The sequence below is a fragment of the Bradyrhizobium sp. CCBAU 53351 genome, from assembly GCF_015291745.1.
In the GTDB taxonomy this organism is placed as follows: Bacteria; Pseudomonadota; Alphaproteobacteria; order Rhizobiales; family Xanthobacteraceae; genus Bradyrhizobium.
The window spans coordinates 3,687,644-3,912,021 of sequence record NZ_CP030059.1 but is presented as its reverse complement, the minus strand read 5'-3'; the positions used below and the strand labels follow the sequence as shown (position 1 = coordinate 3,912,021).

The 224,378-nt window shown below is 64.7% G+C and carries 217 protein-coding genes, 6 tRNA genes and 2 pseudogenes (2 of these 225 running past the window's edge); 114 read left to right on the top strand and 111 right to left on the bottom strand.

Going from position 1 to position 224,378, the window contains the following annotated elements; translation table 11 throughout:
• The 4 genes from XH83_RS18390 to XH83_RS18375 all read left to right on the top strand — a co-directional run.
• Window positions 1-992, top strand: the 3' portion of a protein-coding gene (locus XH83_RS18390; RefSeq protein ID WP_194402226.1) for a tripartite tricarboxylate transporter substrate binding protein. Its footprint begins 1 nt before the window's first position; 992 of the gene's 993 nt are visible here — the last part of the coding sequence; the start codon is cut by the window's left edge — 2 of its three bases fall inside, at window positions 1-2; it ends in the stop codon at window positions 990-992.
• A gap of 265 nt (window positions 993-1,257) precedes the next feature.
• The gene (locus tag XH83_RS18385) at window positions 1,258-1,740 is read left to right on the top strand and encodes a tripartite tricarboxylate transporter TctB family protein (RefSeq protein WP_194402225.1); all 483 of its coding nucleotides are present in this window, start codon (window positions 1,258-1,260) and stop codon (window positions 1,738-1,740) included.
• An 11-nt stretch (window positions 1,741-1,751) separates the two neighbouring features.
• Window positions 1,752-3,290 carry a tripartite tricarboxylate transporter permease gene (locus XH83_RS18380; protein ID WP_194402224.1) on the top strand — a complete coding sequence of 513 codons (1,539 nt, stop codon included), beginning with the start codon at window positions 1,752-1,754 and terminating at the stop codon, window positions 3,288-3,290.
• Window positions 3,287-4,297 carry a 4-hydroxythreonine-4-phosphate dehydrogenase PdxA gene (locus XH83_RS18375; protein ID WP_194402223.1) on the top strand — a complete coding sequence of 337 codons (1,011 nt, stop codon included), beginning with the start codon at window positions 3,287-3,289 and terminating at the stop codon, window positions 4,295-4,297. The genes XH83_RS18380 and XH83_RS18375 overlap by 4 nt, the downstream gene beginning before the upstream one ends.
• Window positions 4,298-4,312: 15 nt before the next feature.
• On the opposite strand, the gene XH83_RS18370 is transcribed toward XH83_RS18375, so the two are convergent.
• Complete coding sequence (locus XH83_RS18370; protein WP_194402222.1) at window positions 4,313-5,056, bottom strand: SDR family oxidoreductase; 744 nt, start codon at window positions 5,054-5,056, stop codon at window positions 4,313-4,315.
• A 298-nt stretch (window positions 5,057-5,354) separates the two neighbouring features.
• Window positions 5,355-6,431 (bottom strand): methyl-accepting chemotaxis protein, encoded by a 1,077-nt coding sequence (locus tag XH83_RS18365; protein WP_194402221.1) that lies wholly within the window; start codon window positions 6,429-6,431, stop codon window positions 5,355-5,357.
• Window positions 6,432-6,710: 279 nt separating this feature from the next.
• Between XH83_RS18365 and recJ the strand changes: the two genes are divergently transcribed.
• The 3 genes from recJ to XH83_RS18350 all read left to right on the top strand — a co-directional run bounded on the left by recJ (window position 6,711) and on the right by XH83_RS18350 (window position 10,314).
• Entirely contained in the window at window positions 6,711-8,552 is a 1,842-nt protein-coding gene (recJ, locus tag XH83_RS18360; protein WP_194402220.1) for a single-stranded-DNA-specific exonuclease RecJ, read from the top strand.
• Window positions 8,553-8,616: 64 nt separating this feature from the next.
• Window positions 8,617-9,426 (top strand): SDR family NAD(P)-dependent oxidoreductase, encoded by an 810-nt coding sequence (locus XH83_RS18355; RefSeq protein ID WP_194402219.1) that lies wholly within the window; start codon window positions 8,617-8,619, stop codon window positions 9,424-9,426.
• 96 nt (window positions 9,427-9,522) lie between these two features.
• Window positions 9,523-10,314: an aldolase gene (locus tag XH83_RS18350; RefSeq protein ID WP_194402218.1), complete on the top strand. Its 792-nt coding sequence runs from the start codon at window positions 9,523-9,525 to the stop codon at window positions 10,312-10,314.
• 36 nt (window positions 10,315-10,350) lie between these two features.
• Here the strand turns inward: XH83_RS18350 and XH83_RS18345 are convergent, their stop codons facing one another.
• Entirely contained in the window at window positions 10,351-11,580 is a 1,230-nt protein-coding gene (locus XH83_RS18345) for a lytic murein transglycosylase (RefSeq protein ID WP_194402217.1), read from the bottom strand.
• 143 nt (window positions 11,581-11,723) lie between these two features.
• Here XH83_RS18345 and XH83_RS18340 point away from each other — a divergent pair, with 143 nt between their 5' ends.
• Window positions 11,724-11,984: a hypothetical protein gene (locus XH83_RS18340; RefSeq protein WP_194402216.1), complete on the top strand. Its 261-nt coding sequence runs from the start codon at window positions 11,724-11,726 to the stop codon at window positions 11,982-11,984.
• A 71-nt stretch (window positions 11,985-12,055) separates the two neighbouring features.
• Window positions 12,056-12,307 (top strand): hypothetical protein, encoded by a 252-nt coding sequence (locus tag XH83_RS18335; protein ID WP_194402215.1) that lies wholly within the window; start codon window positions 12,056-12,058, stop codon window positions 12,305-12,307.
• A gap of 35 nt (window positions 12,308-12,342) precedes the next feature.
• Here XH83_RS18335 and XH83_RS18330 read toward each other — a convergent pair whose 3' ends face one another.
• A complete protein-coding gene (locus tag XH83_RS18330; RefSeq protein WP_194402214.1) occupies window positions 12,343-12,873 on the bottom strand; it encodes a MarR family winged helix-turn-helix transcriptional regulator in 531 nt (176 codons plus the stop codon).
• A gap of 54 nt (window positions 12,874-12,927) precedes the next feature.
• Here XH83_RS18330 and XH83_RS18325 point away from each other — a divergent pair, with 54 nt between their 5' ends.
• Window positions 12,928-13,407 (top strand): carboxymuconolactone decarboxylase family protein, encoded by a 480-nt coding sequence (locus XH83_RS18325; protein WP_194402213.1) that lies wholly within the window; start codon window positions 12,928-12,930, stop codon window positions 13,405-13,407.
• A 21-nt stretch (window positions 13,408-13,428) separates the two neighbouring features.
• Entirely contained in the window at window positions 13,429-13,932 is a 504-nt protein-coding gene (locus tag XH83_RS18320) for a cupin domain-containing protein (RefSeq protein ID WP_194402212.1), read from the top strand.
• 4 nt (window positions 13,933-13,936) lie between these two features.
• On the opposite strand, the gene XH83_RS18315 is transcribed toward XH83_RS18320, so the two are convergent.
• The 3 genes from XH83_RS18315 to efp form a co-directional block, all read right to left on the bottom strand.
• Window positions 13,937-14,917 carry a DUF808 domain-containing protein gene (locus tag XH83_RS18315; protein WP_194402211.1) on the bottom strand — a complete coding sequence of 327 codons (981 nt, stop codon included), beginning with the start codon at window positions 14,915-14,917 and terminating at the stop codon, window positions 13,937-13,939.
• An 80-nt stretch (window positions 14,918-14,997) separates the two neighbouring features.
• Window positions 14,998-16,620 (bottom strand): M23 family peptidase, encoded by a 1,623-nt coding sequence (locus XH83_RS18310; RefSeq protein ID WP_194402210.1) that lies wholly within the window; start codon window positions 16,618-16,620, stop codon window positions 14,998-15,000.
• Window positions 16,621-16,644: 24 nt separating this feature from the next.
• A complete protein-coding gene (efp, locus tag XH83_RS18305) occupies window positions 16,645-17,211 on the bottom strand; it encodes an elongation factor P (RefSeq protein ID WP_194402209.1) in 567 nt (188 codons plus the stop codon).
• 162 nt (window positions 17,212-17,373) lie between these two features.
• Here efp and epmA point away from each other — a divergent pair.
• From epmA to XH83_RS18290, 3 genes and pseudogenes are all read left to right on the top strand, one after another.
• Window positions 17,374-18,439, top strand: a pseudogene (gene epmA / locus XH83_RS18300) (EF-P lysine aminoacylase EpmA).
• On the top strand, window positions 18,436-19,530 hold the full coding sequence (locus tag XH83_RS18295) for a lysine-2,3-aminomutase-like protein (protein ID WP_194402208.1): 1,095 nt from the start codon (window positions 18,436-18,438) through the stop codon (window positions 19,528-19,530). Before epmA ends, XH83_RS18295 begins: the two are co-directional and overlap by 4 nt.
• Window positions 19,531-19,562: 32 nt before the next feature.
• Window positions 19,563-19,814, top strand: coding sequence for a hypothetical protein (locus XH83_RS18290; RefSeq protein ID WP_194402207.1), 252 nt, complete (start codon window positions 19,563-19,565; stop codon window positions 19,812-19,814).
• Between the two features lie 57 nt (window positions 19,815-19,871).
• Here XH83_RS18290 and XH83_RS18285 read toward each other — a convergent pair whose 3' ends face one another.
• From XH83_RS18285 to XH83_RS18250, 8 genes are all read right to left on the bottom strand, one after another.
• Window positions 19,872-20,957, bottom strand: a complete 1,086-nt coding sequence (locus XH83_RS18285; protein WP_194402206.1) for a 3-deoxy-7-phosphoheptulonate synthase — start codon at window positions 20,955-20,957, stop codon at window positions 19,872-19,874.
• 234 nt (window positions 20,958-21,191) lie between these two features.
• The gene (locus XH83_RS18280) at window positions 21,192-21,770 is read right to left on the bottom strand and encodes an HdeD family acid-resistance protein (RefSeq protein WP_194402205.1); all 579 of its coding nucleotides are present in this window, start codon (window positions 21,768-21,770) and stop codon (window positions 21,192-21,194) included.
• A 69-nt stretch (window positions 21,771-21,839) separates the two neighbouring features.
• On the bottom strand, window positions 21,840-22,880 hold the full coding sequence (locus XH83_RS18275; protein ID WP_194402204.1) for a PrsW family glutamic-type intramembrane protease: 1,041 nt from the start codon (window positions 22,878-22,880) through the stop codon (window positions 21,840-21,842).
• 545 nt (window positions 22,881-23,425) lie between these two features.
• Window positions 23,426-23,713 (bottom strand): hypothetical protein, encoded by a 288-nt coding sequence (locus XH83_RS18270; protein ID WP_194402203.1) that lies wholly within the window; start codon window positions 23,711-23,713, stop codon window positions 23,426-23,428.
• Window positions 23,714-23,850: 137 nt separating this feature from the next.
• On the bottom strand, window positions 23,851-24,858 hold the full coding sequence (locus XH83_RS18265) for an acyl-CoA desaturase (RefSeq protein ID WP_194402202.1): 1,008 nt from the start codon (window positions 24,856-24,858) through the stop codon (window positions 23,851-23,853).
• 123 nt (window positions 24,859-24,981) lie between these two features.
• The gene (locus XH83_RS18260; protein WP_194402201.1) at window positions 24,982-25,608 is read right to left on the bottom strand and encodes a PilZ domain-containing protein; all 627 of its coding nucleotides are present in this window, start codon (window positions 25,606-25,608) and stop codon (window positions 24,982-24,984) included.
• Between the two features lie 211 nt (window positions 25,609-25,819).
• On the bottom strand, window positions 25,820-26,491 hold the full coding sequence (locus XH83_RS18255) for a hypothetical protein (RefSeq protein WP_246776262.1): 672 nt from the start codon (window positions 26,489-26,491) through the stop codon (window positions 25,820-25,822).
• Between the two features lie 101 nt (window positions 26,492-26,592).
• Window positions 26,593-26,667, bottom strand: a tRNA-Glu gene (locus tag XH83_RS18250).
• A 225-nt stretch (window positions 26,668-26,892) separates the two neighbouring features.
• Here XH83_RS18250 and XH83_RS18245 point away from each other — a divergent pair.
• Genes XH83_RS18245 through XH83_RS18235 form a run of 3 tightly spaced genes read left to right on the top strand, consistent with a single transcriptional unit; the run spans window position 26,893 to window position 27,627 of the window.
• On the top strand, window positions 26,893-27,147 hold the full coding sequence (locus tag XH83_RS18245; RefSeq protein WP_194402200.1) for a PilZ domain-containing protein: 255 nt from the start codon (window positions 26,893-26,895) through the stop codon (window positions 27,145-27,147).
• 56 nt (window positions 27,148-27,203) lie between these two features.
• Window positions 27,204-27,455 carry a hypothetical protein gene (locus XH83_RS18240; protein ID WP_194402199.1) on the top strand — a complete coding sequence of 84 codons (252 nt, stop codon included), beginning with the start codon at window positions 27,204-27,206 and terminating at the stop codon, window positions 27,453-27,455.
• A 4-nt stretch (window positions 27,456-27,459) separates the two neighbouring features.
• On the top strand, window positions 27,460-27,627 hold the full coding sequence (locus XH83_RS18235; protein ID WP_194402198.1) for a hypothetical protein: 168 nt from the start codon (window positions 27,460-27,462) through the stop codon (window positions 27,625-27,627).
• Window positions 27,628-27,753: 126 nt separating this feature from the next.
• On the opposite strand, the gene XH83_RS18230 is transcribed toward XH83_RS18235, so the two are convergent.
• From XH83_RS18230 to XH83_RS18200, 8 genes and pseudogenes are all read right to left on the bottom strand, one after another.
• Window positions 27,754-28,392: a glutathione S-transferase family protein gene (locus XH83_RS18230; protein WP_194402197.1), complete on the bottom strand. Its 639-nt coding sequence runs from the start codon at window positions 28,390-28,392 to the stop codon at window positions 27,754-27,756.
• A gap of 288 nt (window positions 28,393-28,680) precedes the next feature.
• Window positions 28,681-29,133 carry a VOC family protein gene (locus XH83_RS18225; protein WP_194402196.1) on the bottom strand — a complete coding sequence of 151 codons (453 nt, stop codon included), beginning with the start codon at window positions 29,131-29,133 and terminating at the stop codon, window positions 28,681-28,683.
• A 134-nt stretch (window positions 29,134-29,267) separates the two neighbouring features.
• The gene (locus XH83_RS18220; protein ID WP_194402195.1) at window positions 29,268-29,927 is read right to left on the bottom strand and encodes an oxidoreductase; all 660 of its coding nucleotides are present in this window, start codon (window positions 29,925-29,927) and stop codon (window positions 29,268-29,270) included.
• 106 nt (window positions 29,928-30,033) lie between these two features.
• Window positions 30,034-30,573, bottom strand: a complete 540-nt coding sequence (locus XH83_RS40385) for a tannase/feruloyl esterase family alpha/beta hydrolase (RefSeq protein WP_371746363.1) — start codon at window positions 30,571-30,573, stop codon at window positions 30,034-30,036.
• Window positions 30,571-31,500: pseudogene (locus XH83_RS40380) on the bottom strand (tannase/feruloyl esterase family alpha/beta hydrolase); the annotation flags it as partial. The pseudogene XH83_RS40380 and the gene XH83_RS40385, both read right to left, overlap by 3 nt.
• Before the next feature lie 724 nt (window positions 31,501-32,224).
• A complete protein-coding gene (locus XH83_RS18210) occupies window positions 32,225-32,377 on the bottom strand; it encodes a hypothetical protein (RefSeq protein ID WP_194402193.1) in 153 nt (50 codons plus the stop codon).
• A 35-nt stretch (window positions 32,378-32,412) separates the two neighbouring features.
• Window positions 32,413-32,565 (bottom strand): hypothetical protein, encoded by a 153-nt coding sequence (locus XH83_RS18205; RefSeq protein WP_155253518.1) that lies wholly within the window; start codon window positions 32,563-32,565, stop codon window positions 32,413-32,415.
• 58 nt (window positions 32,566-32,623) lie between these two features.
• Window positions 32,624-32,815: a DUF3072 domain-containing protein gene (locus XH83_RS18200; RefSeq protein ID WP_194402192.1), complete on the bottom strand. Its 192-nt coding sequence runs from the start codon at window positions 32,813-32,815 to the stop codon at window positions 32,624-32,626.
• A 97-nt stretch (window positions 32,816-32,912) separates the two neighbouring features.
• Between XH83_RS18200 and XH83_RS18195 the strand changes: the two genes are divergently transcribed.
• The 6 genes from XH83_RS18195 (at window position 32,913) to XH83_RS18180 (ending at window position 34,434) form a co-directional block, all read left to right on the top strand.
• Window positions 32,913-33,146 carry a hypothetical protein gene (locus XH83_RS18195; RefSeq protein ID WP_194402191.1) on the top strand — a complete coding sequence of 78 codons (234 nt, stop codon included), beginning with the start codon at window positions 32,913-32,915 and terminating at the stop codon, window positions 33,144-33,146.
• Window positions 33,143-33,367, top strand: coding sequence for a hypothetical protein (locus XH83_RS18190; protein WP_194402190.1), 225 nt, complete (start codon window positions 33,143-33,145; stop codon window positions 33,365-33,367). The genes XH83_RS18195 and XH83_RS18190 overlap by 4 nt, the downstream gene beginning before the upstream one ends.
• 110 nt (window positions 33,368-33,477) lie before the next feature.
• A complete protein-coding gene (locus tag XH83_RS40225; protein ID WP_256438847.1) occupies window positions 33,478-33,612 on the top strand; it encodes a hypothetical protein in 135 nt (44 codons plus the stop codon).
• On the top strand, window positions 33,612-33,737 hold the full coding sequence (locus XH83_RS40220; RefSeq protein ID WP_256438846.1) for a hypothetical protein: 126 nt from the start codon (window positions 33,612-33,614) through the stop codon (window positions 33,735-33,737). Before XH83_RS40225 ends, XH83_RS40220 begins: the two co-directional genes overlap by 1 nt.
• Before the next feature lie 141 nt (window positions 33,738-33,878).
• The gene (locus XH83_RS18185) at window positions 33,879-34,046 is read left to right on the top strand and encodes a hypothetical protein (RefSeq protein WP_194402189.1); all 168 of its coding nucleotides are present in this window, start codon (window positions 33,879-33,881) and stop codon (window positions 34,044-34,046) included.
• 10 nt (window positions 34,047-34,056) lie between these two features.
• Entirely contained in the window at window positions 34,057-34,434 is a 378-nt protein-coding gene (locus XH83_RS18180; RefSeq protein WP_194402188.1) for a hypothetical protein, read from the top strand.
• Window positions 34,435-34,589: 155 nt separating this feature from the next.
• On the opposite strand, the gene XH83_RS18175 is transcribed toward XH83_RS18180, so the two are convergent.
• Window positions 34,590-34,892, bottom strand: a complete 303-nt coding sequence (locus XH83_RS18175) for a hypothetical protein (protein WP_194402187.1) — start codon at window positions 34,890-34,892, stop codon at window positions 34,590-34,592.
• 112 nt (window positions 34,893-35,004) lie between these two features.
• Window positions 35,005-35,496: a hypothetical protein gene (locus XH83_RS18170; protein WP_194402186.1), complete on the bottom strand. Its 492-nt coding sequence runs from the start codon at window positions 35,494-35,496 to the stop codon at window positions 35,005-35,007.
• Between the two features lie 357 nt (window positions 35,497-35,853).
• Between XH83_RS18170 and XH83_RS18165 the strand changes: the two genes are divergently transcribed.
• Window positions 35,854-36,150: an HU family DNA-binding protein gene (locus XH83_RS18165; RefSeq protein WP_018323108.1), complete on the top strand. Its 297-nt coding sequence runs from the start codon at window positions 35,854-35,856 to the stop codon at window positions 36,148-36,150.
• Between the two features lie 50 nt (window positions 36,151-36,200).
• On the opposite strand, the gene XH83_RS18160 is transcribed toward XH83_RS18165, so the two are convergent.
• The gene (locus tag XH83_RS18160; protein WP_194402185.1) at window positions 36,201-36,377 is read right to left on the bottom strand and encodes a hypothetical protein; all 177 of its coding nucleotides are present in this window, start codon (window positions 36,375-36,377) and stop codon (window positions 36,201-36,203) included.
• Between the two features lie 511 nt (window positions 36,378-36,888).
• On the opposite strand from XH83_RS18160, the gene XH83_RS18155 reads away from it, so the two are divergent.
• Complete coding sequence (locus XH83_RS18155) at window positions 36,889-37,026, top strand: hypothetical protein (RefSeq protein WP_194402184.1); 138 nt, start codon at window positions 36,889-36,891, stop codon at window positions 37,024-37,026.
• Between the two features lie 61 nt (window positions 37,027-37,087).
• On the opposite strand, the gene XH83_RS18150 is transcribed toward XH83_RS18155, so the two are convergent.
• The gene (locus XH83_RS18150) at window positions 37,088-37,276 is read right to left on the bottom strand and encodes a hypothetical protein (RefSeq protein WP_194402183.1); all 189 of its coding nucleotides are present in this window, start codon (window positions 37,274-37,276) and stop codon (window positions 37,088-37,090) included.
• Window positions 37,277-37,337: 61 nt separating this feature from the next.
• Between XH83_RS18150 and XH83_RS18145 the strand changes: the two genes are divergently transcribed.
• Complete coding sequence (locus XH83_RS18145; protein ID WP_194408502.1) at window positions 37,338-37,652, top strand: hypothetical protein; 315 nt, start codon at window positions 37,338-37,340, stop codon at window positions 37,650-37,652.
• A 330-nt stretch (window positions 37,653-37,982) separates the two neighbouring features.
• The gene (locus tag XH83_RS18140; protein ID WP_194402182.1) at window positions 37,983-38,180 is read left to right on the top strand and encodes a hypothetical protein; all 198 of its coding nucleotides are present in this window, start codon (window positions 37,983-37,985) and stop codon (window positions 38,178-38,180) included.
• Window positions 38,181-38,195: 15 nt separating this feature from the next.
• Here XH83_RS18140 and XH83_RS40215 read toward each other — a convergent pair whose 3' ends face one another.
• Together XH83_RS40215 and XH83_RS18135 are read right to left on the bottom strand one after the other, a co-directional pair.
• Window positions 38,196-38,321, bottom strand: a complete 126-nt coding sequence (locus tag XH83_RS40215; protein ID WP_256438845.1) for a hypothetical protein — start codon at window positions 38,319-38,321, stop codon at window positions 38,196-38,198.
• Between the two features lie 87 nt (window positions 38,322-38,408).
• On the bottom strand, window positions 38,409-38,726 hold the full coding sequence (locus tag XH83_RS18135) for a hypothetical protein (protein ID WP_246776261.1): 318 nt from the start codon (window positions 38,724-38,726) through the stop codon (window positions 38,409-38,411).
• Window positions 38,727-38,921: 195 nt separating this feature from the next.
• Here XH83_RS18135 and XH83_RS18130 point away from each other — a divergent pair, with 195 nt between their 5' ends.
• Window positions 38,922-39,212, top strand: coding sequence for a hypothetical protein (locus XH83_RS18130; protein WP_038946706.1), 291 nt, complete (start codon window positions 38,922-38,924; stop codon window positions 39,210-39,212).
• Window positions 39,213-39,293: 81 nt separating this feature from the next.
• Here the strand turns inward: XH83_RS18130 and XH83_RS18125 are convergent, their stop codons facing one another.
• Window positions 39,294-39,458: a hypothetical protein gene (locus XH83_RS18125; RefSeq protein WP_194402181.1), complete on the bottom strand. Its 165-nt coding sequence runs from the start codon at window positions 39,456-39,458 to the stop codon at window positions 39,294-39,296.
• A gap of 242 nt (window positions 39,459-39,700) precedes the next feature.
• Here XH83_RS18125 and XH83_RS18120 point away from each other — a divergent pair, with 242 nt between their 5' ends.
• From XH83_RS18120 to XH83_RS18100, 5 genes are all read left to right on the top strand, one after another.
• Window positions 39,701-40,462: an NAD-dependent protein deacetylase gene (locus XH83_RS18120; protein WP_194402180.1), complete on the top strand. Its 762-nt coding sequence runs from the start codon at window positions 39,701-39,703 to the stop codon at window positions 40,460-40,462.
• A 197-nt stretch (window positions 40,463-40,659) separates the two neighbouring features.
• Window positions 40,660-41,322, top strand: coding sequence for a cold-shock protein (locus XH83_RS18115; RefSeq protein ID WP_194402179.1), 663 nt, complete (start codon window positions 40,660-40,662; stop codon window positions 41,320-41,322).
• A 145-nt stretch (window positions 41,323-41,467) separates the two neighbouring features.
• Window positions 41,468-41,953 (top strand): DUF192 domain-containing protein, encoded by a 486-nt coding sequence (locus tag XH83_RS18110; protein ID WP_194402178.1) that lies wholly within the window; start codon window positions 41,468-41,470, stop codon window positions 41,951-41,953.
• Window positions 41,954-42,050: 97 nt separating this feature from the next.
• Window positions 42,051-42,127, top strand: a tRNA-Pro gene (locus tag XH83_RS18105).
• A 787-nt stretch (window positions 42,128-42,914) separates the two neighbouring features.
• Window positions 42,915-43,109, top strand: coding sequence for a hypothetical protein (locus XH83_RS18100; protein WP_194402177.1), 195 nt, complete (start codon window positions 42,915-42,917; stop codon window positions 43,107-43,109).
• Between the two features lie 84 nt (window positions 43,110-43,193).
• Here XH83_RS18100 and XH83_RS18095 read toward each other — a convergent pair whose 3' ends face one another.
• Window positions 43,194-43,571 carry a translational machinery protein gene (locus XH83_RS18095; protein ID WP_246776260.1) on the bottom strand — a complete coding sequence of 126 codons (378 nt, stop codon included), beginning with the start codon at window positions 43,569-43,571 and terminating at the stop codon, window positions 43,194-43,196.
• Between the two features lie 189 nt (window positions 43,572-43,760).
• Window positions 43,761-44,924: an OpgC domain-containing protein gene (locus XH83_RS18090; protein WP_194402175.1), complete on the bottom strand. Its 1,164-nt coding sequence runs from the start codon at window positions 44,922-44,924 to the stop codon at window positions 43,761-43,763.
• Between the two features lie 256 nt (window positions 44,925-45,180).
• On the opposite strand from XH83_RS18090, the gene XH83_RS18085 reads away from it, so the two are divergent.
• The 3 genes from XH83_RS18085 (at window position 45,181) to XH83_RS18075 (ending at window position 46,803) form a co-directional block, all read left to right on the top strand.
• Window positions 45,181-45,486: an ETC complex I subunit gene (locus XH83_RS18085; protein ID WP_014495449.1), complete on the top strand. Its 306-nt coding sequence runs from the start codon at window positions 45,181-45,183 to the stop codon at window positions 45,484-45,486.
• 254 nt (window positions 45,487-45,740) lie between these two features.
• Window positions 45,741-46,232 carry an Lrp/AsnC family transcriptional regulator gene (locus tag XH83_RS18080; protein WP_194402174.1) on the top strand — a complete coding sequence of 164 codons (492 nt, stop codon included), beginning with the start codon at window positions 45,741-45,743 and terminating at the stop codon, window positions 46,230-46,232.
• A 277-nt stretch (window positions 46,233-46,509) separates the two neighbouring features.
• Window positions 46,510-46,803 carry a DUF3551 domain-containing protein gene (locus XH83_RS18075; RefSeq protein WP_194402173.1) on the top strand — a complete coding sequence of 98 codons (294 nt, stop codon included), beginning with the start codon at window positions 46,510-46,512 and terminating at the stop codon, window positions 46,801-46,803.
• Between the two features lie 146 nt (window positions 46,804-46,949).
• On the opposite strand, the gene XH83_RS18070 is transcribed toward XH83_RS18075, so the two are convergent.
• Entirely contained in the window at window positions 46,950-47,978 is a 1,029-nt protein-coding gene (locus XH83_RS18070) for an AraC family transcriptional regulator (RefSeq protein ID WP_194402172.1), read from the bottom strand.
• Between the two features lie 100 nt (window positions 47,979-48,078).
• Here XH83_RS18070 and XH83_RS18065 point away from each other — a divergent pair, with 100 nt between their 5' ends.
• From XH83_RS18065 to XH83_RS18050, 4 genes are read left to right on the top strand one after another with little or no spacing between them, the layout of a single operon-like run.
• A complete protein-coding gene (locus XH83_RS18065) occupies window positions 48,079-49,251 on the top strand; it encodes an isovaleryl-CoA dehydrogenase (RefSeq protein ID WP_194402171.1) in 1,173 nt (390 codons plus the stop codon).
• A gap of 24 nt (window positions 49,252-49,275) precedes the next feature.
• A complete protein-coding gene (locus XH83_RS18060) occupies window positions 49,276-50,880 on the top strand; it encodes a carboxyl transferase domain-containing protein (RefSeq protein WP_194402170.1) in 1,605 nt (534 codons plus the stop codon).
• Between the two features lie 4 nt (window positions 50,881-50,884).
• Window positions 50,885-52,888 (top strand): acetyl/propionyl/methylcrotonyl-CoA carboxylase subunit alpha, encoded by a 2,004-nt coding sequence (locus XH83_RS18055; protein WP_194402169.1) that lies wholly within the window; start codon window positions 50,885-50,887, stop codon window positions 52,886-52,888.
• Between the two features lies 1 nt (window position 52,889).
• Window positions 52,890-53,801 carry a hydroxymethylglutaryl-CoA lyase gene (locus tag XH83_RS18050; protein ID WP_194402168.1) on the top strand — a complete coding sequence of 304 codons (912 nt, stop codon included), beginning with the start codon at window positions 52,890-52,892 and terminating at the stop codon, window positions 53,799-53,801.
• A gap of 159 nt (window positions 53,802-53,960) precedes the next feature.
• Here XH83_RS18050 and XH83_RS18045 read toward each other — a convergent pair whose 3' ends face one another.
• From XH83_RS18045 to XH83_RS18030, 4 genes are all read right to left on the bottom strand, one after another.
• Window positions 53,961-54,887: a dihydrodipicolinate synthase family protein gene (locus XH83_RS18045; protein ID WP_194402167.1), complete on the bottom strand. Its 927-nt coding sequence runs from the start codon at window positions 54,885-54,887 to the stop codon at window positions 53,961-53,963.
• Window positions 54,888-54,960: 73 nt separating this feature from the next.
• Complete coding sequence (locus XH83_RS18040) at window positions 54,961-55,944, bottom strand: TRAP transporter substrate-binding protein (RefSeq protein ID WP_194402166.1); 984 nt, start codon at window positions 55,942-55,944, stop codon at window positions 54,961-54,963.
• A gap of 24 nt (window positions 55,945-55,968) precedes the next feature.
• Window positions 55,969-57,234, bottom strand: coding sequence for a TRAP transporter large permease (locus XH83_RS18035; RefSeq protein ID WP_194402165.1), 1,266 nt, complete (start codon window positions 57,232-57,234; stop codon window positions 55,969-55,971).
• On the bottom strand, window positions 57,234-57,842 hold the full coding sequence (locus tag XH83_RS18030; RefSeq protein ID WP_194408309.1) for a TRAP transporter small permease: 609 nt from the start codon (window positions 57,840-57,842) through the stop codon (window positions 57,234-57,236). Before XH83_RS18030 ends, XH83_RS18035 begins: the two co-directional genes overlap by 1 nt.
• 233 nt (window positions 57,843-58,075) lie before the next feature.
• Between XH83_RS18030 and XH83_RS18025 the strand changes: the two genes are divergently transcribed.
• Window positions 58,076-58,759 (top strand): GntR family transcriptional regulator, encoded by a 684-nt coding sequence (locus XH83_RS18025; RefSeq protein ID WP_194402164.1) that lies wholly within the window; start codon window positions 58,076-58,078, stop codon window positions 58,757-58,759.
• Window positions 58,760-58,890: 131 nt separating this feature from the next.
• On the opposite strand, the gene XH83_RS18020 is transcribed toward XH83_RS18025, so the two are convergent.
• Genes XH83_RS18020 through dctP form a run of 3 tightly spaced genes read right to left on the bottom strand, consistent with a single transcriptional unit; the run spans window position 58,891 to window position 61,819 of the window.
• On the bottom strand, window positions 58,891-60,249 hold the full coding sequence (locus tag XH83_RS18020; RefSeq protein ID WP_194402163.1) for a TRAP transporter large permease: 1,359 nt from the start codon (window positions 60,247-60,249) through the stop codon (window positions 58,891-58,893).
• Window positions 60,246-60,800, bottom strand: a complete 555-nt coding sequence (locus tag XH83_RS18015) for a TRAP transporter small permease (RefSeq protein ID WP_194402162.1) — start codon at window positions 60,798-60,800, stop codon at window positions 60,246-60,248. Before XH83_RS18015 ends, XH83_RS18020 begins: the two co-directional genes overlap by 4 nt.
• Window positions 60,797-61,819 (bottom strand): TRAP transporter substrate-binding protein DctP, encoded by a 1,023-nt coding sequence (dctP, locus tag XH83_RS18010; protein WP_194402161.1) that lies wholly within the window; start codon window positions 61,817-61,819, stop codon window positions 60,797-60,799. Before dctP ends, XH83_RS18015 begins: the two co-directional genes overlap by 4 nt.
• Window positions 61,820-62,139: 320 nt before the next feature.
• On the opposite strand from dctP, the gene XH83_RS18005 reads away from it, so the two are divergent.
• Window positions 62,140-62,382 carry a pentapeptide MXKDX repeat protein gene (locus tag XH83_RS18005; protein ID WP_194402160.1) on the top strand — a complete coding sequence of 81 codons (243 nt, stop codon included), beginning with the start codon at window positions 62,140-62,142 and terminating at the stop codon, window positions 62,380-62,382.
• An 81-nt stretch (window positions 62,383-62,463) separates the two neighbouring features.
• On the opposite strand, the gene XH83_RS18000 is transcribed toward XH83_RS18005, so the two are convergent.
• The 3 genes from XH83_RS18000 to XH83_RS17990 form a co-directional block, all read right to left on the bottom strand.
• Window positions 62,464-63,468: a hypothetical protein gene (locus XH83_RS18000; protein WP_194402159.1), complete on the bottom strand. Its 1,005-nt coding sequence runs from the start codon at window positions 63,466-63,468 to the stop codon at window positions 62,464-62,466.
• Between the two features lie 37 nt (window positions 63,469-63,505).
• Entirely contained in the window at window positions 63,506-63,772 is a 267-nt protein-coding gene (locus tag XH83_RS17995) for a hypothetical protein (RefSeq protein ID WP_194402158.1), read from the bottom strand.
• Window positions 63,773-63,879: 107 nt separating this feature from the next.
• A complete protein-coding gene (locus tag XH83_RS17990; protein WP_194402157.1) occupies window positions 63,880-64,227 on the bottom strand; it encodes a DUF6481 family protein in 348 nt (115 codons plus the stop codon).
• 260 nt (window positions 64,228-64,487) lie between these two features.
• Here XH83_RS17990 and XH83_RS17985 point away from each other — a divergent pair, with 260 nt between their 5' ends.
• The 3 genes from XH83_RS17985 to XH83_RS17975 all read left to right on the top strand — a co-directional run bounded on the left by XH83_RS17985 (window position 64,488) and on the right by XH83_RS17975 (window position 65,997).
• On the top strand, window positions 64,488-64,724 hold the full coding sequence (locus tag XH83_RS17985) for a hypothetical protein (RefSeq protein WP_194402156.1): 237 nt from the start codon (window positions 64,488-64,490) through the stop codon (window positions 64,722-64,724).
• Window positions 64,725-64,810: 86 nt separating this feature from the next.
• Window positions 64,811-65,029 (top strand): DUF2273 domain-containing protein, encoded by a 219-nt coding sequence (locus XH83_RS17980; RefSeq protein WP_194402155.1) that lies wholly within the window; start codon window positions 64,811-64,813, stop codon window positions 65,027-65,029.
• A gap of 197 nt (window positions 65,030-65,226) precedes the next feature.
• Window positions 65,227-65,997, top strand: a complete 771-nt coding sequence (locus XH83_RS17975) for a hypothetical protein (protein ID WP_194402154.1) — start codon at window positions 65,227-65,229, stop codon at window positions 65,995-65,997.
• Between the two features lie 387 nt (window positions 65,998-66,384).
• Here the strand turns inward: XH83_RS17975 and XH83_RS17970 are convergent, their stop codons facing one another.
• Window positions 66,385-66,546, bottom strand: a complete 162-nt coding sequence (locus XH83_RS17970) for a hypothetical protein (protein ID WP_194402153.1) — start codon at window positions 66,544-66,546, stop codon at window positions 66,385-66,387.
• 222 nt (window positions 66,547-66,768) lie between these two features.
• Here XH83_RS17970 and XH83_RS17965 point away from each other — a divergent pair, with 222 nt between their 5' ends.
• On the top strand, window positions 66,769-66,954 hold the full coding sequence (locus XH83_RS17965; protein WP_194408501.1) for a hypothetical protein: 186 nt from the start codon (window positions 66,769-66,771) through the stop codon (window positions 66,952-66,954).
• A gap of 277 nt (window positions 66,955-67,231) precedes the next feature.
• Window positions 67,232-67,450, top strand: a complete 219-nt coding sequence (locus XH83_RS17960) for a hypothetical protein (protein WP_194402152.1) — start codon at window positions 67,232-67,234, stop codon at window positions 67,448-67,450.
• A gap of 130 nt (window positions 67,451-67,580) precedes the next feature.
• Here XH83_RS17960 and XH83_RS17955 read toward each other — a convergent pair whose 3' ends face one another.
• On the bottom strand, window positions 67,581-67,808 hold the full coding sequence (locus XH83_RS17955) for a DUF2171 domain-containing protein (protein ID WP_028136547.1): 228 nt from the start codon (window positions 67,806-67,808) through the stop codon (window positions 67,581-67,583).
• 115 nt (window positions 67,809-67,923) lie between these two features.
• Between XH83_RS17955 and XH83_RS17950 the strand changes: the two genes are divergently transcribed.
• Window positions 67,924-69,207 (top strand): hypothetical protein, encoded by a 1,284-nt coding sequence (locus tag XH83_RS17950; RefSeq protein WP_194402151.1) that lies wholly within the window; start codon window positions 67,924-67,926, stop codon window positions 69,205-69,207.
• A gap of 34 nt (window positions 69,208-69,241) precedes the next feature.
• Here the strand turns inward: XH83_RS17950 and XH83_RS17945 are convergent, their stop codons facing one another.
• Entirely contained in the window at window positions 69,242-69,478 is a 237-nt protein-coding gene (locus tag XH83_RS17945) for a hypothetical protein (protein ID WP_246776259.1), read from the bottom strand.
• A gap of 140 nt (window positions 69,479-69,618) precedes the next feature.
• Window positions 69,619-69,695 (bottom strand) — tRNA-Arg (locus tag XH83_RS17940).
• Window positions 69,696-70,094: 399 nt separating this feature from the next.
• On the opposite strand from XH83_RS17940, the gene XH83_RS17935 reads away from it, so the two are divergent.
• The 6 genes from XH83_RS17935 (at window position 70,095) to XH83_RS17910 (ending at window position 81,312) form a co-directional block, all read left to right on the top strand.
• Window positions 70,095-75,299: an alpha-2-macroglobulin gene (locus tag XH83_RS17935; RefSeq protein ID WP_194402149.1), complete on the top strand. Its 5,205-nt coding sequence runs from the start codon at window positions 70,095-70,097 to the stop codon at window positions 75,297-75,299.
• 11 nt (window positions 75,300-75,310) lie between these two features.
• The gene (pbpC, locus tag XH83_RS17930; protein ID WP_371746085.1) at window positions 75,311-77,533 is read left to right on the top strand and encodes a penicillin-binding protein 1C; all 2,223 of its coding nucleotides are present in this window, start codon (window positions 75,311-75,313) and stop codon (window positions 77,531-77,533) included.
• Between the two features lie 50 nt (window positions 77,534-77,583).
• Complete coding sequence (locus XH83_RS17925) at window positions 77,584-79,326, top strand: glycosyltransferase family 39 protein (RefSeq protein WP_194402148.1); 1,743 nt, start codon at window positions 77,584-77,586, stop codon at window positions 79,324-79,326.
• Window position 79,327: 1 nt separating this feature from the next.
• Entirely contained in the window at window positions 79,328-80,173 is an 846-nt protein-coding gene (locus XH83_RS17920) for a phosphatase PAP2 family protein (protein ID WP_194402147.1), read from the top strand.
• 66 nt (window positions 80,174-80,239) lie between these two features.
• Entirely contained in the window at window positions 80,240-80,977 is a 738-nt protein-coding gene (locus tag XH83_RS17915; RefSeq protein WP_194402146.1) for a glycosyltransferase family 2 protein, read from the top strand.
• Window positions 80,974-81,312, top strand: a complete 339-nt coding sequence (locus XH83_RS17910; protein ID WP_038957186.1) for a lipid-A-disaccharide synthase N-terminal domain-containing protein — start codon at window positions 80,974-80,976, stop codon at window positions 81,310-81,312. Before XH83_RS17915 ends, XH83_RS17910 begins: the two co-directional genes overlap by 4 nt.
• Window positions 81,313-81,321: 9 nt before the next feature.
• On the opposite strand, the gene XH83_RS17905 is transcribed toward XH83_RS17910, so the two are convergent.
• Both XH83_RS17905 and metC read right to left on the bottom strand, forming a co-directional pair.
• Window positions 81,322-83,013, bottom strand: a complete 1,692-nt coding sequence (locus XH83_RS17905; RefSeq protein WP_194402145.1) for a Na/Pi cotransporter family protein — start codon at window positions 83,011-83,013, stop codon at window positions 81,322-81,324.
• A 179-nt stretch (window positions 83,014-83,192) separates the two neighbouring features.
• Window positions 83,193-84,377 carry a cystathionine beta-lyase gene (metC, locus tag XH83_RS17900; protein WP_194402144.1) on the bottom strand — a complete coding sequence of 395 codons (1,185 nt, stop codon included), beginning with the start codon at window positions 84,375-84,377 and terminating at the stop codon, window positions 83,193-83,195.
• Window positions 84,378-84,769: 392 nt separating this feature from the next.
• Between metC and XH83_RS17895 the strand changes: the two genes are divergently transcribed.
• From XH83_RS17895 to XH83_RS17865, 7 genes are all read left to right on the top strand, one after another.
• Window positions 84,770-85,786, top strand: coding sequence for an amino acid ABC transporter substrate-binding protein (locus XH83_RS17895; protein ID WP_194402143.1), 1,017 nt, complete (start codon window positions 84,770-84,772; stop codon window positions 85,784-85,786).
• Between the two features lie 24 nt (window positions 85,787-85,810).
• Window positions 85,811-87,016, top strand: a complete 1,206-nt coding sequence (locus tag XH83_RS17890; RefSeq protein WP_194402142.1) for an amino acid ABC transporter permease — start codon at window positions 85,811-85,813, stop codon at window positions 87,014-87,016.
• The gene (locus XH83_RS17885) at window positions 87,013-88,533 is read left to right on the top strand and encodes an amino acid ABC transporter permease (protein ID WP_194402141.1); all 1,521 of its coding nucleotides are present in this window, start codon (window positions 87,013-87,015) and stop codon (window positions 88,531-88,533) included. The genes XH83_RS17890 and XH83_RS17885 overlap by 4 nt, the downstream gene beginning before the upstream one ends.
• Window positions 88,534-88,544: 11 nt before the next feature.
• Window positions 88,545-89,282 carry an amino acid ABC transporter ATP-binding protein gene (locus XH83_RS17880; protein ID WP_194402140.1) on the top strand — a complete coding sequence of 246 codons (738 nt, stop codon included), beginning with the start codon at window positions 88,545-88,547 and terminating at the stop codon, window positions 89,280-89,282.
• A gap of 100 nt (window positions 89,283-89,382) precedes the next feature.
• The gene (locus XH83_RS17875; protein WP_194402139.1) at window positions 89,383-91,623 is read left to right on the top strand and encodes a tetratricopeptide repeat protein; all 2,241 of its coding nucleotides are present in this window, start codon (window positions 89,383-89,385) and stop codon (window positions 91,621-91,623) included.
• Window positions 91,624-91,738: 115 nt separating this feature from the next.
• A complete protein-coding gene (locus XH83_RS17870) occupies window positions 91,739-93,982 on the top strand; it encodes a glycosyltransferase family 41 protein (RefSeq protein ID WP_194402138.1) in 2,244 nt (747 codons plus the stop codon).
• A gap of 135 nt (window positions 93,983-94,117) precedes the next feature.
• Window positions 94,118-96,355, top strand: a complete 2,238-nt coding sequence (locus XH83_RS17865; RefSeq protein WP_194408307.1) for a tetratricopeptide repeat protein — start codon at window positions 94,118-94,120, stop codon at window positions 96,353-96,355.
• A 60-nt stretch (window positions 96,356-96,415) separates the two neighbouring features.
• On the opposite strand, the gene XH83_RS17860 is transcribed toward XH83_RS17865, so the two are convergent.
• Entirely contained in the window at window positions 96,416-97,450 is a 1,035-nt protein-coding gene (locus tag XH83_RS17860; protein WP_194402137.1) for a cysteine synthase A, read from the bottom strand.
• Window positions 97,451-98,171: 721 nt separating this feature from the next.
• Here XH83_RS17860 and XH83_RS17855 point away from each other — a divergent pair.
• The 7 genes from XH83_RS17855 (at window position 98,172) to XH83_RS17825 (ending at window position 108,661) form a co-directional block, all read left to right on the top strand.
• The gene (locus XH83_RS17855; protein WP_194402136.1) at window positions 98,172-99,656 is read left to right on the top strand and encodes an efflux transporter outer membrane subunit; all 1,485 of its coding nucleotides are present in this window, start codon (window positions 98,172-98,174) and stop codon (window positions 99,654-99,656) included.
• On the top strand, window positions 99,646-101,079 hold the full coding sequence (locus XH83_RS17850; RefSeq protein WP_194402135.1) for an efflux RND transporter periplasmic adaptor subunit: 1,434 nt from the start codon (window positions 99,646-99,648) through the stop codon (window positions 101,077-101,079). The genes XH83_RS17855 and XH83_RS17850 overlap by 11 nt, the downstream gene beginning before the upstream one ends.
• A 37-nt stretch (window positions 101,080-101,116) precedes the next feature.
• A complete protein-coding gene (locus XH83_RS17845) occupies window positions 101,117-104,266 on the top strand; it encodes an efflux RND transporter permease subunit (RefSeq protein ID WP_194402134.1) in 3,150 nt (1,049 codons plus the stop codon).
• Entirely contained in the window at window positions 104,266-107,370 is a 3,105-nt protein-coding gene (locus tag XH83_RS17840; RefSeq protein WP_194402133.1) for an efflux RND transporter permease subunit, read from the top strand. The genes XH83_RS17845 and XH83_RS17840 overlap by 1 nt, the downstream gene beginning before the upstream one ends.
• A gap of 37 nt (window positions 107,371-107,407) precedes the next feature.
• Window positions 107,408-108,139 carry a tRNA-uridine aminocarboxypropyltransferase gene (locus tag XH83_RS17835; RefSeq protein ID WP_194402132.1) on the top strand — a complete coding sequence of 244 codons (732 nt, stop codon included), beginning with the start codon at window positions 107,408-107,410 and terminating at the stop codon, window positions 108,137-108,139.
• A gap of 98 nt (window positions 108,140-108,237) precedes the next feature.
• Window positions 108,238-108,311: transfer RNA gene (locus tag XH83_RS17830), tRNA-Cys, on the top strand.
• A 203-nt stretch (window positions 108,312-108,514) separates the two neighbouring features.
• Window positions 108,515-108,661 carry a hypothetical protein gene (locus XH83_RS17825; protein ID WP_194402131.1) on the top strand — a complete coding sequence of 49 codons (147 nt, stop codon included), beginning with the start codon at window positions 108,515-108,517 and terminating at the stop codon, window positions 108,659-108,661.
• Window positions 108,662-108,747: 86 nt separating this feature from the next.
• On the opposite strand, the gene XH83_RS17820 is transcribed toward XH83_RS17825, so the two are convergent.
• Window positions 108,748-108,945, bottom strand: coding sequence for a hypothetical protein (locus XH83_RS17820; RefSeq protein WP_194402130.1), 198 nt, complete (start codon window positions 108,943-108,945; stop codon window positions 108,748-108,750).
• A 263-nt stretch (window positions 108,946-109,208) separates the two neighbouring features.
• Between XH83_RS17820 and XH83_RS17815 the strand changes: the two genes are divergently transcribed.
• The 11 genes from XH83_RS17815 to XH83_RS17765 all read left to right on the top strand — a co-directional run bounded on the left by XH83_RS17815 (window position 109,209) and on the right by XH83_RS17765 (window position 121,211).
• Complete coding sequence (locus tag XH83_RS17815) at window positions 109,209-109,469, top strand: hypothetical protein (RefSeq protein ID WP_194402129.1); 261 nt, start codon at window positions 109,209-109,211, stop codon at window positions 109,467-109,469.
• Window positions 109,470-109,871: 402 nt separating this feature from the next.
• On the top strand, window positions 109,872-111,035 hold the full coding sequence (locus XH83_RS17810; protein WP_194402128.1) for a PspA/IM30 family protein: 1,164 nt from the start codon (window positions 109,872-109,874) through the stop codon (window positions 111,033-111,035).
• A 10-nt stretch (window positions 111,036-111,045) separates the two neighbouring features.
• Complete coding sequence (locus tag XH83_RS17805) at window positions 111,046-111,708, top strand: OB-fold-containig protein (protein WP_194402127.1); 663 nt, start codon at window positions 111,046-111,048, stop codon at window positions 111,706-111,708.
• Window positions 111,709-111,728: 20 nt separating this feature from the next.
• Window positions 111,729-113,429, top strand: coding sequence for a flotillin family protein (locus XH83_RS17800; RefSeq protein WP_194402126.1), 1,701 nt, complete (start codon window positions 111,729-111,731; stop codon window positions 113,427-113,429).
• Window positions 113,430-113,639: 210 nt separating this feature from the next.
• Window positions 113,640-114,008, top strand: coding sequence for a hypothetical protein (locus XH83_RS17795; RefSeq protein ID WP_194402125.1), 369 nt, complete (start codon window positions 113,640-113,642; stop codon window positions 114,006-114,008).
• Between the two features lie 136 nt (window positions 114,009-114,144).
• A tRNA-Asn gene (locus tag XH83_RS17790) sits at window positions 114,145-114,219 on the top strand.
• 214 nt (window positions 114,220-114,433) lie between these two features.
• Window positions 114,434-114,613: a hypothetical protein gene (locus XH83_RS17785; RefSeq protein ID WP_194402124.1), complete on the top strand. Its 180-nt coding sequence runs from the start codon at window positions 114,434-114,436 to the stop codon at window positions 114,611-114,613.
• Between the two features lie 288 nt (window positions 114,614-114,901).
• The gene (locus XH83_RS17780) at window positions 114,902-115,534 is read left to right on the top strand and encodes a protein-L-isoaspartate O-methyltransferase (protein ID WP_194408306.1); all 633 of its coding nucleotides are present in this window, start codon (window positions 114,902-114,904) and stop codon (window positions 115,532-115,534) included.
• A gap of 204 nt (window positions 115,535-115,738) precedes the next feature.
• Window positions 115,739-117,124 (top strand): TolC family outer membrane protein, encoded by a 1,386-nt coding sequence (locus XH83_RS17775; protein ID WP_194402123.1) that lies wholly within the window; start codon window positions 115,739-115,741, stop codon window positions 117,122-117,124.
• A gap of 304 nt (window positions 117,125-117,428) precedes the next feature.
• Window positions 117,429-118,208 carry a PopZ family protein gene (locus XH83_RS17770; protein WP_194402122.1) on the top strand — a complete coding sequence of 260 codons (780 nt, stop codon included), beginning with the start codon at window positions 117,429-117,431 and terminating at the stop codon, window positions 118,206-118,208.
• A gap of 126 nt (window positions 118,209-118,334) precedes the next feature.
• The gene (locus XH83_RS17765; protein ID WP_194402121.1) at window positions 118,335-121,211 is read left to right on the top strand and encodes a valine--tRNA ligase; all 2,877 of its coding nucleotides are present in this window, start codon (window positions 118,335-118,337) and stop codon (window positions 121,209-121,211) included.
• A 2-nt stretch (window positions 121,212-121,213) separates the two neighbouring features.
• On the opposite strand, the gene XH83_RS17760 is transcribed toward XH83_RS17765, so the two are convergent.
• Window positions 121,214-121,816, bottom strand: a complete 603-nt coding sequence (locus XH83_RS17760) for a DNA-3-methyladenine glycosylase (protein WP_194402120.1) — start codon at window positions 121,814-121,816, stop codon at window positions 121,214-121,216.
• 130 nt (window positions 121,817-121,946) lie between these two features.
• Here XH83_RS17760 and lipA point away from each other — a divergent pair, with 130 nt between their 5' ends.
• Window positions 121,947-122,903: a lipoyl synthase gene (gene lipA, locus XH83_RS17755; protein ID WP_194402119.1), complete on the top strand. Its 957-nt coding sequence runs from the start codon at window positions 121,947-121,949 to the stop codon at window positions 122,901-122,903.
• A gap of 18 nt (window positions 122,904-122,921) precedes the next feature.
• Window positions 122,922-123,392: a type II toxin-antitoxin system RatA family toxin gene (locus XH83_RS17750; protein WP_194402118.1), complete on the top strand. Its 471-nt coding sequence runs from the start codon at window positions 122,922-122,924 to the stop codon at window positions 123,390-123,392.
• 126 nt (window positions 123,393-123,518) lie between these two features.
• On the opposite strand, the gene XH83_RS17745 is transcribed toward XH83_RS17750, so the two are convergent.
• Genes XH83_RS17745 through XH83_RS17720 form a run of 6 tightly spaced genes read right to left on the bottom strand, consistent with a single transcriptional unit; the run spans window position 123,519 to window position 128,651 of the window.
• Window positions 123,519-124,334, bottom strand: coding sequence for a cytochrome c (locus tag XH83_RS17745; RefSeq protein ID WP_194402117.1), 816 nt, complete (start codon window positions 124,332-124,334; stop codon window positions 123,519-123,521).
• Complete coding sequence (locus XH83_RS17740; RefSeq protein WP_194402116.1) at window positions 124,334-125,956, bottom strand: b(o/a)3-type cytochrome-c oxidase subunit 1; 1,623 nt, start codon at window positions 125,954-125,956, stop codon at window positions 124,334-124,336. Before XH83_RS17740 ends, XH83_RS17745 begins: the two co-directional genes overlap by 1 nt.
• A complete protein-coding gene (locus XH83_RS17735) occupies window positions 125,943-126,512 on the bottom strand; it encodes a cytochrome C oxidase subunit II (protein WP_194402115.1) in 570 nt (189 codons plus the stop codon). The genes XH83_RS17740 and XH83_RS17735 overlap by 14 nt, the downstream gene beginning before the upstream one ends.
• The gene (locus XH83_RS17730) at window positions 126,509-126,685 is read right to left on the bottom strand and encodes a hypothetical protein (RefSeq protein WP_194402114.1); all 177 of its coding nucleotides are present in this window, start codon (window positions 126,683-126,685) and stop codon (window positions 126,509-126,511) included. The genes XH83_RS17735 and XH83_RS17730 overlap by 4 nt, the downstream gene beginning before the upstream one ends.
• Before the next feature lie 8 nt (window positions 126,686-126,693).
• The gene (locus XH83_RS17725; RefSeq protein WP_194402113.1) at window positions 126,694-127,932 is read right to left on the bottom strand and encodes a cytochrome c; all 1,239 of its coding nucleotides are present in this window, start codon (window positions 127,930-127,932) and stop codon (window positions 126,694-126,696) included.
• Window positions 127,933-127,943: 11 nt separating this feature from the next.
• Entirely contained in the window at window positions 127,944-128,651 is a 708-nt protein-coding gene (locus XH83_RS17720; RefSeq protein ID WP_194402112.1) for a c-type cytochrome, read from the bottom strand.
• A 937-nt stretch (window positions 128,652-129,588) separates the two neighbouring features.
• Here XH83_RS17720 and XH83_RS17715 point away from each other — a divergent pair.
• Entirely contained in the window at window positions 129,589-130,368 is a 780-nt protein-coding gene (locus XH83_RS17715) for a mechanosensitive ion channel family protein (RefSeq protein WP_194402111.1), read from the top strand.
• Between the two features lie 6 nt (window positions 130,369-130,374).
• Here the strand turns inward: XH83_RS17715 and XH83_RS17710 are convergent, their stop codons facing one another.
• Together XH83_RS17710 and XH83_RS17705 are read right to left on the bottom strand one after the other, a co-directional pair.
• Window positions 130,375-130,980: a CinA family protein gene (locus XH83_RS17710; RefSeq protein ID WP_194402110.1), complete on the bottom strand. Its 606-nt coding sequence runs from the start codon at window positions 130,978-130,980 to the stop codon at window positions 130,375-130,377.
• A gap of 3 nt (window positions 130,981-130,983) precedes the next feature.
• Complete coding sequence (locus tag XH83_RS17705; RefSeq protein ID WP_194402109.1) at window positions 130,984-132,165, bottom strand: bifunctional 2-C-methyl-D-erythritol 4-phosphate cytidylyltransferase/2-C-methyl-D-erythritol 2,4-cyclodiphosphate synthase; 1,182 nt, start codon at window positions 132,163-132,165, stop codon at window positions 130,984-130,986.
• A gap of 280 nt (window positions 132,166-132,445) precedes the next feature.
• Here XH83_RS17705 and dusB point away from each other — a divergent pair, with 280 nt between their 5' ends.
• From dusB to ntrC, 3 genes are read left to right on the top strand one after another with little or no spacing between them, the layout of a single operon-like run.
• On the top strand, window positions 132,446-133,447 hold the full coding sequence (gene dusB, locus XH83_RS17700) for a tRNA dihydrouridine synthase DusB (RefSeq protein ID WP_194408305.1): 1,002 nt from the start codon (window positions 132,446-132,448) through the stop codon (window positions 133,445-133,447).
• Window positions 133,444-134,613, top strand: coding sequence for a nitrogen regulation protein NR(II) (locus tag XH83_RS17695; protein WP_194402108.1), 1,170 nt, complete (start codon window positions 133,444-133,446; stop codon window positions 134,611-134,613). The genes dusB and XH83_RS17695 overlap by 4 nt, the downstream gene beginning before the upstream one ends.
• A gap of 9 nt (window positions 134,614-134,622) precedes the next feature.
• Window positions 134,623-136,065, top strand: a complete 1,443-nt coding sequence (ntrC, locus tag XH83_RS17690; RefSeq protein ID WP_097662565.1) for a nitrogen regulation protein NR(I) — start codon at window positions 134,623-134,625, stop codon at window positions 136,063-136,065.
• 170 nt (window positions 136,066-136,235) lie between these two features.
• Here the strand turns inward: ntrC and XH83_RS17685 are convergent, their stop codons facing one another.
• Window positions 136,236-136,382: a hypothetical protein gene (locus tag XH83_RS17685; protein ID WP_194408500.1), complete on the bottom strand. Its 147-nt coding sequence runs from the start codon at window positions 136,380-136,382 to the stop codon at window positions 136,236-136,238.
• Window positions 136,383-136,559: 177 nt separating this feature from the next.
• Between XH83_RS17685 and XH83_RS17680 the strand changes: the two genes are divergently transcribed.
• From XH83_RS17680 to hflX, 4 genes are all read left to right on the top strand, one after another.
• Window positions 136,560-138,947 carry a PAS domain-containing sensor histidine kinase gene (locus tag XH83_RS17680; RefSeq protein WP_194402107.1) on the top strand — a complete coding sequence of 796 codons (2,388 nt, stop codon included), beginning with the start codon at window positions 136,560-136,562 and terminating at the stop codon, window positions 138,945-138,947.
• A 17-nt stretch (window positions 138,948-138,964) separates the two neighbouring features.
• A complete protein-coding gene (locus tag XH83_RS17675) occupies window positions 138,965-140,335 on the top strand; it encodes a sigma-54 dependent transcriptional regulator (protein ID WP_194402106.1) in 1,371 nt (456 codons plus the stop codon).
• Between the two features lie 249 nt (window positions 140,336-140,584).
• The gene (gene hfq, locus XH83_RS17670; RefSeq protein WP_007591126.1) at window positions 140,585-140,833 is read left to right on the top strand and encodes an RNA chaperone Hfq; all 249 of its coding nucleotides are present in this window, start codon (window positions 140,585-140,587) and stop codon (window positions 140,831-140,833) included.
• 11 nt (window positions 140,834-140,844) lie between these two features.
• A complete protein-coding gene (hflX, locus tag XH83_RS17665; RefSeq protein ID WP_194402105.1) occupies window positions 140,845-142,227 on the top strand; it encodes a GTPase HflX in 1,383 nt (460 codons plus the stop codon).
• A 12-nt stretch (window positions 142,228-142,239) separates the two neighbouring features.
• Here the strand turns inward: hflX and XH83_RS17660 are convergent, their stop codons facing one another.
• Both XH83_RS17660 and mazG read right to left on the bottom strand, forming a co-directional pair.
• On the bottom strand, window positions 142,240-142,698 hold the full coding sequence (locus tag XH83_RS17660) for a GNAT family N-acetyltransferase (protein WP_194402104.1): 459 nt from the start codon (window positions 142,696-142,698) through the stop codon (window positions 142,240-142,242).
• 13 nt (window positions 142,699-142,711) lie between these two features.
• Window positions 142,712-143,530 (bottom strand): nucleoside triphosphate pyrophosphohydrolase, encoded by an 819-nt coding sequence (gene mazG, locus XH83_RS17655; protein ID WP_194402103.1) that lies wholly within the window; start codon window positions 143,528-143,530, stop codon window positions 142,712-142,714.
• 127 nt (window positions 143,531-143,657) lie between these two features.
• Here mazG and queC point away from each other — a divergent pair, with 127 nt between their 5' ends.
• Window positions 143,658-144,371 (top strand): 7-cyano-7-deazaguanine synthase QueC, encoded by a 714-nt coding sequence (queC, locus tag XH83_RS17650; protein ID WP_194402102.1) that lies wholly within the window; start codon window positions 143,658-143,660, stop codon window positions 144,369-144,371.
• Window positions 144,372-144,532: 161 nt separating this feature from the next.
• Here the strand turns inward: queC and XH83_RS17645 are convergent, their stop codons facing one another.
• Genes XH83_RS17645 through nthA form a run of 3 tightly spaced genes read right to left on the bottom strand, consistent with a single transcriptional unit; the run spans window position 144,533 to window position 146,195 of the window.
• The gene (locus tag XH83_RS17645; protein WP_194402101.1) at window positions 144,533-144,913 is read right to left on the bottom strand and encodes a nitrile hydratase accessory protein; all 381 of its coding nucleotides are present in this window, start codon (window positions 144,911-144,913) and stop codon (window positions 144,533-144,535) included.
• A complete protein-coding gene (gene nthB / locus XH83_RS17640; RefSeq protein ID WP_194402100.1) occupies window positions 144,913-145,572 on the bottom strand; it encodes a nitrile hydratase subunit beta in 660 nt (219 codons plus the stop codon). Before nthB ends, XH83_RS17645 begins: the two co-directional genes overlap by 1 nt.
• Entirely contained in the window at window positions 145,569-146,195 is a 627-nt protein-coding gene (gene nthA, locus XH83_RS17635; RefSeq protein WP_194402099.1) for a nitrile hydratase subunit alpha, read from the bottom strand. The genes nthB and nthA overlap by 4 nt, the downstream gene beginning before the upstream one ends.
• Window positions 146,196-146,257: 62 nt before the next feature.
• Here nthA and XH83_RS17630 point away from each other — a divergent pair, with 62 nt between their 5' ends.
• The 5 genes from XH83_RS17630 (at window position 146,258) to XH83_RS17610 (ending at window position 151,480) form a co-directional block, all read left to right on the top strand.
• Window positions 146,258-147,016: a hypothetical protein gene (locus XH83_RS17630; protein ID WP_194402098.1), complete on the top strand. Its 759-nt coding sequence runs from the start codon at window positions 146,258-146,260 to the stop codon at window positions 147,014-147,016.
• 30 nt (window positions 147,017-147,046) lie between these two features.
• Entirely contained in the window at window positions 147,047-147,853 is an 807-nt protein-coding gene (locus XH83_RS17625; RefSeq protein ID WP_194402097.1) for an enoyl-CoA hydratase/isomerase family protein, read from the top strand.
• Between the two features lie 111 nt (window positions 147,854-147,964).
• Entirely contained in the window at window positions 147,965-149,437 is a 1,473-nt protein-coding gene (locus tag XH83_RS17620; protein WP_194402096.1) for a DASS family sodium-coupled anion symporter, read from the top strand.
• Window positions 149,438-149,673: 236 nt separating this feature from the next.
• Entirely contained in the window at window positions 149,674-150,825 is a 1,152-nt protein-coding gene (locus tag XH83_RS17615; protein ID WP_194402095.1) for a methionine ABC transporter ATP-binding protein, read from the top strand.
• Window positions 150,815-151,480, top strand: coding sequence for a methionine ABC transporter permease (locus tag XH83_RS17610; RefSeq protein ID WP_194402094.1), 666 nt, complete (start codon window positions 150,815-150,817; stop codon window positions 151,478-151,480). The genes XH83_RS17615 and XH83_RS17610 overlap by 11 nt, the downstream gene beginning before the upstream one ends.
• Before the next feature lie 6 nt (window positions 151,481-151,486).
• Here the strand turns inward: XH83_RS17610 and XH83_RS17605 are convergent, their stop codons facing one another.
• Entirely contained in the window at window positions 151,487-152,470 is a 984-nt protein-coding gene (locus XH83_RS17605; RefSeq protein ID WP_194402093.1) for a helix-turn-helix domain-containing protein, read from the bottom strand.
• A 179-nt stretch (window positions 152,471-152,649) separates the two neighbouring features.
• On the opposite strand from XH83_RS17605, the gene XH83_RS17600 reads away from it, so the two are divergent.
• The 5 genes from XH83_RS17600 to XH83_RS17580 all read left to right on the top strand — a co-directional run bounded on the left by XH83_RS17600 (window position 152,650) and on the right by XH83_RS17580 (window position 160,676).
• Complete coding sequence (locus XH83_RS17600) at window positions 152,650-153,846, top strand: serine hydrolase (RefSeq protein ID WP_194402092.1); 1,197 nt, start codon at window positions 152,650-152,652, stop codon at window positions 153,844-153,846.
• Between the two features lie 15 nt (window positions 153,847-153,861).
• The gene (locus XH83_RS17595) at window positions 153,862-155,856 is read left to right on the top strand and encodes a primary-amine oxidase (protein ID WP_194408304.1); all 1,995 of its coding nucleotides are present in this window, start codon (window positions 153,862-153,864) and stop codon (window positions 155,854-155,856) included.
• A gap of 583 nt (window positions 155,857-156,439) precedes the next feature.
• Window positions 156,440-158,434 carry a TonB-dependent siderophore receptor gene (locus XH83_RS17590; RefSeq protein WP_194408303.1) on the top strand — a complete coding sequence of 665 codons (1,995 nt, stop codon included), beginning with the start codon at window positions 156,440-156,442 and terminating at the stop codon, window positions 158,432-158,434.
• Between the two features lie 54 nt (window positions 158,435-158,488).
• On the top strand, window positions 158,489-159,778 hold the full coding sequence (fsrB, locus tag XH83_RS17585; RefSeq protein WP_194402091.1) for a siderophore utilization protein FsrB: 1,290 nt from the start codon (window positions 158,489-158,491) through the stop codon (window positions 159,776-159,778).
• 82 nt (window positions 159,779-159,860) lie between these two features.
• Window positions 159,861-160,676, top strand: a complete 816-nt coding sequence (locus XH83_RS17580) for a hypothetical protein (RefSeq protein ID WP_194402090.1) — start codon at window positions 159,861-159,863, stop codon at window positions 160,674-160,676.
• A 17-nt stretch (window positions 160,677-160,693) separates the two neighbouring features.
• On the opposite strand, the gene XH83_RS17575 is transcribed toward XH83_RS17580, so the two are convergent.
• The 7 genes from XH83_RS17575 to XH83_RS17545 are packed head-to-tail and all read right to left on the bottom strand — an operon-like array spanning window position 160,694 to window position 169,631.
• Entirely contained in the window at window positions 160,694-161,689 is a 996-nt protein-coding gene (locus tag XH83_RS17575; protein WP_194402089.1) for an FAD:protein FMN transferase, read from the bottom strand.
• Window positions 161,686-162,258, bottom strand: a complete 573-nt coding sequence (locus XH83_RS17570) for a nitrous oxide reductase accessory protein NosL (RefSeq protein WP_194402088.1) — start codon at window positions 162,256-162,258, stop codon at window positions 161,686-161,688. Before XH83_RS17570 ends, XH83_RS17575 begins: the two co-directional genes overlap by 4 nt.
• Window positions 162,255-163,082, bottom strand: a complete 828-nt coding sequence (locus tag XH83_RS17565) for an ABC transporter permease (protein ID WP_194402087.1) — start codon at window positions 163,080-163,082, stop codon at window positions 162,255-162,257. The genes XH83_RS17570 and XH83_RS17565 overlap by 4 nt, the downstream gene beginning before the upstream one ends.
• Window positions 163,079-163,999, bottom strand: coding sequence for an ABC transporter ATP-binding protein (locus tag XH83_RS17560; RefSeq protein ID WP_194402086.1), 921 nt, complete (start codon window positions 163,997-163,999; stop codon window positions 163,079-163,081). Before XH83_RS17560 ends, XH83_RS17565 begins: the two co-directional genes overlap by 4 nt.
• Entirely contained in the window at window positions 163,996-165,336 is a 1,341-nt protein-coding gene (locus tag XH83_RS17555; RefSeq protein ID WP_194408302.1) for a nitrous oxide reductase family maturation protein NosD, read from the bottom strand. The genes XH83_RS17560 and XH83_RS17555 overlap by 4 nt, the downstream gene beginning before the upstream one ends.
• Window positions 165,337-165,367: 31 nt before the next feature.
• Window positions 165,368-167,314, bottom strand: coding sequence for a TAT-dependent nitrous-oxide reductase (gene nosZ, locus XH83_RS17550; RefSeq protein ID WP_194402085.1), 1,947 nt, complete (start codon window positions 167,312-167,314; stop codon window positions 165,368-165,370).
• Between the two features lie 22 nt (window positions 167,315-167,336).
• Entirely contained in the window at window positions 167,337-169,631 is a 2,295-nt protein-coding gene (locus XH83_RS17545; protein ID WP_194402084.1) for a NosR/NirI family protein, read from the bottom strand.
• Between the two features lie 179 nt (window positions 169,632-169,810).
• Between XH83_RS17545 and XH83_RS17540 the strand changes: the two genes are divergently transcribed.
• Window positions 169,811-170,686, top strand: coding sequence for a ferritin family protein (locus tag XH83_RS17540; protein WP_194402083.1), 876 nt, complete (start codon window positions 169,811-169,813; stop codon window positions 170,684-170,686).
• A 38-nt stretch (window positions 170,687-170,724) separates the two neighbouring features.
• Here XH83_RS17540 and XH83_RS17535 read toward each other — a convergent pair whose 3' ends face one another.
• The gene (locus XH83_RS17535) at window positions 170,725-171,921 is read right to left on the bottom strand and encodes a Xaa-Pro peptidase family protein (RefSeq protein ID WP_194402082.1); all 1,197 of its coding nucleotides are present in this window, start codon (window positions 171,919-171,921) and stop codon (window positions 170,725-170,727) included.
• A 488-nt stretch (window positions 171,922-172,409) separates the two neighbouring features.
• Between XH83_RS17535 and XH83_RS17530 the strand changes: the two genes are divergently transcribed.
• From XH83_RS17530 to XH83_RS17515, 4 genes are all read left to right on the top strand, one after another.
• Window positions 172,410-173,441, top strand: coding sequence for a TRAP transporter substrate-binding protein (locus tag XH83_RS17530; protein WP_194402081.1), 1,032 nt, complete (start codon window positions 172,410-172,412; stop codon window positions 173,439-173,441).
• A gap of 15 nt (window positions 173,442-173,456) precedes the next feature.
• A complete protein-coding gene (locus XH83_RS17525; RefSeq protein ID WP_194402080.1) occupies window positions 173,457-175,349 on the top strand; it encodes a TRAP transporter large permease subunit in 1,893 nt (630 codons plus the stop codon).
• 21 nt (window positions 175,350-175,370) lie between these two features.
• Entirely contained in the window at window positions 175,371-177,020 is a 1,650-nt protein-coding gene (locus XH83_RS17520; protein WP_194402079.1) for an acyl-CoA synthetase, read from the top strand.
• Between the two features lie 249 nt (window positions 177,021-177,269).
• Window positions 177,270-178,628 (top strand): autotransporter outer membrane beta-barrel domain-containing protein, encoded by a 1,359-nt coding sequence (locus tag XH83_RS17515; RefSeq protein WP_194402078.1) that lies wholly within the window; start codon window positions 177,270-177,272, stop codon window positions 178,626-178,628.
• A 70-nt stretch (window positions 178,629-178,698) separates the two neighbouring features.
• On the opposite strand, the gene XH83_RS17510 is transcribed toward XH83_RS17515, so the two are convergent.
• The 9 genes from XH83_RS17510 to XH83_RS17470 all read right to left on the bottom strand — a co-directional run bounded on the left by XH83_RS17510 (window position 178,699) and on the right by XH83_RS17470 (window position 188,511).
• On the bottom strand, window positions 178,699-179,676 hold the full coding sequence (locus tag XH83_RS17510; RefSeq protein WP_194402077.1) for a TRAP transporter substrate-binding protein: 978 nt from the start codon (window positions 179,674-179,676) through the stop codon (window positions 178,699-178,701).
• Window positions 179,677-179,715: 39 nt separating this feature from the next.
• Entirely contained in the window at window positions 179,716-181,029 is a 1,314-nt protein-coding gene (locus XH83_RS17505) for a TRAP transporter large permease (protein ID WP_194402076.1), read from the bottom strand.
• A 2-nt stretch (window positions 181,030-181,031) separates the two neighbouring features.
• Entirely contained in the window at window positions 181,032-181,613 is a 582-nt protein-coding gene (locus XH83_RS17500) for a TRAP transporter small permease (RefSeq protein WP_194402075.1), read from the bottom strand.
• 178 nt (window positions 181,614-181,791) lie between these two features.
• The gene (locus tag XH83_RS17495) at window positions 181,792-182,589 is read right to left on the bottom strand and encodes an MBL fold metallo-hydrolase (protein ID WP_194402074.1); all 798 of its coding nucleotides are present in this window, start codon (window positions 182,587-182,589) and stop codon (window positions 181,792-181,794) included.
• Window positions 182,590-182,602: 13 nt separating this feature from the next.
• Complete coding sequence (locus tag XH83_RS17490; RefSeq protein WP_194402073.1) at window positions 182,603-183,379, bottom strand: TatD family hydrolase; 777 nt, start codon at window positions 183,377-183,379, stop codon at window positions 182,603-182,605.
• Window positions 183,380-183,390: 11 nt separating this feature from the next.
• Window positions 183,391-185,409, bottom strand: coding sequence for a methionine--tRNA ligase (gene metG / locus XH83_RS17485; RefSeq protein ID WP_194402072.1), 2,019 nt, complete (start codon window positions 185,407-185,409; stop codon window positions 183,391-183,393).
• A 107-nt stretch (window positions 185,410-185,516) separates the two neighbouring features.
• A complete protein-coding gene (locus XH83_RS17480) occupies window positions 185,517-186,563 on the bottom strand; it encodes a DNA polymerase III subunit delta' (protein ID WP_194402071.1) in 1,047 nt (348 codons plus the stop codon).
• Entirely contained in the window at window positions 186,560-187,246 is a 687-nt protein-coding gene (gene tmk / locus XH83_RS17475) for a dTMP kinase (protein WP_194402070.1), read from the bottom strand. Before tmk ends, XH83_RS17480 begins: the two co-directional genes overlap by 4 nt.
• Window positions 187,247-187,248: 2 nt before the next feature.
• Complete coding sequence (locus tag XH83_RS17470; protein WP_194402069.1) at window positions 187,249-188,511, bottom strand: D-alanyl-D-alanine carboxypeptidase family protein; 1,263 nt, start codon at window positions 188,509-188,511, stop codon at window positions 187,249-187,251.
• A 153-nt stretch (window positions 188,512-188,664) separates the two neighbouring features.
• Here XH83_RS17470 and XH83_RS17465 point away from each other — a divergent pair, with 153 nt between their 5' ends.
• The gene (locus XH83_RS17465) at window positions 188,665-189,618 is read left to right on the top strand and encodes an alpha/beta fold hydrolase (RefSeq protein ID WP_194402068.1); all 954 of its coding nucleotides are present in this window, start codon (window positions 188,665-188,667) and stop codon (window positions 189,616-189,618) included.
• Here the strand turns inward: XH83_RS17465 and XH83_RS17460 are convergent.
• Both XH83_RS17460 and XH83_RS17455 read right to left on the bottom strand, forming a co-directional pair.
• Window positions 189,615-190,541, bottom strand: a complete 927-nt coding sequence (locus tag XH83_RS17460) for a septal ring lytic transglycosylase RlpA family protein (protein ID WP_194402067.1) — start codon at window positions 190,539-190,541, stop codon at window positions 189,615-189,617. The two genes, XH83_RS17465 and XH83_RS17460, sit on opposite strands and share 4 nt — an antisense overlap.
• Window positions 190,542-191,293: 752 nt before the next feature.
• Entirely contained in the window at window positions 191,294-191,527 is a 234-nt protein-coding gene (locus XH83_RS17455) for a hypothetical protein (RefSeq protein ID WP_371746362.1), read from the bottom strand.
• Between the two features lie 211 nt (window positions 191,528-191,738).
• Here XH83_RS17455 and XH83_RS17450 point away from each other — a divergent pair, with 211 nt between their 5' ends.
• A complete protein-coding gene (locus tag XH83_RS17450; protein WP_194402065.1) occupies window positions 191,739-192,329 on the top strand; it encodes a TIGR00645 family protein in 591 nt (196 codons plus the stop codon).
• 15 nt (window positions 192,330-192,344) lie between these two features.
• Here the strand turns inward: XH83_RS17450 and XH83_RS17445 are convergent, their stop codons facing one another.
• A complete protein-coding gene (locus tag XH83_RS17445; RefSeq protein WP_194402064.1) occupies window positions 192,345-192,662 on the bottom strand; it encodes a DUF1476 domain-containing protein in 318 nt (105 codons plus the stop codon).
• Between the two features lie 255 nt (window positions 192,663-192,917).
• Between XH83_RS17445 and XH83_RS17440 the strand changes: the two genes are divergently transcribed.
• A complete protein-coding gene (locus tag XH83_RS17440; protein WP_194402063.1) occupies window positions 192,918-193,142 on the top strand; it encodes a hypothetical protein in 225 nt (74 codons plus the stop codon).
• Between the two features lie 54 nt (window positions 193,143-193,196).
• Here XH83_RS17440 and XH83_RS17435 read toward each other — a convergent pair whose 3' ends face one another.
• From XH83_RS17435 to XH83_RS17390, 10 genes are all read right to left on the bottom strand, one after another.
• On the bottom strand, window positions 193,197-193,388 hold the full coding sequence (locus tag XH83_RS17435; RefSeq protein ID WP_194402062.1) for a hypothetical protein: 192 nt from the start codon (window positions 193,386-193,388) through the stop codon (window positions 193,197-193,199).
• 126 nt (window positions 193,389-193,514) lie between these two features.
• The gene (locus XH83_RS17430) at window positions 193,515-194,180 is read right to left on the bottom strand and encodes an endonuclease/exonuclease/phosphatase family protein (protein WP_194402061.1); all 666 of its coding nucleotides are present in this window, start codon (window positions 194,178-194,180) and stop codon (window positions 193,515-193,517) included.
• A complete protein-coding gene (locus XH83_RS17425; protein WP_246776256.1) occupies window positions 194,180-196,363 on the bottom strand; it encodes a VTT domain-containing protein in 2,184 nt (727 codons plus the stop codon). Before XH83_RS17425 ends, XH83_RS17430 begins: the two co-directional genes overlap by 1 nt.
• 440 nt (window positions 196,364-196,803) lie before the next feature.
• A complete protein-coding gene (locus XH83_RS17420) occupies window positions 196,804-196,974 on the bottom strand; it encodes a hypothetical protein (protein WP_194402060.1) in 171 nt (56 codons plus the stop codon).
• A 171-nt stretch (window positions 196,975-197,145) separates the two neighbouring features.
• Window positions 197,146-197,490: a hypothetical protein gene (locus XH83_RS17415; protein WP_246776255.1), complete on the bottom strand. Its 345-nt coding sequence runs from the start codon at window positions 197,488-197,490 to the stop codon at window positions 197,146-197,148.
• Window positions 197,491-197,593: 103 nt separating this feature from the next.
• Window positions 197,594-198,511 carry a DUF2950 domain-containing protein gene (locus XH83_RS17410; RefSeq protein WP_194402058.1) on the bottom strand — a complete coding sequence of 306 codons (918 nt, stop codon included), beginning with the start codon at window positions 198,509-198,511 and terminating at the stop codon, window positions 197,594-197,596.
• Window positions 198,508-200,193: a DUF3300 domain-containing protein gene (locus tag XH83_RS17405; protein WP_194402057.1), complete on the bottom strand. Its 1,686-nt coding sequence runs from the start codon at window positions 200,191-200,193 to the stop codon at window positions 198,508-198,510. The genes XH83_RS17410 and XH83_RS17405 overlap by 4 nt, the downstream gene beginning before the upstream one ends.
• Before the next feature lie 250 nt (window positions 200,194-200,443).
• The gene (locus XH83_RS17400) at window positions 200,444-202,327 is read right to left on the bottom strand and encodes an ATP-binding protein (RefSeq protein ID WP_194402056.1); all 1,884 of its coding nucleotides are present in this window, start codon (window positions 202,325-202,327) and stop codon (window positions 200,444-200,446) included.
• A gap of 104 nt (window positions 202,328-202,431) precedes the next feature.
• Window positions 202,432-203,667, bottom strand: a complete 1,236-nt coding sequence (locus XH83_RS17395; protein ID WP_194402055.1) for an HlyD family secretion protein — start codon at window positions 203,665-203,667, stop codon at window positions 202,432-202,434.
• Window positions 203,660-204,085 carry a hypothetical protein gene (locus tag XH83_RS17390; protein WP_194408300.1) on the bottom strand — a complete coding sequence of 142 codons (426 nt, stop codon included), beginning with the start codon at window positions 204,083-204,085 and terminating at the stop codon, window positions 203,660-203,662. Before XH83_RS17390 ends, XH83_RS17395 begins: the two co-directional genes overlap by 8 nt.
• A gap of 166 nt (window positions 204,086-204,251) precedes the next feature.
• On the opposite strand from XH83_RS17390, the gene XH83_RS17385 reads away from it, so the two are divergent.
• Together XH83_RS17385 and ppk2 are read left to right on the top strand one after the other, a co-directional pair.
• A complete protein-coding gene (locus XH83_RS17385; RefSeq protein WP_194402054.1) occupies window positions 204,252-204,704 on the top strand; it encodes a hypothetical protein in 453 nt (150 codons plus the stop codon).
• 21 nt (window positions 204,705-204,725) lie between these two features.
• Window positions 204,726-205,526 carry a polyphosphate kinase 2 gene (gene ppk2, locus XH83_RS17380; protein WP_194402053.1) on the top strand — a complete coding sequence of 267 codons (801 nt, stop codon included), beginning with the start codon at window positions 204,726-204,728 and terminating at the stop codon, window positions 205,524-205,526.
• A 71-nt stretch (window positions 205,527-205,597) separates the two neighbouring features.
• Here ppk2 and XH83_RS17375 read toward each other — a convergent pair whose 3' ends face one another.
• The 5 genes from XH83_RS17375 to XH83_RS17355 form a co-directional block, all read right to left on the bottom strand.
• A complete protein-coding gene (locus XH83_RS17375) occupies window positions 205,598-206,032 on the bottom strand; it encodes a hypothetical protein (RefSeq protein WP_194402052.1) in 435 nt (144 codons plus the stop codon).
• A gap of 20 nt (window positions 206,033-206,052) precedes the next feature.
• A complete protein-coding gene (locus XH83_RS17370) occupies window positions 206,053-207,753 on the bottom strand; it encodes an aspartate:alanine exchanger family transporter (RefSeq protein WP_194402051.1) in 1,701 nt (566 codons plus the stop codon).
• Between the two features lie 15 nt (window positions 207,754-207,768).
• The gene (locus XH83_RS17365) at window positions 207,769-210,522 is read right to left on the bottom strand and encodes a decarboxylase (RefSeq protein WP_194402050.1); all 2,754 of its coding nucleotides are present in this window, start codon (window positions 210,520-210,522) and stop codon (window positions 207,769-207,771) included.
• 135 nt (window positions 210,523-210,657) lie between these two features.
• Window positions 210,658-212,361 (bottom strand): SulP family inorganic anion transporter, encoded by a 1,704-nt coding sequence (locus XH83_RS17360; protein WP_194402049.1) that lies wholly within the window; start codon window positions 212,359-212,361, stop codon window positions 210,658-210,660.
• A complete protein-coding gene (locus XH83_RS17355) occupies window positions 212,358-213,038 on the bottom strand; it encodes a YoaK family protein (RefSeq protein WP_194408299.1) in 681 nt (226 codons plus the stop codon). The genes XH83_RS17360 and XH83_RS17355 overlap by 4 nt, the downstream gene beginning before the upstream one ends.
• 137 nt (window positions 213,039-213,175) lie before the next feature.
• Between XH83_RS17355 and XH83_RS17350 the strand changes: the two genes are divergently transcribed.
• From XH83_RS17350 to XH83_RS17340, 3 genes are read left to right on the top strand one after another with little or no spacing between them, the layout of a single operon-like run.
• Window positions 213,176-214,864, top strand: a complete 1,689-nt coding sequence (locus XH83_RS17350) for an aspartate:alanine exchanger family transporter (RefSeq protein ID WP_194402048.1) — start codon at window positions 213,176-213,178, stop codon at window positions 214,862-214,864.
• Window positions 214,865-214,874: 10 nt separating this feature from the next.
• A complete protein-coding gene (locus tag XH83_RS17345) occupies window positions 214,875-215,762 on the top strand; it encodes a S9 family peptidase (protein WP_194402047.1) in 888 nt (295 codons plus the stop codon).
• A 23-nt stretch (window positions 215,763-215,785) separates the two neighbouring features.
• Window positions 215,786-216,370: an invasion associated locus B family protein gene (locus tag XH83_RS17340; RefSeq protein ID WP_194402046.1), complete on the top strand. Its 585-nt coding sequence runs from the start codon at window positions 215,786-215,788 to the stop codon at window positions 216,368-216,370.
• Window positions 216,371-216,382: 12 nt separating this feature from the next.
• Here XH83_RS17340 and XH83_RS17335 read toward each other — a convergent pair whose 3' ends face one another.
• Together XH83_RS17335 and XH83_RS17330 are read right to left on the bottom strand one after the other, a co-directional pair.
• Window positions 216,383-216,706: a response regulator transcription factor gene (locus XH83_RS17335; RefSeq protein ID WP_371746083.1), complete on the bottom strand. Its 324-nt coding sequence runs from the start codon at window positions 216,704-216,706 to the stop codon at window positions 216,383-216,385.
• A 234-nt stretch (window positions 216,707-216,940) separates the two neighbouring features.
• Window positions 216,941-217,564, bottom strand: a complete 624-nt coding sequence (locus XH83_RS17330; protein WP_194402044.1) for a response regulator transcription factor — start codon at window positions 217,562-217,564, stop codon at window positions 216,941-216,943.
• A 303-nt stretch (window positions 217,565-217,867) separates the two neighbouring features.
• On the opposite strand from XH83_RS17330, the gene XH83_RS17325 reads away from it, so the two are divergent.
• On the top strand, window positions 217,868-218,551 hold the full coding sequence (locus tag XH83_RS17325; protein ID WP_194402043.1) for a helix-turn-helix domain-containing protein: 684 nt from the start codon (window positions 217,868-217,870) through the stop codon (window positions 218,549-218,551).
• A 29-nt stretch (window positions 218,552-218,580) separates the two neighbouring features.
• Here the strand turns inward: XH83_RS17325 and XH83_RS17320 are convergent, their stop codons facing one another.
• The 7 genes from XH83_RS17320 to XH83_RS17290 form a co-directional block, all read right to left on the bottom strand.
• Window positions 218,581-219,036: a potassium channel family protein gene (locus XH83_RS17320; protein WP_194402042.1), complete on the bottom strand. Its 456-nt coding sequence runs from the start codon at window positions 219,034-219,036 to the stop codon at window positions 218,581-218,583.
• A gap of 469 nt (window positions 219,037-219,505) precedes the next feature.
• Window positions 219,506-219,595: transfer RNA gene (locus XH83_RS17315), tRNA-Ser, on the bottom strand.
• A gap of 310 nt (window positions 219,596-219,905) precedes the next feature.
• Window positions 219,906-220,229, bottom strand: a complete 324-nt coding sequence (locus XH83_RS17310; protein WP_194408298.1) for a hypothetical protein — start codon at window positions 220,227-220,229, stop codon at window positions 219,906-219,908.
• Window positions 220,230-220,450: 221 nt separating this feature from the next.
• On the bottom strand, window positions 220,451-222,301 hold the full coding sequence (ilvD, locus tag XH83_RS17305) for a dihydroxy-acid dehydratase (protein ID WP_194402041.1): 1,851 nt from the start codon (window positions 222,299-222,301) through the stop codon (window positions 220,451-220,453).
• Between the two features lie 275 nt (window positions 222,302-222,576).
• Window positions 222,577-223,437, bottom strand: coding sequence for an ABC transporter permease (locus XH83_RS17300; RefSeq protein ID WP_194402040.1), 861 nt, complete (start codon window positions 223,435-223,437; stop codon window positions 222,577-222,579).
• Window positions 223,434-224,363, bottom strand: a complete 930-nt coding sequence (locus tag XH83_RS17295) for an ABC transporter permease (RefSeq protein WP_194402039.1) — start codon at window positions 224,361-224,363, stop codon at window positions 223,434-223,436. Before XH83_RS17295 ends, XH83_RS17300 begins: the two co-directional genes overlap by 4 nt.
• Window positions 224,363-224,378: the 3' portion of an ABC transporter ATP-binding protein gene (locus XH83_RS17290; protein WP_194402038.1), read on the bottom strand. It continues 971 nt past the right edge of the window; 16 of the gene's 987 nt are visible here — the last part of the coding sequence; its start codon lies beyond the right edge, outside the window; its stop codon occupies window positions 224,363-224,365. The genes XH83_RS17295 and XH83_RS17290 overlap by 1 nt, the downstream gene beginning before the upstream one ends.

Genomic DNA, 224,378 nt, shown 5'->3' with positions numbered 1-224,378 from the left:
TGGGTCGGACGTCAATATTTCTGCTCTCCGCAGCCTTAACCGTGCTCGCCGGTACCATGCCCGCGCTCAGTGCCTGGCAACCGCAAAAGCCGATCGAGTTCGTGGCCACCGCCGGCCCCGGCGGCGGCACCGACAATCTCGCCCGCGCAGTGCAGAACATCATCACCAAGCACAAGCTGACGGAGCAGCCGATCGTCGTCGTCAACAAGGGCGGCGGTAGCGGTGCCGAAGGCTATGTCTACGGCAAGGCGTCGGCCGGCGATCCCTACAAGGTGATCTTCGGCACCTCCAATGCCTGGCAGCAGCCGCTCGTCTCCAAGGTCGCCTTCAATTACACCGATCTCACCCCGATCGCGGCGATGGCGCAGGACGAGTTTTTGCTCTGGGTCAAGCAGGACGCGCCATACAAGAATGCGGGCGATTACCTGAAGGCCGCCGCATCCGGCGAATTCAAGATGGGCGGCGCACAGTCCAAGGACACCGACGAGGTCTTGACGCGCATGATCGAGAAAGCCGGCAAGGTCAAGCTGACCTACATCCCCTTCAAGAGCGGCGCCGAGACCGCCGTGCAGCTCGCCGGCGGACATCTCGACTCCCACGTCAACAATCCCAGCGAGAGCCTCGGGCAATGGCGCGGCGGCACGCAGCGCCCGCTCTGTGTGTTCAGCCCGAAGCGGCTGCCGCAGGGCGCCAAGATCACGGCGACCGAAGGCTGGGGCGACGTTCCCACCTGCGTCGAGCAGGGCCTCGACATCAAGCAATATGAGCAGCCGCGCACCGTGTGGCTGCCCGGCAAGGTCACGCCGGACCAGGCCGCGTTCTATGTCGACCTCATGAAGAAGGTGCAGGCGACGCCGGAGTGGAAGGATTACATCGAGAAGACCTCCCAGGTCGACACCTTCCTGACCGGCGCCGAATTCGACAAGTTCATCAAGGAGGACCTCGAACACGTCAAGCAGGTCGCGGGCGAGCAGGGCTGGCTGGTGAAGTGAGACGGGGCGCCAGCTTGGATATGCGCCGGGCTTGCCCAACACCTCCGCTGTCGTCCCTGCCTAGTGCGCAATTGCGCACGGAGGCGCAGGGACCCATACCGCGTGATCTCTCGATGTGCATTGATCGTCATACCGACTTGGCTTCGTATCTTCGTCAATCTGCTCCCGGGGTTATGGGTCCCTGCGTCCGCAGGGACGACACCGAGCGCTGGGAAACTGCTTGGGTCAGACTCGGCCACAATACGCCGCCGAAGCGGAGTCCTCCATGATCTCCCGCCGCGCGCTTGAACTTGCGACTGCCGTCCTCACCGGCGGCTTTGGTGTCGCTGTCGTGATCCAAAGCCTCGACAACGGCATCGGCTGGTCGAGCGCGGGCGTCGATGCCGGGACATTCCCGTTCCTGACGGGCATCATCATCGTGCTCGGCAGCCTCTACAATCTGGCACGGGGCGTGCTGCCGGTGGCATCCCTGGCCAATGTTCCGATCGCCATCACGCCGGTGGAGTTGCGCCGGCTTGCCGGCCTGTTCGTGCCGGCCGCGATCTTCGTCGCCGCGATTCCGCTCGCCGGGATGTACGTCGCCTCCGCGCTCTACGTCTTCACGGTGCTGGCCATCCCGCGCCACCAATCCGTGCCGCGTGCGCTGGCGATGGCGGGGGCAACGGCGCTCGCGCTCTATGTCGTGTTCGAGCGCATGTTCCAGGTCAGCCTCCCGCACGGCGCGCTCGCCGCCATGTTCGGGCTCTGACGGAGAAGTCGATGGATAATCTCGCGGAGCTCCTGCACGGCTTCAGCATCGCGGTCACCGTGCCGCATCTGGTGCTGATGGTCGTCGGCGTGCTGCTCGGCATTCTCGTCGGCGTGCTGCCGGGACTGGGTGCACCGAACGGCGTATCGCTGCTGTTGCCGCTGACCTTCGGCATGCAGCCGGTGTCGGCGATCATCCTGCTCTCCAGCATGTATTGGGGCGCGCTGTTCGGCGGCTCCGTGACCTCGATCCTGTTCAACATTCCGGGGGAGCCGTCGTCGGTCGCGACCACCTTCGACGGCTATCCGATGGCGCGGGACGGAAGGCCAACCACGGCGCTCGCGACCGCCTTCGGCTCGGCCGCATTCGGCGCCCTGATCGGCGTTGTCCTGATCACCTTCCTCGCGTCCTGGGTGGCGCAGGTCGCGCTCGCCTTCGGCCCGGCCGAATATTTCGCGGTCTATTTCCTGGCCTTTGCCAGCTTCGTCGGCATGGGCGGCGCGGCGCCGGTCAAGACGGTCGTGGCGCTCGCGATCGGCTTTGCCATCGCCGCGATCGGCATCGACACGGTGTCCGGCAGCGTGCGTCTCACCATGGGCGTCGACGAACTTGTCAAGGGCGTCAGCTTCGTCGTCGCGGTGATGGGCCTGTTCGGCATCGGCGAGCTCCTGGTCGCGGTCGAGGAAGAGTTTCATGCCCGCGCCGTGTCCTCGAAGATCGATTGGCGTGAAGTGTTCCGTGCGGTCGGCCGGCTGCCGCGCCACAGCGTAGCGCTGTTGCGCAGCGCTGCGATCGGCTGCTGGATGGGGATCACGCCGGGCGGCCCGACCGCGGCATCGTTCATGAGCTACGGCATTGCCCGCCGCTTCTCGCGTCGCGGCCGGTATTTCGGCACAGGGGAGGTTGAAGGCATCATCTCGCCGGAGACTGCCGATCATGCCGCCGGCACCAGCGCGCTGCTGCCGATGCTCTCGCTCGGCATTCCAGGCTCGGCGACCGCGGCGGTCATGATGGGCGGCCTGATGATCTGGGGCCTCAATCCCGGGCCGATGCTGTTCGTCGACCAGAAGGATTTCGTCTGGGGCCTGATCGCCTCGATGTATGTCGGCAACATCGTCGCCGTCGCGCTGGTGCTGCTCACCGTTCCGGTGTTCGCCGCCTTGATGCGGATTCCCTTCGTGGTGATCGCACCGCTGATCGTGATCATCTGCGTCGTCGGCGCCTATTCGGTGTCGAACTCCTATCTCGACGTCGTGATGATGCTGGGCTTCGGGATCGTCGGCTATCTCTTCAAGAAGCTGTTCTATCCGCTGGCACCGCTCGTGCTCGCCATCGTCATCGGCGACAAGGCCGAGGACGCGTTCCGGCAGTCGATGCTGATGTCCAAGGGATCCCTCGGCATCTTCTTTGCCAACAAGCTGGTGACATGCCTGATCGTGGCCGGCATCGCGCTTCTGCTGCTGCCGCTCGTGCTGCAGCTGGCGCGCCTTTGGCGCAAACCCGCATCCCCCGCCACTGAGGCGACGAGCCAGGAGAAAGTGATCATATGACCGCAAAGCCGCTGATTGCGCTGGCCATGGGAGATCCCGCCGGCATCAGCCCCGAGCTGACGGCCAGGCTGGTGGCGCAGGACGACATCCGCGCCCAAAGCCGGCTCGTCGTCATCGGCGACCGCCGCATCTTCGACGAGGGCGCGCGCGTTGCCGGCGTCAAGCCGGCTCTGTCGACGGTGGAGCCGGACGCCGATCTTCACGCGGCAGAGGGCGAAGCGCTGTTCGTCGATCTCGGCCATCTCGCTCCCCGCGAGGTCGAGCCGAAGACTGCCACTCTTGCCGGCGGCAAATTCGCACTGACCAATTACAAGCACGCGCTCGAGCTCGGCCGGGACGGCCGCGTCGACGCGGCCTGCTTCACCCCCTTCAACAAGCAGGCGATGCGGCTGGCGCGCGCCGACTACGACGACGAGATCGCTTTCTCCGCGGAGGTGGTCGGTCTCGAGACTCCCGCCAGCGAATTCAATGTGCTCGATCGTCTCTGGAACGCGCGGGTCACCTCCCATATCCCGCTGAGGGACGTCGCAGCCAAGCTGTCGAGCGAGCGCATTCATCGTGCGCTCAAGCTAACCGATGCCTGCATGCGCAACGCCGGCTTCGCGCGGCCGCGCATCGCGGTCGCCGGCCTCAATCCGCACGCCGGCGACGGCGGCAATTTCGGCCGCGAGGAGATCGACGTCATCGCGCCCGTCGTCGCAGCCGGGCAGGCCGAGGGCATTGCCGCGGAGGGACCGTTCCCCGCCGACACGGTGTTTCTGCGCGCCAAGAGCGGCGCCTTCGATGCGGTGCTGACGATGTATCACGACCAGGGCCAGATCGCGATGAAGCTGATGGGTTTCGATCGCGGTGTGACCATGCTCGGCGGCTTTCCATTCCCGATCTGCACGCCCGCGCACGGCACCGCCTACGACATCGCCGGGCAGGGCATTGCTTCGATCGGCGCCAGCCGTGCCGCGGTGCTGCTCGCGGCTGAGATGGCAACGGCTGGAAAGCGCCGGGGTTGAACGACAGCAGGGCTGTCAGAGGCTCGCAAGCCACGCCGCCAGCGGCGTCTTCCCCAGCCGCGCCTCGCCGAGCGGGTTCAGCGATGTATCGTCGATAGGGCCGCCGTAATAGGGCGCCTTCGGGTCTCCGATCACTGTCCGGGGGTCGCCGGACGCCTTCAGGCGGCGCGCGATGAATTCATTGAAAGGGGCCTTCTCGGGCCCTGCGATGTCGATCGTGCCGTTGAGCGGCTTGTCCGTTGCGACCTCCGCGAGGCGAGCTGCGACGTCGTCCGCGGCGATCGGTTGAAACAATGCCGAGGGAACGACGATCTTGCCGTCAATCGCACCTATTTCGGCAATGGCGCCGAGGAATTCGAAGAACTGGGTGGCGCGCACGATCGAGTAGGGGACCCGGGCCGACTTGATGATCGTCTCCTGGGCGAGCTTGGCCCGGAAATAGGCGTTGTCGGGCGACCGCTCCGTCCCGACGATCGACAGGGCCACGTGGTGCTTCACGGCCGCGGCAGCCTCCGTCGCGACGAGGTTCTTGCTCGAACGCTCGAAGAATTCGAGCACGGCGGCGGGCTCCCAGGACGGCGCGTTGGCGACGTCGACGACGACATCCGCGCCCGCCAATGCCGCAGCGAGGCCTTCGCCGGTCACGGCATTCACGCCTGATTTCGGTGAGGCTGCCACAGCCTCGTGGCCTTGCTGCTTGAGCCGCGCCACGAGCTTGGATCCGATCAATCCGGTTCCCCCGATCACGACAATCTTCATGAAAGATCTCCAGGGCATAGGACGACGTGAGCACTCACGGTCCGTCGATCAGCGTGATGCTGCGCACAGCCTATCCGAGCAATAAGGCGAGCTTTTGCCTGGGAGCGGCCTGCCTCGCGATGGCGTTGCGGGAATGGTCATGCCCGATGCCATAAACGCCGCTGTTTTGACGCCGCCGTCTTGCCCGACGCGTCAAAGCGTTCTTGTGAGGTATTTTGGCCAGCGGAAAACGTCAATGAAAACAACCCCAGCCTACTGTGCATGGGGTTGTTTTCGCGTTTTTGAATCGAGCGGCGCCTCAGGCCCCGCAGATGATCACGCCGTACCAGCCGAGCCCCCGATAGGTCTCGTAGCCCGGCGTCGCATGGAAGGCGACCAGCGAGCCGCCGCGGTCGTGATAGACGCCGGAGCGCTGACCGTTCAGGGAGATCGAGATGCGCTCGCTGAGGATGCCCTGTCCGTCGGACGCCGCGATGACGCGCAGATTCGAATCGACCAGCAGCACGCGGGCCTTGTCGCTGTCGCCGACGCGGACGCCCTGGACGATGGCGCGGGCCTGCGGCTCCCAGTCGAAATGGATGGCGAGCACGCCGATCGGGGCGCCATTGGCCTGGCCGCCGGCGCGGACGCTGGCGCAATAGGTCGCGACCTGCGCGTTGCCGAGCAGCGGCTGGTTCTCGACGTCGCCGGCAACGTAGTCGTCACCGGAGCGCAAGGTTCGCGCCTCGCGAAACCATTTGGTGTGGGCGACGTTCTGGCCGACGACGCGGAAGCGGTCGGCCCGGCCGTTGGCGATGACGTTGCCGTCGAGGTCGCAGAGCCAGAGGTCGAGATAAACCGTGTAGGCCCCGAGGATCACGCCGAGGCGCTGCGAGGTATGCGAGACGGCTGCAGCGCCGGGGGAGGCCGCGCAATCGACCACGGCGGAATCGGTCGCCCACCAGCGCACGTCGCAGGTGCGTTCATAGAGGTTGCGGTCGATCAGCTCGATGGCGTTCAGCGACAGATCCATCATGCGCTCGCCGCGCGATCGCTGGCTCATCTGCTCGATCGAGGAGACGAGGTCGCCCGTCCGTTTCGTTAGCTGTGTCTCGAGCTCGCGTGCGATGGTCTCGACCTGCTGGCCGACGCCGCGCACCTCCTGCGCCACCACGGCAAAGCCCGCGCCTTGCGCGCCGGCGCGCGAGCTCTCGATCAGCGCGTTCAGCGCCAGCATCTTCATCTGGTTGGTGATCTGCTGGATCGATTTGGTCTTGTCGACCGCGATCTGGTTGACCTCCGCGGTGAGGCGGTTGATCAGCGCGGAGATGTCGGAATCGTCGTCAGCGGGTTCGGTGGCGAGCGGCTTGGCTTTCAGACCCAGCGCAGCAGACATCGGGGGATTTCCCTTGGCAATGAGGTCTGATCTGCAATGAACCCGGAACTAGAAATTACAGATCGAATACAAGTCTTTTTCGAAGATTCCGCCTAACGCCTGCTTAATTTGCTGTTTTGCGGACTGCTCAAATGATAGTCAGTCAGCGCAGCAAATCGGCAATCCACCGCTTTGTGCGCCGCGGAGATTGCAAATCCCTGGGGATTCCGGGTCAATCGTCCTGCTAGCCGGACCGACGCGACATCGTCGGCCGCAGGTTCCTCAAACCGACTGCGACTCATGACGCCGCCTGCCACTGCCTTACCCGTCGAAGCGCCGCAGGCGTTCCTGGGCGTGGCGCGCTCGCTCACCGACAAGCTCTGGCGCGACCGGCTGGATGCGCGCGGAGCGGCCAAGGCCCTCGCCATCGTGCAGCAGCATCAATTGCCGGAGCTGCTGGCCCGGGTGCTGGCGGGCCGCGGAGTCGATATCGATGCCGTCGCCGACTTCCTCGATCCGACCATCCGCAAGCTCATGCCGGACCCGTTCACGGTGACGGAGATGGAGGCAGCCGCCAAGCGGATCGCGGATGCCGCAGCGAAGGGCGAAACGGTCGCGATCTTCGGCGATTACGATGTCGACGGCGCGACCTCTGCGGCGCTGCTCGCCTGGCATCTGCGCCATTGCGGCCTCGATCCGCTGATCCACATTCCCGATCGCATCTTCGAGGGCTATGGCCCCAACGTCGAGGCCGTGCGCGGGCTGGCGGCGAAAGGCGCCACGCTGCTCGTGACCGTCGATTGCGGCACCACCAGCATCGAGCCGCTCGCTGAAGCCAAGCGCCTCGGCATGTCCGTGGTCGTGATCGACCATCACCAGGCCGGCACGGAGCTGCCGGAGGTCGACGCGCTGGTCAACCCGAACCGGCTCGACGATCTCTCAGGGCTCGGCCATCTGGCCGCCGTCGGCCTCGTGCTGGTGACGCTGGTCGCGGTCAATCGCGAGCTGCGCCAGCGCGGTTTCTGGAGCGCGGAGATGCCCGAGCCCGATCTGCTCGGCATGCTGCATCACGTCGCGCTCGGCACGGTTGCGGATGTGGCGCCGCTGATCGGCCTCAACCGCGCCTTCGTCGCCAAGGGCCTGATCGCGATGCGGCGCCGCGATCATGTCGGCCATACCGCGCTGATGGACGTGGCGCGGCTGAACGGGCCGCCGGAGGCCTGGCATCTCGGCTTCATGCTGGGGCCGCGCGTCAACGCGGGCGGCCGGATCGGCCGCGCCGATCTCGGCGTGCGGCTGCTGCTCGAAGGCGACAGCGTCGAGGCCGCGCGGATCGCCGCCGAGCTCGACCGCCTCAACAGCGAGCGCCGCGTCATCGAGCAGGCCGCGGAAGCGCAGGCCGAAGCCGAGGCACTGGCCTCGATCGGGCTGGAGGACAAGCTCGGCGTGATCGTCACGGCCTCCGAAGGCTGGCACCCCGGCGTCGTCGGCCTCGTCGCCTCCCGCCTGAAGGAGAAGTTTGCGCGGCCGGCCTTCGCCATTGCCCTCGAGCCCGGTGGCATCGGCACCGGCTCGGGCCGCTCGATCGCCGGGGTCGATCTCGGCAAGGCGGTAAGGCAGGCGGTGGCCGACGGCATCCTGCTCAAGGGCGGCGGCCACGCGATGGCTGCGGGCGTGACGCTGCGGAAGGAGAAGCTCGCCGAATTTCGCGCCTATCTCGAGAACGCGCTGGCGCAGGACGTCGCCGAGGCGCGCCACGTCAACGAGCTCTATATCGACGGTGCCGTCTCCGCGCGCGCCGTGACGACCGAGCTTGCGGCGACGCTGAACCGCGCCGGTCCCTTCGGCAGCGGCAATCCGGAGCCGGTGCTGGCGCTGCCGGCACATCAGCTCGTCTTTGCCGACGAGGTCGGCCAGGCGCATCTGCGGCTGCGCTTCAAGTCGGGCGACGGCGCCATCGTCAACGGCATCGCGTTCCGTTCGATCGGCCAGAAGCTCGGCAACGCGCTGCTCGCCAATCGCGGCCAGCAATTGCATGTCGCGGGCTCGCTCTCGGTCGATCGCTACCAGGGTGCCGAGCGGGTGCAATTCCGCGTCGTCGACGTCGCGCTACCGGACCAGGGGCCATCCGTAATCAGATGACGCAAGATCCGACGAGATCATGCGCTAAAACCAAATCGCTCAAACAACAAAAAGGGGAGTGAACATGGCAGGGCAGGTTGAGGGCAAGGTCGCGCTGGTGACGGGCGGCGCCTCGGGCATCGGTGAAGCCATCGTCGAGCTGTTCGCGCGCGAGGGCGCCACCGTCGTCATCACCGACATCGACGAGCTGCGCGGGCCGGAACTCGCCAAGCGCGTGACGAAAGCCGGCGGCAAGGCGATCTTCCTCGAGCAGGACGTCACCAGCGAGGAGCGCTGGATCGAAATCGTCAACGAGGTCGCCAAGCGCTACGGCCGGCTCGATATCATGGTCTCCAATGCCGGCATCGGCATTGCCGTGCCCTCGATCGTCGACATGACGCTCGCCGACTGGCGCAAGCAGAACGCGATCAATCTCGACGGTGTCTTTCTCTCGGTGAAGCACTGCTTGCCCCTGATGCGCAAGCATGGCGGCGGCTCGATCGTCATGATGTCTTCGCTGGCGGGCCTGCGCGGCGCGCCCGGCTTGTCGGCCTATTCGGCGACCAAGGGTGGCGTGCGGCTGTTCGCCAAGTCGATCGCGATGGAATGCGCGGCGGCGGGCGACGGCATCCGCGTCAACTCGGTTCATCCAGGGATCATCGACACCCCGATCTGGGGCAAGATCCCGACGGGGGCGACCGGGGCCGGGCAGAACGCGCCGATCGATCCTGACGAGCGGGCCAAGGTCGCAACGCCGCTCGGCCGCGCCGGGCAGGCCGCGGAGATCGCCTCCGGCGTGCTGTATCTGGCCTCCGATGCCTCGCGCTACGTCACCGGCAGCGAGCTCGTGATCGACGGCGGCATGAACGCCGGAGGCGTGCCGCGGCGGGCCTGAGCCGCGCAGGGCAGGGTGGCACGCGCAGGGGCTGACGCGCCGGCGCGGCCGCTGTACAACGCGGATAGCTCCCGTCCGACAGAGGTGTCCTTCGCCATGGCGCATAGCCTTCACGCGTCCTCACCCGCGCCATTCCCCTCCAACCGGCCGGACCTCGCCACCGATGCGATCCGCACCGCGCGCGAGGATCTGGCTGCCTGCTTCCGCATGGCGGCGCGCAACGGTTTTGAGGAGGGCATCTGCAACCACTTCTCGGCCGTGGTGCCCGGTCATGACGATCTGTTCCTCGTCAACCCCCATGGCTACGCCTTTCGCGAGCTGACCGCGTCGAAGCTCCTGATCTGCGACTTTCACGGCAACGTGCTCGACGGCGAGGGTGTGCCCGAGGCGACCGCGTTCTTCATCCATGCCGAGATGCACAGATTGCTGCCGCGCGCGAAAGTCGCGTTCCACACTCACATGCCCTACGCCACGGCGCTGTCGATGACCGAGGGCGACCCGTTGATCTGGGCCGGCCAGACCGCGCTGAAATTCTATGGCCGGACGGCCGTGGACCGCGACTATAACGGCCTCGCACTCGACAACCGCGAAGGCGCGCGGATCGCCTCGGCCGTGGGTGACGCCGACATCGTCTTCATGAAGCATCACGGCGTGATGGTGCTGGCCCCGACCATCGCGGAAGCCTGGGACGATCTCTACTACCTCGAACGCGCCGCCGAAGTGCAGGTGCTGGCAATGTCGACGGGACGGAAAGTGCTGCCGGTGGACCCGGCGATCGCGGCGGAAACCTACAGGCAGATGCGCGAGGGCGACAGCGAATCCGCGCGGCTGCATCTCGCTGCGATCCGCCGGCAGCTGGATGCCGAGGAGCCGCAGTACCGGCATTGAGGCAAGCTGTCATTCCGGGGCGCGCGAAGCGTCGGCCTACGACCCCTGCCGCAGCTTCGCGAGCACCTTCAGTCCGCCATAGCCATCCGCCGGCGTGATCCCCGCGCGCTGCTGGAAATCCTTGATCGCCTTCATGGTGTCGTTGCCGACGCGGCCGTCGGTGCCGCCGGTGTCGAAGCCGGCTTTGGTCAGGCGCGTCTGCATCTCCTGCACCTCGGCAAGCGTCAGTGCGCGCTCGGAGCCGGGGAAGGGTTGGATGAAGGGCGGCGCGCCGAGGCAGCGGTCGCCGAGATGGCAGATCGCGAGCGCATAGTTCATGGAAGGGTTGTAGCTCTTCACCGAGTAGAAATTCGGTCCAAGCAGAAACGTCGGCCCGCCCGCAACGGGCGTCCACATCTGCGCGGATGCGTTCGGCTGCGGGAAAGGCTGGCCGTCGGCACGGGTGACGCCGGCTGCCTGCCAAGCCGCATAGGTTCGGCTGCCACTCATATTACCGGCCGCGCGCACCTCATAGCCCCAATGTTCGCCGCGATGCCACTTGCCGCGATTGACGAGATATTTTGCGGTGGAGCCCAGCGCGTCGTCGGGCTTGCCGAAGGGCGACACCTTGCCATCGCCGTCATAGTCGATGCCGACATTGAGCCAGACCTCCGGCATCCATTGCGAATGCCCCATCGCGCCGGCCCAGGAACCCTTCATCTCCTCGGGCGTGCTCCAGCCCTTCTCGACGATGCGCAGCGCGTTGATCAGCTCGGTCTCCCAATAGGCTTTGCGGCGCGGCTCGTTCCAGGCGAGCGCGGCGAGCGAGGGAAAGACCGGCGTCATGTGGTTCTGCTGCACCAGAGGATCGCCATAGGCGGACTCGACGCCCCACAGTGCCAGCAACGTGCCACGCTCGACGCCGAAATCGCGCTCGACGCGCGCGAGCAGCGCCTCGTTGTTCTTCAGCGCAATCTTGCCGTTGATGATGCGCCAATCGGAGACGCGGCGATTGATGTATTGCCAGACCTGCTCGTGGAATTCGGGCTGGTTGCGCATCTGCTTGAACACGCTCATGTCGGGCTCGACACGCCCCATCGCGCGCTGCCAGGTCGCGGCGGAAATGCCCTTCGCCATGGCGCGTGCGCGAAAGCTCTCGCGCCATTCCTCGAATCCCGGAGGCGCAGCGCAAACGCTCGTGGGGAATGCGAGCAGGGCGGTCGCGCCCAGCGTGGATTTCAGAAGCGCGCGGCGCGTTTGACGGGGCGAGGAATCAGCGTGTTTCATTGGCACATTCTAGCCGGAAACACGGCCCGTGTGAGTCGGTTCCTGGAACAGCGTGCACGATTCGGTGTCGCCTCGATTGCTCGTTCCGTCGGAACAAACTGTCGCAGTCCCGCATTCCTTCCGCACGAGATGAGGAGGAGAATATGAGGAAATATCTGTTTGCCGCCGCCCTGGTCACCGCCGTTGCGACGCCCGTGTTCGCGGATGAAGTCGGCGTTCATGTCGGCCCGGTCGGCGCGGGGGTGACGGTTGGTCAGTCCCATGAGTACCGCGAGCGAGACCGTGATCGCGACCGCACCACCGTCATCAGGGAGCGCGAGCCCTCTGAACGCACCACGGTGATCAAGAAGCAGGATGAATTCGGCAATCGCAGCAAGACCGTGATCCATCACGACAACGACTGACGGAGCAGGGCCCCGGTAGGTCCGGGGCCCGCCTTCCGCACGCTAGCCGCTCAATGGCAATTCGGGGTGGAATGAAGATACGCGCCCATGCGGAATGCCACGTCGTCGAGCTCGACGACGGATCGCAATGGCAGATCTTTCCCGGCGATCTCGCGACGACGCTGAGCTGGAAGCCCGAAACGGAGCTGCACCTGGAGCCGACCGGCGACCGGGTGAGTTCGCATGTGCTGGTCAGCGCTGCCGATAGCACCCGCGTTCGGGTGATCGCCGCAGGCGAAGCCTGGCCCGACGGCGAGGTAAAGGATGTGCTGAAAGGCGGGTAGAGTCATGCGGTCGCAAGCGGCGGGATTCAGGGCGCCTAATCCCCTTGCAGCTCGGTCGCGATGCCGGTGAGCCAGCGCCGGATTGCAGTCTCCGTCTTCATATCCAGGCCCCGAGCAAGGCGCTTCTCCAATTCGATCACACGCTCCCGGCACGCCTTCAAAAGCGTCGCACCGCGCGGCGTCGGCGTCCATTGCTGGATGCGGCCATGAACGGGATGCGGCGTCATCACGATCGCGCCGTCACGTTCGAGATTGCGGATGATGACGCCGACGGTCTGCGGCGTCTGGAAGGTGAGGCGCGCGACGTCGGCGCCTGACAGCCCAGGATAAGCGTTCAACATCGTCAGCACCGCGAATTGCGGCGAGGTCACGCCGAGATCGGCGAGCGTCCGTTCCATCGTCAGCCGAACCGCGGCGTGGGCCTGGCGCAAGAGATAGCCGAGATAGCCTTCCTCGCCGCGCTTGCCTTCGCCGGGCGCGGGGACACGTATCGTGCCGTCGTCGGCGGGCCCGGGCAGCTTGCGGGCAATTTTCGATCTTGTGGCGGCGGCAGTCTTGCGCGACATATCAGAGCTCTTATAAGATATAAGGACACTTACAATAAGACGAGGTGAACCGCAATGTCGCATGCCCGCAGCGAATACGAGGATTTCAAGAAGATCGCGCCAGACGTCTACGATGTGGTGCTCGCGCTCGGTCAACTCGCAACCAAGGCCGGCCTGGACAAGCAGCTCGTCGAACTCGTCAAGCTGCGCGCCTCTCAGATCAACGGCTGCGCCTTCTGCGTGCAGCACCACGTCCTGCTGTCGGAGCGGATTGGCGTTCCCGTCGACAAGCTTCATCTGGTCGCGGTCTGGCGCGAGGCGCCGATCTTCTCCGCGCGCGAGCGTGCAGCGCTGGCCTGGGCGGAGGCGTTGACCTTGCTGCCCGAGGGCGTCAGCGAGGAGGTCTACACGGATGCTACCCGTGAGTTCTCACAGACCGAGCTGATGTACCTGACCTCGGCAGTCGCCTCGATCAACGTCTGGAACCGTTTTGGTGCCGCATTCCGTTGGACGCCGGCGTCGCGGCCGGTGGCCGCGAATGCTGCGGCATCCTGAACAGCACGCGAGGAGGTCACGATGACAGCCCTGAATTTCTCTGCCGTGCAACGCCCGGCGCCGTCACGCTCAACAGTGTTCGCCGTCGTCGCGGGGCTCGCCTGCGCGCTGGCGATCGGCAAAGCGCTTCCGGTGACGATGGATGCGGTCTCGGGCGCATTGGCCCCACTCTGCGCCAGCGCCGCGGAGGGCTCGCCGCTCGACAAGGTCGAGCCGATCGGCTCATACGCGCTGCCTAACGTTCCGGGCAAGCGCGTCACCATCGTGCGCGTCTCCTACGGGCCCGGCGGGTTTTCGCGGCCGCACCGCCACGCAGGCTCGGTGACGGCTTACATCACCAAGGGCGAGATCCGCTCCCAGCTCGGCGGCGGCCCGGTCGAGACCTTCGGCGTCGGCCAGTCCTTCTTCGAGCCGCCGGGCGCGACGCACCTGGTCTCCGCTAATGCCAGCTTGACCGAGCCGGCGGAATTGATCGCGGTGTTCGTCGCGGATGAGGGTGCGCAGCTCACGACGTTCTTGGAATGACTAGTCAGGCCGGCCGCCTCAACCGCTTCCAGGCAGGTGAGAGACCGTATTGGACTGCCGGAATCGCAAGTGCGCCCACAAGCAGTCCGAGCACGCCTGAAATGGCGGCTTCGACCGACCATTCGACGATGCCGGCGATCGATGGAAGAGTATGCGCGGCAGTCTCGGTTGCGGCATGGACCATGCGGCCGACCGCGGGCGGGCCGTATTTTTCGATGCCGTGCAGGATGATGCCGCCGCCGACCCAGATCATCGCGGCGGTGCCGATGGTGCTCAGTACCGCCAGGAAGGTGGGCATGCCGCGAACGAGCGCGCGTCCAAGCAAGCGGATCGCGCCGCCAGGCACTGAGGCGCCCTCATAGCGCGCAAGAGCCAGGCCGGCATCGTCGGCCTTCACGATCAGGGCCACCACGCCGTAGACCCCGACGGTGATCGCGAAGCCGACCAGCGCCAGGACCAGCGCCTGCGTCCAGATGTTGCCCGCCGGAAGGGCCGCCAGCGTGATCGCCATGATCTCCGCCGACAGGATGAAGTCGGTCTTGATGGCGCTCGCGACCTTCTCATCCTCGACCGACCGGGCGTCGAGCGCGATCGGCTGGAGCTGGGCTTCGTGGTCGTGCGCATGATGCGGCATCACGGCTTCGAGCACCTTTTCGGCGCCCTCGTAGCAGAGAAAGGCTCCGCCGAGCATGAGCAGCGGCGTGACCGCGGCGGGAAGGAAACAGCCGAGCAACAGGGCGATGGGGAGCAGGATCAGCAGCTTGTTGCGCAGCGATCCGGCCGCGATCTTGCCGACGATCGGCAATTCGCGTTTCGAGGCGAAACCGATCACGTAGTTCGGCGTGACGGCCGTGTCGTCGATCACCACGCCGGCCGCCTTGGTGCCTGCCTTGGCAGCCTGGCTCGCCACATCGTCGAGCGAAGCTGCTGCAACCTTTGCAATCGCTACGATATCGTCGAGAAGACCGATCAGTCCGACACTCATCAACCTGTCCTTCTTCGTTCGAGCGGGCGGAGCGCGCGACAAGATGCTCTTGCACGCTCCGGCAACGAACGAGCACGCCGTCAGTTCTCCTCGCCGCTCGATCCCTCGCGCAGGTCCGGCTTGAGCACATCCTCGGGCAGCGCATGGGCGACCGGCTGTGACGTGACCGCGATCTCCGGTCCAACCTCGCGGCCGCGGGCGTGGATCAGGCGTTCATAGGCGGAGACCAGTGTGACGTAGGGGCTGACCCAGATCCAGCCGTCGCGTGTGAACACCTGCACGTCGAAATGCAGGTGCATCGACGTTCCGGCGGGATGGTCGAGATAGTTGGAGATCACGCCGATCTTCTCGCCTTCGGTGACGATGCGGCCGTTGAGCACGCCGTCGGCGTTCATCGCGTGCGGGTTCATGTGCATGTAGCGGAAGCGGATGTGCTCGGTGCGGCTGTTGACTTGAAGCGTCGCGGCCTGGTCCTTGGCTGCGCGGATCACGATGGCGTCGCGCACGGCGACGACGCCGCGCTGCTTGGGATCGCAGGGTTCTCGGCCGTCGCCGGGGGGCGGGCAGTCCGCGGCGCGGATGTCCTCGCCCTGATGGCCGTAGCCTCCGCCACATTGCCACACCTCGAAACTGCGTGACTCGCAGAAATTGTCGCGCCAGGGATAGGCGGTCGGGCCATCGCTCTTGTCGCGCTTGCCGTAGGATTGCGAGCGCACGAAGGCGGGCGCCTTTTCGAGGGGAAAGCGGATCTGGGCATAGGCCATCGCGTCTGGGTGGCCGCCCTGCTTGCGATAACCGGTGTTCGGGATGATGTCGCCGCTCGGCCGGTAGCTGAAGTCCGGTGAACGCTCCGCCGGACGATCGAGGATGTTGGAGGCAATATCCGTCAATGGCCGCATCCGCTGGCCGCCGGCGACACGCAGGGCCTTCAGGAATCGTTCGGCAACGGGATAGGCCTCCTTGCAGGCGAGCCGCCGCGGCTTGGCCACGCTGTCGAGACACTGGATCGACACGACATAGGCGACGCCGAAACGGGTGAAGGCGTAGCGCACATAGCCCTCCCGGATGAACCTGCGCAGGTCCGGGTAGAGCGTCGCGAGCGGTTTGACCGGCTCGCCTTTGCCGCCCGAGGGATCGGCTATGTCGTAGACCAGCGCCGAGCCCGTGATCTGCACTTCGACGGGCCGTGCGAACACGCGTGCCGGCATGCCGTCACCGGCGCCGGGCTCCAGCGAGAAGGTCGCGCTATAGCCGGCGGGGCCTGCATCGAACATGTCGACGGGATTGAAGTCCGCCTGGTAGCGCGAGAGCGCGAGCATCGCCGGCGCGCCGCTGCGCTGCGCCTCGAGGTAGGTGGCGGCGTCGAACGGCAGCAGCACGGGCACGGGACTGCGGGTGATGCCGGTGAAGAACCGCGAGGAGACCGCGTTGAGCTGCACCAATGCAGGCGTCGCGCGCGGATCGTAGCGCGGTACCGAACGGCGAGGCGCGAAGATGAAGTCGTCCGCAACCCGTGGGCGGCTGTTGATCTCGGTGCGGAGCTGGTCGAGCGCTGCGCGCCAGTCGACGCGCAGAGCCGTGAGCGAGGGGCTGCGGAATTCATCCGCAGCGAGTGGAGAGGCCATGAGGAGCGAAAGCGACGCCAGAAGGTGCGAGACGAAGCGGAAACCCTTCCCAACCACTGTCTCGCCCCCCGGCGCCACCTGTTGCGACCCTTCTGTTCCCCGTCAGTCTTTGGCGCGCTCGGAATAGGAGCCGTCTTCGGTCATCACCACGATGCGGGTGCCGACCGAGATGTGCGGCGGCACCGCGGTGCGGATGCCGTTGGAGAGCACCGCGGGCTTGTAGGAAGAGGAGGCGGTCTGGCCCTTGGTCACCGGCTCGGTCTCGACCACTTCCAGCGTCACGCGCTGCGGCAGCGCGAGCGAGACCACGTTGACGTCGTGGGTCGACAGCTTGACGGTCATGTCCGGTTGAAGATACGCGGCCGCGTCGCCGACGACGTCCTTGGAGACCTGGACCTGGTCGTAGGTTTCGGGGTTCATGAAGTGGTAGCCGTCGCCATCTTCATACAGGAACGTGTAGTTGCGCTCTTCGATGGTGGCCTTTTCGACCTGGTCGGTGGTCTTGTAGCGCTCGGAGATCTTTACCCCGTCCGAGATTCGGCGCATTTCGATCTGGCTGACCGGGGTGCCCTTGCCGGGGTGGATGTTCTCGGCGCTCACGACGACATAGAGCTTGCCGTCTTGCTCGATCACGTTGCCTTTGCGAATAGAACTGGCGATGACTCTCAAAGCTATATTTCCTGCTTGCTTGGCCCGGCACCGGCCAGGACATGGTCAAATCGATGGGGGACTTGGGGCCTCAAATCGGACCTCGGCGCCCGTTTCGGGCCGCAACATACTGATTTTGCCGTTAGATGCTAGCGTTTTGCTCGCGCGCGGGGTGGTCGGTTAATGGCTGGGGACAAGCCCATCTCACCGTTCTGGTCGCCCGACCGTCACCTCGACCGGCGGCCCTTCCTGAGGGCAAGGGGGGCCATTACCGGCGCAATACGGGACTTTTTCGCCGCGCAGGGCTTCGTCGAGGTCGAAACCTCGGTTCTCCAGGTCTCTCCGGGCAATGAGACCCATCTGCACGCCCCCCGAACCGAGCTGATCCGGCCGGATGGCGGCCGCGCCACCCGTTACCTGCGGACCTCACCCGAATTCGCCTGCAAGAAGCTGCTGGCGGCGGGCGAGAGTCGGATCTTCGAGCTCGCCCGGGTGTTCCGGGACCGCGAGCGCGGCGATCTGCATCTGCCCGAATTCACCATGCTGGAATGGTATCGGGCAGGCGCTCCCTATGACGCCATCATGGCCGACACCGTGGTGGTCATCGCCCGCGCCGCGCAGGCAACCGGGATCGGGACTTTCGCGTTCCGGGGCCGGACCGCCGATCCCTTCGCCGAGCCGGAGCTTCTGACGGTTGCAGGGGCCTTCGAGCGTTTCGCCGGCATCGATCTGCTGTCGACAATTTCGGGCAGCGAGGGTAACCGTGCCGCGCTCGCCGGGGCGGCCGCCGGGAAGGTCCGAATCGTCGGGGACGACACCTGGTCCGACATCTTCAGCAAGGTTCTGGTCGAGCATGTCGAGCCGCAGCTGGGGCAGGGCCGTTTGACCATCCTGTTCGAATACCCATCTCCAGAGGCGGCTCTGGCGCGGGTGAAGGCTGGGGATCCCAGGGTTGCCGAGCGCTTCGAGGTCTATGCGTGCGGTGTCGAGCTCGCCAACGGCTTTGGGGAACTGACCGATGCCGAGGAGCAGCGCAAACGCTTCACGGAGTCGATGATTGAGAAGCAGCGCCGCTACGGCGAAGCCTATCCGCTGGATGAGGACTTTCTGGCCGCGCTTGCGGCCATGCCGGAGGCGAGCGGTGTTGCGCTCGGCTTCGACCGGCTGGTGATGCTGGCGAGCGGCGCATCGCGAATTGATCAGGTGGTTTGGGACGCCGCCTGCAAATGAAACGTCAGGCGAGAGATGACGAACAGCAATCTTGCCCGAACCCTGCGTGAGCCGGCCGAACTCGTGGCCGAGCATCTTGCTCCGGCCGCAGAGCTGCCCGCGCTCGAGCGCGTGGCCGCGCGCTATGCGGTCGCGATCACGCCGGCGCTGGTCGAACTGATCGACACATCCGATCCGGACGACCCCATCGCCCGCCAGTTCGTGCCGACCGCTGCCGAACTCGAGATGCAGCCGGGCGAAAACGCCGATCCGATCGGCGATCATCCGCACTCGCCGGTTCCCGGCATCGTGCATCGCTATCCCGATCGCGTGTTGTTCAAGCTCGTTCACGTCTGCGCGGTCTATTGCCGCTTCTGCTTCCGCCGCGAGATGGTGGGGCCCGGCAAGGAAAGCGCGCTCTCGGATGACGCCTATCGCGCGGCGATCGAATTCATCCGGTCTCATGGCGAGATCTGGGAAGTGATCCTGACCGGCGGCGATCCCCTGATGCTGTCGCCGCGCCGGATGGGCGAGATCATGGCCGACCTCGCGGCCATCGATCACGTCAAGGTCATCCGCCTTCACACCCGCGTGCCCGTGGCCGATCCCGCCCGCATCAGCGACGAGCTGGTTGCGGCGCTCAAGGTCGACGGCGCGACCACTTGGCTGGCCGTGCATGCCAATCACGCGCGCGAACTGGCGGGGCCGGCGCGTGCCGCCTGCGCGCGGCTCGTCGATGCCGGAATTCCGCTGGTGAGCCAGTCCGTGCTGTTGCGCGGGGTCAATGACGACATCGCCGCCCTGTCGGATTTGATGCGCGCTTTCGTCGAGTGCCGGATCAAGCCCTATTATCTGCATCACGGCGATCTCGCGCCGGGCACCGCGCATCTGCGCACGACGCTGGCGGCGGGACAGGATTTGATGCGGCAGTTGCGCGGGCGGGTGTCAGGACTGTGTCAGCCGGACTATGTCATCGACATTCCCGGCGGCGCCGGCAAATCGCCGGTAGGGCCGAGCTACATATCGGCGGCACAAAATACCGCACCCGGCGCGGGTGAAGCGGGAGCCGAAAAGCGCTATCGTATCGTGGACTATTGCGGCGACGTTCATCTCTATCCGCCTGAGCGGTGAGAAGCGCCGGCTTGAGAAATGGAGGATCGGACATGAAGAAGATCATGCTGGCAGCATCGCTCGTGGTCTTGGTCGGCGGCGCAGCGGTTGCGCAGACCGGCACCAAGGGATCGACGTCAAGCGGTGCGAGCTCCGGATCTCTGCCGCAGGCTCCCGTGGGCCATCGCCAGCCGCGCGTCTCGGACGTGCCGAGCGAGAAGAATGTGACCGATCCGAACGATCCGCTCAGCAAGGAAAACCAGGCGCTCGACAAGAAGATCAAAAGCATCTGCCGCGGCTGCTGATCCATAATATTTGCGGGCAGGGCGCCACGACTCGCCCCGCCCGCATTTGCGCGAACCTTACGCCGACCGCTCGTGCAATCCGGCGCGGCGGGTGTTGCGGCGGACCTCGACCGCGTCGGCGAGTTGCTCGAGGACAGTCGCCGTGGTCGGCCAGTCGATGCAGCCGTCGGTGATGCTCTGGCCGTAGACGAGCGGCTTGCCCGGCACGACGTCCTGGCGGCCGGCAACGAGATTGCTCTCGATCATCACGCCCATGATGCGGTTCTCACCGCCGGCGATCTGGCCGGCAATGTCGGCCATGACCAACGGCTGGTTCTCCGGCTTCTTGCTCGAATTGGCGTGGCTCGCATCCACCATCACCAGCGGTGCGACGCCCGATTTCGCCAGCTCGTTGCAGGCCGCTGCGACGCTTGCCGCGTCGTAGTTCGGCTTGCTGCCGCCGCGCAGGATGATGTGGCAATCCTCGTTGCCCGCGGTCGAGGCGATCGCCGAGCGGCCGAGTTTTGTCACGGCCATGAAATGATGCGGATGCGAGGCCGACTTCACCGCGTCCGCTGCGATCCGTACATTGCCGTCGGTGCCGTTCTTGAAGCCGACCGGGCACGACAGGCCGGAAGCCAGCTCGCGATGAATCTGGCTCTCGGTCGTACGTGCACCGATTGCGGCCCAGGACACGAGGTCGGCGATGTATTGCGGCGTCGTCATGTCCAGAAACTCTGCGCCGGCGGGCAGGCCGAGATTGTTCACCGCCGACAGCACGTTGCGCGCCAGCCGCAGGCCCTTGTTGATGTCGAAGCTGCCGTCGAGATCGGGATCGTTGATCAGGCCCTTCCAGCCGACCGTGGTGCGCGGCTTCTCGAAATAGACCCGCATCACGATCTCGAGCTGATCGGCGAGATCCTCGCGCAGCTTTGCGAGGCGCTCGGCGTAATCGAGCGCGGCCCTGGGATCATGCACCGAGCAGGGGCCGACGACGACCAGAAGGCGGTCGTCCTGGTTGCTCAGGATGGCGTGGATGGCGTTGCGCGCGGCCATCACCACACGGGTGGCGGTGAGCGTGCGCGGGACCTCCCGCATCACCTCGTCCGGGGTGCTCAGTTCTTTCAGTTCGCGGATGCGAAGATCGTCGGTCGTGCTCAGCACGGCGGGCTCCTGTTTGTTTCGAACCTGCCGGCCAATAAAAAAGCCGCCAGGTCTGGCGGCTTGTTCGGACGTTTGCTGCAATATTTCAGATTGAGCGCGATCCTCCTGCCGCCAGCGAGCTGTCGTAGCTAAAGTACCAAAAATAGCTGGTGGCGACGGTGATCATGCCGGGCCATATAGCGCGCCATTGCCACGTTGTCACCCCCCAATCGGAGCAGCAAGCGACCAGGCGCCTCAGGTGTTGCTATTGCGTGCCGCCATCGCCATGCCGATCAGGCTGGCGCCGCCGAACAGCAAATTGATACCGACGAGGATGCCGATGGCCCATTCCGCGGAGCTCGGCAGCCCTGTGATCACCATGAACGAGATCGCGATGTCGATGAGGCCCGAGATCAGCAGCCACGACCAGCGGCTGCCCGGCTCGCGGCGGTGCTCCAGCGCGTACATGATGGTGGCGACGCCCTCGGCGAGGAAATAGGCGCCAACCACGATGGTGAGCGTCAGCACGGCCTGCATCGGCCGGGCCAGCAGCAGCAGGCCGGCGAGCACGGCGAGCGCAGCGGAGATCAGCGACCACCAGAAGCCCGGCGTGCTGCGTGCCCAATAGGTCACGATCAGCCCGCCGATGCCGCTGATCAGGAACATCCAGCCCAGGAAGATCGCGATCGCAAGGCTGGCGAGCGGCGGCAGGATCAGTGCCGCGACGCCGAGAACGGCGAGCAGGATGCCTTCGAACAGGAAGGCCTTCCAATGCGCCTTGACCGTCTGGTTCATGGCGGATTGCAGCCGTGAAAAATCCTCGGGCGATGTCATCGGCAGGCTCCAGATCGTATGGGCTGTGCTCAATCTATTACGCGCGCGGCGCGCTCGCCATGCGTTGGATCAACCGCCCCCGGGCGCCGACGAAAAGCCTTCCGCGCTGGTGCGGATGCGGTTGCGGCCGAGAATGTAGATCGCGCTTGTGACAACCAGAAGCGCGAGGCCGAGCAGGATTGAGACGAAGCCGATCGGGATCAGGGCCAGCGTCAGGTTGCGTTCGGGGTTGATCAGCCAGTGGTGGATCGAGGTCAGCACGAAGGCGAGCCCGAGGAACCCGACGCCGCCGCCGGCCAGCAGCAGCGCCCACATCCGGCGGAGCTGGCTGAGCCGCTCCCGCGCTATGTCGGTCCGAGGTGCATGGTGGCGGGCGACGCGCCGGACCAGGCGGATCGCGAAGGCGATCGAGCTGAAGCCGATCAGCAGGCTCGCGGCGCCCAGCCACATCCGCAGCGTCGGATCGAGGTCGGGCATTCGTTGCAAGGTCAGCAGCGGAAAGTCGAAGGCCGAATGCAGCGCGAGCGGGCCGGCGAGCATCAGAAGGCGGCTGGAGAGGCGAGCCCAGTCACGATGATGGCGGTTCGCGCCCAGCGCCGTGCCGGCGCGCGCGATCGTCAGGTAGGCGCCGGCGATGATGCCGAGCGCGCCGTGGAACGGCACGGTCAGCACGCTGCGCAAGGCGGCCAGCGAGCGCCACATCTCGGCGTGCTGGACCAGATAGGCCAGGTTCTCGTAAGCCGCGAAGCCGAGGCCGACCGCGGCGCCATAGACCACGGTGTCCATCGGGTTGGCAAAGGTCCGCCGCTTGGTCGAGGAGATCACCACGATGGCGATCACCTTGACGGCTTCCTCGGGGAGCGCGACGCCGAAGATCGAATGCATGGCGAGCGCCGCCCAGGGGTCGTCGGGCGCCGCGACCATCTTGGCGAAGGGGGCGCGGGCGAGGCCCAGCAGCGAGATGCTGGCCGCACCCAACAGGAATGCGGTCCAGACCTGAGCGGGCGGGCCGGGGCGCTCTTCAGCGGCGATGACAAGCCACAGCATCAGCAGCGCCGGGGCGATGGCAGCAGTTCCGATGACGGTGGGCAATGCTTCAATCAGGTACATCGGCGCCGAAAATAGGTTCCCTTGGTCCGCTTATCTACATTCACCGATGCGACCATGTGTCATGCGCTCGCTGTCGGCTCACTTAACGCGCGCGACAGCTTCCGTTCATCTGCCGTCACCCGCCGGGCTGTAGAATACAAGCGTAATCAATTGCATCACAGAAGGAGTTCGTCAGCCATGGCAACGGCCTCGCCGACCGGGATGGAGCGTGATTGATAAGTCAGATCAATGATATGCGCAGATTTCTTTGATTCACTGCGCAGCTGTCTCCGCCACTCCTGGTGGAGCGCCCGGCGGGAGAGGTCATCAGGTGGGCATGGCCGGGCAGGTCGGCTAGTGGCGTCGTGAGTCCCCGCGGGGCGGCGAGGCGATCCGGCGCGTCCGCGCCTGTTCCAGCTCCCAGAAGACGCGCACGAGGCACGTGCCGAGGCAGAGCACGATGAGCAACAGCAGGAAGGCCTGATCGACGGCGGGGATGTGTATCATCGCGATGATAAAGCAACGGCCACGCCCTGCGTTCCCGCAACGAGCGGTGCTTTTCGTCGTCAGTGGGTGGTGAACGGCGGCGGCGCGCCGGGGGCGACGTCGAAGGCGCCGAGATGGAATTCCTCGCCCAGGGTTGCGTCCGGGCCTCCCGGTTGCGCCAGAAGCGTGAACGCGGCCTGGGGGTAGAGCTTCCAGATCTCCAGATCGCCGGCGGTGATGGTGAGCCAGCCGAAGGTGTACATGTAGCGTCCGGGCTCGGTGACCCGGCCGACCCTGTCCCAGGTGATCTTATCAACCGTGATCTTATCGACCGTGGTCTTATCAACGGTGATCTTGTCGACTGCCATCCGGTCCCCCGATCGCAAGTCCGCACATGACGTCCGGCACGTGGCGCGGACCGTCAAAAGCTGATCCCGCAATGGGGCCGCGATAGGGCAGCGATGCGGAGGCGGGACGGCCAGAGGATGGCCGGCCGCCTGCCGGTTCAGCGCGCCGTCGAGGCCGCCTCTGCTTCCGCCGCCCGCTCCAGTTGACGGTGCGAGGCGTGGAAGACGTCGTGGACGAGGCCGATCTTTTCCAGGCCCAGGATGATCAGGCCGTTGAGATCGATCTCCCACCAGGCGTGCGAGATGTAGGCGTCCCGCGGGAAGCGGTGATGGTTGTTGTGCAGGCCTTCGCCGAAGGTGAGGATCGTGGTGACGAACTCGTTGGTCGAGGCATCGTCGACTTCGAAGCGGCGATAGCCATAGGCGTGGCAGACCGAGCCGGTGAGCTGGCTGGTGAGGATCAGCAGATAAGCGCGGAGCAGGCCGGAGAACAGCACGCAGCCGATCATGGTGTGCACGCCGCCGAAGGTGTAGCCGATCACGCCGGGGATGAAGACCGCCGACATCCCGTACCAGACCCAGCGCGTGCGCACGAAGAACATCGCGATCGGGTCGGCGAGGATGTCCTTGGCATAATATTCGTTGTCGGTGGTTGCCTGGTCGAACACCCAGCTGCCCTGGGCGTGCAGGAAGCCTTTGAGCGCGCTGACATAGCGATTGCCGAAGCCGTCGAATTGCGGGCTGTGGGGATCGCCGACATCGTCGGCATAGAGATGATGGCGGCGGTGGTTGGCGACCCATTTGGCGATCGAGCCCTGCACCGCCATCTGGGCGATGGCGCAGAAGAACACGCGCATGATCGGGCCGGTGCGGAAGCTGCGATGGACGAACAGGCGATGCATGCCGGCGCCGATGCCGAACGTCGTCAGCGCGAACATCCAGCCGAACGTAAAGAGCTCGACCTTGCCGATGCCTTGCGTGATGGCCCAGACGATGCCGGCGACGGCGCCGACATAGAGGATGCCGAGGAGGAGATAGCTCTCGCGCAGCTTGGCTTGCACGAGCGGTCCCTCAGTGACGACGCCCGGTGGAAGCTGCGGCTTGGCCGCGGTGGGCGCCTTGTGCGTGGTCTCTGCCGGGACGAACTCGGCATCAGCGATGGACATTCCAGGACTTCCGGTAACTCGAGGGCCCGCAGTGATTGCGGACGTACTGGGGCACACCCTATCGTGCGAGGGGCGCCGCCTCCAGTGTTTAGTTAAGAAAGAGTTAAGATTGGCCGGTCCGGTTCAGGCCGATTGCTTCAGCGGCGAGCGCACGACGAGGCGGACCAGGTCCTCCCGCGGCTGTTTCTCGGCGAATTTGACCGCGAAGCCGTGGTCGAATTTGCGGATGACCCGGCCCACGCAGGCGCCGACGGCAAGCGGGGTTCCGACCGGTGGGTCGTACTCGCATGAGATCGCGACCCCCGCCGTCGAGACGTCGATGATGAAGCACGGATGGGTGCTGCCGTCGGCGAGCGTCAGGAAGGTGTGGGAGACCTGGGGGACGAAGCGGGCGTCGCGCCGCAACTCCTGGACGCTCTCGTCCTTCTGCTTTTTCTCGAGCCAGGTGAGCTTTTCCGACATCCAGGCGCGCCGCGCCCGCGTCATGTCGAGCTCCATCAGGAAGCCTGATTTCAGCGTCGCGCTGATCGTGCACTGGAATTCGCCGAAATCCTGGAAGTAGGAGGTCAGGCGCTCGCCGACCTTGCCGACAACAGGCACGTCCACGATCATGCGGAAGGGCGAGACGCGCTTGGTGCGGCAGGCGAAGCTGCGCAGCTTGCCCTCGCAATCATACCAGCGCGGCAGCGAGTAGCTGCCGTTCACGGTGACGTCCACTGCACGCTGCCTGAGGAACTCTGCGACGGACATGGGGGACCAATGATGTTCGGGATCGATTCCGTAATTCCACGGTAGCGATCAAATTCTAAGCAAATGATACCGGCGCTCAAAAGCGGGGGTAAATTTCCGGTTAACGCGCGCCGGCTCCATGCAGCGGAAAGCGCGGCATAACGACCCGTTTTGCCGCAAGCTCCGCTCACAACGTCGTCATTGAGTACGTTGTTACCGCGCAGCGCGGCGACTACAGAAATCCGGACTGCACCAGCAAGGCAAGCGCGACGACTGCGAGGGCGAACTGAATCGTCGCCCAGGTCAAGCCGCTCGGGCTGATCTCCAATCCCACAAGCGGCAAAGCCCGCCGCATCGCGAGCGCCGAAGATGCTTCGACGAGCGCAAGCAGCAGACCAATCGCTGCGAGGGAAGACCACGGCTCCGCTGGAGGCATCCATGGCGCGAGCCAGGCGGGGCCGGCGCCTTTCAAAACGCCGAGCAACGCAAAAAACCCGAACCAGAATGGGAAGCGCTTGACGATGTCTGCGCCGATCGTTTCGGGCTCGAGCCGGATACCGAGCGCTGCCAGCGTGCGCTCGATGCGCCCATCGTCGTTCAGGAAGATGAACGCCCCGAGATAAAGAGGAATGCGCGACTGGACGAGCAGAGCGATGACGCCGAACAGGATCGCATGGCCGAGGACATCGCCGAAAACGTTCGCAATGCCATCGCCAGATGGCAGGGGCACTGATGCGACTCCGGCTTGGCGCTGAGGAAGCGATCTGGCGCGCGCCATGTGCTCCAGCATCTTGGCGCGGCGGTCCGATGGGTGCGGGCGGGGATGGCTCAGCCACGGCGGAAGGCCCGGCGTCATTGCGGACGCGCCGGACGAAGCTTCAATCTCGGGGTAGCGTTGTGCCATGGGCCAGACCGGTTCCAACGGACATTGGTCGCTGGCGAGCGGCGGACAGGTTCATGGGGAGCGGTGAAATGCCGACGGCTAATGGCCGCCGCCTTGCGCGCTGGCGCTCCCTAGCGGAATCGAACCGCTCTCTCCACCGTGAAAGGGTGGCGTCCTAACCGATAGACGAAGGGAGCAAACTCAGGGCCTTGCCGTTGTTCCCGGCAGGGCCGCTGGCCGGCCGAACAGGGCCCGGCGGCTTGCAGCGGGCGAACGTATAGTGGCCTTTCTGCCTCCGGGCAAGCCGTTCGGGCCGCTCTTTTGGCTCCGGTGGATAGCCTCGGCCGAGGGATGATCAGGAGGCGATTTCAACGGTTTCTTAGGGTTCCGTGAGTAGCGCTGGAAGGGGAGATCTCTCGCCAATGCCACCGCCGAAAAAGCGCGCAGCCCGCAAGCTGCTGTCGCAGCACGCCTGGATCACGCTCGACGGCGGCTTCGCCGCGCGGCATTGCCTGGTCCAGGACATCTCCGATTCGGGCGCCAAGATCACGCTCGACGACGATGCGAGCCAGCTCCCGGGCGTGATCCGGCTCGCCTTCGCACGCGATGCGCGCACCGGGCGGAGCTGCCAGGTGGTCTGGCGCCGCGGCAAATCGGCCGGCATCAAGTTCATCTGATCGCCGGCATCGCCGCCCCGATGGCGCGCCACGCCTCGTCGGGTTAGAACGCCGCCATGCGCACGCCGCTCCTCACCCTGATCTCGCTGCTCGTCACGTCCGCCGCCGTGGCCGCGGAGGCCCTGCGTCTGCCCCCTGCCGAGCGGCCCCAGGCGGGCACGACCACCGCACCGCTGAAGGGCGCGGCCGGCAAGGCAAGGGCGGGCTCCTGCGCCTCCTATGGCCCGCGCTTCGTCATGGTCGAGGGCACCGGCACCTGCGTGAAGATCGGCGGCTCGATCAGCATCGACACCACCGTCAGGCGCTGAGGCCATGCCGGCGGATCTGCTGCGCCTCGACATCCTCGTTCCTGTCCTGATGTATTGCGCGCTGCTGTGGTGGATCGGCCGCGGCTTCAGCTGGACCGCGCGGCTGGCCATCGCGGCAGTAACCTTGGTGCTGATCGCCTGCGTACTGCTGGTCGAGCGCGGCTGGCGCTAGGCCAAAAACGAAAACGCGAAAACAACCCCATGCACAGTAGCCGTCAAGTGCCGGGTTGACGCTCCTCGCTCGCGTCGAAATGCGGATTCATCGCATTGTCACAGCGGCTTACGCCGCGCCGCCGGCTCACGACATCGGCGGTGCGACATGTTGTGCAAATCCGGGCCGTTTGCCGAGCTCGGCGAGCCAGCGCGTCAGGTGCGGCTGCGCCGGCCGGGAGATGCCCTCGACGCCGAGCCAGCGCCGCGCATAGGAGCCGAGTGCGATGTCGGCCAGCGTGAACGCCTCGCCTTCCATGAACCGGCGCGAGGAGAGCAGGCGGTCGGCGATCGCCCAGACCTCGGCGGCGGCATCGGCATCGCGCTGCACCTGGATCATGTCGCGCTCGGCGGGCGCCGTGCGCACGATGCCCCAGAACACCGGGCGGTCGACCGGCTGCACGGTCGACAGCGTCCAGTCGAGCCAGCGGTCGACCGAGGCGCGCTGCTTCGGCGCTTCGGGATAGAGCGGCGTGCCGCCTCCATGCGCGAGGCAGAGATAGCGCATGATCGAATTGGACTCCCACAGCACGAAGTCGCCCTCGACCAGCGTCGGGATCCGCGCATTGGGGTTCATGGCGAGATACTCGGCCTCGCGCGTCCTGCCATAACTCATGCCGGCGTCGATGCGCTCGTAAGCGCGGCCGAGTTCGGTGAGGCACCACAGCACTTTCTGCACGTTGACCGAATTGGCGCGGCCCCAGATTGTCAGCTTGGTGTCAGGCATGAAAGCGTCTCCCGCGGCGTTCTCGCTTGCGGGTGATAGCGGAATTTCCTGAAGCGCGCGACGCGCGATTGCCGCGCGCCTCTCATGCAAAAAGCTCCGCACGCGGCGGAGCTTTCATTGCAAAGTCGAACCGGTGGCTCAGCGGCCGAAGAACAGCCACAACAGAATGATCACCGGGATCGGCACGCCCAGCAGCCACAGCAGAATTCCGCGTCCCATGGATTCCTCCTCCAATCGCATTGTCGGAGAGTGAACGCCGGGGCTAAGCGCTTGTTCCTTCCCGCGAGCCTACCAATGGCCGGTGTTGGGCATCGAGACCCACGGCTCCTGCGGCGGCTTCGGCTCGCCCTTCTGCAACAGCTCGATCGAGTGCAGGTCCGGCGAGCGGACGAAGGCCATGTTGCCGTCGCGCGGGGGCCGGTTGATGGTGACGCCGGCCTTCTGCAGCTTCTCGCACGTGGCGTAGATGTCGTCGACCTCATAGGCGAGATGGCCGAAGAAGCGGTCCTCGCCGTACTTCTCTTCGTCCCAATTCCAGGTCAGCTCGACCAGCGGCGCGCCGCGCGTCTGCGGCTGCTTCTTCAGCGCCTCGAGATCATCGGACGAGCACAGGAAGACGAGCGTGAACCGCCCCTTGTCGTTCTCGATCCGCCGCACCTCCTTCAGCCCGAAAGCATCGACATAGAACTTCAGCGCGACATCGAGATTGCGCACGCGCAGCATGGTGTGGAGGTATCGCATGGTTGTTGCTCCCTGGGGGTGGAGGGTTTTGTCTTGGGCCCGGACGGCGGTGTAGGAAATAGCAGGAAAAGGAGAGGAGGGGCAGGGGGCGGGGGCAAATGTGCGTGAGCGGTGCCGGTGCGGTTCGGACTGCATCACGTTCGAAGCAGTGCCGCCATCTCCTTCCAATGATAGATTCGCACCTTATCGGTTTGATGCCGCGCGGCTTTGGCGATGGCGTGCGCGATGTCGTTTCCGGTGAGCCCGCGATAGCAGTCGGCCGGGCCAACGAGCAGCGGATTGAGCGCGCCCCATATCGCGATGAGGAGGCGTTCACGCGGGCGGTCCTCGTCGTGCGCGCCGAGGATCATCGACGGGCGGAAAATATGCGTGTGCTCGAAATCGAGCGAGAGAATGTCCCGCTCCACCTCGCCCTTAGTCCTGAGATAGAAGACGCCGGAGCCGGCGTTGGCGCCGACGGCCGTGACCAGAAACACCGACCGCGCGCCGTTCGCCTTGGCGATCTCGGCCGCCAATAAAGGATAATCATGATCGATCTTGTAGTACTCGGCCTCGTCAGGGGTGTGCTTGCGCGTCGTCCCAAGCGCGATGAAGATCTCGTCCGAAACCAATTGCGGCTTGAGTGCGGGCAGGGAGGCGAGATCGCCCATCAGCACCGTGAGCTTTGGATGGGTCACCGCCAGCGGCTTGCGGGCCACCGCGACAACTAGCGAATAGTCGGGACTGTCCAACAGGTCGCGCAGCAAATGGGAGCCGATGAAGCCGGTCGCGCCGAAGACAAGTGCGGATTTCATTCGAGCTACCTTGCCTAGGATGGGTAGAGCACTTGCGAAGCCCATCCTGTTTCGTCACGCGACAAGGCTCTCGATGGGTTTCGCTTCGCTCTACCCATCCTACGAGCTACTTGCACTCAAAACTCACTGCGCTGTCCGGATCGCCTTGCCCCTTGTATTGCGCATGTTGCGGATAGGCGCAAAGCGGCCGGCTGCGGCCGGGAAAGGCTGGTCCCGCCGCGATCACCGCATCGGGCGCCTTGCCGTCTTCCACCCAGTTCACGACGGCGCTGAGGAGATCGAAACGCTCGAGCGCTGCGCCGCTCGAGCAGTGACCCATGCCGGGCACCAGGAAGGTCCGGCTCGATTTCTCCCGCACCAATTCCATGCCGCCGGAATCCGCCGCCATGCGCTCGTAGTAATTCACGGTGTCGAGCGCCGAGAACCAGGGATCGCTCACGCCGTGGTAAAACAGCAGCTTGCCGCCATGGCCGAAGTAGCTCGAAAGGTTGGTCCAGTAGGCGGTGTTGGTGAGGCGATCCAACCCGCTCGCGTTGACCCGGTCTTCGAGTTGATCGACGTCGATGCTGTCCCAAACCGGCGGTCCGACCGGGCTGCGCGCGCCTGTTGTCAGGATGCCGGGAATGGCAACGCCTTCGGCGGCCACGCCGCTGTCCCACGGGAAGGGCGGGTAGACCTGCGCGCCTCGTGAATTCTTCGGTCCGGCAAAAGCTTTCTTCAAGGCATCGACCTGCGGCGGCGCTAGGCAGAAATCCGTCTTGTCGCCGTTGCAGGTGAGGACCGCGGGATCGAATTGACAGGCCTTGCCGTCGAAGATCAGTCCATCCTTGACGCCGTCCTCGGCGTCGCAGGCATCGAGAATCGCGTTCGTGATCAGCTTGCGCTCGGCCGCGGAAAACGTCTTGGCGGGCTCCGGCTTGCCGGACGGATCTTTCGGCGCGATCTGGCTGAAGGCAGCGTTGGCCCAGGCGAGACCGATGTTCGAGTTGCCGGTGCGCATCGCAGGCGCGCCGGCGACGATGCCGTCGAATTGTTCGGGATAGCGCGCCGACGCCAGCATGCCTTCACGGCCCCCGGTCGAGCACCCCGTGAAATAGGACCGTTTTGCGGGCTGGCCATAGTAATGCGCGACGATTGCCTTGGCGGCCATCGTCACCTTGCCGACGGATGCATTGGCGAAGTTGAGCGCGGCTTCCTGGTCCTTCAGGAACGAGGCATCGAACACCGCGCCTTGATGACCGCTATCGGTCGAGACCACGGCAAAGCCGCGCGCCAACGCCGGCACCTCGCCGGCCGCCTGGTAACCCAGCGGCGGCCGGATCGAGCCGTTCAAACCGCCGCCGCCCTGAAACAAAAACCGTCCATTCCAGCGATCGGGCAGGGCAACGGCAAAGCCGATCGCGTAGGACTTGCCCTCGACGCCGACGCGCTGATCGATCACGCCATCCGCGCGGCAGTTCGGCGGCAGCGCCACCGATACGGTGGCCGGCGCCGGCGGCGACGGCTGCACCGTCCCCGGCGGCGCCTCCGGCACCAGCTCGGCCTTCGTGACTGTTGCCGTTGATCCCGGCATCTTCCAGCCGGTCAGTTCAGCGCATTTGAGCGCGGGCGGTATGTTGGCGGAATCGTCGGCGCATGCAGGCGAGATCGCAATGACCATGATGGCCGCCACCAGACCCAGGCCAGCCATCGCACCATCAAGCGCCACGTTTCTTTTTCGCTGCATCGTTGCTCCCTGCCGCTTTCTGAATTTTATTGCGGCGCACGTAACTCGCGCCGGCCGATCTGCTGCACTGACACCAAAACTATCTTGGGTCATTCGGGCGGTGCAGTCCAGCGGCGCAGGCCTTCGATCGCTCTCGCTCTCGCCGATGAAGTCGATCACTACGCCGCTTGCAGACGTTGTTCCAGAAGGACGCTGCAATTTTTCCAGCTCGTAGAATGGGGAGAGCACTTGTGAAACCCATCATGTTTGGTCCCGCAACAGGGCTTCTCATCCTACGAGCTTAGAGCCATGCGCGCCCTGCGCTTCAAAACATCGCCGATGATAATCAGAACGCGAACCACGCCAGCACCGCGATGATCGGGAGAATGGCGATGCCGAAGAGCACCAGGGGTGCAGGTTCGTTGCCTGTGCGGTCGCTCATGATGACCTGCTAAAGGAAGGCCCCGCGGCGGCGGCGCCACGGGGCTGTCGGTGTCGGCATGCAGGGGGAGAATGCCGGCACCGGTTGTTGAATGAATTCCGGTTTGTCGGAGTTGTTCCTAAAGGGGCGCGGTGCCGAGACCCGAACGCATCACTTCGACTCGGCTTCGCCGTCACCGTTCTCAAGCTGCGCCCGGTATTCCGCCGCAGCCTTCAACAGTGCTTCCCTGATTTCGCCATCCGCAGTTTGCGCGGCGAGAGCTTCGGCGCGATCGGCTTGATGCTGGAGTGATTCCTTGGTCATGCCCGACCAACTCGGCCGCCGGCGCGCCGGTTCCTTCAGGCCGCCTTCTCGACACCCTTGGCAATGATCTCAACTTCGAAATAGCCCATGTCGCGGAGCTCGGCGGCCTTCTTCTCGGCCGCTTCCCTGGTGTCTCTCTTCAAAATGATCTGGCCCGCTCCGTCGCGGGCGCAAACGAAATAAGGCATTTTCGATTCCCAATTTCGTTTGCATACACACGAGGCCCGGCTTCCGCAATTGGAGGCGTCACTCGTCGAGCCCGGCCTTTTGCCGCATCTCGTCGATCAGCTCCGAGGCCTCGGCCTTGGTCAGCTCGTCCTTGGGCGGGCTCTCGTGCGCCTGCTCGGCGAGGGTCTTTAGGTAGGATTCCTGGGCGCCGGTCATCGGATCATCCCCGGAAACCCAGTCCTTCGGGTCCTTCTGGGTATTTTCGGCCATTGCTCGTCTCCTTTTCCGTCTCCGTACAACGTCGGACTCGACTTCTCGTTCCGTTTTTGTTCTCATCAGCCAAAGTCAAAATTCGCGAGGCGGAACAATGCCGGACCTGGACTATCTCAGGCGGGAGATCGAACGGATGCGTATCCAGCTGGGCAGGCAGAGGAAGGAGATCCTTCAGCTTCAGCGAGCCGGCATCGGCACGGCCTCGGCTGAAGCGCTGCTGTCGCGAATGGAGGCGAAGGTCGAGACTCTTTGCGCCGAGCGCGACGCGCTGAAGGCGGCAGAGCCGCGCTCGGCCAAGGGCAGGGTGCTCGGCGGGAGGACGTGGTGAGCAGACGATGGTTCGACGACGAGAGAGAGCTGTCGCCGTTCCTGATCGCGCTCGAGGACGTGCGCCGCAGGGCGACGCGGGAAGGGTGGTGCTATGCTCACGTCCAGGCGATCATCGTGGCGATCGACCAATATGCGGAAGCCGCGACCGGCAACCGCGAGTATTTCCTGAACAAGCCGGTCTCGATTGGGAGCAGCCGGAAGACCGGCGACATTCCGTAGGGGCTGTGACTTCGAAGGTTGCGGACTTCAACGCGTTGCTCGGACAACCGTGATGCCCATCACGGCGCAGGCGCGCCGATATCGGCACGCTCCGACGAAAGGAGTGTGTCATGCGATACGCCATCATCGCCTTGCTTGTTCTCGCCAGCCTGCAGGCTGTGCGCGGCGGGTATCTCAGCGCACCGCTCTTCGTTCTCCTGGCGGTCGGCGGCTGCGCCGGCGCGATCGCGCTGAAGAGGTCGTGATGGATTTCTATGCCACTGCCATCTTCGATATCGCGGTCGAGCTGTTTTTCTGGATCAGGCGGAGCCTCACGAGAAAGCCTGCCATCGCCGGGCGGCCGAGCGTGCCCGTGGTGCCGCCAAGCTGATTGGCGGTGTGGGAGAGGCGCTGCTCACGACCTCTGCTGAATGTTCAAGTGCGATCGCCCTGGTCTAACGGGAGGCGGCTGTGACGAAACTTAATCCACCGTCGTCGCCGAACCCCAGCGCCGCCGGCGCGACCAATGGCTATGCTTCAAGCCTTGCTCAGCGCGATCGTGGATATTTTCCTGTCGGCCGCATGGAGCGCCGCCGTCAGGTTCTTCGGCCTGGAAAATGCTGTCGAAATCGCGACGGCGATCTTCGGCCTTGGTTGTATCGTGGTCGGCTCCGCGGTGTTGCTGCTGGAGCACGGATGAGGGGAGCGCGGTGAAGACGATCACATTGCTTGCCGTGGTGGCCATGCTGCTGCTGGAGGTCTTCGGCCCGACGTCGAGCGTCGGCGGCTCGATGAGCTTCATGCTGGTCTTTGTTGTGGTGATGCTGGCGGTCGCGATTTACGAGGCGTGGTCGAACGGGCGCGGGGCGATCGGATGGATCGTCAACGTCCTTGTCTGCGCTTTTGGCGCCCTGGTTGCGATAGCCCTCGTCGGAATGGCGATGGACCTCGTGCTCCCCTACCTCCACCTCGAAGGTTCGCTCGCCTCGTCGCAGAATCCGCTGAAATATGTCGTCGTCGCGGCCATTGCGATCATCATGGTGCTGGGATCATGGATCCCGCTCCAGGTCTTGAACCGGCTGCGCTGACGGGACCTCGGCAGCTCCGGCGACGGCAGCCGGGCCGGCTGCCGGCAACCAAAGCGCGATGAGATCATCGCGCCTTGGGTTGTTGTTTGCGGATGAACTTCCCGGAAAACCGCTTCGCGCTTTGCGTTAACGGGGCCTCCGGGTCGGGATGATGCTTAGGCTGCGATCCGTTGTTCGACCGGAGCCGTCAGCAGCTTGAGCGCTTGCGCATGTTGCAGGTCGGGGACCGCGACCGCCGTGTGGCTGTAGATCGCATGGCTGCCTGATTTTGCAATCCTGTCTAGGATCTCGCTGCCCTTGATGACATGGAGGCCCATGCCCTCGTGGGTGGGGAAGATCGCCAGGACCACGTCATAGGCCGCGATGACCGCTTTGAGCGCTTCGGCCTTGTCCTCGGCGAGCTCGACAAAAACACGAACATCGGCTGCGAGTTCACGCAGCTCTTCAAAATCCAGCACTGTGAGGATACTCCAACGCAACGAGACTGAATGGAGCTTGGCGGCGTTGGGTTACTGAAGTGTCAACAAGGCGAGCCGGGCCACAAGTTTCACGACGAGGTGACGTCACGCCCTAGCGCTTTGCTTCCGCCTTGCGGAGCCGGGCCTCCGCGGCCTCGTCGACGAGGTTCAAGGCGAGGCCGTCATAGCTCAGCTTGAGCCCGCGGCCGACGATCCATGTCCATCCCTCCCGGTCCTTGATGGCCTGCGCGTTGAACTGGTCGGAGATCGATTTGACCGCGGCGTCCTGCTCCCCCGGATTGTTCAACGTCGCATTGACGCGCCAGATCGGGCGCCTGGCGTCCGCCTCGTCGCTTTCAACCGTGACCTTGGCGCCGTTGATGTCGCATTCGAGGGTGGAGGCGTTGCGGCCCGGGCGGCAGAGATAGTGGCGTTGATTGACGAGCTTGCTGGTCTCCTCGAACGCCATCCCGGGCGAGAAGCCGAAGATGTCGGACTTCTTCACGAGGGCAAGGGACGCGGGCTTCAGGAAGCTCGGCTGGATCGCGACGAGAGCCGCGACAGCAACGACGATCAAGCCTGCGATGACGATAGCGACCTTCACGAGCACCCCACGAGAAACCCCCAAGGCTCTTATAGCAGCCGGGGCGATCTGCCATGCCCCCCAAAAAAACGAAAACCCCGCCTGGGGGAAGCGGGGCTCTCTGGTGGGGTGAAGCTTAGGGACTTCAATGATATGACGCGCCAGCCGCAAAATGGTTCAAAAAGGAAAGCGGCGGGTCCTGCGACATCTTGCACAGGAAGTCGGGAACCCCGCAGAACCCCTGCTTGCGTTTTCGGCCTCGATGGGTTCTAAGCCCCGTCACTTCATGACCTCTGGCATGAAATCAGCAGCGCGCCCCCCGCGCTTCAGGCCGCGTCCACAGCGAAAGTTGCTCGCGCGCACAAAAGGAATTCAGACATGGCGAAGATGACGAAGACCCAATTGATTGATGCAATTGCCGAGGGCACGCAGCTTTCGAAGAACGACGTGAAGTCGGTGATCGAATACATGGCGACGGTCGGATACAAGGAGCTCAACGAGTCCGGTGAGTTCGTCATTCCCGGCTTCGTGAAGATGTCGGTGGTGAACAAGCCGGCAACCGAAGCCCGCATGGGCGTCAATCCCTTCACCAAGGAGCCGATGCAGTTTGCGGCCAAGCCCGCGAGCAAGTCGGTCAAGGCCTCGCCGCTGAAGGTCGCCAAGGACGCCGTCTGAGGCGCCGGCGAGGTCGCTGCCGCCGGCTCGTCTGCGAGACGGCGTAGCGATCAATTGCCGACGAACAAATGGTGCTCGGCGACGGCGATGCCGAACATCACCACGACGATCAGGACAAACCACAGCGCGCGCCGGTCGGCCTGTCCGGGTGCGCTCTGCGGTGTCCCGCAAGCCGGGCAGACTGAAAGCCCGATCGGGATCTCGGCCTCGCAGAACTCGCAGATCATCGGCGCCTCGAGAGTGACGGGCGCGGTGCGGGGTCTTTCGCAGCTGCGCTGTCTCGCGCGACGGGCAGCGCCGCTTGGTTCGGCCGTCAATGCGAAAGACGGAAAATTCGTTCCCGTTGCTGCAGTGGGCGGCCGTCGGCCACATCGTCTGAAGAAGGCCCTGGTCAAAAGACAACCCCGGTCAAAAGAAAACCCCGCGCTTTCGCGCGGGGCTCTTTTGGCTGACGGCGTTGGGATTTCAGCGCCTGGCCGCCAGCCGTAGCTCTAACTTAAAATTGAAAATCCAAAAAGCAACGGCGCCGCGGTGACGGCATATGTTCGTCCACGGCGGCGCTGCCATATGACTGGGCGCTGAAATCCCCGGCTCCCATGGGTCCGCGCTGCACCGAATAGGTTCAACGCGGCATGCCAGGGGACCGCGCATGCCAGGGGACATCGCGCGAGGGACTGGACTTTTTGTTCTCATTTTGTTCTAGTGAGCCATCTTAGGTAGACAGATGGGAGGCGACTCATGACCGTCGAAAAGCAGCGCGAAGTGATCAGGCTCTGGAACGAACTCAGGAGGCTCGAAGGTCCGGCGGCCGAAGAGCTCCGCATTCAGATCCTGGAATGCTTCTCGGAGAAGGGCAAAGCGAAGCGGGCGGCTTGATCTGCGCCGATGGACACCGTCGCACATGCGGGAATGGAGGCGCAGGAACGAACCTGTGCCGTCAGCGTTCGGCCCGTATGACATGCCCGCGATGCGCCAAGCCGATGACGGCGGTTTCCGCCAACAGCTTTCGATGCGAGCCGTGCCGCGAGATCGTCATCGTGTTTGCGGTCGCCTCGAAATTCTTGTCGCCGAAGATTGTGTTGGCGACGAGTCCTGCCGCCGAAGACGTGGCGTCGCGCGCTTTCATCGATCGTTAGGAATCGCTTCGCGCTGATTTTTCCGACTCCGATTCGTTCTTCGAGAACGAAATGGAGTCGGATGCAGAACAAGCTGCGCCTGTTGGCAGCGATGCGGCCGCGCGTCTCAGAACAGGACAGCGTGAGGTCTCGCACAGTTCTCTCGGCGTCTACTCCGTAAGGGGTGAGGCGAGGGAGAGCGAGATGGATGAGTGCTGGTTTCTCGCCGAGATCGCAAAAGTGTTCTGGTATGATCGGCACCCGCGCACGCGCAAAGCCAGGCCGTCGGTGCCGCAGGTGCCACCGACGTCTGCTGATGCGGCGTCTTCCGATGCGACATTTCCTGAGACGATATCTCCCGATACGACATCGCCCGATACGCCGTGATCGCGTCGTGCCGCGCGCCGCTGGTAAGTTTTATTAAGACCTGCTCCGCGCCGGTTTCTTCGATTCCGATTCGTTCTTCGAGAACGAAAGAGTGTCGAAGCTGGAACAAAGCCGGTCGGCAAGTCGCGCTGGCGCAACCTCGGCTTCGCTATATCGAAAGCGGCTCGCCGCGAGCGGCGCTTTCGCGCAAATCCTAACGATCATTTGCGCGGAAGCCGATAACCCTATTCGGTTAGGTTAAAAGCCCAATCGCGTTGCGCTTGGCGCTGCTTGGGGTAGGTGTCTGGCAAGGACAAGCAAGAAACGACTTTGCCAAGAAGCAATTTTGTCATGACACCTTTTTCACAGCCTTCTTTTTACCAGGGCGACCGGCACACCTACCGGCGCGTCGCCATTGTCGGCACGCTGTTTTGTCTCGCTTTCGTGGTGGTCAGCTTCTCACTGCGGCCGCAGGTCGAGGACACGCGCGTCGCGGTCAAGGCCGATCGGCTGGTGCGCACGGCGGGCCAAGCGGCGCACGCCAATTAGATCGGCGCACGCCAATTAGCGGTCGTCGCTGTAGCTGCGATTGTCGGCGGCCTCGCGCGGGCACGCGGTGCCGCGCGAGGCGAGCGCCACGAAGCCGGCGTAGCCGGACAGGTTGAGCAAGACTTCGAGCCAGGCGGGCATGTCGGCCACTTCCACTTTACGTGAAGAGGATTCAACGTCCGCGCGTATTTCTGGTTCCATGCTCCCGCCGAAAAACTTCGAAGCAACTCAAACCGGAGAGGAGGGGTCGAGGCGGCGGCCGAGGGCCGCAACGGATTCGCTCGACGGCTTGTCTTTCAGGAACTCGGCGATGGCCCGCGCCAGCTCGCGGTCGCTCATCGGCGTCGGCGGCGGGTGCAGTGTGCCGACACCGAAGTTGCGGACGATCTCGTCGTAATGCCGATCGTCGGATCTTGGAACCAGTTTGCGGATACGGGCCAGCAAAGCGGATAATGGCAAACCTTCCTCCTCGATCGTCCGCCCCGCTGGCAGCCAATGTCGTGTGCTGCCAATTGCTCCCGTGAAACGGAAAAACCCCGCCGGCATCGCGGAGATGCCGACGGGGTCTTCGTGCTGTTGCCTCAACCCGGATGGCGGAGGCTCCCGCACTTGGAAGGGCAACGCGGACCCGGCGGTTTCGTTCCGGCCGCAGCCGATTTTTTTGCAGGGCCGGTTCCGCGCCCTGCGCGCAACTATCGCAGGCGCTCGTCGTTATCTCGGCAAGACGCGAAGGAGGAGAGCATGAAGAAGACACTGGCAGTTCTGGCCACCGTCGCAGCCGTCGGCGTGACCGCGGTTGCAGCCCCTGCACCTGCCGAGGCACGCGGGCGCGGCATCGGCCCGGGCCTCGCATTCGGCCTCGCCGCCGGCGCAATCACCGCGGGCGCGGTCGCAGCGTCCCATCCGTACGGCTATTACGGCCCTCGCTACGGCTATTATGACGGCCCCGACTATTATTACGGGCCTGGCTCCTACGCCTATTACGGCGGCGGACCGTACTACCGGCACCATCACCACTGGCGCCATTGGTAACGACTGACAAGCGTAACAAGCGAAAAGCCCGGAGCGATGCTCCGGGCTTTTTTCATGCGCATTATATTGATCAGATACGTCTTACGGCCAAAGCGAGGGCCGTTCGACCTTGCGGGCATTCTCAAGCGTCGACACGAAATACTCCTCGCGCTCGCGCTTGAACTTTTCCTGCGTGGCACGGAAGGCGGCGACACGGGCGGCGATCTCATCGCGCTCACGGGCTTTGCGTTGTTCGTCTTCGGTCATAGCCATCCCCTCGGGTTTACTAACTGAACTCAAGTACGCCGCCGCATCATCTTGAGTCGCATTCACGCATCCATTGATGCTCCTGAATGGGGCGTCAATGGGGAGGAGGCATTGCAGGATTGTGATAAGCGAGGGCCGGAAAAAATTGCCGAGCGCATCGCGTTAGCGCTTGATAAGAGCGTCAACAATCTTGCCGCTTGCGCATGTTGCTGCCAGGGCAAGACGAATCGGGGAGGCCGCGATTGATTGCATCGGATATTCAGAGCGGCGTTGAACGGCTCGGCGACATGATCGCCGAGGCAAAAGTCATCGTGCCGTTCACCGGCGCCGGCATCTCGACCGAATGCGGCATTCCGGACTTCCGCTCCCCGGGCGGACTTTGGACGCGCTATCGTCCGATCGAGTTCGGCGAGTTCGTCGCAAGCCGGCAGGCGCGGGACGAATCCTGGCGCCGGCGTTTTGCGATGGAAGAGGTGTTCGCGGCGGCAAAGCCCGGCCGCGGCCATCGCGCGCTCGCTTCGCTCTACCGCGCCGGCAAGGTTCCCGCCGTCATCACCCAGAACATCGACAATCTGCACCAGGCCTCCGGCTTCGCCGGCGAGCACGTGATTGAACTTCACGGCAATACCACTTATGCGCGCTGCATCGGATGCGGGCAGGCCTATCCGCTCGACTGGGTGAAGCGTCGTTTCGACGAGGAGGGCGCCGCACCCAACTGCGCCGCCTGCGACGAACCGGTGAAGACCGCCACGATCTCCTTCGGCCAGATGATGCCTGATGACGAAATGCAGCGCGCGACCGCGCTGTCGCAAGCCTGCGACCTCTTCATCGCCATCGGTTCCTCGCTCGTGGTGTGGCCGGCGGCGGGCTTTCCGATGATGGCGAAGAACGCCGGTGCACGTCTGGTGATCATCAATCGCGAGCCGACCGAGCAAGACGACATCGCCGACCTCGTCATCCATCACGACATCGGCGAAACGCTCGGGCCCTTTGTCGGCAATTGAGGCATCAATTTGATTCGCGGCTGTGCAAGCTGTTCATAGGTTCCGGCGAATCTCTTTTTTGTCTATGCCTCGCAACCGGGAGTGTTATCTTTTGAGTCGAAAGATTCGCGTCGCGTCCAGTTGAGAAGGTTCTCGAAAGACGCGTGATTCGACACCGCTGCTGAGGCGGGTCGCATGACAGTGTGGGGTCCGGGGTTATGGGGTCGTCGGACGGATTTGAGTCCAAAAAGCTCGGGGTTCCCGGGCAGGGAGTATCGCCCGGGCGGATCACGCCGGGTGAGCACGGCGGCGCCGGCCGCGACAGCGGCCTCAATCCCTTCAGCGGGTTGGGCGAAGCCAGCGCCAACCTCGTCGAAGTCCACGGCGTCATCAAATGGTTCGACGCCTCCAAAGGTTACGGCTTCATCGTTCCCGACAATGGCTGGCCGGACGTGCTCCTGCACGTTACCGTGCTTAGGCGCGACGGCTTCCAGACCGCCTATGAGGGCGCCCGCATCGTCGTCGAGTGCATCCAGCGCGCCAAGGGTTACCAGGCGTTCCGCGTGGTCTCGATGGACGAGTCGACCGCGATCCATCCGGCGCAGATGCTGCCGCCGCGCACCCATGTCACGGTCACCCCGACCAGCGGGCTGGAGCGGGCCCAGGTCAAATGGTTCAACCGGCTGCGCGGCTTCGGCTTCCTGACCTGCGGCGAGGGCACGCCCGACATCTTCGTGCACATGGAGACGCTGCGCCGCTTCGGCATGACGGAGCTCAGGCCCGGCCAGTACGTCCTGGTCCGCTTCGGGCCCGGCTCCAAGGGCATGATGGCCGCCGAGATCCATCCCGAGACCGGATCGCCGGGATTACAGTCGCACTAGGTGCGAGACGCACATTCGATTGTGCGCGAGCTTTCATCCCGCAATCGTGAGCAATAGAGGCGCGCCGGCAGGCCGGCGCGCCTCTGGCTTTTCCGGCGACCGCCGCGTAAGCACTCGTTCCAGTCCCACGCCTCGAGTGTCTCCCATGAATTTTGATCGAAAGGCTGTCCGGTCCGCTCTGAAGGGCTGGCTCGCCGCCATCCTCGTCATCACCGGCTGTGCCGTCGTCAGCGCGCCCGCCGGCGCCGCCAGCTTCCAGCCGCTGGAGATCGTCACCAAGAACGGCGTGCAGGTGTTCTCGGTCGAAATGGCGACCACCGAGGAGGAGAAGCAGACCGGCCTGATGTACCGCAAGGAGCTTGCGGACGGCAAAGGCATGCTGTTCGACTTCAATCCCGAGCAAGAAATCTCGATGTGGATGAAGAACACCTATGTCTCGCTCGACATGATCTTCATCGGCGCCAACGGCCGCATCCTGCGCATCGCCGAGAACACCGAGCCGCTGTCGACCAGGATCATCTCGTCCAAGGGGCCGGCCCGAGCCGTCCTCGAGGTGGTGGCGGGAACGGCGCAGAAATACGGCATCCGCCCCGGCGACCGCGTCGGCCACCCGCTGTTCGGCAGCAAATAGGGCCGGCCGGCGAGCGGCACCGGCAGCCGTGCTGGCGCTGGTTTGTAAGCTTGCTGGCGCCTTTGGAAGCGTGTATCGACGTGGCTCGCCGGACATTCGGGGTATAGCGCAGCCTGGTAGCGCGGCAGTTTTGGGTACTGCAGGTCGTTGGTTCGAATCCAGCTGCCCCGACCAGTCCCGACGTTGATTTTCCTGAATTTTTCGCTGCGGTTCTGACCTGATTCTGACAAGCGGTGCGTGACGCCGCTCCGCGACCTCCGTGCGAAGTTTCAAGGAATTGGGGCCGCTGGCCGGCATGGAATGGCCGGCGTCTCATCGAACCTTTGGCTGTCGCCGTAGACATATGTGTGTTGGGGATTTCAGCGCCCAATATCTAAACGGACGCCGCCAAGCGATGATATTCCGCTTGCGCGGCGTTGCGCTTTTCGGACGTCATTCCTGTGAGATCCGGCCAATCAACCCGATGCGTGCCAGCCCGCCGGAAACGGGACGAACGGCCAGACCATCTGGTTGTCGTTGGCGGCTGTCGGCGGGTCTTTCGCTGGTGTTCTCGCGATCGACGCAGGCGGCGCCGATCGCAGCGCCAGGCGCAGACGTGCACATTGCAAATTCATTGTGGTCGCCCTGACGATCTTCTCGAAAATTCAATCGCAAAATTGGACGTCAGCTCAATCAAATAACCACGCGCCCAAGACGGCACGGTCGTTCTCAAATCGTGCGCGCACTCTAGTTAAGTCGGCGCCGGCTTTCAACCGCTGTTGGCCATATGCCACGGGAGGTAAGGTTGACCGGTTAGGTTAAGGACGAGCGGCTGTTGCGGCCGCTCCGGCGATCATTATCAGATCGGTCTGGGCTCCCGACGGGGGCTGCAAACCGTGCTCTCACAAGACCACAATTCGTCGCGGCGTTCGCATCAGTTGAGGTCTGCGCCAGTGAGTTCTGCGTCAGTGAGTTCTATGCCATGTCTTTCGACCACAATCTCCGAACCGCCGGGCCGCAGTCGAGCTGGAGCGAGATCTGGCACCTCTGGACGGTGATCGTGCCCCGCCGCTCGATCAACGGGCAGCTCGTGTACGGCAAGGTCTGGCGTCGTCACGACGGCCGCGACTGGATCTACAAGAAATTCACGGAGTTCGACGGTGAGGAAGCGGCCTGACGCGATGAGCCCGCAATGAGCCATCACCGCGCCCCGGCTTGTTGCTGAGGCCGTCCGGCCCGGGCCGAATGCCGCTCGTCCGGACTATCCCGGTGCCTGCACGCGCGGCAGCGGCAGTTTGAAATGTCGTTTGGCGTAGGCGATGATTTCGGCGTCCGCGGGATGATCGGCCGCTTCCACCGCAGCAATGCGCTTGGCGATATCGGGCGCGTTGGCGCGAATGTGGTTGGCAAGCTCCGTCTTTGCACTCGCCGGGCCGATGAGGAGAATCTCCCCGGCATCGTCGAGGGCTTTGCTCACTTCAGCGTAGAACGCCTTGTCGGGCGCGGCGTGACCGCTCCCGACGGCGTTCGCTTTGTGATGAAGATGACGCGTCGCCATTTGCGGGTGCAACGTGATTTCGTCGGAGCCGCTCAGGCCGAGATGGAAGATCCTAGCCTGCGAATGGTCGATCCATACCACGGCGTGAAAATGAGAGGGCATGTGCTTTGAGCCTTGTCCGAGGGAAGCCGCCGACATCGGTGCGGCGGCGCCTGTCGCGACGACATTAGGCCGGTCGGCGCCACCCCCGGTTGACCCAGGTCAATCGATCCCGGTCGACGGCCGTCGGGCCGACCAAAACGGCGTGCTCCGAGCGGCAGCGTTCCCGGTTCAGCCCGCGGTGGCCGGCTTCGGCGGTGGCGGCTTCAGCGGCTTGTCCTGCTTCTTCGACCACGAGATGTAATAGGCCACCGTCGTCATGATCGCGATGCCGGCGACGCTGACGAAGATCTGCGCGAGCAGCGAGCCCGAGCTCATCGACAGCTCGAAATGGCCGACGAAGGACAGGAACACGCCGACGCAGAACACGGCGAGCGACTGCTGGCCGCAGACGATCAGGGGATCGAACACCTTCCATTCCAGCCCCGGCCATTCCTTCGGCACGAAGCGGATCACCAGGATCACGATCACGACGAAGTGGATGAAACGATAGGGCGCAAGGTTGGTCTTGTCGTTCGGGTTGAAGGCCGAGAACAGCCATTCCGGGAACAAGCCGCCGAAGGCGGGGAAGCGGCCCGCCATGGTCATGACCAGCGCGAACAGGAGATAACCGAGACAGAGATAGAGCGTGACCGGCGCGTTGATCAGCGTCATCGAGCGCCGCGCGCCGCCCATCGCACACCAGGCGCCGAACACGAACAACACCTGCCAGCAATACGGGTTGAAGTACCACTGGCCGGCCGGATAGGCGTTCAGATTCCAGCCGAAATGACGCGCGACCAGCCACAGCACGATCGACAGCACCATCGTCAGGTCGGGCTTGCGCAGCATGAACCACAGCACCGGCGGAAACAGTCCCATCAGCACGATGTAGAGCGGCAGCACGTCGAGATTGAGCGGCTTGAAGCGGAGGAACAGGCCCTGGCGCAGTGTCTCGGTGGCGTTGTCGACGAGGCCGGCGACGTTGAACTCGTTGATCATCTCGCTGTCGCCGAAGCGCAGCGCCAGATAGCTGATCGAGGCGATATAGATCACGAACAGGATGATGTGGGCGACGTAGAGCTGCCAGACCCGCTTGGTCAGCCGGGTGGCGCCGACGAGGAAGCCGCGGTCCAGCATCATCCGCGCGTAGACGAAGGAGGCGGTGTAGCCGGAGATGAAGACGAACAGATCGGCGGCGTCGGAAAAGCCGTAATTGCGCGTCGTGATCCAGTTCACGACGTTGTCCGGGATGTGGTCGAGGAAGATCGCCCAGTTCGCGACGCCGCGAAACAGGTCGAGCCGGAGATCGCGGCCTTTGTCGGGAAGCGTGGCGTTGATGTTCAGGAAGGCCATGCGAGGGGAGCTCTCGAGGGGGGCGGACAGGCTGAGGTCGGGGAGACGGTGCCGCCGGGCGGGATCCCGGCGCGGAAGGCGGGTACGCAATTGTCACGGTGCAGCATAATGACTATACCGTCGCAGAGGCTACGGGGACCGGAATCACCAAGCAGTTCCCAACCGGTGTCTCTATACTATCCCTGAGGTTTGCACCAACTGCCACCCTGACGCATCGAAATCGAACGAAAGACGAAAAGCGAGGCCCGGACCACCCATGACCGCACGCATTTTCAAGCCCGCCAAGAACGCGATGCAATCCGGCCGGTCCAAGACGAAGGAATGGCAGCTGGACTACGAGCCGGAGCAGCCGCGCTCGGTCGAGCCGCTAATGGGCTGGACCTCGTCGGGCGACATGAAGCAGCAGATCACGCTCCGCTTCCACAGCAAGGAAGAGGCGGTCGCCTATTGCGAGCGCAAGGGCATCGCCTACCAGGTCATCGAGCCGCAGGATTCGATCCGCCGCCCGGTCGCTTACGCCGACAATTTCTCGTTCCGTCGCGGCGAGCCCTGGACGCACTAACCACCTGCATCCACTTACGCCGAATTCGTCATGCCCGGCTTGGCCCGCCTGCGCGGCCGAAGCCGCTTCGGCGAGGCGAAGGTCGGACAAAGGCGAGCGGAAGCGACGCCGTCCTTCGGACGGCTATGCCCGCCATGACACTGAGAGGTATGCTGCTCGTACACGGGAGCGCCATGCGCAGCTCCAACCCCTTGGCACCAATTCCCCCGCGTGCTTCGCTGGCGGCCGTGACAGGCTCATGACGAGGGCAGGGGATGGCGGGGCGTGAGCAGCTCGACGGCGTCGATCTGAAGATCTTATCCGAGCTGCAGCAGGACGGGCGGGTGCGCAACAACGAGCTGGCGCTGCGCGTCGGCGTGTCCGCGCCGAACTGCCTGCGGCGGCTAAAATCGCTGTTCAGCCGCGGCGTGATCCGCGCGGTGCGGGCCGTCCTCGACGAGCGGCGGCTTGGCTATGAGGTGGTCTCGTTCGTCTCGATCCAGCTGGGCAGCCAGGCGCAGCCGGTGCTGGAGGCGTTCGAGAGCTCGATATCGGCGATCCCGCGCATCCAGCAGTGCTGGCGGATTTCCGGCGACACCGACTATCTCCTGAAATGCGTCGCGCCGAGCGTCGAGAGCATGCGCCAGCAGCTCCTGCATTTCGCGGCGATGCCCGACGTGAAGAACGTCCGCAGCTTCCCGGTGCTGGGTGTTGCCAAGGACGTGCCGCTGCCGTTGCAGGATGACGCGGCAGCGTCTGCGAGTTAGCAGGTCACGCTACCGGGCGAGCCGCATCGCATTTGAATCAATTGCGATGAAGTCGGAGGCGATCGTCTTCGGCCTGGCCGGCCTGCACATGCGCGTTGCATCGGCACTATATTGCTGATTAAATAACCTAACTGAGAAATGTGATTATCACATCCCTGCAATGCGCTGAACCGTGATTGATGGTTCCGTTGATTGGCCTACATGCGGGGAATGAGCGATCGACGCGCGTCGCATGTCGGGAGCTCTATGTGGGACTTCCCAACTAGGACAAGACAACATGACCTCGGTTTCGAAAACGTTCGCAGTTTCCGCCGCGACGCTGTTTGCGTCTGCGTTTCTGGTGCAGACGGCGCCGACTGCGAAAGCGGAAGATTATTGCATCACGAATGGCGCCCAGGCCGCTCACGGCTGCGGCTATCCGACGATGGAGGCCTGCCGCGCCGCTGCCGGCGGTATCGGTGGCGTGTGCGCGCAGAGCGGTGGCGCCAAGACCAACGACGCGCTGGCCTTCCAACCGAAGCAGGCAAAGCATCCCAAGCTTCGGCCCGGCGCGCAGACCAATTCGAATTGACCGGGTTCGGACTGGTGGCTTCGACCATTACGGCCTTCGGGATCATCCCGGAGGCCGTAAACGTCTGAGGGGCAGGTCGCTGCGGCGGAGCGCCCACGCCCCCGGCATCGTGCGGAAAGGCGCAATGCGCTCTTGCCGATGACCTCTCAGCGATACCGCCCGCGAAACTCGCGTGGGCTTGCGCCGGTCCAGCTGCGGAAGGCGCGGGAAAAGCTCTTCTCGTTGCGGAAGCCTGCGATCTCGGCGATCCGCTTGATCGGCGTGCGGCCGCGCATCAGCTCCTGCTTTGCCAATTCGAATTTCGCCTCCTCCTTGAGATCGCGCAGCGAGGTTGCTTCCTCGCGCAGGCGGCGATGCATGGTGCGGGTGGAGAGCGCAAGCTCGCTTGCGACATCCTCGGCGCCGAGGCTGCGTCCGCGCGCATGACGGAGCACGCGGCGGACACGCTCGACCAGCAGCCGGTCGCGCCGATAGGGCAGCACTGTCAGCCTGAGCGCACCCTTGAGCATGTTGTCGAGATCGCTCGGACTGCGCGTCAGCGGCAGCGAGAGATAGTGCTTGTCGAAGACGATGCGGGCGCGGTCGGCATCGAAACGGATGTTCCGGCAGAAGATGGTCGGATAGACCGAGACATGGCCGGGCTCGGCGTGCGGGAATTCCGCGGCGCGCAGCGCGATCCTGGAGTCGACGGCCCAACAGGAGAAGCCGAGCACGTAGCGAAGCAGCGTGACCAGGCAGAATTCGCGCAATGCCCCGAGATCGCGCAGCTCCCGGATGGAGACCTCCGCGGTCTCCTCGCCGACCTCGAGGTCGAGCAGCACGTCCTCGGTGATCAGGCGATGATGCCGGCACCAGCGCTTGAGCGCGACCTCCAGCGTCGGCGCCGTGATTGAGGCGCGGCACAGCATGCCGTATGTGCCGAACGGCAGGCGCCGCGAGAACCAGCCGAGCGCCTCGTCGTCGAGCTCGCGCATGGCATGGCCCGCCAGGGCCTCGAACTGGGCTGCCGTGATCCGCCCGTCCGGAGAATTGACAAGGTCTGGCGCTACCTGACCCCGGCTGAGCGCCTCGGCCGGATCGCGGCCGTACCGTTCGTAGGCGGCCACCACGCCGCGGACGAAGGCGGCAGGGGTGACGGCGCGGCGCGGGATCGCGGTTGCGGCTTGAAAGGGCATGGGAAAATCCTCGCCAAGTTTGGCGGAAAATGCAACCTTTTCGACCGCAGAAGGGCCCTGACCCCGCTAGGTTCGGTCCCCAAAATACGGAGGAATCGCCTTGAACATCCCGAGCATCGATTTCGATCTGGGCGAAGACATCGGCATGCTGCGCGACACGCTGCGCGCGTTCGTGGAGGCGGAGATCACCCCGCGCGCCGCCGAGATCGAGAAGGCCAATCTGTTCCCGGCCGACCTGTGGAAGCGTTTCGGCGACCTCGGCCTGCTCGGAATGACCGCGCCGGAGCAATATGGCGGCTCCAGCATGGGCTATCTGGCCCATATCGTCGCGATGGAGGAGATTTCGCGCGGCTCGGCCGCCGTCGGGTTGTCCTACGGCGCCCATTCCAACCTCTGCGTCAACCAGATCCGCCGCAACGGCAACGACGCGCAGCGCCAGCGCTATCTGCCGAAGCTGATCTCCGGCGAATATGTCGGCGCGCTCGCGATGTCGGAGCCCGGCGCCGGCTCCGACGTGGTCTCGATGAAGCTGCGCGCCGACAAGCGCGGCGACCGCTACTTGCTCAACGGCTCGAAGATGTGGATCACCAATGGCGGCGACGCCGACGTGCTGGTGGTCTACGCCAAGACCGATCCGGAAGCCGGCCCGCGCGGCATGACGGCCTTCCTCGTCGAGAAGGGCTTCAAGGGCTTCACCCACGGCCAGCATCTCGACAAGCTCGGCATGCGCGGCTCCAACACTTATCCGCTGTTCTTCGACGAGTGCGAGGTGCCGGAGGAGAACGTGATGGGCAAGGTGGGCGAGGGCGTCAGGGTGCTGATGTCCGGCCTCGACTATGAGCGTGCGGTGCTGTCCGGCGGCCCCCTCGGAATCATGGCGGCCTGCATGGATGCGGTGGTGCCCTACATGCACGAACGCAAGCAGTTCGGCCAGCCGATCGGCGATTTCCAGCTGATGCAGGGCAAGCTCGCGGACATGTATGCGACCTGGCAGGCCACGCGCGCCTATGTCTATGCGGTCGGGCGCGCCTGCGACCGCGCCGACCACGCGCGAACCCTGCGCAAGGACGCGGCTGCCGCGATCCTCTATTCCGCGGAGAAGGCGACCTGGATGGCGGGCGAGGCGATCCAGGCGCTCGGCGGCGTCGGCTACACCAGCGAATTCCCCGTGGGACGTCTGTGGCGTGACGCAAAACTCTACGAGATCGGCGCCGGGACTTCGGAAGTGCGCCGCATGCTGATCGGCCGCGAACTGATGGCCGAGACGGCTTAAGACCTCCACACAATTGGGATCATCATGCCGCTTCATTCCAGCATCGATACCTCTTCATCTGACTTTGCGCGCAATGCCGAGGCCATGCGCGGCCTCGTCGCAGACTTGCGCGAGAAGCTCGCCCAGGTCGCTGGCGGCGGCGGCGAGGCTTCGCGCAACCGTCACACATCGCGTGGCAAGATGCTGGCGCGTCAGCGCGTCGACCTGCTGGTCGATCCCGGCACCGCGTTCATGGAGCTGTCGCCGCTCGCGGCCTACGGCCTCTACGGCGGCGACGTGCATTCGGCGAGCGTCGTGACAGGGGTGGGGCGCATCGCGGGGCGCGAATGCGTCATCGTCGCCAATGATGCCACCATCAAGGGCGGCACCTATTACCCCTTGACGGTGAAGAAGCATCTGCGCGCCCAGGACATCGCGCGGCAGAACAACCTTCCCTGCGTCTACATGGTGGATTCCGGCGGCGCCTTCCTGCCGCTGCAGGACGAGATCTTTCCGGACGAGCGGCATTTCGGCCGCATCTTCTACAACCAGGCGCAAATGTCCTCAGCTGGCATTCCCCAGGTCGCGATCGTGATGGGCTCCTGCACCGCCGGCGGCGCCTATGTTCCCGCGATGTCGGACGAGAGCATCATCGTACGCAACCAGGGCACCATCTTCCTCGGCGGCCCGCCGCTGGTGAAGGCCGCGACCGGCGAGGTCGTCAGCGCCGAGGAGCTCGGAGGCGCCGACGTGCATTCGCGGCAATCGGGCGTCACCGACCATTACGCCCAGAACGATGCCCACGCGATCGGTATCGCCCGGCGCATCATAGGGACGCTGAAGCCATCCACGCGGCCGAACCTCAACATGCACAAGCCGCGCGATCCGCTGTTTGCCGCGGAGGAGATCTATGGCGTGGTGCCGGTCGACGGCCGCAAGCCGTTCGACGTGCGCGACATCATCGCGCGTGTCGTCGACGGTTCCGAGTTCGACGAGTTCAAGAAGCTCTATGGCACGACGCTGGTGTGCGGCTTCGCCCATATCTGGGGCTATCCGGTCGGCATCATCGCCAACAACGGTATCCTGTTCAGCGAGAGCTCGCTGAAGGGCGCGCATTTCATCGAACTGTGCTGCCAGCGCGGCATTCCCCTGGTGTTCCTGCAGAACATCACGGGCTTCATGGTCGGCAAGAAATACGAGGCCGGCGGCATCGCCCGCGACGGCGCCAAGCTGGTGACGGCGGTTGCGACTGCCTCGGTGCCGAAATTCACCGTCGTGATCGGCGGCTCCTACGGCGCCGGCAATTACGGCATGTGCGGCCGCGCCTACTCGCCGCGGTTCCTGTGGATGTGGCCGAACGCGCGCATTTCGGTGATGGGCGGCGAACAAGCCTCGATGGTGCTGAGCCAGGTCCGCCGCGACAATATCGAGGCCAAGGGCGATAGCTGGTCGAAGGACGAGGAAGAGACATTCCGCAAGCCCATCCGAGACCAGTATGAGAGCCAGGGGCATCCGTATTACGCCACTGCACGGCTGTGGGACGACGGCGTGATAGACCCCGCCGACACCCGTCTCGTGCTCGGCCTTGGCCTCTCGGCGGCGTCGAATTCGCCGATCGAGCCGACGAAATTCGGCCTGTTCAGGATGTGATGCGATGGACCGCTCAAAGCTCTGCCGGCGTTTTCGCACGCTCCTGATCGCCAACCGCGGCGAGATCGCCTGCCGCGTCATCCGCACCGCCCGCGCCATGGGCCTGCGCACGGTCGCGGTCTATTCCGAGGGCGACCGCGATGCGATGCATGTCGCGCTCGCGGACGAGGCCGTGCTGCTCGGGCCCGCGCGCGCCCGCGACAGCTATCTCAATATCGAGCGGCTGATCGAGGCGGCGCGCAAGACCGGCGCCGAAGCCGTGCATCCCGGCTATGGTTTCCTGTCGGAGAATGCCGAGTTCGCACAGGCCTGCTACGAATCCGGCCTCGTCTTCGTCGGCCCGACCGCCGAGATGATGAATGCGATGGGCTCGAAATCGGGCTCCAAGGCGCTGATGGAGAAGGCCGGCGTGCCGCTGGTGCCCGGCTATCACGGCGAAGCCCAGGACGATGCGACGCTGGCGAAGGCGGCCGAGAAGGTCGGATTCCCCATCCTTGTGAAGGCGTCCGCCGGCGGCGGTGGCCGCGGCATGCGCATCGTGCGTTCGGCAGACGAACTCGGGCCCGCAATCGTCAGCGCCAAGCGCGAGGCAAAGGCCGCGTTTGGCGATGACCGCATGCTGATCGAGAAATATGTCGACAATCCCCGGCATATCGAAGTGCAGGTGATCGGTGACAGCCACGGCAATCTCTTGTCGCTGTTCGAGCGCGAATGCACCTTGCAGCGCCGGCACCAGAAGGTGATCGAGGAGGCGCCGTCGCCGACGCTCAACGCCGCCCAGCGCGAGACCGTCTGCGCAGCCGCGCGAAAGGCGGCAGGCGCGGTGAACTATGTCGGCGCGGGCACGATCGAGTTCGTCTCCGACGGCAAGGACGTCTTCTTCATCGAGATGAACACGCGCCTGCAGGTCGAGCATCCCGTGACCGAGCTGATCACGGGCATCGACCTCGTCGAATGGCAATTGCGCGTCGCCTTCGGCGAGGCGCTGCCGCTCAAGCAGGACGAGATCAAGCTCAACGGCCATGCCGTCGAGGCACGCGTCTACGCGGAAAATCCGACCAAGAATTTCATGCCGTCGGTCGGCCGGATTTCGACCTGGCGGCTGCCGGAGGAAACCGGCGGCCTGCGCATCGATGCCGGCTATCGCGAGGGCGACAGCGTCTCGCCGTATTACGACGCGATGCTCGCCAAGATGATCGCATGGGCGCCGACGCGCGATGTCGCGATCGAGCGGCTGAACAGGGGGCTGGAAGAGTCCGACGTTCGTGGCATCGTCACCAACATCCCGTTCCTGTCGGCGCTGATGACGCACCCGAAGGTGCGGACCAATGCGATCGACACCGGCTTCATCGAGCGCGAGCTCGCCGTTCTGACGTCTGCGTCGCCGGCGCCCGGAGAACTCGAGCTGTGCGCTGCGGTGGCCGCTGTGATCAACGACGAGCGACAGGCATCGCAGGCGGAGGCGCATTCGCCCTGGCAAACATTCGGCTGGCAGCCGGTCGGCCGTCGCCAGCGCAGTTTTGCCTTTCGCGTCGGCCATGGCCAGGAGCAGAAGATCATCCTGAACTACGGAAGCGGGCCGTCGACGCTGGTGATCGGGGAGCGCGAGCTGGCGTTCACGATTGCCGCGAAGGATGGCGGCTTCGATCTGACGCTGGATGGCGTGAAATCGTCCGTCGCGGCCGTGATCGACGGCCATGAGCTGTATCTGCGCACGCGCAACGGCCGCTTCGACCTGCATTGGGTCGATCCGTTCGGGGGCGAGAGCGAGGAGCACACCGGCGAGGACAAGATTGCGGCGCCGCTGCCGGGGACCGTTGTCGCCGTGCTGGCCGAGGAGGGGGCGACGCTCGAAAAGGGCGCACCGATCCTCACCCTCGAGGTGATGAAGATGGAGCAGACGCTGCGCGCGCCCTATGCCGGCGTGCTGAAGTCCGTCAAATGCAAGGTCGGCGACATCGTGCAGGAGGGGATCGAGCTTGCCGTGGTCGAGCCTGCGGGAGAGTAACATGAGCGACCAGGTCCGCATCGTCGAAATGGGGCCGCGCGACGGGCTTCAGAACGAAAAGGTTCCGGTCAGCGTCGAAGCCCGCATCGCCTTCATCGAGGCCCTGGTCGCGGCTGGCCTCGATACGGTCGAGGTCGGCGCCTTCGTCTCGCCCAAGGCGATCCCGCAGATGGCAAGCTCGGATGCCGTGCTGCGCGGTATCACCCACGTGACGGGCGCTGAATTCCACGTGCTGGTCCCGAACGAGAAGGGCTACGATGCCGCGCGCGCCGCGGGCGCGAAGGTGGTCTCGGTGTTCGCAGCGGCCTCCGAAGGCTTCTCGCGGGCCAACATCAATTGCACCGTCGCCGAGTCCATCGAGCGCTTCAAGCCGGTGCTGGCGCGCGCCAGGGCTGACGGCATACCGGTGCGCGGCTACATCTCCTGCGTGCTGGGCTGCCCGTTCGATGGGGAGATCAAGCCGAAGGCCGTCGCCGATCTCGCGCGCACGCTGTTCGACCTCGGCTGCTACGAGATCTCGCTCGGCGACACCATCGGCGTCGGCACGCCAGTCAAGGCGAAGGAGATGCTGCGCGCGGTTGCCGCCAACGTTCTCCCCGCAAAGCTGGCAATGCATTTCCACGACACTTACGGCCAGGCCCTCGCCAATCTCTATGCCGGGATGGAGGAGGGCGTCCGCGTCATCGATGCCGCGGCCGGCGGTCTCGGCGGCTGTCCCTACGCGCCGGGCGCGACCGGCAACGTTGCGACCGAGGACGTCGTCTACATGCTCGAAGGCATGGGCATCAGGACCGGCGTCGACATGGACAAGCTGCTGGCGGCGACGAACGCGATGGCCGGTGTGCTGAGCAAGCCGCCCGTGAGCCGCGTGGCGTCGGCGCTGAATGCGAAGAGGAAGCGGGCGGCTTCCTAGGTCGCCGTCATTGCGAGCGTAGGTACCGTGGGTGGGCAAAGGCGTATCGCTCCGTGCCCACCATCTTCTCATGGTGGAGCCAGGTGGTAGGCACGCTTTCGCCTTCGCTCTTCGAGCTACGGCGGACAAGTCGTTTTGCCCACCCTAGGAGGCCTGCCCTCACGCCGCCTTCAGGCCGACATCCGGCAGGCGCGGCCGGTTCTTCAGCGCCTTGGCCATCATGGCCTCGACCTCGGCCTTCTCGTGCGGCAGCAGCGCGAGGCGGGGCGGGCGGGTCAGCGCGGTGCCGCGGCCCATGATGTGCTCGCACAACTTGATGCACTGGACGAGGTCGGGGCGCGCGTCGAGATGCAAGAGCGGCATGAACCATTCGTAGAGCGGCATGGCCTCGGCGAAGCGGCCTGCCTTGGCAAGGCGAAACAGCGTCTCGCCCTCACGCGGAAACGCATTCGACATGCCGGAGACCCAGCCCACCGCGCCCATGGCGACGCTCTCGACGATGACGTCGTCGAGGCCGGCGAACAGCACGAAGCGGTCGCCGACCATGTTGCGGGTGTCGATGAAGCGCCGCGTGTCGCCGGAGGAGTCCTTGAAGCAGACGACCGTTTCCACGTCCGCCAGCGAGGCCAGGATGTCGGGGGTGACATCGTTCTTGTAGATCGGCGGATTGTTGTAGAGCATCACCGGCAGGTCGGTTGCGCTCGCGACGGCGCGGAAATGCGCGGCGGTCTCGTGCGGCTTGGAGGAGTAGACCAGCGCCGGCATCACCATGACGCCGTCAATGCCGACGCGCGCGGCTTCCTTGGCGGTCTCGACCGCGAAGGCCGTGGTGAATTCGGCAATGCCGCACAGCACGGGCACGCGGTCGGCCGCGACCGATTTGGCGGTCTCCATGATCGCGACCTTCTCCTTGCGCTCGAGCGAGGTGTTCTCGCCGACCGAGCCGCAGACGATCAGGCCGGAGACGCCGTCGCGGATCAACCCGTCCATCACCTTGGCAGTTGCATCGATATTGAGCGACAGATCGTCGTTGAATTGGGTCGTGACGGCCGGGAAGACGCCTTCCCAGGAAACGTGGCGGCTCATGAGTTCACTCCAAGTGTATTGCCGGCGGGGGGCTGGGGCCGCCGGTCGTGGCGAAATAGGGATGACGGATGGTTCAGAGCGTCGCGCCGATCTTGCGCAACTCGGCGAGGACGGGCGCCTTGGGCAGCCAGATCTTGTCGAACTCGGCAATGACGGCCTCGGTGTCGCCGGCCGGGACCTGGCGGATCGGGATCGGGGCGTTCTTGAAGTTCTCGATCAGCGTCGGCTCGTTGCCGGCCAGCTCGTCGATCTGCGCGTCCAGCGTCGACTTCACCAGCTTGGTGATCAGCTCGCGATCGGCTGGCGGCAGCGACTGCCAGACCCGGCCGGAGACGACGGCCGCCATCGGCATGAAGACGGCGTTCATCTGCAGAATGACCTTGGAGACCTTGTCGAAGCGCTGGTTCCAGGAGAATTCGAGATCGGCCTCGAGGCCGTCGACCTGGCCGTTGGCCATGGCGTCGAACACCTGCGGCGTCGGGATCGGGGTGGGCGCGGCGCCCAGCGAAGAATAGAAATCGCGATAGACCGGCGTCGGATTGATGCGCAGTTTCATGCCCTTGATGTCGGCGAGCGAATTCAGGTCCCTGGACGAGAACACCGCGCGCATGCCGGTGATACCCCAGCCGAGCCCGATCGTGCCGGTCTCCTGCGGCAGCACCTCGAATAGTTTGACCGCCGCCGGATGCCGCACGAATTTCGCGACCGCCGGCGTCGAGCGCACGATGTAGGGCGCGTTGATCGCAGCGATATGCGGCACGCGCGAGCCGAGTTCGGCGGCCTGGATGAAGCCCATGTCGAGCGCGCCGGACTGCAATTGCTGCATCATCGCAGTCTCGTTGCCGAGCTGGCCGGAGTGAAACACGGTCAGGGTCAGGCGACCATTGGAGGCGGCCTTGAGCTCGTCGCCGAACTTGAGCGCGGCCTTGTTCCAGGAGTGACCGTTCGGCGTGATCAGGCCCAGGCGGAATTCCTTGGCCTGGGCCAGCGCCAGAGACGGTGCGAACACCGATGCGGCAGCACTGGCGGCGAGAAAGCGGCGGCGTGACAACGGCATGGTCGGACTTCCTTTTGAACGAGCCTATTTGACGAGGATCAGCGAGAGCGAGGGGTAGAGCGAGAGCAGCACCAGGAGGACGCAGGAGATGACGAAGAACGGCAGCGTCACCATGAACATCTTGCCGGGCTTGGCCCCGGTGACGGCGGCCGCGACGAAGAAGCAGAGCCCGACCGGCGGCGACAGCAGACCGAGCACCAGGTTGATCACCACCACCACGCCAAAATGCCTGGGATCGATGTGATAGACCTCGGTCGCAACGGGCAGCAGGATCGGCACCGTCATGATCAGGCCGGGGATGCCGTCGATCACCGTGCCGATCACCAGCAGGATGACGTTGCAGATCAGCATGAAGCTGACGGGGTCTTTCGCTGCCGTCTGGATCCAGGCGGCGGTCTCCTGCGGCACCTTGCCGAAGATCAGGACCCAGGAGAACACGGCCGCGGCCGCCACCAGGAACAGCACGATCGCCGAATAGATCGCGCTGCGCAGCATCATCTGCGGCAGCTGGGAGAACTCGAATTCCTTGGTCCAGAACTTTCCGACCAGCGCGGCGGCGACCGCGCCGACGGCGGCGGATTCGGTCGCGTTGGCGAGGCCGCCAAGAATGGTGCCGACGATGACGATCGGGATCAGCAGCGTCGGTGACGTCCGCAGGATCGTCATGACGCGCTGGCGCGGCGTCTGATAATCGGCGCGCGGATAGTTGTAGATGTAGCCCATTAGCGCAATGACCAGGCAGAACATCACGGTGAGGATGACGCCTGGCACGATGCCGGCGATCAGCATGTCGCTGACCGAGACCTGCGCCAGCACGCTATAGACCACGAACATCACCGATGGCGGGATGATCGGACCGAGCATGCCGCCATAGGCGGTGAGGCCGGCCGCGAAGGTCTTGTCATAGCCCTTCTTCTCCATCTCCGGCACCATGATCTGCGCCATGATCGCGACCTGCGCTGTCGCCGATCCCAGGATGGAGGAGATGAACATGTTGGCGAGGATGTTGACGTAGGCGAGCCCGCCCTTGAGCGAGCCGACGAACGCCATCGCCATGTCGACGATGCGCCTTGTGATGCCGCCGCCGTTCATGATCTCGCCGATCAGGATGAAGAGCGGAATGGCGATCAGGCCATAGCTGTCGACGCCGCCGAACAGCTGCAGCGGGTAGGACTGGAACAGCACCGGATTGCCAGACGCCGCGATGTAGACAAGGCCGGCGAGGCAGAGGCAAAGGCCGATCGGCACGCCGACCAGCATGAATGCCATGAAGGCCGCTGACGTAACCATCAATTGACCCCGTCGAGCTCGGAGAGCTGAAAACCGCTCAGCTTCGTGCGCGGCACCAATCCAAGGTCTTCCAGGAGATTGGCGAGGCCGTGGATGGTCATGGACACCGCGAAGATCGGGAGCGTCAGGTACATCACCCAGGTCGGCCAGTTCAGCGTCTGGGTCCGCTCGGTGTAGAGGAAGTTGAAGGTCTCGCCTGCCAGCTTGCGCCCGTCGAAGCCGACGCGGGCAAGGCCGACCGGGTCCATCCAGAGCACGCAGGTGACGATCAAAGCGAGGCCGAACACGACGACGAGGCCGGTCGAGATCACCTTGGCGATCTTCTGGTGCTGCGGCGAAAGCCGCTCCGTCAACATGGTCACCGCGAAATCGAGCCGCAGCCGGGTCATCGCGGATGCCCCGATAAAGGTCAGCCAGACCACGCAATAGACAGCGGATTCGTCGATCCAGTAGATCGGGAAATGCGAGTAGCGGGTGACGACGTTCACCAGGATCAGGCCGGTGAGCAGATACATCAGGACCATCAGCGCCAGCCGCTCGAAGGCGAGGAGGGCGCTCGACGTCCGGACGATCGTACGTCGGACGCTGAGCGCGCGCGTGGCCGGCATCGTCTGCTCGATCATGAAGGCCCCAACCCCCGAAAGATTTATCGTGCGATTGCCAAATGTATAATTTATACATTTTGGGAGTCAAACGGAGATTGCGGTCATTTCGGCGTCACCCCGCGCTTTTGCTGAGCATCTCGTTTTTGCGGCCTGCTTGGCTTTTGCTGGGCACCCCGCCATGCAAGACAGGGACCGCGTCGACTGAGCGAGTCGAAAAAAGGACAACAGAAGGTCAGATGAAGCAGCCTCTGAAGCATCGCACCCTGTCGGCCGCGATCGTCGACCAGCTCAGGCAGGCGATCCTCGACGGCACCTATCCGGCGGGATCGCAGCTGCGCCAGGACGCGCTCGGCGAGGCCTATGGCGTCAGCCGCATTCCGGTCCGCGAAGCGCTGTTCCAGCTCGAGGCCGAAGGCTTGGTGCGGATCGTGCCGCAGAAGGGCGCCATCGTCTCGGAGCTGTCGCTGGACGAGATCAACGACGTGTTCGATCTCCGCTGCATTCTGGAGCCGCGCCTGCTGGCGCAGTCGGCGCCGCGCTTCACCGCTGACGATTTCGACGGACTCGACGACATCCACAGGAGTTTCGAGAAGGCAATCAAGGCACGCAACGTCAGCGAATGGGGGCAGCTCAACGCCGACTTCCACATGGCGCTCTACGTCCACGCCCCGCAGCCGCGCACCCGCGCGATCGTGCTGTCGCTGCTCCAGACCAGCGACCGCTACACGCGCCTGCAGCTCTCCAACACCAAGGCGATGGGCACGGCCGAGAAGGAGCACGCCGAGCTGATCGCGCTCTGCCGCGCCGGAAAGGTAGAGGACGCCTGCCGCTTCCTGGAACGGCACATCGAGGCCGTGCGCAAGGATCTGTTGCAGGTTGTGGCGAACGCGCCGAAAGCGCGGGGGAAGGAGAAATCGTAGGGTGGGTTAAATTAGCGAAGCGTAACCCACCACTGTTCATCTCTCAGGAGAGAGAAGAGGTGGGTTACGCCCAGCGACTGCGCTTCGCGCAGCCGCCGGTCTAACCCACCCTACGGCAGTTGTGGTCGCCGCTACCTGCTCCCGTCCGGCCCCATCACGAGATCCGGCAGCCCGGTTGAGATCCCCGGGAAGATGCACAGCAGCAGCACCGCGAGCATCATCAGCAGCACGAAGGGCAGGGTGCCCCAGATCACCTCGCGCAAGGGAATGTCCGGCGCGACGTTGCGGATGACGAAGATGTTGAGCCCGACGGGGGGATGGATCAGGCCCATCTCCATTACGATGGTCATGACCACGCCGAACCAGATGATGTCGAAATTGGCGGCGCGTAAGGGGGGCAGGATGATCGGCGCGGTCATCAGGATGATCGAGACCGGCGGCAGGAAGAAGCCGAGTACGACCACCATGACCAGGATCGCGAACAGCAGCTCCCAGCGCGGCAGGTGCATCGCGACGATGGATTCGGCGACCGATTGCGAGATGTGCAGATAGCTCATCACGTAGGAATAGAGCAGCGACATGCCGATGATCATCATCAGCATGGTTGATTCCCGGATCGTCGATTTCATGATGGGCGCAAGGTCGCTCGGCCGCCACACGCTGTAGATCGCCGCGATCAGCGCCAGTGCGAGGAGGCCGCCGAGGCCGGCGGTTTCCGACGGCGTGGCGTAGCCGCCATAGAGCGCGATCATGACGCCGGTGAGCAGCAGCACGAAGGGGATCACGCGCGGCAGCACGCTGAAACGTTCGGCCAGCGTGTATTCGTCGCGGGCGAGGATCGGAGCCTCCGGGCCGCCGTTCTTGTAGATCGCTTCGGCCGCCGCATATTCGCGGCGGAAGCGGTACACCGCATAGAAGCCGAACAGCGAGACCAGCAGCAGACCGGGGCCGATGCCGGCGAGGAACAGCCGCCCGAGCGACTTTTCGGCGGCGACCGCGAACAGGATCATGGTGATCGAGGGCGGCAGCAGGATGCCGAGCGTACCGCCGGCGGCGATGATGCCGGCCGCAAAGCCGCCGGAATAGCCGCGCTTGCGCATCTCGGGGATGCCGGCCGAGCCGATCGCCGAACAGGTGGCGGGCGAGGAGCCTGCCATCGCCGCGAACAGCGCGCAGGCGAACACGTTGGCAACGCCGAGACCGCCGGGCACACGGTGCAGCCAGGCATGCAGTGCCGAATAGAGATCCTGGCCGGCACGCGACTTGCCGATCGCGGCGCCCTTCAGGATGAAGAGCGGGATCGACAACAGCGTGATCGAAGCCATTTCCTCGTAGACGTTCTGCGTCACCGTATCGAGGGAGGCCGAGGGCATGTAGATGCCCATGAACACGACCGCGACGGCGCCGAGCGCGAACGCGATCGGCATCCCTGAGAACATCACCAGCAGCGTCGCAACGCCGTAGGCAACGCCGATACCGAACACGCTCATGAACGCCTGGCTCCGGTGAAGGGCAGCGCAAGCTGCACGAGGATCTGGATGCAGAGCAGGCTCATGCCGAACGCCATCAGCGAATAGGGGATGGCGAGCGGCGGCGACCACATCGAGTTCGAGACCTGACCGTCGACATAGGCTTCATGGGCCAGTGTCCAGGACTTCCAGGTGAAGAAGGCGCAAAACAGGAAAGTGGCGAGGTCGACCAGCCAGAGCCGGACCTTGTTCGCCAGCGGCGACAACAAGCCGACGAAGGCCTCGATGCCGATATGGCCGCGGTTCTGCTGCACGTACGCCGCCGTCATGAAGGTCGCGCCGACCAGCAGGAACACCGCAGCCTCGTCCTGCCAATAATTGGCGGCTTTGAACAGCGCGCGGCTGAGCACGCTGTAACTCAGGATGGCGCAGGCCGCGACCAATGCGACCGCGGCGAACACGACGATGATGCTGTTGAGGATGGCAAGACCGCGATCGATTGTCGCCGCAGGGCCGGTCCCTGCGGCAACGGTTGTGCGGACGTCACGATCCGGAAGCGGACCGTGGCTCATGCGGCGACGTCGGTGGCGAGCTTGAGCAGGTTGGCCGCGGTCGTGGTCTTGGCGCTGTAGTCCTTCCAGGCGGTGTCGCGGGCGATGTCGCGCCACTTGCCGACGGTCGCGGCATCGAGCGCCGAGACCTTGGCGCCGGCCTTCTCGTAGACCTTGGCGACCTCGACGTCGTCATCCTGCGCACCCTTGCGGCCGAAGGCTTCGAGCTCGGTGCCGACCGTGAGCAGGATGTCCTGGTGGTTCTTCGGCAGCTTATCGAAGATGGCCTTCGACATCATCAGCGGCTCGAGCATGAACCAGTAGGAGGCACCGGCCCCTGACGTCAGCGACTTCGCGACCTCTTCGAGGCGGAACGAGATCAGGCTGGTCGAGGAGGTGATCCCGGCATCGCAGGCGCCGGTCTGCATCGCCGCGTAGATTTCGTTCGAAGGCACCGACAGCACCGAGGCGCCGGCAGTCTGGAGCACCATGTCCATTTCGCGCGAGCCGCCGCGCACCTTCAGGCCCTTGGCGTCTTCCGGTGCGACGATCGGCTTGGAGCGGCTGGCGACGCCGCCGGCTTGCCAGACCCAGGTGAGCAGGATGATGCCCTTGTCGGCGAGGAAGTCGGTCAGCGCCTTGCCGACCGGCTCCTTTTTCCAGCGCATGCCCTGGTCGTAGGTGGTGACGAGGCCGGGCATCAGGCCGATATTGGTTTCCGGCAATTCGCCGCCGGCGTAGGGCATCGGATAGAGCGAGATGTCGAGCGCGCCCTTGCGCATCGCCGAGAACTGCGCATTGGTCTTGATCAGCGAGGAGTTCGGATAGATCTCGGCCGCGATGTCGCCATTGCTGCGCTTGGCGACTTCAGCGGCGAACATGCGGCAGAGGCGGTCGCGGAAGTCCCCCTTGTCGATGGTGCCGCCCGGGAACTGATGCGAGATCTTCAGCGTGGTTGCGGCCTGCGCGGTCCCGGTGCCGAGGCGGATAATGGCCGGTGCGGCGACGGCGGTCGCGATCAGATGGCGGCGCGTGATCATGGTGTGATCCCCTTGAACGTTTCTTTGAACGATTCTTGTTGGCGTGATTGGGCGGGTCATGTGTGACCGGTGCGTAGGCCCATCCTAGCCGGTCTTTCACCCGATATTCTCTCATCTGATAGTTCGAGACCGAATGCCGCGGCAAGTGTCGGCTGTGCTGCGCTGCACACTTCCGGTCCCCGCGACAGGCTCCGGGCTCCTTCGAACGGCGGCTCGCTAAAATTTAGCGACGGCGGCGTAACAACGCAGACGGTCCATCCGTCGAGATTGATTAGCGGCGTCCGTCGCTGACCAACACCATCTCGAAGGGAAGATAATCCATGACCATTCGCACCCGCATCGTGCTCGGCGTCTCGGCTGCCGCTCTCTCGCTTGGCCTTGCGCTGTCGCCAGCCGCTTTCGCCCAGGACAAGATGGGCAAGGATGACGGCATGATGAAAAAGGACACGATGTCCAAGGACGGCATGATGAAGAAGGACACCATGTCCAAGGACGACGGCATGAAGAAGGATCACATGTCGAAGGACGGCATGAAGAAGGACGACGGGATGATGAAGAAGTGAAGCATCGTCGCGCTTTCGGCCGCCGGGTTACGGCGGCCGAAAAACCTTGATCAGCACGACATAAACTGAGTCTGTCCTGTCTCAGCCGGCGGGCGGAGGGCTCCGCTTGTCGTCGGCCGCATCGGATTGCGGCTCGGTCCCCTCCGGTTCCGCGTCATCCTCGGTATGAACCACGATGGGTTCGCCCGACGGCGGGGCGCTCTTCGCCTCCTCCACGGACGCGCCTGCGCCCGTAAGTCCGCCACGTGGCGGTTGAGGGGCAACCGGCCTAGCCGCTGTGCCCGCCCTAGCTGGGCGCGCCGTTGCTTCATCTGTCGCACCTGCGCTTGCGGCTTCGGCACCGGTCGACCCGGTGCCGGTCCAGGATCGCGTCACTTCAGTGAGAAGCTCGTTGAAGCGACGACCGTCTGGTTTCGGAGCCTCGGCATCCCTGGGGTAGCTGATGAAGTTCGCCAGTTGCTTGGTCGCCGTCCTGACGACGTTGACCCCCACGATGTTCATGAGGGCGAGGCCCAACAGCAGCGATTTGACGTGTGGGTCAATCGAGGGATTTTGCTGGATTTCCTTGACCTGATCCGAAAATTCCTTCTGAGCGTCCTTGCTGAGATTTTGCATGAGCGCAAAGCAGAATGGCGGCAGCGTGGTGATGGCCTTCTCGAACGAGACATTCGCCATGGCCTCGCTGACCTCCTGGGCGCGGGCCTTTCCGCGCCGGCGGTCCACGCCGCGATCCGCTGCGAGAAGCAAAACATCGAGCAGAGCGGCCGGGCCGACGGCGACCTCGGTATCGTTCAGTCGGATCTTGAAGATTGATGATCGCAGAAATGTCATGGAGCCGATGCCGGCCAACAGCACTTCGTAGATCGAGCGGTTGAGCTGGTCGGTCTCGGTGATGAGGCTCTTTCCCACCGTTCGCAGCAGGTAAAGTCCGATAACGGCGGCGATGACGTTGACCGCAACATAGATCACGGCTCCCACCGAAATAAGAGCACGCGCAGGTTCGTCGCGATAACGCCCGACCAGTTCGATTGCGCCAGCTGCTGCGCCTACACAGAGAACCAATATCAATACAATTGTGTCGCTCATCCTCAGCCCCTTCCGGTTGAGATGCGACTTCGAACAATTATTTTGTAAGTGGTATCACCATCGTCTCGTCGGCTTGCTTCTCGAGTCGAACGTAGCCGAGCTCCTCGGCCTTCATGAGCGCGGAGACGACTTCCTGCGGATTTCCGTCCAGGTGCTTTACGAGAATGCTGATCGGCAGCGCGCCCTTGTGGGTGGTCAGATCAAGGATGCGCTCCATCAGCGTCGAGCCCCGTATTTCGTTCAAATACGTGCCGAACACATCGATACTTCCGACCTTGTCGGCGCCCCACGAATTAGAGCCCATGCAAGTCTACCTCGCGTCCGATCCCGATCAGCTGTCGCAATATAGTATAGCACCGACGCAGGCGTGGCGCGAGGGTGGTTTTACCCTCTGCGCTCATCCCATTGTGGTTACTTGCGCTTGGCCTTGCGGGCTGCGTAACGCGCGTCGCGCTTGGCCTTCTGCTCGGCTTCGAGAGCCGCGGCCTTCTCGGCAGCTTCCTCGGCCTCGCGGGCGATCCGCGCGGCTTCGGCGGCCTTTGCCTCTTCCTCCTGGCGCTTCTGCTCGGCCTTTTCAGCCTCGCGCGCGGCCTTTGCCTCGGCACGCTTGGCCGCGAGGGCCTCGCGTTCGGCACGCTTCGCCGCAACCGCGGGATCATCAGGCCCCGGTTGGGATTTGAATTTGTTCAAAAGATTTTTGCGGGCTTCCTGCGCCGCCTTTTGCCGGTCTGTGAAGCCGGGTTCCCTGAATCCACTCATCGACGAGCCTTGTCTTCCTCGCTTTCGATCCTACATCAGTGCCTGTTGGTACGTCGGCTGGGCATAGCAGGCGCCGCGCGACACAGAAGCGTGTACATCGCTGCGCGTCGCGAAGCCACCCATAATCGCAGCCGATCAGGTCAACGAAATCGCCATCCCCGACGATCTCTCGTAGCCCGGAAAAACTGCCGAATTGTGATGTCCCTCATAAGGGGACACGAGGGGCGACGCCTAGCGTCCGCCCGATACGGAGCACGGGTATGACGATCTCAAGATTAACCCTCCGGGCATTCGCAATTGCCTTCGCCCTGGTCGCCGTGGCCGGTGCGATGCTGCTGCTCGCGCGTCCGCAGCCTATCGAGAGCGCCGTCCTGGGAGCCGGCTGGGAGTGCACCCAGACCGCGTTCGTGCTCACGACCTGCGCACCGCGAGGCGAGCAGGCGACCCCGGCGGTCGAAACCTCCCGCAAGGATGCGATCCGGGCGACCCGGGGCTGACCCCGAGCTGGACTGAAGCGATCGATCGGCATGTGACGGGACGTCGCAGAGGTGATAAGCCGGCGTGCCCGCGCGATCAGGTAGCCATGCCCACGTCCAAGCCCGAACCGGGCGAGAAGCCGAAATTCCGCCCGAAGCCTCCATCCGGCGACAACCGCCGCGGCGCCATCGCCGGTCTGATCATTGCGATCGTGATCCTCGGAATCGGCTGGTGGCTTGTCCGAGACCTTACCGCGGCCAGCAAGATGCAGGACTGCCTGATGTCCGGGCGCCGCAACTGCAACGTGATCGAGCCGGCCCGCTAGAAGCGCTTCAGCGTGATGTTTTGCAGCCCGGCGGGGCCAAAAATTGCCGTGATCTTAATCATTTGTAACGGGACTTCGCTGATCAAAGCAGGTCAGCTATGTCAGCCGGCATCAAGCCCGGCGCGATCCGAATCGTCTATCGCGCCAGGCACCACGGCAATTGCGAGAGCAATCGAAAGAGCAGGGGGCAAGCACGCATGAGTGCGTCCAACCACATGAAGATCATCATTCCCTTGGTTTCGGCCATGTCGTTGCTCGCGCTGCCGGCGCAGGCCCAGGACGCGAGGCCCTCGAGGGAAATCGGTCAGCCTCCGGCAGGCCCGAGCGCAGGGGCGCCGTCTCCGAACAATCAGAATATGCGCAGGAGCCCGCCGCAGCAGGCTGCCCGGCCCGCGCCGCAGCCGGAAAGCCGGCCTCAATCCAGTCCCGGTCCGCATAATGCGGGCGGCCCGCCGCCCGGACGTAACTACGCCAGGGGCCCCGCGCCGACCCGCGACTGGGGCGGACATGCCTATCGCGGCAACCGCGCCTGGGATGGCGGGCGCTGGCGCCACGAGGTTCACAACGGCCGCTCCGGCTGGTGGTGGGACGTTGGTGGCGTGTGGTATTATTATCCGCAGCGCATGTCTGGCCCGCCAGCCTACATCTCGGAGGAGTACTACGACGACGTGCCGGTGGCCTATGCTCCGCCGCCGCCTGCGGTCACCTATGCACCGCCACCCCCGCCGCCACCGGCGGATCCCGGCGCGAGCGCGCTTGGCGGCGCCATCGTCGGCGGTGTGCTGGGCGGACTGATCTCGGGCAATGCAACAGGGGCTGCAGCCGGCGCGGTTCTCGGTGGCGCTACCGGCGCGATCACGGGCGCCGCGGCCGCATCGCAGCCCGGCTACTACTGGGCACAGGGCAATTGCTACTACCGTTACCCGGACGGACAGTACGTGCCGGCCGATCCGCGGGCCTGTCGGTAAGGCACGGGTCGTATCCTGATTTGCGAGAGGCGGGCAAAGCCCGCCTCTTTTATTTTGGCATGATCAGGCCGTTGTCTGGATGTGTGTGTCGGCGCGACGTTCGGCGGCGCACAATAACTGCCTCAAAATAGCACTGGCTCCGTTCGACGCTTCACGCGATTCTCAAAAGAAAAAGAAACGGCGGGAATCGATTCGCGGGGACGTGGGACATGCTGGATGCAATTCAGATCAGCCTGGCGCTTTGGGCTATGATCGTGTGTGGCGGGGTCAAGCTAGGGCAGGTGCTGCACTGCCTGTTCTAGATCGCGATCTCGGCCGCGATCCCTCTCATGAAAGAGGCCTGCTCGTGAAAGAGCCTTGTTCGTGAAAACGACGTGTCGCCTCGCGTCAGGACACGAGCCAGTTGAAGAACGCGATCAGGCCCCAGACCAGGCCGGAGATCCAGGCCAGCATCACGATGCCGATGGTCCCGAGATAGGCGAGGCCGAGCAGGTCGCCCCTTTGTCGCGGCGTCGGAACGTTGGCTGAGGTTGCTGCTTCTTGTGCCATGACGGAAAACACCATTGATGCCTTCGCGCTCTCCTGGAAGCGTCGACACATTGTTTAGCCGAACTGCCACGCCAAGACTGTGACACCGTTCACAGATCATCGGAATGAAGCCCAGCTCACGGCTTCGTAATCAGCGCAAGCATTTCACGAGGTGAGGGGGCCCGGGCACTCGCCCGTCCGGAAGACGGGACGTTACCCCGCAATCATACGGACGAAATTGCCATGCGCTTGTCCAGATGGCCGGCTAGGCTCGGCCTCATGTGTACCAAGTACGACCCACAGCAGGAGGCCGAGGCCGCGATGAAGCGGGCGGCGGCATCGGAAGGTGCCGACCGGCAACGCCTGATCCAGCTCGCTTTGGCCTGGCACGAGCTCGCGCGCGAGCGGCGCGAGGAGCGGGCGGACTGAAGGATTCTCGAATTTGGCGGTGAAGGAGCGGCCGGTCACTTCTTGATCCGCATGAGAAAGCCCCGTGCTCGGGGGGACAAGCACGGGGCCCTTCAAAGCCGATCGGGGCTGGCAGATCGGCACCACCTGATTTCATGCCGTCAACGCGCTCGTCCTGATCTCGTTCCGCGCGACTTTTACATTTTATTCGACCGAGGTTCGATGCGCGTGGCGCTGCATGGCCTGCTTGGCTTCCGTTCGAATAGGAACGTCCCTTCGTTGTGGACGTTGGCCGGCTATGACCGACCTCGAGTTACGCGCTCAGTCTTTCGAGATTGCCTGGAAATATCTCGACCGATCCGGCCTGCTCACGGGTGAGCACCGGGAGGCAGCCCAATTCATCCTGAACAGGATCGACCGCATGATGCTGCGAGGAGAGCGGCGCAGGCTGCTGCTGTCGAATGCCGCGATCGACGCGTACCGCTTGCGGCCGCAGCTCGTGACGCTGGATGCTTGAACAAGTTGGTTGAATGAAACGCGGCATTAAGACATGCGTCGCGCTGGTTTTTCCGGTTGCGATTCGTGCTTTGGGAACGAAGCGGAGTCGGATCGTGAACAAACAAAAAGCCCCCGAAGGGGCTTAAGTCTCAGGCGGCTTCCGACTTCGGGACTGCGTCGGCATTCACTGAAAGCTTGACGACATCGCCTTCGACGGCACCGACATATTTCGTGTCAATATAGTGGTGATGGTCCTTGTGACCTTCCGGGCTGTCCTTCCGCGTCAGCTTGATCCGGTTGCCCTCAACGCGGTCGACGGTGCCGACATGAGCGCCGTCCTTGCCGATGATTTTCATGTGCTCTCTGATGTCAGCCATGTGTTTCTCCTTAGCTTAGGTCTGAACTGCGGACGTCGGCGTTCGTTGCAGCGCGCGCGTTGGACCCGTGAGGCTTTCCGCACGTTGAAATGCGATCGGATCAATCAAGACGCGCATGGAGACCATTCAGGCCTATCTCGAACGGAAGCATGAGGAACTCAGGCTGTTGAACGGCTGCCTGAGACATCGGCTCGATTTGGCGCGTCCGCGATCGGTCGACGATGTCGTCACGTCCAAATTCCAGCTTACGGCGGCGCTGAGGGCGGAGCACGAGTTGCACGAATGGAAAGCGACGGAGACGGCCTGGTCGCATACGGCCGCTCCCGCGAGCGGGCCATTCGAGTTCAGCTACGATTATCAGCGGGCCGATCTGACGGTACGCGGTCCGTCATTCTATGAGCTCGACAGCGGCTCTGCGAGCACGGCGATCTATACTGCCTCGGGCATGGCCGCGATCTCCGCCGTGCTGCTGGCCTCCGCGCAAATCGTCGCGAAGGCCGATATCCTGGTGCTTCCGGGCTCGTACGGTGAAACGCAGGAACTGATCCGGGGCCTTGTTCCTCATTTGCGACTCCGGGCTTTGGATCTGCCGCTACGCGATGCGCTTGCTCCGGCGGATTCGCCGCGGATTCTTCTCTTGGACTCCTGCTCCGTCGCTGGCGCGCTTGAAGCGGTGCTACGCTGTGACGGCTCCGGCCTCGATCTTCTGATCTTTGATACGACCTGCTTCGCCGGCCGGTCGGGCCGGATCCGGCGCGTCCTGAGCTGGGCCCGGCGATCCGGAATTCCGCTGGTGCTGGTGCGAAGCCACAACAAGCTCGATTCGCTCGGGGCGGAATATGGCCGGCTCGGCTCGGCGGTCTTCGTGCAGAACAATGAGCATGAGCCGCGAACGAAATTCCCCTGGTCCCGTCTTTCGGCCGAAACGCGCAACGCGGTGCGTCTGCTCGGCTGTGCGGCGTTGCCGGCGCACTTTCCGCCCTTTGTGGGCAGCGCGGCTTATCTGGCCCTCACGAAGCGGCGCGTGGCCGCGATCTTGCGCAACGGCCGACACATGGCCCGCCATTTTGCTGCGAAGCTCCCGGCGCTCGCGGCCGAACTCCATTTCGCCCACGGTCTCTATGTCACCCTCCGGGGAAGCCGCCCCCTCGATGAGCCGAGCGCGCGGCAGGCCGCCGAGGACATGAGCAACGATCTTCGCGCAGAAGGCTTCCCGATCCGCCATGCCGGCAGCTTCGGCTTCGACTTCGCCGCGACCGAGTGGTTTCACGACGCGACCACGGACCGCTACAGCGTTCGGGTGGCAGTCTCGGATTTGCCGACGGAATTGTGGGGCGATCTTACCGCGGCCATTGCGCGGTGGTGGCAGGCTCGTCAGTCGACGGGTGATGCAGGATGAATTTCGCCGATAGCCCCGTGCAGGGGCGCTTCGATCAGTCGATCGCCAGGCAATGCTCCACGGCCGGCTTTTCGGGGCTATCGTAGCTTGCGCGGCTGGGTCGTGCCCACTCCTGAACGGCGAAGGCCAGGTGATGCTGGCCCATCGCAGCGCCAACGATCGATGCCTGAGCCACCTTGATGGGCCTTGTGACCACGCTGGTATTCACGACGCCTGCGTCGATTGCCAGATACGACATCGCGACGATCGCCACCGCCGATGCGATCGCCATTCTCGTCCATTCCGTTGGAAGCATCGGAGTCCTTAACCGGGCGCAACTCGCCCGGCGCATACATAGGCCTGATCGGCGACGTTCAAAGGCCCGCGTATGGTTACCCACGCGTTCGTGAAGGCGGTTGATCGATGATGGACTGGCGATCCCGGCAGGATTCGAACCTGCAACCCTCAGAGTAGAAATCTGATGCTCTATCCAGTTGAGCTACGGGACCGTCTTGAGCCGCCCAGGCGGGGGGCTGCTCATCTACCATGCCATTATGAAAAATATCATCCTTCGCCAAGCCTGAACCGAACCGTTTTCCTCAATGGCGCGACAAAGCGAGACGGTGGCATGTCAGGGTGCCGGGTTGAGCGGCAGCGGACTGGACGATGGATCACATCGCCGGGAACGCTGGCCAGCTTCCGGGATGTGGCCGCCGGACGACGGGTCAGGTATTGCTGCGCCATCAGGACGGCGTGCACAGCATTATCTCGATCGGTCTCCTCTGGGCTTGCCTTTTCATGGCGAATGCGACGATTTGCACCTTTGGTTCCATCGCCTTGAGTCCGTCACCTTTCCGCGCATTTCATGCTGCCTGCGGGCGGCTGTCCGCGATTTCCGGGAGTCCATCATGATCGGTCTTGTTCGCGCCGTCACATTCTGCGCCACGCTGGCGCTCGGCCTTTGCGCGGCGCAAGCCGCAGACAAGGCGTTCAAGCGCGACGACCTCGCCGATTCCGCGATCAAGCTGGAGGCCCAGATCAAGAGCGAGGCGGGGCCGATCGCCAAGACCAATGCGACGCTGAAGACGGACGCCGACGCCGCTTTCCGGCGCAATGATTATCGCACGGGGCTATCGGTGCTCGGCCAGATCGCGGCCACCACGCCGGAAGACACCGGCAACTGGCTGCGGCTCGCCAAGGTGATCTTCCAGATCTCGCCGAAGAGCTCGAGCGAGCAGACCTTCCTGCTGGAGCGCGCCTCGACCGCGGCCTATATCGCCTACCAGCGCGCCGGCAATCCGGGCGAGGAGGCCGACGCGCTCGCCGTGCTCGGCAAGGCGATGGCCGAACGCAAGCTGTGGCGGCCGGCGCTGGATGCGCTGCGGTTGTCGCTCGACATGCGCGAGGTCGCCGACGTCCGCGGCCAATACGAGAAGATGCGCGACGAGCACGGCTTCCGGCTGCTCGACTACACCGTGGACTCGGATTCGGCGAGCCCGCGCGCCTGCTTCCAGTTCTCCGAGGAATTGGCCAAGCGCACCGACTTCGCGCCGTTCCTGGCGCTGGCGGGCCAGGACAAGCCGGCGCTGTCGGCCGAGGGAAAGCAGCTCTGCGTCGACGGGCTGAAGCATGGCGAGCGCTACAACATCAATTTGCGCGCCGGTCTGCCGTCCACGGTGAAGGAAGGCCTGCCGAAATCGGCCGAGTTCAATATCTATGTGCGCGACCGTAAGCCTTTCGTGCGTTTCACCAGCCGGGCCTATGTGCTGCCGCGAACAGGCCAGCGCGGCATTCCCGTGGTCAGCGTCAACACGCCCGCGGTCAACATCAACGTGTTCCGTATCGGTGACCGCAACCTGATCAACACGGTGGTCGACAGCGACTTCCAGAAGACGCTGTCCAAGTATCAGCTCAGCGATCTCGGCGACGAGCGCGGCGTGAAGGTCTGGACCGGTGAGCTTGCGACGGCGATGACGCTGAACCAGGACGTCACCACGGCGTTCCCGGTCGACCAGGCGCTCGGCGAGCTCCAGCCCGGCGTCTACGTGATGACGGCGGCCGCCAAGGGCCCGGGCTCGGACGACGAATACCAGCTCGCAACGCAATGGTTCATCGTCTCCGATCTCGGCGTGTCCGCCTATTCCGGCAACGACGGTATCCACGTGTTCGTCAACTCGCTGGCTTCGACCGATCCGGTCGGGAAGGCCGAGGTGCGACTGATTGCCCGCAACAACGAGATCCTGGCGACCCGCAAGACCGACGACAGCGGCCACGTCCTGTTCGAGGCCGGCCTTGCGCGCGGCGAGGGCGGTCTGTCGCCGGCGATGCTGACCGTCACCGGCGAGAAGGCCGATTATGCCTTCCTCAGCCTGAAGTCCTCCGCCTTCGACCTGTCCGACCGCGGCGTCTCCGGCCGCGTGGTGCCGGCCGGGGCCGATGCCTTCGTCTATGCCGAGCGCGGCGTCTACCGTTCCAGCGAAACCGTCTATCTTACCGCGCTGCTCCGCGACGGGCAGGGCAATGCCGTGACCGGCGGGCCGATGACGCTGGTGATCGAACGCCCCGACGGCGTCGAATTCCGCCGGGCCGTGCTGGCCGACCAGGGCGCTGGCGGCCGGACGCTGGCCGTGCCGCTCAATTCGGCCGTGCCGACCGGGACCTGGCGGGCACGCGCGTTCACCGATCCGAAGGGCTCTTCGGTCGGCGAGACCACCTTCATGGTCGAGGATTACGTTCCTGATCGGATCGAATTCGACTTGTCTGCCAAGGACAAGCTGATCAAAGCTAACACTCCTGTGGAGCTTAAGGCGGACGGCCATTTCCTCTATGGCGCGCCGGCCTCGGGCCTCGCGCTCGAAGGCGATATGCTGATCGCGCCTGCGTCCGAGCGTCCCGGCTTTGCCGGCTACCAGTTCGGCGTCGCCGACGAGGAGACCAATTCGAACGAGCGCACGCCGCTGGAGAACCTGCCGGAAGCTGACGCCAATGGCGTTGCGACCTTCCCGGTGACGCTGGACAAGCAGCCGGCCTCGACCCGCCCGCAAGAGGCCCAGATCTTCGTGCGGATGGTGGAGACTGGCGGCCGCGCCGTCGAACGCAAGATCGTGCTGCCGGTTGCGCCCAGCGTGGCGCAGATCGGCATCAAGCCACTGTTCGGCGACAAGAACGTCGCCGAGGGCGACAAGGCCGAGTTCGACGTCGTGTTCGTCTCGCCCGAGGGTGAGCGGCTGCGCCGCGACGGCCTGCGTTACGAGCTCCTGAAGATGGAGTCGCGCTACCAATGGTATCGCCAGAACAATTACTGGGAGTACGAGCCGGTCAAGTCGACCTCGCGCGTCGCTGACGGTGACGTCGCCGTTGCCGCCGACAAGCCGGCGCGCATCTCGCTCAGCCCGCAACCCGGCCGCTACCGGCTCGACGTGAAGTCGAACGATGCCGATGGCCCTGTCACCTCGGTGCAGTTCGATGTCGGCTGGTATTCCGACGGCAGCGCCGACACGCCGGACCTCTTGGAGACCTCGATCGACAAGCCGCAATACGCCTCCGGTGACACCATGACGGTGTCGGTCAATGTCCGCAGCGCCGGTAAGCTGACCATCAACGTGCTCGGCGACCGCCTGCTCACGACGCAGACCATTGACGTCAAGGAAGGCACCGCACAGGTGAAGTTGCCGGTCGGCAAGGACTGGGGCACCGGCGCTTACGTGGTGGCGACGTTGCGTCGTCCGCTGGATGCCGCCGCCCAGCGCATGCCGGGCCGAGCGATCGGGCTGAAATGGTTCGGCATCGACAAGCAGGCCCGCACGTTGCAGGTGAAGCTGTCGCCGCCGGCGCTGATCCGGCCGAATTCGGCACTGAAGATTCCGGTCAAGCTCGACGGGCTCAATCCGGGCGAGGACGCCAAGATCGTGATCGCCGCGGTCGATGTCGGCATCCTCAACCTCACCAATTACAAGCCGCCGGCGCCGGATGATTACTATCTTGGCCAGCGCCGCCTGAGCGCCGAGATCCGCGATCTCTATGGGCAATTGATCGACGGCATGTCCGGCACGCGTGGTCAGATCAAGTCCGGCGGCGATGCCGGTGCAGGCGAATTGCAGGGCTCGCCGCCCACGCAAAAGCCGCTCGCGCTCTATTCGGGCATCGTGACCGTCGCCGCTGACGGTACCGCGGAAGTCAGCTTCGACATTCCGGAGTTCGCGGGTACCGCGCGCGTGATGGCGGTGGCGTGGACAGCCACCAAGCTCGGCCGCGCCAACACCGATGTGGTGATCCGCGACCCCGTCGTGCTGACCACGACCCTGCCGCGCTTCCTGCTCAACGGCGACCACGGCACGGTCAATCTCGAGATCGACAATGTCGAGGGCCAGGCCGGCGACTACGTCATCAACGTGAAGACGGGCGGGCCGGTAAAGATGTCAGGCAATCCCGCAACCACGGTGAAGCTCGCCGCCAAGCAGCGCAATTCGTTCTCGCTCGCGGTCGACGCGACCGCGGCCGGGCAGGCGACGCTCGACGTCGACATCAAGGGGCCGAGCGGCCTGACGCTGGCGCGCCATTATGCGTTCGACGTCAAGGCGGCGACGCAGGTGCTGGCGCGGCGTTCGATCCGGACGCTCGCAAAGGGCGAGAGCCTGACGCTGACCTCGGACATGTTCTCCGACCTCGTGCCGGGCACCGGCAGCGTCTCGGTCTCGGCGAGCCTGTCCACCGCGCTCGATGCGGCGACGATCTTGAAGGCGCTCGACCGCTATCCCTATGGCTGCTCGGAGCAGATCACGAGCCGCGCCATGCCGTTGCTCTATGTCAACGACTTGGCTGCCGGCGCGCATCTCGCGATGGACACCGAGGTCGACCAGCGCATCCGCGACGCGATCGAGCGGCTCCTGGCCCGTCAGGGCTCCAATGGCTCGTTCGGCCTGTGGTCGGCGGGCGGCGACGATGCCTGGCTCGATGCGTACGTGACGGATTTCCTGACCCGTGCCCGCGAGAAGGGCTTTACGGTGCCGGACGTGCTGTTCAAGAACGCGCTGGACCGTGTCAGAAACTCCGTGGTCAACGGCAACGAGCCGGAGAAGGACGGCGGGCGCGATCTCGCTTACGGCCTCTACGTGCTCGCCCGCAACGGTGCGGCGCCGATCGGCGACCTCCGCTATCTCGCCGACACCAAGCTGAACAATCTCGCGACGCCGATCGCGAAGTCGCAGCTTGCGGCGGCGCTCGCTCTGGTCGGCGACCGCAACCGCGCCGAACGGGTCTATGGTGCCGCGCTCGACAGCCTCGCGCCAAAGCCGGTGCTGGAGTTCGGCCGCACCGACTATGGCTCGCAGCTGCGCGACGCCGCGGCCCTGGTGTCGCTTGCGAGCGAAGGCAACGCGCCGAAGGCGACGCTGACGCAGGCTGTGTCGCGGGTCGAGACCGCGCGCGGGCTGACGCCCTACACCTCCACGCAGGAGAATGCGTGGCTGGTGCTGGCGGCGCGCGCTCTCGCCAAGGAGAACCTGTCCATGGAAGTCGACGGCCAGCCGGTCAAGACTGCGCTCTATCGCAGCTACAAGGCGGATACGCTGAGCGGCAAGCCGCTCAAGATCACCAACACCGGCGATGCGCCGGTGCAGGCGGTCGTCTCGGTGTCGGGCTCGCCGGTGACGCCGGAGCCGGCGGCCTCGAACGGCTTCAAGATCGAGCGCAATTACTTCACGCTTGACGGCAAGCCCGCCGATATCAGCAAGGTGAAGCAGAACCAGCGCTTCGCGGTGGTGCTCAAGATCACCGAGGCGAAGCCCGAGTACGGCCACATCATGGTGTCCGACTATCTGCCGGCCGGCCTCGAGATCGACAACCCGAAGCTGGTCTCGTCGGGCGACAGCGGCACGCTGGACTGGATCGAGGACGGCGAGGAGCCTGAAAACACCGAGTTCCGCGACGACCGCTTCACCGCCGCCGTGGACCGTGCCTCGGATTCCAAGGCGGTGTTCACCGTGGCCTATGTCGTGCGCGTGGTCTCGCCCGGCAAATACGTGCTGCCGCAGGCCTATGTCGAGGACATGTACAACCCCTCGCGCTATGGCCGGACGGGCACGGGCAGTGTCGAGGTGCGGGCGGCGAAGTGAGTGGTGGTTGAATGAGCGCAACGGAGCCGCATACTCAGTCGTCACGCCCGGGCAAGAGCGCGAAGCGCGTCTTCGCGCAGATGCCCCGGGCATCCACGGCCGCACGGGCGGTGGGCGACGGCGTGGATGGCCGGGTCAAGCCCGGCCATGACGGTCAGAGAGGGCGGTTTGCCTTTCGGGTCCTGTCGGTCGCTGCGTTCACCTTCATCCTCGCCATCATCGGCTTGGTCGGCTGGGTCTACTCTCTCGGCCCTCTGCCCCTCGACGAAGCGCGACAAGTCTCCACCACGATCGTCGATCGCAACGGCAAGCTGCTGCGCGCCTATGCGATGGCGGATGGCCGCTGGCGGCTGCCGGTCGATGCCAAGGCCAATGTCGACCCGACCTACCTGAAATTGCTGCTCGCCTATGAAGACCAGCGCTTCTACGCCCATGATGGTATCGACCCGCTGGCGCTGGGGCGTGCTGCGCTCCAGCTCACGACGCGCGGCCACATCGTCTCGGGCGGCTCGACCATCAGCATGCAACTCGCCCGGCTGATGGAGCCGCGGCGGCAGCGTTCGCTCTATGCCAAGCTGCGGCAGATGGTGCGTGCGATCGAGATCGAGCGAACCCTGAGTAAGGAACAGATCCTCGATCTCTATCTCGCGCTCGCGCCTTATGGCGGCAATCTCGAGGGCATCCGCGCCGCCTCGATCGGCTATCTCGGCAAGGAGCCGAAGCGTCTGTCGCTGGCCGAAGCCGCGCTGCTGGTGGCGCTGCCGCAATCGCCGGAGACGCGCCGGCTCGACCGCCATCCCGAGGCCGCGCGCAAGGCCCGCGACCGCGTGCTCGACCGCATGGTCGAGGAGCAGGTGGTCAGCGCAGACGACGCACGGCAGGCCAAGGCCGTGCCTGTACCGAAACTGCGCAAGCCGATGCCGATCCTGGCGCCGCATGCGTCTGACACTGCGCTATCGACGGTCAAGGACAAGCAGGTCATCAAGCTCACGCTCGATGCGAACTTGCAGAAGGTGCTGGAGCCGCTGGCGCGCGACCGCGCCCTTGCACTGGGCGCGAACATCTCGGTCGGCATCATCGTGATCGACAATGAGAGCGGCGACGTGCTCGCCCGCGTCGGTTCGGCCGATTATTTCGACGAGAGCCGGGCAGGGCAGGTCGACATGACCCGCGCGATCCGTTCGCCGGGCTCGACGCTGAAGCCCTTCATCTACGGGCTCGCCTTCGAGGACGGCTTCGTTCATCCGGAAAGCCTGATCGACGATCGTCCCGTCCGCTTCGGTTCGTACGCGCCGGAAAATTTCGACATGACCTTCCAGGGCACGGTGCCCGTGCGGAAGGCGCTGCAATTGTCGCTGAACGTGCCGGCGATCGTGCTGCTCGACCGCGTCGGCTCGAGTCGGCTCGCTTCGCGGCTGCGCCAGGCCGGCGGCAATCTCGTGTTGCCCAAGGACGAAGCGCCGGGGCTTGCCATGGGGCTCGGCGGCGTCGGCGTGACGCTGCAGGATCTCGCCCAGCTCTACGCGGGCTTCGCCCGTCTCGGCACCACAAAGCCGCTGCGCGAGGTCATGGCTGATAAGGACGACCGCGAGCCGCTCCGGCTCTTGGATCAGGTCGCGGCCTGGCAGGTCGGCAACGTGCTGTTGGGAACGCCGCCGCCCGAGAACGCCGCGCACAACCGCATCGCCTTCAAGACCGGCACCTCTTACGGCTATCGTGACGCCTGGTCGGTCGGGTTCGACGGCCGGATGACCATCGGCGTCTGGGTCGGGCGGCCCGATGGCGCGCCGGTTCCGGGCCTGATCGGACGCGTCGCCGCGGCCCCGATCCTGTTCGATGCCTTTGCCCGCACCGGCAAGACGCTGGTCCCGTTGCCGAAGCCGCCTAGGGGAACCCTTGTTGCCAGCAACGCCAAGCTGCCGCTGCCGCTGAAGCGGTTCCGCCCCGTCGGCGAGTTGGTGCGGACCGGCCGCGAGCAGACGCTGCACATCCAGTTTCCGCTGAATGGTTCGCGGATCGATGTCGATCGCTCCGGAGGGCAGGAGAGTGCGGCAATGCCGGTCAAGGTCGCCGGCGGCGTTCTGCCCATGACCGTCATGGTTAACGGCACGGCGCTCGGCGAGATCGACGGCCGCCGCCAGCGGCTGATCGATCCACCCGGTCCCGGCTTTGCGCGGCTCACCGTGATCGATGCCACTGGCGCCGCGGACACAGTCGTCATTCGAATTCAATGAACCTGCCTCAAGCGGTTGTGGCGATGACGGTTTCAGCGTAAGCGGAACCAATGGCCGAGACCTATCCAGCCCCCCGTTTTGGAGCGCCCCGCGAGCCGAAATCGCCCGCAAATCCGGGCAGCCGGCTCGTGCGCATGCTCGATGTCGTGACAGTCAGCCACGCCCGCGCCGTCGCCTTCCTGCTGCTTTGCGCACTGCTGTTGTTCCTGCCGGGCTTCTTCACGATCCCGCCGATCGATCGCGACGAGGCGCGGTTCGCCCAGGCCACCAAGCAGATGGTCGAGAGCGGCGACTATGTCGATATCCGCTTCCAGGAGGACGTCCGCTACAAGAAGCCGGTCGGCATCTACTGGTTGCAATCGGCGACGGTGGAAGCGGCCTCGATGCTCAAGCTGCCGAAAGCCGAATTGCGGATCTGGGTCTACCGGTTGCCGTCGCTGTTCGGGGCGATCGGCGCCGTGCTCATGACCTATTGGGCCGCGCTGGGCTTCGTCACGCGGCGCGCCGCGGTGCTGGCGGCGCTGATGATGTGCGCTTCGGTGCTGCTTGGCGTCGAGGCGCGGCTCGCCAAGACCGACGCGATGCTGCTGCTCTGTGTGGTCGCCGCGATGGGGGCGATGGCGCGGGCCTATCTGTCCTGGCAGCGCGCCGAGGACGAGACCCATCCGCCCTGGAGCTGGCCCGCGATCTTCTGGACCGCGCTTGCCGTTGGCATCCTGATCAAGGGTCCGCTGATCCTGATGTTCGCAGGGCTGACCATCGTCGCGCTGGCGATCCAGGACCGCGACGCCTCCTGGCTGTGGAAGCTGCGCCCGGTCTGGGGCCTGATGTGGATGCTGGTGCTGGTGCTACCCTGGTTCGTCGCGATCTTCTGGCGCGCGGGCGATGCCTTTTTCGCCGATTCCGTCGGCGGCGACATGCTCAGCAAGTTGGGCGCCCAGGAATCCCACGGCGCGCCGCCCGGCCTTTACCTGGCGCTGTTCTGGATCACGTTCTGGCCCGGCGCGCCGCTGGCGGCGATGGCGGCGCCCGCGGTGTGGCGGGCGCGGCGTGAGCCCGGCGCGCAGTTTCTGCTGGCCTGGCTGATCCCGTCCTGGATCGTGTTCGAGGCGGTGCTGACCAAGCTGCCGCATTACGTGCTGCCGCTCTATCCGGCGATCGCCATTCTCACCGCAGGCGCCGTGGAGCGGCGCGTGCTGTCGCGTTCCTGGCTGATGCGTGGTTCGGCCTGGTGGTTCGCGATCCCCGCGGCCGCATCGATCATCGCGGTGGTCGGCGCTGTGATGCTGACGCGGCAGCCGGCCTTCGTGGCCTGGCCGTTCATCGCGGCGTCCCTGATCTTCGGCCTGCTTGCCTGGTGGCTCTACGACAACAATCACGCCGAGCGCTCGCTGCTCAACGCACTGGTTGCGGCTTTGATGCTGGCGGTGACGGTGTATGGCATCGTGCTGCCCTCGCTGGTGCCGCTGTTTCCCAGCATCGAGGTTGCCCGCGCGCTCCGCAACGTCACCTGCGTCGGGCCCAAGGCGGCGGCGGCGGGCTATCACGAGCCGAGCCTCGTGTTCCTGACGGGCACCCAGACGCTGCTCACCGACGGCTCGGGCGCGGCGGATTTCCTGCGGCAGGGAAGCTGCCGGTTTGCGCTGATCGAGCAGCGCTCGGAGCGCAGCTTCGTGCAGCGTGCCGAGGCGATCGGACTGCGCTACAAGGTCGGGACCCGTATCGACGGCTATAATTTCTCGCAAGGCCGCGCGATCTCGATCGCGATCTTCCGTTCCGAAGGCACCGAATAGGATGCCTGTTACGACCAGCCCCGCGCCGCGTCCGGGCTATCCCGCGCAATTGCTCGCCGTCTCGAAGCAAGCGCTGGCGCAGCTCGTTCGCACGCCCTCGCATTCACGCCGCGCGGAAGCCGCGCGAAAACTGGCGCGGCATTCGCTGTGGCTCAGCGCGGCAGGCGCAGCCCTCGTCATCGTGCTGATGGTCGCCTTCGACCAGACCGAGATCCAGTTGATGCCCGCGCGCGGCACGCCCAGCCTGTGGCCGATCCGCATCCTCACCGATTTCGGCAAGGACGAGTATCTGCTCTCGGTGCTGGGGGCCGCGCTGGTGGTGTTGGCGCTCGTTGCGGCAGGACTGCACGGGACTCGCCGCGCGCTGCTGCTAGGTCTCGGCACGCGGCTGCAATTTGTGTTTCTGTCGATTGCCGTGTCGGCATTCGTTGCCGAGATCCTGAAATACATCGTCGGTCGCGGACGCCCCTTTGTCGGCGGCAAGGCCAATCCGTTCAACTTCGTCCCGTTCGAGGGGACGGGGGCCTATGCCAGCTTGCCGTCAGGCCATGCCGTGGCCGCGTTCGCGCTGGCCTTTGCGGTATCGGCATTGTGGCCACGCCTGCGCGTGTTCATGTTCACTTACGCAATCGTGATCTTGCTGACGCGGCTGGTGCTGGTCGCGCATCACCCGAGCGACGTCGTGGCCGGCGCCCTGATCGGCACGGTCGGCGCCATGGCAGTCCGCTACTGGTTCGCGGCCCGAAGGCTGGGCTTTGCCATCCGCGCCGATGGCACCATCGTGCCGCTTACGGGAGCGGTCTCGGGACGCCTCAAAAGGGTTGCCCACGGGGCATCCGCCCCATAAAAGCGGCTGCCTGCCGGGGCCGCCGGTTCCCCGAAGGGCAGGCCAATTCCAACCACGAGTCTCGATTTGTCGACGTCCCAGCCTTCGGTCTCCATCGTCGTTCCCGTGCGCAACGAAGCCGACAACATCGCGCCGCTGATCGCGGAGATCGGCGCGGCGCTCGACGGCCGCTGGGCCTACGAGATCATCTATGTCAACGACGGCTCGACCGATGCGACCGGCGAACGGATCGCGGCGCTGATGGCGCAGCGGCACAATCTGCGTCAGCTCCGCCATGCCAGATCGGGCGGCCAATCCGCGGCCGTGCGCAGCGGCGTGCGCGCGGCGCGCGGGACGATCGTGGCGACGCTCGACGGCGACGGCCAGAACAATCCGGCCTTCCTGCCCGACCTGATCGCCGCGGTCGAGAAGGGCGCAGGGCGCGTCGGCCTCGCTGCCGGACAGCGCGTCGGACGCAAGGACACCGGCTTCAAGAAATTCCAGTCGCGCGTGGCCAACGGCGTCCGCAACGCCATCCTGAAGGACGGCACGCGCGATACCGGCTGCGGGTTGAAGGCATTCCGGCGCGAGGTTTTCCTGATGATGCCCTATTTCGATGGGCTGCATCGCTTCCTGCCGGCCTTGGTCCGCCGCGAAGGCTACGACATCGCCTATGTCGACGTGATCGACCGGCCGCGCCATTCCGGCGTGTCGAACTACGGCTTCTTCGACCGGCTGTGGATCGGCATCATGGATCTCGCCGGCGTGTGGTGGCTGATCCGCCGCAAGAAGCCGACACCAGATGTGACTGAGGTGAACGCATGATCATCCAATACGGTCAGGCGCTGAGCAATTATCTCTACGACGTCTTCGTCGCCAAGTTCGATTTCTGGCTGGCATTCGGCCTCGTCGCGCAGCTGTTCTTCACCGCGCGCTTCCTGGTGCAGTGGATCGCGAGCGAGCGCGCCGGCAACAGCGTGGTGCCGATGGCGTTCTGGTTCTGCTCGATGGGCGGCGGGCTGATGACGCTGGTTTACGGCGTCGTGAAGCGCGAGCCGGTCATCATCCTCGGACAAGCCTTGGCGACGATCATCTATATCCGCAACATCATGCTGATCATCAAGAACCGCGGCAGGGCCTCGAAGACGCTGGAGCGCTGAGCAGAGGCGCTAGCGCGGCAACGCCGAGGCCGCGCCCGAGGCGGGCAGGGCGGCCGTCTCCGCCTCGGTCCTGCGATAGGGCACGCCCGCCGCGTCCAGCACGGGGTAGGCGACCGAGCAGATATGCGAATGGATGCGCCTGAGGTCGCGCAGCACGTCGAGATGCAGCGACGTCGTTTCGATGGTTTCAGGGCGGCCCTCGCGCAGGCGGTCGAGATGGCGCTCGACCGCGGCAAGCTCGGTGTTGCGCAGCGCGGTTTTCTCCACCAGCAGCTTGCGCGCCTCGTTGGCGTCGCCCGACATGAAGACGCCGAACGCGATCCGCAGCGAATCCATCGTGCGCTTGTGGAAGGCGGCGAGCTCGTCGGCCCCTTCCGCCGAGAACTGGAAGCGCCGCTTGATCTTCTTGGTCGCGAGCTCGCTCAGGCTCTTGTCGATGATGTCGCCGATATGCTCGAGGTTGATGGCGAAGGAGATGATCTCCATCGCGCGCCGTCCTTCGCTCTCGTCGAGGCTGCCCCGCATCAGCTTGGTCACATAGAGCTTGATGGCCTCGTCGAGACCGTCGACGAAATTGTCCATCTTCGAGACCTGGTCGACCAGCGCACGATCGCCCGTCATCATCGCGGCCATCACCTTGCGCAGCATGACCTCGACGAGATCGCCCATGCGCAACGTCTCGCGGGCGGCGTCGGCGAGTGCCAGCGACGGCGTCTCCAGCGCGGTTTCGTCGAGATAGCGCGGCTTGGCCGGGTCGGCCTCCTGCACGCGATCCGGCAAGAGGCGGGTGAGCAGGCGCGACATGGCGTCGAGCAGGCCGATGAAGAGGACGGCCGTACCGACATTGAAGGCGATGTGGAAGGCCGCCGTCATCTTGGCCAGATCGGGCTGCCAGGCGTGCATGTGCTCGGCGATCGGGCCGAGGAACGGCAGGACGAGCGCGATGCCGACCACGCGGTTGACGAGATTGCCGACCGGCAGGCGGTAGCTCGCGGGATCGTCGCGCTTGGCGCCCTCGAAGACGGGATTGATGGCGCTGCCGAGATTGGCCCCGAGCACCAGCGCCAGCGCTGCGTAGGGCGTGATGAATTGCGAATAGGCCAGCGACATGATCAGGAGCACGCTGGCGACGCTCGAATGCACCGCCCAGGTGACGAGGGCGGCGATGACGATGCACAAAATGGGATCGCCTGTGATGGCCGACATCACGACGCGGACGCCGGGCGCGTTCTCGGCTGGCGCCAGCGTGTCGAGCAGGATGTGCAGCGAGAGCAGCATCAGGCCGAGGCCGATGCAGACGCGGCCGATGTCCTTGATCCGCGAGCGCGGGCCGGAGCGGAACGCGACGAGGCCGAGCACGAACAGGACCGGCGCAACGGCTGCGATGTTGAACGACAGCACCTGCACGATCAGCGTCGTGCCGACATTGGCGCCCAGCATGATGGCGAGCGCGGCGGCGAGGCTGACAAGGCCTTCGGCCGCGAACGAGCTCGTGATCAGGGCGGTCGCCGTGCTGCTCTGGAGCAGCGCGGTGAGCCCGAGGCCGGCAGCAAAGGCGCTGACGCGATTGCTCAGCGCCTTGCCGAGCAGGCGCCGCAGGTCAGGGCCGAAAGCGCGCAGAATGCCGCTGTGGACCATATGCAGGCCCCACAACAACAGCGCCACGCCGCCCATAAGATCGAGCAGAACCAACGTTCCCATGCTCCGTCTGTCCGGATGAGAGTCGATTGGTGAGGCTAGCGCCAAATGCCTGGGGATCAAACCATTTGTTGGCGCGTCGGCGTTAACGTTTACAGGTGGCTGACGCTCCCGCGGCGCACGTCAGTGCGTCCGCTTCCGTCCGTTGCCGCGTGCGCAGGCGCAATGCCCTGTGAGCAAGCTCACATTGCTGCTTTGAGGGCAGCAAAGCCGCGATCGAGATCGGCCTTGAGATCGTCGACGCTCTCGAGCCCGATGTGCAGGCGCAGGGTCGGACCGCCCGGCGACCATTTGGTCGCGGTGCGATAGGCGTCGCAGTCGAAGGGAATCGCAAGGCTCTCGAAGCCGCCCCAGGAAAAGCCCATGCCGAACAGCTTGAGCGTGTTGAGCATGGTGTCGACCGCCTTCTGCGGCGCCGGCTTCAGCACGATGCTGAACAGGCCGGATGCCCCGGTGAAGTCGCGCTTCCAGATGGCGTGACCGGGATCGGTCTCCAGGCCCGGATGCAGCACGCGCGCCACCTCGAGTCGGCCGGCGAGCCAACGCGCCATGTCGAGGCCGGAGCGATGATGCTGCGCCAGGCGCACCGACAGCGTGCGCAGGCCGCGCAGCGCGAGGAAGACATCGTCGGGGCCCGCGCAGACCCCGAGCAGGCGGATGCCTTCGGAGACTATCGGCCATGCCTTGGCATTGGCCGAGATCGTGCCGAACATGATGTCGGAATGACCGCCGATATATTTGGTCGCGGCCTGCATGCTGATGTCGACGCCCTGGTCGAGCGAGCGGTGATAGAGCGGCGTCGCCCAGGTGTTGTCGTCGATGACGAGCGCGCCGCGGGCATGCGCCACCTCGGCGATGGCGCGAATGTCCGGCATCTCGAACGATTGCGAGCCCGGCGCCTCCACCAGCACCGCACGGGTGTTCGGCTTGAACAGCTTCTCGATGCCGGCGCCGATCAGCGGATCGAAGTAGGTGGTCTCGACGCCGTAGCGGACCAGCATGCCGTTGCAGAAATTGCGCGAGGGCCGGTAGACGTTGTCGACGACCAGAACGTGGTCGCCGGCCTTCAGCACCGAGAGCAGGGTGGTGGAGATCGCCGACAGCCCGGACGGCACGATGCCGACGCCGGCGCATTGCGGCCCCTCCAGCGCCAGCAGCGTCTCCTGGAACGCCTTGGTGGTGGGGGAACCGTGCCGGCCATAGGTGAACTCGCCGCGATGGGCGTGCAGATCCTCGGCGGTCGGATAGAGCACGGTCGAGCCGTGGAAAACCGGCGGATTGACGAACCCCTTCTGCGCCTTGGTGTCGCGGCCGGAGGTGACCAGCCGGGTCTCGGCCTGCTGCTCTTGGGGGTGCGAGGAATCCATGCGTCTGCTTTCAAAACCGCGTTTCCGCTCGGGCGTGGCGCCTGAGGGGCCGGCCGAAAGGCCGCTGACGTTAATAACAGAACACAGAAGAGTCCCGTCAACCCCTTGACCCGGCACGCCAGTCGTTCTGAGATGCGCAGGTGCTATTCAGTCGCCGCATGTTGAGGGGCCTGCCGCGACCTTCGATCCATCGTCTGACCGAACCTTGCGCCACAGCCGAACAACAGGGCGGGCGCCAGCGGCGGGGATTAAGGTATGGCCTCCCGGGATCGGCGAATGTTCGGCAAGGTTTTCCAGCATGACTCTTGCAGGGCTGGTCTTGATACGCCCGGCCCGGCAGGGTTGATCCTGAGACAACGTTCCTTGAGACGACTTTGAAAGGCCCAAAGCCCATGAAACGCGTAACCCTGGCTATCACTTTTGCTCTCGCCGCCGGTCTGTCCGCCCAAACCGCTGATGCGCAAACGCTCAAGACCGTCAAGGACCGGGGCATGCTGTCCTGTGGCGTCAGCCAGGGCCTGCCGGGCTTCTCCTCGCCCGACGACAAGGGCAACTGGACCGGCCTCGACGTCGACGTCTGCAAGGCGATCGCCGGGGCGATCTTCAACGATGCCAGCAAGGTCAAGTACGTGCCGCTGTCCGCCAAGGACCGTTTCACCGCGCTGCAATCCGGCGAAATCGACGTGCTGTCGCGCAACACCACCTGGACCATCTCGCGTGACACCTCGCTCGGCGCCAACTTTACCGGCGTGACTTATTATGACGGGCAGGGCTTCATGGTGAAGAAGTCGCTCAAGGTGAATTCGGCGCTCGAGCTCAACAGCGCCTCGGTCTGCGTGCAGACCGGCACCACCACCGAGCAGAATCTCGCCGACTACTTCAAGGCCAACAACATGAAGTATGAGGTGATCGCGTTCGGCACCAACGACGAAACGGTCAAGGCCTATGAGGCCGGGCGCTGCGACGTCTTCACCACCGACCAGTCCGGCCTCTACGCCAATCGCCTGAAGCTCGCCAATCCCAATGAGCACATGGTGCTCCCCGAGATCATCTCGAAGGAGCCGCTCGGCCCGATGGTGCGCCACGGCGACGACCAATGGTTCGACATCGTGAAGTGGTCTCTGTTCGCGATGCTCACCGCCGAAGAGCTCGGCGTGACCTCGAAGAACGTCGACGAGAAGGCCAAGCTGGAAAATCCCGAGATGAAGCGCGTGCTCGGCACCGACGGCAATTTCGGCGAACAGCTCGGGCTGACCAAGGACTGGGTGGTGCGCATCGTGAAGGCGGTCGGCAATTACGGCGAGGTGTTCGATCGCAATGTCGGCGCAGGCTCGCCGCTCGGCATCAACCGTGGCCTCAACAATCTCTGGAATAAGGGCGGTCTTCAGTACGCGCCGCCGATCCGCTGACCGCCCTCCGCTGGCAGCGGCAGCATGACCACCGAGGCCCGAAAACCGCCGCCCCAGATCGCGCTGAAGATCAGGCGCCTTCTGGGCGGCAAGGCAGGCTGGAACGGCATCGCCGTCCAGTTTGCCTTTGCGGCGATCCTGGGCTGGATCGGCTATGAGATCGTCTCCAACGCCCGCGCCAACCTCGAAAACCAGCACATTGCCGCCGGTTTCGGCTTCTTGCGCAACAATGCCGGCTTCGACGTCAACCAGACCCTGATCTCCTATACCGGCTCGGACACGTTCCTGCGCGTGTTCGTGGTCGGACTTTTGAACACGCTCATCGTCTCGGTGGTGGGTATTTTCTTCGCCACCTTGATCGGCTTCATCGTCGCGCTGTGCCGGCTCTCGCCGAACTGGCTGCTGTCGCGCGTCGGCGAGATCTATGTCGAGATCATCCGCAACCTGCCGCTGCTGTTCCAGATCCTGTTCTGGTACCTCGCGGTGCTCGCGGCCCTGCCCAATCCGCGGCAGAGCATCTCGCTGTTCGGCATTGCCTTTGTCAGCAATCGTGGCCTCGTCGTCCCCAGCCCGATCGGTGAGAGGGGCCTCGAGCCGTTCCTGGCGGTGCTGGCGCTCGGCATCGTCGCGTCCTTGGCCTTGCGCTTCTATGCCCGGCGCGCCTTATTCCAGGAAGGGCGGATGATCCGCATCTGGCCCTATGTGCTGGGTCTGCTGGTCGGTTTGCCGCTTGCCACCATGCTGGTGTCGGGTTTGCCGTTCACGTTCGAGCTGCCGCAGCTGAAGGGCTTCAATTTCGCCGGCGGCTCGCGCATCATTCCGGAGTTCGTGGCGCTGACGCTGGCGCTGTCGACCTATACCGCCGCCTTCATCGCCGAGATCGTGCGCGCCGGCATCCTGTCGGTCCACAAGGGGCAGATGGAGGCGGGATCGTCTCTGGGCCTCAGCCGCGGCACCACGCTCCGGCTGATCGTCGTACCGCAGGCCATGCGCGTGATCGTGCCGCCGCTGACCAACCAGTACCTCAATCTCACCAAGAACTCGTCGCTGGCGGTCGCGATCGGCTATCCTGACCTCGTCTCCGTGTTCGCCGGCACATCGCTGAGCCAGACCGGGCAGGCGATCGAGATCATCGCCATGACGATGGGCATCTATCTGCTGATCTCGCTGCTCACCAGCGCGATCATGAGCGTCTACGGTTGGCGCGTCAGCCGGAGTTTGGGCGCATGAGCGATATCGCCTCCAGCAGCTTCGTCCGTCAGGACCTGCTCACCGAGCGTCCTGCGCCGGTGAAGACCACGGGCTTCGTCGGGTTGATGCGGACGCGCCTGTTCAACTCGCCGACCAACATCCTGCTCACCATCGTGGGCGCGCTGCTGCTGTGCTTCACCATCGTTCCCTCGGTCAAGTTCCTGATGGTCGATGCGGTGTGGAGCGGCAAGGATCGCGCGGCCTGCCTCACGGAGAACGCCGGCTTTGCGGTCGGCGCATGCTGGCCCTACATCCAGGCCAAGCTGCCGCAATTGATCTACGGCTTCTATCCCGAGGCCGAGCGCTGGCGGGTGAACCTCACATTCGTGCTTGCGGTGATCCTGCTGGTGCCGCTGCTCGTGCCGCGTCTGCCGGCAAAGGGGCTCAACGCCAGCCTGTTCTTCCTCGCCTTTCCGGTGGTCGCGTTCTTCCTGCTGCACGGCGGCGGCATCAAGGGCTTTGGCCTCAGCTGGACGGCTGACGTGCTGCAGCTATTCGACGAGAGCATCGTCAATGCCGGCCAGGCCCTGCTCAATCTCAGCAAGACGTCCGCCGTCGCCCCGCTGCTGTGGGTCGTCGGCCAACTCGTCGTGCTGGTCGGCACGGTGATTTCCTGGCTGATCTTTCCGCTGACCTGGCTGCGCGACGAGATCCAGGGCACGGGCCAGTCAGTCTGGACCGATTTCGTCGTCACGTCCCTGGTCGTGTCGCTGATCGCGTTTGTCCTCGGCGGCGGCCTGCGGACGGGATGGAACGCGCTCGGATCGAGCATCGCCACCTTCATCGCCATCGCCGCCGTCATCAAGCTGATGGGGCTCGACCACGGCGGATTGCCGGTCGTGGCGACAAATCTGTGGGGCGGCCTGCTGGTGACGCTGGTGGTCTCCGTCACCGGCATCGTCACCTCGCTGCCGATCGGCATCGCGCTGGCGCTCGGCCGGCGTTCCACGATTCCGCTGATCCGGATCTTCTCGATCGCCTTCATCGAGTTCTGGCGCGGCGTGCCGCTGATCACCGTGCTGTTCTTCGCCACCTACATGCTGCCGCTGTTCCTGCCGGGCAACTTCACCGTCGACGGCCTCGTCCGCGCGCTGATCGGCATCGCGCTGTTCACGGGCGCCTACCAGGCCGAGAACGTCCGCGGCGGGCTCGCTGCGATCCCGCGCGGGCAGGGCGAGGCCGCGGCGGCCCTGGGACTGTCCTGGTGGAAGACGACCTCGCTGATCGTACTGCCGCAGGCGCTGCGTCACGTCATTCCGAACCTCGTCAACAGCTTCATCTCCCTGTTCAAGGACACCTCGCTGGTCTCGATCGTCGCGCTGTTCGACCTCTTGGGCTCGCTTCGCGCCTCGTTCTCGGATCCGAAATGGTCGACGCCCTCGACCGCGTTCACGGGCTTTGCCTTCGCCGGGATCATCTACTTCATCTTCTGCTTTGGAATGTCGCGCTACTCGCTGTTCGTCGAGCATCGCCTCAACGCTCACCGTCGCAACTGATCGAGGTCCCCATGTCAGACCCCATCGTCAAGATTTCCGGCCTCAACAAATGGTACGGCGACTTTCACGTGCTGCGAGACGTCGACCTCGATGTCCGCAAGGGCGAGCGCATCGTGATCTGCGGGCCCTCGGGCTCCGGCAAGTCGACGCTGATCCGCTGCATCAACGCGCTCGAGGAATTCCAGGAGGGCGAGATCGTCGTCGACGGCATCGAGCTCGGGCCCAACCTCAAGCACGTCGACGCCGTGCGCCGCGAAGTCGGCATGGTGTTCCAGAGCTTCAATCTGTTCCCACACCTCACGGTCCTCGACAATTGCACGTTGGCACCGATCTGGGTGCGCAACATCCCGAAGAAGGACGCCGAGGCGACCGCCATGAAGTTCCTGGAGCGGGTCAAGATCCCGCATCAGGCCAACAAGTTTCCGGGACAGATGTCCGGCGGCCAGCAGCAGCGCGTCGCCATCGCCCGCGCCCTGACGATGAATCCGAAGGTCATGCTGTTCGACGAGCCGACCTCGGCGCTCGACCCTGAAATGGTCAAGGAGGTGCTGGACACCATGGTGGACCTCGCCGGGGAGGGCATGACCATGCTGGTCGTCACCCACGAGATGGGTTTTGCCCGCGAGGTCGCCAACCGCGTGGTGTTCATGGATGCCGGCCAGATCATCGAGGCCAACACGCCCAACGAGTTCTTTGCGGCGCCTCAGCACGCCCGCACGAAACTGTTCCTGAGCCAGATTCTGCGGTGAACGCCCTGCATTCCCAGACCTCGCAGGTCTAGCCGCCCCACCAGCTTGGCACCATCCGAATCAGCTTTGCGTCCTTTCGGGCCATCCCCGGAGAGAGACCTTGCAGAGCAGTGTCGGCGCGCGCGCCTACCAGAATACGCGATTGGCAAAGAAGTTGAGGAAGCAGGCGGACGCCGTCATGTCCTTGGCGGTGGAGGCGCTCGGGCAGGGCAGATTTACGGAAGCCGAGACGCTCTGCCGCGAGATCGTGAAAGAGGTTCCGGACCACTTCCACGCCACGCACCTGCTCGGCCTGCGCGCCTATGAGGGCGGGCGGCTCGAGGAGGCGCGGCGGCTGCTTGAACGCGCGGTCGAGCTCGATCCGCGCTCGCCTGATGCCCATGGCAATCTCGGGGCCGTGTATTTCGCGCTCGATAAGTTCGAAGGCGCCCGCGCCTGCCAGGAGAAAGCCATTGCACTGAAGCCGAATTGTCCGATCACCCTGACCAATCTCGGCAATACGCTGCTGAACCTCGGCCTCGGCGAACAGGCGATCGGATTGCACGAACGAGCGGTCAGGCTGCGACCGGACTATGCCGATGCATTCTGCAACCGTGGCATGGCAGAGCTGATGATCGGCCGCTTCGCGCGCGCCAAGGAGAGCTTCGACCGCGCCCTCGTGTTTCAGCCGCGGCATGCGGAAGCGCTCGCCGGCAAGGGCATGGTGTGCATCGAGCTTCGGCACTACGCGGAGGCGGAAGCCGCCCTCGCGGCAGGGCTGGCGATCAAGCCGGGTTCACCTCGGATTCTGGCGCAGCGCGGACGGCTGAACTTCGATCTGTACCGGCTGGAGCAGGCGGCGGTCGACTTCGATGCAGCGCTGGTGCAATCGCCGCGGCTCGAGCTTGCGCTGCGCGGGAAGGCGCAAGTCAACCTTCTGCTGGGGAACACGACGCAGGCGATTGCGGCCGTCAAGACCCTGCTCGAAGACAATCCGCGATCCGATTACGCAATCGTGCTTCTCGGCGCCTGCCATGCGAACCGGGGCGACGTCGCGACGGCGCTCGAGCATCTCGACGCGGCGCTCGAGATCTCGCCGGATTATGCGGATGCCATCGCGCGCAAGATCTTCATCCTGGATTATCTGTCGGAAGCCGATTTCACGGTCCAGCAAGCGGTGCGGAAATCCTGGTGGGACGCGATCGGTGCCCGGCTGCCGCAAAGGACACTGCAGCCCCCTCAGCTCGATCCGGACCGGCGGATCGTCGTCGGCTATGTCGCGTCGGAGTTCAGGAACCACTCGGCAGCGTTCGCCCTATTGCCGGTGCTGCGCCATCATGATCACACGAGGTTCGAGATCGTCTGCTATTCCTGTTGGCCGTTACAGGACGAGATCACCGAGAGGTTCAGGTTGCTCGCAGACGTCTGGGTCGACGCCGCGCAGCTTTCGGACGAGGAACTGGCCGATCGCATCCAGGCCGACCAGATCGACATTCTGATCGACGTGTCCGGACACACGGCCGGCAACAGGCTCGGCGTCTTTGCCCGCAAGCCTGCACCGATCCAGGTGACGGGTTTCGGCCACGCCACAGGCACGGGCCTTCAGACCATGGACTACGTACTCGCGGATCCCACCTTCATTCCGCAATCGGCCCGGCATCTGCTGGCCGAAAAAGTCCACGATCTGCCGTGCCTTATCACGATTGATCCAATCCTGGATGTGCCGCCTTCGGATCTTCCCATGCTCCGCAACGGCCATGTGACCTTCGGCGTGTTCAATCGCATCTACAAGATCTCGGATGAGGCGATCCGGGTGTGGTCGAAAGTGATGCGCGAGGTGACGGGTTCGAAGATCGTCATCAAGCACGGGCTGCTCGATGATCCGCTGTTGCGCGACGGCCTGATCGCGCGGTTCGTGGCCCACGGCATAGCCGAAGAGAATATCACTTGCCTCGGCTCGACCACGCGCCACGAGCATCTGCTGGCCTTTGCGAAGGTCGACATCTCCCTCGACACGTTCCCGCAAAATGGCGGCATCAGCACCTGGGAATCCCTCTATGCGGGCGTTCCCGTCGTCGCCAAGCTCGGCAAGGGCGCTTCGGCGCGGGCCGGCGGCTCCATCGTGGCGGCCGTCGGCCTCGATGATTGGGTCGCCGAGGATGACGACGGCTATGCCGCGATCGCATGCAAATACGCGGCGCAGCCCGCTCACCTGGCGAGGTTGCGCGCTGATCTTCCGAGGCGGATCGCAGCCTCGCCCGCCGGCAACGTCGAGTTCTACACGCGAGAGGTCGAAGCGGCCTACCGCGGGTTCTGGCGCGATCATTGTGCCGGCGCCTCGAAACGCGGCGAGACGGCATAGTCCGATCTTGCGCTGAGCCCCGGGAAATCCCGGGGGCGATGTTGGTCCGCTGGACCGAACGGCCAGGGGCGCGAATCAGCTAGACTCGGCCCAGGGCATCCTCCGGAGAGACACCTTGCAGAACAGCGGCGGCGGCAATCGCGCGTTCCAGAATGCGCGATTGCAGAAGAAATTGATGAAGCAGGCCGACGCCATCATCGCCGCTGCGGCGAACGCCTATGGCCAGGGGCGATATGCCGAGACCGAGGCGCTGTGCCGTGAGATTCTGAAAGCCCTTCCGGATCACGTCGATGCCATCCACCTGCTCGGCATGTGCGCCCATGACGGCCGGCGCCTCGAGGAGGCGAAGGAGCTGCTGGAGCGCGTGATTGCGCTCGATCCGCGCCTGCACGATGCCCACAACAACCTCGCGACCGTGCACTTCGATCTCGGCAATTACGAGGAGGCGCGGCGCTGCCAGGAGAAGGCGATCGCGCTGAAGCCGAATTTCGTGGTCGCGCTGACCAATCTCGGCAACACGCTGATGCATATGGGGCAGTACGAGCAGGCGCTCGAGACGCACGAGCGCGCCATCAAGCTGAAGCCGGATTATGCCGATGCGCTCTGCAACCGTGGCATGGTCGAGATCGTGCTCGGGCAGGTCATGCGCGCCAAGGAGAGTTTCGATCGCGCCTTGCTGTTTCAGCCGCGTCACGCTGAGGCCATCGTCGGCAGCGGCATGGTCAGCATGGAACTCCGGCACTACGATGAGGCCGCCGCCAAGTTTGCCACGGCGCTTGCGATCAAGCCGGGCGCGCCTCGGATCCTGGCCCAACGCGGGCGGCTCAGTTACGAGCTGCAGCGCCTGGAGCCCGCGCTTGCGGATTTCGAGGCGGCGCTCGCGATCTCGCCCAAGCTCGAGCTGGCGCTCCGGGGCAAGGCCCAGACCTGCCTCGTGATGGGAAAGACCGCGCAGGCGATGGCGGCCGCGACGACCCTGATCGAGCGAAATCCGCGCTCCGAAATGGGAATGGCGCTGATGGGCTTCGCTTATTCGAACCAGGGCGACATGGACGCCGCGATCGAATATCTCGATCGCGCGCTGGCGCTCCGACCGGACTATGGAGATGCGATCAGAGGCAAGATCTTCCTGGAGGACTACCGCGCCGAGGCCGATTTCGTGGTCCAGCAGGCGGTGCGAAAATCCTGGTGGGATCAGATCGGATCCAAGGTGGCGCGACGGCAGTTGCCGAAGCGGCCGCTCGATCCAGACAAGCAGATTACCGTCGGCTATGTCGCGGCCGAATTCCGGCAACACTCGGCGGGACTCACCCTGCTGCCAGTGCTGCGCCATCATGATCACGCCAGGTTCAAGATCATCTGCTATTACTCATGGCCGGGAGCGGACGAGTACACCGCCAAGTTCAAATCATTGGCTGACGTCTGGGTCGATGTCTGGGGACTTTCGGACGACGAGCTCGCCGATCGTATTCAGGCCGACAATGTCGACATCCTGATCGATGTTTCGGGACACACGACCGGTAACAGGCTGCAATGCTTCGCACGGAAGCCGGCTCCGATCCAGGCCACGGGCTTCGGTCACGCGACGGGCACGGGCATGCCGACGATGGACTATGTGCTCGCGGATCCCATCTTCATTCCGCCATCGGCCCGGCACTTGTTTCCCGAGAAGATCCACGATCTGCCGTGCCTGATCACGATGGAGCCGGTCACCAACCTGCAGCCCTCCGAGCTGCCCATGCTGCGCAACGGCTACGTCACCTTCGGCGTGTTCAACCGCATCTACAAGATCTCGGATGATGCGATCCGTGTCTGGTCGCGCATCATGCGGGAGGTGCCGGGATCGAAGATCATCCTCAAGCATGGTCTGCTCGATGATCCGCTGCTGCGCGACAGCCTGGTCGCACGCTTCATCGCGCAGGGCATTGCCGAGGAGAGCATCACGTGCCTCGGCACCACCTCACGCGACGACCACCTGATGGCTTTCGACAAGATCGACATTTCCCTCGACACCTTCCCGCAGAATGGCGGCATCAGCACCTGGGAATCCCTCTACAAGGGCGTTCCCGTGGTCGCCAAGCTCGGCATCGGCGCGTCCTCGCGTGCCGGCGCCTCAATCGTGGCGGCCGTGGGCCTCGGTGACTGGGTCGCCGAGGATGACGACGGCTATGTCGAGATCGCCCGCAGGTTTGCCTCGCAGCCCGAACATCTGGCGAAATTGCGTGCGGGCCTGCCGGCCCAGATCGCAGCCTCGCCCGCCGGCAATGTCGAGATCTACACGCGCGAGCTCGAAGCGGGCTACCGCAAGTTCTGGCGCGACTATTGCGCCGCGGCCTCCGAAAGCGGCGACGCTGCATAGACCGGCCGGACGCGCCACGCGGTTCCGGAACCGGTTGCCGTGCCCCGGATATCGTGACGGACCTCCGGTCGTACCGACCGGCCGGCCCGGGACACGAATCAGTTAGACTCGCTACGAACCATCTTTCGGAGAGATATCTTGAGCAGCGCCGGCGCGCGCGCATTCCAGAATGCGCGGTTGCAGAAGAAGTTGAAGAAGCAGGTCGACGCCATCATCTCCGCCGCGGCGAGCGCCTATGGCCAGGGCAGGTACGCGGAAACCGATGCACTCTGCCGCCAGATCCTGCAAGCCATTCCGGATCATTTCGACGCCACGCATTTGCTCGGCGTGTGCGCTCAACAGGGCGGGCGCCTCGAAGAGGCGCAACAGCTGCTCGAACGCGCGATCGCGATTGATCCTCGTTCACACGAGGCGCAAAGCAATCTCGCCTCCGTCTACTTCGCCCTTCAGAAACTGGAGGCGGCCCGAGCCTGTCAGGAGAAGGCGATCGCGCTGAAGCCGAACTTTACGCCGGCCCTGGCCGGCCTCGGCAACACCTTGCTCCAGATGAGCCTGCCCGAGCAGGCGATCGAGATGTACGAGCGCGCGATCAAGCTGAAGCCCGACTATGCCGACGCGTTCTGCAATCGTGGTGTCGCTGAGCTGGCGCTGTTTCGGTTTGACCGCGCGCGGGAGAGCTTTGATCGCGCGCTGTTGTTTCAGCCGCGCCACGTCGAGGCGCTCATCGGTAAAGGCATGGTCAGTATCGAGCTGAGGCGTTACGACGAGGCGGAAGCCGCGCTCGCAGCCGCGCTCGCGATCAAGCCGGATTCGGCGAAGATTCTGGCGCAACGCGGGCGCCTCAACGCGGCACTGTCGCGGCCGGAACAGGCCGCTGCGGATTTCGATGCGGCACTTGCACTTTCGCCGCGGTTTGAAGTGGCCTTGCGCGGAAAGGCGGAGGCCTCGCTCAGCATCGGAAACACCGCGCAGGCGATCCTGGCCTGCACGACCTTGCTCGAGCAAAATCCACGTTCCACGATCGCAATGGCGCTGCTGAGCTCCTGTTTTGCCAATCAGGGAGAGATCGCCTCCGCAATCGAGCATCTCGACGCGGCGTTGGCGATCGCGCCGGACCCGGACTTGATGGCGCGGAAGATCTACTTTCTGGACTTTCTCCCTGAGGCCGATTTCACGATCCAGCAGGCAACGCGAAAGTCCTGGGGCGAAGCGATCGGCGCCCGGGTGCCGCAAAGGAAGCTCGCACCCCGGCAGATCGACCCCGACAGGCGGATCGTGATCGGCTATGTTTCGTCCGAATTCTGGTACCACTCGGCGGCGTTCGGCCTGCTGCCAGTGCTGCGCCATCATGATCATGCCAACTTCGAGATCGTCTGTTATTCGTGTTCGCCGACACGCGACGCTGTGACAGCCGAGTTCAGGGCGACGGCGGACGTCTGGGTCGATGCCTGGCAGATGTTCGACGACGAACTGGCCGATCGTATTCAGGCCGACAAGGTCGATATCCTGATCGACGTGTCCGGGCATTCGTCGGGCAACAGGCTCCAGGTCTTCGCCCGCAAGCCGGCTCCCATCCAGGTCACGGGCTTCGGACACGCGACGGGAACGGGCCTTCGGACCATGGACTACGTGCTAGCGGACCCCGTCTTCATTCCGCAACCGGCGCGGCCTCTGCTGGTCGAAAAGGTCTTTGACCTGCCATGCCTGATCACGACCGATCCGATCCTGGATGTGGCGCCTTCGCAGCTTCCCATGCTCCGCAACGGCTATGTCACGTTCGGCGTGTTCAACCGCGTCAACAAGATCTCCGACGACGCCATCCGCGTCTGGTCGAAGGTGATGCGCGAGGTGACCGGATCGAAAATCATCATCAAGCATACCCTGCTCGACGATCCGTTGGTGCGCGACGGCCTCCTCGCACGATTTGTGGCGCACGGGGTTGCCGAGGAGCAGATCATCTGCCTCGGCTCGTCGGATCGCGCCGAGCATCTGCGGGCCTTCGCGCTAGTCGATATTTCGCTGGATCCATTTCCGCAGAACGGCGGCGTGAGCACCTGGGAATCCCTCTATGCGGGCGTTCCCGTCATCGCCAAGCTCGGCATCGGTGCCTCCTCGCGTGCCGGCGCCTCGATCGTGACCGCCGTTGGCCTTGGTGATTGGGTTGCCGAGGATGACGAGGGCTATGTCGAGATCGCCCGCAGATTTGCCTCGCAGCCCGAGCATCTGGCGAAGTTGCGCGCGGAGTTGCCGGCCCGGATCGCAGCCTCGCCTGCCGGCAATGTCGAGATCTACACGCGCAAGGTCGAGGAGGGCTACCGCCAGTTCTGGCGCGACTATTGTGCCGCGGCTGCGGAACGCGGCGAGGTCGCGTAAACCGGCCGAACCGCGCCCGGTTTGCGAACGCGCGCGCCCCGACCCGAGGGCGCGTGACGATCACACGAAGGGCGGCTTGATGTTGCTGCGCTTCTCCAGCCACTCCGGCACGGGCAGGTTCTTGGCGCGCATGAAATCCGCGTTGAACAATTTCGACTGATAGCGGCTGCCGGAATCGCACAGCACCGTGACGATCGTCTTGCCGGGCCCGAGCTGCTTGGCGAGGCGCATCGCGCCGACGATGTTGACTCCGGTCGAGCCGCCGAGGCAGAGGCCTTCATGCTGCAGCAGTCCGTAGATTGCCGTGACGGCTTCCGCGTCGGGAATGAGATAGGCGTCATCGACCTTCGCGCTCTCGACGATGGCGGTCGCGCGGTTGAGGCCGATGCCCTCGGTGATCGAGCCGCCCGGGGTCGCCTTGGCATCGCCGGTCCTGAAGTATTCGTACATGCCGGCGCCGTGAGGATCGGCGCAGGCGATCCGCACATTCTTGTTCTTCTCTTTCAGATAGCGGCTGGTGCCCGCGAGCGTACCGCCGCTGCCGACCGAGCAGACGAAGCCGTCGACCTTGCCGCCGGTCTGCTCCCAGATCTCGGGTCCCGTGGACTCGTAATGCGCCTTGGCGTTGTCGAGGTTGTTCCACTGGTCTGCGAACAGCACGCCGTTGGACTCGATCTTGCGCAGCTCATCGGCGAGACGGCGGCCGACATGCTGGTAGTTGTTGGGATTGGCGTAGGGAAGGGCCGGGACCTCGATCAGCTCGGCGCCGCACAGCTTGAGAAAGTCCTTTTTCTCCTGGCTCTGCGTTTCCGGAATCACGATCAGCGTGCGGTAGCCGCGCGCACTCGCGACGACTGCGAGTCCGATGCCGGTGTTGCCGGCGGTCGATTCCACCACGAGACCGCCGGGCTTGAGCTCGCCGCGCTTCTCGGCCTCCAGGATCATCCATTTGCCGGCGCGGTCCTTGACCGACTGGCCGGGATTCATGAACTCGGCCTTGCCGAGAATGGTGCAGCCGGTCAGCTCCGAGGCGCGCTTCAGCTTGATCAGCGGGGTGTTGCCGATGGCTTCGACAACGTCGTTTCGAATGCTCATGTCAGGGAAATCGCTACTAAGGGGGTTGATCTGGTTGGTCAGAACCTAGTGCTTGGGGGACCAAAGGGGAAGGCTTTTGCGCTGCGGCGAAACCAGCTGAAGCTCCTGTCCCAACAACGATATTCTGTTGAGGCGAGATCGTTGCCGGTGCGCCGGGGCGCGCGGTGGGATATCGCTAGGAGGAAATGACTGAGGTCCCGAAGGAGCACGAAACGATACGCTCGCGATGATCGGTCTTGCGAACAGTTTTTGCCACGGGCGAGCGGCTCGCGTTCCAAACGCGTCGACAGGGTGGAAGGTCGAGGAAATCTCGACACGAGGAGGGGTTCTCGTCGGCGCCCACTGACGATGTTGTGAGGTGGCGACCAGGCACGATCGAGCTCAAGGTGCGAGGGGACCTCGCCTCAAAGGGCTCAGCAGCCGGTGTGGCAGCAATATCACATGAAATCTTAGTAAGCTTGCTCGCATTTCCAGATGTTTCGCCGTGGCAGAAATGGCTGCGAGACAACGACATTTTGCATTTTCGTATGTTGGATCCGTGTTCGTTGGCCCGTGCCTTTCGCAACCGCGGCACTGTCCCGCCGTTCCGCGCCCGGCTAGTATGGACCTCAGGTTCCGCAGAAAGCATCACCCCTGTGAACGAGTTGTCCAAAGCCCCCCGACCGTCCCGCCGCGAATCGGTTAATCCGGTTGCGCGGCGGCTCGATCTGCCCGGCGGGGGGTGGATGTGACACAGGATGTTCCGGCGATCGCCATGCGGCGGTCCAAAGGGTCTCCATCCCGGACGCGGCGCGCCGCACGCTGGCTTGCGGTGCTGTGCCTTGCCGCCACATCTGGCGCCTGCGTTCTGACCCAGGATCTGCCTGATCCCGCCCTCGATGTTCCCACGCACTACAAATACGCGAGCAAGGGCGATGCGCCGCCGTCGTTGGATTGGTGGCGCGGCTTCCGCTCCGCCGAGCTGACGCAGCTGATGGACGAGGCGCAGACCGTCAACCTCGACATCGCCGCGGCGGTTGCGCGCATCGTCCAGGCCGACGCCCAGGCGCGGCAGGCGGGCGCGGCGCTGCTGCCCAGCGTGTCGACGGGCGGATCGGAAACCTATTCGCGCACCTCGGGCGCAAGCTCCTCGGGCCTGTCCATCGGCGGCCGCGAGGTCGTCAACTATTCGGCCTCGCTGAGCGCCAGCTATCAGCTCGACTTCTGGGGCCAGAACCGTGATGCGCTGCAGACGGCCCAGGAGACGGCGAATGCCAACCGCTTCGATCGCGACACCGTCGCGCTGACGACGCTGGCGGCCGTCGCCAACGCCTATTTCCAGGTGCTGGCCTCGCAGGACCGCATCAGGACCTCACAGCGCAACATCGCAAGCGCGCAGCGCATTCTCGACGCGGTCAGGGAGCGGCGCAAGGCCGGCACCGGCACGGATCTCGATGTCGCCCAGCAGGAGAGCGTGCTTGCCAACCAGAAGGCCCTGGTGCCGCCGCTGCGCCAGACGCTGGACCAGAACGTCAACGCGCTCGCCGTGCTGGTCTCGCGACCGCCGGAGAGCGTGCGCGTGCTCGGCGGCTCGCTCGACCGGGTCGCGATCCCGCGCGTGACGCCCGGCCTGCCGTCGGAGCTGCTGACGCAGCGGCCGGACATCCGTCGGCAGGAGGCGCAGCTTGCGTCCGCGACCGCCAATATCGGCAACGCCCGCGCCCAGTTCTTTCCGACCATCCAGCTCACCGGCAATGGCGGCTATCAGAGCTCGGCGCTGGTCTCGCTGTTCCAACCGCATGCGGCTTTCTTCCAGCTCGTCGGCAGCGCCACGCAGCCCATCTTCGACGGCGGCAAGATCCTCGGCAATTTCGAGCTTGCCAAGGCACGGCAGGACGAGCTGCTGCAGACCTACCGCAAGACCATCGTGCAGGCCTTTGCCGACGTCGACAATGCGCTGTTCTCGATCAAGCAGACCACGATCAAGCTGCAATTGCAGCGCGACGTCGTCGTCGCCTCGCGCCGCGCCTTCGATCTCTCTGAGCAGCAATTGCGCGCCGGCACCGCCGACATCGTGACCGTGCTCAACACCCAACTGACCCTGTTCCAGGCGGAAGACGCGCTGTCACAGGCGCAACTGGCCCGCTTGCTCGCCATCGTCAGCCTGTATCAGGCGCTCGGCGGCGGCTGGGAGCCGCGAATGGAGAAACCGGTCAATGCTCTTTAAGCCGGATAGCAAGCAAGGCGCAGAGGAGGGGACGGCGAGACGGTCGCGCGGCCGCGGCTTCGTCATGACCCTGATCACGCTCGCGATCCTCAGTGGGCTCGGTTATCTCGGCTGGACTATCTGGCATCAGCAGCCGCAGCAGGCGAACGGCCGCAACCAGCGGCCCGATCTGCCGGTCCCGGTGCTGGCGGCGACGCCCCGCATCCAGGACGTGCCGGTCTATCTCGACGGCGTCGGCGCGATCCGCGCGCTCAACACCGTGACCGTGCGCTCGCAGGTCGACGGCAAGCTGATTGCGGTGAACTTCACCGAGGGCCAGGACGTCAAGAAGGGCGACGTGGTCGGCGAGATTGATCCGGCGATCTACCAGGCGCAGTACGACCAGGCCGTCGCCAAGAAGGCGCAGGACCAGGCCCAGCTTGCCAACCAGCGCATCGACCTGACGCGCTACGAGCAGCTCGCTGCTTCCAATGCCGGCTCCAAGCAGCAGGCAGACACCCAGCGCGCGCTGGTCGCGCAGACCGAGGCCCTGGTGAAGGCCGACCAGGCCGCGATCGACAATGCGGCGGCAACACTCAGCTACACCAAGATCGTGGCGCCGATCTCGGGTCGTGCCGGCTTGCGTCAGGTCGACCAGGGCAACATCATCCATGCGTCCGACACCACGGGTCTCGTGGTGATCACGCAATTGCAGCCGATCGCGGTGTGGTTCAGCCTGCCGCAGCAGCAGATCATGCGCGTCAACGCGGCCGCGGCGAAAGGCACGCTCGCGGTCGACGTGTTCGGTAATGACGGCACCACCGTGATCGACACCGGCAAGCTCACCGGTATCGACAATCAGGTCGACCAGACCACCGGCACGCTCAAACTCAAGGCGGAGTTTCCGAACGCCAATTACCAGCTTTGGCCGGGCCAGTTCGTCAATGTCCGCCTCAAGGTCGAGACGCTGATGCAGGCGCTGGTGATCCCGACGTCGGCCGTGCAGCGCGGCCCGATTGGGACATTCAGCTATGTCATCGGCGAGGACAACGTCGTTTCGGCCAAGCCCGTCGCGGTGACCCAGCAGAACGAGCATGACGCCGTGATCGCCAGCGGACTGTCAGCGACCGACCGGGTCGTCACCACGGGCTTTGCCAATCTGTCCGATGGTTCCAAGGTGATCATCGGCCGTGACGACCAGACCCCGTCGGCCGATCTCGCCCCGCGCAAGCGAGCGCGCGGGCCGGACGCGCAAAAGAAGGATGGGGCCAAGGAAGGTCAGAAGGAAGGCTCGAAGGAAGGCCAGAAGGACGGGCAGGGCAAGACCGGCGAGTTCCGCGCCAAGCGCAACAGCAGCGAGGGCGACCAGAAGGGACAGACCGGGCCGGCTCCGGGGCCTACATCAAGTCCTGGGGCATCAGGATCAGGAGCCAAGCAGCCATGATCCCGACAACGGCCGCCTGAGGCGGCAGGCAGAACCCATGGGTGTCTCCGAACCCTTCATCCGCCGGCCGATCGCGACCTCGCTGCTCGGCATCGCGCTTCTGATCGGCGGGTTGCTGGGCTATTTCGCGCTGCCGGTCTCTGCGCTGCCGCAGGTCGACTTCCCGACCGTGCAGGTGACGACGCAGCTTCCCGGCGCGAGCCCCGACGTGATCGCCTCGCTGATCACAGCGCCCCTGGAGCGACAGCTCGGGCAGATCCCGTCGCTGTCGGCGATGAACTCGACGAGCTCGTTCGGCGTCAGCCAGATTTCGCTGCAGTTCGATCTCAACCGCGACATCGATGGCGCGACCCAGGACGTGCAGGCGGCGATCAACGCCGCGGCGGGCGTGCTGCCGAAGACGCTGCCTTATCCGCCGACCTACGCCAAGGTGAACCCCGCGGACGCGCCTGTCATGACGCTGGCGCTGCGCTCGGACACCATCTCGCTGCGGGCGATGAGCGACATTGCCGACACCATTCTGGCGCAACGTTTGAGCCAGATCTCCGGCGTCGGACGCGTCTCGGTGCTCGGCGGGCTGAAACCGGCCGTGCGCATCCAGGCTGATCTGGCGCGGCTCGCCGCTTACGGCATCGCCATGGAGGATCTGCGCACCGCGATTGCCAACGCCAACGTCTCGGGGCCGAAAGGCTCGCTCGACGGCGCCCAGCAATCCTACATCATCGCGGCCAACGACCAGATCGCCGCGGCCGACGCCTACAGGCCCGTCATCATCGCCTATCGCAACGGCTCGCCGGTCACCATCGCCGACGTCGCGCAGATCGTCGATGGCCTCGAGAACGACCGCACCGGCGGCTGGTACCAGGGCACGCCGGCCGTCATCATCGACATCCAGCGCCAGCCCGGCGCCAACGTGATCGACGTCGTCGGCCAGATCCGCGCCGAGATCCCCAAGGTGCAGCGTGCGATCCCGGCCGGGGTGAACCTCACCATCGTTTCCGACCGCACCGTCACCATCCGCGCCTCGGTGCGCGACGTGCAGTTCACGCTCGTCCTCGCCGTCGTGCTGGTGACCCTGGTGGTGCTGCTGTTCCTGCGCTCGCTGCGCGCAACCGTGATCGCAGGCGTGGCGCTGCCGCTGTCGCTGATCACGAGCTTCGGCATCATGTATTTCGCCGGCTTCAGCCTCGACAATCTGTCGCTGATGGCGCTGACGATCGGCACCGGATTTGTCGTCGACGATGCCATCGTCATGATCGAGAACATCGTCCGCCACATGGAGAACGGCGACAGCGCGATGGAGGCCTCGCTCAAGGGTGCCAGCGAGATCGGCTTCACCGTGATCTCGCTGACGGTGTCGCTGATCGCGGTGTTCATCCCTCTGCTGTTCATGTCGGGCCTGGTCGGACGCATGTTCCGGGAGTTCGCGCTGACCCTGACGATCGCGGTCGTGACCTCGGCGGTAGTCTCGCTGACGCTGACGCCGATGATGTGCTCGCGCCTGCTCAAGCACGCCCACGAGGAGGTGTCGGTGCCGGGATTGGCCGCGATCAGCCGCTTCATCGACCGCACCGTCGAGGCCTATCACCGGACGCTGCTCTGGGTGCTGGAGCGCCAGCGCGCCACGCTGGTCGTGACCTTCGCCACGCTGATCGCCACCCTGGTCCTCTACGTCGTCGCGCCAAAGGGCTTCCTGCCGTTGCAGGACACCGCCTCGATCACGGCGGTGACGGAAGCCGGGCCCGACGTCTCGTTCGCGGAGATGCAGAAGCGGCAGGCCGAGGCGGCCGACGCCATCAAGGCGGATCCCGATGTGGTCGGCGTGGTCTCGGTGATCGGGGCGGGCTCAGTCAATCCGACCACCAATGTCGGCCGGCTCGTCATGGGATTGAGGCCGCGCGGCGAGCGGCGTGATGACGTCGCGGTCGTGATAACCCGGTTGAAGGAGAGGGTCGCGGGCATCCCGGGCATGACCGTGTATTTCCAGCCGGTGCAGGACGTGCAGATCTCGACCCAGTCGAGCCGCTCGCAATACCAGTACACGCTGACCGGCACCGATGCGACGCTGGTGTCGGAATGGGCGCGCAAGCTGGTGACGGAGATGCGGCGCGATCCCTTGTTCCGCGACGTCTCCTCGGAGGCGCAAGAGGGCGGATTGCGGGCGCAGCTCGACGTCGATCGCACCCGCGCCGGCCAGCTCGGCGTGAGCCTGCAAGGAATCACGGATACGCTCAACGACGCCTTCGCGCAGCGGCAGATATCGACCATTTACGGCCAGGCCAACCAGTACCGCGTGGTACTGGAGGCGCTGCCGATGTACCAGCGCGATCCCTCGATCCTGTCGAAGCTCTACCTGCCGGGCGCCGCGAGCGCGACCGCCGGCGCACCGAACGCCCAGGTGCCGCTGTCGGCCGTGGCGACGCTGAAGCGCACCACCGCGCCGCTGGCGATCTCGCACCAGGCCCAGTTCCCCTCGGTGTCGCTCAGCTTCAACCTCGCGCCGGGAGCCGCGCTCGGCGATGCCGTCGACGCCGTGAAGACGATCGAGACCCGGATCGGCATGCCCAATAGCATCGTCGGCGTCTACGCGGGCGATGCCGCCGAATTCGCCAAGGCGCTGGCCGGCCAGCCATGGTTGCTGCTCGCCGCCGTAATCACGATCTACATCGTGCTCGGGGTGCTTTATGAGAGCTACATCCATCCGATCACGATCCTGTCGACGCTGCCCTCGGCCGGCGTCGGCGCGATCCTGGCGCTGGTGCTGTGCGGGCAGGACCTCTCGGTGATCGGCCTGATCGGCATCATCCTCCTGATGGGCATCGTCAAGAAGAACGCCATCATGATGATCGACTTCGCGCTCGAGGCCGAGCGCGGGCAGGGCATGTCGCCGAACGAGGCGATCGTGCAGGCCTGCCTGTTGCGATTCCGCCCGATCATGATGACGACGCTGGCGGCACTGTTCGGCGCGCTGCCGCTGGCGATCGAGAGTGGCACCGGTGCCGAGCTGCGTTTCCCGCTCGGCATCTCCATCATCGGCGGCCTGCTGCTCAGCCAGCTCCTGACACTCTACACGACGCCCGTGATCTACCTCGCGCTCGACCGCATCAACCGCCGCCTCGAGCAGGCGCTGCCGCCGGCCGAATCCGGCGGGCCGCCCGTGGCGGGCGCGACCGAGGGGATGCAGTGATGGCATCGATCTCGGAGCCCTTCATCCGCCGCCCGGTCGCGACCACGCTGCTGTCGATCGGGTTGTTCCTGCTGGGTGTGGTCGCCTACGAGTTCCTTCCCGTCGCCTCGGTCCCGAACGTCGACTTCCCAGCAATCTTCGTCTCGGCAAGCCGGCCGGGCGCCGACCCGGCCGTGATGGCGGCAACGGTAGCCTCGCCATTGGAGCGGCGGCTGGGTGAGATCGCGGGCATCAACCAGATCACCTCGACCTCGACGCTCGGTAACACCAGCATCCAGCTCCAGTTCGACATCGGCCGCAGCATCGACAAGGCCGCGCGCGACGTGCAGGCGGCGATCAACGCCGCCATGGTCGACCTGCCGAGCGACCTGCCAACGCTGCCGCGTTTTCGCAAGGCCAACACGGCCGGCGCGCCCGTCTTCGTGCTGGCACTGACCTCGAACACGCTGTCCGCCAGCGCAATTTACGACGTCGCCGACACGGTCCTGGCGCAGCGCATCTCGCAGGTTCCGGGCGTCGGCAACGTGGCCATCAGCGGCGCCGATCAACCGGCGGTCCGGGTCCAGCTCAATCCGGTGGCGCTCTCGAACGCAGGCATCGCCACCGACGACGTCCGCACCGCGATCATCAACGCCAATCCGCTCGGTCCTGTCGGCATCTTCAACGGCGAACGCCAGAGCGAGACGCTGGCGCTCAACAAGCAGATGCGCACGGCGAAAGAGTTCCGCGACATCGTCATCAAGAGTGCCAATGGCAATTTCGTGCGGCTGTCCGACGTCGCCGACATCGAGGATTCCGTCCGCAACGCGCGCTCGATCGCCTGGTTCAACAAACAGCCGGCGGTGCTGATCCAGATCACCAAGCAGGGCGATGCCAACGTCATCGACACCGTCGACCGGGTGAAGGCGCTGATCCCCGAGCTCAGGCAATGGATTCCGGCCGGGGTCGAGATATCCACCCTGGTCGACCGCACCGGCACAATCCGCGCCAGCGTGCTCGACATGCAATGGACGTTGCTGGCGACCGCGGTCCTCGTGATGGTCGTGGTGTTCGTGTTCCTGCGGCGCATGACGCCGACGATCGCGGCCGGCATCTCGGTGCCGCTGGCGCTGGCCGGCACCTGTGCCGGCATGTGGATCGCGGGGTTCTCGATCGACAATCTGTCGCTGATGGCGCTTGCGATCTCCGTCGGCTTCGTGGTCGACGACGCCATCGTCATGATCGAGAACATGTATCGCAATCTCGAGCACGGCATGCGGCCGTTCCGGGCGGCGCAGGAGGGCGCCAGGCAGATCGGCTTCACGGTGGTCTCGATCAGCCTGTCGCTGGTCGCGGCGTTCACGCCGCTGATCTTCATGGACGGCATCGTAGGTCGCCTCTTGCGCGAATTCTCGCTGACGCTGACCTTCGCCATTCTGGTCTCGACGCTGGTCTCGCTCACGGTCACGCCGATGATCTGCGCGCATTACATCCGGCAGCCCACGTCCGGCACGGCGACGCTGTTCGATCGCATCATCGAGGGCTCGCTGTCGCGCATCGTCGCCTTCTATGCCAAAACCTTGCGCACCGTGCTGGACTACCCGCTGGCGACGCTGCTGGTGTTCTTCGCCACCATCGGCCTCACCGTGACGCTCTACATCAAGGTGCCCAAGGGCTATTTCCCGACCGACGATTCCGGTTTCGTGATCGGGGCAACGCGCGCCTCGGCCGATATCTCGTTCCAGTCGATGCTCGGTCTGCAGCAGCGGCTCGCCGAAATCGTGATGAAGGATCCGGCCGTGGCCGGCATCGGCTCGACCGTCGGCGCCGGAGGCGGGCCGGGGGGAGCGACCTCGAACCGCGGCATCATGTATATCAGCCTGAAACCGCCGGCGGAGCGCGACCACGTCTCGACGGAGGTCGTGATCGACCGTCTGAGACGCGCGCTGTATCCCGTGGCCGGCATCCGTCTCTTCATGTTCGCCGCCCAGGACGTTCGTGCCGGCGGGCGGCAGAGCGATTCCGACTACCAGTACACGCTGACCAGCACCGACCTCAGTCTGCTGCAGAAATGGGCGCCCATCGTCGCCAAGCGCATGGAGAGCGTCGAGGGTATCACCGACATCTCCAGCGACCGCGATCCCGGCGGGCTTCAATTGACCCTGAGCATCGATCGCCAGAAGGCCTCTGCGCTCGGCGTCAGGGTTCAGGACATCGACAACGCGCTGAACAACGCCTTCTCGCAGCGGCAGATCTCGATCATCTACACCCAGCGCAACCAGTACATGACCGTGCTGGAGATCGATCCGAAATTCCAGGTCGATCCTTCCAACCTCGAGCGGATCTATGTCGCGGGCGCGGGCGATGCGCAGGTGCCGCTGTCGGCCGTGGTGCACGCGACGCGCGGCCTTGCCGCGCTCGCGGTCTATCATTCGCAGTCGTTCCCCTCGACCACGGTGTCGTTCAACCTCCTGCCGAACGTCCAGCTTCAGGCGGCGACCCAGAACATCCAGCGGGCGGTCGAGGAACTGCACATGCCCGAAGGCATTCGCGGCAGCTTCGACGGCAATGCCGGCGACTTCGCCAAGACCAGTGGCCGCCAGCCGCTGCTCATCCTCGGCGCGCTGGTGGCGATGTATATCGTGCTCGGGGTGCTCTATGAGAGCCTTGCCCATCCGCTCACGATCATCTCGACGCTGCCTTCGGCCGGGCTCGGCGCACTGCTCGCCCTGCAACTCACCAACACGCCGCTGACGGTGATCGCCTTCGTCGGCATCATCCTGTTGATCGGTATCGTCAAGAAGAACGGCATCATGATGGTGGACTTCGCGCTCGACGCCGAACGCCAGCGCGGCCTGTCGTCGGCGGAGGCGATCTTCGAGGCCTGCCAAGCGCGCTTCCGCCCGATCCTGATGACGACCATGGCGGCGCTGTTTGCCGGCATTCCGCTCGTGGTGGCGACCGGTCCCGGCACGGAGTTGCGCCGGCCGCTCGGCATCACCATCATCGGCGGCCTGTTCGTTTCGCAGATCCTGACGCTCTACACGACGCCCGTGATCTACCTCTTGATCGACCGCCTGCGGCGCCGGTCCGCGCCGCGCCCGCTGCCTGCGCCCGCGGAATAGGTTGTTGATGCCGCGCTTCAAGCGTATAGCGGCGCCCATGTCGAACCCACCCGATACGGCTAGCGCCGATCCGATTCCCGAATGCCCGCATTGCCAGAAGCCGATGCCGCTGTGCATCTGCGACAGCGTCACGCCGATTGAAAACCGACTGTCGCTCCTGATCCTGCAACATCCGCAGGAGCAGGACAGGGCGCTCGGCACCGCGCGCCTGCTGGCGAAGCATTTCGCCGATGCCACGGTGCGGGTCGGACTGTCCTGGCCGAGCCTGTCCAAGGCACTGGGACGGCCGGTCGAGAACGCCGCGCGCTGGGCCGTGCTCTACCTCGGCTCGGCACGCGCCGCCGATCTCGAAGCGGAAGGCGAGATCCTCGCACTCAACCGCAAGGGCGAGATCGCGGAGAACCAGCGCGCAATCCTCGGCAAGCTCGAAGGTGTCGTGCTGCTCGACGGCACCTGGAGCCAGGCCAAGGCGCTGTGGTGGCGCAATCCCTGGATGCTCAAGTGCCAGCGCGTGATCCTGAATCCGGCGCATCCCTCCCGCTACGGGCGCCTGCGCAAGGAGCCGCGCAAGGATGGGCTGTCGACCATCGAGGCCGCGGCGACGATTCTCGCGGGCCTCGAGCGGCGCCCTGATATCGCCGACACGCTGCATGCGAGCTTTGAACGACTGTTGACGCGCTACCGCGAGGTCCAGGCCGAGATGCCGGAATTGGCCCCCAAGCCTGTCCCGAAAGCCCGGCGCGACTTCCGGCGACGCAAACGAGCCTGACTTCGGGTCGCATCCCCTGTACGGGACAGCCTCCGGTCAAAGTCAGATGAAGGCAGTTGCCTAACCCATTGATCCCCTATATTGCTCCGGCCTTACGGGGCCACGTGGCGGAGTGGTTACGCAACGGTCTGCAAAACCGTGTACACCAGTTCAATTCTGGTCGTGGCCTCCATCACAACCCTCTGATCTCTCGGCATAATTAGAAGCTCGGCGCGGATCCCGCCGATGCTGCGCGCCCGCGCTCCGCCAAGCTGCGCGGTGGCGCGATCACCGGGTTTGCCCGGAGCCTGCCGGAAACCTCCGATTCAGGCCGGCTGGCATAGAGTTCGCATCTGCGAAGTGATGCGTCTCGTCACCCGAGCACTGGAGCCACAAATGGGCGACATCGTCCGATTTGTCCCGAAATCCGAGTTGGAGCGGGCGCGCCTCATCCGTGAGGCCCGCGCGATCTATGACAGCATCTTCCCATCGGCCGCACCGGACCGGGCTCCGCAGGATGGCGAGGATCGCGTCAAGAATTGATCGTTGCCGAGCCGGGCGTCCGGCGTAGGCCTCCACAGCAAAACGCCCGCGAGGCGGGCGTTCGGTTCACCGCGAAGAGAAAGCCCTCAGCAGGCCGCGTACCAGCCGTCGGGAAACGGCAGGAGGGGCCAGGCGCCCTCATTGTCATTGGCGGCTTTGGGCGTCGCGTCGAAACTCCACGTGCGGGGCACGAATTCCTCCTCCGGCGCGGGAGCGAAATCTTCAATGAGCATGGCGTCCCGGACGGCATCCAGCAGCAAGTTGAATTCGGCTTCGCTTCTCATCGCACCCTCGCAAAACGCGGATGGCGCAATGTCGCAAAGCCGGTTTGTTACCCGATTGAGCCGATCGTTCGCATTTTAACGATCCGGCGATCTGGCCCCGATTGGTTAGCGATTTCTAAAGAAGTCCCGTCGGGAACCTACGTTCCACCCCAGCATCCCCAGTGTGAAAGAGATCACATCCTCCGCGATTTAATTCTCCTACCCCTTCGCACGACGCCGGCCAGCAAGGCCGGGAGGCGGGTAGGGCAGACAGGAGACTGGTCATGAAGGCGAGGTTCTTGCGGTTTGCGGGTGTGAAGTGCCGGGCGCGCCGCGCCTCGACCGTCGGGCTGTTCCTGGCGCTGTTCGCCCCCGCTGCCCACGCGCAAGGGACGGCGGAGCAGCGCCGGGCCTGTACGCCCGATGTCTACCGGCTTTGCGCCGGCGAAATTCCCAATGTCCGCGCCATCACGGCCTGCCTGCGCCGTAACCGCTCCAGCTTGAGCGAGGCTTGCCGAAGCGTGTTCGACCAGGCCGGCGGTTGATTTAGCGGGACTGTGGGTTTGTGCGCAGCAAGTCGTCCGGTTGGCTGACGAATCCGCGCTACCGGTCCTGTGGATATGCTGCGGACAGGCTGTGGACCGGTGGCAGGTGCCGGTCGCCCTGAGAGAGCGGTAGGTGAACGCAGGTCTCGTACCCCGAGCGTTTTACGGTGCACGCGTCCGGACACGAGACCGGAGCGAGACGCAAAAAGTCGTGCCGAACGCTCCCGGCATTTCGTCTCAAATTGCAACCCGCGGATGCAAGAAGTCTTGATCGGCCGTGACCTGCAGGTGAGTGGGGTCTTGAACGCGGCTCCGGGGCAGGACGACTAACAGGTAGCGTGCATGTGGATCAGGGAAACGTGATCAGGTCTCCCCTTCCTAAAGCACCAAAATGGTGCTTTAGTGCTTTCCATGAGCCAGTCACCCCGAAACGCGCCGGCCGCGCTGCGTTACAGGCTTGCCCCCGACCCGGTCGCCAAGGCCGCGCTGGAGGCGACGTTCGGGGCTTACGACCGCATGATGGAGATCCTCGACGAGGTCGCGCGGAGCCACAATGTCGGCTCCAACGTCGTGCTGCTGCATGCTCACGCCTATGACCCGATCCGCAAGGCGACCGCGCTGCCCTCGCGCCTCGTGACCCTGGGCCTGCGCGACCGGGCCGAATATCGCGCGGCACAGGGCCGCCGTCTGCCGCTCGACGACAAGCTCGCCAAGATCAAGGGTCCCGCGACCATTTCGATTGCGACCGTCGAGGGGCGCTTCAGCGTGCCCTTCGACTACGCCGGCTATGCCGAGGGCTGGGGACACAGCGTACCCGCGCGCCTGGTCCGTACCGATGACGGTTTCGAAGTTCACTACGGCGTCACGCCGAACACTCTGCCAGAGGAGGAGAACGCTATGGATACCATCGCTGCCGCCCCCGACAATTTCCTGTCCCGGGTCGGGCGCCTGATCGCCGGCATCGCTTACGACGCGATCGAGCAGGCGGAAGGCAAGAACAAGCTCAAGGTGGTCGGCCAGGCCATCCGCGAGATCGAGCGCGCCGAGAGCGAAGCGCGCGACGCGCTCGCCGCCGCGCGTGCCGAGGAATACCGCCTCAGCGCGCGCCGCACCGAGATCGAGCGCGAGATGGCCGATCTCGTGCCCAAGATCGAAGGGGCGATCGCTGATAGCCGCGACGACCTCGCTCGTGCCGGCATCGCACGGCAGATGGATCTGGAGGCGCAGTTCGAGGTGCTCTCCCGCGCCATCGACGAGAACAACGAGAAGATCGAGCAATGTGTCACCTCGCTGCGTGCGGTGCTGTCGGCACTCCAGGACGCCGAGCAGCGCCGCGCCGATCTCGAAAAGAGCGAGGCGGCCGCGAGCCAGCAGGGCTCGACGTCGCCCCGCAAGCAGGGCGGCACGTCCGCTGCAGCCAAGGCCTTGCGTGCGGGCAAGGCGGTGGCGCGGGCCACCGGCGTGCCGCCGGGCATCCCTTATTCGAGCGACATCGACGAGCTCAGCACCCTCCATCGCGACAAGGAAATTGCGGCGAGGCTGGCGCGGCTGAAGTCGCGCTCCTGAGTGCCGTGTCATGAGCGCTCTGCTCGAACACGTCATGTCGCCGGAGGTCAGGCCGTTCGCGATCGCGGCGGCCATGATCGTCATCGTCGGCTCGATCGAGGTGGTCTCGATGCTGGTCGGCGCCTCCTTGAGCGAGATGCTCGGCACCAACATCGACTTTGGTCATCCCAGCGACAATGGCGTGATCAACGCGATCTCCTGGATCAATGTCGGCGGCGTGCCGCTCTTGATCTTTCTGTTGCTGTTGCTCGGCGCTTTCTCCATCACAGGCTTCCTGATCCAGGACATCGCACGGATGGTGGCCGGCCCCTTGCCGGCGACGCTCGCCTCGGTCGGAGCGGTTGCCGTCTCGGTGCCGCTGGTGCGCTCCGCGAGCAGGGCCATCGCGCGGGTCATTCCCAAGGATGAAAGCTATGTCGTCGGTCTCGGCGACCTCGTCGGCCGCGTCGGGGAGGTCGTCATCGGCCCGCTCGATCAGGGCCCGCCCGGCAAGGTCAGCGTGGCCGATATCCATGGCAACCGCCATTTCGTCTGGGCGGTCGCCGCGCCGTCGTCCTCGCCGCTGCCGCAGGGAACCATGGTCCTGCTGGTCGATCGCGACGGTACCCGCTTCGTTGCGGTGAAGGCCGAGGATGAACTTAAGCCGTCGAAGCCACCTCTAAGCAGCAGCTAGGTCATTCATTGGAGAATATCATGTTCGACATCGCAGTCCCGGCCATGATCGGCGTCGCGCTGATCGTCGTCCTCGGGATCGTCTTCACCATCCTCTACAAGCGCGCCACGCGCGACGAGGCCTTCGTGCGCACCGGCCTCGGCGGCAAGAAAGTCGTGCTCGACGGCGGCGCCATGATCCTGCCGATCTTCCACTCCTATGCCAGCGTCAATCTGAAGACTCTGCGGCTCACCGTCGAACGCAAGGAGCGGGAATCCCTCATCACCAAGGACCGTTTGCGTGTCGACATCGTCGCCGAGTTCTACGTCCGCGTTCGTCCGGACGAGGAGAGCATCGCGCTGGCAAGCCAGACGCTGGGCGCGCTGACCAACGACGCCGAGGCGCTGCGCAACCAGGTGGAGGCGAAGTTCGTCGACGGCCTGCGCTCGGTCGCCGCGACCATGAGCATCCTGGAGCTTCAGGAGAAGCGATCGGACTTCGTCAAGCACGTGCAGTCCACGGTCGAGTCGGACGTGAAGTCGAACGGTCTCGAACTGGAGTCGGTGTCGCTGACCAAGCTGGACCAGACCGACGTCAAGTTCTTCAATCCGGAGAACTTCTTCGACGCCGAAGGCCTGACCCAATTGAAGACCGTCACCGAGACCCGTCGCCGCGACCGCAACGCCATCGTGCGCGACAACGAGGTCGCGATTGCGCAGAAGGACCTCGAGGCGCGGCAGCAGACCCTCGGCATCGAGCGGACCAAGAAAGAGGCCGAGCTCTCCCAGGAGCGCGACATCGCCAACAAGACCGCAAGCACCCGCGCCGAGGTCGCGACCGCAACCCAGACCGCGCGCCTGACCGAGGAGAACGCCCGCATCGATACCGATAGGGCGGTTGCCGAGAAGGAGGCCGGCGCCAAGCAGGTCAAGGAAACCGCGGTGATCGAGTCGGATCTGGCGATCAACAAGCGCAAGACCGACGCCCAGCGCGAGATCCAGATCGCCACGCAGGAGAACGAGATCCAGATCGCGGCCAAGAGCAAGCAGACCTCGGAAGCCGTCGCGGAAGCCAAGACCGCCGAAGCGATCGCCGTCTCCGCGGAGGAAAAGGTCGTCACGGCGCGCGCCGTCGAGGTCGCCGATCGTGCCCGTCTCACCCAGGTGCTGGCCGCGCGCACCGAGGCCGAACGCAAATCGACCGAGCTGATCGTCGCGGCCGAGGCCGAGAAAAAGGCCTCGCTCGATCGCGCCGAGGCCGTGAAGACGCTGGCCACCGCGGAAGCCGAATCCAACAAGATCAAGGCCGTCGGCGTCCGCAACATCGGTGAGGCCGAGGCCGCCGTCATCACCATGAAGAACGAGGCGCAGAACAAGCTCGGCAGCAACGTCATCGACTTCGAGATCGCCAAGAAGCGGATCGAGACGATGCCCTTGGCGCTGGCCGAGATGGTCAAGCCGATCGCAAACCTCAAGGACGTCCGTATCCTGCACACCGGTGGTGCGTTCGGCGGCAACGGCGCCGGCGGAGGCAATGTCGGTTTCGGCGAAGGGCTCGCCGGCGAGCTGCTCAAGGTCCACGCGCTGCGTCCGATGATCGACGAGATCCTGCGCCAGAGCGGCTTTGCGCCGGGCGACGATCCCGTGCAGGCGCTGGTCGGCGCGGTGACCGGGAAGAGCAACGGCGCAGCTGTGCCGGCGCCTGCGCCTGCGCCGGCGAAGGCAAACGCCGCCGATCTATGAATGCCCGTTCATTGCTGCGGAGAATTCGAAACGATAGAAACAAGTCCTGCGCGTCTCGCGTCGCGCAACGTTCCGGAGTGCAGATCGACGGCGTGTTGAACCCTTCGATCGCGCTCCGGACATGTCTCGAGGCAACGCTTTTTGTTGCCGCGGCGCCTGCGCCGATCGACGCCGGGCGCCGAGGCCTGTTTCGATCGGAGGATTTTTCACATGAAGTATTTTCTGTCTGGATTGATCGCGATCGGTTTATCGGTCGCCGCCATGCCCGCGTTCGCGGCTGACGCCCGCAACGTCACCGTCGTCAACGAGACCGGCTATGCCATCAAATTCCTCGGCTTCAACGCGCCGGACGATGGGCTGGACGAGTGGGAGAACGAGCTCGAAAAGGTGCTGCAGAACCAGGCCAGCACCTATGTCGAGTTCGACGAGGACGACGAGGGCTGCGTCTGGAACATCCGCGTCGACTGGCAGAACTACGACGAGGCGGTGCTGTGGAAGAACGTCAATCTCTGCAAGATGACCGCGCTTCGGCTGCGCTACGACCCCGGCACCAAGACCACCTCGTTTCTCGCGGAATAGCGATCGGCCGTCACGGCCTGGAGGAGGGACCTTTCAGGCCCTTCCTCAGCTACGTTCGGATGATGACGAATTCGTCCTTTGCAAGCGCAAGCGGCTTTGTTATACGCAGCCCCGCGCGAACGACTGGTTCGCCTTTTCCTCGGTAGCTCAGCGGTAGAGCATCCGACTGTTAATCGGATGGTCGCTGGTTCGAATCCAGCCCGGGGAGCCAAATCTTGCCGTAAATTCAATGAGTTGCAGCCGCGTCCTCATGCGGCGGGCGACCTCGTTGCAGTGGTTTCTGAGCAGCGCCTTAGCGATTCCTGCCTGGAATCGCATTCAAGCAGATGTGTGGATGGGCGTCGTCACGCCATGCGGGCGGCGCCAAATCGACTCAATTGAAATCGAGCTTCGACAGCTGCCGGAATTTTACGGAGCTGATTCCCATGACAGACATCCAGGTCGACCGTTCTCAGATGGCCCCCTCGATTCTGCCGGCCGAGATTCCCGAGCTCAGCGACGATGAATGCCTCGCCTGTCTGGCGCGTGCGGTCGAGACGCCCAATTCGGCGCGGCTGGATGAGGTCGCAGCTCTGATCGGCCGCCTCGCGGTGGCAATCGAGTAGGGCTGGTTGCCCCTGCGATCGGGAGGTTGCGGAAAGCCCCGGGTCTAGGGGCGAGTGTCATGTTGCGTTTTCGGCGGGCATGTTCCAAAGATGCCGCGAATTTTGGCTCGCGACCGACGGCTGGAGCTGTCGATCGCACCGCCTCGACAAGGCACCGCGAGACCCGACATGCCGCAGAATGACACGCTTCCCAAGACCGAATCCGGGTACCGGACGGACGCCCTGGAGATCCACCAGGGTGCAGAACGCAAGAAGCAGGCTGCGGAGAGCGAGAAGCGGCGCCTCAAAATGGTCGATGGCCAGGTGCGCACCAATGACGTCACCGACCGTCGTGTTCTCGATGCCATGCTCACGGTTCCGCGCGAGGCCTTCGTGCCGGCCGACAGGCAGGCACTGGCTTACCTCGACCTCGATCTTGACGTCAGCGAGGGCGGAGCCAAGCGCTTCCTCATCAAGCCGCAGCTGACGGGCAAGCTACTGCAGGCCGCCGAGATCGGCGAGGGCGACAACGTGCTGGTGGTCGGCTGTGCGACGGGATATCTCGCCGCGCTGGCCGCCAAGCTGGCGCGCCAGGTCACCGCGACGGAATGCGATTCGGCGCTGGCCGCGAAGGCAACGAATGCCTTCGCTGCCCTGAAGCTTGCCAATGTCGCCTGCAAGGCCGCCGCCTGCGGCGAGGGCGATCCGTCCGCCGCTCCCTATGACGTGATCATCCTCAATGGCGCTGCCGAGGTGATGCCGGAAGCCCTGCTCGGGCAGCTGAAGGAGGGCGGGCGCCTGGTGGGCGTGTCCGCCGAATCCAGGCCGCCGCGGGCCGTGATCGTGACCCATACCCACGGTGAATTCGGCCATCGGGCCCTGTTCGACGCCGCCGCCCCGGTCCTTCCCGGGCTGGCGCGGGCGGCCGGCTTCGTCTTCTGACGGCAAAGCCCATTAAAATCCCGTTCTGAATCAGAAGTGTGGCCGGGATGCTGCACGTGAAGAGTTTCCACCGGGAACTACCCTCAGGTAGTTCCGTCGCGCCAATCCGCAGCCTATGTTGCGGCGGGGCAACGACTCCACTCGGTAGACGGTAACCCAGCTCGCGGGCACGAGCCGGGCGTTAGAATGAACGGAAATTTTGGGATGCATGGGGTGAAGCTCTCCACCGGAGCTGCGGTTTCGGTCCTGTTGCTGGCGCTTGCCGGGCCGACGCCTGCCTTGGCGGACACGATCAACGCCGCACTGGTGCGCGCCTATCAGAACAATCCGCAGCTCAACGCACAGCGTGCCCAGGTGCGCTCGACCGACGAAAACGTGCCGCAGGCTTTGTCCGGCTATCGCCCGAAGGTCAATCTGACGGCGAGCGGGGGCATTCAGTACTCGGACTTCAAGAGTTCCTCCACCAGCGATCCGGTCAACGGCAAAGGCTATCCCCGGAGCGTGGGACTGACGGCTTCGCAGACGCTTTACAACGGCAACCAGACGGCTAACAGGACGCGCGCCGCAGAGAGCCAGGTTTCCGGCTCTCGCGAAGCGCTGCGCAGCCTCGATCAAACCGTGCTGCTCCAGGCTGCTACGACCTACATGGACTATCTGCGCGACGCGGCGACGCTCGAAGTTCAGCGCAGCAACGTGCGGGTCCTCGAGCAGACCCTCAAGCAGACCCGTGATCGTTTCAATGTCGGCGAAGTGACCCGCACCGACGTTGCGCAATCGGAAGCACAGCTGGCGGCCGGCAGGACGCAGGCCCTGACCGCCGAGGCGAATCTCACCACGACGCGCGCGAACTTCCGCCGCATCATCGGCAACGAGCCGACGAACTTGGCGCCCGGCTCGCCCGTGGACCGTTTCCTGCCCGCGACGCTCGCTGCCGCGGTCGAGCTCGGCCTCGTCGAGCATCCGAACGTCACGGCTGCGATGTTCGGCATCGACGTCAATTACCTGCAGGTCAAGGTCGCCGAGGGCGCTCTGCTGCCGACAGTCACACTGCAGGCGGGGGTGACCCAAGCCTACGAACAATCTTTGATTCAATACCGTTCGCTCAGTGCCACAGCGCTCGCGCAGATCTCCGTGCCGATCTATCAGGGTGGCAGTGAATATTCGCTGATCCGTCAATCCAAGGAAAACCTGGCTCAGCAACGTCTCAACCTCGAAAACACGCGCGATCAGACCCGCGCGACCGTCGTGCAATGGTGGGGCTCGCTGCAGGCCGGCAAGGCGCAGGTGCAGTCGGCGCAGGCGCAGGTGGCGGCGTCCGAGATCGCGCTGAACGGCGTGCGCGAGGAAGCCAAGGCCGGGCAGCGCACCACGCTCGACGTGCTCAACGCGCAGCAGGCGCTGGTCAATGCGCGCGTCGCGCTCGTGACCGCGCAGCATGACCGTGTCGTCGCATCGTACAACGTCCTCGCCGCCGTCGGCCGTCTGGCGCCGCAGGTCCTGGGTCTTGCGACCAATGTTTACGATCCCAGCGTTCACTACCATCAAGTCCGCGACAGCTGGGGCGGTGTGCGCACGCCTGACGGGCGCTGATCCCCGTAATCGTCCGGTCGGCCACGCGAATAGCCGAGGCCGACCGGCGCTTTGCTTGCAATCGTCAAAATCCCTGACATAGCCTTGCCAAGAGAATGCGGGTCGATTCGCCTCGCATTGATGCTGTGTGCGTAAAGCTTGAGTGCCGGGGGCAGGGGCGCACCGCCGCACGTTGAGCCGTGATCTGGGGACAAGTCGGGCTGCCGCGACGAAAATGTCGGGCCACTTGGTGCGGAACCGGCCAATCCTGTCCTGCTTGGTGTAAAACAACGCATGCGAGGGCGTTGATGATGTGGAGTCGGAGATGACGCAGCCTGCAAAGGTTACAGAACCCTCGATGGAGGAGATTCTGGCCTCGATCCGGCGCATCATTGCCGACGACGAGGCCAAGCCACCGCCGGCCGAGACCGCCAAGCCCGAGAAAGCCGCGGCCCCCGCAGCCCCGCCGAAGCCGCAGGCGATGAACGACATTCCGCCCTCCAAGGTCGCACCGCCCAAACCGGCCGCTGAGAAGCCCGCGCCACCTCCGGCCGCAAAGCCGGCTCCAGCCCCAGCTCCCGCACCTGCGGCGGATGCATCGCCAAACAGCCAGGACGACATCGACGCGCTGCTGGCGGGGCTCGATGCGGCCACACCTGCGCCCGAGGTCCGCACGCCGGAGCCGGAGCCTGAACCCGAGCCTGAGCCCGACGTGCTCGAATTGACCGACGAGATGGCGATGGACCCGACACCGGCTCCGCCGCCACCGAGCTTCCGCAAGGTCGAGCCGCGGGACGATCTCGAATTCGCCGAAGCGCCGCCGCCGCGCCCAACGCCGCCACCGTCCTACGCGCCTGTCGATTTCGATGCTCCGCCGTTGCCGCCGCAGCAGCCCATGCTCGCGCAGTCGACGGTCTCGGCGGTCGAATCCGCGTTCAATTCCCTGGCCCATACGGTGCTCAGCAGCAATGCACGGACGCTGGAAGATCTGGTCAAGGAGATGCTGCGTCCGATGCTGAAATCCTGGCTCGACGACAATTTGCCCGGCCTCGTGGAACGCATCGTGAAGGCCGAAATCGAGCGGGTCTCGCGCGGCGGCCGCTGAGACCGGCGGTCCGGCCCCGATAAAGCCCTGCTCCCAGGGCATATTCGGCCTGCGGACCGGGCCGAATGCCCTTAGCCGCTGAGCTTCCCGTTGACTTGACCCGCACACGCGGCTTTCTACAACCCCATGATCGAGAAAAATTACCAGCCCGCCGATATCGAAGCCCGCATGTCCGTGGTGTGGGAGGACAGCCTTGCCTTCAAGGCCGGCCGCCCTGATCGCCGTGACGCCGTGCCGTTTACCATCGTGATCCCGCCGCCGAACGTGACGGGCTCGCTGCACATGGGCCACGCCCTCAACAACACGCTGCAGGACATCCTCTGCCGGTTCGAGCGCATGCGCGGCCGCGATGTGCTGTGGCAGCCCGGCACCGATCATGCCGGCATCGCCACCCAGATGGTGGTCGAGCGGCAGCTGATGGAACGGCAGCAGCCCGGCCGCCGCGAGATGGGCCGCGAGAAATTCCTGGAGCGGGTCTGGCAGTGGAAGGCCGAGAGCGGCGACACCATCATCAACCAGCTCAAGCGCCTCGGCGCTTCCTGCGACTGGTCGCGCGAACGCTTCACCATGGACGAGGGGCTCTCGAAGGCCGTCGTCAAGGTGTTCGTCGAGCTGCACCGCGACGGCCTGATCTACAAGGACAAGCGGCTGGTGAACTGGGACACCAAGCTGCTCACCGCGATCTCCGATCTCGAAGTGCAGCAGACCGAGGTGAAGGGTCACCTCTGGTATCTGCGCTACCCGATCGAAGCCAAGACCTTCAACCCCGAGGATCCCTCGAGCTTCATCGTCGTCGCCACCACGCGCCCCGAGACCATGCTCGGCGATACCGGCGTGGCCGTGCATCCCGAGGATGAGCGCTATCAGAAGCTGGTCGGCAAAAACGTCATCCTGCCGCTGGTCGGCCGCAAGATTGCGATCGTCGCCGACGATTATTCCGATCCGGAGAAGGGCTCGGGCGCGGTCAAGGTGACGCCGGCGCACGACTTCAACGACTTCGATGTCGGCAATCGCCACGGCCTGCGCCGCATCAGCGTAATCGACCGGGAAGGTTGTCTCGATCTCGTCGGCAACGAGGACTATCTGCGCGATCTGCCGGAAGGCGCCTCGCAATTCGCCGAGGAATTCCACCGGGTCGACCGCTTCGCCGCGCGCAAGCGCATCGTCGAGCGGCTGGAGAGCTTCGGCTTCGTCGAGCGGATCGAGCCGCACACCCACATGGTGCCGCATGGCGACCGCTCGGGCAGCGTGATCGAGCCGTACCTGACCGACCAATGGTATGTCGACGCCAAGACGCTCGCGAAACCGGCGATCGCGGCGGTGCGTTCGGGCGAAACCTCGTTCGTACCGAAAAACTGGGAGAAGACCTATTTCGACTGGATGGAGAACATCCAGCCCTGGTGCATCTCGCGCCAGCTCTGGTGGGGCCACCAGATCCCGGCCTGGTACGGGCCTGACGGCAAGGTGTTCGTCGCCGAGACCGAGGAGGAGGCGATCAGCCACGCCCTCGGCTATTACGTCGAGCAGGAGGTCATCACGGCCGAGCAGGGCCGCGAGATGGCGCTCGACCGCAACAAGCGCGAAGGCTTCATCACGCGCGACGAGGACGTGCTCGACACCTGGTTCTCCTCGGCGCTGTGGCCGTTCTCGACGCTCGGCTGGCCCGAAGACGCCCCCGAGGTGCAGCGCTACTACCCGACCAATGCGCTGGTGACCGGCTTCGACATCATCTTCTTCTGGGTCGCCCGCATGATGATGATGGGCCTGCACTTCATGAAGGAGGTGCCGTTCTCGACGATCTACATCCACGCCCTCGTCCGCGACGAGAAGGGCGCCAAGATGTCGAAGTCGAAGGGCAACGTCATCGATCCGCTCAACCTGATCGACGAATACGGCGCGGACGCGCTGCGCTTCACGCTGGCCGCGATGGCGGCGCAGGGGCGCGACATCAAGCTCGCCACCAGCCGCGTCGAGGGCTACCGCAATTTCGCGACCAAGCTCTGGAACGCCTGCCGCTTCGCGGAAATGAACCACTGCGCCGTGCCTGACGGTTTCGAGCCGGCGAAGGCGAAGGAGACGCTGAACCGCTGGATCGCACATGAGAGCGCGCACACCACGCGCGAGGTGACCGAGGCCATTGAAGCCTATCGCTTCAACGATGCGGCCGGCGCGATCTACCGCTTTGTCTGGAACGTCTATTGCGACTGGTATCTCGAGCTCGCAAAGCCCGTGCTGCTTGGCCCGGACAGTCCCGCCAAGGACGAGACCCGCGCCATGGTCGCCTGGGCGCGCGACGGGATCCTGAAGCTGCTGCACCCCTTCATGCCCTTCATCACCGAGGAGCTTTGGGAGGTGACGGCCAAGCGTGACGGCCTGCTCGCATTGGCGCAATGGCCGCTGAAGCAGGCCGAGCCGACGCCCGAGCAGCTTGCGATGCTGGCTGCGACGACGGGGGCGACCGATCCGCTCGTCTCGCCGGCCTGGGTGCTGCCGATCTTCGACCATGCCGACTTCACCGATCCCAAGGCTGAGGCCGAGATCGGCTGGGTGATCGACCTCGTCACGCAGATCCGGTCGGTGCGCGCCGAGATGAACATCCCGCCGGCGACGCTGACCGCGTTGGTGCTCGTGGGCGCCTCGACTGAAACCAAGGAGCGCGCGCCGCGCTGGACCGACGTGGTCAAGCGCATGGCGCGGCTGTCGGAGATTTCTTTCGCCGACCGTGCTCCTGACGGCGCGGTTCAACTGCTGGTGCGCGGCGAAGTGGCCGCGCTGCCGCTCAAGGGCGTGATCGACGTCGCCGCCGAGCGCACGCGCCTCGACAAGGAGATCGCCAAGGCCGACGCCGACATCAAGCGCGCCGAGTCGAAGCTCGCGAACGAGAAATTCGTCGCCAACGCGGCCGAGGAGGTCGTCGAGGAGGAGCGCGAGAAGCGCGAGGCCGCGCTGGCCCGCAAGACCAAGCTGCTCGAGGCGCTGGAGCGGTTGAAGCAGGCGACGTAAGCCTATTTCGGAAACGGCTTGCTGAGAAACTTCGAGCCCCTGACGCCATAGCGCCAGGGCAGCTCGACCGCCTTGGTGATTCCGATGCGGATGCCGGTGGCGACCTCGACATCCTCCGTTCGCGCATGCAGTGCGATCGGCGGGCGGTCCAGCGGCAGAGTGTTGTGGGCGATGGTGATGCCGAGCGCCTCGGTCAACTTGCCCGGGCCCGAGCACAGCGCGTGCAGGTCCTGGAGATGACGACGGCGGCGCATGGCCGCTAAGCCATGCGTCGGCTCCAGCGCGCGGATCAGCACGGCGCTGGCCGAGCCTTCCTCCTCGCAGACGAAATTGACGCACCAATGGATGCCGTATGAGCGGTAGACATAGGCAAAGCCGGGCGGGCCGAACATGATCTGGTTCCGCGGCGTCGGGCCGTTGTAGGAGTGCGCCGCGGGCTCGGTATGATGATAGGCCTCGACCTCGACGATGGTCCCGCCGACGCCGTCGACCAGCATGGTGGCACCGATCAGGTCGTACGCGACCTCGCGGACGTCGCGGTCGAAAAAGGCCCGCTTCAGGGCCTTGCCGAGCCGAGGGGGTGAGGTCTTCGAGACTGGAGCCATTCGAGGTGAGAATCGCTTGAGAACAGAGCAGGATATTGCCCATATCTGCCATGTTCCCTGAAGCGGGGCGAGCCGGGTTGCGATGCACGGCTAGACCGACTAGGTAGGACCTGAACAGACCGGACACCCCATGGTCGTTATTGTCGATACCCTCACGAACCCGTTGCGCCCGCGCCACCCCGAAAAGGTGAACCGGCCAGATTCCGTTTCCCCGCCGAAGCCGGACTGGATCCGCGTGCGCGCGCCGACCACCCGCGGCTATGCCGACACCCGCAACATCGTGCAATCCAACGGCTTGCACACGGTGTGCGAGGAAGCGGGCTGCCCGAACATCGGCGAGTGCTGGGACAAGAAGCACGCCACCTTCATGATCATGGGTGACACCTGCACCCGGGCCTGCGCCTTCTGCAACGTCAAGACCGGCCTGCCGAATGCGCTGGATGCGGCCGAGCCGCAGCATGTGGCCGAGGCGACGGCCAAGCTCGGCCTTGCCCATGTCGTCGTCACCTCGGTCGATCGCGATGACCTCGCTGATGGCGGCGCCGAGCATTTTGCTCAGACCATCCGCGCGATCCGCGCCGCGTGTCCCTCGACCACGATCGAGATCCTGACACCGGACTTCCTGCGCAAGGAGGGGGCGCTCGAAATCGTCGCGGCCGCCAAGCCCGACGTCTTCAACCACAATCTCGAAACCGTGCCGTCGCGCTATCTCACGGTGCGGCCGGGCGCGCGCTATTTCCATTCGATGCGGCTGCTGCAGCGGGTCAAGGAGCTCGATCCCACCATCTTCACCAAATCCGGCATCATGGTCGGCCTCGGCGAGGAGCGCCACGAGGTGCAGCAGGTGATGGACGATCTGCGCTCCGCCGACGTCGATTTCCTGACCATCGGCCAGTATCTGCAGCCGACCCGCAAGCACCACGCGGTGATGCGCTATGTGCCGCCGGACGAGTTTTCGTCCTATGAGAAGATCGCCTACACCAAGGGTTTCCTGATGGTGTCCGCGAGCCCGCTGACCCGGTCGTCGCATCATGCCGGCGAGGATTTTGCGAGACTGAAGGCCGCGCGGGCAGCTAGCGCCCGCTGAACCGCCATCTGAGTCACCATGCCCAAATTTTCGAGCAAGCGCCGTGTCAATCACAGCGCATCCGAGATGTTCGATCTGGTCGCCGACGTCGAGCGCTACCCGGAATTCGTGCCGCTGTGCAGCGCGCTGAAGGTGCGCCAGCGGATGGCCAAGCCCGACGGCACCGAGGTGCTGGTGGCCGACATGACGGTGTCGTTCAAGCTGGTCAAGGAATCCTTCACCAGCCGCGTGACGCTCGACCGCGCGAACTTGAAGATTCTCGCCGAGTATCTGCAAGGTCCCTTCAGTAATCTGGAAAACCGCTGGACGTTCGAGCCCAAGGGTGAGGGCGTCTGCGACGTCGGTTTCTTCCTGTCCTACGAATTCAAGAGCCGCATGCTGGCGCTCCTGATGGGCTCGATGTTCGATGCCGCCTTCGCGCGGTTCTCGGCCGCGTTCGAAAAGCGTGCGGATGCGATCTACGGGCGGCCGAAGCTGGCGTCGACGTAGGATACTCTCTCCACCGTCATTGCGAGGAGCTCTTGCGACGAAGCAATCCAAAATCCCTCCGCGGAAGGATTCTGGATTGCTTCGCTGCGCTCGCAATGACGGCGGAGAGGCCGGTGCGCCGCCCCCTCAATCCACCGCCTTCACGACATCCGGCGGCTGTGAGGCGTAATACGCCGCGGCCTGCTCGATCTCCTGCGGTGTCATCGCGCGCGCGATGTTGCGCATCTGCTGGCTGATGTCGTTGCGGCGCTCTCCGGAGGCGAAGGCCTGGAGCTGCGCCTTCATGTACGCTTCCGATTGGCCCTCCAGCCATGGGCTGCCGGTCTTGTTGTCGAGACTACCATGGCAGGAGCCGCAGGGCGCGATGCCGCGCATCGGCGCGCCGTAGATCACGATGTTCGGCTTCGGCAGTTGCGGTGTTGGATGATAGGCCGGAAGCCGCGGCAGATAGGCGTAATAGTTCGAGAGATCGGCGATCTCCTGGTCGGTCAAATTGACCGCGAATGGCGACATCACGGCATTGGTGCGCGCCGCCGAGCGGAAATCGTGCAGCTGCTTGTAGATCACGGCGGCATATTGCCCGGCGAGATTGGGCGAATCCGCGCGGCTGACGCCGGTCGGGCCGTGGCAGATCGCGCAGCGCTGCGCCAGCGTCGCCCCGCGACCGATCGCCTCCTGGCTCGGGCGTGACAGGGTGTGCGAGGTGAGCACGACCTCGGACAGGCGCTTGGTCTGCTCAGGCGCGGTGACGGTTGCCGCGCGCTGCGGCACGCCGGCGGCGCTGCAGATCGCGTCCCAGACGCCCGCGAACTGCACCCAGGGCTGCGCGTAGGGCAGCACGAGGAAGCCGGCAATCGCAGTCACAATCAGGATCGCGGCGGTGACGCCGACGCCGAGCCTGAAATGGCTGTTGCGGAGGGTGAAGAGGTCGCGCGTGCTCATCACTGCGCTCCCACATAGACGGCCGGCACCGACGTCCCCGAGCTCAGTGCCAGGTTCAGGATCGGATAGCCGTAATTGGTGAGGGTGAGGGCGATCATCAGCGCCACCCATAGCGCATGGGTATTGAGCGCGACCGGTACCGTCTTCGGTTCGTGCACGGCGAGCGCAAAGCGATAGGGCCCGGCGTCAACCTGCAGCGCGCGCATGCCGCGCGCGAGGATGACGATGAACATGATGCCCGAGGCCAGCAGGATGAAGCCGCCGATCGCCGAGAAGGTGACCGAGAGCGCCTGTGGCGCGATCGCGGGATCGCCGAAGTCGAAATAGGCCATGCGGCGCGGCATGCCCAGGATGCCGACCCAGTGCCACGGGAACGTGGTGACGATCATGCCGATGAACCACAACCAGAGCTGGGTGCGGATCAGGCGGAGGTCGATCAGCTCGCGCCCGGTCAAATGCGGCCACAGATCGTAAGCGATCGCGAAATACATGATCACGATGGCGCCGCCGAAGATCAGGTGGAAATGGCCGGTGATCCACTGCGTGTTGTGAATGGAAGCATCGAGCTGGTAGCTCATGTTGATGAGGCCGCCGGCACCGCCGAAGCCCAGCATGACGAAGGAGAACGCCAGCGCCAGCATCATCGGATTGTCCCAGGGCAGGGCCTTGATCCAGCCGAACATCCCGCGGCCGCCGCGTAGCCGCGCGGCGATCTCGACCGAGGCGCAGATCGTGAACACGGTCAGCAGCGTCGGCAACGCCACCAGCGCGGTGAAGGCCGAATGGATGAACTTGAAGCCGGCACCGACCTGCGGATCGGCGAAGGTGTGATGCATGCCGATCGGCATCGCCACCACCAGGAACAGGATGAAGGAGATCCGCGCCATGCTGTCGGAATAGACTCGGCCGCCGATCGCGCGCGGCACGATGGTGTAATAGGCGATGTAGGTCGGCATCAGCCAAAAATAGACGATGGCGTGCAGCGTCCAGGAGAAGAACACGCGCGCCAAGCCGGCATCGATCGTCGCCTTCAGCCCCGCCGCGGCGGGAATGATCTGCAGCAGCAGCTCGAGCGCGGCACCGACCGCGGTCCAGGCCCACAAGTAAGAGCCCGCGACATTGGCGAACATCGCGAGCGGCACCGGCGCGCCGGGATTGGCCTTGCGCCAGACCCGCAGATTGATCGACATCAGCGCGACCCAGATCCAGGAACCGACCACGACCAGGACCACGCCGAGATAGTAGAAGACGTTGCCGATCAGCGGCGGATAGAAGGTGTAGAGCACCGAGGCGCGCCCCAGCGCGATCGGGATGACCGCCATGACACTGCCGATCACGATCAGCCAGAAGCCGGCCCAGGCCCAGCGCACGCCGACCAGGCGCTGCTGCAGGGCGGACTCGCTGATGGCATAGCCGAAGCCCATCGCGACCAGCGTCGGGAACACGTAGCCCATCACCGTGCCGTGCGCGGTCAGCGAGCGGTAATAGAGCTCAGGGTTGGACAGCCAGGTGCCGATCGGACTGCGGATGAACATCTGCCAGGCGCCGAGCGTCAGCGCGATGCCGAACACCACAAAGGCCAGCCAGAAATGGGCGAGGATGAGCTTCCTATTGACCAACACAGCTCAGCCTCCCGCCACCCTTTGCGCGGTTCGCAAAGTCGGTCTTGTCGATCACCTTGACCTTGCCCCACATACCCTCGTGACCGAAGGAGCAGAACTCCTGGCAGGGCATCAGATAGTCGCCTGTCTTCGAAAAGCGCATCAGCTGCTCGGAAATGTAGCCGGGCACCAGCATGGTGTTGACGTTGGTGCTCTGGATCAGGATGCCGTGCACGACGTCGGCGCTCGTGGCGCGCAGCGTGATCGGCGTGTCCACGGGCACCACGATGCAGGCCGGCGTGAAGGAATATTGCTGGCCGATCGCGTGCACCGTGACATTGCCGTTGGCCTCCAGCACGCTGCCGAGATTGCTCTCGACGAATTCTCCGGACAGATGCAGCCGCGAGGGATCGGTGATCTCGACGCGCGGTTGCGGCATGGTCGCGCGATGGATGCCGGCGAAAGCCGCAAGCCCCGCCATCACCACGATGATGATCACCGCGATCGTGGCCCAGCGCCGCTCGACGCGGGCCGCAACCTCGGCGCTGGCGCTGCCGTGGGTGTCCTGTGCGGTCATTGCAGCGGTCCGCGCGGCAGGAAGACAAACAGATAGAAGGCGAACCACATCGCGACGACGCAGGCCGTGGCGATGCCGGCGAGCACGATCGCGCCGGAGGGGCCTTGCGCCACGACCTCCTCGACGGCCTGGTCGGCGGCGGCTGGGCTGGTGGGGGGATCGGAATTGATCATGCGATGTCTCAGTTCAGCGGCGCGGAACGCAGCTCGTTGGCCTCGCGCGCCGAGACCGGCGTGCCGCGATTGCCCCAGGCCGTGCGGATGTAGGAGACGACGGCGGCGATCTCGTTGTCGGACAGCAGACCCGCGAAGGGCGGCATGCCGTAGGGCATCGGATTGCCTTTGGTCCCCGGCGGATAGCCGCCATTGAGCACCATGCGGATCGGATTGACCGCCGACTGCATCTCGATCGACTGGTTGTTGGCGAGCGGTGGCCAGTGCGGCGGCTTGCCTTCGCCTTGCGTGCCGTGACAGCTCGCGCACTGCTTATCGTAGACGGTCTTGCCGAGGCTGATCAGCAGGCTGCTCTCCGTGGTCGGCAGCGTCGAGCTCGCCGGCGGCGGAGGCGAGGGCTCCGCAATGCCCTTGAGATACACCGCCATGGCGCGCGTGTCCTCGTCGCTCAGATACTGCAGGCTGTTGTGAACCACTTCCGCCATCGGGCCGTAGACCACGCCGCGCATGGAGACGCCGGTCTGCAGCAGATCGGTGATGTCCTTGATGCTCCAGTCGCCAAGCCCGGCCTCGCGGTTTGACGTCAGCGACGGCGCGTACCAGTTCTGCATCGGAATCAGGCCGCCCTTGAAGGCGTCCGATTGCGACGTGCCACCGAGCGCGTTAATTGGCGAATGGCACATGCCGCAATGGCCGAGGCCCTCGACCAGATACGCGCCGCGATTCCATTCGGCGGATTTCTTCGGGTCGGGCTTGAACTCGCCTTCGCTGAAGAACAGCGTGCGCCAGCCGAGGATGAGCTGGCGGTTGTCATAGGGAAAGCGCAGCTCATGCGGCTTGTTCTTCTGGCTCACCTGCGGAATCGAGCGCAAATAGGCGTAGATCGCGTCGCTGTCGGCGCGCGTGACCTTGGTGTAGGAGGCGAACGGCATCGCCGGATAGATCAGCCCGCCGTCGGGGAAGCGGCCCGAGTGCATCGTCTTGTAGAAATCGTCCGCGCTCCATTTGCCGATCCCGGTCTCCGTATCGGGCGTGATGTTGGAGGTGTAGAGCGTGCCGAACGGCGTCGGCATGGCGCGGCCGCCGGCGAACAGGCGGCCCTCCGGCGCGGTGTGGCAGGCGGTGCAGTCGCCGGCACGGGCGAGATACTCGCCGCGCGCGATGATGTCGCTGCTTTTGTCCTGAGCCTGCGCGACGGTCGTCAGCGCAACCAGGGCCAGGAGTGTGATCGACAGTTTCGAGCCCATCATCCGCCTCGTCAGTTGGGCTGGCTGCCGCACGCGAGTGGCAGTGCGTAGCTGCCTTTCGGGACGGGGGCCGGATTCGTGGGCGCGGACCGCGTTGCGAGCCAGGCGGAGACCGCGGTGACGTCGGCCTCGGTCAGGTGTCCGGCAATGAGCTGCATGCAATCGGGCGATTTCGCCGTGCGCGTGCCGTAGCGCCAGGCGCCGAGCTGGGCGCTGATGTAATTGGCGCGAAGGCCGAGCAGGCCGGGGATGCCGGGCTGCATGCCTGCCAGCGCCGGACCGTGACAGCTGACGCAGGCCGGAATGTTGCGGCTGGCATCGCCCCTTGTGGCGAGCAACTCGCCCTGCGCAAGCACCTCCTTGCTGACGTCGCTCGGCGCCGGCTGCGGCAGCGGCGGATGCTCGCCGGCGAAATACTCCGCCATCGCCTCCAGATAGGGATCAGGCAGAAACTCCAGCAAATAGTTCATCGGCGGATATTTGCGCCGGCCGCTGCGAAAGGCGAGGAGCTGGTTGTAGAGATAGCCGGCCGGTTTGCCGGCGAGGCGCGGGAAATAGACGTCACTGGTTCCTTCGCCCTTGTTGCCGTGACAGGGCGTGCAGGCTTCGACCCGCGCCGCCATCGTGTCGGGCGGCTGATTGGCCGTTTGCGCGGCCGCACCATCAATGGCGGCCAAGGTGATGATCACAGCGACTGACGCCGCGGCGCGAGCGAACACTTTCGTCGCCCTCCATAAGGCTGGTCCGGTTGATTCCGGACCACAAGGTAGAGCGACTTTATTGCGGCCGTATATTGTTGCGCAAGCTCGGACGTGCGCAATGAAGTTTGGTCGCGCCGTCGGCATCGCCATCCGATCGGATTCGACAAGATTTGCGTGTTTTTTGAAAACTGCACATAACGCAGTAGCCTCGCGACAGTTCCTGTCCGAGTCTTGCATCGTCAAATCACCCTCTTTTGTCAGAGGGCGCAGGGAAGACCGGATGCCGGCTGGCACCCGCGGTCCACTGTGCGAAACCTGCGTGTCAAGAAACTGCACAGCGGCATACAGGTGAAGCCCAACAGCCGGCCTTCCCTGCGCAGTGGTTTGACGGCTTATGCCGAGCTCTCCCCGGGGAGCGATGCACTATTGCCCCCGTCGCCTTGCAGATGACTGATGCGCGTGCCCGGTCGGGCCGCCACATCACCACAAGACTTGACGCACAGACCCCGGGCGTCAGGACCACACGGTTTTGCCGTACGCATGTCACATCGGTCGTGTGCGCGAAGGCGCCTTGCTCACGGTTGCCGCCCTGCAATGCCTCTCGCGCCGATGTGACGTGTGTCCACCGCAGCTCACCCCACGTTTCGTGACGATCGCGATACGCCCCTCTGGCCGGGGTGAGGTGGGAGGAGGATGCGATAAATCAGAAATTCTGTAAAGGCGAATATTTTTATCGGTCTGCCTTGCCCTACGGCTGGCGTGTTTTGCCCGCCGGGTAACGCAAGAGATTGTGCGCCGTAGGGCGGATTAGCCGAAGGCGTAATCCGCCATCCTGGTCGCCGCGGCGAGAGATGCGGCGGATTACGCTTCGCTAATCCGCCCTACGCGCGGTGTTCCCTTCGGATCATTTCGCGTCGCAGCGAGTTCTCTCCGGATTGTCCGGGTTGGAGCCGCTATGACCGTCAATTTCGACACGCTGAAAGCCTCGCTCGTCCTGTATGGCCTGAACGGGATCTACGCGATTCTGCTGCTCGCGATCGGCTGGTATCTGTCCGGCGCCATGCAACGGTTCGTCACGCGCCTGTTGAGCGTCACGCACCGCGTCGACCCGCTCGTCACCTTGTTCGTGGGCAGTCTGGCGCGCTACGGCGTGCTGGCCGTGGTCGGCATCGCCGTGCTTCAGCTGTTCGGCATCCAGACCGCGAGCCTCGTCGCCGTGCTGGGCGCGACATCGCTCGCCATCGGTCTCGCCTTGCAAGGAACGCTCTCCAATCTCGCCGCCGGCGTGATGCTGCTGTTGTTCCGGCCCTTTCACGTCGGCGACGACGTCGAGGTGGCCGGCAAGGCGGGGAAGGTGAAGTCGCTGTCGCTGTTCATGACCGAGCTGGTTGCGCCCGACAACACGCAGATCCTGTTGCCGAACGGACAGGTGTGGGGCGCGGCCATCGTCAATCACAGTGCTTACCCCGGCACGGGCGAGATCAAGGTGGCGTTTCCGGTCCCGGCGGGCGCGGCCAATGCGATGGCCGATCGCATCCTGAAGGAATTGCGCAACGACTCGCGCATCGACGATCACGCGCAACCTGCCGTTTCCGTCACCAAGGTTCTCGATGTCGCCAATCCTGCGGCGCCGATCCTGGAGTTGACGGTCAGTGCGAAAGCAAAGCCGTGGCAAGCTGACGCGGTCAAGCAGTGCGTGCTCGATCACGCAAGCGCGCTGCTCGCAGCCGCATGAGGTGCTTCAGCCCCGCGGCGACCGAGGCGGCCTGCGCTTCACCACATGCCGGCGCGGCGAGCGGGTCGCGCGCGGGCGCAGGCGCGTTGCGGCGGCACGAGGCTTGGTCTGGGCTTGCGGACCGCGGGCGAGATCCATCAGCATGCGCAGCGCCTCGACGACGGAGCGCTGACGCACGGCGGTGCGGCCGATCGCGCCGAAGCGGTGCTCGCGGTGGATGATCCGGCCGTCGCGGGCCGCTGCGGCGAAGTGGACGAGACCGACCGGCTTGCCCGGCGTCGCGCCGCCGGGGCCGGCAATGCCTGTGATGGCGACGGCGAGATCGACGCCGGCGCGCTCCAGTGCGCCGATCGCCATCGCGGTTGCGGTTTCCTTGCTGACGGCGCCGAAATGGGCGAGCGTGCCGGCTTCGACGCCGAGCATCGCGCGCTTGGCATCGTTGGAATAGGTGACGAAACCGCGGTCGATCACGTCGGACGAGCCGGGGATGTCGGTCAGCGCGCCGGCGACGAGGCCGCCGGTGCAGGACTCAGCGGTTGCGATCGTCAGCTTGCGCATCCGGCACAGATCGAGCAGCGAGCGGGAGAGGGCGCGTGCGTCGCTGCCGCCCATGGCCTAGACGCCCCAGGGAAGACGGATGGTGGCGCTCGCGGTGGCCGCGATGCCTTCCTCGCGGCCGGTGAAGCCGAGCCGCTCGCTGGTGGTCGCCTTGACCGCGACGCGGGAGATGTCGACGCCGGAGATCTCGGCGATGCGCGCGCGCATCACGTCGCGGAGCGGGCCGATCTTCGGCCGCTCGCAGATCATGGTGACCTCGAGATTGGCGACGCGGCCGCCGCGCGCCGTGACGCGCTCGATGGCGTATTTCAGGAACTGGTCGGAGGAGGCGCCCTTCCACTTCGCATCGCTCGGCGGGAAGTGCGATCCGATGTCGCCGTCGGCGAGCGCACCGAGGATGGCGTCGACCAGCGCATGCAGGCCGACATCCCCGTCGGAATGGGCGAGAAACCCCTTGGTATGCGGCACGCGCACGCCGCAGAGCATGAGATGGTCGCCTTCGCCGAAGGCGTGCACGTCGTAGCCGGTGCCGGTCCTGATATCGCCGAGCTGGGCAGCCAGGCGTGCTTCCTCGCGCACGAAATCCTCGGGAGTGGTGAGCTTCATGTTGGCAACATCGCCTTCAAAGGTTGCGACCGTCAATCCCGCCCATTCGGCAATCGCGGCATCGTCGGTAAAATCTGAGCGCCCGTCCTTCGCCGCGCGACGATGCGCCTCGAGGATGACGTCGAAACGAAAGGATTGCGGCGTCTGCGCGATCCGCAAGCGCACCCGGTCCGGCGTATCCTCGACATTGCCGCTCGCGCCGGTGACCTTGATGGTGTCGGTGACGGGGACGACGGGGATCGCGGCGCCGGTGCGGCTCGCCGCCTCGATCGCGCGCGAGATCACGCCGGCCGAGACGAAGGGCCGGGCCGCGTCGTGGATCAGCACGATGTCCGGCTTGTGTTTGGCGAGCGCTTCGAGGCCGGCGAGCACGGAGGCCTGACGGGTGGCGCCGCCGCTGGTCGGCGGCTCATGCTTCAATCCGGCGACCGCGGCCGTGAACATGGTGCTGTCGTCGGGGTTCACCACCGGCTGCACCGCGAACACATCCGCGTGGCGGCTGAAGGCTTCCATGGCGCGATAGATCACGGGCACGCCGCCGATCACGCGATATTGCTTCGGCCCCCCGGCGCCTGCACGCAGTCCACGCCCGGCTGCGACGAGAACGACTGCGGTGCGCTGTGATTTCGCCATAGGACTCGAATACTCAGTTGGTGATGGAGAGTCGGGGAGTGGGGTGATTGCCGCATGCCTCTAGCACGGCAGGCCCGCAAAAAAAGGGGGTTTCCCCGGATTGTTGGAAACAGCATTTTGCTGCACTGCACTTGAAAGATTTGCAGAATTGTCTAAACTGTAGGCATGACGCTTGACTGCACAAGAATTGTGCGCAAGATAGGTCATGTCAGGCGCGATGAGGCCCTGCCCAGTCGACGAGACCCCTGTGACCGGTTCGACAGTATCCGGCTCTAAGCCGTTGAAAATAGGCGATATTGATGTCGCCAACCCGGTCTTCCTGGCGCCGATGTCGGGGGTGACTGACTCGCCTGTCCGCAAGCTGGCCGCAGAGCTCGGGGCGGGTCTCGTCGTGTCCGAAATGACCGCCAGCGATGAGCTCGCCAACGGCCACCGGATGTCCCGGTTGCGCTGCGAAGCTACTGGAATTGGCCCGCACGTGGTCCAGCTCGCCGGCTGTGAGGCGCATTGGATGGCCGAAGGCGCTAGGATCGCCGAGGCCGAAGGCGCTGACATCATCGACATCAACATGGGCTGTCCGGCCCGCCACGTCACCGGCGGCCAGTCCGGCTCGGCCCTGATGCGCGACCTCGACCACGCCGTCAGCCTGATCGATGCCACCATCGCCGCGGTGCAGGTGCCGGTGACGCTGAAGATGCGGCTCGGCTGGGACGACCGCAGCCGCAACGCGCCGGAACTGGCGCGGCGCGCAGAGGCATCCGGCGTCAAGCTCGTCACGGTCCATGGCCGCACGCGCAGCCAGTTCTACAAGGGCGAGGCCGATTGGGATGCGATCCGCGCCGTGCGCGAGGCCATCGCCATTCCGCTCGTCGTCAACGGCGACATCACCTCCTACGAGCGGGCGCTCGCGGCACTCGAGGCCTCCGGCGCCGACGCCGTGATGATCGGCCGCGGCGCGAACGGCCAGCCCTGGCTGCCCGGCCAGATCGGCCGCCGCCTCAAGGGCGGGGCCGAGGAAGCTGTGCCCTCGCTCGAAACCCAGCTGCATTATGTCCGCACGCTCTATGAGGGCGTCTGCGCGCTCTATGGTCTCCGCGTCGGACTGAAGCATGCCCGCAAGCATCTCGGCTGGGCGCTCGATGTTGCGGCAGAGGCCAGCCGTGCGCCGGCCGAAAAGCTGAAGGCCTGGCGCCAGAATATCCTCACCTCGGAGGATCCGCGCCTCGTCCACCAGTCGCTGCAGGATGCCTTTGACGACTTCGCATGGAGCGCTGCTGCATGAGCTCAGCCGCTGACCATCGCCAGCCCGCCGACAGCGACGCGATCCTGGATGCGCTTCCCAATCCCGTGCTGATGATCGGGCCCGACGGCAAGATCGTCGCCGCCAACATCGCCACCGAGGCCTTCTTCGAGATCTCGACGCAATTCCTGAAGCGGCAGTCGCTGAAGGAGCTGGTGCCGTTCGGCAGCCCCTTGCTGGCGCTGATCGACCAGGTGCGCTCGTCGAACTCGCCGGTCAACGAATACAAGGTCGATCTCGGCACGCCGCGCATGGGCGGCGACCGCCAGGTCGATCTGCACGTCGCCCCGCTGACCGAGCGGCCCGGCCATATCGTGGTGATGCTGCAGGAGCGCTCCATCGCCGACAAGATGGACCGCCAGCTCACCCATCGCAGCGCGGCGCGCTCGGTGATCGCACTCGCCGCGATGCTGGCGCACGAGATCAAGAACCCGCTCTCCGGCATCCGCGGCGCGGCGCAACTGCTGGAGCAGCAGGCCTCGTCGGAAGACCGCATGCTGACGCGCCTGATCTGCGACGAGGCCGACCGCATCGTGACGCTGGTCGACCGCATGGAGGTGTTCGGCGACGAGCGTCCCGTGGTGCGTGGTCCCGTCAACATCCATTCGGTGCTCGACCACGTGAAGCGGCTGGCGCAGTCCGGCTTTGCCCGCAACATCCGCTTCATCGAGGATTACGATCCCTCGCTGCCGCCGGTGCTGGCGAACCAGGATCAGTTGATCCAGGTGTTCCTCAATCTGGTGAAGAACGCCGCCGAAGCCCTGATCGACGTGCCCGACGCGGAGATCCAGCTCACCACCGCGTTCCGCCCCGGCGTGCGCCTGTCAGTCCCCGGTCAAAAATCCCGGGTATCGTTGCCTCTCGAATTCTGCGTGAAGGACAACGGACCAGGCGTGCCGGACGATCTTCTGCCCAACCTGTTCGACCCCTTCGTGACCACCAAGCAGACCGGCTCGGGCCTGGGTCTTGCGCTGGTCGCCAAGATCGTCGGCGATCACGGGGGCATCATCGAATGCGAATCTCAGCCGCGCAAGACCACCTTCCGCGTGCTGATGCCGATGTATTCCACATCGGTGAAACATGCCGATCAAAGCAGTCGCGCCGACTCTGCCGGGAAGTCGTCGCCTGTGTCACAGGGGGCGAAATGAGGATTAACGATGCCCGCAGGTAGCATTCTCGTAGCTGATGACGACACCGCCATCCGCACTGTTCTCAATCAGGCACTGTCCCGCGCGGGTTACGAAGTGCGGCTGACCGGCAATGCCGCGACGCTGTGGCGCTGGGTCAGCCAGGGGGAGGGCGATCTCGTCATCACCGACGTGGTGATGCCCGACGAGAACGCGTTCGACCTGCTGCCGCGGATCAAGAAGATGCGGCCGAATCTGCCGGTCATCGTCATGAGCGCGCAGAACACCTTCATGACGGCGATCCGCGCCTCCGAGCGCGGGGCCTATGAATATCTGCCAAAGCCGTTCGACCTGAAGGAGCTGATCGCCATCGTCGGCCGCGCGCTCGCGGAGCCGAAGGAGCGCGTCTCGACGCCTGACGAGGACGCCGAGATGGAGGCGATCCCGCTGGTCGGCCGCTCGCCGGCGATGCAGGAAATCTACCGCGTGCTGGCGCGTCTGATGCAGACCGATCTCACCGTGATGATCACGGGCGAGTCCGGTACCGGCAAGGAGCTGGTGGCGCGCGCGCTGCACGATTACGGCAAGCGCCGCAACGGCCCGTTCGTCGCCGTCAACATGGCCGCGATCCCGCGTGACCTCATCGAGTCCGAATTGTTCGGTCATGAGCGCGGCGCCTTCACCGGCGCCAACACCCGCGCCTCCGGCCGGTTCGAGCAGGCCGAGGGCGGCACGCTGTTCCTGGACGAGATCGGCGACATGCCGATGGAGGCGCAGACGCGCTTGCTGCGCGTGCTGCAGCAGGGCGAGTACACCACCGTCGGCGGCCGCACCCCGATCAAGACGGACGTGCGCATCGTCGCGGCCTCCAACAAGGATCTGCGCGTCCTGATCCAGCAAGGCCTGTTCCGGGAAGACCTGTTCTTCCGCCTCAACGTCGTGCCGCTGCGGCTGCCGCCGCTCCGCGAACGCATCGAGGACCTTCCCGATCTGATCCGCCACTTCTTTGCGCTGGCAGAGAAGGACGGGCTGCCGCCGAAGAAGCTCGACGCGCTGGCGTTGGAGCGGCTGAAGCAGCACCGCTGGCCCGGCAACGTGCGCGAGCTGGAAAACCTCGCCCGGCGTCTCGCCGCGCTCTATCCGCAGGACGTGATCACGGCATCCGTCATCGACGGCGAGCTCGCGCCGCCCTCGGTCAGCCCAGGCGCCGCGGTCCAGCAGGGCGTCGACAATCTCGGCGGCGCGGTGGAAGCGTATCTGTCCTCACACTTCCAGGGCTTCCCGAACGGCGTGCCGCCGCCGGGCCTCTATCACCGCATCCTCAAGGAGATCGAGGTGCCGCTGCTCACGGCCGCGCTGGCGGCCACCCGCGGCAACCAGATCCGCGCCGCCGACCTGCTCGGCCTCAACCGCAACACGTTGCGGAAGAAGATCCGGGATCTCGACATCCAGGTCTACAGGAGCGGGGGCTAGTCTTCGCGGACGCCGGCGGTGGCTCAGCTCCCCCTACCAAAGCGGAGCTGAGCCTGTCCGGATCGCGCTGGCCGTTGTGGCTGACGCGGTGAGCAGAAGTCGGGACGGGGCGCAAATGTTCCGCCAGATCCATCCAATTGATCGACGGGCCGCATGGCGCGGCGTCGCACCTAGCGGACCAGGCGGCCCGATGCTGGCATCAGGCTGGCGACATTCGCCGGCGGCTCCTGCAGGTCGGGGCCATTGACCAGCAGGTCAGAGGCCACGATCAGCAGCAGGACGGCCGAGACCATGATCGCGAGAAAAAATCTATCCATGCCGGGTCAAGCCGGGACGGCGGGAGTCCGTTCCCCCTAATCCGCCATTGACCTGTGGATGTGGCGCTCCGCCCCGCTGTAGACGCCTCGCAATTGTCGCAATTCGGCAACAATGTGGTACGAATACATCAGTATCCGCGCGCCCGCGGACCCGTTTTCAGCACCACCATTGCCGGAATGACCAGCGCAGATACCTCGGCCGCACACTTTGACACGGCCCCAGCGGATGAGCCCCGGCGTTGGTCGGCACGGCGCTGGCTGGCGCCGTTTGCCGTGGTGCTGGCGCTGCTCTCGGCTTTCCTGACCTTCCTGGTTCTGACCGGCCTTACCACGATCGAGCCGACGCCGGCGGTGGTCCGCTCGATCTACCTGACCAACGCGGCCACGATCCTGCTGCTGGTGGGCATCATCATCCGCGAGCTCTGGCAGCTGATCCTGGCGCGGCGGCGGGGCAGGGCAGCGGCGCGCCTCCATGTCCAGATCGTCAGCCTGTTCTCGATCGTGGCGGTGCTGCCGGCGGTGCTGGTCGCCGTCGTCGCCAACGTCACCATCGAGCGCGGCCTCGACCGGCTTTTCTCCGGGCCGACCAGGGAGGTGATCCAGAACTCGCTGACGATCGCGCGGGCCTATATGCAGGATCATGCCCAGCTGATCCGTGGCGACATTCTCGGCATGGCGAACGACATCGCGCATGCAAGGCCGCTCTACGACCAGGATCGCCGCTCGTTTCGTGAGCTGCTCACCGCCAGCGCCGGCTCGCGCAATCTGCCGGGCGCGATGATCATCGACAAGAACACCAACATCCTGGAATCCGCCGACACCGGCATGCGGCTCGCTTATTCGCCGCCCGCGCCCGACTTCCTCAGCAACGTCAACGAGAACGAGCCTGAGATCGCGGTGCTGCCGGACGCGAGCTTCGTCGCTGCGGTGATCCGGTTGCGCGCGTTCAACGACACCTTCCTCTATGTCGCCCGCCCCCTCGATCCGAATGTCGTCAATCAGCTCAAGCAGACCGAGGTCAGCGTCGCCGAATATGCCCAGATCGAGTCGCGCCGGCTCGGTATCCAGGTCGCCTTCGCGCTGATGTTTGCCGTGATCGCGCTGACCATCCTGATGGCCTCGGTGCTGATCGGCCTCAACTTCGCCAACTCGCTGGTCTCGCCGATCCGGCGGCTGATGAACGCGGCCCACACGGTCTCGACCGGCGATCTCCACGTCCAGGTGCCCGTGCACCAGTCGGAAGGCGATCTCGCCCAGCTTGGCCAGACCTTCAACAAGATGACGCAGGAATTGCGCAGCCAGCGCGACGAGCTCGTCAATGCCAGCGATCTCATCGACAGCCGCCGCCGCTTCATCGAGGCCGTGCTGTCCTCGGCGAGCGCAGGCATCATCGGCGTCGATGCCTCCGGCAGCGTCGGCATATTGAACCGCTCGGCCGAGAAGCTGATCGGTCACGCCGAATCCGAGACGCTCGGCCACCCGCTCTCCGACGTGCTGCCCGAGCTCGACGAGATGATGAAGGCGGCGCGGGAAGGCACCCAGCGCCTGGTGCAGGGCCAGATCACGATCACCCGCGACGGGCAGGAGCGCAATCTGTCGGTCCGGGTCAGCGCCGAGAAGAACCAGCCGCACGACAGCTACATCATCACGCTCGACGACATCACCGAGCTGGTTTCGGCGCAGCGCACCTCGGCCTGGGGCGACGTGGCGCGGCGCATCGCCCACGAGATCAAGAATCCCCTGACGCCGATCCAGCTCTCGGCCGAGCGGATCCGCCGCAAGTTCGGCAAGGACATCACCGAGGCCAAGGACAAGCAGATCTTCGAACAGTGCACCGACACCATCGTGCGCCAGGTCGACGACATCAGGCGCATGGTCGACGAGTTCTCGCGCTTCGCCCGCATGCCGAAACCGGTGATGGAGGGCGAGGACGTCGCCGACGCCGTGCGGCAGGCGGTGTTCCTGATGAAGGTCGCCCATCCCGAGATCGATATCGAGGCCGATTTCAAGCAGGACCCGCTCCGGGCCCAGTTCGACCGGCGGCTGATCTCCCAGGCGGTCACCAACATCGTCAAGAACGCCACCGAGGCGATCGAGCAGGTTCCGGCGGAAGAGCTCGGCAAAGGCCGTATCGATGTCGTAGTCTCCCGCGAGGGCGATGACGTGCTGATCGACGTGATCGACAACGGCATCGGCCTGCCCAAGGTCGCGCGCTCGCGGCTGCTCGAACCCTACGTCACGACCCGGGCCAAGGGCACCGGCCTTGGTCTTGCGATCGTCGGCCGCGTGCTGGAAGACCATGGCGGACGCATCGAGCTGAAAGATGCCTCCGAATTCCGCGAGGGCCAGCGCGGTGCCTGGATGCGGATGCGCTTTGCGATCTCCGGGCAGCCGGCGAAGGCCGACGGAGCCGAGCAGGCGCGCGCGGCCACGGAAATCGCCAAAGCGGCGACGGAGCCGGCGAAAGACGCGGCGCCGGAAACAAAAGAGCCGGCGCTCGAAACCAAAGAGCCCGCTGAAAAGACCAATGATTCACCGAAAATCGAAGCCCCCACAGGCAGCTGACAAGACAGGCGCGACCCATGGCAAGTGAAATTCTGATTGTCGATGATGAGGCCGATATTCGGGATCTCGTTGCGGGCATTCTCGAGGACGAGGGTTTCGTCACGCGAACTGCGCGCGACAGCGACTCCGCGCTGGCTGAAATTGCCAACCGCAGGCCGCATTTGGTGTTCCTCGACATCTGGCTGCAGGGCTCCAAGCTCGATGGCTTGCAGCTGCTGGAGCAGGTCAAGAAGGACAATGCCGATTTGCCGGTCGTGATGATCTCGGGCCACGGCAATATCGAGACCGCGGTCGCGGCGATCAAGCGCGGCGCCTACGACTTCATCGAGAAGCCGTTCAAGGCCGACCGTTTGATCCTGGTCGCGACCAGAGCGCTCGAGAACTCGCGGCTCAAGCGTGAGGTCAAGGAGCTCAAGCAGCTCGCGCCGAGCGCCAGCCAGCTCGTCGGCCGCTCGCCCAGCATGAACCAGCTGCGCCAGACCATCGAGCGCGCGGCCAAGGCGAACAGCCGCATCCTGATCGTCGGCCCCGCCGGCGCCGGCAAGGAGCTGACCGCACGAACGCTGCACACGGCCTCGGGCCGCGCCGACGGCCCGTTCGTCGTCATCAACGCCGCTGCGATCACGCCCGAGCGGATGGAGCACGAGCTGTTCGGCGTCGAGCAGTCCAACGGCGAGCACGCGCGCAAGCCGGGCGCGCTCGAAGAGGCCCATGGCGGCACGCTGTTCATCGACGAGATCGCGGACATGCCGCGCGAGACCCAGAACAAGATCCTGCGCGTGCTGGTGGAGCAGTCATTCCAGCGCGTCGGCGGCACGGCCAAGGTGCAGGTCGACGTGCGCATCATCTCGTCGACCGCGCGCAATCTCGAAGAAGAGATCGCGGCCGGCCACTTCCGCGAGGATCTCTATCACCGGCTTTCGGTGGTGCCGATCCGCGTGCCCGCGCTCTCGGAACGGCGCGAGGACATCCCGGAATTGATCGACTATTTCATGGAGCAGATCTCGGCCGGCAGCGGTCTGCCCAAGCGGCAGATCGGGCAGGACGCGATGGCGGTGCTGCAATCGCATGTCTGGCCGGGCAATGTGCGCCAGCTCCGCAACAACGTTGAGAGAGTCATGATTCTGGCGGCGGGCGGGCCCGAGGTCATCATCACGGCCGACATGCTGCCGCAGGACGTCGGCTCCATGGTGCCGGCGATGCCGACCAGCAACAACGGCGAGCACATCATGGGCCTGCCGCTGCGTGAGGCACGCGAAGTGTTCGAGCGCGACTATTTGATTGCACAGATCAGCCGTTTTTCAGGAAATATTTCTCGCACGGCCGAGTTCGTTGGCATGGAACGGTCGGCGCTGCATCGAAAGCTGAAGGCGCTCGGTGTCGGCTAACGCCGAGTGCTGTGTTTACGGCTCTGGGATAGGTCAGGAAAATCATCGATTTCCGTAGTTTTTCGGGGCAATAGGACGTGCCTTGCCGCGTGAAGCGGCTTGCCTAATAGGTCCACCTGTCCTCTAATCGCACAGCTGTTCCTTCCGAGGGGGATCTCATGAGGGAACGGCAACCGGGAGAGGCCCCGAACCTCACAAAGAGGGTCGCAACCGGCGCAATAAAAAGAAACTCAAAGCGAGAAAAAAACAATGGCGGCAGACCGCGCACAAAACCTGCAGGACACCTTCCTTAATCACGTTCGCAAAACCAAGACGCCACTGACGATCTTTCTGGTCAACGGAGTGAAGCTCCAGGGCATCGTGACCTGGTTCGACAATTTCTGTTTGCTGCTTCGGCGCGACGGTCATTCGCAGCTCGTCTACAAGCATGCGATCTCGACCATCATGCCGGGTGCTCCGATCCAGCTGTTCGAAGGCGGCGAGGATCAGCCGGCTTGAGAGTGATCTGATTGGAACCCCGGAATTTCGACGGGGATGCCGACCGTCCGCGGTCGGCAGGGGCTAAGCAAACGGGGCGGGTGCTTGTCATCGGCCCCTACTTGCGTGTGCGCGCGGGCGGTGCCGACGCGCAATCAGAGAGTCATGTTCAGCGCGACGCCGAGGCCCGGCTCGATGAAGCCGCGGGCCTCGCGCGTGCGATCGATCTCGTCGTTGCCGACGCCATCATCGCGCCGGTCAGCCAGATCCGCCCCGCCACCTATATCGGCAAGGGCAAGGTCGAGGAGATCGCCGGCCTGATCAAGACCCTCGATGTCGAGCTGGTTGTGATGGATTGCGCGCTGGCGCCGATCCAGCAGCGCAATCTCGAAAAAGAACTGCACGCCAAGGTGCTGGACCGCACCGGGCTCATTCTGGAGATCTTCGGCCGCCGCGCCAAGACCAAGGAGGGCTCGCTCCAGGTCGAGCTCGCCCATCTCAACTATCAGCGCTCGCGCCTGGTGCGCTCATGGACCCATCTGGAGCGCCAGCGCGGCGGCTTCGGTTTCATGGGCGGCCCCGGTGAGACGCAGATCGAAGCAGACCGCCGCCTGATCCAGGAGCGCATCTCCAAGCTCGAGAGCGAACTGAAGAAGGTGCAGGCGACGCGGCGGCTGCATCGCGCGGGCCGTCAGCGCGTGCCGTACCGCGTCGTTGCGCTGGTGGGCTACACCAATGCCGGCAAGTCGACGCTGTTCAATCGCCTGACCCGCGCCGACGTGCAGGCGGCCGACATGCTGTTCGCGACGCTCGATCCCACCTTGCGCGCGCTCAACCTGCCGCATGGCGGCAAGGCGATGCTGTCGGATACGGTCGGTTTCATCTCCAATCTGCCGACGCAACTCGTTGCCGCCTTCCGTGCCACGCTGGAGGAGGTGCTGGAAGCCGACGTCATTCTCCACGTGCGCGACATCTCGCATGAAGATGCCGAGGCCCAGCAGAGCGACGTCGACGCAGTGCTGCGCCAACTCGGCATCAACCCAGACGACTCCGGCCGCATCATCGAGGTCTGGAACAAGATCGACCGTTACGATGCCGAGCAGCGCGAAGAGCTCTTGAACATCGCCGCACGCCGGCCGGAGGATCATCCGGCCATGCTGGTCTCGGCGGTGTCGGGCGAGGGCGTCGACGCATTGCTCGCCGCGATCGAGGAACGCCTTGCCGCAAAGCGCACCACCCTCGACCTCTCCATCGACGCCGCCGACGGCGCCGGCATCAGCTGGCTGCATCGCAATGCCGAGGTGCTGTCGAAAGAGCTGCACGACGGCCGCTTCGACATGACCGTGCGCGTGGACGAGACCAAGCGGGACATCGTGGTGTCGAGGTTCGATGCCGTGCCGCGCCTGTCGGCCTGAGCTACGATCCGATCAATTTGCGAGGTCGAGGCTCATGAACTGGTTATGCGGGCTCGCCTGATAATCGGCAAACGGTCCGCAATTTGCGAAGCCGACGCTACGATAGAGTGAAACGGCCGGCGCATGAAGCGACGCCGTGCCGGTTTCCAGGCTGAGACGCGCATAGCCTCGCTTGCGGGCCTCTGCAACGATGTGGAGCAGGATTGCGCGACCGACCCCGGTCCCGCGCGTGGTGGGCGCGGCCCGCATCGACTTCACTTCGCCGTGCATCTCGTCCAATTGCTTCAGCGCACCGAAGCCAGCCAGCGCATCGTTCTGCCAGGCCGTCCAGAACGTCACAGTCGGAGCCGACAAGCCGCTTGCATCGAGCGCCTGCGCATGCTCGCCCATGACGCTGCGGAGCTCTTCCAGGTGATGCGCCAACAAATCGGCCACATGTCGCGCCTTCGGATCGTCTTGCCTGATTTCCATGGCATGCCTTCCATCACGTCGCCGTCTTCGCTTCATTCCATAGCGCATCCATCTCCGTCAGCGATGCCTGCCCGAGGGTGCGTCCCTGCGTCTCCAGCGCGCGCTCGATATAGGCAAAGCGCCTTTCGAACTTGGCGTTTGTCGCGCGCAGGGCGCTTTCCGGGTCCGCGTCGACATGGCGGGCGAGGTTGACCAGCGCGAACATCAGATCGCCGGTCTCCTCCGCGATCTCCTGCCTGTCGCCACGGTCGAGCGCGGCCTCGATCTCGTCCGCTTCCTCACGGATCTTCGCCAGCACCGCGCGCGGGTCATTCCAGTCGAAGCCGACGGTGGAGGCCTTGCGCTGCAGCTCCATGGCGCGGGTCAGCGCCGGCTGGCCGGCCTTGACGCCCGACAGCAGCGATCTGTGCGCCGGCACGTCCTCCGGCGGGCGGCGCGCGGCGCGCTCGGCTTTCTCTTCGGCCTTGATGCGATCCCAGACTTCCTTGACGTGATGCGAGGCGAGATTGCCATCCTTGTCGGCGAAGACGTGCGGGTGACGCCGGATCATTTTTCGCGTGATGGCCTCGACGACGTCTCCAAAAGCAAACGCATTCTGCTCCGACGCCATCTGGGCGTGGAACACGACCTGCAGCAGCAGATCGCCGAGCTCCTCGCGCAAATCGTCGAGATCGCCGCGGGTGATGGCCTCCACCACCTCATAGGCTTCCTCGATCGTGTAGGGCGCGATCGTCGCAAAATTCTGCTCGAGGTCCCAGGGGCAGCCGGTCACCGGCGTGCGCAGCGCCGCCATGATCTCGATCAGGCGGGAAATGTCGCGGGAAGGGGTCATTGCGGGGCGTCTCTCCTGGCTCCGAAACCTTATGCCAAAAGCAGGGCGCCGTTCCCAGCCGGGCGCGGCGGAACAGGCCGATTTCCACCGATTGGCTGAGACGTTCCACAGTGCTAAAGCGCGGGCCATGAGCGACGCATTTTCATCACAAACCGCTTTGGTGCTGTTCTCCGGCGGCCAGGATTCCACCACCTGCCTCGCCTGGGCGCTGAGTCGCTTTGCGCGGGTGGAGACGCTGGGGTTCGACTACGGCCAGCGCCACGCCGTCGAGCTCGATTGCCGCGAACGGCTATTCGACGGCGTGAAGGCGCTCCGCGCGGACTGGGCCGCAAAGCTCGGCGAGAACCATACGCTGTCGATCCCGACGCTGGCGGCCGTGTCCGAGACGGCGCTGACGCGCGATGTCGCCATCGCGATGGGTGCCGACGGGTTGCCGAACACTTTCGTGCCGGGCCGCAATCTGGTGTTTCTGACGTTTGCTGCGGCGCTGGCGTATCGCCGGGGCATCACCCACATCGTCGGCGGCATGTGCGAGACGGATTATTCCGGCTATCCCGATTGCCGCGACGAGACCATCCGCGCCATGCAGGCGGCGCTGTCGCTCGGCATGGCGCGCAAGTTCGAGCTGCATACACCGCTGATGTGGATCGACAAGGCCGCAACGTGGCAACTGGCGCAGGATCTCGGCGGCGACGGGCTGGTCGACCTGATCCGCGAGCAGTCGCACACCTGCTATCTCGGGACGCGCGGCGCGCGGCACGAGTGGGGCTATGGCTGCGGCGAATGCCCGGCGTGCAGCCTGCGGGCGAAGGGGTGGCGGGAGTTTGCGGCGGGGCGCTGATGGCGCTCCGATCCTCACTGTCATTCTCCGCGAAGGCGGGGAATCCAGTACGCCGCGGCTCTCCGCATCCCACAAGCGTCTCTGGAATACTGGATCACCCGCCTTCGCGGGTGATGACAGCTGTGGTCGAGGAAGCAGCGCTCGCGCCACGCCCGAACCGACTACCCTGTAAAATCCTCCGGCCTCAGCTCGATCGGCTTGCCGTGCGGCGTGCGGTCCGCCGCGTGGTCCCAGGCATCGCGATAGCGGTGCAGCGTCTCCACGGATGCGACGCCTTTGCTTGAGACGAGGCCCTCCAGCGTGGCGAGCCAGTGCAGATAGTAGGTCTCGCCCGTATCGGGATCGCCGGCCGCCTGCGCGCGCTTGATCTCGGAAGCCAAGGCGGCTGCCCATTCCGGCCAGGTGAACACGCCGCGCTCGTGCAGTGTCAACGCCATGGCGAACGCATGCGCCTCCCAGGGAGCGCGGAACACCGGGCCGTCGTCATCGCGCGGAATGCTCGGAATGGCGGCCGTTGCGGCCGCCGCTGCCGTGCTGCTCATCACGCCGGGTCCAGATAGGGCTCGAAGGCGTCGATCGAGACCCTCAGCGTGGGATCGCCGTCATCGCCCCAGAGGTCGCGGGCTTCGAACACGACCGTGTAAAGCCATTGCGGATGCTCGCCGCGCTCCATCGCCGCCGTATCCGGAAACACGTGGCAGCCATGGTTCAGCTCGACGATTCCGACATGGCCGCGCACATAGCGGGGCAGCCGCGTGTGCGTGGTCGGATGGATGTTCTTGGCGCGTACGCGATCGCCGATCTCGAATTTCGCGGGCGCTGGGGCAGGGCGGGCGAACTTGCCGCGGACCATGATGCGCTCGACCTGCGTGAGGTCGAACTTGCCGTGCTTGAGCGCCTTTGCGGGCTGCATCGCATGGCCGGCGGCGACCTCCTCCCTCGTGAGGTAGCCCTTCTCGATCAGCATCTCCTCGAGCCCGAGAAACCATTTCTTGTAATAGGAGCTCGACAGATACACGTCTGGCGGCAGCGTCTCGCGGTAGAAGCGCGAGGTGTCGATGTTGAAGGCGCCGGCCGCGCCCATCGCGCGTACCATGGCGAGGACGCGGGACTCCCATTCCTCGTGGAAGACAGGCTCGTTCGGCTCAGCCTCGACCTTGCCGAAGCCGTCCATGCCGCCCATGTCGTGCACGCCGTTCACGACCGCGCTCCCGGCGTCCTGGGAAAGCCCGTGCCGATCATGGAATCGCGCGTGACGAGCTCGGCGAGTTGTTCTTCGCTCCAGCCCTCGGTGCCCTCGGGGCGCATCGGCAGCACCAGGAAGCGCGTCTCGGCGGTGGAATCCCAGACCTGGATCTCCATGTCCTTGGGCAGGGTGACGTCGAAATCGGCGAGCACGCCGCGTGGGTCCTTCACGGCGCGCGAGCGGTAGGGCGCGGCCTTGTACCAGACCGGCGGCAGCCCCAGCATTTCCCAGGGATAGCAGGAGCACAGCGTGCACACGACCATGTTGTGTCGCCCAGGCGTGTTCTCGACCACGACGAGATGATCGCCGACGCGGCTGACATGGCCGAGCGTGCCGATCGCCTTCGAGCCGTCCTCCAGCAGCGCCTTCTTGAACGCCGGATCGCTCCAGGCCTTGGCGACGACGCGCGCGCCGTTGTGCGGGCCGATCTTGGTCTCGTAGGCCTGGATGATGGCGTCGAGCGCGGCCGGCTCGACATACCCCTTTTCGGTCAGAATCGTCTCGAGCGCGCGGACGCGCAGCTCGGTCTCCGACAGCTCGGAATGGTCGTGATCGTGGTCGTGATGATGCTCGCTCATGGCGCAAAGATAGCCCCAGAATCCGGGCCTTGTCGAGGCGGAGACTCTGCTAACATCGCCCCATGGGCTGGGCCGTACGAACCGCAATAACCGCCGCAATCGCGGCTCTCATGACATGCGCGGCGCATGATGCGCGTGCTGCGAATGGCGCTTATGCGGTCGATGCCGCCGACATCTCCGAGGTCGGCTCCTGCAAGGTCGAGAGCTGGATGTCGGCCGCGACGAACACCGATTTTTCGGCGGTCGCCAATCCCTCCTGTGTGGTCGACCCCTTCAGGCCGATCGAGCTGAGCCTCCAGACCATCCGCGCCCGCAGCGACGGCGACTGGAGCACGACCATAGCGCCCAAAGCCAAAACGAATTTCATCCCCACGGGCATCGGACGGTGGGGGTTGTCGGCCTATGGCGGAGGATCGTTCGACGCGGCGACCGGCGAGACGCTGAGCGCCTTTGCGGTCATCCCCGCGACCTTCCGCCTGTCGGAGACCATGCGCATCAACGTCAATGGCGGCTGGCTCTGGGATCGCGCCGTGGACCGCCATTACTTCACCTATGGCGTCGGCTTCGACTGGAAGTTCACCGACACGTTGCAATGGACGATCGAGGCGTATGGCCAGGCTGGCGCGTCCGAGGTCGCGAGCGTCGTGCAACCGCGGCTGCAAACCGGTGTCCGCTACCGGCCGGGCGAGATATTTTCCATCGACGTGATCTACGGCCGCAACATCAGCGGCGAGAACGCCAACTGGATCACCATCGGTACGACGATCCGGTTTCCGGTCGAGGGCAGTGAGCCGGAGCACCGGCGCACCGGACATCTGTGATCAAGAGCAACAAGAAAAGGGGAACTTCCGTTGACCAATTATGTGACGATCGAGAAGGGGCATGGGCCGGAGGGGCGGATCGCCATCGTGCGGTTCGACCGCCATGACGGCATCAACGCGCTGTCGCCCGAAGCGCTGCGGCAGCTTACGGCGGCCGCGCGCAGTTTTGAAGACGACGCGACAACCTCCGTCGTGGTCCTGACCGGCAGCTCGGGCGCATTCAGCGCCGGCTTCGACCTCAAGGATGCCGAGGGACGCTCGCGCAAGGACATGGATCTCGGCGCGCTGCGGCGGCATCTCAAGCTCGGGCCGCGCCTCACCCATGCCTGGCAGGAGATGGAGCAGATCACGATCGCGGCGATCGAGGGCTTTTGTGTCGGCGGCGGCGTCGCGCTGGCCGTGGCGCTCGACTTCCGCATCATGGGACGCGATGCGCACTTGCGCGTGCCTGAGATCGGGCTCGGCATGAACATGAGCTGGCAGAGCATTCCGCGCATGCTGCATCTGATGGGGCCCGCCCGCACCAAGCAGGCGGTGATCCTTGCCGATCAGCGCATCTCGGCGGACGAGGCCTATGAGTGGGGCCTGGTGGAACAGGTGACCGATCCCGGCCATGCTTTCGATTCCGCCATGGAGCTCGCCCGCAAGGTCGCCGCGCAGCCGCCGCTCTCGGTCGCGATGACGAAGCTCACCGTCAACCGGCTCGCGCATGCGCTGGACGATCTCGCCAGCCATATGGACGTCGACCAGTTCGCGCTCGCCAGTCTCAGCGAGGATCACAAGGAGGGCGTCGAGGCGTTCCTGGGCCGCCGCAAGCCGCGCTTCAAGGGGCGATAGATCTTTGCCAGGCCATTGATCGCATCCCCGACAGTCCGTATACGCCGCATTGGGACAAGAGCAGGCTCGGCCAACGAGCCGCACGGGTGACGACAATCGAGGGGAGGGCCCATGACCGCCAATTCGCAGGCGCCTGAGGCAACAGGATTTCGCTGGAAACTGGTCGCACCGCTCGCGGTGTGGCTGGTGATCTATCTGTGGCCGGCGCCTACCGGGCTCAACGTCAATCAGTGGCACTATTTCGCGGTGTTCGCGGCCGTCATCACCGGGCTCATCCTGGAATCGATGCCGGTCGGCGCAGTCGGCTTCATCGGCCTGACGGTCGCGGGCGTCGCCGGCTATATCGATCCCGATCCCGGCAAATCGCTGCGCTGGATGCTGGCAGGCTTTGCCGAGAGCACGGTCTGGTTGATCGTCGGCGCCTTCGTGTTCTCGATCGGCTATCGCAAGAGCCAGCTCGGCCGACGCATCGCATTGGTGCTGGTGCAAAAGCTCGGCCGCAACACGCTCGGCCTCGGTTATGCCGTGGCGATGTCGGATTTCCTGCTGGCGCCGGCAACGCCGTCGAACACCGCGCGCAGCGGCGGCATCGTCTATCCCATCATCAGCAACATCCCGCGCATCTATGGCTCCGAACCGGGGCCGACCGCCGGCAGGATCGGCACCTATGTGATGTGGACGGCCTTTGCCGCGACCGCAGTCACGAGCTCGCTGTTCTTCACGGCGCTCGCGCCGAACGCGGCGGCGCTGGCGATTGCCAAGAAGACGGTCGGGGTCGAGGTCAGCTGGGGCCAGTGGTTCCTCGGCTTCGCGCCGCTCGGCATCCTCCTGATGGTGCTCGTGCCGCTGCTCAGCTATCTCGTTTGCCGGCCCGAGGTGAAGCGCAGCCCGGAGATTTCCGAATGGGCGGCGAAAGAGCTCCAGACGATGGGCCCGATGTCGCGCAACGAGTGGATCATGCTTGGCCTGATCGTGCTCGCGATGTTCCTGTGGATCGCGGGATCGAGCCCGGACATCCACGTGCCCGTGCTCGGCTCGAACTTCGTCAACGCCACCACTGTCGTGTTCATCGTGATCTCCCTGATGCTGGTGACCGGCGTGATCGAATTTGCCGACATCGTCAGCGAGAAGAGCGCCTGGGAGGTGTTCTTCTATTTCACCTCGCTGCTGACGCTGGCCTCCGGCCTCAACGAGATCGGCTTCATCAAATGGTTCGCGACCGAATACGCAAAACCGCTCGCCGGACTATCGCCGTCGACCGCGATGCTGCTGCTGGTCGCGCTGTTCTTCTGGATCCACTATTTCTTCTCGAGCATCACCTCGCATGCCGCCGCCGTGCTGCCCGTGGTGCTCGCGGTCGGATCGGGCATTCCCGACCTGCCAGTCACTACACTTGCGATGCTCTGCATGTACTCGCTCGGCCTTATGGGCGTTATCTCGCCTTATGCGACCGGACCTGCGCCGATGTATTTCGGCAGCGGCTATATCGGGAAGGGCCAGTTCTGGGGCTTTGGCCTGATCTTCGGGCTGCTCTATTTCGCCGGGCTCTTGCTGATCGTGTTGCCGTGGCTGCGGATGGGGTGAGCCGGGCTGGAGTCGGCCCCCGGGGCGGAGGAATATTCTTCTCCGGGGAAGGTTTGGGGAATCTTCGTCCATCCCTCGCAAATATCTGACATTGCAAGAAAGACTGGAAAAGGCGATGGTACGTGCTGCGGTGCAGCGCGTGCCCCTTTGAGGCGTTTGCGGCTGCTCCACCCCCTCGTCGCTGATGCGACCCGGCTTTCGTTTGCCTTTTCCGGCGAGCGAAAGAACTATTGTGCATGAAGGCCGTCTCCATGAACGCTCACCAATCGCTCGCCGTCGGACAGCCGATTGCGCCAGCTCAAGCGATATCGCATCCCGCGCCTGAGCCGGACGCGATGGTCCGTTTCGCCGGCATCTCGAAGACCTATCCGGCCTATCGCGGCAAGTCTGGCGTCAACGCACTACAAAACATCGATTTCGCCATTCCACGCGGTTCCATTACCGGCGTGATCGGCCGCTCCGGCGCCGGCAAGTCGAGCCTGGTGCGGCTCATCAACGGGCTGGAGAAGCCGACCGCGGGCCGCGTGATCGTGGATGGCCGCGATATCTCGGCGCTGACGGGCCGCGAGCTGCGGCTGGCGCAGCGCTCGATCGGCATGATCTTCCAGCATTTCAACCTGCTGTCGTCGCGCACCGCCGCCGACAACATCGCGCTGCCGCTGGAGATCGCCGGTTGGGCCAAGGCCGACATCAAGGCGCGCGTGACCGAGCTGCTCGCGCTGGTCGGCATCGCAGACAAGCATGACCGCTATCCTTCCGAACTCTCCGGCGGCCAGAAGCAGCGCATCGGCATCGCCCGCGCGCTGGCGACGCGGCCGAGCGTGCTCTTGTCGGACGAGGCGACCTCCGCGCTCGATCCGCAGACCACGCGTGCGATCCTCGACCTGCTCGCGAACATCAACCGCGAGCTCGGAGTGACCATCGTGCTGATCACCCACGAAATGTCCGTGGTGCGCCAGCTCGCCAGGGACGTCGTGGTGCTCGACGCCGGCCATGTCGTCGAGAGCGGCCACGTCGCCGACATCTTCACCCATCCGAAACATCCGATCACGCAGTCCTTCCTGGCCGAGGTGGTCGGCGACAGCCTGCCGGTCTCGCTGGCGAGCCGGATCGTGGCGGAGCCGCCTGCCGGCGGGCAGGCCGTGATCCGCGTCCAGGTGCGCGGGGCAGGGGCCAGCGACACGCTGGTGGCGCGGCTCGCCCGCGAGCTCGGCCTCGACATGTCGCTGCTGTCGGCGCGCATCGACGAGATCGGCGGCCAGCATGTCGGCTCGCTCGTTCTCGGCATACCCCTCGGTAGTCCTGGCCGCGACGACGTGCCGGCGCGAGTTCTTGCCTGGCTCTCTCAACATCAATTCCCGGCGGAGCATCTCGGCTATGTCGCCTGAGCTCATCAACCTGATCATCCAGGCGACCTTCGAGAGCCTGTACATGGTCGGCATCGCCGCGCTGCTCGGCACCGTCTTCGGCCTGCCGCTCGGCGTCTTCCTCGCGACCAGCCGGAAAGGGGAGCTGTTCGCGGCTCCGATCGTCAATCGCGTGCTCGGCATCATCGTCAACGCGACGCGGTCGACGCCCTTCATCATCCTGGTCGTCGCCATCATCCCGTTCACGCGCCTCGTTGCCGGAACCTCGATCGGATCGACCGCGGCGATCGTGCCGCTGACCATCGCGTCGGCGCCGTTCATCGCGCGCCTCGTGGAAGCTGCGATCCGCGAAGTCGATGGCGGCCTGATCGAGACCGCGTCCTCGTTCGGCGCCTCGCCGATGCAGATCGTGTTCAAGGTGCTGATCCCCGAGGCGCTGCCGGGACTTCTGTTGGCGCTGACGCTCGCAGTGGTCAGCCTGCTCGGCTATTCCGCCATGGTCGGCGCGGTCGGCGGCGGGGGCTTGGGGGATCTCGGCATCCGCTACGGCTATCAGCGCTTCATGCCCGAGATGATGCTCGCCGTCGTCGTCGTGCTGATCGCATTGGTGCAGCTCGTGCAGAGCGCGGGCGACTATCTCGCGCGCCGGGTCAACCGCCGGCTGCGGCATCACTGAGCCGGATCACACGGCTCGTCTTGTCCGCCGCAACGTCTCCGAGGGCAGCTCGGAGAAGTGATAGTCGAGCGAGAACTGGCTGAAGTGCCAGAATCCGTGCTGCACGGCGACGTCGTAGATGGATCTCCCAGCGCCGGCGGCGCGCTTCAGCTCGCGCCGCACGCGGTTCAGCCGCATCGCGCGCCAGTAATGCATCGGACTCGTGCCCAGCACCTCTTGGAAGGAATAACCGAGCTTGCGCGGGCTGGCGCCGACGGCCTTGCAGACCTCCAGCAGCGAAAGTGAACGAGCACCGCTGCCGTGCATCAGCTCGCGGGCGCGATCGACGGTTCGCCGCCGCGCGGTCGCGCTGCGTCCGGGATCGCTGGTTCGCGCCGTTGGCAGCATGTCCATGATCTCGACGAGAAGGGCGTCTTCAAGCGCCTGCCTGGCCGCCGGATCGCTGAACCTTTCCGGAGCGGTCGCGATCGTCTCTTGAATGGCGGCGAGGTGCGAGCGCAGCCGCACGACCGGGGCTTCCGCCATTTCGACCATCTGCAATTGGTGCCAGACAGTGCGCGGCAGCTCGATCTCAAGCCGGGCGGCAAGCTCCGAGATCAGCGCCGCGCTGGCAACGATGCCACGCAGCTCGAACGCCTTCGGCGTGCACATATCGACTTCGGCGTCGACGCAGGCGATGACCTGGGCGCCTGCAACGCTGGCGCCATTGCAATTGACCTCGCCGTCGCCGTGCCAGGGCAGGCCGATACCAAAGCTGTCAGCGCCCAGCTGACCGTACTGCCGGACCTGCTGGCTGGTGATTTCGCGGAATACTTCGACATGGGGCAGGGAGAGCTGAGTGAAGCTGCCGCGAAACGCGCCGGCACTGATCTGGTCGTAGCTCAACCGCCAGCGGCCGAGGCTGGCGCAATGCTCATCGACGTCCGTGCTGCTGGCCTGGAACAGGCTGACAGCCGAGTCTTGAATCGGAAGAGTTGCGCGCAAGGCCATGACAGAATTTCGAAATTTGGCGGCAAAGTCCGGCAAGGACTAGGCCAAGACTGGCATGACCATCGCCCGTGTCCAGCAAAATATTGCCGGATCTCGATAACGTCCGATACCGCCCCGGTGCAGTCTTCTCGCTCGCCGTCCCAACACCATCGCGGGGCGACGCTTCGCGGAGGATCGACATGCGGCCGACCGAGATCATGCGTGGCAGCCCGCCAGCGCCAGAGGCCCAGGTGACGCGCGCCAACTGGCGCAGCTTCCCCGCGATCCGCTGGGGTTTCACCCACACCCGCGAAGTGTTGCCGACGGCCGAGGTTCGCCGCTCGGCTCACCCGAGCCCGATCACCAGCGCGCCGCGCGAGCTGAGCATGATCGGCTTCACCTCGCCCGACGGCACGCCGACCACGATCGCGGCGACGTTACGCGAAACGTTCGCCGACACGCTGCTCGTGATGCACCGGGGCACGCTGGTTTACGAATGGTATGGCGATGGCATGAGCGTGACCACGCCGCATCTGATCTGCTCGATCAGCAAGGCGGTCGCCGGCACCCTCGGCGGCATTTTGGCCGCGCGCGGATTGCTCGATCCGGAGGCGAGGGTGGTGCGCTATGTGCCGGAGCTGGAGACCTCGGTCTATGCGGGCTGCACTGTCCGCAACCTGCTCGACATGGCCGTCGCCATCAAGTTCGACGAGGATTACGAGGATCCCGCCGGCGACGTCGCGCGCTACCGATTCTCCTCCGGCTGGGACGTGCCGCCGCCGGGCGTCGAGCCAGGTCATCAGCGCGCCTATCTCACGACCTTGCGCGGCACCGGCAAGCCGCACGGCAAGGTGTTCCACTATGTCTCGCCCAATACCGAAGTGCTCGGCTGGGTCTATGAACGCGCCTGCGGCATGCCTTACCAGTCCATCCTCTCCGAATATCTCTGGCAGCCCCTGGGCGCGGAGGAGGACGGCTCGCTGACGCTCGACAGCCACGGCATGGGCCGCATCGCCGGCGGCCTGTCGGTCACGGCCCGCGATCTCATCCGCTTCGGCGAGATGATCCGCTGCCGCGGCGTGGTCGAGGGACGGCAGGTGGTGCCGGGCTGGTGGATCGACGATATCAGAGAGAACGGTGATCCCAAGGCCTGGGCCGACGGCGACCTCGCCGAATTCTTCCCGGGCGCGCGCTACCGTAGCAAATGGTTCACGATCGATCCGACCCGCAACGCGATGACTGCGATCGGCATTCATGGCCAGTTGCTCTATGTCGACTTGGACTCGGACACCGTCATCGTCAAGCTCGCCACGCAGCCGAAAGCGATGGACGTTCCGGTCGACCAGCGCTGGTTTGCCGCCTTCAACGCCATCACTGCGCATCTCACCCCGCGCTGAATCATGGACGTCCTCATGCTCGGCACCGTCACGTCCAAACCGTCAGCCCAAGCTGTCGCGCCACATCCGCTGGATCCGCTGACGGCCGAAGAGATCACCGCGGCCTGCACGCTCGCGCGCGCCGCCGCAGTTTCGCCGGAGAACTGCCGCTTCCCGATGGTGCGGCTGGAAGAGCCGACCAAGCAGGAGCTGGCTACCGGCGGAGCTGGACGCTGCGCCTTCGTGCTGACCCTGGACATCACCACGGGCGAGGCGATCGAGCACATCGTCGATCTCGGCCGCAGCGCGATCGTCGGCCGCAATATCGTTCCCAACCGAGCAGCGCCGTACGGACAGCCGCCGGTGATGCTGGAAGAGTTCTTCAAATGCGAGGCCGTGGTGAAGGCCGATCCCGCCTGGCGCGCAGCGATGGTCCGCCGCGGACTCTCCGACAAGGATATCGAGCTCGTCCAGGTCGATCCATTCTCGTCGGGTTTCTTCGATAAGGAGTTCGAGCGCGGCGCCCGCATCGTGCGCGCCGTCAGCTATTTCCGCGAGCATCTCCAGGACAACGGCTATGCGCATCCGATCGAAGGGGTGGTCGCCGTGGTCGACCTGATCGGCGCTAAGGTCATTGATCTCACCGACGAAGATCCGATCGTGCCGATCCCGCGCAAGAAGCGAAATTACGGCGCGCATGACCTCGAAAAACCGCGCACCGGCATCAAGCCGCTCAACATCGAACAGCCGGAAGGCGCGAGCTTTGAGGTCGAGGGCTGGAACGTCGAATGGCAGAAATGGAGCTTCCGCGTCGGTTTCACTCCGCGTGAAGGGCTGGTGCTGCATCAGCTCGCTTACCAGGACGGCGAGCGCAAACGCTCCTTGATTCATCGCGCCAGCGTCACCGAGATGGTGGTGCCCTACGCCGATCCGACTGCCAATCATTTCTGGAAGTCGGCGTTCGATGCCGGCGAATACGGCCTCGGTATGCTCGCCAATGCGCTCGAGCTGGGCTGCGATTGCCTCGGTAACATCCACTATTTCGACGTGCCGGCTGCCGACAGCAAGGGCGAGCCCTTCGTCATGCGGAACGCGATCTGCATGCACGAAGAAGATTATGGAATTGCCTGGAAGCACTACGAATTCCGCAATGGCCTGTTCGAGGTCCGCAGATCCCGACGGCTCGTGATCTCGTTCTTCGCGACCGTCGGCAATTACGACTACGGCTTCTATTGGTACCTCTACCAGGACGGCACCATCCAGTTGGAGACCAAGCTCACCGGCATCATCCAGACCGCCGCCGTGCCGTCGGGCGAGACGTACAAATGGGGCGGCATGGTCGACGACAATCTCGGCGGGCCGACGCACCAACACTTCTTCAACGTTCGCTTGCACATGGATCTTGATGGCGGCGGCAACACGGTGACGGAGCACGAATTCGTGCCGCGGCCCTGGGGCCACGACAATCCACACGGCAATGTCTTCGACGTCACGACGCGCGTGCTCTCGCGCGAGCGCGACGCCGCGGCCATCGCCAACGGCGAGACCGGCCGGTTCTGGAAGATCAGCAATCCCAACGAGACCAACTCGGTCGGCAATGCTCCCGCCTACAAGCTCGTGGTTAATCCGAGCCCGCTGATGCTGGCGCAGGAGGGCAGCTACGTGCGCCGGCGCGGCGGCTTTGCCACCAAGCATGTCTGGGTCACCGCGTTCGACAGGGACGAGAAATACGCCAGCGGCGACTATCCCAACGTCCATGCCGGCGGCGACGGCCTGCCGCGCTATGCGGCGCAGAACCGCAACATCGAGAACGCCGACATCGTGGTGTGGCATTCGTTCGGCCACACTCATGTCTGCAAGCCCGAGGATTTTCCGATCATGCCGGTCGAATATGCCGGCTTCATGCTGAAGCCGACCGGATTTTTCGCGGCGAATGCGGCGGGCGACATCCCGCCGGACCGCAATAGCCGCAGCGTGCTGGCGGGCGCAAAGGGCGCCGCCGCAAACTGTTGCCACGCGGACCCGGGGTAACATCAGTAACTCGCGCGCCATTGGCTTCGGCCGCAACGCTGACCGCGATGCAGCCATCGCGTGCGGCCCGTCTCGTACAGATGGCAATCGCAAGTCTGGAAATATTCCAATTCTAGACAAGCGACGCCGTAGCGCGCGTGAGCGCATTCGTCGCACATCCTGCGCAACGCTCTGGAGAGATTCTAACGCTGTTCCTATCGCACTCGCAAACCGCCTGAGTTAGGGCGGGACATCAAGAACGATACCGGCAAAGCCGGCAGTGTGTGGGGCTTCGAAAGACGTGACCGACTTCCAATTTTCTTCGCGTGAGGATACGCGTCGTCGACAGATTCAGATGCTCTTGCTTGGAGCGGTCAGTACGTTCTCCCTCATTTTTCCCGTCAGTTCCGTGGAAGCGCAGACGCAGATTCCCGCCGTCACTGTCGATGCGCCGGCCCAGCGCGCCCGTCCTGCGGCGATCGCGTCGTCGAAGAGGGCGGCGACGCGGACGTCGCGCCCCAATCGCCGCTCTCCCGCGCAGCAGGCCGCGCCAACGCAGTCGGCATCATCGAACGGCGCGACGGGCGAACGCGCCAACGGTCCTGTGCGCGGCTTCGTCGCCACGCACAGCGGCACCGCCAGCAAGACGGATACGCCGCTGATCGAAACCCCGCAGTCGGTGTCCGTCGTCACCACCGATCAGGTCCGCAACCAGGGCGCGGTCTCGATCGGCGAGGCGCTGCGGTACACCGCCGGCGTCAGCGGCGACGTCAATGGCGGTTCCGATACCCGCTTCGGCGCGCTCCAGATCCGCGGCTTCGACACGACCATGTCGGGCCTCTACATCGATGGCCTGCGAATCCCTTCGAGCAATTACGTGCATTTCAACGGCCTCGATCCCTACGGCGCCGAGCGTCTGGAAGTGCTGAAGGGACCGTCCTCGGCGATGTATGGCGGCAGCGGCACCGGCGGCATACTCAACTACGTGACCAAGCTGCCGACCGCGCAGCAGTTCGGCGAGGTCTCGATCTCCGGCGGCAGCTTCAACCGCTACCAGGGCCAGTTCGACATGGGCGGCCCCGCCAACAAGGAAGGCACGGTGCTGTGGCGCCTGACTGGTGTCGTTCGCGACGGCGAAACCCAGGTCGACTTCACCAAGGACAATCGCGTCTTCATCGCACCGGCCGTCACCTTCAAGCCGAACGAGGACACCACCATCACCCTGCTCGCCAACTACCAGCGCGACCGGGCAGGGTGGGGCCTGCAATTCCTGCCGGCCTCGGGCACGGTGTGGCCGAACAACGGCCGCACCATTCCGGTCTCGTTCTTCGCGGGCGTGCCGGGATTCAACGCGTTCAACACCGAGATCGCAACCGCCGGCTATCAGCTGTCGCACAATTTCACCGACAACATCACGTTCCGGCAGAACCTGCGCTACGCCTACCAGCACAACGAGGAAAAGACCTTCTACGGTACCGGATACACCGACGAGGCGGCGGGGCAGCTTGGGCGTTTCGGCAGCTACAGCAACTCGTATATCAATTCCCTTGCGGTGGACAACCAGCTCCAGGGCAAGTTCAACACCGGCATTCTCAGCCACACCACGCTGGTCGGGCTCGACTATCGCAACACCACGTTCCGCGACACCGCTTTTGCCGTCACGACGTCATCGCCGGAGATCAACGTCTTCAATCCGGTCTACAGCAACGACTGGGCCATGGGCGGCCTCTACGACAACAAGGGCGTGAAGCAGTCGCAGCTCGGCCTCTATGCGCAGGACCAGATCAAGCTCGGCCGGCTGTCGTTCCAGCTCGCGGGCCGTCAGGATTTCGTGACGACGCAGCTGGACACCAATCTGCCTCCTGCCGATACATCAGTCACGAAGGATGCCTCGGCCTTCACTGGCCGCGCCGGCGTGATGTACAATTTCGACAACGGCATCGCTCCCTACTTCAGCTATTCCGAGTCGTTCCTGCCACAGCTCGCGACAAGTCCGTCCGGACAGATGCTCAATCCCGAGACCGGCGTGCAGTACGAGGTGGGCGTCAAGTATCAGCCGCTCGGCTGGAACGCGCTGTTCACCCTCGCTGCCTTCGACCTGACGCGTGACAACGTCGCTGTGTACGTGCCTGCGACGACCTTTTACGAACAGATCGGACAGGTGAAGTCGCGTGGCATCGAGCTTGAAGGCTCGATGTCGCTCGCCGATGGCTGGAACCTGCGGGCGGCCTATGCCTATGTCGATGCCATGGTCACGCAGGATCCGGTCAATGTCGGCAAGGCCCCCGTCACCGTGCCGCTCAACCGGGCTTCGTTGTGGAGCGACTACACCCTTCAGAACGGACTGCTGGCGGGCCTGCAGTTCGGCGGCGGCGTTCGCTATGTCGGCGCGACCTGGGGTGATGATGCCAACACGTTCAAGGTGGGATCGGCCACCGTGCTGGATGCGCTCCTTGCCTACACCAGGGACAATTGGCGCCTGTCGGTGAACGTCACCAATCTGGCGGATACGCGCTATGTCGCCGCCTGTTACGGCCTGTCGGGCTGCATGTATGCCGAGGGACGGAAAGCAATCGGCAAGCTGACTTACCGCTGGTGAACCGAAGAGGGGCCGGCAAAGCGAGCCGGACCCGCTGGATGAGAGTGCAAGACGATGAGGGCGACATTCGGCAGGCTGCATCGCTGGGCGGGACTGCTCACGGCCGGATTCCTGTTCTTCTCCGGCATCACGGGCGCGATCATCTCCTGGGATCACGAGATCGACGACGTCCTGAACAGCCATTTATTCGACGTCGCCAGCAAGGGGCCCGCCATCCCCTCGATCGAGCTCGCCAGGATGATCGAGCAACGCGATCCCCGCGCGCGCGTCGTCTATCTCTTCATGACGCCGGAGGAGGGCCATTCGCTGTGGTTCTTCGTCATGCCCAGGATCGATCCCGCGACCGGCAAGCGTTACGCGCTCGACTACAATCAGATCTTCCTCGATCCCAACACCGGCGCCGAACTCGGCCGGCGCTATTGGGGCGCGGTGTGGCCGGTGACGCGGGAGAATTTCGTCTCCTTCCTCTACAAGCTGCACTACACGATGCACATCCCGGAGTTCTGGGGCAGCGATCGCTGGGGCATGCGCCTGCTCGGCGTAATCGCCATCATCTGGACCATCGACTGCTTCGTCGGCTTCTATCTGACACTGCCTTCGCGGCGCCGGACCAAGGTGGTGCGGGCACCTGAAGTCACGCGCCAGCTCGAGCGCGGCTTCTGGGCACGCTGGGCGCCGGCCTGGACCATCAAGACCTCGGGCAGCGCCTACCGGATCAATTTCGATATCCATCGCGCCTTCAGCCTGTGGACCTGGGGCGTGCTCTTCGTCATCGCCTTCACGGCGTTCTCGTTGAACCTCTATTTCGAGGTGTTCTCTCCGATGATGAAGATGGTGTCGAACTACACGCCGACGCCCTATGAGCAGCGGCCGTATCGCGATCTCGACAATCCGATCGAGCCCAAGGTCACCTTCGCCGAGATCGCCGCGCGCGCGGCGGCCGACGGCAAGGCGCGAGGCTGGACGATCCCGGTCGGCTCGGTCAATTACGGCCCGGCTCATGGCGTCTATGCCGCCGCTTTCTTCCACCCCGGCGACGATCACGGCGCCGGCGGCGTCGGCCCGGCGCAGCTCTATTACGACAGCGAGGATGGCCGCCCCATCGGCGAACGGCTGCCTTGGGTCGGCACCGCCGCCGACATCTTCGTCCAGGCCCAGTTCCCGCTGCATTCGGGCCGCATCGTCGGACTGTTCGGCCGCATCCTGATCTCGATCATGGGGCTCGTGGTCGCCGCGCTCTCGGTCACCGGCGTCGTGATCTGGTGGCGCAAGCGCCGCGCCCGCGTCCGGGTTCGTGAGACCGCGGCGGTGCGGCTCGATCGGCAACTCACGCCGGCGGAGTAGGGCGCGCCCGGCGACCGAGGATGAACCTTCCGGCCTGGCGCCGCCACCAATGGGGGACCGCTCCCAAGCCCCCGGACGTCGAATGAAATCGCTTGCCTTGCTCTGCCTGCTCGTCCTTGCGACGCCCGTTCATGCGGCGACGCCCGAGCAACGCTATCTCGACCTGCGCGATCGCTACATCGCAAAGTTCTCCAAAGCCAAGGAGAGCGATGAGATCTACAAGCAGCACGAGGCCGCCCTGAAGGAGCTGGCGGGCGTGCTCCGCGGCCTTATCGGACCTGCCGCGATCAAGGGGCTGCCTGCGGAAGGCAAATCGAACGCCGACACGCTGTTCAAAGGTGACACGGGCTTCGGCCATCTCGACGGTCTCGGTTTCGCCTCCGAAGGCGACAAGAGACAGGCTGTGGTGACCACAACGGGGCTGCTCAAGCACTGGCTGGGTGAGCACCGTGAGGACGGCATGCCGCAAGAGATCGGCGCGGCCTTCAAGTCCGATCGCTTCTACTATCAAGCAATTCAGGACTCGGCCTTCGCCAAATATGCGGAGCTGCCGATCACGAAGCCGGCGTCCGCGAGCGCTGCCGCCGCGGTGCTGGGCGTGCGCGGCAATGGCGATCTGAAAGCGCCGCCGCGTGAGATCGACGTCGTCGCGATCCAGGGCGACAAGGTCTTCTTCCTCGCCGACAGCGACGCCGTGAAGACGTCCGAGATTCCGGCCTGCGAGAAAGTCTGGAAGCAGATGATGGCCCGGAAAACGCCGCAGGACGCCATGGCCAAAGAAGACCAGGCGATGGACGCCTACACCAAATGCTTCGCCAAGGAAGCACCAAGCCAGAGCTGGTACGCAGCTGCCGTCAAAAAGGCACAGAGCCAGTTGGATCTGTTGCTGTCGCGATAGCCGTCCTGACTGCTCTGCTACGCGGACAATTCGACCGGCTTGCCGGCCTCATCGATCAGGTGCACGCGATCGATATCGACGCGCGGCAGCAATGATCGGATCTGCTCCGTCGGCATCAGGCTGAACGCCGTCGACAGGGCGTCAGCGGCTGTCGCGCTGCGGGACACGGTCGTCACGCTGCGATAGCGCGGGGCGCAGCCGCCCGATCGGGGATCGAACAAATGGTTGAAGCGCGTCCTGGAATCGAACTGGCAGCCGTAGCCGCCCGAGGTGGACACGGCGCGATCGACGACTGGCAAGACCGTTTTCGTCTGGCCGACAATGTCGGGATCGACGATGCCAACCTCCCAGGGATGTCCGTCCGGACGCGCGCCGATCGCGCGGGCTTCGCCCATGTCGACCAGGCTGTGAGAGACGCCGTGCGCCCGCAGCAGGTCGACCACTTTGTCGGTGACGTAGCCTTGCGCGATCCCGTTCAGGGTGACGGCCATGCCCTTGGGCATCACGATCCGGTCGCGGCTGACTGACAGCCGTTGGCTACCGATGCGCGCCAGCGCCGCCTCGATGTCGGTTGCCGCAGGACCCGCCGGATCGGCGTCATCGCGCGCGAAGTGGCTGGCATAGAGCTCCCACAGCGGCTGCACCGTGACGTCGAACAGACCGCCCGTGACCATGGAATAGTGCTGCGAGGTCGAGAGCAGTTCGACCATTTCGGCGGCGGGATCGATCAGGACACCCGTCCGGTTCAGGACGACCAGGGCGGAATCCTGGAGGTAGAGACTGAACTGTCGCTCGAGCCGCCGCGCCTCGGCGCAGGCCAACGTGATCAGCCGCTCCGCCCGGCTGCGATCCTCGTCGTGGATCTCCAACGTTGCAACCGCGCCCAGCATCGTGCCGCGCCAGGTGACCGGCGCGACCTCTGCACGAGCGGGATGACCTGAGGACAGCGCGCCGAGGCTAGCGGCCGCCGCGCTGATCCGGATGAAGCGTCGCCGCGTCAGGGTTGGCGTCATGGCGTCCTCCTCGGTCGTTCGCCCGGCGGGCCTTCCGCCGCCTCGTCGGCCGCCGCAGTGCCGGGGACAGTCGCCGACGTCAGAACATAGTCCCGCGGCACATCGTTGAAGCCGACGATCCTGCCGCCGTTTTCACCGGCGAACTTCTCCGCCGCCGCCTTGTCCGAGAACGGAACGGCCTCGTCGCCGCCCATGCCGCTCCTGACCCGGCTCTCGATCACGAACAGCGCCTTGCGCGCCTCGATCCAATTGTCGGCGCCCGGCTTGTCCCAGTCGGGGGTCTTGCCCATGTCGGACACGTAGATCGCCAAAATGTCCTTGGGCTCGTCGGGCAGCATGGTGAAGGCGATGGTGTCCCGCACAGACGAGAACCACACGGGCTCAATGAGGCTCGCGGCAAAGATATGGCCCTTCGGTCCCGGATGCTCGAGCACGTTCATGCCACAGTAATGCCCGATGTCTTCCGCGGTCATCCGATGCGGCGGCGGGACCTTCGTTGCCTGCTTGTCGTTGCAGCCTGCGAGCGCCAGCGGCACGAGCAAGGCGAGCAGGATCGTTCGGCGCCTCATAGCTCCCTCCGAGAGAAGGCGAGCGCGGCCAGCGCCAGCGGCACCGAGGTCCAGCCGAGCAGGGCGGTCAGCAGGACCGGTATCGTCAGGGACGTCGTCTGGGCAAGGCCGGCCATGCCGGCGAAGGTGCTGACATTGGCAAACCCGGTGAGGTTGATCAGACGATAGGCGTCGGTCGGGTTGGCCAGCAGCATGGCGTTGAGCACGGCGGCCGAGATGCTGCGTCCCTGATCGAGCGCGAGCACGCCGAGCAGCGCCATGTCGTAGATCAGCACCAGCAGCAGCCACAATCCGATACAGATGCCGGCTGCCGTTCCGCGGTCCCGCACGAGCGCGCTGACCAGATATCCGATCGCGACGAAAACGGCGCCGAGGAGCACCGAGGAGCCCACCATGGCCCCGAACGCCAGCAGACTATCGCCGTCGATCTGGCTGCCCGTCGCCGCCAGCGCTCCAACCGCCGCGCCGTAGCCGAGGCACGTCGCAAAAGCGAGGACGGCGAGGTGGCCCAGGAACTTGCCGAGCAGCACCTGCCATCGCGCGACCGGGTAGCTCAGCAGCAACAGCATCGTCCCGCGTTCCATCTCGCCGACGATGGCGTCATGAGAGATCAGAAGCGCGATGAGCGGAACGAGAAAGATCGTCAGGCTCGACAGGCTGACGACGACCACGTCCAGCGTGCGAACGCCCACATTCCCGGTCGGCGCGCTGCCGAGAAAGGTCAGCGACAAAGCAAGCCCGGCGAGCAGGAGCGTTGCGGCAAGCACCCAGCGATTGCGGATGGCCTGGTGGATCTCCTTGGCGGCGATGATCATGACATTCATGGCGCCTGCTCCGATTGCCGGAGGAAATGAGCATAGAGCTCGTCGAGGGTCGGCGGAACCACATCGACATCCTCGACGGCATTGCCGGCGGCCGTGGCGCGATGCAGCAGCTCGATCTTGCGCTCCGGCGCGGCGTCGATCTCGACGATGTGGCCGTTCAGGCGGCGGCAAGTCGCATCTTGCGGCGCCCAGCCCGGCATCTCGCTCGGAGCGAGGCCCGCCACCTTGAGGCGGATCTTGGTGGGCAGCCTGGCGAGACGACGCAGCTCGTCGATCGATCCGTCCGCGACCTTGATGCCGCGGTTCATGATGATGACCCGGCCCGCACGCTCCTCGAGCTCGGTCAGCGCATGCGACGACAGCAGCACGGTCGCGCCGCTGGCCGCGAGCCGCGCGATGATGTCGTAGAAGGTCTGCCGCAGCTCGGGATCGAGGCCGGTGGTCGGCTCGTCGAGCAGCAGCACGCGCGGCTGGCCGAGCAGCGCCTGCGCGAGCCCGAGCCGCTGGCGCATGCCTTTCGAATAGGTGCTGACCCTGCGGCGACTCGCGGCGCCCAGCCCGACGGCTTCGAGCAGATCGAGCGCCTTGGCCACCGGCTCCCGCTTCAGCCTGGCATAGAAGGCCTGCGTCTCACGGCCGGTGAGGGCAGGGTCGAAGGAGACGTTCTCCGGGAGGTAGCCGAGATGGCGCCGGCCCGCGAATTCTCCGGCGGCAGGATTGTCTCCGAGAACCTCGATGGCGCCGCTGGTCGGCCGGATCAGCCCCAGCATGAGCTTCATCAGCGTGGTCTTGCCGGCGCCGTTGTGGCCGATCAAGGCCACCAGCTCGCCCTGGCCGAGCGTGAACGAGGCGCCGCGCACGGCCTCGACCCGGCCATAGGTCTTGGTGACGTCGCTGACGCGTACCGTGCTGGTCATCGCGTCTCCTTCCGCGCCCCGCCCCGTGGCGGCGATACCAGCGGATGGCTGTCGACCACGCCGCCGGGCAGCAGAGCTGGAAACTGCGCCTGCGCCCAGCGGATCACCTGGACCGCGGGGCTGTTGATCAGGACCTTCGCAGCGGGCGCCGTCCACAGCACGCGATCGATGAGGTCGTTCGGCCGGTATGCCGTGTCGGCGATACCGTCGCCGTTGAGGTCGAACGCCGGATTATCGCTCCAATAGTTGCCGCGTCCGCCGGTCGACCAGTCGAGATGCCGTGTGCCGACATATTTCACCTGGTTGGCGTTGCTGACGAAGGCGTTGCCGGTGATTTCGTTGCCTTCGGAGCCGGCCGTGAAGTGCACGCCGATGGCGCAGCGCTCGAACCAGTTGTTGCGGAATTTGTTGTGATTGGTGTTGTAGATGAACACGCATTTCTCGGGGCCGCTCCGCAGCGTGCTCTCCCGTTTGGCTTGCGGCAGCATGCCTCGCTCGTCGTCGGGAGCCTCGTCCGCCTTCTGTATCGTCGAGCCGAGCGGGCCGCCGACCACCCGGTTGTCCTCTATCTGGGCATGGTTCGCGTAGTTGAAGAGCATGCCATAGTCGCGATCGTGATCGGAGGAATTGCCGCGGATCATGAGGCGGTTCGAATACATGATGGCGTAGCCGACATGGTTGCCCACCGAAACGTTGCCGCTGATTTCGCTGTCGTTGGTGTACATGTAGTGGACGGCGAAGCGAAGCTGCTCGAAGCGGTTGTCGACGAAGCGGTCCTTGTTGCTGGAGATCGAGAAGATGCCGTCGCGGCCGTAACGGAAATTGTTGTTGGCGATGGTGACGTCGGGCGCATTCCAAAGCGAAACGCCGTTGCCCGCCTCGCTGAGACGTCCGCCGCGCAGTCCCTCGATCTCGTTGCGGACGACGCGGGAGCCCTTGGCGCCATGCACATAGACGCCGAACAGGTTTCCCACCAGCCGGTTGTCCTCGATCGTCGCGCGCTCGGCCGTCTTCTGCAGGAAGATGCCGGAATTCATCGCCTGAAGATCGCGGCCCGATCCCCGGATGGTCAAGCCGCGGACAGTGACGTCGGATGCGCTGACAGTGATGACGTTGCCGGCGCCGTCGCCATCGAGCACGGCCTCGCGGCTGCCGACCAGCTGGAGAGGACGGTCGATGCGGATCGCGCCGTGATATTCCCCGGCCGCAAGCGCGACGACGTCGTCGGCGCGCGCGCTGTCCAGCACGGCTTGCAGCGACTGGCCAGGCGCAGCCGTCAACGTCTCCGCCCTGGCGAAGCCGGACAATCCGGCGGCGACCAGCGCCGCCGGAAACATGCGTAACAACGGACCCACGAGGTCGCTCCGATCACACCGATTTCGGCTCGACGAACATCCGGCCCTTCATCTCCATGTGCATGGCGTGGCAGAACCAGGAGCAATAGTACCAGTAGACACCCGGCCTGTCGGCCGTGAAACTCACGGACGCCGTCGCCATCGGCCCGATCTCCATCTGGATGCCGTAGTTCACGATGCAGAACCCGTGCGTCAGGTCTTCCACCGCATCGATATTGGTGACGAATACCGTCACTTCGTCACCTTGCTTGACCTGGAACTGCTCGAGACCAAAGGCTGGGGCGGTGGACGTCATGTAAACGCGCACCTTGTTGCCGTCGCGAATGACCTTCGAATCCGCCTCGAGGTTGATGCCGTCGGCCTTGGCCTGCTTGACCGCGTCCGCAAACATCGGATCCGCGCGGTCGTAGATCGAGATCGGGTTGATCTTGGAGCGGTGAACGATGGTCGCGTCATGCGGCTCGGCGAAGCTCGGGCCGTCATGCACCAGCTTCATCTGATCGCCGGAGATGTCGATCAGCTGATCGTTCTCGGGCTTGAGCGGGCCGACGTTCAGGAAACGGTCCTTCGAGAACTTGTTCAGCGAGATGAGCCACTTTCCATCCGCCTCCTTGGTCTGGCCCATCGAAGAATGGTTGTGACCCGGTTGATAGTGCACGTCGATCTTCTGAAGGATGGGATTGACCTTCTCGCCCTTGAACGCCCGCTTGGCGAGATCGATGCTCCACTTGCAGACCTGGCTGTCGAGGAACAGCGTCGTGTAGGCGTTGCCCTTGCCGTCGTAGGCGGTATGCAGCGGGCCGAGGCCGAGCTCGGGCTCCGCGACCACGACGTCGCGCGGCTTGATCTTGTCGTCGAACAGATCGTCGAATTTGCGGACGTCCATCACGGTCACGGTGGGCGAGAGCTTTCCGGCCGCCACGATGTGAATGCCGTCCGGCGCCGTGTTCATGCCGTGCGGATTGTTCGAGACCGGAACGTAGCGGGTGTAGGCCGAGCCCTTGCGGCCGTCGATGACGGGCACGCCGTTCATTTCCTTGAAGTCACCCTTCTTCAGGGCTTCCTCGATCCGCTTGATGTTAAAGATGACGACCCAGTCCTGTTCGCTGGCGGTCATCTCCGCGAGCGTGACGCCTTCCTCGCCGTTGTAGCAGGTCGCGAAGCAGTATTTGCCCTGATAGTCGGCATCGACGTTGTCGAGGTTGCCGCTGACGATCACCTGCCAGGCCACCTTCATCGTGTCGCCGTCAATCGCGCTGAAGATGGAGCGATACTGCTTGGCATCGTCGAGGACCTTGCCGTCATTGGGCAGAGGCACGCCATCCTCGCCATTGGCAAACACATACCCCGTGCGCGGGTATTTCTGCACCCGCAGGCCGTGGACCGTGTGCTGGTTCGGCAGCTCGACGATCTTGTCGCATTTCATGATGTCGAGCCGCACCCGCGCGACTCGGCTGTTGGCCTTGTCGTTCATGAAGGCATAGCGGCCGTCATAGGTGCCGTCCGTGAACGAAATGTGGGGGTGATGGAGATCGCCGTTCAGGAACGTGCCGCCGCGATTCTTCAGGAATTCGCGGGTCGCAGGCTGCAGCCCCTCGGTCAGAATCTTGATGCTCTCGTTGGTCTGGCCCCAACCGGTCGCGCTGCAACGGTTGAAGACCGGGACGCGCATCAGCTCGCGCATCGAGGGAAGGCCGATGATGCGCATCTCGCCGGACTGTCCGCTCGAGAAGAACACATAGTATTCGTCGAGCTCGCCGGGCGCGACCTCGGTCTTCTGCACGGCCGGCCTCGCCGCCGGCGCTTTCGGCGCGGCATTCTTGGTCTGCGCGTCCGCGGAGGAGACGAAGCCGCCGTCCGTCAGCGCTACTCCGCCGGCAAGGCCCACGCCCGCTGCGGCCGCCGTCGTTCCCAGCACTGTTCGTCGGCTGACGCCCTTTGCTTTATCGTTCTCGCTCATGATTGCCTCCTCGGCTTTCGGTTCAGTTCGGTGGTGGAGAGACGGCGGGTGACGCGCCGACAGTCTTGCCGCCGGCGGTGATGACGGTCGCGGGACCCTTTCCGCCCGAGCGCATCGTGGGCGAGGACATCGCCGCGAACTTCTCGCGCTTGAGCCGCACCTGGATCATGTGCGGGCAGCGGTGGTCGTCGTAATAGAGTTCCTGGCAGTGCATGCAGTAGATGCACTCATTGACGTTGATGTGACCCTCGGGATGGATCGATTGCACCGGGCATTCCTTGGCGCAGCGCTGACAGGGCGAGCCGCACTCTTCCCAGCGGCGCAGCCATTCGAAGGTCCGGATGCGGCCGGGAATGGCAAGCGCAGCGCCGAGCGGGCAGAGGTAGCGGCAGAAGAAGCGCTCGATGAAGAGGCCGATGACGAGCAGGGCGACGGCATAGGCGACGAACGGCCAGCTCCGCGAAAACTTCAGGATGATCGCTGTCTTGAACGGTTCGACCTCGGCGAACCGTTCGGCCATGTCGACCGAATAGAGCGACAGGCCGAACAGTCCGAGGAAGATGATGTACTTGATCGGCCATAGCCGCTCGTGGAGTCCCCACGGCACGGTGATCTGCGGCACCTTCAGCCATTTCGCAGCCGTGTTGGTGAGCTCCTGGAGCGCGCCGAAGGGACAAAGCCAGCCGCAGAACGGGCCGCGGCCCCAGAACAGAAGCCCGCCGGCCGTCGCGGCCCACAGGATGAAGATCAGGGGAGCGGCGAGGAAGAATTCCCAGCGGAAGCCCGTCACCAGCGCATTGCTGAAGGTGACGACGTTGACGACGGACAGCTGTGCGTTGGCGTACCAGCCAAGCCAGACCAGGACGAAAGCGAGATAGCCTCGTCGCACCCAGGTGTAGAATACCGGCCGACGCACGAGCAGGTTCTGGAAGAAGAAGATGCCGGTGAGGGCGGCCAGCATGAATGCGGTGATGCCGATCGACACGGTGCTCGACCGCCAGATCCGCATCCAGAGCGGCTCGTCTTCCTCCGCCGGCGATGTGGCCGCAGCTTTTGCCTGCGAGGCCGGAGGCGCCGCGCTCTCCGGTACCGTCACCGTGCGTTGCTCGCGGCGAATGTAGCTGTCGGGCAGGGCGTAGCCGAGGTCGAAAGTCAGGAATGCCTTGTCGCGGCCGCCGAGGCTCCGCTGCACGAGCAGCTGAAGCTGCCACGGCTGGGTGGGATCCAAGGTGAACTCGGGCGGGGTGACGAACAGGCCGATTTCCTTGAACTCGGGCGTGCCGACCGCCTCCAATGCGCCAAGACGGGTGTGGTTACGGTCGCGGAAGCGGGTGCTGTTGCCGTCCTGCAGAATCTCGATGCGATCGAAGATGCCGCCGCGGACGTAGGCCGAGCCCTTGAAGGAGTAGGGACCGTTGCCTGCGACGACAATCGCCTGCTGCCCGGGCTTCAGACCGTCCTTCAGCCGCCGATAGCCGTCCTCGCCGAGCAGGCTGCGGCCGATCGTGGGCGCGCTCACGAGCGCGACGTAGAGGTCGATGAAGGTGTCGCCGGCGTCACCTGGCTCGGGATACTGGCTCGCCGCCGCGCTGCCTGACTTCGCGAAGGCATCGTTGATGTCGCCGATGCCAAGATGAAGCCGGCGTATCGAGCCGTCGCCGACGAGGCTTTCCCAGTCGCGCACCTCACTGCGTTCGAGATCGAGCGTCTTGATGACTTGGGGCAGGGCTGCCGAAGCCGCCGCGCCGTCGCCGCCGCCTACGCGACCGCTTCGGATGAGCTTGGACGCCGCGCGAACGATACTGTCGCCCATCACCAGCACGGTGACGGTTGCGCCGCTCACGATGTCGACCTGCGGCGGCTTCTCGGCGCCACTTGCGACAGGCTTCATGTCCTTGCCGATCAGCCCATTCACGGCCGCGACGATCCGCGCTTCCGGAATGCCGACCAGCACGATCGGCTCCTTGTGATCGACCAGCTTGATGCCGGTGATGACACCCTTGGGATCGATGCCGGCCAGCAGGTGAACCGGCTTGCCGGAATACCCGACGGAATTCGCGAAATCGGAGTTGAGGAACACAAATCCCTGCAGCTGATCGCCCCGGTAGACAGGTACGATCGGCGGATCACCTTGGGGCGGTCCGAAACGATCCGCGCCCGGGAAAAAGTCCGCAGGCGCGATCTTCGGCAGGTATGTCGGTAAGTCAGCCGCAGCGCAGGCGGGCGAAATATAAGTCAGACACACCAGCAGCAAGCCTGCGAGCGCCAGCGCTGCACGCCTTGCGAAGGTGGACTCTTCATGCGGTCGCTTCGACATGTCGGTCAAATGCCATCTGCGCGACCAACCGGGTCGCGCGCGCCTTGAGACTCTTCGTCGATGATTTGTCGCCGCTGACGTGCCACAGTCGTCGTGCGCGACCACATCTGTCAAGCTAAAGTAGAATGATTGTGCATTCGCACAACCAAGTCACACGTCTGCATCGGGAAACCCTCGCCATGCCATTCCTGCGCACTTCATTGCTCAGTGCTGAGCCCGCGGGTGTATTGGAGTCGATCGACGAGCTCTTTGCGCTAGCGCATGCAATGGAGCAGGAAGCGACCAAAAAATACGATTCCCTTGCCCAAGAGATGCGCGGGCAGGGCAAGGATGATCTGGCGGAAGTGTTCACGCGGCTCGCCGCCGCCGAGCGCGAGCACGTGGACAGTGTGACGCAGTGGTCGCAGTCGCGCCGGGGCAAGCGCCCGGATCCCGCCATGGTGCGGTGGGAGGCGCCGGAAGCGCTGGCTCCGGAAGCTGCAGCCGAGATGAAGACATCGCGGCTGATGACGCCGTACCGCGCACTCGCCATGGCGGTCCGCAACGAGGAGCGGGCCTTCGCCTTCTGGTCATATCTGGCAGCCTATTCGCATGATCCCGAGGTCAAGAAGGCGTCCGAGGCGATGGCCAGGGAGGAACTGGGCCATGTCGCTACCCTGCGCAAGGAGAGACGTCGCGCCTATCATCACGAACACGACCGCAGCGGCGCCGAGGCATCGTCAGCGCCGGTGCGGCAAATTGATGCGCGAGAACTCGAGCTGCGCCTGGTCGCGCAGCTCGCCGAGATGGAACAAACCCTGAGCGGACCAGAGGCGATCCGCATACGGGACATCCGCCAACAGGCCGTCGGGATGGCCGACGCCGCCACCGGCCTCGGGAGCTTTCCAGCGTCGATGGAGCACAAAGGTCCATTGGAAATCGCCGAGGCGCTCGTCGATGGTTATCTCGAAGGCGCCGAGCGGTCGAACGACGCTGCCGATCTCGAACGTTTGCAGCAGCTCGCCGAACGCGCGATCTCGCGACTGGCCTGGCTGCGATCGCTCACGGTGAATTAAAGGCAGCCCGCCGCTTACGGCGGGTTTCGCTGCGCCGTTTAGGCGGCTGCGTTCCGGCCCAAATTCCACCCGCGTCCATCTTCGCCGAAGATCTGGTAGCCGCTATCCGTCACAGCAACCGTATCCTCAAGCTTGATGAAGCCGCGCTTTGGATGCTTCATCGTGGTCTCGATTGAGATCACCATGCCGGCTTCGAGAGGGCGGCGGGCGTCGCTGTCGTCATAGGGAACCGGACCCGTTGCGGTCAGGCGAGGGGCCTCATGGCCGACGAGGCCCATACCGTGAGCGAGGAAATCCGTGCAGTCGCGTTGGGTGATCTGCGCAAGCTGGCGCTCGGCCGCAACATAGATGTCGCCGCCCATCGCGCCTGGCCTGACAGCAGCAAAGGCGGCTTGCTGGACCGCCTCGATCTCGGCCAGATAGTCCTTCAACTCGGCATCCGGCTCGCCCAGGACCGCCATGCGCGCGACGTCGCCGATATAGCCGAGGTAATTGCCACCCGAATCCAGCGACAACACCTCGCCTTGCTCCCAGCGCTGCGATGACGGCGCCCGATTATGGCTGCTGCCGCAGGCAAGCAGACAATACTCGAAGGTCAGGCCGCGGTTGACTTCGGCAAGGCGCAACGCATCCGACAATTGCTGTTTGGTCGTACCCCGACCGTGACCGCAGATCACTGCCAACATGGATGCAATGACGAGCCCGGACGCCGTCTTCAATTTCGCCAATTCCTCCCCCGATTTGACTGCCCGCAGCCGCTCCAGCACCAACACCGCGTCCCCGAGCTCGGCGCCGGGCAGGGCGTCGGCCAGCGCCTTTCCTGCATCCATCGGCATAAACGGCATCTCCACCCCGACCCGCTTCCAGGGCACTCCCGCCTGACGGATCAGCTCTGAGGCGCGCTGGACGGCGTCCATCGAGCCATTCGATTCGGTCCGGACCAGCGGCACCCAAGGCGGCGCGACAGTACGCTGGTGGGTTTCCAGCCGATGCCCGACATAGATCGACTTCTCCGGAGCGCCCTTGGCGTAGATCAGCACTGGCAGATAGCGGCTGACCCCCAAGGCATCCATGTAGTCGAAGAAGATCGCCCGTTCGGCCCCCAGCAGGTATTGCACGTTGTGCTTGGACGTCGCGATCAGCACGTCGAGGCCTGCCGCCTCCATGAGACGGTCGAGCTTGGCGGCATCGAACGGAATGGCGCGCGAGGCGGCACGAGCAACAGCTTCCTGCATGACGGACCTCCGGGTCGCCGCTGATCTAATCTGTCCTGGATGTCTGCGACCTCGGAGTTAACTGCCGGATGGTCCGTTAGCTCCTGATGTGGCTGGAAGGAGGGATGCTGGAGACCCAGGCAGCCGGCCGATCGATTCATCCCATGCCCAATCCGTAATTCGCATAAGGTATATTATGGAATATATTTATATACAATCAGATCAGATATTTAGGCGTATTTCCTGCCATTTTCCTGCCATGGCGCCTTCGCTTGCGCTGGTTTTCGCACCGAGCCTCGCGCCTCGTCCCGGTCGTCGGCGGCTACTGTGTGCATGGGGTTGTTTTTCAGATTTTGAATCGGCCCGATGCCTCCGAAAGCCGATATTGCCGTGACCTTGTCAGGCTGCAATAAGCGAGGCTTCCGCGAGATCGCAGATGACCTTCTGACCTGACGTCCGTATAGGTTTGCATCTCAGAACAACAACAAACTTTCCGAGGAAGCAGACCCATGGTCTTTTCGACGCGCTTTTCCCGACGCACGCTTCTCAAGGCCTCCGCCGCGACCGCGGTCCTGGGCGGCCTCGGCGCGCCCCATGTGGCCCGCGCCCAGAGTGCCGAGTTCACCTACAAATACGCCAATAACTTGCCCGACACCCATCCGTTGAACGTCCGCGCCAAGGAGATGGCGGCGGCGATCAAGAGCGAGACCAACGGCAAGTTTGACCTCCAGATCTTCCCGAACAACCAGCTCGGGTCCGACACCGACATGCTGAGCCAGATCCGCTCCGGCGGCGTCGAGTTCTTCACGCTGTCCGGCCTGATCCTGTCGACCCTGGTGCCGGCCGCGTCCATCAACGGCATCGGCTTCGCGTTCCCGGACTACGACACGGTCTGGAAGGCCATGGACGGCGACCTCGGCGCCCATGTCCGCGGCGAGATCAAGAAGGCCGGCCTCGAGGTCATGGACAAGATCTGGGACAACGGCTTCCGCCAGACCACGTCGTCGAGCAAGCCGATCACCGGTCCCGACGACCTCAAGGGTTTCAAGATCCGCGTGCCGGTATCGCCGCTGTGGACCTCGATGTTCAAGGCGTTCGACGCGGCGCCCGCCTCGATCAATTTCAGCGAAGTGTATTCGGCGCTGCAGACCAAGATCGTCGAAGGCCAGGAGAACCCGCTGGCGATCATCTCGACCGCCAAACTCTACGAGGTCCAGAAATACTGCTCACTGACCAACCACATGTGGGACGGCTTCTGGTTCCTGGCGAACCGCAGGGCCTGGGAAAAGCTGCCGCAGGACGTGCGCACCATCGTCGCCAAGAACATCAACGCCGCTGCGGTCAAGGAGCGTGAGGATACCGCCAAGCTCAATGCCAATTTGCAGCAGGAGCTCGCGGGCAAAGGCCTGACCTTCAACCAGCCCGCCGTGGCGCCGTTCCGCGACAAGCTGCGCACCGCCGGCTTCTATGCCGAGTGGAAGGGCAAGTATGGCGATCAGGCCTGGGACCTCCTGGAGAAGGCCGTCGGCAAGCTGTCGTAACGCGTTGGGGCCATCATGGCTCATGTCGAGGTCGAGGTGACCGCAGTGGTGGGCGGCGAGGCGGCGTTGCAGTCCCCTCGCCGACCTTCGTTGCTGACTTCGGTCGAGCGCGCGCTCGGTCTCCTCGTCGAAATCCCGGCGGCGATCCTGGTCGTCGCCGAGATCGTGATCCTGTTTGCCGGCGTGGTCGCGCGCTACGGCCTGCACCGGCCGCTGATCTGGTCGGACGAGCTCGCCTCGATCCTGTTCCTCTGGCTCGCCATGCTGGGCGCGGCGGTTGCGTTCCGCCGCTCCGAGCACATGCGCATGACCGCGGTCGTCGCCAGCGCGCGGCCGGCCATGCGGGCCTATCTCGATCTGGTCGCAACCTGTGCAGCCATGGCGTTCCTGGCCCTGATCGTCTGGCCCGCCTGCGACTACGCCTATGAGGAAAGCTACATCACGACGCCGGCGCTGCAGATCTCCAACATGTGGCGCGCCGCCGCGCTGCCGGCCGGCATCGGCCTGATGGCGGCCTTTGCCTTGCTGCGGCTGATGCGCGCCGCCGATTGGCGGATGGTCGCGAAGGCCGTCGCCACCGTTGCCGTCGTGATCGGCCTGTTCTGGCTGGCGGAGCCGTCGCTGCGGCCGCTCGGCAATCTCAACCTCGTCATCTTCTTCGTCGGCGTCGCCGGCTTCTGCGTCTTCGCCGGCGTTCCCATTGCGTTCGGCTTTGGCCTTGCGATCTTCGGCTATCTCGCGCTGACCACGCGCACGCCTGTCATGGTGCTGGTCGGGCGGATGGACGAGGGCATGAGCCACCTCATCCTGCTCTCGGTGCCGCTGTTCGTCTTCCTCGGGCTGCTGATCGAGATGACCGGCATGGCGCGCGCCATGGTGGCGTTCCTGGCGAGCCTGCTCGGCCATGTCCGCGGCGGCCTGCATTACGTGCTGGTCGGCGCCATGTACCTGGTCTCGGGCATATCAGGCGCCAAGGCCGCGGACATGGCGGCCGTCGCGCCCGTGCTGTTTCCGGAGATGAAGCAGCGCGGCGCCAAGCCCGGCGATCTCGTCGCGCTGCTGGCGGCGACCGGCGCCCAGACCGAGACGATTCCGCCGAGCCTCGTGCTGATCACGATCGGCTCGGTCACCGGCGTGTCGATCGCCGCCCTGTTCACCGGCGGTCTTCTGCCCGGCGTCGTGCTCGCGTTCACGCTCTGCATGCTGGTGTGGTGGCGCTACCGCCACGAGGACATGAGCCATGTCCGCCGCGCCACGGGTGGCGAGATCGGCAAGACCTTCGTCGTCGCCCTGCCCGCGCTCGCGCTGCCCTTCGTGATCCGCTACGCCGTGGTCGAGGGCATCGCCACCGCGACCGAGGTTTCCACCATCGGCATCGTCTATGGCGCGATCGTCGGCCTCCTCGTCTATCGCCGCTTCGACTGGCGGCGGCTGCTTCCGATGCTGGTCGAGACGGCCGCGCTGTCGGGCGCCATTCTGCTGATCATCGGCACGGCGACCGGCATGGCCTGGGGGTTGACGCAATCCGGCTTCTCGCGCTCGCTGGCCGCCGCCATGACCGGATTGCCGGGCGGAGCTGCGACCTTCATCGCCGTCTCGATCCTGGCCTTCACGATCCTCGGCAGCGTGCTGGAGGGCATCCCGGCGATCGTGCTGTTCGGACCGCTGCTGTTTCCGATCGCCCGCGCTGTTGGGGTGCACGAGGTGCACTACGCCATGGTGATCATCCTCGCCATGGGCATCGGACTATTCGCGCCGCCCTTCGGCGTCGGCTATTATGCCGCCTGCGCCATCGGACGCGTCGATCCGGCGGAGGGTATCCGGCCGATCTGGGGTTATCTGCTGGCGCTGCTGGTGGGATTGATCATCGTCGCGATCTTCCCCTGGATCTCGATCGGATTCCTTTGAGACGTTTGACGGAGGGTGTCGATGAGTGAGCGGCAGAACCAGTACAATATCGGCCTCGACAAGACGCCCGCTAACTACGTGCCGCTGAGCCCCCTAAGCTTCCTCGCGCGCAGCGCCGCCGTCTATCCCGATCATGTCAGCACGGTCTATGAGGGACGCAGCTTCACGTGGGCGCAGACCTATGAGCGCTGCAGGCGCTTTGCGTCCTGGCTTGCGCGCAAGGGCATCGGCGTCGGCGACACCGTAGCAGCGATGCTGCCGAACATCCCGGCGATGAACGAGGCGCATTTCGCGGTACCCATGACCGGCGCCGTGCTCAACGCGCTCAACATCCGCCTCGATGCGCCATCGATCGCGTTTCAGCTCGACCATGGCGGCGCGAAAATCATCCTGGTCGATCCCGAGTTTTCGGGTGTCATCACCGACGCACTGGCGCAGATGACGGGCCCTCGGCCGTTCGTGGTCGACGTCGACGACGCATCGTTCAAGAGCGGCAGTCGCATCGGTGAGATCGAGTATGAGGCGGCGGTCGCGCAAGGCGATCCCGCTTTCACGGCGATCCCGCCGAGCGATGAATGGGACGCGATCGCGCTGAGCTACACCTCGGGCACCACGGGCAATCCCAAGGGTGTCGTCACCCATCATCGCGGCGCGTATCTCAACGCCGTCAGCAACATCCTCGCCGGCAATCTCGGCCAGCATCCGGTCTATCTCTGGACGCTGCCGATGTTCCACTGCAACGGATGGTGCTTCCCCTGGACCATCGCGGCCGCGGCCGGCATCAATGTCTGCCTGCGCAAGGTCGAGCCGACCAGGATCTTCGAGCTGATCAAGCGCCATGGCGTCACCCACATGTGCGGCGCGCCGATCGTCTACAACACGCTGATCAACGCGCCCGACGCGCCCAAAGGCAATGCGGCCCGCCGCGTCGTCGGCCTGATCGCCGGCGCCGCGCCGCCCGTCGCGGTGCTCGAGGGCGCCGAGAGCATCGGCATCAAGCTGACACATGTCTATGGCCTGACCGAGGTCTACGGCCCCGCCTCCGTCTGCGCCGAGCAGCCCGGCTGGGACGAGCTTCCGCCCGCCGAGCGCGCGCGCATGAAACGCCGGCAGGGCGTGCCCTACCCGCTCGAGGAAGGCGTCACCGTCATCAACCCGCAGACCATGCAGGAGGCGCCGCGCGACGGCGAGACCATCGGCGAGGTCATGTTCCGCGGCAACATCGTGATGAAGGGCTATCTCAAGAACGAGAAGGCGACCAAGGAAGCGTTCGAGGGCGGCTGGTTTCACACCGGCGATCTCGGCGTGCTCGACGAGCATGGCTACGTCATCATCAAGGATCGTTCCAAGGACATCATCATCTCCGGCGGCGAGAACATCTCCTCCGTCGAGGTCGAGGACATTCTCTACAAGCACCCGGCCGTGCTGTTCGCCGCCGTGGTCGCAAAGCCCGATCCGAAATGGGGCGAAGTGCCCTGCGCCTTCGTCGAGCTGAAGGACGGCGCCAGCGCCAGCGAAGCCGACATCATCGCGTTCTGCCGCTCGCACATGAGTGGCTTCAAGACGCCGAAGGCCGTCGTGTTCGGACCGATCCCGAAGACGTCCACGGGCAAGATCCAGAAATTCCTGCTGCGCAACGAAGTGGGATCCGCGAAGGCGATTACGGCCTGAGGTCGTTCGGTCGTAGAAACATTTGGAAACATAAGCCGCGTGTTCGCGGCAAGCCTGCGTCGTCCGACATCGATTGCGCGGCTTTGACGACATCGCGACACGCCAGGAAAAGATTGGAAAGCGTTAGAGACGCATTTACGATTCCACTTCACCGGATTCGCTGATTCCAGATGATTCGCCGTGCGGGCTGCGCGGCTGGCGACCGGCGCGGTTGGGGCGCTTCATGCGGTTGGTGTCGTGAGCACGGACGTGCGTGTGCGTCTGGCGCTGCTGCTATCGGCGGCCTGGCTGCTGCTGCCGGACGCGGCCGCTGCGCAAGCCACGCGCGAGTTCGGCGCATTCGCGGGCACGCAAGGGTTTGGCCCCGGCAGTCCGAATGCCCCAGCAGGCTTCAACAGTTTCTCGGCCGCAGCATTTGGCGGACCGCAGCTGGCAGGTTTCCCGGGAGCTTCGTTCGGCAATGGCGGCGGAGGCGGCGTGCAGTCGGCCTATGGCTGGAATGCCGAACCGCCCGGACTTGCCAGCGCGGCGCGCTTCGACATGCGGCAGGCCTTCGGCGGCGGCGCCGATCGCGTCCCGCAGGCCGAGACGGCACAGGCGACATTTCTTGCGATGACGCAGTTCACGCAGACCCTGCTCGATCCTGCCATCGACGGGCGCGGCATCGGGCCCGCCGAGGTCGATGCGGAACTCACGGCCTACGCCGATATCGGAAACGAGCGGACGCATGGCGGCATCGGACGCGAAGCCTATGGGGCGCTGTATGGCAAGCCCTCGCTCGCGGCCCCGCAATGGCGGGTCTGGGCTGCCGGCTTTGGCGGTTCGCAGATGTCGACCGGCGGCAACGGATCAGCCACTCGGAGTTTTGGCACGGTCGCCGGCGCGGATTATTCGCTCTCGCCGCAGACGCGGATCGGCTTTGCCCTCGCCGGCGGCGGCACCGGCTTTGCCAGCAATTTCTCGAGCGGCCGCTCCGACCTGTTCCAGGCCGGCGGCTTCGTCAGGCACTCGGCTGGGTCGGCCTATGTCACGACCGCGCTCGCTTACGGCTGGCAGGCCATCACCGGCGACTATCAGGTCACGCCGGCCGGCACCGACCAGCTCAACACGGCGGTCAACGCCCATGCCTATTCCGGCCGCCTCGAAGGCGGTTATCGTTTGGCCACGCGCTGGCTTGGCATCACGCCCTATGCGGGTGCACAGATCACCAATTTCCGCCTGCCCTCAGACACGCCGCAGCCCGCCTCCGTGGCCGACAGATTCCCGACGGCGGCCGGCAGCAACAGCTTCACCGACAGCCGCACCGAGCTCGGTCTGCGCGCGAGCACCTCCGTTGTGCTGTTCGGCAGCCTGATCAGCCTGCGCGGACGGCTCGCCTGGGCCCATGATTTCAGCGCGGGACAGTCGATTCCACCGGCGTTCCAGTCGTTGCCGGGCCAGCGGCTTGTCGCGGGCGGCGTGTCATTGGCGCCGAACGCAGCGCTGGCAGGCGTTGCGGTCGAGCTTCGCGATTTGAACGGCTGGTCTGCCGTTGCGAACTTCGACAGCGAAGTGTCGGACCTGGTGCGCTCTTACACCGGCAGGGCCACGCTACGTTACGCCTGGTGACCCTGCCCTACGATCAAGTGACCGATTTCCGCCGGCGCCGGAAAGACGCCGGACGAAAAGCGGCTCGTCCTCACATCTTCTTGTAGGCGTCGACGATGGCCTGACCGTCGGCGCCAGCCTTCTTGAGCCAGTCGGCCGTGAGCTGTTCGCCGATCTTCTGGAAGCCGGCCTTGAGCGCCGGGCTCGGCGGCTCGACGTTCATGCCTTTCGCCTTGAGCTGGTCGAGGTACCAGGTGCTCTTGTCCTGCCAGGCCTTCCAGCCGCGGGTTTCCGCCGTTGCCGCCGCCTTGAGGATGGCCTCCTGGGTCGGCTTGTCGAGCGCATCGAACGCGGCCTTGTTGACGAAGGTGTAGTCCTTGGGAATCCAGGCCTGCACGTCGTAGAAATACTTCAGCGACTCCCAGGCCTTCGCGTCGTAGCCGGTGCCGCCCGACGACATGAAGGAATTCACGACGCCGGTCGCAAGCGCCTGCGGCAGTTCGGCGGCCTGGATCGTGACCGATTGCGCCCCGACCAGCTCGCCGATGCGCGCCGTCCCTACGTTGTAGGCCCGCCATTTCAGGCCCTTCATGTCCTCGATGGAGGCGAGCGGCTTGTTGACATAGACGCCTTGCGGCGCCCACGGCACCACGAACAGCAGCTTGAGACCCTGCGCATCGAGCTTCTTGGCGATCGCGGGCTTGGATGCCTGATAAAGCTTCATCGCGTCCGGGAAGCTGGTCGCGAGGAACGGCACGACGTCGACGCCGAACAGCGGATCCTCGTTCTCGTGGATCGAGAGCAGCACCTCGCCCATCTGCGCCTGCCCGGTCACCACCGCGCGCTTGATGTCGGGTGCCTTGAACAGCGAGGCGCCGGGATGAACCGTGATCTGAAGTTTTCCGGACGTCGCGGCTTCCACGTCCTTGGCGAAGGCGACCAGGTTTTCGGAGTGCGGATTATCCGCAGGATACGCGGCCGGCAGATTCCATTTGGTTTGGGCCAAAGCGGGCGTTGTGGCCAGCATGGCGCCGGCAATCAGACCTGCGCGAACTAAACGAGACTTCATCGGACTTCTCCTCACGGTCGAATTGAAAGCGTGGCGTGATCAATCTGGAAAGGCAAGCTTCGGCAGGAACATCACGATCTGCGGATACTCGGTGATGATGAACACGGCGGCCAGCAACAGCACGAAGAACGGAAACGCCGCCCGCGCGACCGTCAACGTATCGCGACCGCTCATGTTCTGCAGCACGAAGAGATTGAACCCGACGGGCGGCGTGATCTGCGCCATCTCAACATGGATGATGAGATAGACGCCGAACCAGACCAGATCGAGCCCGGCCTGCTTGACCATCGGCAGCACGATGACGGCAGTGAGGACGATCATCGAGATGCCGTCGATCAGGCATCCGAGGATGATGTACATGATGCTCAGATACAGCGCGAGCATGCCGGGCGTGAGCTCCTGCCCCTGCACCCAGGTGGCGAGCGCCGCGGGGATGCCGGTATAGGCCATCGCCGCAGTGGTATAGGCCGCGCCGGCCAGGATCAGCATGATCATGCACGTCAAGCGCGTTGCGCTCATGATGCTCTCAAACAGGGTCTTGCGCGTCAGCGTGCCGCTCCACCACGCCAGCAGCAAAGCGCCCGACACACCCCACGCAGCGCATTCCGTCGCCGTCGCGAAGCCCAGCACGAGTGACAGGAAGACCGCGAGGATCAGCAGCAGACACGGTGCGAGCTTGGCGGATTGCCGCAGCTTCTCCCGGAACGGCATCGGCGGGTCGCGCGGCGGGATCTTCTTCGGGTTCAGCAGCGACCAAATGATGATGTAGCCCGAATAGAGCACGACCACGAGCAGGCCCGGCAGGAAGCCGCCGAGGAAGACTTGAAGCACCGAGACGTTGGCCGTGACGGCATAGACGACCATCGGAATTGATGGCGGAATCAGCAGGCCGAGGGTGCCGGAGCCCGCCAGCGAGCCCAGGCTCAGGCCCTTGTCGTAGCCGCGCTTGTCGAGCTCGGGCAGCGCGATCTTGCCGATCGTTGCGCAGGTCGCGGCCGACGAGCCCGAGACCGCCGCGAAGATTCCGCAGCCGATCACATTGACATGGGTCAGGCGCCCGGGCAGCCACTGAACCCAGGGCGACAGGCCACGGAACATCTCTTCCGACAATTTGGTGCGGAAGAGGATCTCGCCCATCCAGATGAACAGCGGCAGCGCGGCCAGTGTCCACGACGAGCTGGCGCTCCAGGTGGTGGTGGCGAGCACGGCGCCGAGCGGCAGGCTGGTGGTCAGTGCCATCGCCACGAAGCCGACGAGCCCGAGCGAGACGGCGATCCAGACGCCGCTTCCCAGCAGCAGGATCATGACGCCGAGCAGGACGAATGACAGCTCGATCATGCCGAGATTGGCCACGGTCAACCTCCGCCGCCTTGCGAGATGCGTTCGACGAATTCTTCCGGCGTCTCGTCCGGCGAGCCCCTCTCGTAGGTGGGCCGGTTACCGCCGATGACATTGACCATCTCGTCGATCAGCGCGATCGACAGGATCGCAAGACCACCGGCGAAACCGAGCTGCGGAATCCAGAGCGGAAGCGCGACGACGCCCTGCGCCACATCGTTGAAGCGCCAGGAATCGTACGTCATCTGCACGGCATAGCGGGTGAAATAGAGGACGAAGGCGGTCGCGATCCCGAGTGCCACGATCTCCGCGATCCACTTGGTCCGCCCACGCAGCCGTTCGAGCAGAAGGCCGACACGGATCATCTCTCCGCGCTTGAAGGTATGCGCAAGGCCAAGGAAAGCCAGCGCGGCCATGCACCAGGAGGCGAAATCATCACCTGCGGGGATGTTGATCGCAAATTGGCGCCCGACCGACATGATCATCATGATTGCAAAGATCGCAACCAGGAAGACGCCGGCGGCGTAGCCTGCCCCGAGATAAAGGAGATCGAGCGCGCGGCGCACTGGTCCCCCGGCCTTTACGTCGTTCCCTGCCACACCATCCCCATCATCGCACGAGGCGATTCAGCCGGCCCGGCGATCGCATGTCGCTCGCCGCCGATCCGCCTGAATATCGCCCCTGGCCAACCGCCTGTCTTTCAGACGTTAGATCAACATGATGCAGCCGGTGCAAGCAAGGACTATGCCTGCTCGCGACGGAATTTCTACCGCAGGTTCAATGCGTCTCCAGCCGCAGCCCGTCAAAGGCGGGCACGACGCCCGCGGGCAACGATTGCCGGATCACCTCGTAGTCGACGTCGGCCGTCATGTTGGTGATGACCGCGCGCTTCGGCTTGAACCGCTCGATCCAGGACAGCGCGTCGTTGATGCTGAAATGGCTGACATGGCTGGTGTAGCGCAGGCCGTCGACGATCCAGAGGTCGAGGTTTTCCAGGGCGCCCCAGCTCTCGCGCGGGATGTCGTTGAGATCGGGTGTGTAGGCGGCATCCCCGATCCGATAGCCCAGCGCGGGTATGGCGCCATGCTGCACCAGGAAGGCCGTCATCGTCACGGCGCCTCCCTTCCCCAGGATGGTCTGGCTTTCGCCCGCCTCGATTGAATGCCGCGTCAGGATCGGCGGGTAGTCGCTGCCCTCCGGCGAAATGAAGCAGTAGGAGAAGCGCGCCAGGATATCCTTGGCCGTCGACTGGTTGAGATAGGTCGGGATCCGGCGGCGCATGTGCATCACGACCGGGCGCAGATCGTCCATGCCGTGGGTCTGATCGGCGTGCTCATGCGTCAGGAACACCGCGTCGATGTGATCGACATTGGTCGAGAGCAATTGCTCGCGCAGGTCCGGCGAGGTGTCGATCAGGATGCGCGTGGTGCCATGCTCGGAGATCCGTTCGACCAGCAGCGAGCAGCGCCGGCGGCGGTTTTTGGGATTGTCGGGATCGCAGGCGCCCCAGCCGAGCGCCGGACGCGGCACGCCGGCGGAGGAGCCGCAGCCCAGGATCGTCAGCGTCAGCGTCATGCGGTTTCCAGTTTCAAGCCTTCACCTTCGAGAACAGGCGGAAGAAGTTTTCGCTGGTCTGGCGCGAGATTTCGTCGAACGACACCCCGCGCGTCTCTGCCAGCACCTTTGCGACCTCCACCACATAGGCAGGCTCGTTGCGTTTGCCGCGGAACTTGCCCGGCGCAAGATAGGGCGAGTCCGTTTCGACCAGGATACGATCGGCCGGCAGTTCGGCCGCGAGCGCGCGCAACGCTTCCGACTTCTTGAAGGTCAGGATGCCCGTGAAACCGATATAGAGCCCGAGCGACACCGCCTTCAGCGCCAGCTCGCGCCCGCCCGTGTAACAATGCAGCACGGCGCGAAACGATCCGCGTCCCGCCTCCTCTTCCAGGATGCGGGCGCAGTCCTCGTCGGCTTCGCGGGTGTGGATCACGAGCGGCAGGCCGGTGGCGCGGGCCGCGGCGATGTGGGCGCGAAAGCCCCTCGCCTGCGCTTCCGGCGAGCCGTTGTCGTAGAAATAGTCGAGCCCGGCCTCGCCGAGCGCGACGACTTTGGGATGGTCCGTGAGCGCGATCAGCTCGTCCGGTGCGATGCCGTCCTCCTCGTCCGCGTTGTGCGGATGGGTGCCGACCGAGCAGTAGACGTCGTCATAGCGCTCCGCGATCGCGAGCAGGCCCTCCAGCTTTCGCACCCGCGTCGATATCGTGACCATGCGCCCGATGCCGGCCGCGCGTGCCCGCGACACGATCCCGTCGAGATCTTCCGCAAAGTCCGGAAAATCCAGATGGCAGTGGCTGTCGACCAGCATCGCGAGCGCCTTCAGGCCGCCGGCTCGATGTAGCGCGGGAACGCCGGCGTCGGCGCCGGCAGCGTCGAGCCCGGCGCGATCCGCTTGGCCCCGCCGAGCATGGCAAAGCTGCGCTCGCCCTCGGGGATACCAAGAGAGTCGAGCAGCTTGTTGGATGCGGCCGGCATCGCGGGCTGAGCCAGGATCGCGATCTGGCGCACGACTTCAGCGGTGACGTAGAGCACCGTCTTCTGCCTGGCCGGATCGGTCTTGGCGAGCGCCCACGGCGCCTCGCCCGCGAAATAACGGTTGGCCTCCGCGACCACGGCCCAGACGGCGTTGAGCCAATGATGGATCTGCTGCGTCGCCATCGCCTCACGTGACGCGGCGATCATGCCGTCGGCCATCGCCAGGATCGCCTTGTCGCTGTCGCTGAATTCGCCGGGCTCGGGCAACACACCGCCGAGCTGCTTGGCGATCATCGACAGCGAGCGTTGGGCGAGGTTACCGAGATCATTGGCCAGGTCGGCATTGATGCGCGCGACGATGGCCTCGTGGTTGTAATTGCCATCCTGCCCGAACGGCACTTCGCGCAGGAAGAAATAGCGCATCTGGTCGACGCCGTACTGGTCGGCAAGGTTGAAGGGATCGACGACGTTGCCGACCGACTTCGACATCTTCTCGCCCCTGTTGAACAGGAAGCCGTGGGCATAGACCCGCTTCGGCAGCGGAATCCCGGCCGACAGGAGGAACGCCGGCCAATACACCGCGTGGAAACGGATGATGTCCTTGCCGATGATGTGCACGTCGGCCGGCCAGTAACGCCAGTTCTTGTCGCTCTCGTCGGGGAAGCCGACGCCGGTGATGTAGTTGGTCAGCGCATCGACCCAGACATACATCACATGCTCTTCGTCGCCGGGCACCTTCACGCCCCAGTCGAACGTGGTGCGCGAGATCGAGAGATCGCGCAGGCCACCCTTGACGAAGCTCACCACCTCGTTGCGGCGCGAGTCCGGGCCGATGAAATCGGGGTGATCCGCGTACAGATCGAGCAGCTTGTCCTGGTACGCCGACAGGCGGAAGAAATAGCTCTTCTCCTCAACCCATTCGACCGGCGTGCCCTGCGGTCCGAGCCGAACGCCATCGTCATTGAGACGCGTCTCGTCCTCGGCGTAATAGGCCTCATCGCGCACCGAGTACCAGCCGGCATAGGTGTCGGCATAGATGTCGCCATTCGCCTCCATGCGCCGCCAGATCTCCTGGCTGGAGCGATGATGCTGCTCTTCGGTGGTGCGGATGAAGCGATCGAACGATACGTTCAGACGCTCGTCCATCTCCTTGAAGCGGCCGGCATTGCGGGTTGCGAGGGCTGCTGCGGACATGCCCTCGCCGGCCGCCGTCTGCACCATCTTCTGGCCGTGCTCGTCGGTGCCGGTCAGGAAGAACACGTCCTTGCCGTCGAGCCGCGCAAAGCGCGCCAGCACGTCGGTCGCGATCGCCTCATAGGCGTGGCCAATATGCGGGCTGCCGTTGGGATAGGCGATCGCGGTCGTGACGTAGAAGACGTTGTCGCGCGCGGGGGCGGCAATGGGCGCGGCAGGCTTCGGTGCAGCTACGGGCGCTGAGGCTTGCGGAGCCGCCGCGGGCTTCGGCGCGCGCGGCGCCTTCGGCTTGACAGCCTTCGGCGGCGCGACGACGGGCGCAGGCGCTGCGATCACAGCGGGCGGCGTCACTCTGGCCTTCTTGGCCACTTTCCTCGCCGGAGTCTTGGTCGGCTTCTTGGCTGGTTTCTTGGTTGGCTTTTTGACCGCTTTCTTAACCGCCTTCGAGGCGACGGCCTGCTTCTTCGCGGACTTCTTGCCGGCCTTCTTTGATGCCTTCGCGGCGCTCTTCTTCACGCCCTTCTTGGCGGCAGCCTTCTTCGACTTCGCGGCCTTCTTGACGGCCTTGGCAGCTTTGCGCGCACGCGCCTTCACCGCCGTCTTTGCGGCCTTCTTCGCAGCCTTCTTGCGGCTCTTGCCTTTAGCTGTTTTCTTAGCTCGCGTTGCCACGACGAATTCCTTTACCGGCTTCTCAAAATTGGAAACGAGCCTGCGTCAGGCCGTTGTTTGCACATGATCCCGTCGGAAAACCGCTGCGCACCTTTCCGGATCATGCTTTAGCGCGTTGCGTCCGCCAGCCAGCCGAACACCGAGAAAACCAAGGGCTTGCGCTCCAGATTGTAGGTTTCGGTGTCGCGCGCGGCGCGGACGATCTTTTCCCATACCTCAGCTAGCCGCGCAAGGCGCGGCAGGTTCTGGTTGGCATTGGCCTCGTCCGCGTGCAGGCGTTCCGCGATCCAGCGATCGATGCCGTCGATGAAGGCGGCGAGCGCGACGCGGTCGCTGGTGCCAAGCGAATCGCCTAGCGTGTGCAACTCGCGCGGATCCACCTGCGGCAGGCGCGCCAGCAGTGCGGCCGTGCGTTGCTGAAGCTTCAGCGCGTCGCCGCCGAGCAGCGTCAGGGCCCGTGCAACGCTTCCCTCGGAGGCCTCCGCCGCCTCGCGCAGCGCGGGGTCTTTCGGATCGAGCTCGGCGGCCGAAGCTGCGGCACTGATCACGTCGTCCGTCGCGAGCGGCCGCAGGCGCAGCTTGCGGCAACGCGACTGGATGGTGGCGAGCACGCGCGCGGGTGCGTGGCTCACCAGCAGGAACAGCGATTGCTGCGGCGGCTCCTCGAGAATTTTCAGAAGCGCGTTGGCGGCGTTCGGATTGAGCTCGTCGACGGTGTCGACGATGCAGACACGCCAGCCTTCGGCCGCCGCGGTCGAGCCGAAGAAACCAATCGTCTCGCGCGTCTCGTCCACGGTGATCACGGTGCGCATCACGCCGCGGTCGTTGGCAGTACGCTCCAGCGTCAAGAGGCCGCCATGCGAGCTCGCCGCGACCTGGCGCGCCACGGCGTCATCAGGATCGATCGCAAGGTCTTCGGCCCGCTGCACGGCATTCGCGAGCGGCTGGCCGTGAGCGAGCACGAAGCGCGCCATGCGATAGGCCAGCGTCGCCTTGCCGATCCCTTGCGGCCCGCCGATCAGCCAGGCATGCGGGATCCGCCCACTGCGATAGGCCGTCAGCAGTGCCGTCTCGGCCTCGCGATGGCCGAACAGACGGCTGGTCTCGCGCGGATGCGGAATGGCGCTTTCGCGCTCGGTCGGACGCCGGCTCATGCGGAAACCACCGAGGCCGGTGTGGGCAGGAGACGATCGCGCAGCGCCGCCCAGACCCGGGCCGCGACCGTGTCAGGGTCGGAATTGGCGTCGATCAGCACGCAGCGCGCTGGATCCTGCGCGGCGATCTTGCGATAAGCCTCGCGCAGACCCTGGTGGAAGCTGAGTTTCTCGCCCTCGAACCTGTCGGGCGTGCCGTTGCCGCGGCGCGCGGCGGCGCGCTGCAAGCCGATCTCGACCGGCAAATCGAGGATGATGGTGAGATCCGGCTTGAGATCGCCAATCGTGACCCGCTGCATCGCGTTGATCAGCCCTTCAGGCACGCGGCCGAGGCTGCCCTGATAGGCCCGCGTCGAGTCCGCGAACCGGTCGCACAGCACCCAGGTGCCCTGGTTCAGCGCAGGCAGGATCACGGTACGGACATGGTCATCGCGCGCGGCGGCAAACAGCAGCGTCTCCGCCTCGGGACCGAGCAGCCTGCCCATGCCCGACAGCACCAGATGACGCATGATCTCGGCGCCCGGCGAGCCGCCCGGCTCACGGGTGACGCGGATGCGGAGCTTGGCGGCCTTGAGGCGGTCGGCGAGCTTCTTGATCTGGGTCGACTTGCCGGTGCCCTCGCCGCCTTCAAAGGTGATGAAGCGTCCGCGTCCGGACGGCCGCTGTCCCGCGCTCTCACTCATGATCAGAGCTTCTCGGCGCCTGCGCGGAACATGCCGATCACGAGCTCGCTGGCGCCGTCGATCGCGCGTCGCACGGTCGAGCCGGTGCCGATCGCTTCGGCCGCGTAGACCGGCGTCTCCACCGCGATGTTGCCGCTGCGCCAGACCCTGACCACGCCGACCTGCTGGCCGGCCTCGATCGGCGCTCGTACCGGACCGCTATAGACGACGCGCGCGATCAGCTTGTCGCTGCCGTTCTTGTGCACCATCACCTTCACCGGCGTCTTGGCGACGAGCTTGACCGAGCGGCTCTCGCCGCCGAACACCTTGGCGTAACCGACAGGCTGGTCGGTCGCGATCAGCGTACGGGTCTCGAAATTGCGAAAACCCCATTCCAGCATCTTCTTGGCTTCCGTGGCGCGATCCTCGGGGTCTTCCAGCCCGTTGACGACGACGATCAGCCGCGTTCCGTTCTGCACGGCCGAGCCGACCATGCCGTAGCCGCCTTCCTTGGTGTAGCCGGTCTTGAGGCCGTCGGCGCCTTCCATCGAATTGAGCAGCGGATTGCGGTTGGGCTGGCGGATCTTGTTCCAGGTGTACTCCTTCTCGCCGAACAGTTTGTAGAACTCCGGGAAGTCCAGGATGATGTGCCGGGCGAGCATGCCGAGCTCGCGCACCGTCATCTTGTTGGCGGGATCGGGCAGCCCGTTGGAATTGCCGAAGGTCGATCTGGTCATGCCAAGCTCGCGGGCGCGCTTGGTCATGAAGTCGGCCGCGAAGATCTTCTCGTTCCCGGCCATGGCCTCGGCGAGCGCGATGCAGGCATCGTTGCCGCTCTGGATGATCGCGCCGTGCAGGAGATCGTCGACCGAGACCTTACTGTTGATGGCGGCGAACATGGTCGAGCCGCCCGAGGGCGCACCGCCCCGCCGCCACGCGTTCTCGCTGATGCGGTACTCGTCGGTCAGCTTGATGTCGCCCTTCTTGATGGCGTTGAAGACGACCTCAGCCGTCATCAACTTCATCATGCTGGAAGGCGCGCGCAGCTCGTCGGCGTTCTTCTCGAACAGCACGCTGCCCGAGGAGGCTTCGATCAGGATCGCGGTCGGAGCATCGCCATCGAAGCCGGCATCCTCCGCTTTCTTGGCGCCCTGGACGCTCTGGTTGGCGGCGAGAAGCGCCCCGCTCCAGCCGATGCCGACAACCAGAACCGCAGCGACCAGCCCGCACGCCAGCCTTCCGGCGGTGAGCCGGTTGCGACCAAGCAAAGGAAGACGAAATGCCATGGCGAAGCCCTGAGAGAGGCGTTCTAACAGTTGGAACAGATGCGAACAACACGCGGTTCGATACCTGTCCCCGAGATTGCACGATTCTCGCCGCGCCCCTATCTTGGCGCCTTATGTTTTTCGACCAAACCCCTGAAACAAGGCGGAAAAGCGATGTCCTCCACCCGCGTGATCAAGGCCAACGGCATCGATCTCTTCATCCGCGAAGCCGGCCAGGGTCCGCTGGTCGTGCTGTGCCATGGCTGGCCGGAGCTGTCCTATTCCTGGCGCCACCAGATCTCCGCCCTCGCCGCGGCCGGGTTTCACGTCGTCGCCCCCGACATGCGCGGCTACGGCCAGAGCGCCGCGCCGCCTGATGCTGCCGCCTATTCGATCTTCGACACGGTCGGCGACGTGGTCGGCCTGGTGCAGGCGCTGGGCGAGAGCAAGGCGATGGTGGTCGGCCACGATTGGGGCGCGCCGGTCGCCTGGCATGCGGCGCTGTTCCGGCCCGACATCTTCACGGCGGTCGCTGGCCTGAGCGTGCCGCCGCCGTTCCGCGGCCGCGGCAGGCCGCTCGACCTGCTGCGGCAGGGCGGCGTCACCAATTTCTACTGGCAGTATTTCCAGGCCCCCGGTGTCGCCGAGGCCGAGCTGGAGCGCGACGTCGCCCGCACCATGCGCATCGTGCTCGGGGGGCGAGGCCTTGCCGAGCCCACCGCCGCCATGTTCGTGCAGGAGGGCAAAGGCTTTCTCAGCCACGCGACGACAGAGGAACCACTGCCCGGCTGGCTCAGCGAGGCTGATCTCGCCTACTTCACCGAAAGCTTCCGCAAGTCCGGCTTTCGCGGTGGGCTGAACTGGTACCGCAACATCGACCGCAATTGGGAGCTGACGGCGCCCTGGCAGGACGCGCAGATCCGTCAGCCCTCGCTGTTCATCGCCGGCTCCAAGGACGCAGTCATCACCGGCCTGATCGGCGCCAAGCGCGTCAACGAGCTCGAGCGCGTCCTGCCCAACCTGAAGCAAAAGCTGATCATCGAGGGTGCCGGCCACTGGATCCAGCAGGAACGACCCGACGAGGTGAACACGGCGCTGGTAGCGTTCCTGAAGGCCAGCGCGGCTTAGTAGAGCCCGCGGCCGCTCAGGATGCTGCGAGCCTCGGCGGCGCCGTCGGCCGACGAAGCAGCGCGCTCCGGCGCGTAACGGCCGTCCTCGTCATAGGACACCGCGCGGGCGTTCTGGACCGCCCGGCCCCGGTTGCGGCTCGAGGCCGACATTTCCGAGGTCGCATTGAGCGAGGCCATGTCGGCGGAGGTGTTGCCGAGATTGTAGGGCCGCCCCTCCGGCATCGGCACGTCGCCGCGAATGGCGCCGCGGCTCGATCCCGGCAATTCCGGCACGAACGGCTTTGCCGAAGCGACCCGGACCATCGAAGGCGACGGCGCCGGAACGCCGGTGCGCAGGGTCGCCAGGAGCTGGCGGTCGTCGGAGCCTTCCAGCGGCGCCCGGCCGACATATTCGACGCGGACCTTGGCGACACCATTTCCTTTGAATTCAAGGAGTTCGGCGGCCTTGTTCGAGACGTCGATGAGGCGGTTGCCGTGATAGGGTCCGCGGTCATTGACGCGGACGATCAACGACTTGCCGTTCGAGACGTTGGTGACCCGGGCGTAGGACGGCATCGGCAGGGTCGGATGCGCCGCGGTCAGCGACGTCATGTCGAACACTTCGCCATTGGCGGTCAGGCGACCGTGGAAATCATCGCCATACCAGGACGCCATGCCCTCGGCGCGATAGTTGACGTCCTCCTCCGGCACGTAGGTCCTGCCTGCCACGACATAGGGCTTGCCGACGCGGTAGGTGCCGCCGCCCTTCGGGACCGGCTCCCCGAACGCCACAACCCGGGGGCTCGACGACACGCCGTATTTGGGATCGACGCGGCTGGCGAATTTGTTGGAGGAGGCGCAATTGGCAAGCGCTACGCAGGCCGCGACCGCCGCAACACCGCGCGCGGCCCGCAAAACCGAATCTGACCGTCGGATCCCCATTCGCCCCAAATACCACTTTGCCGGAGACGTACCCAACCCCGCTTTGGCTACGGGGAGCGCCGTCCGGTCATCTGATCCAAGGCGGCCCACCACCGTCTCGGAAGCGGTAACGATAACGCAACCCGAACGCGGCGGAAATGGGGAGGCCTCAGCGATCCCGCCGGGATGGTAAACGAGACGTTCGCATTTTTCCGTTGTTCTACGGAGCGATGGCGCCCGCGCTGTCTCAGGGCTGGACATTCTGTTGCGCCAAATCCTCACTCCACCCCCATTGTCGCTGCCCGCACTGGAATTCTTTTGACTGTGCAAGGCCGCACGCGTTCTCTCGGATGCAAGGGCGGGATTTGGAATTTAACGATGATCGAGACGGTTTCGGCACTGATGGGTCTGGTAAGCGCGGGGATCTTCCTGGCCCATGCGTTTGAAGGCTACCGCACGCGGGCCTGACGGCACTCGCGCGGAAGACAAGCATCACCTCTTTCAAGACGGCATGTTCGGACAATTTTAATCGATCCGACCGAGCATCGAAGACGAGAGCGGCAGGTGTCCCATGCGCAACCATGACCTGGTATCTGACGGCTTCCTGGCATTGACCGCCGGCGGTTTGGTCCTGCTCTGCTCGAGCCTCATGGCCCTGGCCTTCGCCTGAGCCCCTCCTCTCCTCGGCATTTTCCATCCGCGGCACCGCCGCGACTCAGCTCGCAACGTTGCCGATCTCACCTCCACTTGAATTTGGACTGCGCAGGCGCCGCTCAGCGCAGGCCCAACAGCGAGCGGCGATACAGGCCGCCGCGGGCTTCGTTCTGGCAGACGAAGCTGCCGTCGAAGCCCTGGCCGTACCGCTTCTGACCCTTGCGGTAGTAGACGCCCTTCCTGAAATCGAGCCAGACCACCTTGTCGTGCGGACAATGACGCTGCGCCTGCGCCTCGTAGCGAAACGGCGTCAGCGGTGTCGCCGACACCTCCGCAGAGCCAGCGCCCACCATGATCGCGCCGGCGAGCGCCACCCCACTGGCCCATCTGCCGAAGCCGCTTCCCCTCACTCCCCGCCTCCCAATCCGGGCCGTCGCGCGACGGCCGCGCGGCACGCTATCACGGATGGCGCGATCCGCCGAAGGCGCCTGGCGGGCCGCGTCTTCCGCCGGCCATCTTGCCGGGTTAGAAAGCGATCGTCTCGATTGCGAGGATGCGGCCTGAATGTCGGTTGAGCCTTCACCCCAATCCGAACCTCGGACCGAACCGCGCCCGCCCTTGCCGCGCCTCGGCGTGCTGCCGATGATCATCTTCGGCTCGCGCTGGCTGCAGCTCCCGCTCTATCTCGGACTGATCGTGGCGCAATGCGTCTACATCGTTCTGTTCCTGAAGGAGCTTTGGCACCTCTCGTGGCACGCGATCAATCTCACCGAGCAGCAGATCATGATGAGCGTGCTTGCGCTGATCGACGTCGTGATGATCTCCAATTTGCTCGTGATGGTGATCGTCGGCGGCTACGAGACCTTCGTCTCGCGGCTCGACCTGCAGGGCCATCCCGACGAACCGGAATGGCTCGGCCACGTCAACGCGAGCGTCCTCAAGATCAAGCTCGCCATGGCCATCATCGGCATCTCCTCGATCGCGCTGCTGCGCACCTTCATCGAGGCCGGCAATCTCGGCTCGAACCGCGCCGGCTACACCGAGACCGGCGTGATGTGGCAGGTGCTGATCCACCTCACCTTCGTGGCCTCGGCGATCGGCATTGCCTATATCGACAAGCTCGGCGATTCCGGCGCGCACAAGCAGGCCGAATAGCGCCTGACGGCCGACTTACCTGTCTGTCTCGAGCTGCTGCATGGCCTGATGCAGGCATTCCTGCAGCTTGACCGCGATCTGCTCGCGCGCAAGGCCCGTGCCGGCAAGATCGCCTGACACCCTGTCGAGCACCTCGTCCATCGTCCTGTCTTGCAGATGGTCCGTCACCAGCGTCGTTGCATAGCTCGTCGCGGCATCGCCGTTCAGACCGAGCCTGCTTGCGGCCCAGAGACCGAGCAGCTTGTTGGACCGGGCCGTGGCCCTGAACATGAGTTCCTCGTCGTGGACGAATTTGGCCTCAAAGCCCTGCTCGCGCTTGTCGAACGTGGTCATGGTCAGCTCCATTGCGCTTTCGCTGATGAGGGTCGGACTGGCTGGGGGCGAACGTCTCCGCGGTTCACGCTGGTTTAAGATCATTTGAAGCTTCCGGCGGAAGGAAGACGCCGTCAAGCCTGCCAATGCCCCTTGGCCCGGAGTGCGCATGTCTGCGCAAGCTCAGCGCCAGCCAGCCCGGCTAAGTGGATGTCGTTTACCGTTCGTTAAGCAGACTCAGCGCCGCATGGCCTTGGGCACACCGGGAGCTGACGCATGAACAGAGAGCTTCGGGAATTTCGACGGCTTGAACGGGTCTGCCTGGAGCAGGCCGCCCTCTCCAACATGGACCTCACGCGAAGCGGGCTGCTCAAGGTCGCCGACGATTGTCGCATCGCAGCCGAGGGGATCGAAGCGCAAATGCCGCGCCGCGCCTTCACAGGGGCCGTCCAGACGCTCGTGCTGGTTTTGAGCACCGCGCGGATCTCCCCCCGGCACTAGCGCCGCCGTCCTGATGATCGTGTCGGAGGATTGCGGACGAGAGCCCGCGCGAGCTCAGTCCTTTGCCGCCGCGGCTTCACGCGCCAGTCGTTCGGCTTTCAGCCGCTCCTTGTTGGCGTAAAACGCCTTCTGCGCCTCTTCATGATCGCGCATGGCCTTTTCGGCCTCGATCCGGCGAGTCGCATCGCGCGCCTGGCGCTGCTCGGGGGTCAGGGGTTTGCGTCGGAAGGAAAGATCTTCAGCCATGGGAAGATAACGCCGCTGTGAGGAAAGAGTTCCTTACCCCCTCTGAACGCGCCTGACGCAAATGTGGAAAAACAACCCCATGCACAGTAGCTATGCTATTGTAAAATAAAGCCTTTCTATATGCCTCTAAAGCTCGATTTCGGCAATGACGGGCAGATGGTCCGAGAAGGCTCGTGCCTCCTCGTCGGTCCAAACTTTCACGATTTCGCTGTCGGACGTCGCATAGATCCGGTCAAGCCGCAGGAGCGGCAAACGCGACGGGAAAGTCCGCAATCGCGTGCGGTTCGGGCAGACCTGTGCGAGCACGCGCCGCACTGACTTGACCCAAAACCAGTCGTTGAAGTCGCCGAGCACGACGGTCCTCGCCGGCTTGACGAGGCTCACCAAGGCCTGAGCCTGCGCATAGCGCTCGTGGATGCTCAAGCCCAGATGCGTGGCGACAACCCGCACGTCGCCGGAGGGGGTCAGCAGGCTTGTCGCAATGGCTCTGCGCGGCTCACGCTCTCGATACGACACGTCGGCGATCTCGGGCGCTCCGGAAAATGGAAAGCGGCTCAGGAGCATCTGACCGTAATCGCCATCCGCAGTGACGATCGACTTGGCGTGAACGCGGTGATCGCCGACGACACTTGCGAGCTTCGAAAACGGATCGTTCGACCTCGATCGCGAATCCACCTCCTGGAGCGCGACGACATCGGGAGCCCATTTGCGAATAATGGAGCACACGCCCTCGAGATCGAACTTCGGATTGAGGTTGAACGTGCCATGCACGTTCCAGGTCATGAAGCGCATCAGCGCCTCCCGGCGAGCCAGGCCGCGACGAATTGCGCGCCGGCGCAGATGCCGAGCCAGCCCAGGAACGCCAGCACGAGCAGCAACATGCTGCTCCAGGACGCATTGCGGGCCACATCCGCGATCTGCGCCCCGAGAACCGCCATGGCAAGGATGCCAGGGGTCATGCCCAGCAGGGTGCCGACCAGGAAGTCACGCAGAGGCAGCGTGCTCGCACCGGCCACGACATTCACCACCGAGAACGGTGCGATGGGAATCATCCGGATCACGACGACAGCCAGGATGCCCTTGCCGACGACGCGGTCCTGGATGCGCGCCGCACGCCGTCCGAGCAATTGCTGGAGCCGCTGTCGTCCGAGTGCCCGTCCGATCACGAACAGGATGAAGGCGCTAAGCAAGACTCCGGCGATCGCCGTGACGAAGCCCAGCCATGGCCCAAGCGCGGCCGCCGTGGCCGCAATGAGCACGAGCACCGGAAACACCACCAGGCCGCCGACGACAAAAGCCACGACCGCAAGTGGAGGCCCCCAGACCGACTGCGAATAGCCGGACAGCAAATTCGAGATGCGTCCCGTGTCGGCGAAGCCGCTCAAGGACGTGTACGACCACGCCATAGCGAGGCCAAAAAGCGCCACGGCGATCGAGACGATCCCGATGATGGTCTTGGTGCTCCACATCCGAGAGGCCGCCCGCTCGAGGTGAAGGGGTCGCTCGGGATCCGCCACCGGCTGAACCATCGTGGCCAGCGTGCTGGTCAGGACCGAGGCTTCCACTTCCCGCAGCGTCTTCGCCCCATCGGCCGTCGTTACCTCGTCCAGGAAGTCAAAGAGACGAGCGTCGTTTTGCACGATGGTGTGTTCGTCGACGCCGCAGAAATGCGCGATCAGGCGATGGCGAACCGGTACGACGAAATCCCGATGCTCATCGGACGCGGCTTCAAAGATCAGGTCACATTCGCTATCGGCCCCCATCGACCGGTTGTTGAGATTGGCCGATCCGATGCGCAAGATCCTGTCGTCAACGATCATGAGCTTGCTGTGCACCATGACGGCCGCTTCCGTCTCCCCATCGCGCGAGACGGGGTAGACGAAGCGGATACGATCGGCGACTCCGGCCTCGCTGAAACAGGCGATGAAGGCGCCGCGGCCGTTCTGCATGGCCTGGGATTCCAGCCACGAGGAATGCAGTTTCGGCGCAACGACCAAGACCCGCAGCGCCGGCACGCGCTGCATCTGCGCGGCCAATTCCTGAGCCATCCTGGTGGCGCTGGTGAACTGATTTTCGATGTAGATGAAGCTCGTCGCGGACCGGATCGCTGCGATCAGCGAACGCTCGACCTCCCTGATGGTCGAATCGATGGGGCACACGACGTCGGTCCTGGCGATGCCCACGGGCATGTGCTCGGCCTCGACCGGCACATGCGCCGGCCAGCGCGCACGCTTTGTCGGTTGCCGCTCGTGCGTCAGTTGGCCTGCCGCGCGCCAGCGCGCCTCTACGAGTTCGAACAGTGAGGCGGCGGCATCGCCGTCGACCAGGCATTGAACATCATGAAACGGCGGGTATGGCTTGCCTTGCGGATCGCAGCGCAACGGCAGATCGGCGCGATGCTCGCTGGTGTCCCAGCGACGGATCGTCAGATCGAGGCCGCCGACGAACGCCAGTGAACCGTCGATGCAGACAATCTTCTGGTGCTGCGCTGAACCGAACGGAAGAGTGGAATCCAGCACAAACTGGATTCGGCCATCGGTATCGGCGGTGAATTTCGCCGCGGAATTCCACTCCCTTTCGGAGGCGTAGAACGAGACGAAGTCCCAGACCAGAATGTTGATCCGCAAGCCCGGCCGGCGATGCACCAGCGCGCGCAGAAATGGACCCAGTTGCTCGGGCAAGCCGTCATCCGCCCGCCCGGCGGCCCCGACCAAATTCGTCTCGCTATGGATGTCCCATCCGACGATGTAGACGAGATCCTGCGCATCGAGCAGCGCCTCGCGCAGGGCGGCAAAGTATGCGGCAGCGTCGTTCAAAACCGCCACGCGCCGCGTCTTGCAGCGTCGCCAGACGGTATCGCCGGGGATCAGGGTCGATGAGCTCTGAAGCAGGTGGACCTCGCAATTCGCGTTCGCGTCTAAACGCGCTGAACGCTCAAGGGGTTCCATCGCTTGGGAGGAGTGGCGCGTGCTCATGTCGCCCATACGCCCAATCAGACCCAGGCGTATCCACGTCAAAGATTGGCGGTACGTTGGCTCCGAAAAGCAATCTCGCGGGAACTCGCTCCCTTATCTTTCGTTAGAGATCGACCAAGAGGGAGAGAAATGGTGCTTATCCAAGCTGTGATCTTGTCGCTGGCTACGCTTGGACCATTGCCGGCCCCGCCTGCCCAGGAAGCTCAAGTTCAACTGGTCCAATTCCCCGGAAGAGGCCGCTCTTGTCCGCACGGCTACGACTTCAACTATTCGAATGGTCGCTGCTTTCCGAACGACTATCACGCCCCCGGCGCCTACGCGCGACCGCGTTACGCACCTTACGGCTACGGTGAACGCTATTACCGCCCTCACCGGCATCGGTATTACGACCGCTACTAGGCGAAGGCCCGCCGCAATAGCCCCGCGCTTGTCGCCGGCAGCTAATGCCAAAGCCGGCGCGTGATGTTCAGGAAACCGGCGAGTGGCACTCCGATCAAGATGCCCGCAAGCCCATATGCAATTCCGAACAGCGTCGCAGTCCAGGGGCCGGAGCTTGTGGCTATGCCATAGGCGCCCCCAATCGCGCCGAGCGCCCCGGCGATGACGAACATGTTGCGATCGTTGCGGGCCTCGACGTTGTGTATCGGTCTTCGCTTGCGACTGAGCGTCGGCGAGTTTCTTCGGCGCGCACGAGGCTGGATTACACTGGCCGGGCGAAGCCCATCGTTACGTCTGCATGCTTCTCCAGCAGCTCACGTACCGCCATAACGACGAATACTCCCTCACCTCAAGGAAATCATGATCGCGCTCAGATTGGCGGCGAATTCTGCGCCCAGCTTTCCTCCTTGCAGGATCATTGTCACCCCTTTGTCGTTCCGCAGGTGAGCGCCGTTGATGCCCCCGACAACAGCCGCACCACCACCGACCGAGCTATAGACGCCGGCGAAGTCGCTCACATCCTTTATGCCGGAGGCCCAGCCCTGCAGTCGTGCGACACTTGCCCCTGCCGTGATGCCGAGGCTCGCTCCCGTTACGCGGAATGGATAGTTGCGGCCGCGATAGGTCAGAACGCCGTTGCCGGCGCCGCCTCCGATCAGCAGGCCAGCCTTCACGATCTTGACGCGCACTTGCCCCGCTGCTTGGGCGAACGACGGGGTGGCAGGCGCGGCAAAGGCGAGCAGCGCGCCCGCAACAAGACAACGCGCGATCGACAGAAGCGCAGCTCTCACCTCACTTTGCCGGGGCATCGACCTTCTTCCAGGTCTCATCAGGATCGAACAGCGAGGTACGCTCGGCGACGAAGGCCGTGCGCTTGCCGAGATCCTTCTGGTAGACGGTACCCGCATGATTGACCAGGAAGGTCATGATGCCCGAATTGCCGTATTCGGCAGGCCAGGCGATCAAGGCGAAGCCCCCGATCATCTTGCCCTTGACGACGTAATTGAGCGCGCCGCCGGGAGCGTCCCGGCCCTGCCCTTTGAGAATCCGGAAGTAGTAGCCGTGATAGGGCGCAGGTCCGACATCGCCGGCGCGGTAGCCCTCTTTCGAGGCCTCGGCCGCCAGCGCGCCGAGTGGGCTCGGGTCGTTGTCGTCGCGCCAGAACAGGCCGTCCTTCTTGCCCGGCGAGGAGACGATGCGCTGCGCATAGATGCCGGCGCCCTCGCCGCGGTCCTTGTCGGCATATTCATTCTGCGCGTCGACAAAGGCGAGCGCGGTCTGGATCGCATCGAGTTCGTTGCGACCGATACGCCGGCGCAGCACTTCGATGCGTCCCTCGTCGGTGTCGAATTCCCAGCCGGCCTTGGTGTTGACCAGCGGAATGGGGAACGGGAAGTCATCCGGACCCAGCACCAACGTCGCGGTCTTGTTGCCTTCGGCCTTGATGGCGTGCCTGGCATCATACATCGACGTGAAGCGCGCTCGGATGTCGTTGTCGGCGATCTCGTCGCCAGAGGAGACGATGTCGTCGGCGGCACGCCCAAGCACTTTCAAGATGTCGTCCGGTCCGCTCTTGACCGCGGCGGCGAGCGCAGCCGCCGCATCCTCCGGCGTCTTGAAGGATTGCTGCGCCTGCAGCTCGGAGCCGAGCAACACCAGCGTGATGATGCCCGGCAACATTGCGCGACGGAATGTGTCTAGGACGGTCATGGCGTCACCTCCGCAGGGACCTTCGCGCCGCCGGCGAGCCAGTCGCGGTAGGTGCGGAATGTCAGCCCCAGCTTTTCGTAATGGACCCGCAGATAGCCATCGCTGCCGCGCCTCACCGCGGCAGGCATCACCTGCTCGACCTCCTGGGCCATGACGCCGACATAGGCCTTGTCGCTACCGATGTAGCTGAAGCGATAGTAGCCGATGCCGCTCGAGAGATGGCCGAGGAGCGTGATGTCGTGCTTCAGCGCGATATCGGAGCGCCGACCACCGCCACCACCGCCACGGAAGCCGCCCCCGCCACCGCCTCCACGCATCGCCGCTCCGCCACCGCCGCCGCGGCCGGCAAAGCTCGGGCCGCCGCCGCCACCGCGCGGCATGCTCGCCATGCTCGACCGCCCACGGGCGGATGCTGCAGCTGCCGAGCGGCCGGAGGAGACGTTCATGGCACCGCCACGATTGCCGCCGCTGCCACGATTGGCCGCAGCGCCGCCGGCGCGGTTAGCAGCCTTTGCGCGATCGCCGCCGGCCTTGTTGGCAGCCTTGGCGCGGTCGCCGCCGCCCTTGGCGCGATCCGCGGCTCCGGCACGATCACCAGCGCCGGGCCGATCACCGCGGTTGCCTGCACGATCTCCCGCACGATCTCCCGCGCGGTCTCCTGCCCGGTCACCGCGATCACCAGCACGATCACCGGCACGGTCGCCTGCCCGATCTCCCGCGCCCTGATTGGGACGCAAAACCTGGTTGCCATCACGACCGCGGAAATCCATGCGGTCCGACACGCCGGCCTTCAAATTGCTGTTGCCGAAACGCTGCTGAACGTTGCTGTTGTTGTAGCGGACGCCGCCGCGATGCGCCGGATTGTGCTGCCAACCATTGCCGATGTTGGTGGTGCGGTGGTTGACGTAAACGTTGCGATTGCCCCAGTTGCAGCCGCCGCCCCAGTAATTGCGCCACCGCCCGATCGCCCATGCGGTGCCGAAAGCAAGCCCCGCCGCGACCACACCCGCGCCGATATAGGACGGATAGCCCCAGTAATAAGGCGGATATTCCGCATAGGGCCAGCCGCCATAGACCGTGGCCGGATCGTAGTACGGCACATACATCTCCGCGGGATTGGCCTGCTGGATCACGACGACCTGCTTGCCTTCCTGAGACTGAACGCTGACCTTCTGCTGCTTGGTGGTGACAAGCTTCTTGTTGTCATAGGCCTTGGTGCGCAGGCGCTGGATCGCATCCATCACATCGGGCTGCTGCGCGAGAAAGGCATCGCCGAGCTTCTTGGTCCAGTCGAGCTGGTCGCTCATCATGGTCAGGACGTCGGCGGTGCTGGCGAGCGCCTTGACGCTGTCGTCCCAGGCCTGCTTGTCCACCTCCGCCTTCAGTGCGTCACCCTTGAGGGTCTTGCGCTCCTTCAGCCAGCGGTCAGCCTGCACCACCTCGAGCGGATAGGTCGAGGCGGCCAGAACGTTGGCGAGGAGTTCATCCGGATAGAGCGCGATCGGCGCAACAAGGGCCTCGAGCTGCTCGGGTTTCAGAAGCTCGGCCGACGGCGCCGCGGGACTTGCCGGCTGCGCCTGCGGAGTCGGGACCGCAGGCGTCGTTGGGGTCTGTGCCATTGCAGCGAACGAGGTCGCCATTGTGAACGCAAGCGCCATCAGGATCTTGCCGCAGCGAAACATCACACCCTCCTTCGTACTTCCAACTGGGGAAGATCGAGCCGGATCGGAGGCGTTCGTTGATCGAGATCAACGAAACGAGATCCACGGGACTGCTGCAGCGCAAGACCAAACCCTCATTCGATCAGTTCGGCATCCATCATGGGCCGGCACGCGACGCTGCGCCAACAGGGTAATCGTCATTTCCGCGACCGCGGAGGAGAAACGGCCGCGGCGCCCCGGAGGCTCGATCAAGATCAAGGGTATCGCCTCTTCAGCCCGCGATCGGGAGCCGCATCGTGAACAAGGCGCCGCCAGCGGCGCGGTTTGCCGCGACAATTTCGCCGTGATGGGCCTCGATGATGGTTTTGACGATCGCCAGTCCCATTCCCATGCCTTGCGGCTTGGTCGTGAAAAACGGATCGAAAACCTGAGCGAGGTCGGCCGGGGCTATTCCGGGTCCGGTATCGGCGATCCTGATCTCAGCCTGATTGCCGGCCCGAAGGGTCGAGACGCTGATCTCCCGCCTTCCGGCGCCCGCATCCGACACCGCATCCATCGCGTTGATGACCAGATTGAGGATGACCTGCTGAAGCTGGACTGGATCGCCCTTGACATGGAGATCGGTCAGGACAGGCGCGTAGGTCAAGGCGACGCGGCGTCCGTCGGCAACGGCCTTCAGAAGGTCGAGCGCTTCGCGAACGGTACCGTTGAGCTCGGTGTCCTTGATTTCAAACGGCGTCCTTTTCAGGATGGAGCGCAGCCGGCGGATCACCTCGCTTGCCCGTTGGTCGTCGCGCCTGATGTCGGCGAGAATCTGACGAACCTCGTTGATGTCGGGCGCCTTGGCGCTCAGCATGAGTTCTGCCGTCTCGGCATTGGTCAGGATGGAGCCGAGTGGTTGGTTCAGTTCGTGGGCGATGGACGTGGTCAACTCGCCGACGGCGGAATAGCGATTGGCGTGAGCGAGCTCGGCGAGACGCTGGCGCGATTCGACCTCGGCAAGGCGCCGCCGCCGCCGCTCGTGCAGCAGCCCGCTGATGAGACCGCCCTGCACGAGGAACGCAGCAGCGATCATCAACATCTCCCAGCGATAACGCTCCCAGATGTTCGGCTCGCGAAACAGGATCTGGCTGTCAGGAGGCAAACGGCTCTCGCTGATGCCCCAGCGCTTCAATTCCCGCCAGTCGTATCGGGGCGCTGCGAAGCCGATAGGCTCATAGTTGACGCTCTCCGGTTTGGCGCCGCCGAGGATGCCGATCGCGGCGCGAACAGTCCTTGAAGTCGTTTCCGCGATCAAATGCATCGGTCCTCCGACGGGACCGTCACCGAAAAAAGGCTCCTGGTAGGAGAAGATCGGAGCATTCGCGACTGCATGAAGGCTGCGCAGGGCAATGTCGCTCTCGTGGACGACGCCGGCCGCATCGACCGACATCAGCCCCCAGAACAGCACGGTCTCCGGCGGGAGCTTCGATGCGCGCCTCAGGACCTCCTCGAATGACAGATCCGAATACCAGACCAGCTCGACTCGCCCGTCGAGAGGTTTCAGCTCCCGCTTGACCTCCTCGACCCAGAACTTCTCGAGTGGCGAGGCGCCCACCACGACGGCAACGGACTTGGTGCCCGGCAGAAGCTGCAGGATGTTCTCGAATGCCGCCATAAAATCGTTGCGAACTGCCACGACCACATCGTTGGAGCTGAGACCTGCGCGATCAATCAGCCGACTCTCGACCGCGGTGAGAATGAGCGGCGTATCTGGGAACAGTCTTGCACGGTATCTCTGCGCAAAACGGGCGGCAGGCGCGCCGATGCTCAACACCACGTCGGGCGTCGCGCCCTGGTACAGCGAGTGCAGATATTCGACGAATGGCGCCTCAGGACCAGGATTGTTGAAGCGCGCTGTGAGCAGGGCGTGCTCCTGGATGTCGAGCGGCCAGAGCGACTGTCGCTCGAGCTCGTTCTTGATGTCGCGGGCATATTCGCTCCATGGCCGAAACTCGCGGCCGAAAGAGTGCAACACCAGCACGCGCTTGAGCTCGCCGCGCCGGCTTCGCTCGCCCGCTTCCGCGCGCCAGGACAGCAGGCTCATGGCGACGAACAGGCCGAGACACAGCAGTGCGGCCACGGCTGGCCACGGCCTGACGGAAACACCGCGCATGCGCCCGCTTCACTCCATTACCGCAGCTTCCGACGGCTGCTTTCCAGGCAATTCTAGCGGGTGATGCGGCGCGCGGACAGGCTCGAAAGTGCGATGCATCCCCTTCAATGCCCGCTCAAGACCAGCGTCTGGATCGGCAACAGCAAAGCCTGGATACGCAGCAGCAGCGCGTGGACGAGGCCGACGCCGTCGACGACGTGCAGCGCAATCTTGCGGCTGGTCGGGGTGTCCTTGGCGGAGATCTCCTCATGATTGCTGGTATAGGCATTGACGATGCAGCTGCTGCCGGGCGTGACACCGTCGAGACCGCCCTTGTAGAGCGGCTCCAGGAACACGAGAATTGTCCCGGGCTTCACGGCATTCTGCGCCTCGAGCAGCTGCTGCCCGCCCTGGAATTGTCCGGCGGCGATATAGTCCTGCACCGACGTGATCACCATCGGGATAATGACCCATGGCTTGGAGATGCAGGTCGCTTCAGCCACCATGCCTTCCTTCATGACCTGTGCTTCAATCTGCCCAAACCCGGCCTGCAGCGCCTTTCTGCCGGCGCCATCCGGGATAAGCACTCCCGCAGGCCGCAACAGTTGATTGACCACGTCGCCGACGCGGAGCAGAAATTGCTCGACCCGGCCGTCGACCCCGGCACGGATGATGGTCTGATCCAGAAGCACCTGCGCCTCCGCCACCGCGGCCTCGGCGCTGGCCTTCTGCGCCGGCAGGGAGGTGGAGACCTGCAATGACGCCGCTTGTCTTGCGGCGTTCGCCGCATCAATGCCGGACTGGCGCTGATCGACCAGCACCTGGAGCTTGTCGATGTCCCGTTGGGGAACGATGCCGGGATTGCGGCGCTGCAGCTCGCTCTTGACCTCGAGCTCGTCCTTGGCCTGCTGATAGTTCGCCTTGGCCTCGCCGATCTGCGCATCAGCCTTGACGACTTCGGCCTGGGCGGTCTGCAGGCCCGCATCAATTTCAGCAACCTTACGCCTTGCGGTTTCGAGCGCGGCTTCCTGCTTCGCGCTGTCCAGCCGGAACAGCACATCGCCCTTCTTCACCGCCGCGCTGAAGCCGACATTCACCTCGGCCACACGTCCGGCCACGCCCACGGGCATGACCGGGACTGTGCGGAAATACAGCGTCGCCGACGACGTCGCCGGATGGAAGTAGAAGATCATGGTGATCAGCGACACCGTCAGCATCAGACAGCTTGTGATGCCCCAGCGCAGCTCGTACCAGATCGAGAAGAAGGTGATCTCCTTGCCGAAGCGCTTGCCCTGAGCATAGCGGCGGTAGAGGTAGTCCGGCAGGATCGTGACGAGGGAGCAGATCAGGAGCTCAAGCATGGCCGGGCTCCCTGTCCTTAGCCGGCGCCGGCTTGTCTGCCGGAGGCGGCGTGGTCACCGCTTCCCTCTCCGGCTCAACGTCCTCGCCGGCCGGCGTGGCGTCCGCGATCCTCTCGACAGAGCCGGCAATGCTGCGCAGCGGCGTGCCAAAATCGGGCAGATCGATCATCGCGAGCAGGAGGCCCGCAATCCAAAAGATATGCATGTGCGTGAACAGCGAGATCAGACCGAGCACGGCAACGAACTCGAATTGCAGCTTCTGCGATTTGTGCGCCATGCGCTCCGGCAGGCTGTGCAGCTTCCAATAGAGCGTACCGACCCAGAGCACGGTACCGATCAGGAAAACTCCCATGACGACCATGAGCGTATCGGTCCCGCTTCCCGGCGCGAGATAAAACGGCAAATGGTGCGGAGCCATCGGGTGAAGCTGATCGCTCAAACGTCTCTCCCGGTCAGTGAAACGGCACTTCTGGCACCCTGTTCAGGTAGTCTCGCTGTTTGCTTGATTTGAATCAAGGGAACGCCTTTCGCCCGACCTAGCGTCTTCCCGATGCTGATTGGATAATCATCAGGAGCCGCCAGCCATGCCGGGTCTCGACGATCTCATCCCCAACGCCGCCCAGATTCGACAAGAAGCCGCTCTCAAGGAGGCGGAGAAGGCTGACGAATATGTCCGCCTCGCTGCGGCGGCCGATGCGGAGAAGCGCGCTCTGATCGAGCGTCTGAGCAAGCCCTCGGGCAAGAGCGAGGAGGAGAAGATCCAGCTCGCCTCCACCATCATCAAGCGTGCGGTGCGAAATGGCCTGACCGAAGTGCTGGTCTATCGCTTCCCCAACTCGCTCTGCACGGACAAGGGCCGCGCCATCAATCAGATGGAAAAAGGCTGGGAGAACACCCTGACCGGAATTCCCAAGGAAATATTCCAGCTGTGGGTCAACTATCTCAAGCCGCGCGGCTATCGCATTTCCTACCAGGTCATCGATTTTCCCGGCGGCGTGCCCGGCGATATCGGCGTGACCATCTCCTGGGACGAATGACGCGCAACAGGAGGCAACGGCATGGCCAAGGACGCGCCTGCGGAGCGGATGAAGCGCAAGGACTACGAGAAGGAGCTCGGCAAACTCCAGGTCGAGCTCTGTCACTTGCAGGAATGGGTCAAGGTCCAGAAGCTGAAAGTGATCATCATTTTCGAGGGGCGCGACGCCGCCGGCAAGGGCGGCACCATCAAGGCCCTGACCGAGAAGGTGTCTCCGCGCGTCTTCCGTGTCTGCGCCCTGCCCGCCCCCTCCGACCGGCAGAAGTCCCAGCTGTTCATGCAACGCTATATCGAGCAATTTCCCGCCGGCGGCGAGATCGTGATCTTTGATCGCAGTTGGTACAATCGCGCCGGGGTCGAATACGTCATGGGCTTCTGCTCGCCGACCGAGCACAAGCGTTTCCTGGAATTGTGCCCGCTGGTGGAGAAATTCGCCGTCGACGCCGGCATCATCCTGATCAAGCTCTGGCTGGAGGTCGGGATGGAGGAGCAGGAACGCCGCTTCATGGCACGGATCGAGGACCCGCTGCGGCAATGGAAGCTGAGCCCGATGGACACCGAATCGTTCGGGCGCTGGTACGATTATTCGCGCGCGCGCGACATGATGTTCGAGGCGACCGACACCAAGCATGCGCCGTGGCGATTGATCCGCTCCGACGACAAGCGCCGCGCGCGGCTCAACGGCATCTCGCACGTCTTGAGGACGATCCCCTACAAGAAAGTCAAGCGGGACAAGGTCAAGCTGCCGCCGCGGTCTCACAAGGGACGCTACAACGACCAGGCAAGCCTGCGCGGTCTCAAGTTCGTGGAAGAGCGTTACTGAAACCCAGCATGATGAAATACGAAACGGGCTGCGACGACGCAGCCCGTTCTGTTTGCGACCTCCGGCTCGGACTATTTGAGCTTTATCGTGACGCCGCCAACCGCGGCCGACACTTCCGCGCCGACCCTGGGTCCGCTGAGCTGAAGGATCACGCCATTGGCGTTCTGAAGTTGAACCGCGCCCGCGCCGGCCGCGACCGCACCGCCAGCGCCTCCAACCGCATACGATCCTTCGATCGACGCGGGCCCCTTCAGACCGATGGCCTTGCCGACGAACTTCGTCGTCGAGGCGCCGACCGTGAGGCCGACGCTCATGCCGGAGACGGTGAACGGATACTTCTTGCCCCTGTAGAGCAGCACGCCTTCCCCTCCGCCAACGCCGACGATGAAACCGCCTTTGGTGAAGACGACCGCGACCTGGCCGGTATCGGCACGCGCCGGCGTACTCACGGTGATGGCCGTTACGAGCATGGCGGCCGCAACCGCACCGAAGCTGACTTTTCTCATGAGGCTGTTTTCCCTTTTCATCATTGCGCCAGGAGCATCGCGAAGTAGCCGAAGATCGTCAGGAGGATGCCCGAGACGGCATAGCCGACCGGGAATCCGATCCATGGCACCGAGCTCTGGATCTCGACCGCGGCTTCGCGGCACGGACCGGAATGCGATCGCGCGCCGGCAACGCCGCCCATCAAGACGGCCGGGTTGATCTTGAAGACGTGGAAACCGATCGCCCAGACGATGAACGGCGGGATGGTGCAGGCGATGAAGCCGACGATAAAGATCTTCAAGGCGATGGCGCCCGTCAACTGCGACAACAATCCTGCGCCCGCATTGACCCCGACGATGGCGACGAAGACGACGAGGCCGAGATCCTCGAGGACGTTGCGTGCCGCATTCGGCGTGTTGCCGAAGAAGCGCAGCCGCGACACGACCGAGGACACGATCACGCCCGAGAGGAGCAAACCGCCTGCGTTGCCTAGGCCGACCTTGGCGCCGAAAGCCGGAAATTCGATCATGCCGATCAGGAAGCCGATGATCATGCCGACGGACAGGGTCAAAAGATCGGTCGACGTATTGGCGCGCGCGATGCGGCCCCACATCTCCCCGAGCTCGTTGACGGCCGACTTCAAGCCGACCACCGAGACGATGTCCATGCGTTCCAGCTTGGTCTTGAGACCAGCCGGAATCTGCACACCACCGCGTTCGACCTTGGTGACCTGCAGCTGGCCGGCGATCGCCGTGTCGCGGAAGGACTCGAACGTCCGCCCCACCATGTCCTTGTTGATGACGAGGATGTCCGCCTGGTCCATGGGAATGCCGAGCGTCTTGGCGTCAGCGACCTCAGGGCCGATAATGCCCATCTTTTCCGTGAGGTGCTCGGTCGATCCGCCAAGGGCGACGATATCGCCCTTTTGCAGCACGAAGTCGGGATCGGCGCCTTGGGGCTCACCGTTCCGCCCCACATTGACGATCCGGTACTCGGGATTGACCGTCCGGAATTTTGCGATGCTCATCCCGACGGTTGCCGGGTTCTCTAGCCGGTACGCGCGCAGGCCGAACTGGCGATAGCCGGTCAGGCCGCCACCTTCGAGATCCTTGACGCCGAACTCCTGCTCGTACTGCTTCGCGGCGGCCTTGGCGTCGACGCCCCACCAGCGCGGCAGATATTTGCAGATCAGGATGATGCCGACGGTGCCCCAGATATAGGTGATGCCGTAGGACAGCGCGATCATGCCGGATGCGTCCTCAGGCTTCATGCCAGCGGGCAGCTTTACGACGCCGGACGTAACGGCCTGCTCGGCGGAGCCGATCGCCGCCGACATGGTCTGGGAACCCGCCAGCATGCCGCCGGCAGCACCGGGCGGAAGCGCAAACAGCTTTGCGCCGATGACTACAAGCGCCAGGCCGAGCACGCTCGATACGAGGGCGAGGATGCAGAACTTGAGGCCATCGCCCTTCAGGCTGTTGATAAAGGAGGGGCCGACGCGCAAGCCCACGCCGTACATGAACAGATAGTAAAACAGGCTCTTGGCGAAGTTGTTCAGCTCGAGCTTCACGCCGTAAGTCGAGGCCCAAACCGACAGGCCCGCCCCGACCACGATGGCTCCGGCAACCATGCCGAGGCCATAACCCTTGATGCTGGCCCGGCCGATGTAGACGGCGAGACCGACGACAAAGAACAGCAGCAGATACGGATACTGCCGCAGAAACTCGAAAAATGCCTGCATGGTCCCCTCCAAGCGCTAAGATGCGGCCTTGAGCTTTGGCTTCGCGTCGGCCTTCGGCCGGCCGAGCTTCGCCAAAGCTTCGCTGCGCACGAGCTTCAACCCTTCCTTGGCGTCATAGCCATGGATCTCCTTCACATCGAGCTTGCGCATGAAGTCGATGGTCTCCTGAGTGATCACTTGGCCCGGCACCATGATCGGGAAGCCCGGCGGATACGGGATCACGAAGTTGGCGGAGACGAGTTCGGGGCCGGCCTTCAGCCGCCGGTCGATCTCGGGATCGCTGAGGCGGATGTGCTCGCAGCCCGCGGCGTCGTAGGCCGCATAGAAGCCGGTGCGAATATCGCCCTCGTTGGTCTTGGTGCCGGCATCGCCGCGGAAGCTCGGGTGGAAATGCGAGAAGTTCGGCAGATCCGGCACATCTTTCATCAGGCTCGTGACCCGAGCTTCGAACGTCTTCCTGGCATTGGCACCGCCCTGGGTAAGGCCGCGGTCGATCTCGCCCGCGATCTCGGCGAGCACGCGGATGAGATGCGCGACGTCACTGCGGGTGTTGTTGATGTTGGACTGGACCAGGACCGAGTTGCGAGAAGTCTTGTTGACCTGGATGTTGTAATCGTTGGCGAGAATGCCCTTGAACTGCGTCCCGTCATAGCCGGCCGTGCCGCACACCAGCGTCATGCGGGTCGGATCGAGGCAGAACTCGTCCTCGTCCAGGCTCTTGAGCGTATTCGCCCAATTGACGCCGGGTGCCAGAAAATCGGTGAAGCCGCTCTGGCGGTATTGCGCCGGCACCATGGCGTCGGCGCCGAGAATGCGGAAGTATTTCGAGATCAGCGGATTGTTGTTGACCGCCTGGCGGATCGCGAACGCAATCTCGATGGCATTGGCGACTAGGCCATAGCCTTCGAGCTCCATCTGCCGCCGCGAGATGTCGAGGCTCGCGATCAGCTGCTGGTTCGGACTGGTCGAGGCATGGGTGAACACAGCCTCCTTGAACTGCTGCTCGACGGTGTGGAATTCGACGTCCTTGACCGACAGCATCGAGCCCTGGCGGATCGCCGACATCGACTTATGGGTCGAATTGGTCTGGTAGACGCGCAGCCGAATCTGTCGCGGATCCGGGATCAGCCGGGTCTTGAGCAGCACCTCGTTGGACGGGGTCTTGCCAAGCTCGGCCTGCTGCTTGTCATAGGCCGCGACCGACTTCGGATCCCGCATCCACGCCTCGATCTCGTTGGCGGCGCCCATGGCGGTGCGTCGGCGCAGGAAGGGCGAGAAACGCGCGAAGCCGAACCAGGCCTCGTCCCACAGGAAGATCAGGTCGGGCTTGATGGCGAGACATTCCTCCATCACCCGGCGAGTGTTGTAGATGTGGCCGTCGAAAGTGCAATTGGTGAGATCGACCATCTTGACGCGGTCGAGCCGGCCGTCGGCCTTTGCGCTCAGGAGCGCCTGCTTGATGGTCTTCAGCGGTACCGCACCGTACATCGAATATTCCGTCATCGGGAAGGCTTCGACATAGAGCGGCTGCGCACCCGCCAGCACCATGCCGTAGTGATGCGACTTGTGGCAGTTGCGATCGACGATCGCGATGTCTCCCGGCGCGAGCAGCGCCTGCACCGCCATCTTGTTCGAGGTCGAGGTGCCATTGGTGACGAAGAAGACGCGGTCGGCGCCGAGCGCCCTCGCCGCCTTCTCCTGCGCCTTCTTGATGTTGCCGGTCGGCTCGAGCATGCTGTCGAGGCCGCCCGTGGTGGCACTGCTCTCGGCCAGGAACAGGTTCGGGCCGTAGAACTCGCCCATGTCGCGGATCCAGTCGGACTTGAAGATCGACTTGCCGCGCGCGATCGGCAACGCGTGGAACGTGCCGATCGGGCGCTGCGCGTATTTCTTGAGATTGTCGAAAAATGGCGTGTCGTATCGATCCTGGATGCCCTCGAGGATCGACAGGTGCAGCTCCAGGAGCTCTTCCACCGAATAGAAGATGCGGCGCACCACGGCCGCCTCCGGATTGCCTGCCAGTTCCTCGACGTCGCGATTCGAGATCATGTAGAGATCGAGCTCGGGCCTGACGCGCTTGATGATCTGAGCGAGCCGCAACGCCGAGGCGTCGGTTTCATCGTTGAGCCCTGCCCCAGCCATGATCGAACGCAGGACCGGCGCATCGTGGCGTGAGCGCAGCCCGAAGCCCTCGTTGATGATCACAGCGCCGATGTTGGAATTGAGCATCGTCGCGCAGAAGGCGTCCTCCAAGCTTCCGACGATGACCGGTTCATAGATGAAAGCATCGACCGGGCGCCGCAGCTTGCGCCATTCGGCCGCGAGCGCAGGCCATTGGCCGGGCGACAGGCCGGTGACGATCAGCGTCTCGAAATAGGGGCGACGCGCGCTGTGCGCGCCAAAAGACGGCGGCACCAGTTCGGGCGTATCGCCATTGCCGTCGTCCTTGGCGCTCCAGTCGCCGGCATGCTGGCGAAAAGATCGCGTGGCCAGCGCCTGGGCGATCCGCGTTGCAAGGGCGAACGAGGCTGCGCCGTCGCCCGCGGACGCGGCCTCCCGCAGCGTTGCCATCAGTTGCAGGCCGGGATAGCCGTGAAACTCCTCGGTCACCGAGAGATCGGCCAGCGCCGCGTCGTAGGCCGCGCGATTGCCGACCCGAGCCCAGGTCTTGGCGGCTTCGACCAGATCGCGCCAGTCGTCCGCCCGTGCGCCGGGTCCGGAGAAGAACTGGTCAATGCGCTTCAGCGCGGCCTTGGGCTCTTTGGACATGTATCTCTCCCGATCCATGAGGGCAAAGGTGATGCCGGATCGTGAGTGCGGTGCCGGTCGTTCCATTGATCCAAGTCAACGGTCCCGTGCATTCTGACGGACGATGCCATGCCGCTCGCGACGCAATACGAGGCGTCAGGTTGTTCCTTGCCCGCTCCTTGCCTGATCATCGGCAAGCAGCCTGTCGAGCGACCGCAGCCACTGGGTGCTGTCGGTCCTGTCCGCAAGTCCTTCGGCGCGCAGGAGGTCGCGCAGCTGCGCGTGGGCGCCGACGATGCAGAACGTCACCTTGCGTGACGCAAGTTCGCCGTGGAGATCACGCAGCATGCGGGCGCCAGCCAGATCGATATAGGGTGAGGCCGAGAGGTCGCAGGCGACCAGGCGCACGGCCGGTGAGGTCCGCAACGCCGTCAGGACGGTGTCCAGGATCGTCTCGGCGTTGATATAGAGCAGCGAGGCTTCGGGCCGGAATGCGATGACGCCCTCCATGGGCTCCACGCCTTCATGTCTGGCGCTGTCCGAATAGCGGCCGCTGCCCGGCAACCGGCCCAGGAACGCGACGTTCGGTCGCGAAGCCCGCGCCAGCAGCAGGAAAATCGACGCGATCGACGCCAGCAGGACGCCCTGGAGAATGCCGAGCAGCAGCACGGAGATCAGCGCGATCGCCGCCGCGTGGAAATCGATCCGGCTGACACGCCACATTCGGAGCAGTGCACGAACGTCGACCAGCCTGTAGACGGCGGCGAAGACGATTGCCGCGAGCACCGCCTTGGGCAGATTGGTCAGCAGCCCCGTGAAGAACAACAGGCACAGCCCGAGCGTCACCGAGCAGATGACCAGCGCGAGCGGCGTCCGCGCTCCCGCGTTGTCGTTGACGGCTGATTGCGACAAGCCCCCGGCGACGGGATAACCATGGCCGAACGCAGCGGCGAGGTTTGCCGCGCCCAACCCCAGAAACTCCTGGCGAACATCGAGCGGATAGCCGTGCTTGGCAGCAAAGCTGCGGGCCGCCGATACGCCCTCGATATAAGCCAGCAGGACGCAACCGGCTGCGAGCGGAAAGAGATCGTCGAATTCCAGCAAACCGAACGTCGGAATTCCCAGCGCTGGCAGCCCTTCCGGTATCTTCCCCGTAACGGGCACACCCAATGCCGGGAGGCCCAACAACGTTGCCAGGAGGATCGCGAGCGCGACGACGGTGATGCCAACCGGCTTGCCGGGCAGGAGCCGCTCGCCGAGTAGCAGCAACATCAGCGCGACTGCCCCAATGGCGAGCACAAGCGGGTCAATGCCGCCGAGTTGCCCGGCCAGCTTGACGGCGCGATCGAAGAAATTGTGGCCGCCACCGGCAACTCCGAGCAGGCTCGGCAACTGGCTCATGATGATGGTGAGCCCCGCCCCCGCCTTGAAGCCGACCAGAATACTGTCGCTGACCAGCCGGACGAGGACGCTGAGCTTGAACAGCCAGGCGATGAGGCACAGCACCGCCACGGCAAACGCCGCAAGGCTCGCGATCTGCGCATAGCGGACCGCATCGCCCCCTGCGAGCGCGGCCACGGTCCCCGCGATCATCAGGGAAATCGCCGACGTTGGACCGATCGCGAGTTGGCGCGACGTCCCGAGCAAGGCGTAGCCGATGCCGCCGAGCATGTAGCCGTAGACGCCGATCTGCGGCGGCAAGCCGGCGAGCGCGGCATAGGCGAGCGAGACCGGGATCGCGTAAGCGGCGAGCGTGATGCCGGCGATCGCGTCGGACCGCAACCATTCGCTTCGGTATGCTGCAAGCCACTGAGCCGGTGGAAAGAATCGCATCCACGTCGGCTCCGAAGGCGAGCTCATCTGGTTACCTCCTGCGGGGTCGCTTCGCAACGCAACAGAACGATCAACAGCGCGACCACGGGAATCCCGAGTGCGAGATCAGGAATGATCTTTGTCGTGTATGCGCCGGCGGCCGCGCCGAAACCGAAAACCGCACACAACGCAAAAAGGATCGCCGACTTGCGCAACGTCCCGAGCGGTGCACCGCCATGCACGACCGAGAAAACGTTCTCGATGGCTTGACGCATGTTTCCCGTAATCATCACCGTGCTGCAAAGAGTGCCTTCGACCCTTGCGAACATCGCCGATTGCATGGCTGCGACCACGGAGATGCCAAGCGTTCCCGCGAGGTCCGGCAACCGGTTGTGCAGAACGGCGATCGCGATCAAGAGCACGATCTCGACGACGGTACTAATGGCCCCGGCGCGCTGGCCGGCGACACGGCGCAGCCAGGCCGCGATCACGATGCCGACTGCGAAGGCCAGGATCGGCGGCACGAAGTGCAAGGCCTTCACCCAATTGCCGGCCATCGCATAGACCCAGAGGAAGATCAGATTGGCGGTCTGCGCATTGGCCAACACGCCATGGATGATCCAGGTATAAGCGTCGATGAAGCCGCCGGTGAAGGCGAGCAGCAGCACGATCTCGATCGTCTCGTCCCGGCGGATCGCGCCGGCAGCGACGTCCATCGTACTCATGTCCGTCATGAGGGCTGTGGCAAACGCATCATCAAGTCATAGGGATCGCTCCGTGCCTGCCGGAGCTTGATCTGGATCAAGCAATGTCCCGCGCGCGGCCAATCAAATCGCACCAAAGCGCCGGGGGAACTGCGACCATGGCTACCGTCAGGTGGATCATCTCCGCCGCACCGGAAATCTTCCTGCTGCTCGCCATCGCGATCGGGACCATCCTCGGCCGGATCAAGGTGCGCGGCTTCTCGATCGGGACCACCGCCTGTATCCTGGTCGTCGCGGTGCTGATCGGCCAGCTCGGGAGTTTCTCATTCCCGCCGATCCTCAGGGCGATCCTGTTCAGCCTGTTCGTGTTCACGATTGGCTACCGTTCCGGGCCGGAGTTCTTCGCCTCCCTGAGCGTGCGGACCCTGGCGCAGGTCGTGCTGACGCTGGTAATCGGAGGGACCGGTCTCGTCGCTGTCCTCATCTTCGCGCGGCTCTTCGCGCTGGATACCGGGACGGCAGCAGGCTTGACTGCCGGCGCGCTGACCCAGTCCTCCGTGATCGGGACGGCCTCGGGCGCGTTGTCTCAGCTCGGCCTGCCCCCCGACGTGCTGAAGCAGCAGGAAGCCAATATCGCCGCCGGCTACGCCGTGACCTACGTGCTCGGCTACATCTTGACGCTGCTGTTCGTCCCGTTCGTTGCCCCCCGGCTGATGGGCATCGATCTGAAGGCGGAGGCGAAGAAGCTCGAAGCCGAGCTCGCCGGCGGCGCGCCGCCGAAGACGGAAAACCTTTCCTATCGCAAATTCCAGGCGCGCGCCTATCGTGTCTCGGCGGGGGCGGGCCGTAGCATTGCTGAGATCGAGGGCGAGATCGGCAGCCGCACGGTCGTGGAACGCATCGTGCGCCGCGGAGCCGACCTCAAACCGCAGCATGACACGTTGCTCGAGGCCGGCGACGACCTCGTCATTACCGGTCCAACCGCTGCGATCGTCGCCGCCGAACCCGTCATCGGGGACGAAATCGACGCGGGGGAATTGCTGCGCAGCCTGCCGGGCAATGTGATCGAGGTGCTCGTGGAAAGTCGCCACCTGCACGGCCGCTCGCTCCGGGACATCGTTGAGCGGCTTGGCGACAATGCGCGTGGCGTCTTCCTGCGAGCGCTCACCCGGATGGGTCGGGAGGTCCCTCTCGGTCCCGATACGCGGGTCTATATCGGCGACGTCATGACGTTGGTTGGCAGCACCGGCAACATCGCGCGGGCCGCGGCGAAGGTCGGACACGCCCTCAATACCAGCGACCGGACCGACATCGCCTTCGTTGCCGCGGGCATCGCCGTGGGCCTGCTGGCCGGACTTGCCAGCTTCAAGGTCGGCACTGTCGCTCTGACGCTCGGCGGCGGTGGCGGTGCATTGATCGCGGGGCTCGTCTGCGGCTGGCTGCGGACGCGCAGGCCCGGTATCGGCGCCATTCCGCCGGCGGCGCAGCAAACCTTGAGCGATCTCGGGCTTGGCGGCTTCATCGCGGCGATCGGACTCGGCAACGGGCTTGCCGCCTGGTCTGCAATCCAGGCGCACGGCCTGCTGCTGGTCGGGATGGGCACCGTCGTCACGCTGGTCCCGATGACGATCGGGACGCTCGTCGCCTATCATCTGCTGCGCATGAACCCTGTGGTGACCTGCGGTGCGCTGGCCGGTGCCATGACCGTCGATGCCGCCGTCACCGGCGCATGTGACGTTGCCGAGAGCCAGACGCCGGTGCTCGGCGTCGCTGTGCCCTATGCGGTCGGCAATGTCGTCCTCACCGTGCTGGGCCCGATCGTCGTGGCCGCCACGTTCAACGGGTGACGAGGCCGGCATGCACTCTCCTCTCCCCGCAATCGGACAAGTCCTTGCAGTCATCCTGTCCCTTCTCGGCGCGCTTGCGGCACCGGCTCATGCGGGGGACGAGATCCGTATCCAGGAGGAGATCTGGGCCCTGCCGCTGCCGCTGCCGATGTTCGCCTATCTGGTCCGCCCGGTCGGTGACGGCCCCTTCCCGCTGGTGATCATGAACCACGGCGTCTCGCTCAATCCGACCGATCGCAGCTTCTTTCCGCTGGTGGAGTTTCGCGATGCCGCCACATGGTTCGCAAAACGGGGCTATCTGGTGGTGGCGCCGGTCGGCAGCGGCTATGGCGCAGCCGCCATCGACATTCCGGAACGTGCGATCTTCGGTCCGTTCTTCTCCAAGATCGGCAAGTGCAGCAATCCGAACTTCCGTGATGCAGGCATGGCCGTCGCCCAGGTCGATCTCTGGATCATCGATTATCTGGCTGCGGAAAAGCGGATCATCCCGAAGGACGTGATCGTGGTCGGACAGTCCGCCGGCGGCTGGGCGTCGATCGCGTTGTCGAGCGTGAACCCGCCCCAGGTGAAGGCGATCATCACTTTCGCCGCCGGCCGTGGGGGGCGCGTCGGCGGCAAGCCGAACAACAATTGCGCGCCGGACAAGCTCGTTGAAGCCACTGCGGATTTCGGCCGCACCTCGCGCGTGCCGATGCTGTGGATCTACATCGAGAACGACACGTTTTTCGGGCCCGACCTGTCAAAGCGCATGCATGACGCATTCACCGCCGCGGGCGGCCGGGCCGAATATCATCTGATGCCGCCGTTCGGCAATGAAGGCCACTTCTTCATCGGCTCGCCCGATGCGATCCCGCTCTGGTCGCCGCTGGTCACGAAGTTCCTCGATGCGCCGAAGTGAGTTCAGATCCCGGAGATGCGCCGATGCCCCGCCCGCTTGATTGTCTCTTTGGCCTCGTGATGGTTGCAATCGCCGGGGCTGCGACGAGTTCGGGCGTCGCCGCGCCAAAGGCGGCGCAAGCCGGCAAACCCGGCGAAGTCGCAACGCGCGGCCAGCGCGAAGCAAAGGACATCCGCTATGGCAGTTGGGAGAAACTCTGCTTCAGGGCGGGCGGTGCGCCCATCCTGTGCCGGACCTCCATCACCGGCCAATTCGCGACCGGACAGACGGCCGTTCGCCTCGATCTGATCCAGCGGGAGGACGCCCCCACGGCCCGCCTGCAACTGTTCGTACCTGCCGGCATGTATCTGCAACACGTGCCGAAATTGAGCGTCGACAACGGCGGGGTCGTCCGCCTGCCCTATACTTGGTGTCTCGCCAATCTGTGCGTCGCTGCCGACATCGCAACGCCAAAAATGATCAAGGAGATGGAAGCCGGCAAGGCGCTTGTGCTGGAAGTCGTCGATTCAAATCTTCTCGCTCTGACGACCTCGATCCCGTTGGCGCAATTCGCCTCCGTCCACCGGGGTGCGCCGGCCAGGACTCTCGAGCAATATATCGACGAATGACGGTTCGAGCAGCTACGAGAATGGGGCGCGCTCGATGGAATCGATCAACGACTGGGCGGCAAAAGGTTTGGTCAGATAGGCAACGCAGCCGGACGCAAGGGCCGCCGCGCGGTTTGCGGGGCAGTCGTTGCCGGTCACATAGATCACAGGCACTTCGACGCCCTTCTCGCCCAATGTTCGCCGCAAGTCGATGCCGGACTTTTCACCAAGATTGACGTCGAGGATGATGCAGACCGCGGTGTTGAACCTGCCATGATCGAGCAAGGCCGCCGCATTGCCGAACAACTTGGTGTCGAAGCCGCGGCCACGCAAAAGCCGGTCCATGCTGGCACGCACGGACGGATCGTCATCAACGATAAAGACGGACTTTCGCAGGGGCAAGGCAAGCTGCCTTTCAGCAAGTCAATGAAAAGCGGCGGCGGTTACGAGACATCACCTTTGAAGGCTTCGCATTCCGAGCGCACCATCCGTGCACTATTGCACACGGCAGGCCCAACGCTGTCAACGCGCCTCTGGATTGTCCTTTGGTGCAGGTTTGTGTCGTGGGACCGAACCTGGCCGATGCGCCAGCTAATGCTCGTTCGGATCAATCATTCCAAGCCGCTCCGCGATCGAAACGAGTTCCGCAAGTGAATGAACCTGCATCTTCTCCATCACCTGCTGGCGATGCGCCTTCACCGTGCGTTCGGTTGTCCCAAGCTCATGCGCAATCTGCTTGTTGATCCAGCCGCGCACGATGAGATCGAACACCTGCCGCTCGCGGTGTGTCAGCCTGGCCAGATCACCGCGAAGTGCATCGAGCCTGCTGCGGCGAACCCGCGCCGCCCGCTGGGTCGCCAACGCGCGCTCGATTGCCTCGATCAACTGCTCGGAGCATATCGGTTTGGTCAGGAAGTCTTCCGCACCTGCCTTGATCGCTCGCACGGTGGTCGGCGTGTCTGCATGTCCCGTCAGGAAGATGATCGGCAAATTCGAGCCCGACTCGATCAACCGGGTCTGCAATTCGGGGCCGCTCAGTCCGGGTATCCGTACGTCGAGCAGGATGCAGCCCGCCTGTTCGTCGTTCGGTGTCATCTCCAGCAACGCTTGTGACGACGCGTAAGTGACGACGTCGTAGCCCGCAAGCTTCAGGCGGCGTTCGATCGCCGTACGAAAGGACTCGTCGTCATCAACAACGTGAACGAGGCCCGGCACCTTCCACCTCCAGACTTCCAACGGGACCGTTGAGGTCCTCTCATCTTGGAGCAGTCGTTTCCAACAGATTGGAGGATAAGATTCCTGCCTGGCAATGAGCCAATTTCTCGCAGGGGCAGCGCCTCTCATCCTGCGCACCAAACCGCTTCCTGCCCCTTGGTACAATGAACCTTGGGACAATGGATTGAACCACTACCGACGGCGTAAATCAACTTCGGCGGGAGCGGGACAGCGCGGCGCGTTTCGGACTTGGGATTTTTTCGTCTGACGGACCAATTCGGCGGTGAGCTGAGGAGTTGGCCTATGTTTGTTCGCATCACAACGGATTCCCCCCTCCGTCCTCATTCTCTTCGCGTCTTTGGCATGGATAGTGAATCAAATGCGCGGGTCAGTTTAAGCGAATTTTCCTATCGGAAGGGCACCGAGATCTACGGCGAGAAAGAGCCGGCGGAATATGTCTACCAGGTCAAGTCAGGAGCCGTACGAAGTTACAAGCTGCTGACGGACGGCCGGCGGCAGATCGGAGCATTCCACCTCGCGGGCGACATCTTTGGGCTCGAAAATGGCAGCGAACACCGTTTCACGACCGAGGCGATCGTCAACACCACCGTGCGCCTCGTGAAGCGGCAGAGTCTGGAGACGGTCGCCGACAGCGACGCAATGGTTGCCAAGAATCTGCTGAGCATGACCACCAACAATCTCCAACATGCCGAAGACCACATGCTGCTCTTGGGACGTAAAACCTCGCTGGAGCGAGTTGCGGCCTTCCTGCTGGAAATGGACAAGCGATTGACGGCGGCGGGTGTGCTGGCGCTGCCGATGTCGCGGCGCGATATCGCCGACTATCTCGGCCTGACGCTGGAAACCGTCTCGCGCGCGCTGTCACGCCTGCATGAACTCGGCGTTCTCGGCTTCGTGGGCAACACCCAGCGCCAGATCGTGCTGCTCGACCGGCAACAGCTCGCCACTCTCGATCTGCAGTCGTGAATGGCCGGGCTCGCGGCGATTGTGCTCGTTTAGGCCTCCGGGGACCGATATCCGTGAACTTCGGTGATCCCGAGGTGCTCCAGTGTCTTGCGCAGCACCTCGAACAGGATCGCGGCGGACCAGCCGAACAGCAGAACGCCGTTCATGGCTGTCATGGGCCCAATCAGCCGCCATTCAGGAACAGGCGTGATATCGCCGTAGCCGAGCGTCGTGTAATTGACGAAGGCGAAGTAGAGAATATCGCTATCGGCCGCGACAGCGCGCAGACCGAGGTATGCTGCGGCCCACACCAGGACTTCAAACGCATGCGAGATCATCAGGACGACCGCAGTCGCAATCATCACACCCATCAGATGCAGCCTCGGCCGTCTGGTCGGCTGCAGACCGGCACGACGGGCAATCGCCACCGCCAGAACCGTGACGAGTGCATGAAGGCCGATGTTGATAACGCTGACGAGCGTGCCGACCAGCAACTGTAGGAGCATAGCTCAGCCCTTGTGGCCTAACGATCGATGTCTTGGATAGCAACGCCTGCCAACCGGCGAATGCGGCGGTCGCCAGCGTTCCGCCAATCACGTCAATCAGGATAACGAGCGTCGGCGTCGTCAGCCAGCGCTCCATGACGAGCGGTTCCAGAAGAGCAAGGCCACGACGACCGGCTTGTCGATCCAGATCCAGACGACCTCAGGCAGGAGAACGATGGCAACTCCGATCTGCAGGATCGACAGTTACCGCACGACCATCATCGCTTTTGCACCGCTGCATCGGACGCGAGCGCCCGAGCTCATGCGGACCAAAGTGCCCAACTCTCCTTCAATTCCGTGCAATGTCGGAATTCGCCGCGCCCCGATCTGTAGCTTCTCACCGGGGCTGCTCACGTTGTTCTTGGGGCCAGCTGGCGCAAATTGACGTCAACTCAATGGCTTAGCCATTCCCGTTGGAGGGGGGCCGTACTGGCGGAAGGGGTGGGATTCGAACCCACGGTACCCTTGCGGGCACGCCGGTTTTCAAGACCGGTGCCTTAAACCACTCGGCCACCCTTCCAAGTCCGGAATGGCTGTCGCTTAACGCAGTCGACCGCGTAAGGCAACGCGAAGTTGGCCCCCTCGCCTCAAGCCCCTCCCGCCGGCCCTGTCAGGCGAGCGTCAGCCTGTTCCACTAGCTTGATGCCAGGCACGGCGCCGCTGCGCGCCGACATTTCGGCACATCCGGACACTGGCGACATCTCCCAGGGCGTCGCCGGTTGCGAGGCCCGGCAGGATTGGTCTCCATGGCCGGGCCTCGTTTTTTTGCTCGCAAAAGAAAACGGCGCCCCGTGAGGAGCGCCGCTCAAAGCCGGTCTGCTTCCGCTGGCTCAGTACCCGCAGGACGCGCAGTTCATCTGCACCGGGGCGTAATAGGAATAGCCGGGCGAGACCATCTCGACGCGCTGGCGCGTGGCGTATTGCGGCGGGATGCGCTGATACTGGACGCTGGGCGGCGCAACCATCACGGTCTGCGGCACCATCACGGTGCGGTATTGCGCGGGCGTGCGGTGCGCGACGACGGAGCCCGGCGAGACCATCACGGTCTCGTCGACGGTGCGGTATTGCGGCGCGACGTATTGCTGCTGATAGCAGGTCTGGCACGGCGGCGGCGCGTAGCAATTGTAGCAGCCGGCGGAAGCCGCGCCCGTCATGGAAATTGCTGCGACGGCGGTCGAGAAAACAACGGCGAGAGTACGAGACATTGCGATGGTGCCCCAGTTGCCCGAAATGGATTTGCGAAGGTGGCCGCATTATACGCCGCAAAATCCAGGGCCGCCGAAGTTCATCGGGGCATCCTTAACGCGAACGGCCGGCTTGCGCCGGCCGTTCAGGACTTGTTGACCATCCGCAGCCTGCGCGGATGATGCGAAGCTTACTTCGAGCGACGCTTTACCTCGCGTACCGCGCCGCGCGCGGCGCTGGTGGTGAGCGCGGCGTAAGCCTGCAGCGCGGTCGAGACGTTGCGCTTGCGCCCCTGCGCCTGCCAGGCCGCATCGCCCTTCGCCTCTTCGGCCGCGCGGCGCTTGGCGAGCTCCTCGTCGGAGACCTCCAGGCTGATGCTGCGGTTCGGGATGTCGATCGCGATGACGTCGCCGGTGCGGACGAGACCGATGTTGCCACCTTCGGCCGCTTCAGGCGACAGGTGGCCGATTGAGAGGCCCGACGAGCCGCCGGAGAAACGGCCGTCAGTGACGAGCGCGCAGGCTTTGCCGAGGCCCATCGATTTCAGGTAGCTCGTGGGATAGAGCATCTCCTGCATGCCGGGACCGCCGCGCGGCCCCTCATAGATGATGACCACGACCTCGCCTGCGACCACCTTGCCGCCGAGAATGCCCTCCACCGCTGCGTCCTGGCTTTCGAACACGCGCGCGGGGCCGGAGAACTTCAGAATCGAGGCGTCGACGCCCGCGGTCTTCACGATGCAGCCGTCCTGCGCGAGGTTGCCGTAGAGCACGGCGAGACCGCCGTCCTTGCTGAAGGCGTGCTCGAGATCGCGCACGACGCCCTTCTCGCGGTCGGCATCGAGCTCGTCGTAGCGGCGCTCCTGGCTGAAGGCGACCTGGGTCGGGATCCCGCCGGGCGAGGCGCGGAAGAAGGTGCGCACCGCATCGCTCTTGGTGCGCTTGATGTCCCAGCGCTCCAGCGCATCGTTCATGGTCGGCGCATGCACGGTCGAGACCGAGGTGTCGATCAGGCCGGCGCGATCGAGTTCGCCCAGAATGCCCATGATGCCGCCGGCGCGATGCACGTCCTCGACATGCACGTCGGCGACCGAGGGCGCGACCTTGCAGAGCACGGGCACGCGGCGCGAGAGACGATCGATGTCCTGCATGGAGAACTTCACCTCGCCTTCGTGGGCGGCGGCGAGCAGATGCAGCACGGTGTTGGTCGAGCCGCCCATCGCGATGTCGAGCGTCATCGCGTTCTCGAACGCCCTGAAGTTCGCGACGTTGCGCGGCAGCACGGATGCATCGTCCTGCTCGTAGTAGCGGCGGACCAGATCGACGATGGTGTGGCCGGCCTCGACGAACAGGCGCTTGCGGTCGGCATGGGTCGCCACAACAGTGCCGTTGCCGGGCAGCGCGAGGCCAAGCGCCTCGGTGAGGCAGTTCATGGAGTTCGCGGTGAACATGCCCGAGCACGAGCCGCAGGTCGGGCACGCCGAGCGCTCGATAACCTTGACGTCCTCGTCGCTGACCTTGGAGTCCGCGGCGGCCACCATGGCATCGATGAGATCGACGGCCTTGGTCTTGCCGGCCAGCTTGACCTTGCCGGCTTCCATCGGGCCGCCCGAGACGAACACGGCGGGGATGTTGAGCCGCAGCGCTGCCATCAGCATGCCCGGGGTGATCTTGTCGCAATTGGAGATGCAGACGAGGCCGTCGGCGCAATGCGCATTGGCCATGTACTCGACGCTGTCGGCGATCAGCTCGCGCGACGGCAGGCTGTAGAGCATGCCGTCATGACCCATGGCGATACCGTCGTCGACCGCGATGGTGTTGAACTCCTTGGCCACGCCGCCGGCCTGCTCGATCTCGCGGGCGACGAGCTGGCCGAGGTCCTTGAGATGGACGTGGCCGGGCACGAACTGGGTGAAGGAGTTGACGACCGCGATGATCGGCTTGCCGAAATCCGCATCCTTCATGCCGGTCGCGCGCCAGAGGCCGCGGGCGCCCGCCATGTTGCGGCCGTGGGTGGTGGTGCGGGAGCGATAGGCTGGCATGGCGGTTTCCGTCCTCGGGTTGGTGCCTGAGCGGGAAAATGGAAGCCGCCTCAGGCCTTTGTGGCCGGATAGCGCAGCCGGGGAACGCGCGCAACGGGAACTTGGGCATGACAGGGCTCCCCTGCTCCCGGCGCGGGCTCTCTGTGGTGCCCCGGACGCAGCGCAGCGTCACTTCGACGGTGCGCTGCTGAGCCGGGGCCCAGAATCTCGCGGAGGCACGGGTCCCGGCTCTGCGGAGCGGCACTACGCGCCGCACCGCGTCCGGGACACGAGACCTACTGCAAGGTCGGGTCCAGCCGGTCGCGCAGCCAGTCGCCGATGACGGAGACCGCCAGCGTCGTGACCACGATCGTTGTCGCCGGGGCCAGCATGATCCAGGGCGCCCTCGTCAAGTATTCCCGGCCATAGCCGACCATGTTGCCGAGGCTGGTCATCGGCGGCTGCACGCCGAGGCCGAGGAAGGACAGGCCCGATTCCATCAGGATCACCTCGGGAAAGACCAGCGTCGTCGAGACGATCAGGGTGGAGGCGATGTTGGGCAGGATGTGCCGGAGGTAAATCCGCGGCGGTGTCGCGCCCAGCTGGCGGACCGCGGCGGCGTAGCCTTGCGCGTTGGCGGAGATGGCAAGGCCGCGCGCGATGCGGGCGTAGCGCTCCCAGCCGAACAATCCCATCAGGCCGATCAAGAGCGGCAGCGAATTGCCGAAGAAGGCGAGCACGGCCAGCGCCATGATCAAAAAGGGCATGCTGGCCTGGAAGTCGGTCAGCATCAGCACGAGCTGCTCGACAACCCCGCGGAAATGCGCGGCGAGGAAGCCAAGCATGGTGCCGACCACGGCCGAGATCGCGGTGGCGCCGAACGCGATCAGCAGCGAGATGCGGATCGAGACGAGCAGACGCGACAGCACGTCGCGGCCGAGCTCGTCGGTGCCAAGCCAGTGCGCGAAATTGCCGGGCGCGGCCAGCCGGTTGCGCAAATCGAGCTGGGTATAGCCGTAGTGCGCGATCTTCTCGGCGAAGGCCGCGATCACCAGCATCGCAACGATCCAGGTGATGGCGAGCGCAACCGAGACCGGGATCGCCGGCAGGCTGACGCGGCGACGTACGCCTGCGTCCTTCAACGTGGCGTCGGTCATGCGTGCGCCCCCTTGGCGCGCAGGCGCGGATCGAGGAAGCCATAGAGGAAATCGACGACCAGGTTCGAGGTGACCATGGTCATCGCGACCAGCAAGAGGATGCATTGCACGACGGCGAGGTCACGGTTGGCAACCGCAACGACGAGCAGCCGCCCTCCTCCCGGCCAGGCGAACACGCTCTCCACCACCACCGCGCCCGCGATCAGGGTGCCCACCATGAATCCCAAAATGGTCACGGTCGGGATCGCTGCATTCGGCAACGCGTGCGACGTCACCACGTTGCGCCACGGCACGCCCTTGGCAGATGCGGTGCGGATATAGGGCTGGCCCAGCACCTCCAGCATCGCGCTGCGGGTAAAGCGCGCCAGCACGGCGGCGCCCCCTAAGCTCAGTGTCGCGATCGGCAGGATGGCGTGACGCCAGCTGTCCTGCCCGCCCGAGGGCAGCCAGCCGAGTTGCACGGAGAAGACGAGCACCAGGATCAGCGCGAGCACGAAGCTCGGCACGGTAAAGCCCGCAACCGCCGTCGTCATCACGGCTCGGTCGATGGCGGAGCCCCGGTGCAGCGCGGCGTAGATGCCGGCGGGAACGCCGAGCGCGACCTTGAAGAAGAACGCCGGCAGCGTCAGCGCCAGCGTCGCCGGGACCCGTTCCAGCACCAGCTCGATCGCGGGCCGGCCATCACGCATGGAGCGGCCAAGCTCGCCCTTGGCGATGGCGCCGAAATAATCGAGATATTGAAACCAGATGGGATCATCGAGGCCCCAGGCCTTGCGGAACGCAGCGAGCACCTCGGGCGGCGCCTCGGGCCCCAGGATCATCAGCGCGGGATCGCCTGACAGCCGCAGCACGACGAAGGCGAAGGTGACGACAAGCACGATCGTGAGCGCGGCCCGTCCAACGCGAATGGCGACATAGCGTCCCATCACGCGGCGTCCTGC

Excerpts from the sequence above, each read along its gene's own strand:
- XH83_RS18385 (WP_194402225.1), top strand. The coding sequence starts at position 1,258 with ATGATCTCCCGCCGCGCGCTTGAACTTGCGACTGCCGTCCTCACCGGC.
- XH83_RS18380 (WP_194402224.1), top strand. The coding sequence starts at position 1,752 with ATGGATAATCTCGCGGAGCTCCTGCACGGCTTCAGCATCGCGGTCACC.
- XH83_RS18375 (WP_194402223.1), top strand. The coding sequence starts at position 3,287 with ATGACCGCAAAGCCGCTGATTGCGCTGGCCATGGGAGATCCCGCCGGC.
- XH83_RS18370 (WP_194402222.1), bottom strand. The coding sequence starts at position 5,056 with ATGAAGATTGTCGTGATCGGGGGAACCGGATTGATCGGATCCAAGCTC.
- XH83_RS18365 (WP_194402221.1), bottom strand. The coding sequence starts at position 6,431 with ATGTCTGCTGCGCTGGGTCTGAAAGCCAAGCCGCTCGCCACCGAACCC.
- recJ (WP_194402220.1), top strand. The coding sequence starts at position 6,711 with ATGACGCCGCCTGCCACTGCCTTACCCGTCGAAGCGCCGCAGGCGTTC.
- XH83_RS18355 (WP_194402219.1), top strand. The coding sequence starts at position 8,617 with ATGGCAGGGCAGGTTGAGGGCAAGGTCGCGCTGGTGACGGGCGGCGCC.
- XH83_RS18350 (WP_194402218.1), top strand. The coding sequence starts at position 9,523 with ATGGCGCATAGCCTTCACGCGTCCTCACCCGCGCCATTCCCCTCCAAC.
- XH83_RS18345 (WP_194402217.1), bottom strand. The coding sequence starts at position 11,580 with ATGAAACACGCTGATTCCTCGCCCCGTCAAACGCGCCGCGCGCTTCTG.
- XH83_RS18340 (WP_194402216.1), top strand. The coding sequence starts at position 11,724 with ATGAGGAAATATCTGTTTGCCGCCGCCCTGGTCACCGCCGTTGCGACG.
- XH83_RS18335 (WP_194402215.1), top strand. The coding sequence starts at position 12,056 with ATGAAGATACGCGCCCATGCGGAATGCCACGTCGTCGAGCTCGACGAC.
- XH83_RS18330 (WP_194402214.1), bottom strand. The coding sequence starts at position 12,873 with ATGTCGCGCAAGACTGCCGCCGCCACAAGATCGAAAATTGCCCGCAAG.
- XH83_RS18325 (WP_194402213.1), top strand. The coding sequence starts at position 12,928 with ATGTCGCATGCCCGCAGCGAATACGAGGATTTCAAGAAGATCGCGCCA.
- XH83_RS18320 (WP_194402212.1), top strand. The coding sequence starts at position 13,429 with ATGACAGCCCTGAATTTCTCTGCCGTGCAACGCCCGGCGCCGTCACGC.
- XH83_RS18315 (WP_194402211.1), bottom strand. The coding sequence starts at position 14,917 with ATGAGTGTCGGACTGATCGGTCTTCTCGACGATATCGTAGCGATTGCA.
- XH83_RS18295 (WP_194402208.1), top strand. The coding sequence starts at position 18,436 with ATGACGAACAGCAATCTTGCCCGAACCCTGCGTGAGCCGGCCGAACTC.
- XH83_RS18290 (WP_194402207.1), top strand. The coding sequence starts at position 19,563 with ATGAAGAAGATCATGCTGGCAGCATCGCTCGTGGTCTTGGTCGGCGGC.
- XH83_RS18280 (WP_194402205.1), bottom strand. The coding sequence starts at position 21,770 with ATGACATCGCCCGAGGATTTTTCACGGCTGCAATCCGCCATGAACCAG.
- XH83_RS18275 (WP_194402204.1), bottom strand. The coding sequence starts at position 22,880 with ATGTACCTGATTGAAGCATTGCCCACCGTCATCGGAACTGCTGCCATC.
- XH83_RS18270 (WP_194402203.1), bottom strand. The coding sequence starts at position 23,713 with ATGGCAGTCGACAAGATCACCGTTGATAAGACCACGGTCGATAAGATC.
- XH83_RS18265 (WP_194402202.1), bottom strand. The coding sequence starts at position 24,858 with ATGTCCATCGCTGATGCCGAGTTCGTCCCGGCAGAGACCACGCACAAG.
- XH83_RS18260 (WP_194402201.1), bottom strand. The coding sequence starts at position 25,608 with ATGTCCGTCGCAGAGTTCCTCAGGCAGCGTGCAGTGGACGTCACCGTG.
- XH83_RS18255 (WP_246776262.1), bottom strand. The coding sequence starts at position 26,491 with ATGGCACAACGCTACCCCGAGATTGAAGCTTCGTCCGGCGCGTCCGCA.
- XH83_RS18245 (WP_194402200.1), top strand. The coding sequence starts at position 26,893 with ATGCCACCGCCGAAAAAGCGCGCAGCCCGCAAGCTGCTGTCGCAGCAC.
- XH83_RS18240 (WP_194402199.1), top strand. The coding sequence starts at position 27,204 with ATGCGCACGCCGCTCCTCACCCTGATCTCGCTGCTCGTCACGTCCGCC.
- XH83_RS18235 (WP_194402198.1), top strand. The coding sequence starts at position 27,460 with ATGCCGGCGGATCTGCTGCGCCTCGACATCCTCGTTCCTGTCCTGATG.
- XH83_RS18230 (WP_194402197.1), bottom strand. The coding sequence starts at position 28,392 with ATGCCTGACACCAAGCTGACAATCTGGGGCCGCGCCAATTCGGTCAAC.
- XH83_RS18225 (WP_194402196.1), bottom strand. The coding sequence starts at position 29,133 with ATGCGATACCTCCACACCATGCTGCGCGTGCGCAATCTCGATGTCGCG.
- XH83_RS18220 (WP_194402195.1), bottom strand. The coding sequence starts at position 29,927 with ATGAAATCCGCACTTGTCTTCGGCGCGACCGGCTTCATCGGCTCCCAT.
- XH83_RS18210 (WP_194402193.1), bottom strand. The coding sequence starts at position 32,377 with ATGACCAAGGAATCACTCCAGCATCAAGCCGATCGCGCCGAAGCTCTC.
- XH83_RS18205 (WP_155253518.1), bottom strand. The coding sequence starts at position 32,565 with ATGCCTTATTTCGTTTGCGCCCGCGACGGAGCGGGCCAGATCATTTTG.
- XH83_RS18200 (WP_194402192.1), bottom strand. The coding sequence starts at position 32,815 with ATGGCCGAAAATACCCAGAAGGACCCGAAGGACTGGGTTTCCGGGGAT.
- XH83_RS18195 (WP_194402191.1), top strand. The coding sequence starts at position 32,913 with ATGCCGGACCTGGACTATCTCAGGCGGGAGATCGAACGGATGCGTATC.
- XH83_RS40225 (WP_256438847.1), top strand. The coding sequence starts at position 33,478 with ATGCGATACGCCATCATCGCCTTGCTTGTTCTCGCCAGCCTGCAGGCT.
- XH83_RS40220 (WP_256438846.1), top strand. The coding sequence starts at position 33,612 with ATGGATTTCTATGCCACTGCCATCTTCGATATCGCGGTCGAGCTGTTT.
- XH83_RS18185 (WP_194402189.1), top strand. The coding sequence starts at position 33,879 with ATGCTTCAAGCCTTGCTCAGCGCGATCGTGGATATTTTCCTGTCGGCC.
- XH83_RS18165 (WP_018323108.1), top strand. The coding sequence starts at position 35,854 with ATGGCGAAGATGACGAAGACCCAATTGATTGATGCAATTGCCGAGGGC.
- XH83_RS18160 (WP_194402185.1), bottom strand. The coding sequence starts at position 36,377 with ATGATCTGCGAGTTCTGCGAGGCCGAGATCCCGATCGGGCTTTCAGTC.
- XH83_RS18155 (WP_194402184.1), top strand. The coding sequence starts at position 36,889 with ATGACCGTCGAAAAGCAGCGCGAAGTGATCAGGCTCTGGAACGAACTC.
- XH83_RS18150 (WP_194402183.1), bottom strand. The coding sequence starts at position 37,276 with ATGAAAGCGCGCGACGCCACGTCTTCGGCGGCAGGACTCGTCGCCAAC.
- XH83_RS18145 (WP_194408502.1), top strand. The coding sequence starts at position 37,338 with ATGGAGTCGGATGCAGAACAAGCTGCGCCTGTTGGCAGCGATGCGGCC.
- XH83_RS18140 (WP_194402182.1), top strand. The coding sequence starts at position 37,983 with ATGACACCTTTTTCACAGCCTTCTTTTTACCAGGGCGACCGGCACACC.
- XH83_RS40215 (WP_256438845.1), bottom strand. The coding sequence starts at position 38,321 with ATGCCCGCCTGGCTCGAAGTCTTGCTCAACCTGTCCGGCTACGCCGGC.
- XH83_RS18135 (WP_246776261.1), bottom strand. The coding sequence starts at position 38,726 with ATGCCGGCGGGGTTTTTCCGTTTCACGGGAGCAATTGGCAGCACACGA.
- XH83_RS18130 (WP_038946706.1), top strand. The coding sequence starts at position 38,922 with ATGAAGAAGACACTGGCAGTTCTGGCCACCGTCGCAGCCGTCGGCGTG.
- XH83_RS18125 (WP_194402181.1), bottom strand. The coding sequence starts at position 39,458 with ATGACCGAAGACGAACAACGCAAAGCCCGTGAGCGCGATGAGATCGCC.
- XH83_RS18115 (WP_194402179.1), top strand. The coding sequence starts at position 40,660 with ATGGGGTCGTCGGACGGATTTGAGTCCAAAAAGCTCGGGGTTCCCGGG.
- XH83_RS18110 (WP_194402178.1), top strand. The coding sequence starts at position 41,468 with ATGAATTTTGATCGAAAGGCTGTCCGGTCCGCTCTGAAGGGCTGGCTC.
- XH83_RS18100 (WP_194402177.1), top strand. The coding sequence starts at position 42,915 with ATGTCTTTCGACCACAATCTCCGAACCGCCGGGCCGCAGTCGAGCTGG.
- XH83_RS18090 (WP_194402175.1), bottom strand. The coding sequence starts at position 44,924 with ATGGCCTTCCTGAACATCAACGCCACGCTTCCCGACAAAGGCCGCGAT.
- XH83_RS18085 (WP_014495449.1), top strand. The coding sequence starts at position 45,181 with ATGACCGCACGCATTTTCAAGCCCGCCAAGAACGCGATGCAATCCGGC.
- XH83_RS18080 (WP_194402174.1), top strand. The coding sequence starts at position 45,741 with ATGGCGGGGCGTGAGCAGCTCGACGGCGTCGATCTGAAGATCTTATCC.
- XH83_RS18075 (WP_194402173.1), top strand. The coding sequence starts at position 46,510 with ATGACCTCGGTTTCGAAAACGTTCGCAGTTTCCGCCGCGACGCTGTTT.
- XH83_RS18070 (WP_194402172.1), bottom strand. The coding sequence starts at position 47,978 with ATGCCCTTTCAAGCCGCAACCGCGATCCCGCGCCGCGCCGTCACCCCT.
- XH83_RS18060 (WP_194402170.1), top strand. The coding sequence starts at position 49,276 with ATGCCGCTTCATTCCAGCATCGATACCTCTTCATCTGACTTTGCGCGC.
- XH83_RS18055 (WP_194402169.1), top strand. The coding sequence starts at position 50,885 with ATGGACCGCTCAAAGCTCTGCCGGCGTTTTCGCACGCTCCTGATCGCC.
- XH83_RS18050 (WP_194402168.1), top strand. The coding sequence starts at position 52,890 with ATGAGCGACCAGGTCCGCATCGTCGAAATGGGGCCGCGCGACGGGCTT.
- XH83_RS18045 (WP_194402167.1), bottom strand. The coding sequence starts at position 54,887 with ATGAGCCGCCACGTTTCCTGGGAAGGCGTCTTCCCGGCCGTCACGACC.
- XH83_RS18040 (WP_194402166.1), bottom strand. The coding sequence starts at position 55,944 with ATGCCGTTGTCACGCCGCCGCTTTCTCGCCGCCAGTGCTGCCGCATCG.
- XH83_RS18035 (WP_194402165.1), bottom strand. The coding sequence starts at position 57,234 with ATGGTTACGTCAGCGGCCTTCATGGCATTCATGCTGGTCGGCGTGCCG.
- XH83_RS18030 (WP_194408309.1), bottom strand. The coding sequence starts at position 57,842 with ATGCCGGCCACGCGCGCGCTCAGCGTCCGACGTACGATCGTCCGGACG.
- XH83_RS18025 (WP_194402164.1), top strand. The coding sequence starts at position 58,076 with ATGAAGCAGCCTCTGAAGCATCGCACCCTGTCGGCCGCGATCGTCGAC.
- XH83_RS18020 (WP_194402163.1), bottom strand. The coding sequence starts at position 60,249 with ATGAGCGTGTTCGGTATCGGCGTTGCCTACGGCGTTGCGACGCTGCTG.
- XH83_RS18015 (WP_194402162.1), bottom strand. The coding sequence starts at position 60,800 with ATGAGCCACGGTCCGCTTCCGGATCGTGACGTCCGCACAACCGTTGCC.
- dctP (WP_194402161.1), bottom strand. The coding sequence starts at position 61,819 with ATGATCACGCGCCGCCATCTGATCGCGACCGCCGTCGCCGCACCGGCC.
- XH83_RS18005 (WP_194402160.1), top strand. The coding sequence starts at position 62,140 with ATGACCATTCGCACCCGCATCGTGCTCGGCGTCTCGGCTGCCGCTCTC.
- XH83_RS18000 (WP_194402159.1), bottom strand. The coding sequence starts at position 63,468 with ATGAGCGACACAATTGTATTGATATTGGTTCTCTGTGTAGGCGCAGCA.
- XH83_RS17995 (WP_194402158.1), bottom strand. The coding sequence starts at position 63,772 with ATGGGCTCTAATTCGTGGGGCGCCGACAAGGTCGGAAGTATCGATGTG.
- XH83_RS17990 (WP_194402157.1), bottom strand. The coding sequence starts at position 64,227 with ATGAGTGGATTCAGGGAACCCGGCTTCACAGACCGGCAAAAGGCGGCG.
- XH83_RS17985 (WP_194402156.1), top strand. The coding sequence starts at position 64,488 with ATGACGATCTCAAGATTAACCCTCCGGGCATTCGCAATTGCCTTCGCC.
- XH83_RS17980 (WP_194402155.1), top strand. The coding sequence starts at position 64,811 with ATGCCCACGTCCAAGCCCGAACCGGGCGAGAAGCCGAAATTCCGCCCG.
- XH83_RS17975 (WP_194402154.1), top strand. The coding sequence starts at position 65,227 with ATGAGTGCGTCCAACCACATGAAGATCATCATTCCCTTGGTTTCGGCC.
- XH83_RS17970 (WP_194402153.1), bottom strand. The coding sequence starts at position 66,546 with ATGGCACAAGAAGCAGCAACCTCAGCCAACGTTCCGACGCCGCGACAA.
- XH83_RS17965 (WP_194408501.1), top strand. The coding sequence starts at position 66,769 with ATGCGCTTGTCCAGATGGCCGGCTAGGCTCGGCCTCATGTGTACCAAG.
- XH83_RS17960 (WP_194402152.1), top strand. The coding sequence starts at position 67,232 with ATGACCGACCTCGAGTTACGCGCTCAGTCTTTCGAGATTGCCTGGAAA.
- XH83_RS17955 (WP_028136547.1), bottom strand. The coding sequence starts at position 67,808 with ATGGCTGACATCAGAGAGCACATGAAAATCATCGGCAAGGACGGCGCT.
- XH83_RS17950 (WP_194402151.1), top strand. The coding sequence starts at position 67,924 with ATGGAGACCATTCAGGCCTATCTCGAACGGAAGCATGAGGAACTCAGG.
- XH83_RS17945 (WP_246776259.1), bottom strand. The coding sequence starts at position 69,478 with ATGGCGATCGCATCGGCGGTGGCGATCGTCGCGATGTCGTATCTGGCA.
- XH83_RS17935 (WP_194402149.1), top strand. The coding sequence starts at position 70,095 with ATGATCGGTCTTGTTCGCGCCGTCACATTCTGCGCCACGCTGGCGCTC.
- pbpC (WP_371746085.1), top strand. The coding sequence starts at position 75,311 with ATGAGCGCAACGGAGCCGCATACTCAGTCGTCACGCCCGGGCAAGAGC.
- XH83_RS17925 (WP_194402148.1), top strand. The coding sequence starts at position 77,584 with ATGGCCGAGACCTATCCAGCCCCCCGTTTTGGAGCGCCCCGCGAGCCG.
- XH83_RS17920 (WP_194402147.1), top strand. The coding sequence starts at position 79,328 with ATGCCTGTTACGACCAGCCCCGCGCCGCGTCCGGGCTATCCCGCGCAA.
- XH83_RS17910 (WP_038957186.1), top strand. The coding sequence starts at position 80,974 with ATGATCATCCAATACGGTCAGGCGCTGAGCAATTATCTCTACGACGTC.
- XH83_RS17905 (WP_194402145.1), bottom strand. The coding sequence starts at position 83,013 with ATGGGAACGTTGGTTCTGCTCGATCTTATGGGCGGCGTGGCGCTGTTG.
- metC (WP_194402144.1), bottom strand. The coding sequence starts at position 84,377 with ATGGATTCCTCGCACCCCCAAGAGCAGCAGGCCGAGACCCGGCTGGTC.
- XH83_RS17895 (WP_194402143.1), top strand. The coding sequence starts at position 84,770 with ATGAAACGCGTAACCCTGGCTATCACTTTTGCTCTCGCCGCCGGTCTG.
- XH83_RS17890 (WP_194402142.1), top strand. The coding sequence starts at position 85,811 with ATGACCACCGAGGCCCGAAAACCGCCGCCCCAGATCGCGCTGAAGATC.
- XH83_RS17885 (WP_194402141.1), top strand. The coding sequence starts at position 87,013 with ATGAGCGATATCGCCTCCAGCAGCTTCGTCCGTCAGGACCTGCTCACC.
- XH83_RS17880 (WP_194402140.1), top strand. The coding sequence starts at position 88,545 with ATGTCAGACCCCATCGTCAAGATTTCCGGCCTCAACAAATGGTACGGC.
- XH83_RS17860 (WP_194402137.1), bottom strand. The coding sequence starts at position 97,450 with ATGAGCATTCGAAACGACGTTGTCGAAGCCATCGGCAACACCCCGCTG.
- XH83_RS17850 (WP_194402135.1), top strand. The coding sequence starts at position 99,646 with ATGCTCTTTAAGCCGGATAGCAAGCAAGGCGCAGAGGAGGGGACGGCG.
- XH83_RS17845 (WP_194402134.1), top strand. The coding sequence starts at position 101,117 with ATGGGTGTCTCCGAACCCTTCATCCGCCGGCCGATCGCGACCTCGCTG.
- XH83_RS17840 (WP_194402133.1), top strand. The coding sequence starts at position 104,266 with ATGGCATCGATCTCGGAGCCCTTCATCCGCCGCCCGGTCGCGACCACG.
- XH83_RS17835 (WP_194402132.1), top strand. The coding sequence starts at position 107,408 with ATGTCGAACCCACCCGATACGGCTAGCGCCGATCCGATTCCCGAATGC.
- XH83_RS17825 (WP_194402131.1), top strand. The coding sequence starts at position 108,515 with ATGGGCGACATCGTCCGATTTGTCCCGAAATCCGAGTTGGAGCGGGCG.
- XH83_RS17820 (WP_194402130.1), bottom strand. The coding sequence starts at position 108,945 with ATGAGAAGCGAAGCCGAATTCAACTTGCTGCTGGATGCCGTCCGGGAC.
- XH83_RS17815 (WP_194402129.1), top strand. The coding sequence starts at position 109,209 with ATGAAGGCGAGGTTCTTGCGGTTTGCGGGTGTGAAGTGCCGGGCGCGC.
- XH83_RS17805 (WP_194402127.1), top strand. The coding sequence starts at position 111,046 with ATGAGCGCTCTGCTCGAACACGTCATGTCGCCGGAGGTCAGGCCGTTC.
- XH83_RS17800 (WP_194402126.1), top strand. The coding sequence starts at position 111,729 with ATGTTCGACATCGCAGTCCCGGCCATGATCGGCGTCGCGCTGATCGTC.
- XH83_RS17795 (WP_194402125.1), top strand. The coding sequence starts at position 113,640 with ATGAAGTATTTTCTGTCTGGATTGATCGCGATCGGTTTATCGGTCGCC.
- XH83_RS17785 (WP_194402124.1), top strand. The coding sequence starts at position 114,434 with ATGACAGACATCCAGGTCGACCGTTCTCAGATGGCCCCCTCGATTCTG.
- XH83_RS17780 (WP_194408306.1), top strand. The coding sequence starts at position 114,902 with ATGGTCGATGGCCAGGTGCGCACCAATGACGTCACCGACCGTCGTGTT.
- XH83_RS17775 (WP_194402123.1), top strand. The coding sequence starts at position 115,739 with ATGCATGGGGTGAAGCTCTCCACCGGAGCTGCGGTTTCGGTCCTGTTG.
- XH83_RS17770 (WP_194402122.1), top strand. The coding sequence starts at position 117,429 with ATGACGCAGCCTGCAAAGGTTACAGAACCCTCGATGGAGGAGATTCTG.
- XH83_RS17765 (WP_194402121.1), top strand. The coding sequence starts at position 118,335 with ATGATCGAGAAAAATTACCAGCCCGCCGATATCGAAGCCCGCATGTCC.
- XH83_RS17760 (WP_194402120.1), bottom strand. The coding sequence starts at position 121,816 with ATGGCTCCAGTCTCGAAGACCTCACCCCCTCGGCTCGGCAAGGCCCTG.
- lipA (WP_194402119.1), top strand. The coding sequence starts at position 121,947 with ATGGTCGTTATTGTCGATACCCTCACGAACCCGTTGCGCCCGCGCCAC.
- XH83_RS17750 (WP_194402118.1), top strand. The coding sequence starts at position 122,922 with ATGCCCAAATTTTCGAGCAAGCGCCGTGTCAATCACAGCGCATCCGAG.
- XH83_RS17745 (WP_194402117.1), bottom strand. The coding sequence starts at position 124,334 with ATGAGCACGCGCGACCTCTTCACCCTCCGCAACAGCCATTTCAGGCTC.
- XH83_RS17735 (WP_194402115.1), bottom strand. The coding sequence starts at position 126,512 with ATGACCGCACAGGACACCCACGGCAGCGCCAGCGCCGAGGTTGCGGCC.
- XH83_RS17730 (WP_194402114.1), bottom strand. The coding sequence starts at position 126,685 with ATGATCAATTCCGATCCCCCCACCAGCCCAGCCGCCGCCGACCAGGCC.
- XH83_RS17725 (WP_194402113.1), bottom strand. The coding sequence starts at position 127,932 with ATGGGCTCGAAACTGTCGATCACACTCCTGGCCCTGGTTGCGCTGACG.
- XH83_RS17715 (WP_194402111.1), top strand. The coding sequence starts at position 129,589 with ATGACCGTCAATTTCGACACGCTGAAAGCCTCGCTCGTCCTGTATGGC.
- XH83_RS17710 (WP_194402110.1), bottom strand. The coding sequence starts at position 130,980 with ATGGGCGGCAGCGACGCACGCGCCCTCTCCCGCTCGCTGCTCGATCTG.
- XH83_RS17705 (WP_194402109.1), bottom strand. The coding sequence starts at position 132,165 with ATGGCGAAATCACAGCGCACCGCAGTCGTTCTCGTCGCAGCCGGGCGT.
- XH83_RS17695 (WP_194402108.1), top strand. The coding sequence starts at position 133,444 with ATGAGCTCAGCCGCTGACCATCGCCAGCCCGCCGACAGCGACGCGATC.
- ntrC (WP_097662565.1), top strand. The coding sequence starts at position 134,623 with ATGCCCGCAGGTAGCATTCTCGTAGCTGATGACGACACCGCCATCCGC.
- XH83_RS17685 (WP_194408500.1), bottom strand. The coding sequence starts at position 136,382 with ATGGATAGATTTTTTCTCGCGATCATGGTCTCGGCCGTCCTGCTGCTG.
- XH83_RS17680 (WP_194402107.1), top strand. The coding sequence starts at position 136,560 with ATGACCAGCGCAGATACCTCGGCCGCACACTTTGACACGGCCCCAGCG.
- XH83_RS17675 (WP_194402106.1), top strand. The coding sequence starts at position 138,965 with ATGGCAAGTGAAATTCTGATTGTCGATGATGAGGCCGATATTCGGGAT.
- hfq (WP_007591126.1), top strand. The coding sequence starts at position 140,585 with ATGGCGGCAGACCGCGCACAAAACCTGCAGGACACCTTCCTTAATCAC.
- XH83_RS17660 (WP_194402104.1), bottom strand. The coding sequence starts at position 142,698 with ATGGAAATCAGGCAAGACGATCCGAAGGCGCGACATGTGGCCGATTTG.
- mazG (WP_194402103.1), bottom strand. The coding sequence starts at position 143,530 with ATGACCCCTTCCCGCGACATTTCCCGCCTGATCGAGATCATGGCGGCG.
- queC (WP_194402102.1), top strand. The coding sequence starts at position 143,658 with ATGAGCGACGCATTTTCATCACAAACCGCTTTGGTGCTGTTCTCCGGC.
- XH83_RS17645 (WP_194402101.1), bottom strand. The coding sequence starts at position 144,913 with ATGAGCAGCACGGCAGCGGCGGCCGCAACGGCCGCCATTCCGAGCATT.
- nthA (WP_194402099.1), bottom strand. The coding sequence starts at position 146,195 with ATGAGCGAGCATCATCACGACCACGATCACGACCATTCCGAGCTGTCG.
- XH83_RS17630 (WP_194402098.1), top strand. The coding sequence starts at position 146,258 with ATGGGCTGGGCCGTACGAACCGCAATAACCGCCGCAATCGCGGCTCTC.
- XH83_RS17620 (WP_194402096.1), top strand. The coding sequence starts at position 147,965 with ATGACCGCCAATTCGCAGGCGCCTGAGGCAACAGGATTTCGCTGGAAA.
- XH83_RS17615 (WP_194402095.1), top strand. The coding sequence starts at position 149,674 with ATGAAGGCCGTCTCCATGAACGCTCACCAATCGCTCGCCGTCGGACAG.
- XH83_RS17610 (WP_194402094.1), top strand. The coding sequence starts at position 150,815 with ATGTCGCCTGAGCTCATCAACCTGATCATCCAGGCGACCTTCGAGAGC.
- XH83_RS17605 (WP_194402093.1), bottom strand. The coding sequence starts at position 152,470 with ATGGCCTTGCGCGCAACTCTTCCGATTCAAGACTCGGCTGTCAGCCTG.
- XH83_RS17600 (WP_194402092.1), top strand. The coding sequence starts at position 152,650 with ATGCGGCCGACCGAGATCATGCGTGGCAGCCCGCCAGCGCCAGAGGCC.
- XH83_RS17595 (WP_194408304.1), top strand. The coding sequence starts at position 153,862 with ATGCTCGGCACCGTCACGTCCAAACCGTCAGCCCAAGCTGTCGCGCCA.
- fsrB (WP_194402091.1), top strand. The coding sequence starts at position 158,489 with ATGAGGGCGACATTCGGCAGGCTGCATCGCTGGGCGGGACTGCTCACG.
- XH83_RS17580 (WP_194402090.1), top strand. The coding sequence starts at position 159,861 with ATGAAATCGCTTGCCTTGCTCTGCCTGCTCGTCCTTGCGACGCCCGTT.
- XH83_RS17575 (WP_194402089.1), bottom strand. The coding sequence starts at position 161,689 with ATGACGCCAACCCTGACGCGGCGACGCTTCATCCGGATCAGCGCGGCG.
- XH83_RS17570 (WP_194402088.1), bottom strand. The coding sequence starts at position 162,258 with ATGAGGCGCCGAACGATCCTGCTCGCCTTGCTCGTGCCGCTGGCGCTC.
- XH83_RS17565 (WP_194402087.1), bottom strand. The coding sequence starts at position 163,082 with ATGAATGTCATGATCATCGCCGCCAAGGAGATCCACCAGGCCATCCGC.
- XH83_RS17560 (WP_194402086.1), bottom strand. The coding sequence starts at position 163,999 with ATGACCAGCACGGTACGCGTCAGCGACGTCACCAAGACCTATGGCCGG.
- XH83_RS17555 (WP_194408302.1), bottom strand. The coding sequence starts at position 165,336 with ATGTTTCCGGCGGCGCTGGTCGCCGCCGGATTGTCCGGCTTCGCCAGG.
- nosZ (WP_194402085.1), bottom strand. The coding sequence starts at position 167,314 with ATGAGCGAGAACGATAAAGCAAAGGGCGTCAGCCGACGAACAGTGCTG.
- XH83_RS17545 (WP_194402084.1), bottom strand. The coding sequence starts at position 169,631 with ATGTCGAAGCGACCGCATGAAGAGTCCACCTTCGCAAGGCGTGCAGCG.
- XH83_RS17540 (WP_194402083.1), top strand. The coding sequence starts at position 169,811 with ATGCCATTCCTGCGCACTTCATTGCTCAGTGCTGAGCCCGCGGGTGTA.
- XH83_RS17535 (WP_194402082.1), bottom strand. The coding sequence starts at position 171,921 with ATGCAGGAAGCTGTTGCTCGTGCCGCCTCGCGCGCCATTCCGTTCGAT.
- XH83_RS17530 (WP_194402081.1), top strand. The coding sequence starts at position 172,410 with ATGGTCTTTTCGACGCGCTTTTCCCGACGCACGCTTCTCAAGGCCTCC.
- XH83_RS17525 (WP_194402080.1), top strand. The coding sequence starts at position 173,457 with ATGGCTCATGTCGAGGTCGAGGTGACCGCAGTGGTGGGCGGCGAGGCG.
- XH83_RS17520 (WP_194402079.1), top strand. The coding sequence starts at position 175,371 with ATGAGTGAGCGGCAGAACCAGTACAATATCGGCCTCGACAAGACGCCC.
- XH83_RS17510 (WP_194402077.1), bottom strand. The coding sequence starts at position 179,676 with ATGAAGTCTCGTTTAGTTCGCGCAGGTCTGATTGCCGGCGCCATGCTG.
- XH83_RS17495 (WP_194402074.1), bottom strand. The coding sequence starts at position 182,589 with ATGACGCTGACGCTGACGATCCTGGGCTGCGGCTCCTCCGCCGGCGTG.
- XH83_RS17490 (WP_194402073.1), bottom strand. The coding sequence starts at position 183,379 with ATGCTGGTCGACAGCCACTGCCATCTGGATTTTCCGGACTTTGCGGAA.
- XH83_RS17480 (WP_194402071.1), bottom strand. The coding sequence starts at position 186,563 with ATGAGCCGGCGTCCGACCGAGCGCGAAAGCGCCATTCCGCATCCGCGC.
- tmk (WP_194402070.1), bottom strand. The coding sequence starts at position 187,246 with ATGAGTGAGAGCGCGGGACAGCGGCCGTCCGGACGCGGACGCTTCATC.
- XH83_RS17470 (WP_194402069.1), bottom strand. The coding sequence starts at position 188,511 with ATGGCATTTCGTCTTCCTTTGCTTGGTCGCAACCGGCTCACCGCCGGA.
- XH83_RS17465 (WP_194402068.1), top strand. The coding sequence starts at position 188,665 with ATGTCCTCCACCCGCGTGATCAAGGCCAACGGCATCGATCTCTTCATC.
- XH83_RS17460 (WP_194402067.1), bottom strand. The coding sequence starts at position 190,541 with ATGGGGATCCGACGGTCAGATTCGGTTTTGCGGGCCGCGCGCGGTGTT.
- XH83_RS17455 (WP_371746362.1), bottom strand. The coding sequence starts at position 191,527 with ATGGTGGGCGCTGGCTCTGCGGAGGTGTCGGCGACACCGCTGACGCCG.
- XH83_RS17450 (WP_194402065.1), top strand. The coding sequence starts at position 191,739 with ATGTCGGTTGAGCCTTCACCCCAATCCGAACCTCGGACCGAACCGCGC.
- XH83_RS17445 (WP_194402064.1), bottom strand. The coding sequence starts at position 192,662 with ATGACCACGTTCGACAAGCGCGAGCAGGGCTTTGAGGCCAAATTCGTC.
- XH83_RS17440 (WP_194402063.1), top strand. The coding sequence starts at position 192,918 with ATGAACAGAGAGCTTCGGGAATTTCGACGGCTTGAACGGGTCTGCCTG.
- XH83_RS17435 (WP_194402062.1), bottom strand. The coding sequence starts at position 193,388 with ATGGCTGAAGATCTTTCCTTCCGACGCAAACCCCTGACCCCCGAGCAG.
- XH83_RS17430 (WP_194402061.1), bottom strand. The coding sequence starts at position 194,180 with ATGCGCTTCATGACCTGGAACGTGCATGGCACGTTCAACCTCAATCCG.
- XH83_RS17425 (WP_246776256.1), bottom strand. The coding sequence starts at position 196,363 with ATGAGCACGCGCCACTCCTCCCAAGCGATGGAACCCCTTGAGCGTTCA.
- XH83_RS17420 (WP_194402060.1), bottom strand. The coding sequence starts at position 196,974 with ATGTTCGTCATCGCCGGGGCGCTCGGCGCGATTGGGGGCGCCTATGGC.
- XH83_RS17410 (WP_194402058.1), bottom strand. The coding sequence starts at position 198,511 with ATGACCGTCCTAGACACATTCCGTCGCGCAATGTTGCCGGGCATCATC.
- XH83_RS17405 (WP_194402057.1), bottom strand. The coding sequence starts at position 200,193 with ATGTTTCGCTGCGGCAAGATCCTGATGGCGCTTGCGTTCACAATGGCG.
- XH83_RS17400 (WP_194402056.1), bottom strand. The coding sequence starts at position 202,327 with ATGCGCGGTGTTTCCGTCAGGCCGTGGCCAGCCGTGGCCGCACTGCTG.
- XH83_RS17395 (WP_194402055.1), bottom strand. The coding sequence starts at position 203,667 with ATGCTTGAGCTCCTGATCTGCTCCCTCGTCACGATCCTGCCGGACTAC.
- XH83_RS17390 (WP_194408300.1), bottom strand. The coding sequence starts at position 204,085 with ATGGCTCCGCACCATTTGCCGTTTTATCTCGCGCCGGGAAGCGGGACC.
- XH83_RS17385 (WP_194402054.1), top strand. The coding sequence starts at position 204,252 with ATGCCGGGTCTCGACGATCTCATCCCCAACGCCGCCCAGATTCGACAA.
- ppk2 (WP_194402053.1), top strand. The coding sequence starts at position 204,726 with ATGGCCAAGGACGCGCCTGCGGAGCGGATGAAGCGCAAGGACTACGAG.
- XH83_RS17375 (WP_194402052.1), bottom strand. The coding sequence starts at position 206,032 with ATGAGAAAAGTCAGCTTCGGTGCGGTTGCGGCCGCCATGCTCGTAACG.
- XH83_RS17370 (WP_194402051.1), bottom strand. The coding sequence starts at position 207,753 with ATGCAGGCATTTTTCGAGTTTCTGCGGCAGTATCCGTATCTGCTGCTG.
- XH83_RS17365 (WP_194402050.1), bottom strand. The coding sequence starts at position 210,522 with ATGTCCAAAGAGCCCAAGGCCGCGCTGAAGCGCATTGACCAGTTCTTC.
- XH83_RS17360 (WP_194402049.1), bottom strand. The coding sequence starts at position 212,361 with ATGAGCTCGCCTTCGGAGCCGACGTGGATGCGATTCTTTCCACCGGCT.
- XH83_RS17355 (WP_194408299.1), bottom strand. The coding sequence starts at position 213,038 with ATGAGTACGATGGACGTCGCTGCCGGCGCGATCCGCCGGGACGAGACG.
- XH83_RS17350 (WP_194402048.1), top strand. The coding sequence starts at position 213,176 with ATGGCTACCGTCAGGTGGATCATCTCCGCCGCACCGGAAATCTTCCTG.
- XH83_RS17345 (WP_194402047.1), top strand. The coding sequence starts at position 214,875 with ATGCACTCTCCTCTCCCCGCAATCGGACAAGTCCTTGCAGTCATCCTG.
- XH83_RS17340 (WP_194402046.1), top strand. The coding sequence starts at position 215,786 with ATGCCCCGCCCGCTTGATTGTCTCTTTGGCCTCGTGATGGTTGCAATC.
- XH83_RS17325 (WP_194402043.1), top strand. The coding sequence starts at position 217,868 with ATGTTTGTTCGCATCACAACGGATTCCCCCCTCCGTCCTCATTCTCTT.
- XH83_RS17320 (WP_194402042.1), bottom strand. The coding sequence starts at position 219,036 with ATGCTCCTACAGTTGCTGGTCGGCACGCTCGTCAGCGTTATCAACATC.
- XH83_RS17310 (WP_194408298.1), bottom strand. The coding sequence starts at position 220,229 with ATGACGGGCGCGGCTTCCGCCGGCTGCTACAATTGCTACGCGCCGCCG.
- ilvD (WP_194402041.1), bottom strand. The coding sequence starts at position 222,301 with ATGCCAGCCTATCGCTCCCGCACCACCACCCACGGCCGCAACATGGCG.
- XH83_RS17300 (WP_194402040.1), bottom strand. The coding sequence starts at position 223,437 with ATGACCGACGCCACGTTGAAGGACGCAGGCGTACGTCGCCGCGTCAGC.
- XH83_RS17295 (WP_194402039.1), bottom strand. The coding sequence starts at position 224,363 with ATGGGACGCTATGTCGCCATTCGCGTTGGACGGGCCGCGCTCACGATC.